This window comes from Ruegeria sp. CDSC085 (assembly GCF_059610465.1).
This window is the reverse complement of the sequence record NZ_JBXWNR010000002.1, coordinates 166,872-395,094: the sequence shown is the minus strand read 5'-3', so window position 1 is coordinate 395,094 and position 228,223 is coordinate 166,872. Positions and strand designations below refer to the sequence as shown.

Annotated in this window: 216 protein-coding genes, 4 tRNA genes and 1 pseudogene (2 of these 221 only partly in view); 99 read left to right on the top strand and 122 right to left on the bottom strand. The window is 56.6% G+C overall.

Annotated features, from left to right (window positions below):
• The 5 genes from AC2FJB_RS05400 to AC2FJB_RS05380 form a co-directional block, all read right to left on the bottom strand.
• On the bottom strand, positions 1–1,980 hold the 5' portion of the coding sequence (locus AC2FJB_RS05400; protein ID WP_496717320.1) for a formate dehydrogenase subunit alpha. The gene continues 915 nt to the left of window position 1, outside the view; only the first 1,980 of its 2,895 coding nucleotides appear in the window; the start codon lies at positions 1,978–1,980; its stop codon lies off the left edge, out of view.
• Between the two features lie 105 nt (positions 1,981–2,085).
• Entirely contained in the window at positions 2,086–2,274 is a 189-nt protein-coding gene (locus AC2FJB_RS05395; protein WP_117869254.1) for a ubiquinol-cytochrome c reductase iron-sulfur subunit N-terminal domain-containing protein, read from the bottom strand.
• A 57-nt stretch (positions 2,275–2,331) separates the two neighbouring features.
• Positions 2,332–2,943 (bottom strand): TorD/DmsD family molecular chaperone, encoded by a 612-nt coding sequence (locus AC2FJB_RS05390; RefSeq protein WP_117869253.1) that lies wholly within the window; start codon positions 2,941–2,943, stop codon positions 2,332–2,334.
• 4 nt (positions 2,944–2,947) lie between these two features.
• On the bottom strand, positions 2,948–3,529 hold the full coding sequence (locus AC2FJB_RS05385) for a DUF3306 domain-containing protein (protein ID WP_496717321.1): 582 nt from the start codon (positions 3,527–3,529) through the stop codon (positions 2,948–2,950).
• Entirely contained in the window at positions 3,526–4,080 is a 555-nt protein-coding gene (locus AC2FJB_RS05380) for a DUF3305 domain-containing protein (protein ID WP_299896325.1), read from the bottom strand. The genes AC2FJB_RS05385 and AC2FJB_RS05380 overlap by 4 nt, the downstream gene beginning before the upstream one ends.
• Positions 4,081–4,344: 264 nt before the next feature.
• On the opposite strand from AC2FJB_RS05380, the gene AC2FJB_RS05375 reads away from it, so the two are divergent.
• Positions 4,345–6,297: a 4Fe-4S binding protein gene (locus AC2FJB_RS05375; protein WP_496717322.1), complete on the top strand. Its 1,953-nt coding sequence runs from the start codon at positions 4,345–4,347 to the stop codon at positions 6,295–6,297.
• Here the strand turns inward: AC2FJB_RS05375 and AC2FJB_RS05370 are convergent.
• Positions 6,291–7,019, bottom strand: coding sequence for a c-type cytochrome (locus tag AC2FJB_RS05370; RefSeq protein WP_496717323.1), 729 nt, complete (start codon positions 7,017–7,019; stop codon positions 6,291–6,293). The two genes, AC2FJB_RS05375 and AC2FJB_RS05370, sit on opposite strands and share 7 nt — an antisense overlap.
• A gap of 122 nt (positions 7,020–7,141) precedes the next feature.
• Between AC2FJB_RS05370 and AC2FJB_RS05365 the strand changes: the two genes are divergently transcribed.
• From AC2FJB_RS05365 to AC2FJB_RS05355, 3 genes are read left to right on the top strand one after another with little or no spacing between them, the layout of a single operon-like run.
• Complete coding sequence (locus tag AC2FJB_RS05365) at positions 7,142–8,203, top strand: Mrp/NBP35 family ATP-binding protein (RefSeq protein WP_496671779.1); 1,062 nt, start codon at positions 7,142–7,144, stop codon at positions 8,201–8,203.
• Complete coding sequence (locus tag AC2FJB_RS05360; RefSeq protein WP_496717325.1) at positions 8,200–8,895, top strand: biotin/lipoate--protein ligase family protein; 696 nt, start codon at positions 8,200–8,202, stop codon at positions 8,893–8,895. The genes AC2FJB_RS05365 and AC2FJB_RS05360 overlap by 4 nt, the downstream gene beginning before the upstream one ends.
• Complete coding sequence (locus AC2FJB_RS05355) at positions 8,895–9,374, top strand: DUF6505 family protein (protein WP_117869246.1); 480 nt, start codon at positions 8,895–8,897, stop codon at positions 9,372–9,374. The genes AC2FJB_RS05360 and AC2FJB_RS05355 overlap by 1 nt, the downstream gene beginning before the upstream one ends.
• On the opposite strand, the gene AC2FJB_RS05350 is transcribed toward AC2FJB_RS05355, so the two are convergent.
• From AC2FJB_RS05350 to acs, 8 genes are all read right to left on the bottom strand, one after another.
• Entirely contained in the window at positions 9,371–9,871 is a 501-nt protein-coding gene (locus AC2FJB_RS05350; protein WP_117872785.1) for a flavin reductase family protein, read from the bottom strand. The genes AC2FJB_RS05355 and AC2FJB_RS05350 overlap by 4 nt on opposite strands.
• A gap of 88 nt (positions 9,872–9,959) precedes the next feature.
• Positions 9,960–11,372 (bottom strand): 3'-5' exonuclease, encoded by a 1,413-nt coding sequence (locus tag AC2FJB_RS05345; RefSeq protein WP_117869245.1) that lies wholly within the window; start codon positions 11,370–11,372, stop codon positions 9,960–9,962.
• Positions 11,373–11,374: 2 nt separating this feature from the next.
• Complete coding sequence (locus AC2FJB_RS05340; protein ID WP_117869244.1) at positions 11,375–11,893, bottom strand: hypothetical protein; 519 nt, start codon at positions 11,891–11,893, stop codon at positions 11,375–11,377.
• Between the two features lie 27 nt (positions 11,894–11,920).
• Positions 11,921–13,744, bottom strand: coding sequence for a DUF294 nucleotidyltransferase-like domain-containing protein (locus AC2FJB_RS05335; RefSeq protein ID WP_496717327.1), 1,824 nt, complete (start codon positions 13,742–13,744; stop codon positions 11,921–11,923).
• Positions 13,745–13,852: 108 nt separating this feature from the next.
• Positions 13,853–15,637: a sodium:solute symporter family protein gene (locus AC2FJB_RS05330; RefSeq protein ID WP_299896339.1), complete on the bottom strand. Its 1,785-nt coding sequence runs from the start codon at positions 15,635–15,637 to the stop codon at positions 13,853–13,855.
• Between the two features lie 5 nt (positions 15,638–15,642).
• A complete protein-coding gene (locus tag AC2FJB_RS05325) occupies positions 15,643–15,924 on the bottom strand; it encodes a DUF4212 domain-containing protein (RefSeq protein WP_117872784.1) in 282 nt (93 codons plus the stop codon).
• 180 nt (positions 15,925–16,104) lie between these two features.
• Positions 16,105–16,788, bottom strand: a complete 684-nt coding sequence (locus tag AC2FJB_RS05320; RefSeq protein ID WP_496717596.1) for an adenylate kinase — start codon at positions 16,786–16,788, stop codon at positions 16,105–16,107.
• Positions 16,789–16,795: 7 nt separating this feature from the next.
• Positions 16,796–18,760, bottom strand: coding sequence for an acetate--CoA ligase (gene acs, locus AC2FJB_RS05315; protein ID WP_496717328.1), 1,965 nt, complete (start codon positions 18,758–18,760; stop codon positions 16,796–16,798).
• Positions 18,761–19,186: 426 nt separating this feature from the next.
• Here acs and AC2FJB_RS05310 point away from each other — a divergent pair, with 426 nt between their 5' ends.
• The 3 genes from AC2FJB_RS05310 to AC2FJB_RS05300 are packed head-to-tail and all read left to right on the top strand — an operon-like array spanning position 19,187 to position 22,297.
• Positions 19,187–20,203, top strand: a complete 1,017-nt coding sequence (locus AC2FJB_RS05310; protein ID WP_117869239.1) for a C4-dicarboxylate TRAP transporter substrate-binding protein — start codon at positions 19,187–19,189, stop codon at positions 20,201–20,203.
• Positions 20,204–20,260: 57 nt separating this feature from the next.
• Positions 20,261–20,890 carry a TRAP transporter small permease gene (locus AC2FJB_RS05305; protein WP_496717329.1) on the top strand — a complete coding sequence of 210 codons (630 nt, stop codon included), beginning with the start codon at positions 20,261–20,263 and terminating at the stop codon, positions 20,888–20,890.
• A 3-nt stretch (positions 20,891–20,893) separates the two neighbouring features.
• Positions 20,894–22,297, top strand: a complete 1,404-nt coding sequence (locus AC2FJB_RS05300) for a TRAP transporter large permease (protein ID WP_299642438.1) — start codon at positions 20,894–20,896, stop codon at positions 22,295–22,297.
• A 138-nt stretch (positions 22,298–22,435) separates the two neighbouring features.
• Here AC2FJB_RS05300 and ocd read toward each other — a convergent pair whose 3' ends face one another.
• From ocd to rocF, 3 genes are read right to left on the bottom strand one after another with little or no spacing between them, the layout of a single operon-like run.
• Positions 22,436–23,476, bottom strand: a complete 1,041-nt coding sequence (gene ocd / locus AC2FJB_RS05295) for an ornithine cyclodeaminase (protein WP_496717331.1) — start codon at positions 23,474–23,476, stop codon at positions 22,436–22,438.
• Between the two features lie 9 nt (positions 23,477–23,485).
• Entirely contained in the window at positions 23,486–24,406 is a 921-nt protein-coding gene (ctlX, locus tag AC2FJB_RS05290) for a citrulline utilization hydrolase CtlX (RefSeq protein ID WP_496717333.1), read from the bottom strand.
• Positions 24,406–25,326, bottom strand: a complete 921-nt coding sequence (gene rocF, locus AC2FJB_RS05285; protein WP_496717334.1) for an arginase — start codon at positions 25,324–25,326, stop codon at positions 24,406–24,408. Before rocF ends, ctlX begins: the two co-directional genes overlap by 1 nt.
• A gap of 86 nt (positions 25,327–25,412) precedes the next feature.
• Between rocF and AC2FJB_RS05280 the strand changes: the two genes are divergently transcribed.
• Positions 25,413–25,841 carry an Lrp/AsnC family transcriptional regulator gene (locus tag AC2FJB_RS05280; protein ID WP_117869233.1) on the top strand — a complete coding sequence of 143 codons (429 nt, stop codon included), beginning with the start codon at positions 25,413–25,415 and terminating at the stop codon, positions 25,839–25,841.
• Positions 25,842–25,958: 117 nt separating this feature from the next.
• A complete protein-coding gene (gene mprF, locus AC2FJB_RS05275) occupies positions 25,959–28,568 on the top strand; it encodes a bifunctional lysylphosphatidylglycerol flippase/synthetase MprF (RefSeq protein WP_496717335.1) in 2,610 nt (869 codons plus the stop codon).
• Between the two features lie 3 nt (positions 28,569–28,571).
• Here the strand turns inward: mprF and AC2FJB_RS05270 are convergent, their stop codons facing one another.
• The 6 genes from AC2FJB_RS05270 to AC2FJB_RS05245 form a co-directional block, all read right to left on the bottom strand.
• Positions 28,572–30,122: an efflux transporter outer membrane subunit gene (locus AC2FJB_RS05270; RefSeq protein ID WP_496671802.1), complete on the bottom strand. Its 1,551-nt coding sequence runs from the start codon at positions 30,120–30,122 to the stop codon at positions 28,572–28,574.
• An 11-nt stretch (positions 30,123–30,133) separates the two neighbouring features.
• Positions 30,134–31,279 (bottom strand): HlyD family secretion protein, encoded by a 1,146-nt coding sequence (locus tag AC2FJB_RS05265; protein WP_496717336.1) that lies wholly within the window; start codon positions 31,277–31,279, stop codon positions 30,134–30,136.
• A 21-nt stretch (positions 31,280–31,300) separates the two neighbouring features.
• Positions 31,301–31,663 carry a DUF3302 domain-containing protein gene (locus tag AC2FJB_RS05260; protein WP_496717337.1) on the bottom strand — a complete coding sequence of 121 codons (363 nt, stop codon included), beginning with the start codon at positions 31,661–31,663 and terminating at the stop codon, positions 31,301–31,303.
• Positions 31,664–31,698: 35 nt separating this feature from the next.
• Entirely contained in the window at positions 31,699–32,268 is a 570-nt protein-coding gene (locus AC2FJB_RS05255) for a disulfide bond formation protein B (RefSeq protein ID WP_496717338.1), read from the bottom strand.
• 10 nt (positions 32,269–32,278) lie between these two features.
• Positions 32,279–32,434, bottom strand: a complete 156-nt coding sequence (locus AC2FJB_RS05250) for a DUF5993 family protein (protein WP_162896778.1) — start codon at positions 32,432–32,434, stop codon at positions 32,279–32,281.
• 109 nt (positions 32,435–32,543) lie between these two features.
• On the bottom strand, positions 32,544–33,305 hold the full coding sequence (locus AC2FJB_RS05245) for a DeoR/GlpR family DNA-binding transcription regulator (RefSeq protein ID WP_496717340.1): 762 nt from the start codon (positions 33,303–33,305) through the stop codon (positions 32,544–32,546).
• Positions 33,306–33,485: 180 nt separating this feature from the next.
• Here AC2FJB_RS05245 and glpD point away from each other — a divergent pair, with 180 nt between their 5' ends.
• The gene (gene glpD / locus AC2FJB_RS05240) at positions 33,486–35,069 is read left to right on the top strand and encodes a glycerol-3-phosphate dehydrogenase (RefSeq protein ID WP_496717342.1); all 1,584 of its coding nucleotides are present in this window, start codon (positions 33,486–33,488) and stop codon (positions 35,067–35,069) included.
• A gap of 75 nt (positions 35,070–35,144) precedes the next feature.
• Here glpD and AC2FJB_RS05235 read toward each other — a convergent pair whose 3' ends face one another.
• From AC2FJB_RS05235 to AC2FJB_RS05185, 11 genes are all read right to left on the bottom strand, one after another.
• On the bottom strand, positions 35,145–38,282 hold the full coding sequence (locus AC2FJB_RS05235; RefSeq protein WP_117869228.1) for an efflux RND transporter permease subunit: 3,138 nt from the start codon (positions 38,280–38,282) through the stop codon (positions 35,145–35,147).
• Between the two features lie 3 nt (positions 38,283–38,285).
• Positions 38,286–39,386, bottom strand: coding sequence for an efflux RND transporter periplasmic adaptor subunit (locus AC2FJB_RS05230; RefSeq protein WP_371415307.1), 1,101 nt, complete (start codon positions 39,384–39,386; stop codon positions 38,286–38,288).
• A gap of 302 nt (positions 39,387–39,688) precedes the next feature.
• On the bottom strand, positions 39,689–41,434 hold the full coding sequence (metG, locus tag AC2FJB_RS05225; RefSeq protein ID WP_496717343.1) for a methionine--tRNA ligase: 1,746 nt from the start codon (positions 41,432–41,434) through the stop codon (positions 39,689–39,691).
• 257 nt (positions 41,435–41,691) lie between these two features.
• Positions 41,692–42,921 (bottom strand): MFS transporter, encoded by a 1,230-nt coding sequence (locus AC2FJB_RS05220; protein ID WP_117869224.1) that lies wholly within the window; start codon positions 42,919–42,921, stop codon positions 41,692–41,694.
• A gap of 80 nt (positions 42,922–43,001) precedes the next feature.
• Positions 43,002–43,598 (bottom strand): YceI family protein, encoded by a 597-nt coding sequence (locus AC2FJB_RS05215; protein WP_496671823.1) that lies wholly within the window; start codon positions 43,596–43,598, stop codon positions 43,002–43,004.
• Positions 43,595–44,809 (bottom strand): MFS transporter, encoded by a 1,215-nt coding sequence (locus AC2FJB_RS05210; protein WP_496717345.1) that lies wholly within the window; start codon positions 44,807–44,809, stop codon positions 43,595–43,597. The genes AC2FJB_RS05215 and AC2FJB_RS05210 overlap by 4 nt, the downstream gene beginning before the upstream one ends.
• A 62-nt stretch (positions 44,810–44,871) precedes the next feature.
• Complete coding sequence (locus AC2FJB_RS05205; protein ID WP_496717346.1) at positions 44,872–45,492, bottom strand: ImuA family protein; 621 nt, start codon at positions 45,490–45,492, stop codon at positions 44,872–44,874.
• 48 nt (positions 45,493–45,540) lie between these two features.
• Positions 45,541–46,122: a retropepsin-like aspartic protease family protein gene (locus AC2FJB_RS05200; RefSeq protein WP_496717347.1), complete on the bottom strand. Its 582-nt coding sequence runs from the start codon at positions 46,120–46,122 to the stop codon at positions 45,541–45,543.
• Between the two features lie 42 nt (positions 46,123–46,164).
• Positions 46,165–46,782 (bottom strand): MarC family protein, encoded by a 618-nt coding sequence (locus tag AC2FJB_RS05195; protein ID WP_117869219.1) that lies wholly within the window; start codon positions 46,780–46,782, stop codon positions 46,165–46,167.
• A gap of 2 nt (positions 46,783–46,784) precedes the next feature.
• Positions 46,785–47,174 (bottom strand): ACT domain-containing protein, encoded by a 390-nt coding sequence (locus AC2FJB_RS05190; RefSeq protein WP_496717348.1) that lies wholly within the window; start codon positions 47,172–47,174, stop codon positions 46,785–46,787.
• A complete protein-coding gene (locus AC2FJB_RS05185) occupies positions 47,171–49,021 on the bottom strand; it encodes an ABC-F family ATP-binding cassette domain-containing protein (RefSeq protein ID WP_496717349.1) in 1,851 nt (616 codons plus the stop codon). The genes AC2FJB_RS05190 and AC2FJB_RS05185 overlap by 4 nt, the downstream gene beginning before the upstream one ends.
• Before the next feature lie 106 nt (positions 49,022–49,127).
• On the opposite strand from AC2FJB_RS05185, the gene AC2FJB_RS05180 reads away from it, so the two are divergent.
• Entirely contained in the window at positions 49,128–50,330 is a 1,203-nt protein-coding gene (locus AC2FJB_RS05180) for a multidrug effflux MFS transporter (RefSeq protein ID WP_496717598.1), read from the top strand.
• 114 nt (positions 50,331–50,444) lie between these two features.
• Positions 50,445–50,867 carry a nucleoside-diphosphate kinase gene (gene ndk / locus AC2FJB_RS05175; RefSeq protein ID WP_039530342.1) on the top strand — a complete coding sequence of 141 codons (423 nt, stop codon included), beginning with the start codon at positions 50,445–50,447 and terminating at the stop codon, positions 50,865–50,867.
• A gap of 53 nt (positions 50,868–50,920) precedes the next feature.
• Here ndk and AC2FJB_RS05170 read toward each other — a convergent pair whose 3' ends face one another.
• Positions 50,921–51,268: a TfoX/Sxy family protein gene (locus tag AC2FJB_RS05170; protein WP_299896399.1), complete on the bottom strand. Its 348-nt coding sequence runs from the start codon at positions 51,266–51,268 to the stop codon at positions 50,921–50,923.
• 303 nt (positions 51,269–51,571) lie between these two features.
• Here AC2FJB_RS05170 and AC2FJB_RS05165 point away from each other — a divergent pair, with 303 nt between their 5' ends.
• From AC2FJB_RS05165 to AC2FJB_RS05155, 3 genes are read left to right on the top strand one after another with little or no spacing between them, the layout of a single operon-like run.
• Positions 51,572–53,092 carry a CHAD domain-containing protein gene (locus AC2FJB_RS05165; protein WP_496717350.1) on the top strand — a complete coding sequence of 507 codons (1,521 nt, stop codon included), beginning with the start codon at positions 51,572–51,574 and terminating at the stop codon, positions 53,090–53,092.
• A 3-nt stretch (positions 53,093–53,095) separates the two neighbouring features.
• Entirely contained in the window at positions 53,096–53,851 is a 756-nt protein-coding gene (locus AC2FJB_RS05160; protein WP_496717351.1) for a ParA family protein, read from the top strand.
• On the top strand, positions 53,848–54,315 hold the full coding sequence (locus AC2FJB_RS05155; RefSeq protein WP_117869213.1) for a CYTH domain-containing protein: 468 nt from the start codon (positions 53,848–53,850) through the stop codon (positions 54,313–54,315). Before AC2FJB_RS05160 ends, AC2FJB_RS05155 begins: the two co-directional genes overlap by 4 nt.
• Here the strand turns inward: AC2FJB_RS05155 and AC2FJB_RS05150 are convergent.
• From AC2FJB_RS05150 to AC2FJB_RS05105, 10 genes are all read right to left on the bottom strand, one after another.
• Positions 54,312–55,625, bottom strand: a complete 1,314-nt coding sequence (locus tag AC2FJB_RS05150; protein ID WP_496717352.1) for a sensor histidine kinase — start codon at positions 55,623–55,625, stop codon at positions 54,312–54,314. The genes AC2FJB_RS05155 and AC2FJB_RS05150 overlap by 4 nt on opposite strands.
• Positions 55,626–55,674: 49 nt before the next feature.
• The gene (locus tag AC2FJB_RS05145) at positions 55,675–56,355 is read right to left on the bottom strand and encodes a response regulator transcription factor (protein WP_117869211.1); all 681 of its coding nucleotides are present in this window, start codon (positions 56,353–56,355) and stop codon (positions 55,675–55,677) included.
• Positions 56,356–56,535: 180 nt separating this feature from the next.
• Positions 56,536–57,972, bottom strand: coding sequence for a Do family serine endopeptidase (locus AC2FJB_RS05140; protein WP_496717353.1), 1,437 nt, complete (start codon positions 57,970–57,972; stop codon positions 56,536–56,538).
• A 749-nt stretch (positions 57,973–58,721) separates the two neighbouring features.
• The gene (locus AC2FJB_RS05135; protein WP_496717354.1) at positions 58,722–59,321 is read right to left on the bottom strand and encodes a nucleotidyltransferase family protein; all 600 of its coding nucleotides are present in this window, start codon (positions 59,319–59,321) and stop codon (positions 58,722–58,724) included.
• 31 nt (positions 59,322–59,352) lie between these two features.
• Positions 59,353–61,770 (bottom strand): GcvT family protein, encoded by a 2,418-nt coding sequence (locus AC2FJB_RS05130; RefSeq protein WP_496717355.1) that lies wholly within the window; start codon positions 61,768–61,770, stop codon positions 59,353–59,355.
• A gap of 83 nt (positions 61,771–61,853) precedes the next feature.
• The gene (locus AC2FJB_RS05125; RefSeq protein ID WP_496717356.1) at positions 61,854–62,654 is read right to left on the bottom strand and encodes an HpcH/HpaI aldolase family protein; all 801 of its coding nucleotides are present in this window, start codon (positions 62,652–62,654) and stop codon (positions 61,854–61,856) included.
• A 42-nt stretch (positions 62,655–62,696) separates the two neighbouring features.
• On the bottom strand, positions 62,697–64,004 hold the full coding sequence (locus AC2FJB_RS05120) for an HlyC/CorC family transporter (RefSeq protein ID WP_117869206.1): 1,308 nt from the start codon (positions 64,002–64,004) through the stop codon (positions 62,697–62,699).
• Between the two features lie 63 nt (positions 64,005–64,067).
• The gene (locus tag AC2FJB_RS05115; RefSeq protein ID WP_496717599.1) at positions 64,068–65,024 is read right to left on the bottom strand and encodes a tyrosine recombinase; all 957 of its coding nucleotides are present in this window, start codon (positions 65,022–65,024) and stop codon (positions 64,068–64,070) included.
• 2 nt (positions 65,025–65,026) lie between these two features.
• Positions 65,027–66,547 carry a hypothetical protein gene (locus AC2FJB_RS05110; protein ID WP_496717357.1) on the bottom strand — a complete coding sequence of 507 codons (1,521 nt, stop codon included), beginning with the start codon at positions 66,545–66,547 and terminating at the stop codon, positions 65,027–65,029.
• Positions 66,537–66,686 (bottom strand): hypothetical protein, encoded by a 150-nt coding sequence (locus AC2FJB_RS05105; protein WP_496717358.1) that lies wholly within the window; start codon positions 66,684–66,686, stop codon positions 66,537–66,539. The genes AC2FJB_RS05110 and AC2FJB_RS05105 overlap by 11 nt, the downstream gene beginning before the upstream one ends.
• A gap of 79 nt (positions 66,687–66,765) precedes the next feature.
• On the opposite strand from AC2FJB_RS05105, the gene AC2FJB_RS05100 reads away from it, so the two are divergent.
• Positions 66,766–67,353, top strand: coding sequence for a shikimate kinase (locus AC2FJB_RS05100; protein ID WP_496717359.1), 588 nt, complete (start codon positions 66,766–66,768; stop codon positions 67,351–67,353).
• Positions 67,354–68,466, top strand: coding sequence for a 3-dehydroquinate synthase (gene aroB, locus AC2FJB_RS05095; protein ID WP_496717360.1), 1,113 nt, complete (start codon positions 67,354–67,356; stop codon positions 68,464–68,466).
• Between the two features lie 9 nt (positions 68,467–68,475).
• Here the strand turns inward: aroB and AC2FJB_RS05090 are convergent, their stop codons facing one another.
• Entirely contained in the window at positions 68,476–69,546 is a 1,071-nt protein-coding gene (locus AC2FJB_RS05090) for a site-2 protease family protein (RefSeq protein ID WP_299638673.1), read from the bottom strand.
• Positions 69,547–69,564: 18 nt separating this feature from the next.
• Positions 69,565–70,062: a single-stranded DNA-binding protein gene (gene ssb, locus AC2FJB_RS05085; protein ID WP_496717361.1), complete on the bottom strand. Its 498-nt coding sequence runs from the start codon at positions 70,060–70,062 to the stop codon at positions 69,565–69,567.
• A 203-nt stretch (positions 70,063–70,265) separates the two neighbouring features.
• On the opposite strand from ssb, the gene AC2FJB_RS05080 reads away from it, so the two are divergent.
• The 3 genes from AC2FJB_RS05080 to AC2FJB_RS05070 all read left to right on the top strand — a co-directional run bounded on the left by AC2FJB_RS05080 (position 70,266) and on the right by AC2FJB_RS05070 (position 73,020).
• Positions 70,266–70,844: a lytic transglycosylase domain-containing protein gene (locus AC2FJB_RS05080; RefSeq protein ID WP_299896439.1), complete on the top strand. Its 579-nt coding sequence runs from the start codon at positions 70,266–70,268 to the stop codon at positions 70,842–70,844.
• A 96-nt stretch (positions 70,845–70,940) separates the two neighbouring features.
• Positions 70,941–71,903, top strand: a complete 963-nt coding sequence (locus tag AC2FJB_RS05075; RefSeq protein WP_496717363.1) for a LuxR C-terminal-related transcriptional regulator — start codon at positions 70,941–70,943, stop codon at positions 71,901–71,903.
• 130 nt (positions 71,904–72,033) lie between these two features.
• Entirely contained in the window at positions 72,034–73,020 is a 987-nt protein-coding gene (locus AC2FJB_RS05070) for an MBL fold metallo-hydrolase (protein WP_496717364.1), read from the top strand.
• A gap of 120 nt (positions 73,021–73,140) precedes the next feature.
• Here AC2FJB_RS05070 and AC2FJB_RS05065 read toward each other — a convergent pair whose 3' ends face one another.
• The 5 genes from AC2FJB_RS05065 to miaA all read right to left on the bottom strand — a co-directional run bounded on the left by AC2FJB_RS05065 (position 73,141) and on the right by miaA (position 80,894).
• A complete protein-coding gene (locus tag AC2FJB_RS05065) occupies positions 73,141–75,228 on the bottom strand; it encodes a dipeptide ABC transporter ATP-binding protein (RefSeq protein ID WP_496717366.1) in 2,088 nt (695 codons plus the stop codon).
• Between the two features lie 94 nt (positions 75,229–75,322).
• Positions 75,323–76,786, bottom strand: a complete 1,464-nt coding sequence (locus AC2FJB_RS05060) for an ABC transporter permease (protein WP_496717368.1) — start codon at positions 76,784–76,786, stop codon at positions 75,323–75,325.
• Between the two features lie 13 nt (positions 76,787–76,799).
• Positions 76,800–77,846 (bottom strand): ABC transporter permease, encoded by a 1,047-nt coding sequence (locus AC2FJB_RS05055; protein WP_117869195.1) that lies wholly within the window; start codon positions 77,844–77,846, stop codon positions 76,800–76,802.
• Positions 77,847–77,982: 136 nt separating this feature from the next.
• Entirely contained in the window at positions 77,983–79,647 is a 1,665-nt protein-coding gene (locus tag AC2FJB_RS05050; RefSeq protein WP_496717369.1) for an ABC transporter substrate-binding protein, read from the bottom strand.
• A 356-nt stretch (positions 79,648–80,003) separates the two neighbouring features.
• Positions 80,004–80,894 (bottom strand): tRNA (adenosine(37)-N6)-dimethylallyltransferase MiaA, encoded by an 891-nt coding sequence (gene miaA / locus AC2FJB_RS05045; protein WP_496717370.1) that lies wholly within the window; start codon positions 80,892–80,894, stop codon positions 80,004–80,006.
• A gap of 97 nt (positions 80,895–80,991) precedes the next feature.
• On the opposite strand from miaA, the gene pyrH reads away from it, so the two are divergent.
• From pyrH to AC2FJB_RS04990, 11 genes are all read left to right on the top strand, one after another.
• A complete protein-coding gene (gene pyrH, locus AC2FJB_RS05040; protein ID WP_117869192.1) occupies positions 80,992–81,744 on the top strand; it encodes a UMP kinase in 753 nt (250 codons plus the stop codon).
• Between the two features lie 264 nt (positions 81,745–82,008).
• The gene (locus AC2FJB_RS05035; RefSeq protein ID WP_496717371.1) at positions 82,009–83,235 is read left to right on the top strand and encodes an aminotransferase class V-fold PLP-dependent enzyme; all 1,227 of its coding nucleotides are present in this window, start codon (positions 82,009–82,011) and stop codon (positions 83,233–83,235) included.
• A 51-nt stretch (positions 83,236–83,286) separates the two neighbouring features.
• Positions 83,287–84,708: a cryptochrome/photolyase family protein gene (locus AC2FJB_RS05030; protein WP_117869190.1), complete on the top strand. Its 1,422-nt coding sequence runs from the start codon at positions 83,287–83,289 to the stop codon at positions 84,706–84,708.
• Positions 84,709–84,777: 69 nt separating this feature from the next.
• Positions 84,778–85,986 carry an SAM-dependent methyltransferase gene (locus tag AC2FJB_RS05025; protein ID WP_299896469.1) on the top strand — a complete coding sequence of 403 codons (1,209 nt, stop codon included), beginning with the start codon at positions 84,778–84,780 and terminating at the stop codon, positions 85,984–85,986.
• A 15-nt stretch (positions 85,987–86,001) separates the two neighbouring features.
• On the top strand, positions 86,002–86,442 hold the full coding sequence (locus tag AC2FJB_RS05020) for a TrgA family protein (RefSeq protein WP_496671898.1): 441 nt from the start codon (positions 86,002–86,004) through the stop codon (positions 86,440–86,442).
• A 27-nt stretch (positions 86,443–86,469) separates the two neighbouring features.
• Positions 86,470–87,585 carry an NUDIX domain-containing protein gene (locus tag AC2FJB_RS05015; RefSeq protein WP_496717372.1) on the top strand — a complete coding sequence of 372 codons (1,116 nt, stop codon included), beginning with the start codon at positions 86,470–86,472 and terminating at the stop codon, positions 87,583–87,585.
• A 68-nt stretch (positions 87,586–87,653) separates the two neighbouring features.
• Positions 87,654–88,688, top strand: coding sequence for a cysteine synthase A (locus AC2FJB_RS05010; RefSeq protein WP_299896475.1), 1,035 nt, complete (start codon positions 87,654–87,656; stop codon positions 88,686–88,688).
• Entirely contained in the window at positions 88,688–91,114 is a 2,427-nt protein-coding gene (locus AC2FJB_RS05005) for a DUF3772 domain-containing protein (RefSeq protein ID WP_496717373.1), read from the top strand. The genes AC2FJB_RS05010 and AC2FJB_RS05005 overlap by 1 nt, the downstream gene beginning before the upstream one ends.
• Positions 91,115–91,247: 133 nt before the next feature.
• Positions 91,248–91,337 (top strand) — tRNA-Ser (locus tag AC2FJB_RS05000).
• A gap of 323 nt (positions 91,338–91,660) precedes the next feature.
• The gene (locus tag AC2FJB_RS04995) at positions 91,661–92,368 is read left to right on the top strand and encodes an IS6 family transposase (protein WP_496717374.1); all 708 of its coding nucleotides are present in this window, start codon (positions 91,661–91,663) and stop codon (positions 92,366–92,368) included.
• Between the two features lie 179 nt (positions 92,369–92,547).
• Positions 92,548–93,066, top strand: a complete 519-nt coding sequence (locus AC2FJB_RS04990; protein ID WP_496717376.1) for a redoxin domain-containing protein — start codon at positions 92,548–92,550, stop codon at positions 93,064–93,066.
• A 24-nt stretch (positions 93,067–93,090) separates the two neighbouring features.
• On the opposite strand, the gene AC2FJB_RS04985 is transcribed toward AC2FJB_RS04990, so the two are convergent.
• Positions 93,091–93,759 (bottom strand): GntR family transcriptional regulator, encoded by a 669-nt coding sequence (locus AC2FJB_RS04985; RefSeq protein ID WP_496717377.1) that lies wholly within the window; start codon positions 93,757–93,759, stop codon positions 93,091–93,093.
• 321 nt (positions 93,760–94,080) lie between these two features.
• Here AC2FJB_RS04985 and AC2FJB_RS04980 point away from each other — a divergent pair, with 321 nt between their 5' ends.
• The 9 genes from AC2FJB_RS04980 to AC2FJB_RS04940 all read left to right on the top strand — a co-directional run bounded on the left by AC2FJB_RS04980 (position 94,081) and on the right by AC2FJB_RS04940 (position 102,349).
• Positions 94,081–95,055 carry a TRAP transporter substrate-binding protein gene (locus AC2FJB_RS04980; RefSeq protein ID WP_108862003.1) on the top strand — a complete coding sequence of 325 codons (975 nt, stop codon included), beginning with the start codon at positions 94,081–94,083 and terminating at the stop codon, positions 95,053–95,055.
• Positions 95,056–95,131: 76 nt separating this feature from the next.
• Entirely contained in the window at positions 95,132–95,665 is a 534-nt protein-coding gene (locus AC2FJB_RS04975; protein WP_058272446.1) for a TRAP transporter small permease, read from the top strand.
• Between the two features lie 2 nt (positions 95,666–95,667).
• The gene (locus tag AC2FJB_RS04970) at positions 95,668–96,954 is read left to right on the top strand and encodes a TRAP transporter large permease (RefSeq protein ID WP_058272447.1); all 1,287 of its coding nucleotides are present in this window, start codon (positions 95,668–95,670) and stop codon (positions 96,952–96,954) included.
• Positions 96,955–96,973: 19 nt separating this feature from the next.
• Positions 96,974–97,393, top strand: coding sequence for a GlcG/HbpS family heme-binding protein (locus tag AC2FJB_RS04965; protein ID WP_058272448.1), 420 nt, complete (start codon positions 96,974–96,976; stop codon positions 97,391–97,393).
• Positions 97,394–97,418: 25 nt separating this feature from the next.
• Positions 97,419–98,291, top strand: coding sequence for an NAD(P)-dependent oxidoreductase (locus AC2FJB_RS04960; RefSeq protein ID WP_496671917.1), 873 nt, complete (start codon positions 97,419–97,421; stop codon positions 98,289–98,291).
• A gap of 54 nt (positions 98,292–98,345) precedes the next feature.
• A complete protein-coding gene (locus AC2FJB_RS04955; protein ID WP_299896498.1) occupies positions 98,346–99,089 on the top strand; it encodes an SDR family NAD(P)-dependent oxidoreductase in 744 nt (247 codons plus the stop codon).
• A 355-nt stretch (positions 99,090–99,444) separates the two neighbouring features.
• Positions 99,445–100,545, top strand: a complete 1,101-nt coding sequence (locus AC2FJB_RS04950; RefSeq protein WP_496717378.1) for a mandelate racemase/muconate lactonizing enzyme family protein — start codon at positions 99,445–99,447, stop codon at positions 100,543–100,545.
• On the top strand, positions 100,542–101,582 hold the full coding sequence (locus AC2FJB_RS04945) for a zinc-dependent alcohol dehydrogenase (RefSeq protein ID WP_117869177.1): 1,041 nt from the start codon (positions 100,542–100,544) through the stop codon (positions 101,580–101,582). Before AC2FJB_RS04950 ends, AC2FJB_RS04945 begins: the two co-directional genes overlap by 4 nt.
• Complete coding sequence (locus AC2FJB_RS04940) at positions 101,579–102,349, top strand: SDR family oxidoreductase (protein WP_496717379.1); 771 nt, start codon at positions 101,579–101,581, stop codon at positions 102,347–102,349. The genes AC2FJB_RS04945 and AC2FJB_RS04940 overlap by 4 nt, the downstream gene beginning before the upstream one ends.
• Positions 102,350–102,379: 30 nt before the next feature.
• Here the strand turns inward: AC2FJB_RS04940 and AC2FJB_RS04935 are convergent, their stop codons facing one another.
• From AC2FJB_RS04935 to AC2FJB_RS04905, 7 genes are all read right to left on the bottom strand, one after another.
• Positions 102,380–102,799 carry a secondary thiamine-phosphate synthase enzyme YjbQ gene (locus AC2FJB_RS04935; RefSeq protein WP_299896510.1) on the bottom strand — a complete coding sequence of 140 codons (420 nt, stop codon included), beginning with the start codon at positions 102,797–102,799 and terminating at the stop codon, positions 102,380–102,382.
• Positions 102,800–102,911: 112 nt separating this feature from the next.
• Positions 102,912–103,775, bottom strand: a complete 864-nt coding sequence (locus AC2FJB_RS04930) for a sugar phosphate isomerase/epimerase family protein (RefSeq protein WP_496681891.1) — start codon at positions 103,773–103,775, stop codon at positions 102,912–102,914.
• A gap of 12 nt (positions 103,776–103,787) precedes the next feature.
• Positions 103,788–104,678, bottom strand: coding sequence for an NAD(P)-dependent oxidoreductase (locus AC2FJB_RS04925; protein WP_496717380.1), 891 nt, complete (start codon positions 104,676–104,678; stop codon positions 103,788–103,790).
• A 223-nt stretch (positions 104,679–104,901) separates the two neighbouring features.
• Positions 104,902–106,083, bottom strand: a complete 1,182-nt coding sequence (gene uxuA, locus AC2FJB_RS04920; RefSeq protein WP_496717381.1) for a mannonate dehydratase — start codon at positions 106,081–106,083, stop codon at positions 104,902–104,904.
• Positions 106,080–107,132, bottom strand: coding sequence for a Gfo/Idh/MocA family protein (locus AC2FJB_RS04915; RefSeq protein ID WP_496717383.1), 1,053 nt, complete (start codon positions 107,130–107,132; stop codon positions 106,080–106,082). Before AC2FJB_RS04915 ends, uxuA begins: the two co-directional genes overlap by 4 nt.
• The gene (locus tag AC2FJB_RS04910; RefSeq protein ID WP_496717385.1) at positions 107,129–108,130 is read right to left on the bottom strand and encodes a Gfo/Idh/MocA family protein; all 1,002 of its coding nucleotides are present in this window, start codon (positions 108,128–108,130) and stop codon (positions 107,129–107,131) included. Before AC2FJB_RS04910 ends, AC2FJB_RS04915 begins: the two co-directional genes overlap by 4 nt.
• On the bottom strand, positions 108,127–109,143 hold the full coding sequence (locus AC2FJB_RS04905) for a Gfo/Idh/MocA family protein (RefSeq protein WP_496717386.1): 1,017 nt from the start codon (positions 109,141–109,143) through the stop codon (positions 108,127–108,129). Before AC2FJB_RS04905 ends, AC2FJB_RS04910 begins: the two co-directional genes overlap by 4 nt.
• Positions 109,144–109,245: 102 nt before the next feature.
• On the opposite strand from AC2FJB_RS04905, the gene uxaC reads away from it, so the two are divergent.
• Positions 109,246–110,610: a glucuronate isomerase gene (uxaC, locus tag AC2FJB_RS04900; protein WP_496717387.1), complete on the top strand. Its 1,365-nt coding sequence runs from the start codon at positions 109,246–109,248 to the stop codon at positions 110,608–110,610.
• Entirely contained in the window at positions 110,611–111,807 is a 1,197-nt protein-coding gene (locus AC2FJB_RS04895) for a mannitol dehydrogenase family protein (protein ID WP_496717388.1), read from the top strand.
• On the opposite strand, the gene AC2FJB_RS04890 is transcribed toward AC2FJB_RS04895, so the two are convergent.
• From AC2FJB_RS04890 to AC2FJB_RS04845, 10 genes and pseudogenes are all read right to left on the bottom strand, one after another.
• Positions 111,794–112,657: a sugar kinase gene (locus AC2FJB_RS04890; protein ID WP_496717389.1), complete on the bottom strand. Its 864-nt coding sequence runs from the start codon at positions 112,655–112,657 to the stop codon at positions 111,794–111,796. The two genes, AC2FJB_RS04895 and AC2FJB_RS04890, sit on opposite strands and share 14 nt — an antisense overlap.
• Positions 112,654–113,535, bottom strand: coding sequence for a DMT family transporter (locus AC2FJB_RS04885; protein ID WP_496717391.1), 882 nt, complete (start codon positions 113,533–113,535; stop codon positions 112,654–112,656). The genes AC2FJB_RS04890 and AC2FJB_RS04885 overlap by 4 nt, the downstream gene beginning before the upstream one ends.
• A gap of 3 nt (positions 113,536–113,538) precedes the next feature.
• Positions 113,539–114,468: pseudogene (locus tag AC2FJB_RS04880) on the bottom strand (NAD(P)-dependent oxidoreductase); the annotation flags it as partial.
• Between the two features lie 98 nt (positions 114,469–114,566).
• Positions 114,567–115,571: a Gfo/Idh/MocA family protein gene (locus tag AC2FJB_RS04875; RefSeq protein WP_496717392.1), complete on the bottom strand. Its 1,005-nt coding sequence runs from the start codon at positions 115,569–115,571 to the stop codon at positions 114,567–114,569.
• Complete coding sequence (locus AC2FJB_RS04870; protein WP_496717393.1) at positions 115,568–117,070, bottom strand: UxaA family hydrolase; 1,503 nt, start codon at positions 117,068–117,070, stop codon at positions 115,568–115,570. The genes AC2FJB_RS04875 and AC2FJB_RS04870 overlap by 4 nt, the downstream gene beginning before the upstream one ends.
• A gap of 24 nt (positions 117,071–117,094) precedes the next feature.
• On the bottom strand, positions 117,095–118,045 hold the full coding sequence (locus AC2FJB_RS04865) for a phytanoyl-CoA dioxygenase family protein (RefSeq protein ID WP_496717395.1): 951 nt from the start codon (positions 118,043–118,045) through the stop codon (positions 117,095–117,097).
• A 10-nt stretch (positions 118,046–118,055) separates the two neighbouring features.
• Positions 118,056–119,678: a TRAP transporter large permease gene (locus AC2FJB_RS04860; RefSeq protein ID WP_496717396.1), complete on the bottom strand. Its 1,623-nt coding sequence runs from the start codon at positions 119,676–119,678 to the stop codon at positions 118,056–118,058.
• Positions 119,678–120,520, bottom strand: a complete 843-nt coding sequence (locus AC2FJB_RS04855; RefSeq protein ID WP_496717397.1) for a TRAP transporter small permease subunit — start codon at positions 120,518–120,520, stop codon at positions 119,678–119,680. Before AC2FJB_RS04855 ends, AC2FJB_RS04860 begins: the two co-directional genes overlap by 1 nt.
• Before the next feature lie 16 nt (positions 120,521–120,536).
• A complete protein-coding gene (locus AC2FJB_RS04850) occupies positions 120,537–121,706 on the bottom strand; it encodes a mandelate racemase/muconate lactonizing enzyme family protein (RefSeq protein ID WP_496681919.1) in 1,170 nt (389 codons plus the stop codon).
• Positions 121,707–121,785: 79 nt separating this feature from the next.
• Complete coding sequence (locus tag AC2FJB_RS04845) at positions 121,786–122,799, bottom strand: TRAP transporter substrate-binding protein (protein WP_117869159.1); 1,014 nt, start codon at positions 122,797–122,799, stop codon at positions 121,786–121,788.
• A 197-nt stretch (positions 122,800–122,996) separates the two neighbouring features.
• Between AC2FJB_RS04845 and AC2FJB_RS04840 the strand changes: the two genes are divergently transcribed.
• A complete protein-coding gene (locus AC2FJB_RS04840; protein WP_496717398.1) occupies positions 122,997–123,647 on the top strand; it encodes a GntR family transcriptional regulator in 651 nt (216 codons plus the stop codon).
• On the opposite strand, the gene denD is transcribed toward AC2FJB_RS04840, so the two are convergent.
• Positions 123,644–124,612 carry a D-erythronate dehydrogenase gene (gene denD / locus AC2FJB_RS04835; RefSeq protein ID WP_496717400.1) on the bottom strand — a complete coding sequence of 323 codons (969 nt, stop codon included), beginning with the start codon at positions 124,610–124,612 and terminating at the stop codon, positions 123,644–123,646. The genes AC2FJB_RS04840 and denD overlap by 4 nt on opposite strands.
• The gene (locus AC2FJB_RS04830) at positions 124,609–125,493 is read right to left on the bottom strand and encodes an NAD(P)-dependent oxidoreductase (protein ID WP_496717401.1); all 885 of its coding nucleotides are present in this window, start codon (positions 125,491–125,493) and stop codon (positions 124,609–124,611) included. Before AC2FJB_RS04830 ends, denD begins: the two co-directional genes overlap by 4 nt.
• A gap of 189 nt (positions 125,494–125,682) precedes the next feature.
• Between AC2FJB_RS04830 and AC2FJB_RS04825 the strand changes: the two genes are divergently transcribed.
• Genes AC2FJB_RS04825 through AC2FJB_RS04805 form a run of 5 tightly spaced genes read left to right on the top strand, consistent with a single transcriptional unit; the run spans position 125,683 to position 130,617 of the window.
• The gene (locus tag AC2FJB_RS04825; protein ID WP_496717402.1) at positions 125,683–126,441 is read left to right on the top strand and encodes an SDR family oxidoreductase; all 759 of its coding nucleotides are present in this window, start codon (positions 125,683–125,685) and stop codon (positions 126,439–126,441) included.
• Positions 126,438–128,234 (top strand): IlvD/Edd family dehydratase, encoded by a 1,797-nt coding sequence (locus AC2FJB_RS04820; protein ID WP_496717403.1) that lies wholly within the window; start codon positions 126,438–126,440, stop codon positions 128,232–128,234. Before AC2FJB_RS04825 ends, AC2FJB_RS04820 begins: the two co-directional genes overlap by 4 nt.
• Before the next feature lie 11 nt (positions 128,235–128,245).
• Positions 128,246–129,094, top strand: a complete 849-nt coding sequence (locus tag AC2FJB_RS04815; RefSeq protein WP_496717404.1) for a fumarylacetoacetate hydrolase family protein — start codon at positions 128,246–128,248, stop codon at positions 129,092–129,094.
• Positions 129,087–130,010, top strand: a complete 924-nt coding sequence (locus tag AC2FJB_RS04810; RefSeq protein WP_496717405.1) for a 2-hydroxyacid dehydrogenase — start codon at positions 129,087–129,089, stop codon at positions 130,008–130,010. Before AC2FJB_RS04815 ends, AC2FJB_RS04810 begins: the two co-directional genes overlap by 8 nt.
• A gap of 16 nt (positions 130,011–130,026) precedes the next feature.
• Positions 130,027–130,617 (top strand): LysE family translocator, encoded by a 591-nt coding sequence (locus AC2FJB_RS04805; RefSeq protein WP_496717406.1) that lies wholly within the window; start codon positions 130,027–130,029, stop codon positions 130,615–130,617.
• Positions 130,618–130,665: 48 nt separating this feature from the next.
• On the opposite strand, the gene AC2FJB_RS04800 is transcribed toward AC2FJB_RS04805, so the two are convergent.
• Positions 130,666–131,433 carry an SDR family oxidoreductase gene (locus AC2FJB_RS04800; RefSeq protein WP_496717601.1) on the bottom strand — a complete coding sequence of 256 codons (768 nt, stop codon included), beginning with the start codon at positions 131,431–131,433 and terminating at the stop codon, positions 130,666–130,668.
• 70 nt (positions 131,434–131,503) lie between these two features.
• Here AC2FJB_RS04800 and AC2FJB_RS04795 point away from each other — a divergent pair, with 70 nt between their 5' ends.
• From AC2FJB_RS04795 to AC2FJB_RS04785, 3 genes are all read left to right on the top strand, one after another.
• The gene (locus AC2FJB_RS04795) at positions 131,504–132,562 is read left to right on the top strand and encodes an L-idonate 5-dehydrogenase (protein WP_496671990.1); all 1,059 of its coding nucleotides are present in this window, start codon (positions 131,504–131,506) and stop codon (positions 132,560–132,562) included.
• Positions 132,555–133,376 carry a phytanoyl-CoA dioxygenase family protein gene (locus tag AC2FJB_RS04790; protein ID WP_496717407.1) on the top strand — a complete coding sequence of 274 codons (822 nt, stop codon included), beginning with the start codon at positions 132,555–132,557 and terminating at the stop codon, positions 133,374–133,376. The genes AC2FJB_RS04795 and AC2FJB_RS04790 overlap by 8 nt, the downstream gene beginning before the upstream one ends.
• Positions 133,377–133,481: 105 nt before the next feature.
• Positions 133,482–133,748, top strand: a complete 267-nt coding sequence (locus AC2FJB_RS04785; RefSeq protein ID WP_496681938.1) for a transposase — start codon at positions 133,482–133,484, stop codon at positions 133,746–133,748.
• A 420-nt stretch (positions 133,749–134,168) separates the two neighbouring features.
• Here AC2FJB_RS04785 and AC2FJB_RS04780 read toward each other — a convergent pair whose 3' ends face one another.
• The 5 genes from AC2FJB_RS04780 to AC2FJB_RS04760 are packed head-to-tail and all read right to left on the bottom strand — an operon-like array spanning position 134,169 to position 138,970.
• The gene (locus tag AC2FJB_RS04780; protein WP_117869147.1) at positions 134,169–135,647 is read right to left on the bottom strand and encodes an aldehyde dehydrogenase; all 1,479 of its coding nucleotides are present in this window, start codon (positions 135,645–135,647) and stop codon (positions 134,169–134,171) included.
• A gap of 11 nt (positions 135,648–135,658) precedes the next feature.
• Positions 135,659–136,693, bottom strand: a complete 1,035-nt coding sequence (locus tag AC2FJB_RS04775) for an LLM class flavin-dependent oxidoreductase (RefSeq protein WP_496717408.1) — start codon at positions 136,691–136,693, stop codon at positions 135,659–135,661.
• A gap of 3 nt (positions 136,694–136,696) precedes the next feature.
• Complete coding sequence (locus AC2FJB_RS04770; protein ID WP_496717409.1) at positions 136,697–137,614, bottom strand: flavin reductase family protein; 918 nt, start codon at positions 137,612–137,614, stop codon at positions 136,697–136,699.
• Positions 137,611–138,399, bottom strand: coding sequence for an alpha/beta fold hydrolase (locus tag AC2FJB_RS04765; protein WP_496717410.1), 789 nt, complete (start codon positions 138,397–138,399; stop codon positions 137,611–137,613). The genes AC2FJB_RS04770 and AC2FJB_RS04765 overlap by 4 nt, the downstream gene beginning before the upstream one ends.
• Positions 138,371–138,970 (bottom strand): amino acid synthesis family protein, encoded by a 600-nt coding sequence (locus AC2FJB_RS04760; RefSeq protein WP_299896605.1) that lies wholly within the window; start codon positions 138,968–138,970, stop codon positions 138,371–138,373. The genes AC2FJB_RS04765 and AC2FJB_RS04760 overlap by 29 nt, the downstream gene beginning before the upstream one ends.
• Positions 138,971–139,097: 127 nt before the next feature.
• Here AC2FJB_RS04760 and AC2FJB_RS04755 point away from each other — a divergent pair, with 127 nt between their 5' ends.
• Positions 139,098–139,919: a LysR family transcriptional regulator gene (locus AC2FJB_RS04755; protein ID WP_496817880.1), complete on the top strand. Its 822-nt coding sequence runs from the start codon at positions 139,098–139,100 to the stop codon at positions 139,917–139,919.
• A gap of 33 nt (positions 139,920–139,952) precedes the next feature.
• Here AC2FJB_RS04755 and AC2FJB_RS04750 read toward each other — a convergent pair whose 3' ends face one another.
• Positions 139,953–141,137: a M24 family metallopeptidase gene (locus AC2FJB_RS04750; RefSeq protein ID WP_496717412.1), complete on the bottom strand. Its 1,185-nt coding sequence runs from the start codon at positions 141,135–141,137 to the stop codon at positions 139,953–139,955.
• 194 nt (positions 141,138–141,331) lie between these two features.
• Between AC2FJB_RS04750 and AC2FJB_RS04745 the strand changes: the two genes are divergently transcribed.
• From AC2FJB_RS04745 to AC2FJB_RS04715, 7 genes are all read left to right on the top strand, one after another.
• A complete protein-coding gene (locus tag AC2FJB_RS04745; RefSeq protein ID WP_496717413.1) occupies positions 141,332–142,477 on the top strand; it encodes a M24 family metallopeptidase in 1,146 nt (381 codons plus the stop codon).
• A complete protein-coding gene (locus AC2FJB_RS04740) occupies positions 142,474–143,184 on the top strand; it encodes a maleate cis-trans isomerase family protein (RefSeq protein WP_496717415.1) in 711 nt (236 codons plus the stop codon). Before AC2FJB_RS04745 ends, AC2FJB_RS04740 begins: the two co-directional genes overlap by 4 nt.
• Positions 143,185–143,321: 137 nt before the next feature.
• A complete protein-coding gene (locus tag AC2FJB_RS04735; RefSeq protein ID WP_496717416.1) occupies positions 143,322–144,422 on the top strand; it encodes an ABC transporter ATP-binding protein in 1,101 nt (366 codons plus the stop codon).
• Between the two features lie 103 nt (positions 144,423–144,525).
• On the top strand, positions 144,526–145,617 hold the full coding sequence (locus tag AC2FJB_RS04730; RefSeq protein ID WP_299642951.1) for an extracellular solute-binding protein: 1,092 nt from the start codon (positions 144,526–144,528) through the stop codon (positions 145,615–145,617).
• Positions 145,618–145,687: 70 nt separating this feature from the next.
• On the top strand, positions 145,688–146,962 hold the full coding sequence (locus tag AC2FJB_RS04725) for an ABC transporter permease (protein WP_299896617.1): 1,275 nt from the start codon (positions 145,688–145,690) through the stop codon (positions 146,960–146,962).
• 5 nt (positions 146,963–146,967) lie between these two features.
• Positions 146,968–148,179 carry an ABC transporter permease gene (locus AC2FJB_RS04720; RefSeq protein ID WP_117869135.1) on the top strand — a complete coding sequence of 404 codons (1,212 nt, stop codon included), beginning with the start codon at positions 146,968–146,970 and terminating at the stop codon, positions 148,177–148,179.
• A gap of 162 nt (positions 148,180–148,341) precedes the next feature.
• Positions 148,342–149,562: an aminopeptidase P family protein gene (locus AC2FJB_RS04715; protein WP_496717417.1), complete on the top strand. Its 1,221-nt coding sequence runs from the start codon at positions 148,342–148,344 to the stop codon at positions 149,560–149,562.
• Positions 149,563–149,597: 35 nt separating this feature from the next.
• Here AC2FJB_RS04715 and speB read toward each other — a convergent pair whose 3' ends face one another.
• Complete coding sequence (gene speB, locus AC2FJB_RS04710) at positions 149,598–150,572, bottom strand: agmatinase (RefSeq protein ID WP_496717418.1); 975 nt, start codon at positions 150,570–150,572, stop codon at positions 149,598–149,600.
• A gap of 461 nt (positions 150,573–151,033) precedes the next feature.
• Between speB and AC2FJB_RS04705 the strand changes: the two genes are divergently transcribed.
• Entirely contained in the window at positions 151,034–151,402 is a 369-nt protein-coding gene (locus AC2FJB_RS04705; protein WP_117869132.1) for a group I truncated hemoglobin, read from the top strand.
• Positions 151,399–152,457 carry an adenylate/guanylate cyclase domain-containing protein gene (locus AC2FJB_RS04700; RefSeq protein ID WP_117869131.1) on the top strand — a complete coding sequence of 353 codons (1,059 nt, stop codon included), beginning with the start codon at positions 151,399–151,401 and terminating at the stop codon, positions 152,455–152,457. Before AC2FJB_RS04705 ends, AC2FJB_RS04700 begins: the two co-directional genes overlap by 4 nt.
• 6 nt (positions 152,458–152,463) lie before the next feature.
• On the opposite strand, the gene AC2FJB_RS04695 is transcribed toward AC2FJB_RS04700, so the two are convergent.
• The 9 genes from AC2FJB_RS04695 to guaA all read right to left on the bottom strand — a co-directional run bounded on the left by AC2FJB_RS04695 (position 152,464) and on the right by guaA (position 161,862).
• Positions 152,464–153,078, bottom strand: coding sequence for a TetR/AcrR family transcriptional regulator (locus tag AC2FJB_RS04695; RefSeq protein ID WP_117872774.1), 615 nt, complete (start codon positions 153,076–153,078; stop codon positions 152,464–152,466).
• 113 nt (positions 153,079–153,191) lie between these two features.
• Complete coding sequence (ppk2, locus tag AC2FJB_RS04690; RefSeq protein ID WP_117869130.1) at positions 153,192–154,061, bottom strand: polyphosphate kinase 2; 870 nt, start codon at positions 154,059–154,061, stop codon at positions 153,192–153,194.
• 49 nt (positions 154,062–154,110) lie between these two features.
• Positions 154,111–155,064, bottom strand: coding sequence for an alpha/beta fold hydrolase (locus AC2FJB_RS04685; protein WP_496717419.1), 954 nt, complete (start codon positions 155,062–155,064; stop codon positions 154,111–154,113).
• On the bottom strand, positions 155,054–155,971 hold the full coding sequence (metA, locus tag AC2FJB_RS04680; RefSeq protein ID WP_117869128.1) for a homoserine O-acetyltransferase MetA: 918 nt from the start codon (positions 155,969–155,971) through the stop codon (positions 155,054–155,056). Before metA ends, AC2FJB_RS04685 begins: the two co-directional genes overlap by 11 nt.
• 36 nt (positions 155,972–156,007) lie before the next feature.
• On the bottom strand, positions 156,008–156,880 hold the full coding sequence (locus tag AC2FJB_RS04675; RefSeq protein ID WP_117869127.1) for an ATPase: 873 nt from the start codon (positions 156,878–156,880) through the stop codon (positions 156,008–156,010).
• A gap of 47 nt (positions 156,881–156,927) precedes the next feature.
• Complete coding sequence (locus tag AC2FJB_RS04670; protein WP_496717602.1) at positions 156,928–157,824, bottom strand: DMT family transporter; 897 nt, start codon at positions 157,822–157,824, stop codon at positions 156,928–156,930.
• Positions 157,825–157,926: 102 nt separating this feature from the next.
• The gene (locus AC2FJB_RS04665) at positions 157,927–159,066 is read right to left on the bottom strand and encodes an OmpP1/FadL family transporter (RefSeq protein ID WP_496717420.1); all 1,140 of its coding nucleotides are present in this window, start codon (positions 159,064–159,066) and stop codon (positions 157,927–157,929) included.
• Between the two features lie 126 nt (positions 159,067–159,192).
• Positions 159,193–160,098, bottom strand: a complete 906-nt coding sequence (locus AC2FJB_RS04660; RefSeq protein WP_496717421.1) for a DMT family transporter — start codon at positions 160,096–160,098, stop codon at positions 159,193–159,195.
• A 204-nt stretch (positions 160,099–160,302) separates the two neighbouring features.
• The gene (gene guaA, locus AC2FJB_RS04655; protein ID WP_496717423.1) at positions 160,303–161,862 is read right to left on the bottom strand and encodes a glutamine-hydrolyzing GMP synthase; all 1,560 of its coding nucleotides are present in this window, start codon (positions 161,860–161,862) and stop codon (positions 160,303–160,305) included.
• Between the two features lie 93 nt (positions 161,863–161,955).
• Between guaA and AC2FJB_RS04650 the strand changes: the two genes are divergently transcribed.
• Both AC2FJB_RS04650 and AC2FJB_RS04645 read left to right on the top strand, forming a co-directional pair.
• Positions 161,956–162,405, top strand: a complete 450-nt coding sequence (locus AC2FJB_RS04650) for a GNAT family N-acetyltransferase (RefSeq protein ID WP_496672049.1) — start codon at positions 161,956–161,958, stop codon at positions 162,403–162,405.
• A gap of 123 nt (positions 162,406–162,528) precedes the next feature.
• Positions 162,529–164,073 carry a trimethylamine methyltransferase family protein gene (locus AC2FJB_RS04645; protein WP_117869121.1) on the top strand — a complete coding sequence of 515 codons (1,545 nt, stop codon included), beginning with the start codon at positions 162,529–162,531 and terminating at the stop codon, positions 164,071–164,073.
• Here the strand turns inward: AC2FJB_RS04645 and AC2FJB_RS04640 are convergent, their stop codons facing one another.
• Positions 164,074–164,373, bottom strand: a complete 300-nt coding sequence (locus AC2FJB_RS04640; RefSeq protein WP_496672053.1) for a DUF6477 family protein — start codon at positions 164,371–164,373, stop codon at positions 164,074–164,076. It abuts the gene before it with no gap.
• Between the two features lie 240 nt (positions 164,374–164,613).
• Here AC2FJB_RS04640 and AC2FJB_RS04635 point away from each other — a divergent pair, with 240 nt between their 5' ends.
• Positions 164,614–165,693 carry a DUF6456 domain-containing protein gene (locus AC2FJB_RS04635; RefSeq protein ID WP_496717425.1) on the top strand — a complete coding sequence of 360 codons (1,080 nt, stop codon included), beginning with the start codon at positions 164,614–164,616 and terminating at the stop codon, positions 165,691–165,693.
• A gap of 48 nt (positions 165,694–165,741) precedes the next feature.
• On the opposite strand, the gene AC2FJB_RS04630 is transcribed toward AC2FJB_RS04635, so the two are convergent.
• Entirely contained in the window at positions 165,742–166,290 is a 549-nt protein-coding gene (locus AC2FJB_RS04630; protein ID WP_496717427.1) for a peroxiredoxin, read from the bottom strand.
• Positions 166,291–166,553: 263 nt separating this feature from the next.
• Between AC2FJB_RS04630 and lipA the strand changes: the two genes are divergently transcribed.
• Complete coding sequence (gene lipA / locus AC2FJB_RS04625; protein ID WP_117869117.1) at positions 166,554–167,504, top strand: lipoyl synthase; 951 nt, start codon at positions 166,554–166,556, stop codon at positions 167,502–167,504.
• On the top strand, positions 167,501–168,652 hold the full coding sequence (locus tag AC2FJB_RS04620) for an amidohydrolase (RefSeq protein ID WP_496717429.1): 1,152 nt from the start codon (positions 167,501–167,503) through the stop codon (positions 168,650–168,652). Before lipA ends, AC2FJB_RS04620 begins: the two co-directional genes overlap by 4 nt.
• 11 nt (positions 168,653–168,663) lie before the next feature.
• On the opposite strand, the gene AC2FJB_RS04615 is transcribed toward AC2FJB_RS04620, so the two are convergent.
• Both AC2FJB_RS04615 and hpt read right to left on the bottom strand, forming a co-directional pair.
• On the bottom strand, positions 168,664–169,020 hold the full coding sequence (locus AC2FJB_RS04615; RefSeq protein WP_299642036.1) for a hypothetical protein: 357 nt from the start codon (positions 169,018–169,020) through the stop codon (positions 168,664–168,666).
• Positions 169,021–169,143: 123 nt separating this feature from the next.
• The gene (gene hpt, locus AC2FJB_RS04610; RefSeq protein WP_117872773.1) at positions 169,144–169,686 is read right to left on the bottom strand and encodes a hypoxanthine phosphoribosyltransferase; all 543 of its coding nucleotides are present in this window, start codon (positions 169,684–169,686) and stop codon (positions 169,144–169,146) included.
• Positions 169,687–169,758: 72 nt separating this feature from the next.
• Here hpt and AC2FJB_RS04605 point away from each other — a divergent pair, with 72 nt between their 5' ends.
• Together AC2FJB_RS04605 and AC2FJB_RS04600 are read left to right on the top strand one after the other, a co-directional pair.
• Positions 169,759–170,205 carry a type II toxin-antitoxin system RatA family toxin gene (locus AC2FJB_RS04605; protein WP_117869114.1) on the top strand — a complete coding sequence of 149 codons (447 nt, stop codon included), beginning with the start codon at positions 169,759–169,761 and terminating at the stop codon, positions 170,203–170,205.
• Between the two features lie 37 nt (positions 170,206–170,242).
• Positions 170,243–171,535, top strand: a complete 1,293-nt coding sequence (locus AC2FJB_RS04600; protein ID WP_117869113.1) for an MmgE/PrpD family protein — start codon at positions 170,243–170,245, stop codon at positions 171,533–171,535.
• On the opposite strand, the gene pyrC is transcribed toward AC2FJB_RS04600, so the two are convergent.
• Positions 171,532–172,569, bottom strand: coding sequence for a dihydroorotase (gene pyrC / locus AC2FJB_RS04595; RefSeq protein ID WP_117869112.1), 1,038 nt, complete (start codon positions 172,567–172,569; stop codon positions 171,532–171,534). The two genes, AC2FJB_RS04600 and pyrC, sit on opposite strands and share 4 nt — an antisense overlap.
• A gap of 162 nt (positions 172,570–172,731) precedes the next feature.
• Here pyrC and AC2FJB_RS04590 point away from each other — a divergent pair, with 162 nt between their 5' ends.
• A complete protein-coding gene (locus tag AC2FJB_RS04590) occupies positions 172,732–173,640 on the top strand; it encodes an AAA family ATPase (protein WP_117872772.1) in 909 nt (302 codons plus the stop codon).
• A 6-nt stretch (positions 173,641–173,646) separates the two neighbouring features.
• Positions 173,647–174,906, top strand: a complete 1,260-nt coding sequence (locus tag AC2FJB_RS04585) for a vWA domain-containing protein (RefSeq protein WP_496717434.1) — start codon at positions 173,647–173,649, stop codon at positions 174,904–174,906.
• A gap of 4 nt (positions 174,907–174,910) precedes the next feature.
• Here AC2FJB_RS04585 and AC2FJB_RS04580 read toward each other — a convergent pair whose 3' ends face one another.
• Positions 174,911–175,411 carry a hypothetical protein gene (locus tag AC2FJB_RS04580; RefSeq protein ID WP_117869110.1) on the bottom strand — a complete coding sequence of 167 codons (501 nt, stop codon included), beginning with the start codon at positions 175,409–175,411 and terminating at the stop codon, positions 174,911–174,913.
• Between the two features lie 229 nt (positions 175,412–175,640).
• On the opposite strand from AC2FJB_RS04580, the gene AC2FJB_RS04575 reads away from it, so the two are divergent.
• Positions 175,641–176,609: an XdhC family protein gene (locus AC2FJB_RS04575; RefSeq protein ID WP_496717436.1), complete on the top strand. Its 969-nt coding sequence runs from the start codon at positions 175,641–175,643 to the stop codon at positions 176,607–176,609.
• Positions 176,606–177,634 carry a molybdopterin-binding protein gene (locus AC2FJB_RS04570; RefSeq protein ID WP_496717438.1) on the top strand — a complete coding sequence of 343 codons (1,029 nt, stop codon included), beginning with the start codon at positions 176,606–176,608 and terminating at the stop codon, positions 177,632–177,634. The genes AC2FJB_RS04575 and AC2FJB_RS04570 overlap by 4 nt, the downstream gene beginning before the upstream one ends.
• A 38-nt stretch (positions 177,635–177,672) precedes the next feature.
• Here AC2FJB_RS04570 and AC2FJB_RS04565 read toward each other — a convergent pair whose 3' ends face one another.
• Positions 177,673–178,572: a MurR/RpiR family transcriptional regulator gene (locus AC2FJB_RS04565; RefSeq protein WP_496682007.1), complete on the bottom strand. Its 900-nt coding sequence runs from the start codon at positions 178,570–178,572 to the stop codon at positions 177,673–177,675.
• 85 nt (positions 178,573–178,657) lie between these two features.
• On the opposite strand from AC2FJB_RS04565, the gene AC2FJB_RS04560 reads away from it, so the two are divergent.
• From AC2FJB_RS04560 to AC2FJB_RS04550, 3 genes are read left to right on the top strand one after another with little or no spacing between them, the layout of a single operon-like run.
• Positions 178,658–179,431: a beta-keto acid cleavage family enzyme gene (locus AC2FJB_RS04560; protein ID WP_496717440.1), complete on the top strand. Its 774-nt coding sequence runs from the start codon at positions 178,658–178,660 to the stop codon at positions 179,429–179,431.
• Positions 179,428–180,744 carry an aspartate aminotransferase family protein gene (locus tag AC2FJB_RS04555; RefSeq protein WP_117869106.1) on the top strand — a complete coding sequence of 439 codons (1,317 nt, stop codon included), beginning with the start codon at positions 179,428–179,430 and terminating at the stop codon, positions 180,742–180,744. The genes AC2FJB_RS04560 and AC2FJB_RS04555 overlap by 4 nt, the downstream gene beginning before the upstream one ends.
• A 41-nt stretch (positions 180,745–180,785) precedes the next feature.
• Complete coding sequence (locus AC2FJB_RS04550; protein WP_496717442.1) at positions 180,786–181,211, top strand: hypothetical protein; 426 nt, start codon at positions 180,786–180,788, stop codon at positions 181,209–181,211.
• Between the two features lie 54 nt (positions 181,212–181,265).
• On the opposite strand, the gene infC is transcribed toward AC2FJB_RS04550, so the two are convergent.
• From infC to cobA, 7 genes are all read right to left on the bottom strand, one after another.
• Complete coding sequence (gene infC, locus AC2FJB_RS04545; RefSeq protein WP_254683828.1) at positions 181,266–181,727, bottom strand: translation initiation factor IF-3; 462 nt, start codon at positions 181,725–181,727, stop codon at positions 181,266–181,268.
• Between the two features lie 245 nt (positions 181,728–181,972).
• Positions 181,973–182,806 (bottom strand): ferredoxin--NADP reductase, encoded by an 834-nt coding sequence (locus tag AC2FJB_RS04540; protein ID WP_496717443.1) that lies wholly within the window; start codon positions 182,804–182,806, stop codon positions 181,973–181,975.
• A 109-nt stretch (positions 182,807–182,915) separates the two neighbouring features.
• Entirely contained in the window at positions 182,916–183,323 is a 408-nt protein-coding gene (locus tag AC2FJB_RS04535; protein ID WP_496717445.1) for a DUF934 domain-containing protein, read from the bottom strand.
• A complete protein-coding gene (locus tag AC2FJB_RS04530) occupies positions 183,320–184,081 on the bottom strand; it encodes a phosphoadenylyl-sulfate reductase (protein WP_496682018.1) in 762 nt (253 codons plus the stop codon). Before AC2FJB_RS04530 ends, AC2FJB_RS04535 begins: the two co-directional genes overlap by 4 nt.
• A complete protein-coding gene (locus AC2FJB_RS04525; RefSeq protein WP_496717446.1) occupies positions 184,071–185,735 on the bottom strand; it encodes a nitrite/sulfite reductase in 1,665 nt (554 codons plus the stop codon). The genes AC2FJB_RS04530 and AC2FJB_RS04525 overlap by 11 nt, the downstream gene beginning before the upstream one ends.
• A 65-nt stretch (positions 185,736–185,800) precedes the next feature.
• Positions 185,801–186,115, bottom strand: coding sequence for a DUF2849 domain-containing protein (locus tag AC2FJB_RS04520; RefSeq protein ID WP_299896719.1), 315 nt, complete (start codon positions 186,113–186,115; stop codon positions 185,801–185,803).
• Positions 186,115–186,891 carry a uroporphyrinogen-III C-methyltransferase gene (gene cobA, locus AC2FJB_RS04515; protein WP_496717448.1) on the bottom strand — a complete coding sequence of 259 codons (777 nt, stop codon included), beginning with the start codon at positions 186,889–186,891 and terminating at the stop codon, positions 186,115–186,117. The genes AC2FJB_RS04520 and cobA overlap by 1 nt, the downstream gene beginning before the upstream one ends.
• A 144-nt stretch (positions 186,892–187,035) precedes the next feature.
• Between cobA and AC2FJB_RS04510 the strand changes: the two genes are divergently transcribed.
• On the top strand, positions 187,036–187,518 hold the full coding sequence (locus AC2FJB_RS04510) for an Lrp/AsnC family transcriptional regulator (RefSeq protein WP_117869097.1): 483 nt from the start codon (positions 187,036–187,038) through the stop codon (positions 187,516–187,518).
• A 137-nt stretch (positions 187,519–187,655) separates the two neighbouring features.
• On the opposite strand, the gene AC2FJB_RS04505 is transcribed toward AC2FJB_RS04510, so the two are convergent.
• The gene (locus AC2FJB_RS04505; RefSeq protein WP_496717449.1) at positions 187,656–188,837 is read right to left on the bottom strand and encodes a cytochrome P450; all 1,182 of its coding nucleotides are present in this window, start codon (positions 188,835–188,837) and stop codon (positions 187,656–187,658) included.
• Between AC2FJB_RS04505 and AC2FJB_RS04500 the strand changes: the two genes are divergently transcribed.
• From AC2FJB_RS04500 to AC2FJB_RS04475, 6 genes are all read left to right on the top strand, one after another.
• A complete protein-coding gene (locus AC2FJB_RS04500; protein WP_496717451.1) occupies positions 188,836–190,617 on the top strand; it encodes a sensor histidine kinase in 1,782 nt (593 codons plus the stop codon). The genes AC2FJB_RS04505 and AC2FJB_RS04500 overlap by 2 nt on opposite strands.
• On the top strand, positions 190,614–191,843 hold the full coding sequence (locus AC2FJB_RS04495) for a sigma-54-dependent transcriptional regulator (protein WP_299896728.1): 1,230 nt from the start codon (positions 190,614–190,616) through the stop codon (positions 191,841–191,843). Before AC2FJB_RS04500 ends, AC2FJB_RS04495 begins: the two co-directional genes overlap by 4 nt.
• Positions 191,844–192,204: 361 nt before the next feature.
• Entirely contained in the window at positions 192,205–193,206 is a 1,002-nt protein-coding gene (locus AC2FJB_RS04490; RefSeq protein WP_496717454.1) for a DctP family TRAP transporter solute-binding subunit, read from the top strand.
• Positions 193,207–193,317: 111 nt separating this feature from the next.
• On the top strand, positions 193,318–193,995 hold the full coding sequence (locus AC2FJB_RS04485) for a TRAP transporter small permease (protein WP_299896735.1): 678 nt from the start codon (positions 193,318–193,320) through the stop codon (positions 193,993–193,995).
• On the top strand, positions 193,995–195,371 hold the full coding sequence (locus tag AC2FJB_RS04480) for a TRAP transporter large permease (RefSeq protein WP_496717455.1): 1,377 nt from the start codon (positions 193,995–193,997) through the stop codon (positions 195,369–195,371). The genes AC2FJB_RS04485 and AC2FJB_RS04480 overlap by 1 nt, the downstream gene beginning before the upstream one ends.
• Before the next feature lie 162 nt (positions 195,372–195,533).
• Positions 195,534–195,836 (top strand): DMT family transporter, encoded by a 303-nt coding sequence (locus AC2FJB_RS04475; protein WP_496717603.1) that lies wholly within the window; start codon positions 195,534–195,536, stop codon positions 195,834–195,836.
• 97 nt (positions 195,837–195,933) lie between these two features.
• Here the strand turns inward: AC2FJB_RS04475 and tpiA are convergent, their stop codons facing one another.
• Both tpiA and AC2FJB_RS04465 read right to left on the bottom strand, forming a co-directional pair.
• Positions 195,934–196,683, bottom strand: a complete 750-nt coding sequence (tpiA, locus tag AC2FJB_RS04470; RefSeq protein ID WP_496717457.1) for a triose-phosphate isomerase — start codon at positions 196,681–196,683, stop codon at positions 195,934–195,936.
• Between the two features lie 149 nt (positions 196,684–196,832).
• On the bottom strand, positions 196,833–197,198 hold the full coding sequence (locus AC2FJB_RS04465; protein WP_117869088.1) for a HesB/IscA family protein: 366 nt from the start codon (positions 197,196–197,198) through the stop codon (positions 196,833–196,835).
• Positions 197,199–197,490: 292 nt separating this feature from the next.
• Here AC2FJB_RS04465 and AC2FJB_RS04460 point away from each other — a divergent pair, with 292 nt between their 5' ends.
• A complete protein-coding gene (locus AC2FJB_RS04460; protein ID WP_299896747.1) occupies positions 197,491–197,760 on the top strand; it encodes a hypothetical protein in 270 nt (89 codons plus the stop codon).
• 224 nt (positions 197,761–197,984) lie between these two features.
• Here AC2FJB_RS04460 and AC2FJB_RS04455 read toward each other — a convergent pair whose 3' ends face one another.
• From AC2FJB_RS04455 to AC2FJB_RS04445, 3 genes are all read right to left on the bottom strand, one after another.
• Positions 197,985–198,347, bottom strand: a complete 363-nt coding sequence (locus AC2FJB_RS04455; RefSeq protein ID WP_496717458.1) for an SUF system Fe-S cluster assembly protein — start codon at positions 198,345–198,347, stop codon at positions 197,985–197,987.
• Positions 198,348–198,441: 94 nt separating this feature from the next.
• Positions 198,442–198,720, bottom strand: a complete 279-nt coding sequence (locus AC2FJB_RS04450) for an NfeD family protein (RefSeq protein WP_117872770.1) — start codon at positions 198,718–198,720, stop codon at positions 198,442–198,444.
• The gene (locus AC2FJB_RS04445) at positions 198,720–199,610 is read right to left on the bottom strand and encodes an SPFH domain-containing protein (RefSeq protein WP_496717459.1); all 891 of its coding nucleotides are present in this window, start codon (positions 199,608–199,610) and stop codon (positions 198,720–198,722) included. Before AC2FJB_RS04445 ends, AC2FJB_RS04450 begins: the two co-directional genes overlap by 1 nt.
• A 175-nt stretch (positions 199,611–199,785) precedes the next feature.
• Here AC2FJB_RS04445 and AC2FJB_RS04440 point away from each other — a divergent pair, with 175 nt between their 5' ends.
• From AC2FJB_RS04440 to lon, 4 genes are all read left to right on the top strand, one after another.
• Positions 199,786–200,697: a nucleoside hydrolase gene (locus AC2FJB_RS04440; protein ID WP_496717460.1), complete on the top strand. Its 912-nt coding sequence runs from the start codon at positions 199,786–199,788 to the stop codon at positions 200,695–200,697.
• 63 nt (positions 200,698–200,760) lie between these two features.
• Positions 200,761–201,891 (top strand): tRNA guanosine(34) transglycosylase Tgt, encoded by a 1,131-nt coding sequence (tgt, locus tag AC2FJB_RS04435; RefSeq protein ID WP_496717461.1) that lies wholly within the window; start codon positions 200,761–200,763, stop codon positions 201,889–201,891.
• A 92-nt stretch (positions 201,892–201,983) separates the two neighbouring features.
• A complete protein-coding gene (locus tag AC2FJB_RS04430; RefSeq protein WP_496717462.1) occupies positions 201,984–202,391 on the top strand; it encodes a DUF6636 domain-containing protein in 408 nt (135 codons plus the stop codon).
• A gap of 223 nt (positions 202,392–202,614) precedes the next feature.
• The gene (gene lon / locus AC2FJB_RS04425) at positions 202,615–205,023 is read left to right on the top strand and encodes an endopeptidase La (protein WP_496717463.1); all 2,409 of its coding nucleotides are present in this window, start codon (positions 202,615–202,617) and stop codon (positions 205,021–205,023) included.
• A gap of 49 nt (positions 205,024–205,072) precedes the next feature.
• On the opposite strand, the gene AC2FJB_RS04420 is transcribed toward lon, so the two are convergent.
• Positions 205,073–206,659 (bottom strand): APC family permease, encoded by a 1,587-nt coding sequence (locus tag AC2FJB_RS04420; protein WP_117869080.1) that lies wholly within the window; start codon positions 206,657–206,659, stop codon positions 205,073–205,075.
• A gap of 112 nt (positions 206,660–206,771) precedes the next feature.
• Positions 206,772–206,846: transfer RNA gene (locus AC2FJB_RS04415), tRNA-Val, on the bottom strand.
• A gap of 180 nt (positions 206,847–207,026) precedes the next feature.
• On the opposite strand from AC2FJB_RS04415, the gene AC2FJB_RS04410 reads away from it, so the two are divergent.
• From AC2FJB_RS04410 to uvrA, 3 genes are all read left to right on the top strand, one after another.
• Positions 207,027–207,103, top strand: a tRNA-Asp gene (locus AC2FJB_RS04410).
• 44 nt (positions 207,104–207,147) lie between these two features.
• Positions 207,148–207,224, top strand: a tRNA-Asp gene (locus AC2FJB_RS04405).
• A 177-nt stretch (positions 207,225–207,401) separates the two neighbouring features.
• Positions 207,402–210,260, top strand: coding sequence for an excinuclease ABC subunit UvrA (uvrA, locus tag AC2FJB_RS04400; RefSeq protein WP_117869079.1), 2,859 nt, complete (start codon positions 207,402–207,404; stop codon positions 210,258–210,260).
• A gap of 37 nt (positions 210,261–210,297) precedes the next feature.
• Here the strand turns inward: uvrA and AC2FJB_RS04395 are convergent, their stop codons facing one another.
• From AC2FJB_RS04395 to AC2FJB_RS04375, 5 genes are all read right to left on the bottom strand, one after another.
• The gene (locus tag AC2FJB_RS04395; protein ID WP_117869078.1) at positions 210,298–210,489 is read right to left on the bottom strand and encodes a YgaP family membrane protein; all 192 of its coding nucleotides are present in this window, start codon (positions 210,487–210,489) and stop codon (positions 210,298–210,300) included.
• Positions 210,490–210,561: 72 nt separating this feature from the next.
• Positions 210,562–211,434 (bottom strand): 3-hydroxyisobutyrate dehydrogenase, encoded by an 873-nt coding sequence (mmsB, locus tag AC2FJB_RS04390; RefSeq protein ID WP_496717464.1) that lies wholly within the window; start codon positions 211,432–211,434, stop codon positions 210,562–210,564.
• Between the two features lie 3 nt (positions 211,435–211,437).
• A complete protein-coding gene (locus AC2FJB_RS04385; RefSeq protein WP_496717466.1) occupies positions 211,438–212,478 on the bottom strand; it encodes an enoyl-CoA hydratase/isomerase family protein in 1,041 nt (346 codons plus the stop codon).
• 7 nt (positions 212,479–212,485) lie between these two features.
• Positions 212,486–213,628, bottom strand: a complete 1,143-nt coding sequence (locus tag AC2FJB_RS04380) for an acyl-CoA dehydrogenase family protein (RefSeq protein ID WP_496717467.1) — start codon at positions 213,626–213,628, stop codon at positions 212,486–212,488.
• 112 nt (positions 213,629–213,740) lie between these two features.
• On the bottom strand, positions 213,741–214,856 hold the full coding sequence (locus tag AC2FJB_RS04375; RefSeq protein ID WP_496717468.1) for a carboxylate-amine ligase: 1,116 nt from the start codon (positions 214,854–214,856) through the stop codon (positions 213,741–213,743).
• 137 nt (positions 214,857–214,993) lie between these two features.
• Between AC2FJB_RS04375 and AC2FJB_RS04370 the strand changes: the two genes are divergently transcribed.
• Both AC2FJB_RS04370 and AC2FJB_RS04365 read left to right on the top strand, forming a co-directional pair.
• Complete coding sequence (locus AC2FJB_RS04370) at positions 214,994–215,845, top strand: class I SAM-dependent methyltransferase (protein WP_496717469.1); 852 nt, start codon at positions 214,994–214,996, stop codon at positions 215,843–215,845.
• A 71-nt stretch (positions 215,846–215,916) separates the two neighbouring features.
• A complete protein-coding gene (locus AC2FJB_RS04365) occupies positions 215,917–216,393 on the top strand; it encodes a fasciclin domain-containing protein (protein WP_117869073.1) in 477 nt (158 codons plus the stop codon).
• A gap of 68 nt (positions 216,394–216,461) precedes the next feature.
• Here the strand turns inward: AC2FJB_RS04365 and AC2FJB_RS04360 are convergent, their stop codons facing one another.
• Together AC2FJB_RS04360 and AC2FJB_RS04355 are read right to left on the bottom strand one after the other, a co-directional pair.
• Positions 216,462–217,046 carry a L,D-transpeptidase gene (locus AC2FJB_RS04360; protein WP_496717605.1) on the bottom strand — a complete coding sequence of 195 codons (585 nt, stop codon included), beginning with the start codon at positions 217,044–217,046 and terminating at the stop codon, positions 216,462–216,464.
• A 203-nt stretch (positions 217,047–217,249) separates the two neighbouring features.
• Complete coding sequence (locus AC2FJB_RS04355) at positions 217,250–218,749, bottom strand: CoA-acylating methylmalonate-semialdehyde dehydrogenase (RefSeq protein WP_496717471.1); 1,500 nt, start codon at positions 218,747–218,749, stop codon at positions 217,250–217,252.
• Positions 218,750–218,853: 104 nt separating this feature from the next.
• On the opposite strand from AC2FJB_RS04355, the gene AC2FJB_RS04350 reads away from it, so the two are divergent.
• The 3 genes from AC2FJB_RS04350 to coaD all read left to right on the top strand — a co-directional run bounded on the left by AC2FJB_RS04350 (position 218,854) and on the right by coaD (position 220,831).
• Positions 218,854–219,756, top strand: coding sequence for a LysR family transcriptional regulator (locus AC2FJB_RS04350; RefSeq protein WP_299896791.1), 903 nt, complete (start codon positions 218,854–218,856; stop codon positions 219,754–219,756).
• A 60-nt stretch (positions 219,757–219,816) separates the two neighbouring features.
• Positions 219,817–220,254, top strand: a complete 438-nt coding sequence (locus tag AC2FJB_RS04345) for a CBS domain-containing protein (protein ID WP_496717472.1) — start codon at positions 219,817–219,819, stop codon at positions 220,252–220,254.
• An 85-nt stretch (positions 220,255–220,339) separates the two neighbouring features.
• Complete coding sequence (gene coaD, locus AC2FJB_RS04340) at positions 220,340–220,831, top strand: pantetheine-phosphate adenylyltransferase (protein WP_117869068.1); 492 nt, start codon at positions 220,340–220,342, stop codon at positions 220,829–220,831.
• Here coaD and gap (AC2FJB_RS04335) read toward each other — a convergent pair.
• The 3 genes from gap (AC2FJB_RS04335) to gap (AC2FJB_RS04325) all read right to left on the bottom strand — a co-directional run bounded on the left by gap (AC2FJB_RS04335) (position 220,823) and on the right by gap (AC2FJB_RS04325) (position 223,127).
• Positions 220,823–221,827 carry a type I glyceraldehyde-3-phosphate dehydrogenase gene (gene gap, locus AC2FJB_RS04335; protein WP_496717474.1) on the bottom strand — a complete coding sequence of 335 codons (1,005 nt, stop codon included), beginning with the start codon at positions 221,825–221,827 and terminating at the stop codon, positions 220,823–220,825. The genes coaD and gap (AC2FJB_RS04335) overlap by 9 nt on opposite strands.
• An 82-nt stretch (positions 221,828–221,909) precedes the next feature.
• Positions 221,910–222,053 (bottom strand): hypothetical protein, encoded by a 144-nt coding sequence (locus AC2FJB_RS04330; protein ID WP_162896775.1) that lies wholly within the window; start codon positions 222,051–222,053, stop codon positions 221,910–221,912.
• A 72-nt stretch (positions 222,054–222,125) separates the two neighbouring features.
• Positions 222,126–223,127, bottom strand: a complete 1,002-nt coding sequence (gene gap / locus AC2FJB_RS04325) for a type I glyceraldehyde-3-phosphate dehydrogenase (protein WP_496672987.1) — start codon at positions 223,125–223,127, stop codon at positions 222,126–222,128.
• Positions 223,128–223,309: 182 nt separating this feature from the next.
• Here gap (AC2FJB_RS04325) and AC2FJB_RS04320 point away from each other — a divergent pair, with 182 nt between their 5' ends.
• Together AC2FJB_RS04320 and AC2FJB_RS04315 are read left to right on the top strand one after the other, a co-directional pair.
• Positions 223,310–224,269 carry a DUF808 domain-containing protein gene (locus tag AC2FJB_RS04320; protein ID WP_496672990.1) on the top strand — a complete coding sequence of 320 codons (960 nt, stop codon included), beginning with the start codon at positions 223,310–223,312 and terminating at the stop codon, positions 224,267–224,269.
• 1 nt (position 224,270) lies between these two features.
• Entirely contained in the window at positions 224,271–224,678 is a 408-nt protein-coding gene (locus tag AC2FJB_RS04315; protein ID WP_496717476.1) for a hypothetical protein, read from the top strand.
• A gap of 45 nt (positions 224,679–224,723) precedes the next feature.
• Here the strand turns inward: AC2FJB_RS04315 and tkt are convergent, their stop codons facing one another.
• Complete coding sequence (gene tkt / locus AC2FJB_RS04310; protein ID WP_496717478.1) at positions 224,724–226,748, bottom strand: transketolase; 2,025 nt, start codon at positions 226,746–226,748, stop codon at positions 224,724–224,726.
• A gap of 236 nt (positions 226,749–226,984) precedes the next feature.
• On the opposite strand from tkt, the gene AC2FJB_RS04305 reads away from it, so the two are divergent.
• Positions 226,985–227,839 (top strand): hypothetical protein, encoded by an 855-nt coding sequence (locus tag AC2FJB_RS04305; protein WP_117869063.1) that lies wholly within the window; start codon positions 226,985–226,987, stop codon positions 227,837–227,839.
• Positions 227,839–228,223, top strand: the 5' portion of a protein-coding gene (locus AC2FJB_RS04300) for a cell division protein ZapA (RefSeq protein WP_117869062.1). 11 nt of this gene lie beyond the right edge of the window; the window shows 385 of its 396 coding nt (coding positions 1–385); its start codon is at positions 227,839–227,841; its stop codon lies off the right edge, out of view. Before AC2FJB_RS04305 ends, AC2FJB_RS04300 begins: the two co-directional genes overlap by 1 nt.

The window sequence follows — 228,223 nt, the reverse complement described above, 5'->3', positions numbered from 1 at the left end:
CTCGGCGGTGCCCCAACAGGGCCAGGGCAGACCGTAATACTCGCCGTCGTTTGGTCCACCAATGGCTTGCAGCGTGGTTCTGTCGAACGTGTGCTGGTTGGCCATATGGCTTTTCAGGCGTTCCGGCGACTGACCGGTATATCCGATGGTCCAGAGGCCCGAGTTGAACTCACGCGTGATGCTTTCAACATTCGGGGTTTCCGGGTCTTCCATCTCGATATTGCGGAAGAGCCGATCCGCCCAGCCGAACTTGTTGGCAAACTTGGCCATGATGACCTCGTCCGGCAAGCTTTCGAACAGCGGATCTACCACCTTGTCACGCCATTGCAGCGAACGGTTCGAAGCCGTGACCGAGCCCCGCGTTTCAAACTGTGTGCAGGCCGGCAGCAGGTAAACGCCATCGGTGCGGTCATGCAGAACGGCAGAAACGGTGGGGTACGGGTCGATCACGACCAGCATGTCCAGCTTTTCCATTGCCGTCTTCATTTCCGGGCCCCGCGTTTGCGAGTTCGGCGCATGACCCCACAAAACCATGGCGCGGACGTTGTTGTCCTGATCCATGTTCGCCGGATCTTCCAGAACACCGTCGATCCAGCGGGAGACCGGAATGCCACGTTCGTTCATCAGCGGTTTGTCCTTGCCGTCCTTATCCTTGATCGTGGCGAACTGACTCTTCAGCCAATCTACATCTTCGCCCCAGACGCGGCTCCAATGGCCCCAAGCACCGTTCGACAGGCCGTAATAGCCGGGCAGAGTGTGAGACAGAACACCAAGGTCCGTTGCGCCCTGAACGTTGTCATGGCCACGGAAGATATTGGTGCCACCACCAGAGGTGCCCATGTTGCCGAGCGCAAGCTGCAGCACGCAATAGGCGCGGGTGTTGTTGTTGCCGTTGGTGTGCTGTGTACCGCCCATACACCAGACGACCGTACCGGGACGGTTGTTCGCCATCGTGCGGGCAACACGCTTCAGCTGCGACCCCGGAGTACCGGTGACGCGTTCCACCTCGTCCGGGTTCCACTTGGCAACTTCTTCGCGGATCTGATCCATGCCCCAGACGCGGGTGCGGATGAACTCTTTGTCTTCCCAACCGTTGTCGAAGATGTGCCACAGGATACCCCAGACCAGCGCAACATCTGTGCCGGGACGGAAACGGACATATTCATCCGCATGGGCCGCGGTGCGTGTAAAGCGCGGGTCGCAGACGATCAGCGGTGCGTTGTTCTGCTCTTTTGCGCGCAGAATATGCAGCAGCGAAACGGGGTGCGCCTCGGCCGGGTTGCCGCCGATGATGAAGATCGCCTTGCTGTTGTGCATGTCATTGTACGAATTGGTCATGGCGCCGTAGCCCCATGTATTCGCAACGCCAGCAACGGTGGTCGAGTGGCAGATACGGGCCTGATGGTCCACGTTGTTCGTGCCCCAATAGGCCGCGAACTTGCGGAACAGATAGGCCTGTTCGTTGTTATGTTTCGCGGAACCCAACCAGTATACGCTGTCTGGCCCGGATTCTTCGCGGATACTCATCATGCCGTCGCCGATCTCGTTGATCGCCTCTTCCCAGCTGATGCGCTTCCACTCTCCGCCTTCCTTTTTCATCGGATATTTCAGGCGGCGTTCGCCATGGGCGTGCTCGCGAACCGATGCCCCTTTGGCGCAGTGTGCACCCAGGTTGAACGGGCTGTCCCAACCGGGTTCCTGCCCGATCCAGACACCGTTCTGCACTTCGGCAACGACCGTACAGCCGACCGAGCAGTGGGTGCATACGGATTTGATGTTTTCAACGGCGGTGTTCGCCGCTGTCTGGGCACTGGCCGGCGTCACGGTTCCACCCGTGGCGCTGATCGCGGCAAGGCCGCCGATCGTCAGGCCCGAGCCACGCAGGAATGCGCGGCGATCGACGGTTTTCTCGCCGACCTGGGACAGGATACTTGTCCGCTGGGGGCGTCTCGCAACCCCGTTGGTCTTTTTCCTAAGCATTTGTTTCCTCCCTTGCGCGCCGTGTGTGCCACGGCTGGCTTGGTACTGCTGAAGCCGACGTCGGGGCCAATCGCAACCGTCAGTCGGGTGTGAAAACGTCCGATCCTAGAACCGGGTGCTTTCGATGTAGGCGCGTGTATGCGCAGTATCCTGAATGCGGGTATCGTCGGTCGGCAACTCGGCCGCTTCGGCTTTCCCGGTCAGGCTGGCGGCGGCAACGGCAGCAGGTGCTGCGGTTCCGGCCAGTTTGAGGAAGTCGCGGCGTGTGGCGCCTTCTTCCTTGGTCTTGCTCATGGGCTCCTCCTGTCCCAATTGCGGTTTGGTGCCCATTGGACACCGGCGATTTGCGGGTTACCCCGCCGTCATCCGGAATGCTTCGCGCTCGATCTCCATGAAAACCCGACCGGCGGTGCCGACGGATGCATAAAGAACCGAGTTCTCGGCGGCTTCCAAATCTGAATAGAAATGCGTGGCCCAGGGGCCGATATGTTTGTTCCAGAACGCTTTCTGGTCTTCCAGTGAGGCCGGGGTGCCAAAACGCCCAACGATCATTCCGGCCATCATTTCCATCAATGATGCGATGTTGTCCTCAGGCTCAAACACGTTTTGGGCCCGTGTGATCCCACGTACCGCCATGTCGTTGCGCAGCTGTGCCAAGGGTTTTTCGTTCAGGAAACCCGTCAGGTAGAAGCTGGCATAGGGCAGCAATTCGCCCCGACCCAAACCGATGAACAGTGCATTGAATTCCCGCTCGGCCCCGGCGGGCTTGGTGACCTTGGCGACCCGCGCCATGGCTTGAATGGCCTGGCCCAAGTCAGTGTCATCGCCGCCCAGACCAGCCAACTGATCCAGCAGCATCTGGTCGGGCGGGCCGGCCAGCAGCAAGCCCAGAAAGTTGTAGAAATCCGCGCGCAGGCGATCCTCGGTTGAAACGTCCAGAGCATGCGCGTCACTTGCGGTCATTCGGTCATCCTTCAAATTCAAATATCATTCGACGTGGTGCCGGGGGAAGGTCGAATTCCTCCGGCTCTTCCGCCCGAGCGACTGAAACCGGCTCGGGAACGAGATCGGGTTCGACCGGCGCGGCCTCGGGTTCAGTACGCGTATCGGCTTCACTTTCAACGACATCGTCTGTTGTTTCTTCTGCGTCGGCCGCCAGTGCTTCGATATGCGCCAGCATGCCTTTGCCAATTTGATAGGCGGTCTGGATGTTTTCGATCACGCAGGCCGCATCGGTATAGTCCTCGCCATAATCAACCAGCCCGTCGACATTGGCCAGAACCGGGTTCAACCGCCACAGCCGACGAAGGGCGCGGCGGCGCAGGCGATCTGGCACGGCCTTGGCCATAAAACCCGATACATCATCGCCGGGCTGCAACATGTCCGGATCGGGTAGGTCAAACTCAGCAAGAATGTCCGCGTCAGTCTTTTCATCCAGCTCCGCTTGCTGAGCCGCGATCACCTGGTCTTCCGCAACCAGAACCTCGGCTTCGGCTTCAGCCTGAACAGCGGCCTTTCGGCGCGACCAGAAATCACGGGGCTGCGTCATTGGAACACCTTCCTGGGGGCGCGGTAAACGTCCGATTCCTGCCTGATACGCGCGTCACCTTTGCCGTCTTCCACCAGATCGGTCCGTTTCTTATCACGGCGGCGCTTGACGAAAACTTCGTGCTGATGATGTTTCAGTGTGAAATCCCGAACCCAGGCGATCAGCCCTTCGGTCATCGGGATTTTCTCGACAATTTCTTCGCCGGTATCCGCATAGTCCTGCCCTTCGAACGGAGAGGCGGTGATCAGAACTGCATTCAGGGGCGTGTCACCCTTCAGTTCGTCTCGCAGCACAAGGTATAGCGAAGGCTGTCCATCCGACAGGTTGACCATGTAGGCTTCGGTTTCATCTGCCCAGAGCGTCAGCGGCAGGGTGGCGGCATGATACTCGACCGCATCGCCTTCACGGCGCAGCTCCTGCCAGTTGGCTGCTCCTGCGCCGGGTAAAAGGGCAACGGCACGCCAGTTCCACCGGGCCCAACGTGTGACCCCGGGTGTCTTGCGCACGATGACGCCAACCGGCATTTCAGTCTGGCTTGCGGCCTTGGCCACTGGCTCCTCCCCGAAAAGGCTCTCCCCTGCCTTTGCAAGTCCACTATGGTACACAAACTGGCTGTGTGCCAAGCCTAAGCTCTACGACTTTGGTCGTAGTCCAGGGTAGCAACTGCGTGAGCAGGCCCAATGAACGCTTATGTTTTCTGACAATTTGGCCCGAAATGCAGTCTGGAGCAGGGCGTGCGGCAAGGGGTTGAAGTTGTCTTGCCGGGGGTACAGCCTAGTGTGCATGAGACCAGAACGGTTTCCCGAGGAGGGGATATGGGCACCAAACTACTGCTATGCGATTGCGCCGGTACTCAGGCGTTGGACCCGAACGTGATTGAGAGCGCTTGCAGTATCAGGTGTTCCAGAGTGCACACCGCGCTTTGTACAACCGAACTAAAATCAGCCGCCAAGCTGATGCAGGAAGGCGAAACAGTCATTGCCTGCCTGCAAGAGCAGGAAGTTTTTCGATCACTCGCCGAAGACCTGAATATCGATGCGCCCGGATTTGTCGATCTGCGCGATCGGGCAGGGTGGTCAGATCAAGGTGCGGATGCGACCCCCAAGATGGCGGCCTTGGCGATCGAGGCCGTAATGCCGCAACCCGTCACGCCCAGCGTGGATGTCTTCAGTGAAGGCACCTGTTTCATCATCGGGCCCGGTACGGTGGCCTTTGATCTGGCAAAGCGTCTGGCCGACTCAATGGCTGTGACCGTCATGACGACCGATCTGTCGGATCCTCTCTCACGGGACTATGACGTGGTGCGGGGGCGGCTTTGTTCGGTTTCCGGTGCGCTCGGTGGGTTTTCCCTGCGGCTAGACGCGCTGCAGCAAGTCGTACCCGGAGGGCGCGGCGCTTTTGCATGGACCGATCCAAAGGACGGAGCGCTTTCTGCGTGCGACATTGTCGTTGATCTGGCGGGTGAAACACCTTTTGTTCAGGCTCCGGCAAAGCGCGAGGGCTACCTGCGAGCTGATCCCAAGGATGCGGTTGCTGTGGAAAGGCTGGCTTTTGAAGCTGCACAATTGGTGGGAACATTTGAAAAACCTCTCTATGTGCGGTTGGAAGAAACCCTGTGTGCCCATTCCCGCGCCGGGCAGGTGGGCTGTTCCAACTGTCTGGATATCTGCCCAACCGGAGCGATTTCCCCAGCGGGCGAGTATGTCGCCGTCGATCCGATGGTATGTGCCGGCTGTGGTGCTTGCGCTGCGCTATGCCCTTCAACGGCAATAAACTATGAAGACCCACCTGTTTCGGCGCTGTTGTCGCGGATGCATATTCTGGCCCGCACTTATCGCCGGGCTGGTGGCACCGCGCATCGGTTGCTTGTTCATGACGCCCACGGAGCTGAGATGATCCGGCTGTCTGCTCGTTTTGGGCGCGGATTACCTTCGGATGTCATCCCGCTGGAACTGAACGTAATTTCTGGCTTTGGCCATGCCGAGATGCTGGCGGCTCTGGCGCATGGGTTTGCACGGGTGGATGTTCTTCTGGCCCCGACGACCGAACGCCAAGCGCTGAACCGGGAACTCGAATTGGCACATGCCATTGCAGGCTCGGAGGGCATAGGTCTGATTGATGAGGTTGACCCCGATGCGATGTCCGATCTGCTGTACGGGCAAGCGGTGCCCCGACCTTTGTCTGATCCGGTTCTGCCGTTGGGCAATCGCCGGCAAATTGCACGGCTGGCAGCGCAAGCGCTGAACCCGCAGGCCGACGCGCCTTTGCCATTGCCCGAGAATGCGCCTTACGGGGCGGTTGCAGTAAACACCGATAGCTGCACCCTGTGCCTCAGCTGTGTGTCGCTGTGCCCATCAGGTGCTTTGATCGACAACCCGGACAAGCCGCAACTGAACTTCCAGCAAGACGCCTGTCTGCAATGCGGGATGTGCAAGACCATTTGCCCCGAGGACGCGATCACTCTTGTTCCACAACTTGATCTCAGCGATGCGGCCCTGTCACAGCAGGTTCTGAACGAAGAGGAACCTTTTGCCTGCGTAGAATGCGGGGCGCTGTTCGGCGTGAAATCCACGGTTGAGCGGATTATGGAGAAGCTGTCGGGTACGCACCCGATGTTCGCGACTTCAGATCAGGCGCGGATGATCCAGATGTGTGACAATTGCCGGGTGAACGTGCAGTTTCAACAGCAAGACAATCCGTTCCAGTCAAAACCTAGGCCTCGGGTCGTCACAACCGAGGATTACTATTCGGACAGAAAGGATCACTGAAGCTTTAGAGGGGCACCCAGATCTGCGGCGTCGATGCGCGATACGAACGCCAGAATCGCGTCAAGATCATCCAATGTCATCTCAACCGGGTGAATTGGAGAAGGGCGTTCGGGATCAAAAGGGGGCGTCAGCCCGTCGATCTGCGTGAATGCAGGGTGGGGGTTCAGGGCGAAAAACGCCTCGAACCGCCGCGACCAGTCAGGCATTGCGCGCAGAACGGCGAAAGAGGGCGTCGACCCCAGGCCATTCATGCGGTTCTTTGGCCCGACAACATGACAGCGTCCGCAATGGGTCATCGACAATTCTTCACCGAGTTTGGTGTCGCCATCGAAGATGTCATCGGCCTCAACAACTGCGAGGTCGAAGCTGGCAGAAAAGGGCTCTCCCTGTGCCGGAGCAAAGCTTTCCACCGTGCGCTTGCCGATATCCGACTTCAGCCATTCAAGAAAACGGGCCTGGCGGTCACTGTCTTCGATACGCAGGTGATAGATCAACTCGCCGCGGGCAAAGACCGGATCACCGGGCGGCGCGGTTTCCAGCACCATAACCCCGGCGTCGTCTGCAATAACGCGGATCCCGGTCTTGAGAGAGAAGCGAGGAAGGATATGTTGCAACAGGCCAGAGCCGTTCACGTCTGCCGGGGCCGCAAGGCCAATAGCCTCTTGTGACCAAGAGGGGGTGGCAGAGAGCGTCAGGCTCAGGCACAAGAGGACAAAGCGCATGGCTCAACGTAACTTCGCGGGGCGGGATGCGTCAATTGAACAGAAAAAGACGGAGACACGTGCAATGAGCGGTGAGTCGATACGCACGCCCCTGTCAGCAGGGCACATCAAGGGGAACAAGCATGAGTGTTCGTGACGCGGTTCTGGCGAACCTGAAAAAGATCACCGACCCGATTTCCGGGCAGGACATTGTAAGTGCGGGCATCGTGCGTGCCCTGAACGTAGACGGCGATACTGTGCGCTTTGTGCTTGAGATCGACCCGAAGAACGCGGAAAAGATGGAACCTGTCCGCGCTACGGCCGAAAAGGCCGCGCAAATGGTTGAAGGCGTTGCAAGTGTTTCGGCCATGATGACCGCGCATTCAGAAAAGGCGCCGCCGGATCTGAAACCGAAACCCAAGCCATCACAAACCGGGCCGCAGGCGGTACCGGGTGTGGATCGGATCATTGCCGTTGCGTCCGGCAAGGGTGGGGTAGGCAAATCCACTGTATCGGCCAACCTTGCCTGCGCATTGGCTGCGGAAGGGCGACGTGTGGGTTTGCTGGACGCCGATGTCTACGGGCCGTCGCAGCCCAGGATGCTGGGTGTCTCGGGCCGGCCGGCCAGCCCTGACGGCAAGACGATCCTGCCGCTGCGCAACCACGGCGTCACCATGATGTCGATGGGCTTGATGACCAATGAAGGTCAGGCGGTTGTCTGGCGGGGGCCGATGCTGATGGGTGCGCTGCAACAAATGATGAGCCAGGTGCAATGGGGCGCGTTGGATGTTCTGATTGTCGATCTGCCACCCGGCACCGGTGACGTGCAACTGACGCTGAGCCAGAAGTTTCAGGTGGACGGAGCCATTGTCGTTTCGACGCCGCAGGACGTAGCCCTGATTGATGCCCGCAAAGGGATCGACATGTTCAATCAGCTCAAGACACCCATTGTCGGGATGATCGAAAACATGTCCACGCATATCTGTTCGAACTGTGGACATGAAGAACATGTTTTTGGTCATGGTGGTGTCAAGTCCGAGGCAGAGGCGCTGGGCGTGCCGTTGCTGGGCGAAATCCCCTTGCATCTGGACATCCGTGTCGCCGCTGACGGAGGCGCGCCGATTGTCGTCAGCAAACCTGACAGCCCGCAGGCCGAGGCGTTCCGCAAAATCGCCCGGGACTTGATCGCCAAGGGCAACGCATGAGCCAACCGGTATTCCCCCCACTGTTGACAGGCAATCCTGTGCAGGGCGGAGAGGACCCGTTCGAGCGCGCGCTGGCAATGGCGGCGCTGGGCTGCGATGCGGGGACGGTGGTTTACAACGTTCAGGCGGATTTCCTGCGGGTGGCAATTGTTTTTGCCCCCGAGGTGCCGTTGCAGGATGCGATGGTGATGCTGCCGCTCTGCGCAGTGGGATTCCAGAACGCGCTGGGCGCTTTGGCCCCGCCGGAGGTTGCCGTGCATTTGGGGTGGGATGGCCTGATTTGTGTAAACGGTGCGCGTTGCGGCCGGTTCCGTGCGGCTGCGTCGACATCAATGCCCGAGGAAGAGCCGGACTGGCTTATCGTTGGTTGGGAACTGACGCTGTTGCAAACCAGTGACGCGCCGGGCGAAACCCCCGATATCACAGCGCTGTACGATGAAGGCTGTACCGAGGTTTCGGCAACGCAGCTGGTGGAAAGCTGGTCACGACACATGTTGACCTGGCTCAACCGTTGGCAGGAGGATGGCAACGCCTCCTTGCACGCCGAATGGATGGGCCTGCTGCGTGGTGTAGGCGAACCGTTGATCGACGGAGGCGTATTCCTTGGAACGGATGAACGTTTCGGGATGCTGATCCGCGACGGGGTCGATACGCACCTTCGTCCCCTGACCGACTTGTTGGAGAACCGATAATGAAACTGGCCCGAGCGATCCATTTCGACGAAAGCGACATGAACGTGTTTCATTCCCCGGCTCGCACCGGAGAGTGGTGCGTTTCGGGCGGGTTCGAGTTTTCGAACTGGGGCCAGGGTGATCTTGAAGGCAAAGCGCGACAGGCATTTGCGAATGGCTGGCTGGGGTTGGAAACCTTTGGCCGGGTAACTTTTGTGGCCGTGACGCAGATCGAAGCCGCAGAGAAAAACCAGATCACGCGTGATCTGGCCGAACATTTTGTGCAGTTCTATGGCGCGCCCTCGATAGATGCGGCATTGGGTGTCGCCCAAGCTGAAATCGATCACATGTCGGAACTGTGCGAAGACCACGCGGCCAACACGCTGTTGATTGTCGCAAGGGAATTGACCGACACAGGCGTCCACGAAGCTTTTCGGGTGATCACTCCACAGGATGCCGAGCTGGAAGCGCTCGCGGTTCACGGGTCGCTGGACGATTAGATCAGGTCGACAAAACCGCCGAACTGTCCGCGTTTGAAGATCAGCCCTTTGCCGGTGCGATACATGACCTGTTCCACCTGACCCACAATGATCAGATGATCGCCGGCGTCATGACGGGTATGCAGACGGCAGTCAAACCGGGCCAGACACTGGGCCAGATGTGGACGCCCGACCGCATCCTCGGTCCAGTCTGCATGTGAGAAATCCGCTCCATCGCGTGCAAACCGCAACGCCTGATCCTGCTGATCCTGTGCCATGACGTGGATAGAATAGAGATCACAGGTACTGAACGTATCGAAACGGAATGATTCCCTGGCCAGACACCACAGCACCAGTGGCGGTTCCAACGAGACTGACGCAAATGAATTCACTGTTATGGCGCGCGGACCTTCGTCGGATTGCGCGGTAATTACCGTGACGCCGGTGCCAAAGCATCCGAGTGCTTCCCGAAAGGCGGGGCTTTGATCCGGGGTCGGTGTAAAGGTCTTTTCGGTCATTGCGCGCTTAATCCTTGGCCGCGCATCAGGTGCCATGCGTGGCCCGGATTGTCCATGAAAAGCTGACTGCCGAGTTCAATATAAGTCGTCAGTTCAGGTCTTCCAGCAAACGACCGTGTTTACGGGTTTCCATAATCACTTCGCCAAAGGTTGTCAGGCTACGGGCTTGCAGGATCGGCAGCATCTTGACCAATGCCTCGGCTGTGGCAACCGCATCGCCCAGTGCTGTATGGCGCAAAGCGTCGGGGATCGTAATTTCCAACCGTTCACACAAGGCGTCCAGCGTGTGTGTATCGCTGGCCCCGAACAGCACCGCAGATAGTAGGACCGTGTCGAGTATCGGATGGTCCCATTCAACACCCATCCGTTTGGCATGACGACGCAGGAACGCCATGTCGAACGGGGCGTTATGCGCCACGATCACCGCGTCACGCGTGAACTGATGGAAAACGCGCCCGGCTTCGGCAATATCCGGCGCGCCATGAACCATGCGGTCGCTGATCTTGTGTACCTTGGTCGAGGCAGGTGGAATTGGAATGCCGGGATCAACCAGCATGTCCAGATGCTCACCCTGAACGATTTTGCCATTCAGAACGCGTACAGCGCCGATCTGCACAATCTCATCCTTGTGAGGCAGCAAACCGGTTGTTTCCGTGTCGAAGACCACGAAGCACAGATCCGACAGGGGGCGGTTCTCGAACGCGTCATCCCCCGGTGTATTGAGAAGTTCGAAATCATAGACCAGCGGGCGGGCATCGTCCGGTGACATATGTGCCGCGCTGTCTTCGAAGACAAGCATATATCCTGGTGCATCGCCCAAGGGTTTCATCCGGGCGGAGTATGTCTGCCGCCCATCCACGCTGGACAGGGTGCAATAGACGTCCTTTCCGGTTTTGCACATCTTGGCATAAGCGTCTGTCAGGCCGGTGGCTTCGAGATACTCGAAAAGAGACGCGTTCAGACGAGGATGCGCGATCTGGGCAAGAACCTCGGCTGCCTGCCCGTCGTACAGAACGATCTGATGCTTCGGACTGGCCAGCAGCATGGCCACCGGGATCTCGGTCAGCAGGGCGGTCAGGCGTTGTTTCTCCGCAGCCAGATGCGCAGTTTCCGCAGCGACGGCTTCGGCTGTGCGCATGGCGTTCGAGGCGAGTTGTTCCGCCAATCCCGCTGCAGCCGGGGCAAGATCGCCCAGATAACGCGCGGCCTGCATGTCGAGGTCGGTGCTTACACCGGCATGAGCACGGGCACGCAGCTGGGCGGAAAGCCGTTCGATCGGTTTGGCGACGTTGTCGTCAAACAGCAGCCAAACACCTGCAACCAGTGCCAGTAATCCAAATCCGATTAGGATTTCAGCAAAGACGAAATCATTCACCAGATCGGGATTTCCCGCGCGGGAATAGGTGATCCAGAGAGCGGTGGCACTTATCGCAACCCCTCCAAAAGCAAGGAGGCAGAAGAACAGAAAAATCCTGACCCTCAGACTTAATCCGGTAAGCATGATCAAACCCCGCAAGTGGCTTCGATGATGGGATCGTTGTCCCCGGCTGCAATCCAGTCAGCGTTCACCAGGCGCCCGTCATCGGCGAACTCGGCGCCATCTGCCAGGTTGGCGCGGCGGTTTTCTGCACAGTTTACAGCAACCGGCAGCTTCGATACCGGAGCCCAGCGGCCAAAGAAATAGAGGTCGACAAGCCGTTGTTCCGGAACGTTTTCATTTGTCCGCACAGATACGGTGTCGATTGCGGCAAAGCGATCAACGAACGGCACTGCGTAGGTCCAGGGACGATAAAATGCGCGGCTTTCGACCTCTTGCACGATTGTCATCTCTTCGGGCAGTTGGTCGCGCGTGCGGTCATACCAGGAATACTCGCTGGTGATGGTCATTCCGATCATACCGAGGCCAGCGGCAACCGGAGTGGTCCATTTCGGCAAACGTCCTCCGGTCAGCTTGTTCAGCAGAAGAACGATGCCTGCAAATGCGATCCCCGCAAAAACCGTACCGATCAGTTCCAGAAACATTTGGTCTCTCCGTTCCTCAGACGCATGTCAGCCCAGCATTCCCTTGCCGTGGCCAACTGCCGATTGCATCGTTTTTACCACCACGAAGGCATCGCGCAGATGACTTCGCTCAAAGTCCGACAATTCGGACGGTGGCAGATAGTTGTCGGGCATCGCTCCGGATTTAACCAGTCGAACCTGATGCTCCAGCCGGGTTTCTGCGATCAGATCATAGGCATCCAGCAGGTCACGCGCACCAGAGGGGCTGAGCACACCGCTGGACTCGGCTGCCTTCAGGCGGGCGCTGGTGTTGGCTTCGGTCAGTTCGCCCTGCAATGCGTAGATGCGTGCCAGATCGACAACGGGCACCACTCCGTTGTGTTTCAGATCCAGCGTGTTGCGATGCTCGCCCGAGCGGATCGTCGCGAAACCGCGCAGCAGGCCCAGGGGGGGCGTATGCTTCAGCGAGTTGGAAATCATGTGTGCGACGAAGATCGAGTTTGCTCGGGCCGCTGCCAGAGTGTCCGCTTGCAGGTCGGCAAACAACTCAAACGCGCCGCCGATGGGGCGCAGGTCGAACATGACCGAGGCCAGCATTTGCGCCTCGGGGTTTGGCGTGGCAATCCAGCCCTTGAAATAGTCGCGCCAGACACGAACCGGCTGACACCAGCGCGGATTGGTCGCCATCATGTCGCCGGGGCAGTAAAAATACCCGCAGACGTCCAGCCCGTCAGAGACGAATTTGGCCAGTTTGGTGAAATAGGTCATATCGGCGTCGGTGACGCTGTCATCCAGCATCAGGCAATTGTCCTGATCGGATACGCCGGTTTGTTCTTGCCGCCCCTGTGAGCCGCAGGCCAGCCACAAATAGGGTACAGGGGGCGGTCCCAGTTCGGTTTCAGCCAGTTTCAGCAGGCGGCGGGTAGCAGTGTCAGCAATATCGGTGATGAGCCGCGTGACAATCTCGTGCCGGTTCCCGCCAGCAACCAACTGTACCAGCAGTTTCGGAATTTCTGCGGTCACGCGCGCCATTTCTTCAGCAGTGTCCGCCTTAGCAATGCGGCCAACCAACTCGGCCGAGTTGACGGCCTGATAATGTGTCAGATCGGTCTGTGTCACGATCCCGACCAGACGACCGCCTTCGGAAATCGGGATGTGGCCAATGCCGCGCTCCATCATGATGTGAAGAACATCCGAGCCGATATCACTGGGTGACAGGGTCACGGGGTTTGCAGTCATGATTTCCGAAATCTTTGTGGTTGCTGGCAAACCATCTGCAACATACTTGCCCGAAATGTCCCGTAGGGTGGCTATACCCTTCAAGATATCTCGATCGGTCACGCAAAGCGACGAGATATGTTTGTCGCGCATGATCCGGGCCGCTTCCTGAACCGACGTGTCCGCAGGGCAGGTGGCAGGATTGCGCGCCATCAGAACGTCAATCGAGCTGGTCGCAAGGCTTTGGGGACCGCTGCGATCGCCCCGGGTTCGATCGAAGAATTTGGCGACGACATCGTGCCCTTCAATCAACCGCCTGACCAGATCCGGTGGCAGTAGCATCAGAACCGATGGTGTATGCGCGCGGGCTTTGGTGGCGGCTTTGCCGTCTCTCAGCAGGCCGCGCTCACCAAAGGAATTGCGCAACCCCAGATGAGAAACGACTGCACCGTTCTCGTCGGTGATCTCAACCTGTCCTTCATAGATCACGAACACACCGGGCAGGGTATGGCCGAGTTCATAGACTGAAGCGTTTTCCTCAACCTCCCAGACCTCGATCTGCTTGACGATCTGGTCCAGGGCGTCAGACGGCAGCGCGTCATAGGGATGAACGGATTTCAGAAACCGGGCAATTTCATCGTGGGACAGGGGCATCTGATGTCTCCGGTATTCTGGTTAAAAAATCCCGCCCGGTGGTATGCCGGGCGGGAACAGTGGATCGAAAGACGCGGTCGAAGGCAAGTGCCGACAACCGCATCATACTCAGTGATCCTGAGCTGCGCCCGCACCACGGGGAATGCGTACGCTTTCGACCAGATCCTTGATCTCCTGCGGAGTTTCCTTGGTCATACCTGCAATGATGTAGGCTGTTGCAAAGTTTACCATGGCACCAATCGCGCCGAACGAGGTCGACTTGATCGGACCCAGCAGGGGGTCTGCATCGGTGAACGAGTTGGTGCCCGGAATGAACAGCCAGCCCTTATGCAGGAAGATGTAGACCAGTGTCACGGTCAGACCAGCCAGCATGCCTGCGACCGCGCCGGTGTTGTTGATGCGGGTCGAGAAGATCCCCATCATCAGCGCCGGGAAGATCGAAGCCGCGGCCAGACCAAACGCAAGCGCCACTGTCTGCGCCGCGAAGCCCGGTGGGTTCAGACCCAGGTAGGTTGCGACAACGATGGCAACAGCCATTGCGATCCGCGCAGACAGAAGTTCACCTTTTTCCGAGATCTGCGGGTTGATCGCACCTTTGATAAGGTCATGCGACACAGCCGACGAGATTGCCAGCAGCAGACCCGCAGCGGTTGACAGGGCAGCCGCAAGACCACCAGCCGCGACCAGACCGATCACCCAACCCGGAAGGTTGGCGATTTCGGGGTTGGCCAGAACCAGGATGTCACGGTTGAACTTGGTCAGCTCGTTTCCGACCCAGCCTTTTTCTTCTGCCAGTGCCTGCATCGATTCAGACTTGTCATTGTAGTACTGAATCTTGCCGTCGCCGTTCTTGTCTTCCCAGTCCAGCAGACCGGTTTTCTGCCAGGTGGCCATCCAGTCATAGCGTGCGTCATTGTCGATTTGTTCAACAGAGACCGCGCCGCCTTCGATGCCACCATTGGGCCACATCATGTCACTGATGTTCAGACGCGCCATGGCACCAACCGCAGGAGCAGTCAGATACAGCAGAGCGATGAAAACCAGCGCCCAGCCAGCAGACCAACGTGCGTCAGCAACTTTGGGAACGGTGAAGAAGCGCATGATGACGTGCGGCAGACCCGCAGTACCGATCATCAGCGACAGGGTGAATAGCACCATGTTCAGTGTGTTCGAGTGGTGGGCCGTGTATTCATTGAAGCCCAGCTCGGTTACGATGGCGTCCAGCTTGGTCAGCAGGGGTTCTCCGCTGGCGGTGTCGCCAAACAGACCCAGCGCCGGAACCGGCGTGCCGGTCAGCTGCAGCGAGATGAAGATCGCCGGGATGGTGTAGGCGGTAATCAGCACGCAGTACTGAGCGACCTGAGTGTAGGTCACGCCCTTCATTCCGCCAAACACCGCATAAGCGAATACCACGGCTGCACCGATCAGCAGGCCGGATGTGTTCGACACTTCGAGGAAGCGACCAAAGGCCACGCCAACGCCGGTCATCTGACCAATCACGTATGTCACCGAAGCAACGATCAAACAGATCACCGCAACGATGCGCGCGGTCTGGCTGTAGAAGCGGTCGCCGATGAACTCGGACACGGTGTACTTGCCAAATTTGCGCAGATAGGGCGCAAGCAGCAGAGCCAGCAACACGTAACCACCGGTCCAGCCCATCAGGAACGAGCTGTTGTCGTAGCCGGTGAAGGCAATCAGACCCGCCATCGAGATGAACGAAGCTGCAGACATCCAGTCCGCCGCCGTTGCCATACCGTTGGTGACAGGATGGATGCCGCGACCCGCAGCGTAAAATTCAGATGTGGACCCCGCTCGGGCCCAGATCGCGATGCCGATGTACAGCGCGAAGGATGCGCCAACAAACAGCAGGTTGATGGTAAACTGATCCATGGGGTTTACTCCTCAACACCGTATTCGGCGTCTAGCTTGTTCATGCGCCAGGCGTAGTTGAAGATCAGCACCAGAAAGACCAGAATCGATCCCTGTTGTGCGAACCAAAAGCCCAGATCGGTCCCGCCTACGGCGATCCCCGACAGCATCGGACGCAGCAGAATGCCGAATCCAAATGACACCAGCGCCCAGATTGCGAGGCTGATGTAGATGAGGCGCAGGTTGGCCTGCCAATAGCCCTTATCGGACTCGGCAGTCTGCGCGGAGTTGGTAGATTGATCCGCCATTGCGGGTTCCTCCTTCGCTTCCTCGTTGGACGGCCCAGTGCCCAAGTCCTCCAGTGCGTCGGGCCGTTTCTCACTTGTGCCAAACACCACGTGGCGTCAGGCAAAACTCCACCAGTCCGCCAAAGCGGTTCAATGAAGTATTCTGTTTGGGATCAAAGCCTTGCGGCTCTTTTCCCCCCCCTAGTTCATTGCTTCGCCGACGATACCTTCAAGATCATTGGCAATGTCTTCGATTTTACCCATGGCGTTTGTGCGCTGAAGCACGCCCTGACCGTCATAGTAGGTGATCAGTGGAGCGGTCTGCTCATGGTACGCTGCAAGACGCGAAGCCACCGTTTCGGCATTGTCATCCGCACGGCGCTTGAATTCGGTATGGCCACACTTGTCGCATTTGCCCTCTTCGGCAGGCGTCTTGAACTGGTCGTGGTAACCTTCACCACAGCCAGCGCAGGTGTAGCGGCCCGAAATACGGATCACCATTTCTGCGTCTTCTACCTCAAGGCTGATCGCAGCGTCGATCTTCTGGTTGTTCGATGCCAGCAGACCGTCCAGCGCTTCGGCCTGAACCGTCGTGCGCGGGAAGCCGTCCAGAATCACGCCCTTGGCGCAATCCGGCTGAGCCATACGGTCCCGCAGGATAGCGATGACGATCTCGTCGCTGACCAGGTCGCCGGCTTCCATTACCGCTTTTGCCGCTTTGCCGGCTTCGGTTCCGGCCGCGACCGCTTCGCGCAGCAGGTCACCCGTGCTGAGTTGTACAAGACCGAATTTCTCTTCCAGCATGCGGGCTTGCGTACCCTTCCCGGCTCCGGGAGGGCCGAGAAGGATGAGAACGGTGGGTGTGGTGATCGTGGCAGCGTCCATCACATCCTCACTTGTTCGCACGGTTTTCGATCAGGTCTTCGACCACCGACGGATCTGCCAGTGTCGAAGTGTCGCCCAACGATCCGAAATCGTTCTCGGCAATCTTGCGCAGGATACGGCGCATGATCTTGCCCGAGCGCGTTTTAGGCAGGCCGGGTGCCCATTGGATCACATCCGGGGACGCAATTGGGCCGATTTCAGTGCGGACCCATGTGCGCAGCTCTTTCATCAGCTCGTCCGAGGGCTCGCGATCATTCATCAAGGTGACGTAGCAATAGATGCCTTGCCCTTTGATTTCATGAGGATATCCAACCACAGCAGCCTCAGCCACAGCAGCATGTGCAACCAGCGCGCTTTCCACTTCGGCTGTGCCCATGCGGTGACCGGATACGTTGATCACGTCATCCACGCGGCCCGTGATCCAGTAGTCGCCATCTTCGTCGCGACGGCATCCATCACCCGTGAAGTAGTAGCCTTTATAATCCGAGAAATAGGTTTTCTCGAACCGCTCATGATCACCCCAGACAGTGCGCATCTGACCTGGCCAACTGTCTTTGATGCACAGCACGCCCTCGACACCGTTGCCTTCGATCTCGACGCCGGATTGCGGGTCCAGAACCACCGGTTCGATGCCAAAGAACGGCTTCATGGCCGAGCCTGGCTTCATCGCATGTGCGCCGGGCAGGGGGGTCATCAGGTGACCACCGGTTTCAGTCTGCCACCAGGTGTCCACAATAGGGCATTTGCCTTTGCCGACAACGTCGTTGTACCAGTTCCACGCCTCGGGATTGATCGGTTCACCCACGGTACCCAGGATGCGAAGATCGCTCAGATCGCATTTCTCGACCCATTCGTTGCCTTGCCCCATGAGCGCGCGCAGCGCGGTGGGTGCGGTATAGAATTGGTTCACCTTGTGCTTTTCGCAAACCTGCCAGAAGCGCGAGGCATCCGGGAAGGTCGGCACACCTTCAAACATCAGCGTGGTCGCACCATTGGCCAGCGGCCCATAAACGATATAGCTGTGGCCAGTCACCCAACCCACGTCCGCAGTGCACCAATACACGTCGCCTTCGTGGTAATCGAAGGTGATCTCATGTGTCATCGCGGCATAGACCAGATAGCCGCCGGTGGTGTGCACAACGCCCTTGGGCTGACCAGTCGAACCTGACGTGTACAGAATGAACAACGGATCTTCGGCGTTCATCTCGGCAGGGGCACAGTAGTCGTCCGCCTCAAGTGCCATTTCGTTGTAGTCATAGTCGCGACCGTTGATCCAGGTGGTCTGACCGCCAGTGCGCTTGACCACAAGGCATTTCACCGTGTCCTTGCAGTGCAGCAACGCCGCATCTGCGTTGGACTTCAATGGCGTTTTGCGACCTCCGCGCGGGGCCTCATCTGCGGTGATCACAACCTTGGCGTCGCAACCGTTGATCCGTGCGGCCAGAGCGTCGGGCGAGAAGCCCGCGAAAACGATGGAGTGAATTGCGCCGATCCGTGCACAGGCCAACATGGCATAAGCGGCCTCAGGGATCATCGGCAGATAGATGACGACGCGATCGCCCTTGCGCACGCCCAGAGATTCCAGAATATTGGCCATCCGGCAGGTGCGGCGATGCAATTCCGCATACGAGATATGCTGAGCCGGGTCATTTGGATCATCTGGTTCCCAGATGATCGCGGTCTGGTCGCCGCGGGTTTTCAGATGGCGATCCAGGCAGTTGGCCGAAACATTCAACGTGCCATCAGCATACCAGTTGATCTTGACCGAGCCAAAATCGTAACTGACGTCCTTGACCTGGGTGAAGGGTTTGATCCAGTCGATGCGCTTGCCTTGCTCGCCCCAGAACGCGTCGGGGTTGCTGATTGAGGCTGCATACATGTCGGCATACTTTGCGGCGTCGACATGCGCACGAGCGACGGTTTCTGCGGATGGCGGATAAGTCTTGGCATCTGCCTGGGCAGCGGTGGTCATCTTTGAGGCTCCTCCCTCTGGACTGGATTGCTTGTGGAATTTTTGCCGGTCATTTGGGCAATGTCGATCCCGTTCCTCCCCAAGTTTGAATATTAACGCGTTGTGAAAATAAATAAATAAATTGGTGTAATCCTTGGTTTTTTTTGTAAAGAAATTTTAATTATTTCGAGTTTTTAGTAAAGAAAGTCAATATAATTGTGAAATAATAAATTAAATCAATAATTTAAATGTTATGAACTTTTCGTGCCCGGCATGTCGAAAGCGTGGGCAAGGATTGGTAATCTTAGAACTGCCGGTCTTCTTGTCACTTTATGGGGCTTCTTCTTATAATTACGCAAATCCCGGACAGGGTTGGCACAATCGAATGTTGGCGCTAGCTTGATCGACAAGCGCCTCGGTAGGGGCGCACCAATGGGAGACAAAACTATGAAAAAGATGTTGAGCGGTGCCGCAGTCGCCGCCCTTGGCGTTGCTTTTGTAACCGAAGCCGCCGCAACAGAATGGAACGCGTCCGTCTGGGGCAAGCGCCGCGCCTTTACAGAACATGTGGAGAAGCTGGCCGAATTGGTCAGCGAAAAAACCGGTGGCGAATTCACCATCAATGTCAGCTATGGTGGCCTGTCCAAACCCAAGGAAAACTTGGATGGGATCGAAATCGGTGCCTTCGAGATGGCTCAGTTCTGTGCCGGCTATCACCGAGACAAGAACCGGGCGATCACCGTATTGGAGCTGCCGTTTCTGGGTGTGAACAACCTGCAGGAAGAAGTTGCGGTCAGCCATGCAGTTTATGACCATCCGGCGGTCAAGGATGAGATGGCACAATGGAATGCCCGCATCATCATGACTTCGCCAATGCCGCAGTATAACCTTGTCGGTACCGGCGAGCCGCGGGATGAACTGGCTGAATTTGACGGAATGCGGGTCCGGGCGACCGGTGGCCTTGGTCAGGCCTTTGAGGCGGTCGGAGGAGTGCCAACATCGGTTCCGGCGACAGAAGCCTTCAATGCGATGGAGTCGGGTGTTGTCGACACCGTGGCCTTTGCACAGCACGCGCACCTTTCGTTCGGGACGATAAACGAAGCTGACTGGTGGACCGCGAACCTGAATCCGGGAACTGTGAACTGCCCGGTTGTCGTCAACATTGATGCCTACGAGGCGCTGCCTGCCGAGCACCGTGAAGTTCTGGACAGCTCGATTGATGAAGCGATCGACCATTACCTGGCGAATTACGGCGGCCTGCTTGAGCAATGGGACGGTGTTCTGGAAGAAAAGGGTGTCCAGAAGGTCATGATAGACGACGCCGTAATTGAAGAGTTCCGTACGAAGGCGGCTGATCCGATCCGTGAAAAATGGATTGCGGACATGACGGAACAGGGCCTGCCAGCGCAGGATCTATATGATCTCGTCCAGATGACGCTTAAGCAACAGCGCGGCGGCAACTGACTGTCAAAGCCGGGTGCCTTCAGGGCACCCGGTAACAAACAATAGGGAAACATCGGAATGGCAGGACAAGCCACGGTTCTGGTAGACGGTAGCCGTCTGAGCCAGCTGGATCATCGATTGCTGGTGTTGGAACGATTTCTGGCGCTGATCAGCGGGTTCGCAGTTTTTTCACTGATGGTTATGGCCGTTGTGTCCGTCAGTGGCCGTAACGCTCTGAATGCACCATTGCCGGGATATGTGGACTGGATCGAACAGGCGATGCCGCTCATCGCGTTTCTGGGCATTTCATATGTTCAGCGCGATGGGGGGCATATCCGGATGGATATCGTCATTTCCCGCTTGCACGGACGAGCTTTGTGGCTGTTTGAACTGCTTTCGGTGGTTCTGATCCTGATCCTGATGCTGGCACTTGTTTGGGGCAGTTGGTCTCATTTCGACCGATCGTTTGATTTCGGCGCGCCAATGTGGAGCCGGGACAGTTCGATCGACATCGGCATACCCTTGTGGCCGGCCAAGCTGCTGGCACCCGTTGCATTTTCCGTTCTCTGCCTGCGCCTTGCGCTACAGGTCTGGGGGTATGGTCGGGCCTTCTGGCTGGATCTGGACGCTCCGGCGGCAGTTCCTTTGATACAGGATGCAGCGGCGCAGGCAGCGGCAGAGGCCGAACAGTTCGAAGGGCAGGACTGATACATGGACACGATTGAGATTGGCCTCTGGGTCACAGGCGTCCTTCTGGTCCTGGTCGTGGTGGGCATGCGGGTTGCGTTCGCAGCAGGTTTGGCAGGGCTTATCGGGCTGGTTTGGATTTTCTGGGCCAAGTTCGGCTACGACCCGAACCGGTTTGGCAAGGCGCTGACAGTGGCGGTCAAAACCGCAGGGCAGGTGCCACATTCCAAGGTCGCGTCCCACACTCTCAGCCTTATCCCGACCTTTATCTTGATTGGATATCTGGCTTATTATGCGGGACTTACCCGCGCCTTGTTCGAGGCCGCTAAACGCTGGGTCGCATGGGTTCCTGGAGGGTTGGCAGTGTCGACCGTTTTCGCCACTGCCGGCTTCGCTGCGGTGTCCGGTGCTTCGGTTGCGACGTCCGCCGTCTTTGCCCGCATCGCGATTCCGGAAATGCTGAAGGTCGGCTACAACAAACGCTTTGCAGCCGGTGTGGTTGCCGCGGGTGGGACGCTGGCATCCCTGATACCACCTTCGGCCATTCTGGTGATCTACGCGATCATCGTCGAGCAGGATGTCGGCAAACTGCTTTTGGCGGGTTTTATTCCGGGCGCGTTTTCCGCAATCGTTTATGGTCTGCTGATCGTTGGGATTGCCGTGATTTTCAAATCCGTTGGCCCACCGGTCACGGGGTTTACCTGGAAACAGCGTTTTGCCGCACTGCCCGGTGCCTTCCCGATTGTCGCCGTCATCCTGATTATCATCTGCTTTGTCTACAACCCGTTTGGTGAAAAGGCGTGGGGTACACCGACAGAAGGCGGTGCCATTGGCGCCTTCATCGTATTCTGTTTCGCCCTGTTCCACGGAATGCGCTGGACCGAGTTCAAATCCGCGCTGTTGGAAACCGCCAAACTGACAGCAATGATCTTTTCGATCATCTGGGGCGTTCTGATCTACGTGCGGTTTCTTGGTTTTGCCGACCTTCCCGGTGCCTTCTCGGATTGGATCACGGGGCTCGAGATGTCGCCGATGATGATCCTGATCTGCATTCTACTGGCTTACGCGGTGTTGGGCATGTTCATGGACGCAATAGGGATGCTGCTTTTGACCTTGCCCGTGGTCTATCCGGCGGTGATGGCCTTGAACGGTGGTGAAACCGTCAGTGCCGCCGACAGCGCGTTTGGAATGTCTGGCCCGATGTGTGCGATCTGGTTTGGTATTCTGGTGGTCAAAATGGCCGAGTTTTGCCTGATTACACCGCCCATTGGGCTGAACTGCTTTGTCGTTGCCGGTGTGCGCCCGGACCTGAGTGTTCAGGATGTTTTCAAGGGTGTCACACCCTTTTTCATTGCCGACGCACTGACCATCGCAGCGCTCGTGGCTTTCCCGGGTATTGTTCTCTACTTGCCATCGCTTGCGGGGTAGTTCGGAAGCGAGGCTCTGCCTCGCGTTCCGGGATATTTGTGGCCAGATGAAGTTCGGATCCCTTGCTTCATCTGGCCCTGGAAACCGCGGGGGAGGCGTGCATGGCGCGACAGGGACAGAGCCCATCGCCACAATGCGTTATCCGGCCCGCATCAACATCCCAAACAGATCGCGTGGATCGTCCGGGTCCGCCAACATGTCCAGAGGTTCAAAGAACGTTGTGCCTTCAATCGCCTGTTTCACATAGCGCAGGGCCGAGAAATCCTCGATCGCGAAGCCAACACTGTCGAACAAAGTGATCTGCCGCTCATCGGTGCGCCCCTTGGCGGCGCCGGTGACGACCTGCCACATCTCGGTTACAGGGTGATCCGAATCCAGCGCCTGAATTTCGCCTTCGATCCGGGTTTGTTCAGGGTATTCGACGAAGATGTCCGAACGTAACAGGATGTCACGATGCAACTCGGTCTTGCCTGGGCAATCGCCTCCGATGGCGTTGATGTGGACGCCGGGCCCAACCATGTTGTCGGTCAGGATCGTTGCGTATTTCTTATCTGCCGTGCAGGTGGTGATGATCTGGGCGCCTTCAATGGCGTCTTCCGGCGTCTCACAAGGGATGACGGTCAGGCCCTTGCCCTGCAAGTTCGCGGTGCATTTCGATGTGGCATTCGGATCGATGTCATACAGCCGAACGGTGTCGATCCCGCACATTGCCTTGAAGGCGAGGCACTGGAATTCGGACTGTGCGCCATTGCCGATCATGGCCATTGTCCGGGCTTTTTTCGGGGCCAGATAGCGCCCGACCAGAGCCGAAGTCGCCGCCGTGCGCAGGGCGGTCAGCATTGTCATTTCGGTCAACAGCGTCGGATATCCTGTATAGACGTCTGCCAGCAGGCCGAATGCAGTAACGGTTTGCAGCCCTTCGGAGGTGTTCTTGGGATGGCCGTTTACGTATTTGAACCCGTACGCCTCGCCATCCGAAGTTGGCATCAGCTCAATCACGCCATGAGGAGAGTGCGCCGGAATGCGAGGTGTCTTGTCGAAGCTTTCCCATCGTTTGAAATCGGATTCGATCTGTGCAGCAATCTGCTTGATCATCTGTTCGACGCCAATATGGTGTACCAGTCGCATCATGTTGTCGACGGAAACGAATGGTACCAGGGCCTTGTCTGAAGGTTGCATGGTGCTCTCCTATCGGCGGGCAAGGTGAACGCCTGCAATCATGCAGCGCACGGACCCACCGGCGGTTTCAATTGTTGGAACGGACAGCGGCAACGGTTTTGCACTGTCCTGGATTGTTGCGATTTGGTCTGGTGTGAGGGCGCCAAGTGCCCTGCGGGACAGGGCCAGCACCAACCCATCCCGCCCCGTCAGCTCAATGGCGTTACCCGCGAACTCGGCGATCTGGTCATGGGTCAGGTCAATGACGGTTCGACCGGATTCCTCCAGCCGATTGTGGACGGTCAAGCGGCGAACAGGGTCCGAAATCATATCGAGGCAAATCAAGGCGTAATGCGTGCCGATTCCCATCAATACGTTGGTGTGATAAACGTCCCGGCCCTTGGCATCGCGGGCCTCAAAGGCGATTGGCTCATAGTTGAAATGCGTGCAGAACCGTTCCAGCAAGACCGGATCCGCGCGATTGGACGTCACCGTGTAAGCGATGCGGGCCACGTGATCCAAAACCATCGCGCCGGTTCCTTCCAGAGCCAGGTTGTCTTGTTCCAGCCCGGAATAGTCGATGACATCTTGCACGCGGTATTCCTTTTTGAGCAGCTCGATTACATCGGTCCGGCGTTCGCGCCTGCGCGATGGCACAAACATCGGGTAGATCGCCACATGGCCGCCGGGATGTGTTGAGAACCAGTTGTTAGGAAAAACGCTGTCAGGTGTGTTGAGGTCGCCGAAATCGTCAAACACATGAACAGTGACTCCGGCGTCGCGCAATTGTTGCACCGCCCGATCATGTTCATCCCTGGCCGCGTCCGATGTCGCCTCGGCGGATACGGTGCTCAGCGTTTGAAAGGCATTGTCATCGCGTGTTTCCGGGTTGGATGCAAAAGCGTGTGGCCGGATCATGACAACGGCAGATGGCGCTTGAAGAGACAGCATCAGAAACTCCGGGTGGGGCGATCGAAGATACGGCGGCCCATCAAAGAGGCAGCCAGATCGACCATCAGCTTTGCGGTTCGGCCCCGGTCATCCAGAAACGGGTTCAGTTCGACCAGGTCCAGTGAGCAGACAAGCCCGCTTTCATGCAGCAGTTCCATGGCCAAATGGGCTTCGCGCTCGGTCGCACCGCCGGGCACAGTCGTGCCGACTGCGGGTGCCACGGCCGGATCGAGGAAATCGACATCCAACGACACGTGTAGCAGAGCGTTTTCAGCCCTGACGCGATCCAGAAAGGCCAACAGGGGGGCTTTGATGCCATTTTCATCTATGCTGCGCATATCCGCCAGCATGGCGCGGTCCTGTTCCAGCGCCGCTCGTTCCGCCGGGTCGACAGAGCGCAATCCGATCATGCCGACGCGATCCGTCGGTATGACGGCGGGCAAAGGGGGAAAGTCCTCGAACCCGGGTCTGCCGGTAAAATACGCCACCGGCGTGCCGTGCAGGTTGCCGCTGCCCGTGCTGTCCGGAGTATGAAAGTCGCTGTGGGCGTCAAGCCATAGTACAAACAGGGGGCGATCGATCTGAGCAGCATGGGCGGCCATCCCGGCAACCGTACCCATGGACAGGGCGTGATCGCCCCCCATGAAAATAGGAATACCCTGACCCGCCGCGTCTTGCGCAGCTTTGCTGAGAGCTTGTGTCCACCCCACACATTCGGGCAGGGCGAACAGGTGCGGGTGTTGGGGAATGTCGACGCTTTCGGCTTGCACGTCGCCCCAATCGTGAACGGTGTGACCAAGATCAGACAGCGCTTGCTCCAACCCTGCCACGCGATACGCATCAGGGCCCATCCGGCATCCCTGACGGCGTTTTCCGGCGTCCATCGGGGCGCCAACCAGTATAATATCCTTGAGTTCCATATGTTCATTTAGGCCGTCATACTGTCTTGCGTGAAGTCAGCAAATTGCTCAAAATGGTCTAGGAAAATTCTTTATGAGAAAGCGTTATGGACGAATTGGACAATCGATTGCTCAATGCGTTGCAGCGGGATGCTCGGGCAAGCCTGTCAGAGCTGTCGGAAACGCTGGGCGTGACGCGTACAACGGTGCGCAGCAGGTTGCAGCGGCTGAAACAGTCCGGTGAAATCGTCGGCTTCACCGTTTTGACTCGTCGCGATCTGGCACAAAGCCCGGTGCGCGGATTGATGATGCTCGAGATTGAAGGGCGCGGAACAGAACGCGTGATGGCCCGGATCGGAGCCATGCGTCAGGTGACGGCGGTTCATTCGACAAATGGCAGTTGGGATCTGATCGCCGAGATCAGCACCGAAACTCTGGCCGAACTGGATGAGGTTCTGTTTCAGATCCGAAAGATCGACGGTGTGACGCGTTCGGAAACGAACCTTTTGCTGTCAACACGCAGGGGGCGGCTCTAGCGCTTTGAGATAAAAACAAAATGTGCCAGAGTCTGTTGGCAGATGAAGTATTGATAGTCGACGGGCGGGTGAGCCGCACGTGGTATCTGCGATCAGAAACCGGCGGGGACGTGCAGCATGACCAATGCGGAAAGTGACGGTGAACCTCTGGCGGTGCACTGGGTTGAAAAGCTTACGGCCATGTTGGAAAAACCCTGGCTGCGGATCGCGATACCGGTTCTCGTGACTGGGATCGCGCTGACGGTTTTGCATGATTTGTCTACGCATGTGAAATGGTCGGATGTCCAAGCCGATATCGCGACGACGTCGTGGAAACTTATGTTTTTCGCCTTGCTTTGGACTGCGTTCAGTTTTCTTTCGCTATCGCTCTATGATGTGTTTGCCGTGCAGAGTGTGGCAGGCGGCAAAGTGCCTTTGCCTGTAGCCGGATTGGCAGGGGCCAGCGGCTATGCCGTATCGAATTGCCTGGGGTTTTCCTACATCACCGGGACGGCGATCCGGTACCGGATATATGCGTCTTTGGGATTGGATCTGGGGCGGGTGGCCGGGGTTATCGCAACGTCCTGGGTCGCGTTCTGGATGGGGCTTGTTCTGGTTCTGGGTGTGTTGCTGACCGTGCATCCGGACGGAATCTCCAAAGTGATGCCTGTCAGCGAAACGGTGGAAACCGTCATCGGATTGTGCCTTTTGGGGGCATTGGTCGCGATGTTCATATGGTTGTCCAGCGGGGGCAGGCGGTTGGGCTTAGCCGGTATAGGGTTTGATTTGCCAGGCGGCAAACTGGCCAGCTTGCTGACACTGGCCGCTATCGGAGATCTGGTTGGCGCGTCCATGGCGCTCTATGTCCTGATGCCGGACGATCTGGGCGTTGGCTATCCCTATTTCTTCACGATCTACATTGCAGCAATCGCCGTTGGAATCCTTAGCCACGCGCCGGGCGGGCTTGGGGTATTCGAAGCCACGCTGATCGCGGGGCTTGGGGTGTCGGGACGTTCGGATGTGATCGCAGCCTTGTTGTTGTATCGCGTCGTTTACACCTTCTTGCCGTTCGGTATCGCCAGCGTGTCCATTGCGGTCGCGTCCGCACTGACGCAGAGGCACAGGATCGGTGGGGCCGCGACATGGGTCTATCGGGTCATCCGCCCCATCGTTCCTATGGTGGCAGCCGGGATTGCGGCAGTGGCCGGAGTGATCCTGCTGGTGTCCGGAGCGTTGCCAGCGGGCACGCAGAACCTTGGCGTTCTGAGAGAGGTTTTGCCGCTATCGTTTGTCGAGGCATCGCACCTTGCCGGAAGTGCTGTCGGAGTACTGCTTTTGCTGGTGTCTCGCGGTTTGTTTCGAAAGCTCTACCGCGCATGGGTGGTGGCAATGTTGTTGATGGTGGCCGGGTTCTTTGCCTCGCTGGCAAAGGGACTGGACACTCACGAAGCGCTGTCGATGCTGGGTACGATTGGCCTTCTGGCCATGTTCCGCGGGGCGTTCTATCGGGTCAGTGGCGCGTCGATTTTCAGGCTGAATATCCCTTGGCTGATCAGCGTCGTGGTTCTGCTGGCTGTCATCTTCTGGGTCGGTCTGTTCACCTATTCCCACGTCGAGTACCAGAACGCCCTGTGGTGGGAATTTGCCTGGAACGGAGACGCCTCGCGTTTTTTGCGCTCCAGCCTTGTCGTAGCGGTGATCGTGGGGATTGTGGCCGTGAACTCCCTGTTCGGGCGAGAGATTCCGACACCTGTGCGCACGGAAATCCCCGGTGTCGTCGAACGGCTGGTGATGGAGTGCGAGGATACCGAATCCCAAATCTCGCTTACCGGTGACAAACAGTTCCTGATCTCACCGGATGAAACTGCATTCATTGCGTACGCAGACACGGGCAACGCTCTGATCTCGAAGGGAGAGCCGGTCGGCGATGAAGCAGCGGGGCAGCAATTGATCTGGCAGCTCAGGGAAATGGCGGACCGTGAGGGAAAACTGTGTGCCTTCTACAGTGTTTCAACCAAATACCTGCCGACATTTCTGGATTTGGGGCTGTCGATACTGAAGATCGGCGAGGTCGCGCGGGTGCCGCTGAAGGATTTCTCGCTGGATGGAAAGTCGCGCAAGCGGTTCCGGCAGGCCAGAAACCGGGCCGAGCGGGAGGGCTATGTATTCGAGATCATTCCGAAAGAAGACCTGGCCTCGGTTTTGCCGGAATTGCGTGCTATTTCAGATCATTGGCTGGCACAAAAGGCGGGTGCTGAAAAGGGCTTTGCACTTGGGGGATTTGACGATCAGTACCTGTCCTATTTTGATCATGCGATTCTGCGTGACGGTAAAACAGGCAAGATCATGGCCTTTGCCAACCTGTTTCAAGGCGGCAACAAATCCGAGCTGTCACTGGATTTGATGCGCTATGAACCTGATAGTCCAAGCTTTGTCATGGATGCACTTTTTGCGGAAATGATGAATTGGGGATCACAGCAGGGGTTCCACTGGTTCTCGCTGGGTGCTGCGCCGTTCTCGGGGATCGAAAACCGTCAACTTGCATCGCTTTGGAACCGCATCGGCGGCTTTGTCTATGAGCATGGCGAGCAGTTCTATCATTTCGAAGGGCTGCGCGCCTTCAAACAGAAATTCGACCCGGAATGGAGCCCCAACTATCTGGCCAGCCCCGGCGGGTTCGCCGCGCCCCGCATCCTTTACGAGGTCAATATCCTGATCTCGGGCGGTCTGCGCGGGTTGACCAAGTAGCCTCTAGTTCAGACTGGCTCGGGTCGGGGTTTTTTCAAGCAGATCGCCCCAGTCGGTGCGATAGGCCATTTCGGCCAGCACGGTTTCAGGCAGGAACTCTTGGTTTTGACGGATCTGCCATCCGCCGCCCAGACCTTTGTAAACCGCAACCAGATTGCTGGACACCTGCTGCCGCGCTTCGATCAGGTTGGCCTGCGACCGCAATAGCGCGGTCTGCGTGTTCAGAATGCGCGAATAGCTGGCGATGCCGTCCGTGTACTGGCTTATGGCGATATCTGCGGCCTTGCGTGAGGCATCGACGCTTTTCTGATAGAACCCAACCTGTTTTCGCGCTTGCGTATAGGCGACCATCGCGCTTTCCACTTCGGAATACGCGGTCAGAACGGTGTTCTGGTAATTGGCAATCAGCGCTTGATATGCCGCATCCTGCGCGCGGACGTTGTTCTTGATGCGACCATAATTAAGCACGTTCCAGACCACGCCAGCACTCGCCAGACCGGTGGTGCTGTTGCCGCTGAACAGATCGCGCCCGCCCGATGCCTGCAAACCGATCGCGCCCGACAGCACGAACTGCGGATACAGGTCAGCCATTGCGATGCCCACTTGTGCCGATTGCGTCGCGGCGGCCAGTTCTGCCGCGCGGACATCCGGGCGGCGGCGCAGCAGTTCTGCCGGCACGCCAACGGCCACATTTGTTCGCGCAGACGGGATACGACCGGAATTCCCAAGAAGACTTGTCATCCGGGATGGCGTGGTCCCCAGCAGCACGGCCAAAGCATTCTTGGTCTGTTGCAGGTCACTTTCCAGCTCGGGTACCAAGGCCTTGGTATTGTTGAGCAGGGCTGTGGATTCCTGAACGTCCAGCTCGGTCGTGACTCCGTTGTTGAATCGCAGCTGGGTCAGGTCCGCCGATTCCTGCTGCAATTTGATGTTTTCCCGGGCTACTGCCAAAGATTCCTGCAACGCGCGAATATTGACGTAGAGCGCGGCGACGTCGCCGGTCAGTGTCACCAATGCGTCATCATAGTTTGCGACCTGCAAGGCCAGATTTGACCGAGCCGCCTGAACACCGCGCCGCTGCGCGCCCCAGACATCCAGTTCCCACTGGGCATCGAACCCAACCTGCGACGTCGAGAATTCGGTATCTAGGGGGATGATCCGGTTGATATCGGCAACAGGCCCTAGGTTATTGCTGATTTGCCGTCGCTGCAATGACCCGCCGATGGCCTGAGATTGCGGGTACAATTCGCCGAAAGCAATCCCCAACTGTGCCCGCGCTTGCAGCACCCGTGCCCCCGCGACCTGAAGCGTCAGGTTTTGGGCATAGGCCTCGGCAATCAGCCGGTTGAGGGTCGGGTCATTGAATGTCTCCCACCATTTAACCACGGGTGCGCTGCGCGATGTCAGGCCGCCTTGGCCGGCGCTGGGTGTGTTGACCTCGATCCATTGTTTCACGACCGGAGAGTTCGGCCGCACGAAATCGGGCCCCACGGGCGTGCAGGCCGCCAAAGTGGCGGCGCAAAGTGCGGTTCCCATCAACCGGCGGAGTGTCATGACGCGCATCCTCAGATATCCAGCGGTCGGATGAAGTTGGCGAAGGAATAGAGACGGATGTTGATGCGTCTCAGGAACTCAAAGCTTTTGCCCTGTCCGGTGTAGATCGCCACTGCGGCGTGGCCACCCGCTGGGAAAGTGTGCCCTTCAGGGACATCGACGGTGATCTGCACAGCAATTCGACCAGGCAGTTTTGGCAGTTCAAAGCCGGGCAGGCGGCCTGACGGGATCAGTTGCCCTTGGCGTGTAGCCCACCAGATCGCCTCGACCTTGCCGGTCAGGATTTCACCCGGGTAAAGATCCAGCGCCACCTCGACCTCTTGCCCCGGTTCCACGAATTTCAGGTTTTGCTGGCGGTAGGTCGCAAGAATGTAGGGGCTGTCTTCGGTCACGAAACTGGCAATCGCGCCCAGTCGAACATCGCCGACGACCAGCCCGGGGCGCGCTTGCTGCGAAACGATCATGCCGTTTTCTGGTGCGTAGATCGTTGTGTTTTCGAGGAAATATCTGGCCTCAGCCAATTGCGCCTGGGCCTGAAGAATACCCGTGTTCACACCGTCTATCTGGGATTCCACAGCCAACTGTGCTTTTTCCAGATTTGCCTCGGCCTGTTTGACGGCGGCAAGGTCTTCTGTCACCTGCTCGTTCCAGCGGTCCAGATCGTCTTGCCGCGCTCCACCGGCGGGCACGAGAGTTTCATAGCGTGCTTGCTGAGTCTGCGCGTAGGCCAATTGCGCGTTTGCACGTTCAACTGCTTCGGTCGACGCGATCACATCCTGTTCCAGAATTTTGGCATTCTGTTCGGCGGCGACCAACTGCGCCTGCGCACTGTTCACCGCCAGTGAAAACACCGTGTCATCAAAGCGGTAGAGCGGATCGCCCTTGGTGACCGGTGTATTGGGTTCCACAAGTACCTCGGTCAGGATCGTTGGCTGTGTCAGCTTTGGGATGATCTGTATGGTCGAACGCACCACATGGCTGTCGACCGAGAAGGGCTGGAAGAACCGCAATGCGACCAGAAAGATCAGCAGCAGATGCGCACCGACCCAGAAGGACACAATGCCCCAGGCAATGTTGAATTTCAGCAATTCCAACTTGAAGAAGATAAGCCAGACAAAAATGATGTAGAAAAGCGTAATGCCGAGGGCGACGAACATGTTTGGTTGTTTCCTTCAGCCTTAGCTTCGCTGCGTGTCGTCTGTGTCCAGACGATCTTGATACTCTGGCCTGACGTCGCCACCCAAACGTTTTATTTCATCGCGAATGGCATCCTTTTCCTCGTCAGGACCGCGACGAATATCGACTGTGACACCATCATGGAACGCCCACATGAAGGCATGGACCCACGGAACCACGGCCAGAAATCCCATCCATCCCATGATCTTGACGGCTTCGGCATGGGGATGATTGCGTTTGATGGCGATCCGCCCCGGAAGACCCATGAGGAACAGAAACAACGCCATCACCGCTGCCAGCAGCAGGATGAGTGCCACGAAAGTGAGGTAGTCGTAATAGCCAAGCGGCTGTCCCAGTAGTCCCATGCTCGTGCCTCCTTTTGGGGAAGGTTAAGGTATCTTCAGTTGCCTGCGTCCATTTCGTCAATCACCTTGTAGCTTGTCGGCGGGTCGGCGCAGATACCCGGTCCGCATTCCAACAAGGCCGATCCGGCATTCAGCACTGCCAGCGCCAGCATGACGAAAAATGCGATTTTGGCCAGAGTATTTCCGCCGAACTTTGGCCCCTGACTTGAAGGGTCCGCGTATTGGCGATCAAACAACAGCATGATCGAAGTGCCCAGCAAAACAAGGAAAAAGGCGATTCCGGCCCAAGTATAATAGTGCAGCCCCAGAATAGGAGAACCGTAGTGCCCGGTTCCGGGCACGATATGCAGAAGAATTTGCCGGATCGAGACACTGCCGCCATATAAGGCCGCAATCAGCATGATGGCGTAATGTTGCGGTCGCGCGCCGTAGAGCAGGTTCAAACCAATTCCTACGCCGACGGCGACAAGTCCGACGCGCTGCAGCAGGCAAAGCGGGCAGGGCAGTTCGTAAAGGACGACTTGATAGAAAAATGCCAACGCGAGAACCAGACAGACGGCCAGCATTCCTATCGCGTTGAGGGTGCGGGACAATTCAGGTGTCATGGCAAGCCCCTCAGAGTTGAATTGTCAGCTGGGTGGTGGCGTGGAATTTCAGCCAATACACACACAGGGCCAACGTGGCGAAAAACAGCACGTTGCCAGCCTTTGTCAGATTGAAATAGTTAAGCGCCATCGTGGCGGTAAGTAATGCAAATAAAAGCGCAATCATGGCCCGGTACTCCCCTCCCGTGCACAATTCCTTGTACAATGGATAGTGTCAGGCCAGTTCCCGTCTGGCAAGCCGCGCGACCCGCCGGAGCGTTGAAAGGTGCTATTGCTTAACCGCAGACAACAACGTTTGTTTGCCATTCGCGACAGCGCTGCGGCAGGGTGCCGGGCAGGGGCGCGTCGGTATAGACCGCGTCAAGTTCGGCCATCGAAGCTATGCGTGCCGGGGCCGAGCGTTGGAACTTTGAGTGATCGGCCACCAGAAAAGTACGGCGGGCCTGATCGATAATGGTCTGGCTGACCTGAACTTCCTGAAAGTCGAAGTCCAAAAGATCTCCGTCTGTATCCAGTGCTGAGCACCCGATGACGGCGAGATCGAATTTGAAGTGCCGGATGGTCGACACGGTCAGGGTGCCGATCAGACCGCCGTCTGTTCGACGCAGGACGCCACCGGCCATGACGATTTCACAGTCGGAGTTTTCAATCAGTATGTTTGCAACGTTCATATTGTTCGTCACCACCATCAGGTTTTTGTGGTTCAGCAATTGTCTTGCCACGGCCTCGGTCGAAGTTCCGATGTTCATGAAAACCGACGCACCGTCTGGGATTTCGGCCGCGCAGGCCTGCGCGATGCGGGTCTTGGCGTCAGCGTTCAAGGCACGGCGGTCTTCGTATCCGATATTTGAGACGCCTGATCGCAGAACCGCACCGCCATGAACCCGGTCCAGTTTGCCCGCATCTGCAAGCTCTGTCAGGTCGCGTCGGATTGTCTGGACGGTGACACCAAAGCGTTCGGCCAGGCCGTCGACTGTAACGCGTCCTTCGGCGCTGGCGATTTCCAAGATGTCGGATTGGCGAAAAGACAGGGACATGAGCGGTTCCGGCGCAGAAGATACGTTTTCGTTTTTGTTCTTTTTGTTGGTTTTGGCAAGACAACTTGCTTGCAATACATACCAGCGTTGCAAAAAGAAAAAAAACGAACATAAACATTGACGAAGCGAAGGGTGTTCTGGCTAATGCCCGTAACCGTGTTTCGCAGGGAATCAATGGATATGCAGTCGACGGACACCCAGATCACAGACCTTTTCGTCATTGGCGGCGGGATCAACGGTTGCGGCATCGCACGGGATGCTGCCGGACGGGGTCTTTCAGTAACATTGGCCGAGATGAACGATCTGGCTTCGGCGACATCGTCAGCCTCGACCAAGCTGTTTCATGGCGGGTTGCGGTATCTGGAGTATTTCGAGATCCGTCTGGTGCGCGAAGCCCTGATCGAACGCGAAACCTTGCTGCGCGCGATGCCGCATATCAGCTGGCCGATGCGCTTTGTGCTGCCGTACCACAAGGACATGCGGTTCGATTCGGAAACGCCGACCTCTCGGCTGCTCAGCACGGTCATGCCGTGGATGCGGGGGCGGCGTCCGGCCTGGCTGATCCGGTTGGGTCTGTTCATGTATGACAATCTGGGCGGGCGCAAAATCTTGCCGGGTACGACGTCGTTGAACTTGCGCTCGGCACCAGAGGGCGCCCCTCTGCAGGACAAGTTTGAAACAGCTTATGAATACTCTGACTGCTGGATCGAAGACGCGCGACTGGTGGTCTTGAATGCGCGGGATGCCGAAGCACGCGGCGCGCAGATCATGGTCCGAACCGAAGTGACCTCGGCCGAGAGGGTTGGTGATCTTTGGGAAGTGTCCATTCGGGATCGAAGCAGCGGTGAAACCCGTTTGGTCCGGGCCAAAATGCTGATCAATGCAGGCGGACCCTGGGTGGGCGACATCATTCAAACCAAGATTCGTGTGAACTCTCGCGAGGGCGTGCGGCTTGTGCGGGGCAGTCATATCGTGACGCCCAGGCTTTACGATCACGACAAGTGCTACTTTTTCCAGGGTGAAGATGGCCGCATCATTTTCGCCATTCCGTACGAGCAGGATTTTACCCTGATCGGAACAACGGATCAGGACCATCCGGACCCGGCCACGAAACCGGTCTGCACCGAGGCCGAGCAGGATTACCTGTGCGCCTTCGCGTCCAAATACTTCAAACGTGCCGTGACCCGCGACGATGTCGTTTGGACCTATTCCGGCGTACGGCCTCTTTATGATGACGGAGCAAACAGTGCCACTGCTGCGACACGGGATTACACGTTGAAAGTCGATGCGCAGGGCGGGGCACCTGTTTTGAATGTGTTTGGCGGCAAGATCACAACCTATCGCAGGCTTGCAGAAAGCGCGCTCGAAAAGGTTGGTGAGTTTTTCCCGAACCTGCCCGGCCCCTGGACCGCTGGTGTCGCACTTCCGGGGGGTGATTTTCCGGTGGATGCTGTCGAAACCCTGAAAGGCGATCTTTTGACGGCCTTCCCCTTTTTGACCGAAACCTGGGCTGCCCGCTTGATCAGAGCTTACGGGACAGAAGCACGGGACGTTTTGGGAGATGCGAAACAGGTATCCGATCTGGGAGAGGACTTTGGCGCAACTCTGACCGCGCGAGAGGTCGCGTGGCTGATGGACAAGGAATATGCCCGCACAGCCGAAGATGTGGTTTGGCGCCGCAACAAATTGGGCTTGCGGCTGACGCCCGAGCAGATTGCGCGGATCGATCAATGGATGTCCGCACGGTCTGAGGATGAAAGCTAGCTTTAAAACGCCTGAAACCTATCAGCGGAATTGCAAAAAAAGCCCCACCAGTTCTGGTGGGGCTTTTTTGTGTAGTCAGGCGGCTTCTTCAGAAGGGTCGGGCTCCTTCTTGCTGCCCTTCAACCATTCTCGCAAGCCCTGCATCAGGGCGTAGAGCACGGGCACCACGATCACACCAACCAGCGTCGCGGCCAGCATCCCGCCGAACACTGCGACACCAATCGCTTTCTGGCTGGCGGCGCCGGCTCCGTTGGCGGCCAGCAGTGGTACAACACCGAGGAGGAAGGACAAGGCAGTCATCATCACGGCGCGGAAACGCTGATGCGCAGCCTCTGCGGCGGCCTCTTTAATAGACAACCCCTTGGCGCGTTGCTCCATGGCGAATTCGACGATAAGAATACCGTTCTTCGAGGCCAGCCCCACAAGCATGATCATACCGATCTGCGTATAGAGGTTGATGTCACTGCCCACGATCGCCACCGCCGCCACGGCACCAAACAGGGCCACAACAACGGAAAGCAGGATTGAAACAGGTAAGGTCCAGCTTTCGTACTGACCCACCAGGAACAAGTAACCGAACAGGATGGCAAGCCCGAGGATGATAATCACCAGACTGCCCGAGGCCAGCTGTTGCTGTGCTGTCCCTGTCCATTCGAACGAATAGCCCGGGGGCAGGGCGGTTGCGGATTCTTCCGTCATCACGTTGATTGCGTCGCCGCTGGACAAGCCGGGTGCTGGTACCGCCGTCACCGTGGCAGACCGGAACAGGTTGTGGCGCTTCAGCAGAACCGGACCCAACACGTTTTCCACGTCGATCAGTGTCCCTAACGGCACCATGTCGCCGTTTTGAGAACGGACATAGAGGTTCGCGATATCCTCGACATTGTCCCGATAAGTGCCATCAGCCTGAATCATCACGCGGTAGACGCGGCCGAACAGGTTGAAGTCATTGACATAGTACGACCCCAGTTGTGCCTGCATGGTCTGAAAAATCTCGGCGACCGAGACATTCAGCGTTTTGGCCTTTTCGCGGTCCAGATCAACGAACAGCTGCGGGACGTTGGCGCGGAAGGTTGTATAGGCCTGCCCGATCTCGGGTCTCTGATTGGCCGAATACACGAACGAACCCACGGCCGAGGCCAGATCCTGCGGTGTGCCACCGCCGGTTTGCTGAACCTCCATTTCTACGCCCGCGGACATGCCAAGACCCTGGATAGGTGGTGGGTTGAAGGCCAGGATCGAAGCCGCTGATTCACCATTCGCAATCGCCAGTACCTTGGCCAGAATGGCATCAGCGCTCAGATCGTCTTCTTGCCGCTCGCTCCAATTGTCGAGATTGACGAAAATCGCAGCGCCATTGGTGATCGTGCCGTTCAGCATCGAAAAGCCGTTGACAAGAACCGTGCTCGCAACGCCCGGGATTTCGCTTATCTGTTCGTCCAGACGTGCGGTGACCGCCTCTGTCCGTTCCAGAGTGGCAGCATCCGGCAACTGAACATCGACGAACAAGTACCCGTTGTCCTCAAGCGGGATAAACCCGGCAGAGGTATTCGACATGATTGTCCCCGTACCAAAACCAAGACCGACCACGATGGCCAGCGCGATGGCGGGGAAAATCAGCAGTTTGCGTACTATGGCGACATAGCCGTTGCGAACCGTGCCGATGAAACTTTCGAAGACCGCCAGCAGCCCTTTGGGAGGGCCAGATCTGGCACGTAGCACCAAGCCACACAGGGCGGGCGAAAGGGTCAGCGCGTTGATGGATGAGATAACGACAGCGGTCGAGATCGTGACCGCAAATTGGGAATACAACCGCCCCGAGATGCCGGGCATGAACGTCACCGGCACGAACACCGCCAGAAGAACCAAAGTGGTCGCGATGACCGGTCCAGTTATCTGGCCCATGGCTTTTCGGGTCGCTTCAGCCGGAGGCAACCCTTCATCCGCAATAATGCGCTCCACGTTTTCAACAACGACGATGGCGTCGTCCACCACGATACCAATGGCAAGCACCAAGGCGAACAGCGAGATGGTGTTCAGGGACATCCCAAACGCCAGCAGGAAGGCAAAAGTGCCGATCAGGGACACTGGAATTGCCACCGCCGGAATGATCGTTGCGCGCCAACTTCCCAGGAAGACGAACACAACCGAAATAACGAGAATGAAGGTCAGGATCAGAGTCGAGACCACGTCGTTCAAAGAGGCCTCGACAAAGTCGGTCGTGTTGAAGGGTACATCATACTCGACATCCGTCGGGAACGCGCGGGACAGCCGTTCCAATTCGGCCTGCACACGTTCCGATACCGCCAAAGCGTTTGCACCGGGGGCCTGATAGATGCCGATAACCGTGGCAGGAACCGACTGAAAATAGCCCGAAGCCGCATAATATTCTGCGCCAAGCTCAACCCGAGCGATGTCCTTGACGCGGACGATGGCGCCGGCTTCGCCGGTCCGGATAACAATGTCACCGAATTCTTCTGCGGATGTCAGACGGCCTTTGGATTTGATCGTGTATTGAAACGTCTGCCCTTCGGGTACAGGTGGTGCACCGATGGAACCGGCAGACACTTCGATATTCTGTTCCCGGATTGCATTGATTACATCCCCCGGAGTGATGGACAGCGCCGCCATCTTGTCCGGGTCCATCCAGATCCGCATGGCGTATTCAAGGTTGGTCAGAACATCAGCCTTACCAACGCCCTGCACACGCGCCAGCGCATCGCGCAGATTGATCGAGGCATAGTTCGACAGGAACACACTGTCATAGGTCCCATCGGGTGAGGTCAGAGTGACCAGCATCAGCATGTTGGTCGAAGATTTCTGTGTCACGACGCCGGACGAAGTGACCTCGGCTGGCAATGACGACATGGCCTGCGCAACCCGGTTTTGAACGTTGACCGATGCGATGTCAGGATCGGTGCCCACCTCAAAGGTCACATCCAGCGAGTAGGACCCGTTGTCCGACGATCTGGACGTCATATAGATCATGTCGTCCACACCGTTGACCTGCGCCTCAATCGGCGCGGCAACGGTGTTTTCAACGGTTTCGGCGTTTGCACCGGTATATGTGGTTGAGACGTTGACCACCGGTGGCGTGATGTCCGGAAACTGCGCGACCGGCAGAACCAGGTACCCGATGCCGCCCATGATGGTCAGCACCAGTGAGATGACAAGCGCCAGCTTGGGGCGGCTTATGAACAGGGCTGAGAACATCTGTTACTCTCCCGGCTGTTCAGAGGCCACGACCGCGTCAACAGCCACACCGGGGCGGACCCGCTGCAAGCCCTCGACAATGACGCTTTCACCTTCACGCAGTCCGTCCAGCACGATAATCGCAGTACCAAAAGTGTCACCTGTTGTGATGTAGCGTTGTTCAACCATTTGCTTGTCATTAACCACCAGGACAAAATCGCCCCGCTGATCGCGTTGCAAGGCGGCTTGTGGCACCAGAACCTGCAAGGTCGGCTCCAGCGCTTCGATCTGCACATTCACGAAAGCGCCGTCCAGGATCAGCCGGTCCGTATTGTCGAATTGGGCCCGCATTGTGATTGCGCCGGTCAATGGGTCGATACGGTTGTCAACGAATACAATTCTGCCGACTTCATCCATCTCTGTGCCATTGGGCAGGGTGACGTGCACGTTTGGGCTTTGCGGACTATCCGCAAGAGAGGCTGAGTTTTCGCCAACGGTCTGCAAAACCGAGGTAAAGAGCTTTTCGTTCAACGAGAAATTCACGTAGATTGGCGTCTCGCTTACGATATTGACCAGTGGAGGGTTGTTTGGACCAACAACATCGCCAACGCTTGTGGTGATCCTGCCGATACGGCCATCAAATGGTGCGTGGATCTGCGTGTAGCTCAGGTCGAGCTCGGCCTGCCGGATCGCAGCTTTGGCTGCTTTCACCTCTGCCTCTGCGACCAGTTCATTGGCGCGCGCGATGTCGCGTTCCGATTCCGGCGTCGCGTCACGTTTGTAAAGCTCTTCTTTACGCGCCAGATCAACCTTTGCCAGCTCAAGATTCGCTTCCGCCCGGTTCAGATCGGCCTTTCGGGCCTCAAGTGTGGCCTCGTAAAGGTCGGGTTCGATGGTGAACAGCAGGTCGCCTTCATTTACCGTCGCTCCATCTTCGACCTCTCGGCTGTTGAGAAACCCGTTCACGCGCGCCACGATATCGACTTTGTTGATTGCCTCGGCGCGCCCGATGAACGTGGCCTCGTCAGTGATTTCCTCGGTATAGGCTGCGGCTATGGAAACCTTTGGTGGTGCCCCTTCTTCCTGCGCGGTCGCAGGATGCGCCAAACCCAAGGACAACAGCATGAATACGGCGGCCAAATGCCTGCTGGTCTTGTTGGGCGAAATGAATGCTGGGGACATGGCGAAAGCCTCGTTCGATGCAGAAACAAAAGATACCGACCCGGTCGCCAGGGCGACCCGAGTCGGAGGAACTTGATCTCAGGATGACTTTTTTGTGCCGATATCTCAAGCGTGATGAATCTTGAGTCGATCGGGGCCGATGTCAAAAATTTCAGCACTTATGCTGGCTTAGGTCCCGGCGTGGTCATCGGGCCCGAGCGAGAAGGGGGTCGGAATGGCCCCCCTGGTTCTAGGTATCGGATGGTTCAGTCGCGGGTCCCAGCGAATTTCTCCTGCCATTCTTCACGCTGTTCATCCGCTATCTTGGCGAACAGAACGTCGGGCACGGTGAAGTCGTGTCCGGAGGGCAGGGCGTTCAAGGCGACGGCGACATCATCCGGCCAGCTGGTATCCAACGTGTTCATCGCGCTCAGCATACGGGCCGAGGTGTCGGGGATGAACGGCGCGCTGAGAACGGCGTAAAGCCGGATCAGGTTCAGGCCAAGACGTACCTGCGCAGCAGCCCGCTCGGAGTCTTCCTTGAACGTGGACCACGGAGCTGCAGCCTGCAGATATTCATTTCCGGCAACCCAGATTGCCCGTAGCTCCTGCGCGGATTTGCGAACCTCCATCGCCCCCATGTGGCCCTCATAGGCGCGGACGCGTTTGGTGAGTTCTTCGATCAGAGCTTGCTCGCGGGCGTCAAACTCACCGCCTTCGGGCACGGTTTCACCAAATTTCGAACGGCAGAATTTGGTAATCCGGCTGACAAAGTTGCCCAGAACGTCGGCGAGGTCCTTGTTCACCGATTGCTGGAAGTTCTCCCACGTGAACTCACTGTCGCTGCTTTCCGGCGCATGGCTCAGCAGCCACCAGCGCCAATAATCGGCAGGCAGAATGTCCAGTGCCTGATCCATGAACACGCCACGGCCCTGGCTGGTCGAAAACTGGCCGCCGTCATAATTCAGGTAGTTGAACGACTTGATAAAATCCACCAGCTTCCAGCGTTCGGGTGATCCGGTCTCTTCATTATGCGTGTTGGTGCCGAGGATGGTGGCCGGGAACGACAACGTATGGAACGGCACGTTGTCCTTTCCCATGAACTGGACATAGCGCACGTCGTCCGCGCCCTTGTCGGTGCGCCACCAGCGTTCCCAATCCGCGTCTGTCCTGCCGTTGGCGTCAGCCCATTCCTTGGCACAGGCGATGTATTCAATGGGGGCGTCGAACCAGACGTAAAAGACCTTGCCCTCCATCCCCGGCCAATCCTGATCGCCTTTTTTGACCGGCACACCCCAGTCCAGATCGCGGGTGATGCCACGGTCTTGCAAGCCGTCGCCGTCATGCAGCCACTTTTTGGCAATTGACGTGGTCAGGACCGGCCAGTCTGTCTTGCTGTCGATCCACGCATCCAGCTTATCCTTCATCGCGGATTGGCGCAGATACAGGTGCTTGGTTTCACGTATTTCCAGGTCGGTCGACCCGGAAATGGCCGAGCGCGGCTCGATCAGGTCCGTCGGATCCAACTGCTTGGTGCAGTTCTCGCACTGGTCGCCGCGCGCGCGGTCATAGCCGCAATTGGGGCAGGTGCCTTCAATATACCGATCGGGCAAAAAGCGGCCATCAGCGTTGGAATAAACCTGTTTCTCGCTGACTTCGCGGATGAGGCCCGCGTCATCCAGCTTACCCGCAAAATGCTGGGTCAGGCGCTTGTTCTGTTCGCTGGACGAGCGTCCAAAGTGATCGAAGCTGAGCCCAAACCGATTGGCGATATCGGCCTGAATCGCATACATGTCGGCGCAGTACTCGGCCACCGGTTTACCCGCCTTGGCCGCCGCCAGCTCGGCTGGTGTGCCGTGTTCATCCGTGGCGCACAGGAACATGACCTCGTTCCCCCGGCCACGCTGGTAACGTGCATACAAGTCGGCAGGCAATTGCGAGCCGATCAGATTGCCGAGGTGTTTGATCCCGTTGATATAGGGGATCGCCGAGGTGATGAGAATCCGAGCCATGATCCGTTTCCGCGTAACTGTCTGCGCGCCCGTCTACATGATGTGATCGTCCAGCAAAAGCCCGACATTGACCTGCAAGTCAATTTGGACGCCGAATGGTCCGAAAACCGCGCTGCCCCGGCGATCTGGTTCGCGTTCCCGGAACAGTATAACCGCAACGCGTTGAATCTGAGCTGTTCGGACCCGTCCTTGTTTCATGCAAGGCCGACCGAAAAAACCGGGGCAATCACGAAAGGCATACAAAAACCAGCGGGTGTCTAGTTTTTCAAGTTTTCCCGTGACCGTTTGAGAAGGCGACCAATCGTGAATGAGGTACGCGGGGCATAAACATAGTTTGTACGCTCCTCGGGGGTGGGGCGGGACCGCATCCGCGCCAGACCAAATACGATCAGGAAGACATGCCCGAACGCGACGAAGGCAAAAAGGGCCCCGGGACCAAATTTCTGGATCAAAGTCGAGGTAATATAGGGCGATGCAATTGCCCCCAAGGCAAACCAGAACATCAGGGCCGCAGACAGCTCCACCCGTTCCTCAGATGTGGCGAAGTCATTTGCGTGGGCAGAAGAAACCGAGAAGATCGGGAAGGTTGTCAGGCCAAAGAATACCGCCGCCGACATGACCCCGATCGTTCCGGTGCCGCTTGCCGCCATGGTGACGCCGCAACTGAGCACCGCTGCAGCTGACAGCCAGATCAGCACCCAGCGCCTGTCATATTTGTCAGCCAGCCAGCCGACGGGGTATTGTGCAAGCGCACCACCCATTACGAACGAGGCTAGGAAGAATGCGATCTGATCGACGGCAAGGCCGACTTCTTGCCCGTAAACCGGACCCACCATACGGAACGAGGCCGAGCTGACCGCTGCCACGATCACACCCGCCACGGCCAGCGGTGAGCTGCGCCATGCCAGCCCGGGTTTAAGGCGAGGCGCATCAGGTGTTTTGGGCTGGCTTGCTTTGGTCAGTGTCAACGGCAGCAGCGACGCACAACACAAGATCGCAAGCAGGTTATATGAGACATATGAAGCCGGGGGCAGAACGGCGATAATTAACTGGGCGCACAGGGATGCGCCCATATCTGCGATCCGGTACGTGCCCATCGCACGCCCTCGGGTTTCATTGGTGACCTTTGCGTTCAGCCAGGCCTCGATCACCGTGTACGCGCCTGCCACGCAGGTGCCAGAGGCCACACGCAGGGCCGCCCAGATGTATGGGTTTTCAGTCAGCGTATGCCCGATCAAGCCCATTGCACCCAGCGCAGTGCAAACGGCAAATGCACGCGAATGACCAACATTTCCCATCAGACGTGGTGCCCACCAGCAGCCGATGAAAAACCCCAGAAAGTGCGAAGATCCCAATAGGCCGATCTGTTCTGTCGTGAAATTCAGCGTGATGCCCGATATGGCATCGAGAGGTCCGACGCCTCCTGTCGAAAGCTGTAGCAGAATGACCGAAAGAAACAGGGCGGCAAATGAAATGATCGTGCGCATGGTGGTCTCAGATTGGCAGTGTCGCCGCACAATGCGCGCATCAATTCGACTTTAGCGAGTCGTTTTTTGCCAATTGACGATCAGGTCGCGCGGATAATCTCTGCGTGGATGTCCAGGCCGACAGTGTCATGAACCAGGTCAGGATAGCCCGAAGCTCCGAAGTCGTGCCGGTTCAGAGCGCCCTTCAGGCCAATGGTCAGACGGTTCAGATTGTTCTCTGCACTTCCCGCCTGCCGGTACAGATTGGCCTCCAGCGTGATCGGGCGGATCACGCCGCGGACCGTCAGATCACCCGTGATCCGAGCGCCGTCTGATATTCGTCCTTCCGTGCCCAACTGTATGTCCGTTGACACAAACCGGATCGTTGGGTGCTGTTTCGCGTCCAATACGCTGGGGCTGAGCATGGGCATTCGGGCAAAGGGCAGCCGCGTTGTGGCCTTGCTGACGTCCAGTGTCACTGTGACCTGACTGTTCTGCAGGCGACGTGAGTCAATTTGAACTTCGGCGGTCCGGATCGGCATTGTCCCTGACTGAGTCACCCCCGCAAGATCAAAAGTGAACCCGACCCTGGTGCCTTCATCCGACAAGATGTAAGGCCGCAAAGCAGCGTGTGCCGCCTGGGTCAGGGGCAGGGTTGCCAGGCCGGCAAGCAGGCTGCGACGGGTCAGAAGGGTCATGCCATGACCCGTTCTCGTCCGGGGCGGGATCTCCTGAGCAGCATCAGAACGATTGCAATGTTCAGGCCATTCCAAAGAATGCCATTCACGAACGCCAGTTGGTAGTTTCCGGTGAGGTCGTATATCCACCCTGACATCCAGCCGCCGAGTGCCATGCCAAGAATGGTCATCATCATGACGAACCCGACCCGCGCGCCAGCTTCTTGCGGCGGCATGTATTCACGGACAATCAACGCATAGCTGGGCACGATGCCACCCTGTGCCAGGCCAAAGAGCAGGCTGATGGCGTAAAGTGACACCATTCCGTTGTACGGCAGGAACAGGAACAGGGCGATGCATTGCAGAAGAGAACCGATCAAAAGCGTCACGACGCCGCCCAGCCGGTCAGCCAACAGACCCGAGATGATGCGGCTGACAACGCCACCCAATAACATCAGCGACAGCATTTCGGCCCCGACTGCGGGCCCATATCCCAGTCCGACGCAATACGAGACGATATGAACCTGCGGCATCGACATGGCGACGCAACAACCGATCCCGGCCAGGCCCAGAATATATTGCAGCGCGCGTGGTGATACGCCGACACTTCGTGCATTGATTTGGGCGGATGCTGCGGCGGTGCTGTGTGCCTCGACCGGCACCCTGCGGCGTAGCAGCAGCGACAGGGGAATGACGACGATAAGCGTCAGAACGGCGAGCGTCAGATAGACCTGTTGCCATCCGTCCCGAGCCAGAATTCCGGACAGCATGGTGGGCCAGATGGCGCCGGATAGGTAATTCCCGCTTGCCACTAGTGCGACGGCAATACCGCGCCGCTTCACGAACCAATGCGAGATATCGGCGATCAGCGGACCAAACCCAATTGACGTGCCCAGCCCAAGCAGAAGATGCGCCGCGGATAGCAACATTATATTCGGCGCCAGCGTTGCCAGCACATAGCTCAGAGCACTCAAGACGGCTGCTCCGATCAGGGCGCTGGTGACACCCAGCCGGTCCACCAACTGCCCCAACCACATATTACCCAAGGCAAAACCGATCATCGCCAGCGTATACGGCATCGAGGCTTCGGCGCGACCGGCCCCGAATTCGGCTTCAACCGCGGGCATGACCACGATCACCGCCCACATGCCAACATTCGCCACTGTTGCAATGGCGAGCGTGATCAGAAGGCGAAGCCAGGAATAGCGACTGTCATGGATCGGATGGCTCATGCGGTGACGCTAGGGCGCGGCCCGGGGTTTGACCAGTCACTTCTTGCGTGATCCGCGTGGCTTTACGCCGTTGCATCTTCGGTTTCGATCCGTTTCAGATGCAAACCGGCACGGGCGGCGGTCATGGTGGCCTGCCATGTGACCGGGGGCAGGGCACGGGCGCGGCGGCGGGTCAGGGTCCAGAGCCTCGCATCGTCCCGATGGGTGGCAGCCATGTGCCAGCGTGTCTCAACCCCTTGCGCGCCACCATCTCCGGGTGTCAGCAGCAAACCAAGCGGAGCCCGCCCCATCGTACCCCCTTGTTCGGCGGCCAGATGCATCCGGCGTATCGGTGTCAGCCCCGGCGCGCCGGGCAGGTCGCCGACGATCAGCGGAATGGCCCCGCTGCGCAGCGCCTCCTCCAGACACCACAGCAGATCCTCGGCACGGGTGGGCTGAACAAAGATGAACCGGGCCGGGTCGGTAAAGGCCATCATCCCATCGGGGTTTAGCTGGCCAGGTTCCCACGCGGGGGAAATCCACAAGACCGGCCCCTGTGTCTGACTGGCCAGCCACATGGCAAAGCTGCGCCGGGCGGGGCCGCACGCCTCGTGCACACGGCCCAGTTGCAGGGTGATCTGCGGATGGAGGTTTACCCCCGGTGCCTGACGCGCAGGTTTGTGGCCAAGAAGCTGAGTAGACATGCCGAAACATTAGCATGTTCTATTTTTGTTCTCAAGCGATCAGAGCCGCTAACGAGACAAGATCAGCTTGCCATCTACGAACTGAATGCTTGAGAAACGATGCAGGTATTCCATCCCCAAAAGCGATTTATCCAGCTCGCCCTCATTGACCCAGGCCGATACGTTCTGATCGGTAATTGGCCCTACGGTCAGGGTCTCAAGCCGCACCGGCGCGGTGCGCACCTCTCCGTTGGCGGTCAAGGCGCGTCCGAAATAGTTCAACTGATCAGGATCGATACCAACGCGCGCAGCGTCCTGAGCGCTGAGCACGATCTGGCTGGCGCCGGTGTCGACAAGAAAGCTGATCGGCTCATCATTCACCAAAACCGGCAAATAGTAGTGACCGTCATAGGCACGGGGCACCTCGATCGTTTGACCGGTAACGGTCATCTGCGGGGCAGGCCCAACCGAGGACCGGATGTCCTCCCACAATCCAACAACGGCAATGACACCAACAAAAATGAACACCCAGGCCATCGCCTGCTGCAATGTTTTGTTCAGGGACTGGCGGTTTTGCGAAACGAACCAGAACGCGATCGCCAGCCCGAGCACGACCAGATAGACCAGTTGTCCGATATCGATGCTGTCCACAGGGTTCACCCCACTCAAGTTACGCGCATTGTATATGGGGATTTAAGACGCAAATCCAAAGGCCTTGAGGCCATCAAGAATGAATTGAACAGACAGGGCCGCAAGCAACATACCCAGTAGTCGCGTCAATACGTTCAACCCGGTTTTGCCCAAAACCCGTGCGACAGCGCCGGATGTCAGATACATCACGAAGACCATCGCCAGAACAACGAGCATGACGCCGATGACAACGGCAAGGCCCTGAATGCCGGGTTGCTGGCCCGCAAGCAGAATCATCGTTGCAATCGAGCCGGGGCCTGCAATCAGTGGAATGCCCAGGGGAAAAACGGACGGGTCTGGATGTTCCTCTTCCTCGGCGCTGCTTTCGCGTCGCTTGGTGCGGCGTTCAAACAGCATATCCAGCGCGGTTAGGAACAGCAGGACGCCTCCTGCGACGCGGAACGCCTCCATCGAAATGCCAACAAACCCCAGAAGGGCTTCGCCAAAGGCGGCAAACAGGGCCAGGATAAAGCCTGCTGTCAGGCAGGCCCGAACCGCGATGGAGCGGCGCGTATGCCAGTCCATGCCCTGTGTCAGAGCCACGAAGATCGGAGTTTGCGCGGGCGGGTCAAGGACCACGAAAAGCGTTGTGAACGCGGTAATCAGGAATGCGCTGTCCATTGCTATTTGCTGCTCCGTTGCAGGTCTTGCAGGATATTCAGGGCATCTTGCGAACAACCTGACGGGACATAGACATGATCGTGGTGATACCCCGCGACCATGTTCGCTGGGATGCCCGCCTGAGCCAGCGCGCTGGAAACGGCCGCGGTCAGACCAACACCTTCCAGCGACGAATGGACCTGCAAGGTAATGCAACGCATCGCGACGGCATCTTGCGGTGCCGCAGCGATCGGGACGACAAGAGACAGCCCTTCGGCCTCGACACAGCTGGCCCGCGTGCCCTCAGGCCAGGGTTTGTTCTCAGGCCACACGACAAAGGCAAATTCACCGGGCTGCAAGTTGGGATGCATACCGGAAATCATAGCTCCGGTGTCTTTGACGGGTGTTTTCATGCTGTTTCTGCCTGTTCAAGTCGTTCGGCGGCGGCGACCCATAAAGCCTCAGCCTTTTGCATGGCCTCGGTGACTTCGGTGAACTTGCGGTTCCAGGTTTCCAGATCGCTGATCTTATCGTCCTCGTACAACGCTGGGTCGGACAGTTTGGCGGAAAGCCTGTCATGCATATCGGTCAGCTTTTCGATCCGGTCTTCGCATTTGCGCAGATCGGCGCGCAGAGCCAACAACGCCTCGCGTGTGGGGCGTTTTGATTTGACAGTCTGGGACTTTTCCCTGACGGGTCTGTCGCGCGCCAGCAGCAGGGACCGATAGGCTTCAAGGTCGCCGTCAAAGGGTTTGACCGTACCATCCGAAACCAGCCAGAGGCGATCCGCGACAAGGCTCAGCAGATGCATGTCGTGGCTGACCAGAACCACCGCGCCGGAATAAGCAGTCAGCGCCTCGACCAGCGCCTCGCGGCTTTCGATATCAAGGTGGTTGGTCGGCTCATCAAGGATCAGCATATGGGGCGCGTCGATCGTGGCGAGCAGCAGTGAAAGGCGCGCTTTCTGTCCACCCGACAGACGCCCGACCTTGGTTTCCGCCTGATCCGCGTTCAACCCGAAACCGGCCAGTCGCGAACGCCACTTGCCGGGCGCCTCGTCAGGGCGCAGGCGGCGCAGGTGGTCCAGCGGTGTTTCGTCCACATAGAGCTCATCCACCTGATGCTGTGCAAAATAGCCGATGCGCAGCTTGTTGCTGCGGGTCATCCTGCCTGCCATCAGGGGCAGCCGGTCCGAGAGCAGCTTGGACAGGGTCGATTTCCCCTGACCGTTCTTGCCCAACAGCGCAATGCGGTCGTCTTGGTCGATGCGCAGGTTCAGACGCCGAAGCACCTCTGTCTCGCCATAACCTGTGACGCCGCCCTCAATCTGGATAATCGGTGGCGACAGTTCCTCGGGTTCCGGAAAGCTGAACGCACGGAGTGCTGCTTCTTGTGGGGTCGAGACCAGTTGGATGCGTTCGATCATCTTCAGGCGCGACTGGGCCTGAACAGCTTTCGATGCCTTATAGCGGAACCGATCCACAAAACTTTGCAAATGTGCGATGCGGGCTTTGGCCTTGACGTTTTCCGATTCCGCCTGCGCCAGACGTTCCGCACGGCGTTCCGCAAACTTGTCGTATGGCACCGCGTAATAGGTCAGCTTGCGGTCTTCCAGATGCAGGATCGACCCCACGGCACGGTTCAGAAGACCTCGGTCGTGGCTGATGATGATCACCGTGTGAGGATACTTGGCCAGATAGCTCTCGAGCCACAGCGCGCCTTCGAGGTCCAGATAGTTTGTCGGTTCGTCCAGCAGCAGCAGATCTGGTTGAGAAAACAGCACCGCCGCCAGCGCAACGCGCATCCGCCACCCGCCCGAGAAATCCGAGCACGGGCGCAGTTGGTCTTCGTCATCAAACCCCAGCCCCTTGAGGATCGAAGCCGCGCGCGCCTCGGCGGACCAGGCGTCGATATCGGCCAGACGGGTCTGAATTTCGGCGATACGTGTCGGGTCTTCGGCGCTTTCGGCCTCGGCCATCAATGCACCGCGTTCGGTATCGGCGGCCAGAACCGTGTTGATCAGCGAGACATCAGAGGAGGGCACCTCTTGCGCCACACCGCCAATCCGAGCGCGTTTCGGGACCGAGATATTACCGGATTCCAGAGCCAACTCCCCCCGGATCAGGCGGAACAGCGTGGTCTTTCCGGTTCCGTTCCGACCGACAAGGCCAACCTTGTGACCATCGGGAATCGTTGCGGTTGCGCCATCAAACAATGGACGACCTTCAACGGCATAGGTGATGTCTTCGATCCGTAACATGGAGCGCTCTTAGCAGAGCTGTGATGCCGCCGCCAGCGGCTTGGCATGTTCAATCTGCAAGCAATGTGTTAGCGCTGTGTCGTTTGCTTTTCTGAACGGTTTTCACATGCGCGCGGCCCGGACGCCTCCACACTTGGTCACTCTGATCTTTGCCACAGCATTGTCGGTTTTGTCGCTGAATATGTTCCTGCCTTCTCTGGCCCATATGAGCGAAGACTTCGGGGTGGATTATGGCCTCATGAATCTGTCGGTCGCGGGGTATTTAGCGGTCTCGGCCGTGCTGCAACTGATCATGGGGCCTTTGTCGGATCGTTTCGGTCGCAGGCCGATCCTGTTGATCTGTATGTCCATCTTCGTCATCTCCTCAATCGGATGCTCTCTGGCCGGGTCCATCTGGACCTTTCTCGGCTTCCGTCTTTTGCAGGCCGCGGTGGTGGCTGGGTCGGTTCTGTCCAGCGCATCGATCAGAGATCGGTATCCGCCGAACGAGGCTGCAAGCAAACTCGGTTATGTCGCGATGGCCATGGCTTTGGCGCCAATGCTTGGCCCGATGCTGGGTGGGACGCTGGATATGCTGTTCGGCTGGCGTTCGGGATTTGTGCTCTACACAGTGCTAGGGGCAGGGCTGTTGGGGCTGCTGCGGTTCGATATGGGCGAGACGAACATGAACCGCTCTTCGACTTTCGCGGCCCAGTTGCGGGAATACCCGCATCTTTTACGCGCCCGCCGGTTCTGGGGGTATGCCCTGTGTGCGGCGTTTTCCATCGGCGGGTTCTACAGCTTTATTACCGGTGCTCCGCTGGTTGCGGCCGCGTGGTTCGACCTGAGCCCCGCATTGCTGGGTCTTGGAATTGGCATTATCACGGGTGGGTTCATGGTCGGGAACTTCGTAACCGGCCGGATCGCGGCGCACACACGTCTGACCACGATGATCTTGATCGGCCGGGTCGTGGCTTCGACCGGGCCTTTCTGCGGACTGCTGCTGTTTCTGGCTGATCTGGGGTCGGTCTGGGTGTTCTTCGGCTCGGCCATCTGTGTCGGGTTCGGCAACGGGCTGACCAATGCAAACGCCTCGGCGGGCGTCATGTCCGTTCGCCCCAAGCTGGCAGGAAGTGCGGCGGGGTTGTCGGGGGCGATGGTTGTAGCGCTGGGTGCGATCCTGACTTCGATGACCGGCGCATTTGTCAGCCCCGAAAACGGGCCGTTTCTGGTTCTGGGCATGATGTGGGCAAGCAGCTTTGCAGGCCTGCTTGCAGTGCTTTACGTTCGGCGTCTGGACAGGAAGGACCCTTTACCGGACACATTCTGAACCTCAAAGCGGCAGGCAGACCATCATAACACTTTTCATGAGCGATAGACCGTGATACGCGGCGCGCGATGGATTTCGGCGCGGACCCGCGCCACATTGCAAGGAGAGGCCGACATGGCACTGGAACGCACATTTTCGATCATCAAACCCGACGCAACCCGCCGCAACCTGACTGGCAAGATCAACGCCAAGTTCGAAGACGCCGGTCTGCGCATCGTTGCGCAAAAGCGCATCCACATGACCAAGGAACAAGCCGGCAAGTTCTACGAAGTTCACGCCGAGCGTCCGTTCTATGATGAATTGTGCGAGTTCATGTCGTCGGCTCCGGTTGTTGTTCAGGTTCTGGAAGGCGAAGGTGCCATTGCAAAGAACCGCGAAGTCATGGGCGCAACTAACCCCGCAGACGCAGCACCCGGCACCATCCGTGCCGAGTTCGCTGAATCGGTTGGTGAAAACTCGGTTCATGGTTCGGATGCACCGGAAACTGCGGCTGTTGAGATCGCGTATTTCTTCTCGGGTATCGAACTGGTCGGTTAAGCCGGTTTTCTGCCGAAAGATCGGGCCGCTCTGCAAGGGGCGGCCTTTTTTGTTCAGACTTGCTTTAGGTCTTTGGGAGCGACGCGAACGCCGATTGCGTCCAGGTCCGCAACCATCTGGTTCTCCGGCGCCGCGCTGTTACCGGCCTTGATCGCGTCGAAACGCTGTCGCAGCTCTTTTTTCTCTTCACCCTTGCAATCATTCCAGGGGCGTCCCTGAAGCCCCATCACCAAAACATAGTAGCCGATGAAATGTGCTTTGGTACCAGCCCGCAAAAGCCGGGCATAGGCTTCATCCGGCCCCAGTTCCCGCAACTCGTCGGCCGAGTGGATGCCGGCGCGCGCGCAGGCCTGCTCAAAGGCCGGACCAAGGTTGCGGATCGAGGAAACGGGATCACTCATAAGTCTCTATTACTTACGCCTTCGGGGGCTGTCACCCATGTTTGTAAATTGCCAAAACATAATGGCTTGCTGTCGTCTCGAGTTTCAGCTCTCATGAAGTCATGCTGTCTCGGAGGGCCGGGTTTCAGAAGCCAGAAATACCGAAAGTGACCCGGTCAGGGGCAAGACAAGCTTCTGGCAAAAATTGGAGGTGAAAACCCTGTACGTATTGAAGGATCAGAACCATCGAAGAGGAACCAGCGTGCAGAAGATCGTTGAGACAAATGTCAATGAATACCTGAAAGCGCCCCGGATCGGCGGATCATGACCAAACCTTCAGATGTTCAAGGCTTTCTGTCCAAACCGATTGACGAGGCGCTTCTTGAAAGGCTCATTCCCGGGTTTACGATCAGGATCGACCCAACTGGAGTTGCGAAACCTTTCGTGCAGCTGGATTGCCACGATCAATCGTTGCGGAAATCAGGTCGTGTTCTGGTTGAGGTCGGGGAAACACTGTGGCTTTTCCAGAATGGCCGTGCGCCACTGTCTCAACGCTGCAAGGGGCAGGGGCGGTTTGTTCAAGACCTGCCGCAGGGCCCCGTTAAAGCAGCTTTGAAAGGGTTTCCGAAACTGCGCGCGCTGATGCAGATCGGAGCCGGGGAGATTCAGACGAAACCACTCGCCGTATTGGATGAGTTGGACAAAACGCTAGTCAGGGGAAAGGTTTGGTGCCTGTCCTCGACAACCGGTCAGGCGACGATTGTTAAGTTTCAGCGACTGCGTGGGTATGAGAGAGCGTTTCAAAAGGTAAACACCGCGATGTCTGCCATGTCAGGGGGTGGGTCGGGTGCCGAAGCGTTTTACGCCGGGCTTTTCTCGGACATGGTTCCCTATCGGGCCAAGCCTGAGATCGAGTTGGGAAAAGCTGAACCATCCATTCAGGTCGCTGCGGATATTATTCAAAACTATCTGAAAGTTGCCCGGCAAAACGAAGAAGGAATTATCGCCGATATCGACACGGAATTTCTACATGATTACCGAGTGTCTCTGCGGAAGGTCCGATCTGTGATCAGCCTGTTCAAAGGCGTTTTTTCCGACGCGCAGACCGTGCATTTGAAGCAGGTCTTTTCCGACCTCATGACCCCCACCGGCCGTATGCGTGATCTGGATGTCTACCTTCTGGAAAAAGATAAATACTTCAGTTTCTTACCGTCCATACTTCATGATGGCTTGCAAGAAATGTTCGACCTTTTCGAGACGGAACGCGCGCGGGAACTGTCACGCTTGTCCCGCCGATTGCGCAGCGAAGAATACAACGCCTGTCTGACCAATCTGACAGCATTGTTCAACGGAATAGATCGTTTAGAACCCGGATCAAACGCAAAGCGCGGGGCACACGAATATGCATGCGCATTGATTTGGAAACGGTATCGCAAGGTATGCAAGGTCGCTCGTGGCATCACCGACGACACTCCGGATGACACGGTGCATGACCTTCGCATTGATTGTAAAAAACTGCGCTACCTGATGGAATTCTTTGGCCCTCTCTTTGATGCAAAGAACTTCAAGGAGATCATCAAACCATTGAAAAAGCTGCAGGACAATCTGGGTCTGTTTAACGATTACTCCGTTCAGCAAGAGTCTTTGCTGGCCTTTGTCGCGCAGCACAGCAACGCGCAGGGCCGCGTGGATGCGCGGATTGGTCTGGCTGTGGGTGGATTGATCGCGGTTCTGGATCAACGCCAGAAGGCCGAGCGGAGCCGCGTGCTTTCCAGCTTTGAGAAATTCGACGGGCCGGAAACCCGGCACTTGTTCCGGACCTTGTTTCACCGGAAAGAGGAGTGAGGAATGAAGATCATTGCCTGTTACAGCAACAAGGGCGGTGTCGGTAAAACAGCAACCTCGGTGAACCTGGCTTATGCATATGCGCAGGCGGGGCAACAGGTGCTGCTGTGTGACCTTGACCCTCAGGGCGCATCGGGGTTCTACTTTCGGGTGAAGCCTTCGAAAAAGCTGACGGATGCGCGGTTTTTCGAAGATGTGGAACGGTTTACCAAGGCAATCCGGGCCAGCGATTTCGAAGGTTTGGACGTGCTGCCAGCGAATCTGACCTTTCGTGATTTTGATGTGTTCCTGTCGCGGATGCGAAACAAACGTTCGCGGTTGAAAAGAGCTTTAAAAGCCGCAGGTAGCGATTATGATGTGATCATTCTGGATTGCCCGCCCAATTTTTCGACCCTGTCCGAGAATATCTTCAAGGCAGCCGATGAAATCGTCGTGCCGGTCATTCCCACAACCCTGTCCGAACGGACGTTCGATCAGTTGGTTGAGTTTTTTGACAAACACAAGTTGCGCAAGAAAAAACTGCGGGCCTTTTTTTCGATGGTGCAACACCGAAAGGTTTTGCATCAGGAAACTATGGAGGCGATGCGCAAGCTGTATCCAAAACGCTTTTTGCAGACGACGGTTCCTTTCGCTGCGGATATCGAAAAGATGGGTCAGCATCGTGCCCCGATCAGTACCTTTGCCGGGCGCAGTGTATCCTGTGCTGCCTACCGGGCACTGTTTGAGGAATTGGAGAGCGGAGTGATTTCAAACCGATGAGCAAAGAAATCGAACGCAAGTTTCTGGTGGCAAACCTGCCGGACCTGAGCAAAGCGAAAAAAGCCGTTGTACGACAGGGTTATCTGACCGCGCCCGACGACTCCGCCGAGTTGCGGTTGAGGCAAAAAAACGATGCGTATTTCCTGACTTTGAAAGGTGTCGGCGGCCTGGTGCGGATGGAGCGCGAGGCCGAGATCACTGCGGAACAGTTCGATACCTTCTGGCCGGAAACAGAAGGGCGGCGGGTTGAGAAGATACGCTACACCGCTCAATTGCAGGATGGTCTGGTATTTGAGCTGGACGTCTTCGCGGGAGATCTGGCACCGTTGTGCCTGGTGGAAGTGGAATTCACCTCACAGGACCAGGCCGCAAGATACGTCCCACCGGATTGGTTCGGTACGGATGTCACCGACGATACGCGCTATAAAAACAAGACCATGGCAATAAATGGTGTTCCGGATTAACGCTGTTGAGCCAGATTGATCGTGGTTTCCAGCCCGGGGTCACAGTTCCGGGCGGCAAATTTCCCACCGTGCATATGTGAAATTGCTGCGACCAGAGCCAGGCCCAAACCCGCATTGCGTTCCGTCCGAGCGGGGTCAAGTGTCACGAATGGAAGCTGAAGGCGATCCAGTTCTTCGGGGGGAACGCCGGGTCCACGATCCCTGACGCTTAGCTGGTCAAGACCGTCGCGCGCATCGATAGAAATCGTGATCGCGGTATCTGCTGGTGCGTAACGCAAGGCGTTTTCCAACAGATTGGAAAGAGCTTGCGACAGAAGAGGCCGGTGCCCCTGAATGGCAGGGGCAGAGCCCCTGACTTCAAGTTGTACACCTTGATCGGCGGCGACCGGGTCATAAAGCTCTACAACATCGCCAACCAGTTGCTGCAAATCGATGGTTTCGAATTGCTCTCGTCCCAGACCGGCCTCGGCCCGTGAGATTTCGGTGAGTTGCCCCAATACGCGCAAAACGTGATCAATTTCACCCGTTGCCCGTACGATATCGATCTCGCGATCCAGATCGCTTTTGCCGGGTTCAGAGAGGGCCTCAACTCGTTGTCGCAGGCGAGACAAAGGCGAGCGAAGATCATGCGCAATCGAATTCGAGGTGGTGCGAAGGTTGCTGATCAATTCCTCGATCCGGTCGAGCATGTTGTTCAATGTGCCTGAAACCTGATCGAATTCGTCCCCGGTTCCACGCAGCGGCATCCGCTTTGACAGATCGCCTGAAACGATATTCTCAGCCGTGCTGGCAATATCCGAGAGGCGCGAGAATACCAACCGCGTGAACAACCAACCGGTGATGACGCTCAGAACCAAAGCAATCCCCAGCGCCAGGGCAACTGAGCGAAACAGAACCCTGTCGAATTGCTGGCGCGACGCAGCATCCCGCCCAACCAGAAGGCGCTCGCCGCCCGGCAGGCGGATCGATGCGGCTGAGACGGACACGAGCTGATCATTGTCTGCTCGGCGTAATTCCAAGTCTACCCAACCACTTCCGGCGGCAATGTTCACCGGCCAGGACTTGAGATTGCCTACAAGTTTGAGGCCCAACCGATCTGTCAAAAGATAGAGCGCGTCCCGCTCTGCGGCACTTGGCAAACGGCGCTCAATTGCAGTGATCAACCCAATCAGCCCGCGCCTTTCGTATTCATCTGCAAGGCCCGTCAACTCTGCTGATACGACCGAGCGGGTCTCGGCTTCGATGCTTCGGTTGGCGGTCACATAGACGAACGCGAGCACAGACGCTGTCAGAATCGTGCTCAGAATCATGCTGGTTGCTACCAGCCTTGTTCTTGAATTGTTTAACGAAAGCCCAAGGTTATCCATCGGACATCATGTAACCCGCTCCACGGACGGTTTCAATCAGCTGCGCGTCACCGCCTTCGTCCAGCTGGCGCCGTAATTTCGAGATATGAACGTCCACAACGTTGGTGTTCGGGTCAAAGTGGTAATCCCAAACTCCTTCAAGCAACATGGTGCGCGACACCACACGGTTTTTGCGACGCAGGAAAAACTCGAGAATCTGAAACTCACGTGGTGTCAGTGTGATCTCGTGCCCGTCGCGCGTGACTTTGCGGGTCAACAAATCCATCTGCAGGTCTTTGCAGGTCAATGTCGGCGCCTCTTCGGATTCCTGAGGGCGGCGCAGCAAGGCCTCGATCCTGGCGTGCAACTCCTGGAACGAGAATGGCTTGACCAGATAATCGTCGGCGCCCGAGCGCAGGCCCTTGACCCGTTCGTCCACCGCGCTCATCGCCGTCAGCATCAATACCGGGGTTTTCAATCCGGCCGCCCGCATGGATTTGATCAGTGACAGCCCGTCCAGACCGGGTAACATCCTGTCCAGAACAATGGCGTCAAACCCACCGTCAGTGGCATGGTACAGCCCCTCGCGACCGTCAGCCGCGGTTTCAACCACGTATCCCTCTTCGCCAAAACCCTTGGCGATGAAGTCCTTTGTGTCAGCATCATCTTCGACGATCAACAGACGGCGGCTCATGGTCGGGCTCCTTTCTTTTTATATTTAATCACAAATTTCAGGTAAAGCATATGGTTAGGAGAAGTTCTTGCCGGGTGCTGGGCCTGCACCCGGCAAGCCCGGCGGACAGTGGACAACTCTGATCCGCCGGGTGAGGCGTGCGCCGGAAATCCCCATCAAGCAGCGCACGCATGTTCAGGTTCAGGCCAGTTCGACCGCGACGAAGATCTGGCTGCCGCCACGATTGATCAGCACCAGGGCAGGATCGGTTTTTTCGCTGTCCAGCGCCGCCTTCAGAGCGTCCGGTGTGGAGGTGTCCTGATTGCCCAACTTGACGATCACGTCACCACGCTGCAGGCCGGCTTTTGCCGCGGGGCTGTCGGGCTTCAGGTCGGTGACGACGACGCCCTCGACGTTTACGGCAACACCTGTCTCGGCCCGAACCGTTTCGGTCAGCGGTGCCACGGTAACACCGAGCGTTGTGCCCGCAACTTCTGCTTCGACCGGTTTGTCGGCCTCGGCCGATGCGGTCTGATGCTGGCCAACAGTAAGGGACACTGTTTTCTGCTTGCCGTCACGCAACACGGTCAGAGTGCTGTCGGTGCCGACTTTGGTCGTGCCCACAAGGATGGGAAGATCACCACTGGAGTCTACGGCATCGTCGTTGAATGACAGGATCACGTCGCCTTGCTTCAGGACACCGTCTGCCGGGCTGCCTAAAACTACGTCGGACACCAACGCGCCCGTGGAAGCCTCAATCCCCAACGCCGCCGCAAGTTGTGGGCTAACGTTCTGGATCGACACGCCCAGCCAACCCCGGCTGACCTGTCCATCATCACGCAGATCGGCTGCGATGTGTTCAACGATGTTCGAAGTTACGGCAAATCCAAGACCGACCGACCCACCGCTGGGCGAATAGATGGCCGAGTTCACGCCAACAACTTCGCCTTCCATGTTGAACAGAGGGCCGCCCGAGTTGCCCTTGTTGATCGCTGCATCCGTCTGGATGAACTCTGCATATGGACCTTCCGAGATGTTGCGGCCTTTTGCCGAAACGATACCTGTGGTCACGGTCGAGCTCAGGCCGAAGGGGTTGCCGATGGCGACCACGTCTTCACCTACGCGGATTGTGTCACTGTCGCCAAGTTCCACGGCTTGCAGGTCAGTCCCCGTGTCGATTTTCAGAACCGCGATATCCGTTAGCGGGTCTGTTCCGACCACTTCGGCGTCGAAGGTGCGATCATCGCTGAGGCGCACGGTCACGGTCGAGGCATTGTCGACGACATGGTGATTGGTGATGATGTATCCGGCCTCATCCAGAACAAAACCCGAGCCCAGGCCCTGGGACGGGCCACGTTGCGGCATGTTGAACCCTTCCGGGCCGCCGAAGCGTTTGAAGAATTCACCAAAGGGATGCCCTTCAAAGTCAAAGTTCTGACCCTGGGCTGGGGTCGGCACTGCGTCGTGTTCGGCGATGATGGTTACGACCGACGGTGAAACGGTCTCAACCAGATCAGCCAATGCCTCGTCCGCCATTGACGGCATGGCCGTCGCTGCCAGAAGGGCCGCGCCGAGCGCGCTGGCACCTGCCCAGTTGGAAGTGCGGGGAAGTAGAAGCGAGGATTTGCGGATGCTCATTTGTGTCTCCTGTTATGTTCACGCAGTTGCGGCTGCGCGTTGAGACAACAGATGCCTTCTCAGAATTGGCGTTTCCTGACTGATCAATTAATAAATCTTAATTTTGCCACAAAGCCGGTGTTGTGTGACGGCTGACGTCGGTCGGGATTCGCGGGCTTTTACCGATCCGGACCAAAGCGAATCGGAGGATTGTTGCTAAAAATGGCGTCAAACTTTCAAAAACATTGAATTTGTTTTGTTTTGTTGACAATCATCCTTCCGAAAGATCGAGAAAAAGGCTGCTCTTCCAATGGTTGTGGGTGAGTCTGTGTGAGGCATGGCTTGACACAATAAACATGTTTTGGACTGCGGATATTGGTGAATAAGTTTGCGCTTAATCCCGAATCGCTACCGTTTCCCAAAGGCAATAATCGCCTTAAGGTTGAATTTGACGCAACGCGATGTTGCGCAAAAACCATTCGAGGAAGACCCAAATTATCCCTTCCATCCAATTTTACATTGTTTCGCGCGATCGGATAAGTGAGGATGAAGGTGCCCAAGTGAGGGGAGCCAAAAGCGCTAGGGGGCGCTTGCGGCTAACTCGATCACCAAAAGTGATAGCGGCATGTTAACGAGGGGGTCTTGTTTAGGTTTAGCTGCTTGGGAGTCGGGGTGTTTCTGAAAGCACACTGGCCACACTTTGGAGATTGAGCAAAGTGGTAGTCCTGTTTTGGGCACCGGCCCGGTCGATTAGACCGGGCCGTGTTTGTTCAGAGAGTATGTTTTCCGCGCCAGTCCTTCCAGTCTTCCGGGGTATCCAGATCCAACCGTGCATTTTGGGCGGGCAGGGGATGCAGATGAACGCTGTCCCGATATTTTCGCACAATCTCCTGCGCGCCGTCGTCCCCTTTCAGCCGTGACAGTTGATCGAAAAGAGATCTGTCAAACACGACCGGATGACCGGGCTTTCCATCCTCGGTTGTTCCACGCCAGATCAGGTTGTCGGGGTGGGCACGTCGCGCTTTCAGAATTGTGGTCAGATCTGTTTCGGTCAGATCGGGTAGATCGGCCAACAAAACCATAGTGGCTGGTGCATCCGACGGCAGCTTTTGGATCGCGGCGCGCAGACTGGCATTCATTCCTTCTGCCGCATCCCAGACCGGAACGATCTGAACATCAGAGCCATCAAGCGCGTCATATCTTGGATGCGGTTCAGGAGGCAGGGCGACGATCACAGGCCCAACGGCGCAGGCCATGCTTGCGGAACGGGCGAGCAACGGAATGCCGTTGATCGGTTGCATCAGCTTGTCGATGTCGCCCATGCGGCTGGATTGACCCGCAGCCAGAATGATAATGGGAATCTTAATCATCCCGCTACAATGCCGTTGACCCAGGCGCGAGTCATCCCCTCATTCGGGCGCGGTCAGCGTCAAACAAGTGTGTCGAGATAACCTTTGCCTTGCGCATCTGGCCCAGTATTTCGATCTCAACTTCAAGCCCATCTGCTACGCGTTCAGACGGCAGGAAACCAATGGCGACAGACTTTCGTGCGTGGTGTGAATAGCCACCTGAGGTGCAGAAACCAACAACTGCGCTATCCAACCAGATCGGTTCATAGGCGTTGACGTCTGTGTCATCGGCTTCGACTTCGAAAGCGACCAAGGTGCGTGTCGCGCCTTTGGCACGATCCGCCTCAGCAGCTGCGCGACCAATGAAGTCTGCATTCTTGCGAAACGAGATGAACCTGTCCAACCCGGTTTCCGCAGCGGTGTAGTCGGGTGAAAACTCTCGCATCCACGACCCGAAGAACTTGTCCAGACGCAGGCTCATCATTGCGCGCATTCCAAAGGGAACCATGCCATGGGGCTGCCCCGCTTCCCACAATGTCCACCAAAGTTGCCGCTGCGCCATCGGATCGCAGTAGATCTCGAATCCAAGATCGCCGGTATAACTGACCCTCTGTGCTATGCATTCCGTCATGCCCACGGTCATGCGGCGCACATCGAGGAAGCGGAAATCACTCAGGTCATCGCGGGAACACGCAGCCAGAACCTGCATTGCCTTGGGTCCCGCGATCTGAAAGCCGTTCAAGCGGTTGCTGATATTCTCAATCGTCACGCCGTCCTGTGTGTGCTGCTGGAACCAACGCATGTGGAAGGCCTGACTGCCGTAGGAAGCCGTGAGTTGAAACTCAGTCTCACTGAGGCAGGAAACAGTGAAGTCCCCGATCAGTTTGCCCTTGGGCGACAGCATCGGGGTCAACGACAGTCGTCCGGGTTTCGGTATCCGACCTGCCATGATCCGATCCAGCCAACCGCGTGCGTTGGGTCCTGAGATGCGATACTTGCCGAAATTGTGGACTTCGTTGATACCCACACCCTCGCGCACGGTACGCACTTCGCGACCTGTCGCGGCAAACGCATTCGAACGCCGGAACGAAGGCGTCTCATATCCCGGCTCGTCTCCTTGCGCGAAGTAGTTGGCGACCTCCAGACCGTATTGCTGCCCCCAGACCGCCCCCAGATCGGTGAAGATGTCGTACATCGGGGTCGTGCGGTTGGGGCGCGCTGCGGGCAGTTCTTCGTTCGGATAGGCGACGCTGAAGCGTTTCTGATAGTTCTCGATGACTTTTGGGCGGGTATACCCCGGGCTGATCCAGTCGCCGAAACGCGCAATATCCATGGCAAAGACATCGCGTTCGGGTTCGCCTTCGATCATCCATTGCGCCAGTGTCAGGCCAACGCCGCCACCCTGGCTGAAGCCTGCCATGACTCCGCAAGCCGACCAGTAGTTGCGTATGCCCGGTACCGGCCCGACCAGAGGGTTGCCGTCGGGTGCAAAGGTGAACGGACCGTGGATCACCGATTTCACCCCCGCTTCTGCCAGAACCGGAAAACGGCGATAGGCGAATTCGATACTGTCCGTGATCTTGTCATAATCGTCGGGCAGCAATTCATGGCCAAACTCCCACGGTGTGCCATCAACAGCCCAAGGTTTGCAGGGTTGTTCATAGAACCCAATGCACAAACCGCGCCCTTCCTGCCGCAGGTAGCTTTCGCCGGCGGGGTCCATGACGTGTGGATGTTCGCCACCCGCGTCGATGATCGCCCCGATCTGAGGGATCGAGTCGGTCACCAGATACTGATGTTCCATAGGGTGCAGCGGGAAATAGACACCGGCCATCGCGCCAACCTCACGCGCCCAGAGCCCGCCTGCGTTTACGACATGTTCGGCGTGAATCGTACCTTTGTCGGTCACCACATCCCAGGTCCCATCGGGGCGTTGGTTGGTTTCACGTACCATGCAATGAGTTTCTATGGTTGCACCACCCATGCGGGCTGCCTTGGCATAAGCATGCGTGGTACCCGATGGGTCAAGATGCCCATCCAGAGGATCATAGAGCGCACCGATAATGCCGTCTGTGTTGGTGATGGGCGCGATCTGCTTGATCTCGTCCGGGCCAACGATTTCGGTTTCCAGCCCCATGAACCTGTGCTTGGCGCGTTCGGCCAGCAGCATGTCGAACCGGTCCTGGTTGTCGGCCAGTGTCACGCCGCCCACATGGTGCAGGCCACAGGACATTCCGGTGATCTCTTCCAGTTCTTTGTACAGCCGGATCGTATACCCCTGCAGCGCCGCCATATTGGTGTCGCCGTTCAACGTGTGAAATCCGCCTGCGGCGTGCCATGTCGATCCGCTGGTCAACTCGGACCGCTCCAGCAGCATAACGTCGGACCAGCCCAGTTTTGTCAGGTGATACAGAACCGAGCATCCGACAACGCCGCCTCCGATAACTGCGACACGGGTGGTGGTTTTCACGATGTATCTCCCTATGGTTTTGGGAAAAACTGTCGAGCCGATACGGATTTTACTGTTCTGTTAGCGACAGCAGATGTCGTATGTTACGTTTTGCACCAGCTTTGGATTTGCAGAGCCTTCTCGCGCAGCCAAAGTGCGTCAAAACCTCCGACCAGACGATAGCCGCGAGAAAACAAATCGGTTGCCTGCGCTTCGTTCAGCGCCACATTGCCCAGTGGTATTTCGGCCCTGAAGGCGGCATTTTCCACTTTCCGGACAGCTGAAACAAAGTCCGGGTGATCAAACTGGCCCATCACGCCCAACTCAGTGCTAAGGTCGAACTGTGCGATGATCAGCATATCCACGCCTGGAACAGCGCAAATGGATTCGATATTTTCAAGGGCTTCAACCGTTTCGACCAGTATGCAACAGATTAGTTCCGGCCCCACAACGCTTGGGTAGGTGGTGAGAGTTTCGCCCCAACGCGACTGCGCGAGAAACGGTCCGAAACCACGGGTTCCATCGGGGGGATAGCGCAGGCTTTCGACGGCGCTCCGGGTGTCTTCCACGGTTCGGACAAGGGGAAACACGATACCTTCTGCGCCCAAATCCAAAGCGCGCTTTACGTCCGCTGGCTGGTTTTGCGCCACGCGTACCAACGGCGCACAGCTTGTTCCCGCAGTTGCGGCGATCATAGCGTGAGCCGAGGCATAGTCGATTGCTCCATGCTCAAGATCGATAATCACGGAGTCGACCCCGCATGCCGCCAGCGCCTGCGTAACGGTCGCCGAAGGTATCGTACATACCACCGAGCTGAGTCGATCTTTTGTGTCCTGCAGTTTCGTCTTGAGGCTGGGCATAATGAATTTGTCCTGCAATCGATTGGCAAAATTGATGACAGTCATTCTAGCAGCGCCCGGAACATTTCAGAAAAAAAATCGCAGACGTTATAGCGGGCGCACCTTCAGTCCGGTGATACGGTTGCCTTCACGTGCCGTGACCTCGAACCGGAAACCGTGGAACGAAAACACCTGACCGACGACCGGGATCATCTGCGCCTCGTGAATCACAAGGCCGGCCAGCGTGTTGGCCTCGTCATCCGGCAGTGACCAGTCCAGCGCACGGTTAATGTCTCTGATGGTCATGGCACCTTCGACCAGGTATTGGCCATCTTCGGTGCGGGTGACCGGGACCTCTTCGTCTATGTCGAACTCATCGGCAATCTCGCCCACGATCTCTTCGAGAATATCTTCAAGTGTAATCAGACCTCGAAGAGACCCGTATTCATCCACCACTAATGCAAAATGGCTGTGCATTCGCAGAAATTCCCGCATCTGGTCGTCCAGCGTGGTGGTTTCAGGCACAAAATACGGGGCATTTGCCACTTTTCCGATGTCAAAGCTGGCCAAACGGTCGGTGCCGCCGTCGCTGCCGCCTGCCTGCGCATACATGGCCCGAAAGAGGTCCTTGGCATGTACAACGCCTACAATGTTTTCCGGCTCGTCCCGGAAAACAGGCAGGCGGGTGTGGCGGCTTTGCAGACATTGTTTCAGGATTTCCTCGGGGGCCGCATTGGCGTCGATCATCTCGATGTTCGAACGGTGCAACATGATTTCTTCCACTGTCCGATCGCCCAGATCCAGCGCGCCCAAGATGCGGTCGCGGTCTTCTTTTTCGACCACACCTTCGGAATGACCAAGTTGCAGAGCGCCGGCGATTTCTTCGCGTACGGCCAGAATGTTGCTGTCAGGATCGATCTGCACGCCGAACAGGCGCAAGACACCGCGGACCAGCAGTCGCACCGCGGCCACAATGGGTGAAAACACCGTCACGACGACGCTGATGATCGGCGCGACAGCCGCCGCGGCCTTTTCGGAATTGGTGATGGCATAGGTCTTGGGCAGCACTTCGGCAAAGATCAGCACCAGCAGAGTCATGACCAGTGTCGCCAACGCCACGCCGCTTTCGCCGAACAAACGAGTGAACAAGGCCGTCGCCAGCGAGGCTGCCAGAATGTTGACAAGGTTGTTGCCCAGAAGAACCGAGCCGATCAGGCGTTCATTGTCATCGGTGATTTCGAGTGCCTTTTTCGCCCCGCGTGATCCTTTGTCGGCTTGTGCCCTCAGCTTTCCGCGTGAGGAGGCTGTGAGCGCTGTTTCCGAACCCGAAAAAAAGGCGGACAAAACGAGCAATAAAAGGATTGCACCTGACGTAAACCAGAATGTGCTGTCGATCAGAGAAGGTGAAGGTTCCATTGGTCCTTGGTGGGTTAGGATGGTGCATCCGTTATGGGGATGCCGACCCGCTGGATCAAGGGCTTAGCCCCTGTCTTCGTCAGGGTCTTTGCTCAGCGGGTGGTGTTGCAACACCAGTTCAGTCAGCCGTTCATCCAGAACATGAGTATAAATCTCGGTCGTTGCAACGTCGGCGTGGCCCAATAAAGTCTGGATCGAACGCAGGTCAGCGCCGTTGGCCAGCAGATGCGTGGCAAAGGCGTGACGCAGGGTATGTGGGGTGACTTTTTCGGGCGAAACGCCGCCCTGAACGGCCAGTTCCTTGACCAGCAGAAAAAACCTGTGCCGCGTCAGGTGGCCGGACTTACCGCGCGACGGGAACAGAAAGCGAGATCTTTGACCGCCTTTCTCAACAGTCTGATCTTCGGCTTCGTCTCGTACAGTCAACCAGGCAGCCAATGCATCCCGCGCCGGAGGGGACAGGGGCACCATGCGTTCCTTGCCACCTTTACCCAGCACCAACAGCATGCGCGGATCGCCACGGGCCGAGGAAACGGGCAGGGACACAAGTTCGGTGACGCGCATTCCGGTGGCATACATGACTTCCATCAGACACGTGTTACGTACGCGATCAGCCTTGCTGCGCCCGGTTTGTCGGGCAGCCTGAAGCAGGCGGTCGACTTCTGGCACGTCCAGCGTTTTGGGCAGTCGCTTCTGCCGGCCCGGACCTTTGATCTGGATGGCGGGGTTCGTCTCGCTCCAGCCTTCCTCGAACGCAAATCGGTAGAGCTGCTTGATGGCTGACAATCGCCGCGCGCGGGTGGAACGCGACAAGCCCTGTGCCTCGCAGTCGATCAGGTAGGCTTCGATCTGATCACGATCTGCCTTATCGAATCCGGATCCCCTGTGCTGCAACCAGGATGCAAAGTCTTTCAGATCGCGCCCATAGGCCAGCAACGTGTTTGTCGCCGCCCCAAGTTCCGCCGCCTGAGCCTGTAGGAAGGTCGAAATCCAAAGTTCGTTTGTTGCCGGGGAGCCCATCATCAACGCTCTTGCAGGATCAACAGGCTCAACGCTGCGCGCCGCGCTGTGTCTTCCAGGCCCACGCGTCGGAAGGTTGCGATTGCTGCGGTCAGATCCACCAGATTGCCCCGTGCACCATGCGCAAACAGTTGCATGGCTTCCAGTATGGCTTCACCAAGTTGACCGTTGTCGAGCAAGGCGTCGATATCGTTGGGTACGGGCGCCGCCCATTCAAATCCCTGAGCAACCGCGTCCGCCCAAGGAGAAGGAGAAACCGCCCGCCCCGGATCACCCTGTGCCAGTGCCGCGAGGAATAGGGTGTCAATTGAGTCGTCCGGCGCGGATTGTGCTGCCTGTTCGTACAGGTCAGACAGCATCAGAATGCGCCAGCGCAGGTTTTCAGTCGCCGGCACCGCCAGGGTAGTGTTCGACAAACGCTTGGCAAACAATTCGGCGAAGGGAACTTCAAGCCCGACGCCACGCATCTGCTGCCAGACCGGTGGCAGTGTTTTTCCAATGGCTTCAGCGTTTCGGGTATCCAGCGCGCTTTCAAAACGTTGGATGGCTGCAACCCTGTCCCAAACAGCGCCGGACGCCGCCGGGGACCGCTCGGTATAAAGGCCCAGCAAATGATTGGGTGTCAAAGCGCCAATACGTGTAAGCCGTTCGGCGGCTTCGATCTGTGCTTTCCATCCGGCCACATCCCGAAGATCTGCGTTTGCAAAAGCTCTTGGCAACGAGGCGGTCGGAAGCCGTTCACCAATCGCCTCATAGAGTCGGAAGCTCAGTGGATCCGGGTTTTCAGGTTGAGGCAGATGAGCTGCGCCTTCATAGAGTTCCGGGCTTAGAAAGCGATCCAGAACCGCCAGGTCTTCTGGTGGCAGGATGTCCAAGGCATGCGCCGCCTCCAGCGTCAGCGCGGCCGACGCCCAATCTCCGCGCCGGGCCTTGCAGAACACTTGCGCGGCGTAGTTCCTTGACAGGTGCGGTTCAGCGATAAGGGCGGTGCAACTGCGATCCTCATCACCGGTCTGCAGCGTCGCGTCAAACCAGCGTTGAAACCGTTCCTGCGTATCGGTCGGCCCGGCCAACTGAACCAGCGATTGAACGGGATCTGCTGCGCCCAGTTGCATCAGACGGTCCAGTCGCGCCAGCAGCATGACCTCTTGGGCATCAGGGCCAGCCGGTGCGCGGGTTTCTGAAAGAAGCAACGTAAACAACAAGCGTTGCATCGCCGGGTTGTCGCGAACGGGCGTCTTTGCGATCAGGGCCGCCAGCCGGCTTGCATCGCTGCCTTGCCACAAATCTACGGGCAACCCTGTGATGGACGACGCAACCAGGCCCAACGGTTGTGACAGCGCTTCAAGCGGCGTCACCTCAATCTCTGGCAATCCTCCATTCTGCGCCACCGGCGGTTCTAGCAAAACCGTTCCGGGCAGGTTTTCCGGCGGATTCGCCAGCCAATCAATCGCAGACAACGGGGTTTGCGCATGTGCCGATCCCGCCAGAAGGATCGCCAACAGCGCTTGTTTAGTCGACATCCAATACGACCGGTTCGCGGATTTCACTTTGAGGCGCAGAAAAATTCGCGCCAAAGAACGGTCCGACATAGGCATAGACAACCAGCCCAATGAACCCCAGGCAAAGAACATATATCAGGAATTTGATCAGTCGGCCCATGGCGCCACGCTGCCTCAATTTTTGCTTTTGGCCAAGTTATAACTGGCATTTTTCCCAAGATCACGTCATTCACGGTTAAATGAGCGAAATTAAGCATAACACACACTCGGCAGACACACAGGGTGGCTTTGAACTGCACAAAACGGTGGTTCTTGTGGGTATGATGGGGGCTGGCAAGACTGCGGTGGGGCGCGCATTGGCCGCCCGTCTGGGCGTTCCGTTTCTGGACAGCGATGCCGAGATCGAATCAGCCGCCAACATGACCATTCCGGAAATCTTTGAACGTGACGGTGAACCTTTTTTTCGCGCCAAGGAATCGCAGGTCATCGGGAGATTGCTGAACGAGAAAAAGGGCATTCTTTCAACGGGCGGCGGGGCGTATCTGCAGCCGGAAAACCGTCGCATCATTGCCGAAAAGGGTGCTGCAGTCTGGCTGCGGGCGGATCTGAATGTTCTGTGGAATCGTGTTCGCCACAAAGACACACGTCCTTTGCTGCGCACAGCCGATCCGTATGCGACGTTGAAAGCGCTCTATGAGGCCCGCGTGCCGGTTTATGCTCAGGCAGATCTGGCAGTGGATTCGGATGGCGAGACCTCGATCGAAAAAATGGCAGGCCGCGTTGTCGACGCGCTGATGACACGCCCTGATGTTTTGGAACTCAAATAAATGCATCAAACAGTACATGTAGACCTTGATGACCGCTCGTATGATGTTGAAATCGGTCCAGATCTTCTGACGCGGGCAGGGGGCTGGATATCACCACTTCTGGCCCGGCCAAAAGTGGCGGTTTTGACGGATGAAAACGTGGCCGGTCTGCATCTTGAGACCCTGCGCGCCGGGTTGATGGCTGCGGGGATCGAGATGACCGCACTGGCATTGCCCGCCGGAGAGGCGACCAAAAGCTGGCCGCATTTCGAGCGCGCTGTCGAGTGGTTGCTTGCTGAAAAAGTCGAACGTCGGGATGTCGTCGTGGCCTTGGGCGGCGGGGTCATCGGAGACCTTGCAGGCTTTGCAGCGGCGGTTTTGCGGCGTGGTGTTCGTTTTGTGCAGATTCCAACGTCCTTGCTGGCGCAAGTGGACAGTTCGGTTGGGGGAAAGACCGGGATCAACGCACCTCAGGGGAAAAACCTGATCGGCGCGTTTCATCAACCGTCTCTGGTGCTGGCCGACACCTCTGTTCTGGGGACCATGACCCAGCGAGATTTTTTGTCAGGGTATGGCGAAGTCGTGAAATACGGTTTGCTTGGCGACGCGAAATTCTTTGATTGGCTAGAGGCGAACGGGCCAAGCGTTTCCTCGGGTGACATGGCGGCCCGCGTACGCGCGGTAACGCGTTCAGTGCAAATGAAAGCCGATATCGTCGCGCGGGATGAAACCGAACAAGGCGACCGGGCTCTTCTCAATCTGGGGCACACGTTCTGCCACGCTCTGGAAGCTGCAACAGGCTATTCTGACCGCCTTCTGCACGGTGAAGGTGTGGCAATAGGTTGCGCGCTGGCGTTTGAGCTGTCGTCTCGGCTGGGTTTGTGTTCGCAAGAGGATCCAAGCCGGGTGCGCGCGCACTTGCGTGCGATGGGGATGAAGACGGATCTGGCTGATATTCCGGGCGAATTGCCAAGTGCCGACGCGCTGGTGGATCTGATGGGGCAAGACAAAAAAGTCGTGGACGGTCAGCTTCGGTTTATTCTCGCGCGCGGGATCGGAGAGGCGTTTGTGACGCCAGATGTGCCGAAAGATGCGGTTCTTTCGGTTCTGTCGGATGCGCTTGCGACGGCTTGAACTGAAAGCCTAACGACCCTGAATAACCATCAACTCACCGATGTTTTCGCGGGTGATGTAACCCATCATCCGACCTGCCCGAGTGACCACGGCAATTGCTGGAGCCCCCTTATGCAGATGTTCCAACACGGTCTCGAGGCCGGTGGTAAGCGAAACTGCGGGGACATCGGCATTCATGATCGAGGTGGCAGGTGCCGATCTGGGTTGATCGCCTGCGAGCGCGGCAAACAGCCGATCTCGGGTAACAAAACCAAGCAGAGATTGATCCGTATCCAGTACAGGGAACTCGTGCTGCGTGGTGTGAATTACGGCTTGTGCTGCTGTGCTCAGCGTATCGTTGGGGGAGAGCGCGTGAAACTCGGTGATCATCGCGTCCCGGGCCAGAACGCGACGTGCCGCAGATCGCAAGGCGACGTCCTGGCTTTCTGCGTTGGCGGCGATGAACACGAACACTGCGATCAGCACAAGAAACGGGTTGCCCGAACTCAGCCCCACAAAACCCAGGCCAACGGCGACGATCTGGCCACCGAGCGCAGCCACGCGTGTTGCTTTGACACGATCCATGCGCAGGCAAAGAAGGGCGCGGAACACGCGTCCTCCGTCCATGGGGAAGGCCGGGATCATGTTGAATACTGCCAGCAGAAGGTTGATATAGGCCAGCCTGTTCAGAAACCCGATGCCCGGTGAATCGATCTGGGAAAGCGTCTCGATCGGCAGTCCAGCACCAAACGCGACCAGAATGACCCAGATCACGATGTTCACCGCCGGACCTGCAAGTGCCACCAAGACTTCTTGCAACGGCTTTTCCGGCATCCTTTCAAGCCGGGCCAACCCACCGATCGGCAACAGTGTTATGTCTGGGGTCTTGATTCCATACCGCCGGGCCATTAGGGCATGACCGAACTCATGGGCGACCACACAGGCAAACAAGGCCAAAACAAACAAGAGATTGTCAATGGCTGCCGGCAGGCCGCCTGCTGAATAGGCCGCAAAGCCCACCCAGGCCAGCAGTAAGAAGAATGTGACATGGACCCTCAGTTCGGACCCGAGCAATCGGCCGAGAGAGAAGGACCATGTCATGTCGTGTCTCCGATTTGCTTAGAACGGAATCTCGTCGTCGTCGATTCCGCCCGATGCCGCTGCCGGTGCCGGGGAACTGGACGGACCGCCATAGGGGTCTCCGTACCCGCTGCCTCCGGCTTGGCCACCGCCATAACCACCGCCACTGCCGCCACCGCCTTCGCCGCGCCCATCCAGCATCACGAGGGTAGAGCCAAAGCCCTGCAGGACAACTTCGGTAGAATAGCGGTCCTGGCCTGACTGGTCCTGCCACTTGCGGGTCTGCAATTGCCCTTCAAGATAGACCTTTGAACCCTTGCGCAGGTATTGCTCTGCCACACGGACCAAGCCTTCGTTGAAGATGGCGACCGAGTGCCATTCTGTGCGTTCGCGGCGTTCACCCGTGTTACGGTCTTTCCAGTTCTCTGACGTGGCAATACGCAGATTGCAGACTTTGCCGCCATTCTGGAATGTCCGCACTTCGGGATCACGCCCCAGATTTCCGACCAGAATGACCTTGTTGACTGAACCCGCCATGTAATTCCTCGTTCCGTTCTGACGTAAATGCGCCGAATCTGGCGCGACTTGTTTTGTGAGACCCTATACGGCCTGCATCATGGTTGAAAACAGTAGATACAACAGTGTGGAACAAGAGTCTTACTTTGGTCTTTACCAAGCTTTCATTTTTTGCGGGAATACCTATACTCCGACTGGTTTCTTATCGAGCAGGATAGGCATTGATGCGTTCTTGGGTTGCCGGGTTTTCTGTTGTCTGCCTTGTGCTGGCTGTCGCGCCTGTGCAGGCGCAAACGCTGTCCACCAAAAGCCGTAAGGATATCTTCCTCAAACAGTCCAAGATTTTGGATTCCCGCGCGGCGACGCAATATCGTGATTCCGCGCGGTTGAAACCAAAGACATCTCGTGCGCAGACCAGCAAGCGATATACCGGAAAGTATCGCGGTCAGTATCTGGATCTGGCGAAACAGGCTGCCCGCCTTCATGACATTCCCGAAGACTTGTTTCTGCGCCTTGTGCAGCAGGAAAGCGGATGGAACCCACAGGCGAAGTCTCACAAAGGTGCTCTGGGATTGGCGCAGCTGATGCCCCAGACCGCCGAGCTTTTGGGGGTCAATCCCCATGACCCCCAGCAGAATCTTGAGGGTGGAGCCAGATACCTGTCCTGGCAGTATCGCAAGTTCAAATCCTGGCCATTGGCTTTGGCCGCTTACAATGCGGGCCCAAAAGCGGTGGAAAAGCATGGCGGCATTCCGCCATACAAGGAAACCCAGAACTACGTGAAGGTCATCTGGGGCGGTTAAACCCGATGCCGCGGCGCAGAGCGTCCAGTTCTTGATTATGTGCAACCTGACCCGCTAACCTGAAAGGGTATCGCCCAGTAACTGGTGAGGCCCTAAATGCCTGGTGACCACCCAGAGATTCCCAGAGAAACGCTGGCCAACTGGCAGCAACTGGTTGATCTGGTCGCAGAGTTGGCGGATGTGCCTGCAAGCCTGATCATGAAAACCGACGCGCCGGATCATGCGGTGCTGATCACCTCGGATCATCCCGAAAACCCATATTCGGTCGGCTTGAGCTTCCAGTTGAACCCCAAGCTTTATTGTCAGGGCGTCCTGCAGCGGGACGGAGAATTGGTGGTCAAAGATGCTGCGTGCGATCCGGTTTGGGCGGACAATGACGATCTGGAACATGGGATGACATTTTACATCGGCCTTCCACTGAAATGGCCCGATGGATCGGTATTCGGAACTATTTGTGTTCTGGATCGCAAGCAGAACCGACGTGCCTTGTTGTTCCGCGAAGGGCTGGCGCAGTTCGCACGCATGGTCGAGTCGGATTTGGCTTTGTTGCAAGAGGTTTACCTGCGTCGCGCGCTGGAAGGGAAACTCAACGAAACACTGGCACAGCTGGAAACACGTGTCGCGAAACGCACGCGTGAGCTGCAGGAAACCAACACGGCGCTGCGCGTCCTGCTGTCCAGTCTGGATGACGATCGCAAAAGCCGCGATCACGAAATAGTCGAACAGGTGCGCAGCAGAGTGCTGCCATATCTGGAAAAAATTCGAACGCAGCTTTCCGGGGATGAGGCGCAGTATGTCTATCTTGAACTGGCCGAGAAGAACCTGAACGAGATCACGTCTGCATTGTCGGACAAACTGACAGATGCATTTGCAGTGATGACCCCGACAGAGATCGAGATTGCGCAGATGGTCATGTTTGGAAAAACGACCAAAGACATTGCCAAGGCCCTGTCGCGAGAAACATCGACAATTGATTTTCACCGCAACAACATCCGCCGCAAGCTGGGGCTCGAAGGACGCGACCAGAACTTGCGCAGTCATTTGCTCTCGATTTCGTGAGCGTGGAATGTGGGGTTCCCCCCCATATTCCGCCCCCATTTTTTCGGTCTGATCCGATATGCTTTGACTTGTTATCTTTAGCTGGGACGCGCGGAAAAACTGCGCGGGTCCAACAGAGAGGTACACAAAAATGGATCGCAAAGATCTGAAACCAACCATCCTGATCGGGGACAAAGATCATCTGGCGCCGGGGCTGTCGCGCCGGTCGTTCTTCATGGCGGCAGGCGCTGCCGGGGTCGGCGCGACCGCTTCTGTGCTGGGCGCACAATCGGCCCAGGCGCAATCTCAGGCGTGGCTACAGCCGGGCAACAACAACCATGTGATCGATCTGCAAGGCGCAACGGGTCAGGCCAGCACCGGGACGGTTGGCATCGACTATTATGGGCATTGTGCGATCAAGATCACCTCGCCCAACGGGGCAACAGCGCTGTTTGATCCCTGGCGGGATGATCCGTCGGGCGCGTGGGGTCTTTGGTTCCGCAACGAGTTCCCGCAAATCCCGGTAGACATCACCCTGTCGACCCATGCACATTTCGATCACGATGCGATTGAACGCCCAAACTCGACCATGGTGCTGGATCGTATGGTAGGCAAATTCGAGTTTTCTGACATCAAGATCACGGGTTTTGCCGACAAACACGCTTGTGTCGCGCCGGGATGGTATGACTGGACCAATGCGCTGGCCGAATTTGGGGTGGAAGCCTGCCCGCCGAACAATGTAGGTCACATGGATATGGTCGTCTATCTGGTCGAGACCGGCGGCATTCGCACGCTGATCTGGGGCGACAATCGCCATAACCCGCCGCAGGAGTTCTGGGACGCAATCGGTCAGGTGGATGTTCTGACTCTTCCGGTGGATGGCTCGGAACACATTCTCAGCTTCGATCAGGGCAACGACATTGTGTCCAAGCTCAAGCCCAAGGTGATCATCCCCACACATTACCTGAATGAGGTCACGTCCTACACGTTGACCACGCTACAATCTGCGGACGATTGGGTGAAGGGACAGCAGAGTTACAAGATGCTCGACAGCGCCAGCCTTCAGCTTGAAGCCGGTGGAATTGCAGGAATGAACCAGGAATTCATGCATTTCGGAAACAACGTCATGACCGGTTGACGAATTACCAAAGGTCGCCACTCACACACACTTCCACACGCCGTCTGTCTCCCCACAAACCACGGCGTCAAGAGAAAGGGCCGGTCTCCGACCGGCCCTTTCTAAATGCTAGCAACAGGTTTATTCCGCCGCGACTTTTATCACCGGCTCCATCCGGGCCAGAATATCTTCGGCCAGGTGACATTTTACCTGATGCCCATCTGCCAGCGTCTGCACCGGCGGCACATGCGATTCACACCGTCCATCAGGCACTTCGGATTTCCAGCGGCAACGTGTCTGGAACGGACAACCCGGCGGTGGGTTCATCGCCGAAGGAATATCACCTTCCAGAACGATGTGCTGTTTCTCGACCGAGGTATCCGCAATCGGAACCGCGCTCAGCAACGCTTCGGTGTAAGGGTGATAGGGCGGGGCAAATACCTGATCCGTTGTGCCCAATTCCACAACATGGCCCAGATACATCACCATGACCCGGTCGCTCAGGTAACGCACGATGGACAGGTCGTGGCTGATGAACAGCAGCGTGGTTTTGTGTTCTCGCTGAATCTCCATCAACAGATCCGTCACGGCTGCCTGAACCGACACATCCAGCGCCGAAACGGGTTCGTCCGCCACAACGATTCGCGCATCCCCGGCAAAGGCGCGTGCGATACCCACGCGTTGTTTCTGACCACCCGACAGTTGTCGCGGCATTCTGTCCGCAAACGCGCGCGGCAGCTTCACCAGATCAAGCAGTTCCAGCATCCGCTTCTTGCGCTCGGCCTCAGAGTTTCCGACGCCGAAGATTTCCAGCGCACGGATGATCTGACGTCCGACGGTCATCGACGGATTCAGCGTGTCGAACGGGTTCTGGAAAACCATCTGAACTTCGCCGACCGTCTTGGCATCACGCTCTTCGATGGGCACCTGCTCGATGTTACGGTTGTCCAGCAGAATCTGTCCGTCTGTGGCCGTCTCCAACCCCATAAGAACCTTGGCGAAGGTGGACTTGCCGCAGCCGGATTCCCCCACGATAGCCAGTGTCTCAGATTCGTGCGCCTCGAAGCTGAGCGTCTCGTTGGCCTTCACAACCTTCTTCTCACCGCCACCAAACAAGGCATTTGCAGCGACCTCGTAATATTTCTTGAGATTGTCTATTTTCAGTACCGTCCGGCCGATTTCACCTTTTTCCTTCTGATCCGCCAGAGTGAGAGGGGCATTCCAGTCGATCTCCTGGAATTTCAGACAGCGCGTATGGTGCCGGTCATTGCCCGGCACAGCCTCCATCAGGATGTCTTTCGCGTCACAGCGACCCTCTTCGAAATAGTCGCAGCGTGGTCCGAAGTTGCAGCCCGGAGGCCGCTCGTGGGGCAATGGGAAGTTCCCCGGAATGGCCACCAACGGACGCGAATTCTTGTCTGCGCCCGGCAGCGGGATCGAACGGAACAGCGCCTGTGTATAAGGGTGCTGCATCTCGTCGAACACATCCTTGATCGAGCCGCGCTCGACCGCTTCACCCGAATACATTACGCATAGTCGGTCGCAGGTTTCCAGAACCAGCCCGAGGTTGTGCGAGATAAACAACATCGAGGTGCCGTATTTCTTGCCCAGATCCTTGACCAGTTCGACCACAGCGGCCTCAACCGTCACGTCCAAAGCGGTTGTAGGCTCATCCAGGATCAACAGCGCCGGTTTCGACATCAGCGCCATAGCAATCACGATGCGCTGCTGCTGACCGCCCGACAGCTGGTGCGGAAACGAATTGAGCATCCGCTCGGGGTCCGGTAGGCGAACGTCCGTCACCACTTCCAGTGCACGAGAGTAAGCCTCTTCCTGACTTACACCCTCGTGGATCATCGGCACTTCCATCAGCTGTTTGCCGATCTTCATCGCCGGGTTCAGCGAGGCCATCGGCTCCTGGTAGATCATTGCGATTTCATTTCCGCGAATGTCGCGCAACTCCTCGCTCGACATCTCTGCCAGATCGCGGCCCTTGAACTTGATCGTGCCTCCGACGACGCGGCCGTTTTTGCCAAGGTCCTGCATCACGCCCAGCGCCACGGTCGATTTACCACAACCGGATTCGCCAACCAGCCCCACGGCTTCGCCGGGCTGTACGCTGACCGAGAAATCCATAACGGCGGGAATTTCCCGCAGGCGGGTAAAGAATGAGATGGACAGCTTGTCGATCTCCAGGATCGGGCCGTCATAATCCGCCATTTTGCTCATCTTGCTTACTCCTCACCAAATGCGGGGATCCCCTTCATCTGGCCGAAAATATCCCGGGGGGTCCGGGGGGGCTGGCCCCCCGGCCTCGATCACATCAGTCCTTCAAGCTTTCTTCGCGCAGGCCGTCGGCCAACAGGTTCAGACCAAGAACCAGCGACAGCAGCGCAAAAGCAGGCGGAAGGGCAGGGTGCAGGTAGATCGACAGAAGCTTCCGCCCCTCATTGATCGTCGACCCCCAATCCGGGCTTTCAGGCGGCAGGCCCAGTCCGAAGAAACCCAAGGTACCCAAAAGGATGGTGGTGTAACCGATACGCAGACAGAAATCGACGATCAGCGGACCACGGGCGTTGGGCAGGATTTCCCACAACATGATGTACCACGGACCCTCGCCACGCGTCTGGGCCGCGGCCACGTAGTCACGTGTCTTGATGTCCAATGCCAGCCCGCGCACAATACGGAAAACCGTGGGTGAGTTTACAAAAACCACCGAGACGAAGACCACCAGAATACCGCCGGGGATATCGAACAGGTCCAAATAGGTTGGCAGGCCCCAGATCCGATAAGCCTCGGTGTTGATGACGTAGCCTCCAGTTGAAATCAGTGACAGATACAGCCAGATCGCAACGCCCAGAACACCGATCAGAAGAGGGGTGCGGAAATTCGGGCGTGTGTAATAGCGCGAGTTCAGCAACACACAGATGAACAGGATCGGGAACACGAACAGAACGGCCGCCATGTAGTTTGGCACTCCGGTCGCCACGATTTCCGGTGTCACCAGAAGATAGAACAGCAAGATGACCGGGAAGGCGAGGATCAGGTTGGCCAGGAAAGACAGGAACGTGTCCAGACGACCGCCGTAATACCCGGCGGGAAGTCCCAGCGTAATACCGACCATGAAGGCGAACATCGTTGCAAGCGGTGCTATCTGCACCACGACCCAGGCCCCTTTGACCATCCGGCTGAATACGTCACGTGCCAGGTTGTCACCGCCCAGAAGATACCAGGCGTACTCGCCGTCCTCCAGGTTCGGTAAAGGTGTTCCCGGCACTTTGTTCTTCATGCCAGAGATCTGTGTTAGCGGGTCATGGGTAACGATCAGGTCAAGCGCGCCGAAGATGCCGGTAAAGACCCAGAACATCACAAGGCCAAAGCCGATCATACCGATGGGACTGTCATACAGTTTGCCGTATAACCCCAAGCGCCTTTTAAAGGCGATCGACATGGCGAACATGATGATCAGCGCGACCCATACTGGCAGGAATTGCTGGGAAATGGCGCCGATGATCCCGGCGCCTGTGCCCATCAGGATACCCAGCACCAGATAGGCCACGGCCAATCCTACGCTGGCCAGAAAACTGTAGTGCAGCGCAAGTTGGATCAGTCCGCGGACGCCGCCGCCTGAACTGACGGATCCATCCGAGTTCACGACAATCTGCTGTTCAGGCTGGAATATACTGACGATGATCCAGATCAAGATCGACAGGATCAGTGCTGCCAGTGCGATCATCAGCAGCGGGTTCAGGAAGGCAATAGAGCCGGTCCAGGATAGTGGTTCCATAATCTCTCCCTCCTTATGAAATGCGGATGCGCGGGTTGAGGTAGACGTAGCCGATATCCGAGATCAGCTGCGTTATCAGAACAACAAAGACCGACACGACCGAAATCGCCAGCAGAAGCTGGATGTCGTTGTTGCCTGCTGCCTGAACAAGCGCCCAGCCGAAACCCTTGTAGTTAAACAGAGTTTCAACAATTACGACGCCGTTGAGCAGCCATGGGAACTGCAGCATGATAACCGTGAACGGCGCGATCAACGCGTTGCGCAACGCGTGTTTCATGACGATGTTCGGGAACGAGACGCCTTTCAGCCGCGCGGTTCGGATGTATTGCGCCGTCATCACCTCGGTCATCGAAGCGCGGGTCATCCGGGCGATATAGCCCATACCGTACAGCGCGATGGTAAGGACCGGCAGGAAGAAGTTCTCGAATGTCGGGTTCTCCATCGCTTGCGTCGCGGTTCCCTTGAACCACTTCAATCCAACCGTGGACGAGGTGAAGATTGCGATGAAAATAACGCCGGACACATATTCCGGTGTCGCTGTCGTTATGATCGAGAAAGTTGAAAGGGATCGATCCAGGGCTGATCCCTCTCGCATCCCGGCCAGAACACCAACAATCAATGCGGAAGGCACCATCAGGACCAAAACCCAGAACATGAGGTAACCTGTGTTGCCCAGACGCTTACCAACAATGGTTCCGACTTCGTCCTTGAATACGGTCGAGTATCCCCAATCGCCCTGAAGAACACCGCAATATCTTGCCGTGTCCTCTGCCGTCGAACCGGGTCTCGTGCAGGTTCCCACAAACTGGCCATCTTCCAAGGTGTTCTGAAATCCAGGCATCACGCCCAGCCATTGGCCGTATTTCACGAGTGTTGGCTGTAGGTAACCGCGGTTATCCAACCAGGCTTCGACCTGCTCATCCGACATGCGCTGGTTGCCCTGCGTTTTCGCCAGCTTTTCAAGGTTCGGGTAAAGGTTGGTCAGGAAAAAGACGACGAATGTCAGACATAATGCCGTAAGCAGCATCACTCCGAACCGTCGTAGGATGAATAGTCCCATGGTGGCCCCTGTTGTTCAGGTATTCCGCAGATCATTGGACCATTTTCTGGCCTCGGACGTCCGACCCCGCGTCGGCAAGTCTGCGGCTGGAAAGGGGCGCCCGTGTCAGGCGCCCCTTGTGTGTCATTGGCAGTGCTTAGGCAGCCCAGCCCCACTTGTAGTGGTGGTGTTCGAAGGTCACGTGCATATCCGTATCCACAAGGCCCTCTTTCATGTGACGATAGAGCGAACGCCAATAGGGCTGGATCGTGACTCCATCTTCCTGCAGCAGGGCTTCGCCACGCGCCATGACTTCGCGACGTTGATCTGCGTCAGCAATGGCAAGCGCTTCTTCCAGAATGGCGTCAAATTCCGGGTTCGCATAGCCAAACTCGTTCCAGGCTTCGCCCGAACGATAGGCAAGTGCCCAGACCTGCACACCCAGCGGACGCGGGTTCCAGTTGGTCGAGCTGAACGGGTACTTTGCCCAGTCGTTCCAGAAGGTATTGCCCGGCAGAACGGTCCGCTTGACATTGATTCCGGCGTCGCGCAGCTGCGCGGCAACGGCATCAGTGGTGTTGCGACGCCAGTCATCGTCGATCGAGATGATCTCGTGTTCGAAGTCACCGAAACCAGCTTCGTCCATCAGCGCCTTGGCTGCCGCAGGATCAACCTTTTGCGGTGGAAGTTCTGCGTATTCCGGATGTAGCGGTGCCACGTGATGGTTCTCCGCCGGGGCTCCGCGGCCGCCATAGCCCAGTTCCAGACAAACAGAATTGTCTACAGCCATCTGAATCGCCTGCCGAACACGTTTGTCCGCATAAGGTTTCTGACCGTCGATCTCGGCCAGCTGGTTGGGACGAACAACGATAGTCGCAGCGGTCACAACTTCGGATTTCACATAACCTAGGCCATCCATCACGTCGATGAATTCGCCCACGGATTCATAAAGCATGTCAACTTCGTCGGATTCCAGTGCTGCCAGCCAGGCAGACGGGTCAGTTCCGTAGTCGATGTACTCGATACGATCCAGGGCAGGGCGGCCAAATACTTCTTCGCCCCACCAGGTGTGATCCGGGTTGCGAACTAGAACGGCTTTTACACCGACTTCAAGCTCATCAATCAGGTAGGGGCCGGTTCCCACGTTGTTCAGCAGGTCTGTCTCGCTGAACGAGCTGTGAACAATCGCGCCGGGATAATCGGCCATGCCAGGAATAAGGGTGATATCCGGTTTGGGCAGGTTCAGCTTGACCGTGGTTGCGTCGACAACTTCGATGACACCTTCACCGGCCTGACCAGTCTCGGCGTCGATCAAGGTCGCGAAGCGACCGGCCATCGAGTTGGTTTCCGAGCTCTTGTCGCACCAGCGCGCGATGTTGCGGGCGACGTCGTCAGCCGTGAAATCATCGCCGTTGTTCCACTTGACGCCTGGGCGGACATTCAGAGTGTATTCGGTTGCGTCATCGTTTACTTCCCAACCTTCGAGCAGCATGCCGCGGAACGAACCGTCCGAGTTGTATTCGACCAGATATTCCAGTGTGCCACGAGTCACGTTTGCGATTTGCGACCAGTCATAGGTACGGGGGTCTTTAAGTGCGCGTACTTCCATCTGCACGCGCAGTGTGCCGCCGTCTTGCTTTGCGGTTTGGGCCAAAGCAGGTGTCGGCAATCCGATCATGCTGTAGGCCACGGCGGCTGAAACTCCAAGACCGGTGGCGCGCGTTATGAATTCCCGTCGGCTTAGCTTGCCGTCGCGGTATTCCTGAGCGTGCATCTCGGCTGCCCAGTGCACCTTGTCTTTGGTGGATTCGGTATTCGTCATGGATGTCTCCCTGTGACACTGATTTTATTGATTGATTGTGGCTCTACGCGACCCGGATTTTCACGGTCGCCAGAGCGAAGGATTTTGTTTTTTGGACTCTGTACATCCCCATGTCGTTATTCGGCACCAGAATTCTGATAAGGTCAATGTTCGAAATCGTCATAAGTAGTACAAAAACGACATTCGCGATCAGTTGCAGTCGTAGAGGTGTTTTCTTCAAACGGCCCAAAGCGATGCCGGCATTCCCATTGTTTTCTTAGTTTGTTAAGGGAAGCCGCAGCAAATCATTAAGTTCTGTTAAGCTTTGAGACTTGGTGGTCGTCTTGCTTAAGCAAAGTCGAAAGCTCTGGGTATCACTATGAAAAATCGACGTGATTCCATGCCTTCATACGGGCGCGAAACCAGGTGCGCTGTCGCTTGGCGAATTGCCTTGTTGCAATGGTTGCGCGCTCGCGCGCCTGATCCAAAGTCATCGCGCCGTCCAGATATGCTCTGAGTTCCGGAACACCTATGGCCTTGCAGGCCGGAAGGGTTGGGTCGAACCGGTCCTGCATGGCGCGCACTTCCTCGATTGCACCCTGTTCGAGCATCTGATCAAAGCGGCGTTCTATCCTGTCCAGCAGCCATGTCTTGTCGACATCGAATACGATGGGTACCGTATCGTGAAGCTGCAGTATCGGCGGAGGCGTTTCGGCCTGCCAGGACAACAGGCTACGACCTGTGGCGCGCTGCACCTCCCAGGCGCGTTGCACGCGGGCACGGTTCTGCGCGTCCAGCCCTGCAAGCGTGTCTGCATCGACCCCCTCCAGAAGGTCTGCCATGGGCATCTGATCAGCCTCAGCCCGAACCGCAGGTGGAGTCGCTGGGATTTGCGCCATGCCTTCGGTCAGCGCCGAGAAATAAAGGCCCGTCCCACCGACAATGATCGGGCGTTGATCCCCTGTGAGCAGGGGCACGACCTCGCGCAGCCAATGGCCGGTAGAATAATCCTGATCATAGGCGACATGTCCGTACAGCAGATGTGGCGCGCGGGTTTCTTCTTCTGTGGATGGCCTGGCCGAGATGACGCGCCAGCAGTCGTAAACCTGACTTGCATCCGCGTTGACGATAACTCCGCCATGCCGTTCGGCAATCTCCAGCGCCAACGCTGATTTCCCCGATGCCGTCGGCCCTGCAATCAGAACCGGCTTGTCTTCGGGAATTGGAGACAGTCGCTGAAAAAGCAGGTCTGTTGATCGCCGGGTCATGCGCGGTTGCCTCTATCCTCACCAACCGCATTGAACCTGCGGAGCTTTTGCTTCATTTTGCGCCGGAAATTAACCCCGTGCCAGCCCGGAGCGCAACATGAGCCTTTCCCCTACTACTGAAACTGCTGAGTCCCCGAAAACAAAGTACAAACGGGTCATGTTGAAAATTTCAGGGGAGGCGTTGATGGGGGATCAGGGATTCGGTCTGCACCCGCCAACCGTTCAACGCATCGCACAGGAAGTGAAATCGGTCCACGATCTGGGCGTTGAGATTTGCATGGTCATTGGCGGCGGCAACATTTTTCGGGGCCTGAGCGGTTCAGCCCAGGGCATGGAGCGGACCACAGCGGATTATATGGGCATGTTGGCTACGGTAATGAACGCGCTGGGGATGCAATCCGCACTGGAAGAGAACGGAGTGTTCACCCGCGTGATCTCGGCCATTCGCATGGACGAGGTATGCGAGCCTTATATCCGCCGCCGCGCCGTACGGCACCTCGAGAAAAAGCGGGTCTGTATCTTCGCCGCCGGTACTGGCAATCCATATTTCACGACAGACACCGCAGCCACCCTGCGCGCCAACGAAATGGCGTGCGAGGCGATCTTCATGGGCAAGAACGGAGTGGATGGCGTGTACGACAAGGACCCGGCGGAACATGCTGACGCAGTGCGTTATGATACCGTGACTTATGATGACGTGCTGGCCAAGCGACTGCGGGTCATGGATGCCTCGGCCATTGCGTTGGCACGCGACAACAATCTGCCCCTGATCGTCTTCGGGCTTGATGAGCCCGGTGGCTTCCGCGGAATTCTGGCAGGCGAAGGGACCTATACCAAGGTTCAGGGTTGAGGCCTGTGCAAGCGCCGGGCAACTCTGCAAGCTTTCAAAGCCCCGGCCTTATGTCGGGGCTTCTGCGTTTTGCTTTTGCTTGACGGTTGAGGACGGCGCTGTCTAAGTATCGGTGTCCTTCCAAGGCGAAGGGCTGCCCCGTGCTTTGTTGGCCCAAGGCCCGAGCACAGGCTGGGCTGGAAGACCTGCCATGATTTCTGAGATGTCCGGAAACATGCGTGGGCATCTCATTGATCTGAATGCATAAATAAGGAGCAATGAGGCATGAGCTCTCTGGATATCGATTTCGTTCGGGCGCAATTCCCGGCCTTTTCCGAACCCAGCCTGCAAGGTCAGGCGTTTTTCGAAAACGCGGGTGGATCTTACACCTGCAAGCCGGTGATTGACCGGCTGACACGGTTCTACACGCAGCGCAAGGTTCAGCCCTACGCCCCATATGCGGCCAGCCGCTTGGCGGGCGTCGAAATGGACGAAGCGCGTGCGCGCATGGCCGCCATTCTGGGCGTTGACACGGATGAGCTGAGTTTTGGCCCCTCAACCACCCAGAACACTTATGTATTAGCGCAGGCGTTCCGACAATGGATGCAGCCCGGCGAGGCAATCGTCGTGACCAATCAGGATCACGAAGCCAACTCTGGCCCATGGCGCCGTCTGGCTGAGGACGGGATTGAGGTGAGGGAATGGCAGATCGATCCGGAAACCGGATCGCTGAACCCTCAGGATCTGGAAAACATGTTGGACGAAAAAGTGCGTCTGGTCTGTTTTCCTCATTGCTCAAATGTTGTTGGTGAGATCAATCCGGTCACAGAGATCACTGCTATTGCGCATGCGGCGGGTGCGTTTGTCTGCGTTGATGGCGTATCCTACGCCCCGCACGGATTTCCGAATGTTGGCGATCTGGGGCCGGATATCTATTTGTTTTCTGCGTACAAGACCTATGGCCCGCATCAGGGGTGCATGGTCATCCGCCGCACACTGGGAGAGCTGCTGCCCAACCAGGCGCATTATTTCAACGGTGACGTCTTGTACAAGCGATTCACCCCGGCTGGCCCCGATCACGCGCAGATCGCAGCCAGTGCTGGTATGGCGGATTATGTTGAGCTGCTGTGTACCCACCATGGCGGGCCCGAGACGGGCGCGGCAGAGCAGGGTGCGTTTGCCCATGATCTGATGCGGTCGCACGAAGTGTCGCTGCTGCACCCGGTTCTGGATGCGGTAAAGGACCGTAACGCGGTACGTCTGATCGGTACGTCTGACGCCAACCGGCGCGCGCCCACCGTTGCGCTTTCGTTGAACCGTCCGGCTGAACCAGTTGCAGCAGAACTGGCGCAATATGGTGTCATGGCAGGTGGCGGAGACTTCTATGCGGTGCGTCCCTTGCGGGCGATGGGTGTTGATCCGGTACAAGGTGTTTTGCGCGTCAGCTTCACACATTACACTACACAGCACGAAATTGATCAGCTTTTAGAGGCTCTTGAGCGCGTTTTGTGATCCACTACCCTTGAGAGTGCGTATAGATAAAAACCTCAAGGGCGGATTGTAGTGCAAGAGCAGGCTCCGATCGTTTTGTGGTTTCGACGGGATTTACGTCTGTCGGACCACCCCGCGTTGACTGCGGCGGCCGAAAGTGGCCGTCCGGTCATACCACTTTTTATTCATGACGATATTGTCGACCAGATGGGAGCCGCGCCAAAGTGGCGTTTAGGCTTGGGGTTGGAGGCATTCAAAGCGTCACTGGCCAATATGGGCAGCCGACTGATCTTTCGACGCGGTGATGCGCTTGAACAGGTGCAGCGGGTAATGGCCGAGACCGGCGCAACCTCTGTCTTCTGGTCCCGCGCTTACGATCCTGCCTCGATTGAACGCGACAAGAAGATTAAGTCTGTACTTGCAACAGAAGGTGTGACTGCAAAGTCATTTTCCGGGCATCTGCTTTTTGAACCCTGGACTGTCGCCACCAAATCGGGTCATCCGTTTCGGGTTTTCACACCGATGTGGCGTGCGGTTCAGGGGCGGGAAGTACAACTTCCTGACGCGCCAATTACTGCGCTTAAGGCACCTGTGTCGTGGCCTGCTTCTGACGGCTTGAGCGATTGTCGGTTGGGGGGGGCAATGAACAGGGGAGCGAGGGTCGTGCGCCCTCATGTGCAACCTGGCGAGCGAGCCGCTCTGGATCACCTCGAAGAGTTTCTCGACCGGATTGTTCAATACTCCGATCTTCGGGACAGGCTGGATCAGGATGGGACATCCAACCTGTCAGAGTATCTCTCTTTGGGTGAGATCGGGCCACGCACCGTCTGGCACATGATCCAGCGGGCCGCGTTGACCGGAACACGGGGAACCGACGCTTTTTTGCGCCAACTTGTCTGGCGTGAGTTTGCTTATCATCTTATGTTCCATACGCCCCAACTGGTGACATCCAACTGGAAGCCGGAATGGGACAGTTTTCCCTGGAACACCGATCCGGACCATCCCGAGGTCACTGCCTGGCGGCAGGCCAGAACCGGAATCCCTGTTGTCGATGCCGGCCTGCGGCAAATGTATGTGACAGGTCGGATGCACAACCGGGCCCGTATGATCGTCGCAAGCTATCTGACCAAGCATCTGATGACCCATTGGAAAATAGGGATGGAGTGGTTTGAGGATTGTCTGGTCGACTGGGATCCGGCCTGTAATGCCATGGGCTGGCAGTGGGTTGCCGGCTCGGGGCCCGATGCATCCCCGTTCTTCCGGATTTTCAATCCCCAAACACAAGCAGAGAAATTCGATCCTGACGGGGTGTTTGTGCGCCACTGGATCGCTGAAGGCCATGCCGAACCCGGCAACACGGCCCTTTCATATTTTGATGCCGCGCCGAGATCGTGGGGTCTGCGCCCGGATGCGAATTACCCCAAGCCGATCGTTGAATTGTCCGAAGGGCGGACCCGCGCCTTACGCGCATATGAAAGCCGAAAACCCCACTAAGGAACTGAAAACTTGCCAGAAACAATTTCGCCGCCTAGCTTTGTACAAGTACCGCAGAGGGGAGAGCGGATGATCCTGACGACGACCGAAGGGCAGAAAAACCTGCCCAGATACTTCGCCCAAGTCTTCAAAATGTTGAACCGGATGGAATCCGGGCGACTGGATATCAAACTGCCCGATGGTCGCACGTTTCGCGCAGAAGGCGCAAAGGCCGGACCGGTTGCTCAGGTCGAAATTCACGACGACGACGTCTTTGCACGCCTGATCCGCGAAGGCGAACTGGGCTTCTCCGATGCGTATCTGGACGGACATTGGAGTACACCTGATCTGCGGTCTTTCATGGATCTTGTGCATCTAGGAACCGAAACCGTTTATGACGGGTTTACGGGCCAGTTTCTTATTCAGGCCTATGAACGGCTGCGGTTCTGGCTGCACCGAAACAACAGGGCGCAAGCTAAGAAGAATATCTCGTATCACTACGATCTGGGAAATGATTTTTACAGCTCATGGCTGGACGAGACGATGACTTATTCCAGTGCGATATTTGAAACCGGGCAGGAAAGCCTCGAGAATGCGCAGACAGCCAAGTACGCCAGTCTTGTGGATGAGATGGGAGCAAAACCGGGGGACCATGTTCTGGAGATCGGATGTGGCTGGGGCGGCTTCGCGGAATATGCCGCAAAAGAACGGGGTTTGCGTGTCACTGGCCTGACCATCAGTCAGGAACAATTTAAATACGCCAAGGAACGTATTGAAAAGGCAGGATTATCAGATCAAGTCGAATTCAAGCTGCAAGACTATCGGGATGAACGCGGGGTCTATGACGGCATAGCATCCATCGAGATGTTTGAGGCGGTGGGTCAAAAATACTGGCCGGTTTATTTCGAAACCGTTCGTGAGCGGTTGAAACCTGGCGCTCAAGCGACTTTTCAAATCATAACGGTGGGTGATCACCGCTGGGATTTTTACAAGAATGGCGTTGATTTCATTCAGAAATATATCTTCCCGGGTGGAATGCTTCCGTCACCGACAATCCTGCGTCAGCAGATAGATCAGGCCGGGTTGCAGGTTGTACGCTCGAAAGAATTCGGGAAAAGCTATGACCTGACTCTGCGCCGCTGGTATGAAACATTCAACGACAAATGGGATCAGATCTCGGACTTGGGGTTTGATGAGCGTTTCCGCCGCATGTGGAATTATTATTTGACCGCGTGCGGTGCGGCCTTTGACACGGGCAATTGCGATGTGACACAGATTACAATATCGAAACCAAGTTAACTCCCGGACCGTCACATGCCCACTGCCTCGCGTCTCGTAGCCGCTGTTTGTCTCATCGTGCTGGCTTTTCTTGTTTCAAGCATGGTTATCGAAAATGGTGAAGAGGGTAAGGACTATGGTTACTTTACCTATGTGAACATGGCTCTTGGCGCGATCTGTGGCTGGAAAATCATGGGAAAGCGCGCCGGGCGTGGGTGGACTGCGGGTATTAACAACGGCTTGACCGGAGTTGCCTCACTGGTTTTTTGGGCGCTGTTTGTGCAGGGGTGCTATCGTATGTTCGATCTTGCAATGCGCAATCGCTATGGTGGCCCGTTCGAAGCCGTGATGGCCATTTTTTCGATTGGAATCGATTACGGCAAGCAACTGATCTATCCCGAGATTCTCATCACATTCGCCGTTGGTGCCGTTGTCGCCGGGCTGGCCACGGAACAGGCCAGCCGCAAATGGCGCTGAACCATTTCGTCACAAGAGAGATTGAATTTGTCTGATCTGTTCTTCTATGGAACGCTGCGGTATCTGCCGCTGTTGCAGCGCGTTCTGGGCCGTCCGCTGGGCGAAATAACGTTTCATACTGCCAAGCTGTGCGATCACGCGCTTCACGCGGTTCAGGGGCAGGATTTCCCGATGATCCTGCCCGCCAAGGGCGCCGCTGCCGAAGGCTTGCTGGTGCAGGGTTTGTCATCCGATGATCTGGCCAGGCTGGCCTATTACGAAGGGTCTTTTGACTATGACCTGAAATCGTTGAAGGTTATTCTGGAGGACGGGGGCGAAGCCCGGGCGCAGGTCTTTTTCCCGACCCCGGGCGCATGGCAGCCTGGTGAGTTGTGGTCGTTACAGGACTGGGTGGACAAATTGGGAGAGGTGACGGCTCTCGCTGCCGAAGAGGAAATGGCCTATTTCGGCAAAGTCGATCCCAAAGTCATGGCACGCAGCGTACGCGCCATTCAAACCCGTGCCTGGGCAAAGATCATGGCCAGCCAGCGGCGAACCGGCGACCCGCGGAATATAGGCGAAGACGTAATTGTGCACCGCCACGACCGGGTCTATGTGGACTATTTCGGGATGGAGGAAATCGACCTTCAGTTCCGGCAGCATGACGGCAGCATGGGCCCCGTGCTGCACCGGGGCGGTTTGATGCAGGGCAGTGCCGTGTCGGTTCTGCCGTATGACCCGATCCGGGACACCGTGCTTTTGGTTGAGCAGTTCAGGCCGCCGGTGTTTTTGATCAACGATCCGGAGCCCTGGCTTTGGGAAGCAGTTGCCGGGATGATCGACCCCGGCGAAACGCCTGAACAGACGGCGCATCGCGAGGCCATGGAGGAAGCAGGAGTTAGATTTGACAGGCTGGAACCTGCGGGCGGCGCGTATTCCTCCAGCGGTTCCTCTACGGGTTTCATGTATCTTTATGTCGGACTTGGCAATTTAACTGAGACAACAATCACCGGTGGCTTGGACACCGAGGGTGAAGATATCCGCAGCCGGATTCTGCCATTCGACGAATTTATCGATATGACGGACCGCCATCTTTTCAAGGATTTGCAACTGGTGTCCCTGGCGTACTGGCTGGCCCGCCATCGGGATCGTTTGCGAGCGTGACTATCTCGCTTGTGGTCGCGGCAGTGCGGCTGTAAATCTTCCAAGATACCAAATGACAAGGGGTGACCATGCGCATTGCACGAGATCTTGCTGACGCAGTAGGAAAAACACCGCTGATCCGGCTGCGCCGCATCAGCGAAGAGACTGGATGCGAGATTCTTGGCAAAGCCGAGTTCATGAACCCGGGTCAGTCGGTAAAGGATCGTGCTGCTCTTTTTATCATTAAAGATGCAATCGCTCGGGGGGATCTGAAACCGGGCGGTACCATCGTGGAAGGCACTGCCGGCAATACCGGTATTGGTCTGGCTCTGGTCGGTGCATCGATGGGATTCAAAACGGTTATCGTTATCCCAGAGACCCAGTCGGAAGAAAAGAAGGATATGCTGCGTTTGGCAGGCGCTCAGTTGGTTCAGGTGCCCGCAGCCCCGTATCGCAACCCCAATAATTTCGTGCATTATTCCCGCCGTCTGGCTGAGGAACTGGCGCAGACAGAACCCAATGGCGCAATCTGGGCCAACCAGTTCGACAATGTGGCGAACCGTCAGGCACATGTGGAAACCACGGGGCCCGAGATCTGGGAACAGACAGGCGGCAAGGTTGACGGGTTCGTCAGCGCCGTCGGGTCGGGTGGAACGTTGGCAGGCGTCGCCGAAGTTTTGCAGCCCAAGGGCGTCAAAATCGGTCTTGCCGATCCCATGGGGGCTGGCCTGTATTCGTATTACACGACGGGTGAGATCGCGATGGAGGGTGGTTCGATCGCAGAAGGCATCGGGCAGGTGCGTATCACCAAGAACCTGGAAGGGTTTACACCGGATTTTTCGTATCAGATCACCGACAACGAAGCGCTGCCGTACATCTTCGACCTGCTGCGTGAGGAAGGTCTGGTCATGGGCGGCTCAACCGCAATCAACATGGCAGGGGCGGTGCGCCTGGCTAAGGAAATGGGGCCAGGTCATACCATCGTGACCATCCTGTGCGATTACGGCACTCGGTATCAATCAAAGCTGTTCAACCCCGAGTTCTTGCGAGAAAAAGAGCTTCCGGTTCCGGATTGGATGACCGAAGCGCCACGCAGCATTCCCGGCGTATTCGAGGACGTGTGATGCTTGGACAGGTCCGCCTGTTTTTTACCCTGTTATTCCTGTGCTTTGTCTGGTTTTCAACTAGCGCTGTCGCGCAACTGACGGATCGTCAAAGCGAGTATTATCAAGGTTGGATCAAAACGGCGAACCGGGCCGAATCCGTGATTGAGGCGAACCGGGCTTCGGATGCCGCACTGGAGAAATTGCGTTCAGAAATAAATAGGTACAGGGAAGACTTCAATCGGGCCCGAGGTGCTAACACCGACCGCATCACGACGCTTGAAAGTCAGATAAAAGCGTTGGGCCCCAAACCCGAAGGGGACGCGACCGAACCCGAAGATATAGCCAAACTTCGCGCGCATCTGGAAGAACAGCTCAACAGTCTGCGCGTGCCGCGCATCATATCCGAAGAAGCGTATAGCCGTGCGAATGGGCTGATCAGCGAAATCGATCGGATCCTTCGCGCGCGGCAGAAAAAAGAATTTTTTGAACAGGGCCCGTCGCCGATCAACCCGGCGTATTGGGGGCCGGCATGGGTGGATGTCAAAGAGGCCATTCAAAGCCTTGTAAACGAAACGATCACGAATTTGCGTTCAGATGTCGTGCGCGAGCAAGTTCGTGCTCGTGGGCTCGCAATCTTCATACTTCTGATCCTTTCAGCCGTGCTGCTGATCTTTGGTAAACGGTGGTCCGAACTTGGAGGCGACTACCTCAGGTTACTCGGCGGCGCCGGGACTGGGGTATGGTCGTTCGTAATCTCACTACTGCGAATTCTATTGCCATGGATCGGAGTGGTTGCCGTGGTCACGGCGATCAGTCTCACGGGTGTTCCGGGGCTGAGGGGCAGCCTTTTGCTTCAGAATGTTCCGTATTGGGCAGCGATCTTGTTTTTCTATGACTGGATTGGTCGTCAGGTGTACGTGATCGGCGCCTCGCAGGGGTTCAAACGTCTGTCCGCTGCGCGTATCACCGAACTGCGCGTGTACATAGACCTGCTTGCCCTGATACTGGTTTTGCACGAATTGGCGCTGCTGTTTGAGCGGATCGAAAACATTTCCGACGCGACCCGCGCCGTCGTCAGCTTCCCGATCATTGTCGCTACGGCTTTGTTGTTGTTGCGAATACGGCAGATTCGAACAACCGACGGCCCGCCGGATCAATCTGCCTCGACCCGTTCCGCAGGTTTCAGCCAGTTGGTCGAGTTCCTGCGCCGGGCATTGTTCCTGTTGGGCATCGTGTCTCCTTTGTTGGCGATTTTCGGATACACCAATGCGGCCGAAGCAATCGTGTTTCCTGCGGTCAAGACATTGGTGCTGATCGGGGCCTTGGTCATCCTGCAGCGGTTCATCAGTCAAATTTACGGTTGGATCACAGGGCAGGGAGAAGCCGCGCGAGATTCGCTTTTTTCCGTACTGGTCGGGTTTGCATTGGCCATCACGGCACTGCCAATTCTGGCAATTTATTGGGGCGCACGCGAGACTGATCTGCTGGAAGTATGGTCGCGCCTGCTGCTTGGGTTTGATCTCGGCGGAGTTACGATCTCGCCAAGCAACTTTCTGACCTTTGTTGCCGTTTTCGCAATCGGTTATACGCTGACGCGCCTGTTGCAAAGCGGGCTGCGGAATTCGCTTCTGCCGAAAACCAGCATAGACCCGGGTGGCCAAAACGCAATTGTCGCCGGGTCCGGATACGTTGGGATATTTCTTGCCGCGTTGGTGGCAATCATGGTGGCCGGATTTGATCTGTCGTCGCTGGCGATTGTCGCCGGAGCGCTGTCTGTTGGGATCGGCTTTGGTTTGCAGACAATCGTGTCAAACTTCGTCTCAGGCATCATCCTTCTGGTCGAGCGCCCGATTTCCAAGGGGGATTGGATCGATGTGAATGGCATGATGGGATATGTGCGGGACATTTCCGTTCGCTCGACCCGGATCGAGACGTTTGACAGGACGGATGTAATTGTTCCGAATTCTGACCTGATCAGCGGTGTTGTTACAAACTATACCCGTGGCAATACGATTGGGCGGGTGATTGTTCCGGTGGGTGTTGCCTACGGAACTGACACGCGTCTGGTCGAAACCATTCTGGGTGAAGTCGCCAACAACCATCCGATGGTTTTGGCCAACCCGGCGCCAAGCGTTGTATTCCAGGGGTTCGGAGCGGACTCTTTGGACTTTGAAATACGGGCGATCCTGCGGGACGTGAATTGGGTTCTGTCGGTGAAATCCGACATGAACCATGAAATCAACCGCAGATTCTCGGAGGCGGGGATCGAGATTCCATTCGCACAGCGTGATATCTGGTTGCGAAATCCTGAAACCCTGCAAGCCTCGGGAAAAGGTAAGCAGGATGCTTTCGTATCTGAGCAGGATCAACCACGTAAAGTCGCACAAGCTCCCGCGGATTTGACCGAGGCGGATATGGACTCGGATTCGGGTGATGAGGTTTGAGCGACCAGATCCCAGCACGTGTTGGCCTTTTGTCACCCTACAGTAGGTGTACAGAATAATTTAAGCATTCAACTGAAATCACCGAATTGGGGCCTTGCAAATCTGATTGCATTCGTCCAAACATCGCCGGCACGGAGAGGTGGCCGAGTGGTCGAAGGCGCACGCCTGGAAAGTGTGTAGGCGGGAAACCGTCTCCAGGGTTCGAATCCCTGTCTCTCCGCCATTAATTTTTCTATCAGTTTAATTTTATTAAATTATTATCGGCAGAGTTTATGTTATCCCTCATCTTCCCCCCTTCGAATCTACGGTTCGTCAAGTTTTAACGCCCAAACAGATGGGTTGTTGAAAACTAAACCTGTGCGAAAATCTCCGCAGTGTTAAGTCAGCCCCGACCTCGCTCCTATTGCTATTGCAATAGTGTGACCAGAAAACTGGTAGCCACACTAAGCGAGAAGAAAACAAAAACCGGGAATTAGATGAACTTAGACTGGCATTGTCAGAGGAAACCGGCTTGAGGCGGGTAGGGTGGTTCCGTAGCTTCGTGGGATGACAAAACCCAATCCATTTTGCTACTTCAAAACCAGCCCAGAGATCATTCGCCTGGCCGTTATGATGTATGTCCGGTTCCTGCGGTCGCTGCGGAACGTGGAAGATCTTCTGCATGAGCGCGGCATCGACGTAAGCCACGAAACGGTGCGGTTTTGGTGGAACAGATTTGGTCCAGTGTTCGCAGCTGAGATCCGCAAAAACAGGGTGAGCCGGATTTGTTGCTACTCGAACTGGCAGTGGCACTTGGACGAGGTTTTCGTGAAGATCAATGGCAAGACACACCACCTTTGGCGGGCCGTTGATCACGAAGGTGAAGTGATGGAAAGTTTTGTCACTAAGCGCCGGGATCGTAATGCAGCGTTGAAATTCTTAAGAAAATCAATGAAGAGGTATGGCCGGCCGGAAGTGATTGTGATGGACAAGCTTCGGTCCTATGGCGCCGCTTTGAAAGTTATTGGCAACGTGCGAAGGCAGGAAACGGGACGCTGGGTGAACAACCGAGCGGAAAATTCACACCTTCCATTTCGACGAAGGGAACGAGTGATGCTGCGTTTCCGACAGATGCGATGTTTGCAAAAGTTCGCCGCTGTCCATTCTTCGGCGCACAACCACTTCAATCAGGAACGCCATCTTTATTCACGACACAATTTTAAAGTTAACCGAGCCGCCGCCCTCGCCGGGTGGCGCCAGCTTTGTTCCGTATAAGTTCACGCATCTGCCGGCAAACTGAGATCGGTTCGAATTCGTCTGAAAGCACCATCGAGCGCGCCTTTCAAGCACCCAATGATATCGCGTTCTTGGTTTCAATCATTGCCTTAACGTGACATGAACTAAGCTAACGTTATCCGCGCAAAGCCATTGTTAATAGAACAAAGGAACGACTCATGACCTCAGCCAAACCAAATGTAGGCGCGCAAATCGAGCAAATGAGTTTTATGAGTCTGGGGTCTGAGGACAAGGTTACGATCGGTCAACAAAAAGACCGCTGGACCATGCTGTTTGTCTATCGAGGCAAGCATTGTCCACGCTGTAAGCGCTTCTTGAACAAGTTGAATGCGGCGCTGCCGGCATGGGCTGACGTTATGGACGTTGTTGTTGTCTCTGCTGACACCAAGGAAAAAGCTGCGGCAGACAAAGCAGAATTTGGCTGGGATTTTGATCTTTGTTATGGAATGACCGAAGCGCAAATGCGCTCGCTTGGTCTTTATGTGTCATCACCTTTATCTGAAGCAGAAACAACGGGTCTATTTTCCGAACCTGGTGCGTTTGGTATCCGTCCGAACGGGACGTTGATGCTGGTCGATATCTCTAACGGCCCTGCGGCACGTCCCGATTTGGACGAGCTTTTGGACGGAATCAAATTCAATATTGATAATGACCGTCCGGAACGAGGAACGGCCTGAGACCACCAGATCGCATGGCCTCGGTTACTCAAAGTAGTCTGGGTGCGTCTTGTGGATGAAGTCGATGGTTTCGTCGAGGCGGGACAGGTGTTTTCTGACAGCGGCTTGCGCTTGGTCATGGTCTCCTGCCGCCATGGCCTCTGCAATCTCACGGTGGTCGGCGAGGATGGCTTCTGCTGCACTACCCTTTTCAAGGCTGAGCATACAAAGCCGGTCAACCTTTTGCTTTGATTCTAGCATCACATCAAAGGCCATCGGATTGCCGCTGAGCACATAGATCAGTTTGTGAAAATCATAGTCCAGCGTGTGAAACGCCGATAGATCACCTTCACTGATTGCCTGCTCTTGTAAGGCGAGATTTTCTGCAAGTTTTGCTTCACGTGTTGCGTCCCAAACTTCCATTGCTCGATGGACGATCTCCAACTCTACCGCCATTCTAACCAATCGAGCGAGAGCCACACGCTCCATAGAAAATCCTCGAACTACGGTCGCCTTTTGTGGTCGTATTAAGAGCAGATCTTCGTTGCCGAGCCTTGTGAATGCGTTGCGAACAGGTTGGCGTGATACGCCGAATCGGCTGGCTACCTCAGTTTCGGATAGTTTTGTACCGGGAAGAATTTCAAGCGAAACGATCTCGTCGTGTAGCGCTTCATAGACCGCATCGGTTGTGGTTCGTCTGACAATATTTTCCACGGTATGTTGCTCGCGCCCTCTATTTTAGTCACGTTTCAATTTAACGGTCCACTGTTAGAGCATTGAAATAAAATAATTATTTTACTTTTTTTGCTTGAGTGAACCAATGTAGGCCTGTCACCTATCAAATGTCCTGCGCTTTCGACTGTCAAGCAATCTGACATACTAAAAGCCTACAGTTGACATAACTTGGATACTAGTGTCCCTTTAGGGGCAGCAGCGATTCTGGTTCTTGGGGGAAATCGAAAGCTACGTGGCTTACGGTCTCTGAAATTCCATGAAAGCCAAATCCTGTCCAAAATTAATCGGGGAGGAGAACCCATGACTTTCACGAAATCGTTCTTTGCAACTGCGACCGCTGTGGCATTCATCGCAACGTCAGCTTCAGCCGAAAACTGGCGGGCCTGGAACATCCACAACGACGGCCATCCCAACACGGCTGCGATGGACAAGTTTGCTGAACTGGTTGACGCTGCTACGGACGGCGAGGTTACCGTCGATGTGTTCCACGGTGGTGTTCTTGGTTCCCAACCGGATGCCCTTGAACAGGTTCGTATCGGCGCAATCGAGGTCGGTAACTTCAACCTCGGTCCCATTGGCCCAATGGTGAAAGAAGCTAATCTTGTATCGCTTCCTTTCATCTTCAAAGATGTGCCGCACATGTTCCGTGTGCTGGATGGCGACGCCGGTGAAGTTGTTTCAGCTGCGATGGGTGAAGCAGGTGTTCTGCCACTGGCATGGTTTGATGCTGGTGCGCGTTCATTCTACAGCCAAAAGCCGATCAATACTCCCGCAGATGTCGAAGGTCTGAAAATCCGTGTGATGAACAACGATCTTTATACATCGATGATTTCAGCTATGGGCGGGAACCCGTCTCCAATGGCTTTCTCCGAAGTTCAGCAAGCGCTGAAAACCGGCGTCGTTGATGGTGCGGAAAACAACTTCCCGTCATTCAAAAATGTCGGCCACTTTGAAGTGACCACAAATTATTCTTTATCCGAGCACCTGATTATTCCCGAGTGCATCTGCGTGAACACGGCCAAATTCAATGCGCTGTCTCCTGAACTGCAGGCCGCTGTGCGCGGTGCAGCAGAAGAAGCCGCATTGGTCCAGCGTGAGCTTTGGGCAATTGGCTCTGAGCAAGCGCGTAAAGATGTCGAAGCGGCTGGTATCACAGTCAATGAAATCGCTGACAAAGGCCCATTCCAGTCCGCAATGGATTCGGTTTATGCAGACTACTTGGCTGCAAATCCTGACATGAAAGCGTTGGTAGAAATGGCGCAAGCCACTGAATAAGTTGTCGTAACAGTCCAACTTTGAGCGCCCGGCTCCACCAATTGGATGCCGGGCGTTTTGTCTCAGAGGAATCCCAATGCAAGAGCCCGATACCCCACCTGCCGCCATGCGCAACATGGACAGGATTCTTGATCTGCTTGCACGAGCTTGCATGTTGCTGTCTGGCGTTGCCATTGTTGTAATGACGGCGATCTTTGCCTGGCTGGTATTTGGCCGCTACGTTCTGAACAACACGCCCACGTGGGTCGAGCAGGTTTCACTGCTGTTGGTCATGGTCATCGCGTTCCTCGGTGCGGCTGCGGGCGTGCACAATCACACGCACCTCTCTGTTGTCGTGTTCCGCAATATAGTTCCGCCCTCTGTGCGAACGGTTTTCGTCGTGGTCTCTGATGTCCTGATGGCAGGTTTCGGTGGCATGATGTTTTGGTACGGAATCGAGTTGACCAAATTCAAATGGAACACGCTGATCCCGCTCATCCAATGGTCAGAGGGCTTGCGTTCCTTGCCACTGACAATCAGCGGCGCGTTGGTGTTCCTTTTTTCCACTGGCCATCTGATCCGCCTGTTTCTGGGCCGAGACGAACGCCAAGACAACATAGATCAGGGATAGTCATGGGACTCATGATTCTGTTGGGGGTTTTTGCCCTTTGTGTCATCATCGGTGCGCCAGTGGCATACGCCCTTGGTATCGCTGCATTGGCTTCCTTTTGGTTTGAAGGATTACCGCTGTTTGTTGGATTCCAGCGTATCGTGTCGGGGATCAACGTCTTTTCCCTAATGGCGATCCCGTTCTTCATCTTTGCGGGCGAGCTTATGTTTCACGGTGGTATCGCGATCCGGTTGGTTCGGTTTGCGCAGGCCGCCGTAGGCGCTGTGCGCGGTGGACTTGGCATCGTCAATGTCTTCTCGTCCATGTTGTTTGGTGGCATTTCCGGATCGGCGATTGCCGATATCTCGGCCCTTGGGTCGATCCTGATCCCGGTGATGAAAGACAAAGGTTATGATGCCGACTATGCCGTGAACGTCACAGTGACGTCATCAATTGCCGGGATCATCATTCCGCCCAGCCACAACATGATCATCTTTGCCCTTGCAACGGGCGGTGCTGTTTCAATCTCAAAACTGTTTCTGGCTGGCGTTGTGCCCGGCGTCCTTATGTGTTGCTGCCTTGCAATTGCAGCGTACGTCGTAGCGGTCAAGCGTGGCTATCAGGCCGAGCAGTTTCCAGGTTGGACCGCACTTGCCATTGCTTTTGTGGGTTCGATTCCGGGTTTATTGACGGCCGTGATTATTGTCGGAGGGGTCTTGTCAGGCGTCTTTACGGTGACTGAATCCGGCGCGTTCGGGGCAATGTATGCCTTTGTCGTGACGCTTGTTGTCTATCGTAGCCTGTCCTGGGAAAACTTTAAAACTGCCGTTATCTCTTCGGTACGCACAACTTCTATGGTGATGATTCTGATCGCCTGTGCCGGTGCTTTTGCCTATATGCTGACGTTCAACCGGGTGCCGACGAAAACGGTCGAATTCCTGTTGGGTATCACAGAAAACCCGATCCTGATCTTGTTAATGATCAATGCTGTCCTGTTGCTTTTGGGGATGATCATGGACATGGCCGCGTTGATCCTGATCTGCACACCGATTTTCCTGCCGGTGATGAACATGCTGGGTATCGACCCGCTGCAGTTCGGCATGATCCTTTTGGTGAACCTCGGTCTTGGTCTTTGCACGCCACCTGTCGGGACATGTCTCTTTGTGGGGTGTGCGGTTGGAAAACTACCGATGGAGAAAGCGGTCAAAACGATTTGGCCTTTCTACCTCGCCATCTTTGCCGCGCTCATGCTGATCACTTTTGTACCGGCAATATCGCTGACGCTGCCGAACCTGATCATTGGCCCGTAAATCAAAGGAGAATGTGGCGATGCTGACAATAAGACGCCTGGACATCGATGACGCGGGCAAGTTGATCGCAGGAGCGCGAGCCAAAGCGCAGGAAATCGGCGTGCCGATGTGTATTGCCGTCACAGATGAAAGCGGCAACCTCATCGCGTTTGAACGGATGGATGGTGGCAAGATTACCAGCATCATTTTGGCCATCGACAAGAGTTTCACTGCAACCGGTATCCAAAAAGGAACCGATGCTCTTGGTGAAGCAAATCAGCCTGGCATGGCCGCACACGGAATATCCTCAACGCTCGGCGGACGAATGGTGACCGTTGCAGGTGGCCTTCCCGTGACGGTCGACGGACAGGTGGTTGGCGGGATTGGTGTCAGCTCGGGCTCACCAGCTCAGGATCTCAAAGTTGCACAGGCAGGGGTCACGGCGCTCTGCGAAGCCTAATTAGAAAGAGTTTAAGGAGTCAGATATGACAAAACCCGTCATCGGTTTCATCGGCCTCGGTCTTATGGGCGGCAACATGGCAGAGTGCCTGCAAAACAACGGTTTCGATTTGGTTGTCATGGGCCGCAACAGGGAAGCGGTGGCCGCCACAGTCAACCGCGGCGCTGTGGAGGTTGCGACCCCACGAGAGCTTGCTGCGAACAGCGACATCGTGATGCTTTGTGTAACAACATCGGAAGTCGTCGAAAGCCTGATCTATGGCGATGACGGCATCCTGGCAGGCATAAAGAAAGGTGCTGTGGTCATTGACTTTGGGACTTCCATCCCAGCGTCCACACGAAAAATTGGCGCTGATTTGGCCGCCAAAGGTGCCGGTATGGTTGACGCTCCGCTCGGACGCACGCCCATGCATGCCAAGGATGGTTTGCTGAATATCATGGCAGCGGGGGATATGGCCAACTTTGAGAAGGTGAAGCCTGTCCTGGATGTACTGGGGGAAAATGTCTTTCACCTCGGCGAACTGGGTGCGGGCCACGTGACCAAGCTCATCAACAACTTTATGGGTATGACGACGGCTTGCACCATGAGCCAAGCCTTTGCTGTGGCTGAACGCTCAGGGGTTAACAAACAGCAGCTTTTTGACATCATGTCAGCTGGACCGTCCAATTCCCCCTTTATGCAGTTTTGTAAGAACTACGCGGTGGATGGAGTCAGCGATTTGGGGTTTTCGATTAACAACGCCAACAAGGATCTTGGTTACTTCCTGAAGCTGGCCGAGGACGTGGGCACTCGTGCCGAGATCGCTGAAGGAACCGCGAACAACCTTCAGGCCGCCGCGGACGCAGGCATGGGCGACGGCAACGTGCCGGAAATCTTCGACTATTTTGCCAAGCTTTAGCGTCAGATCAATCAGTCACGCATAGCAGCACCAATTGAACGGGGAAGAACAACCATGAGACTTCAGGGAAAGACCGCAATTGTCACGGGTGGCGGCCGCGATATCGGGCGCGCCTGCGCTGTCAAACTTGCCTCCGAAGGGGCAAATGTCGCGGTGAACTACTTCGCCAGTAATGCCGGCGCCGAGGAAACCGTAACCGAGATCAAAAAGATCGGTGGACAGGCGTTTGCAATGCAAGGCGACCTGAACAAACCCGAAGAGGTCGATGCGTTGATCGCCAAGACGGTCGATACCTATGGCAGCCTGAACATTCTGGTGAATAATGCCGGAGGTTTGATCGCGCGCAAGAAAATCACCGAGATGTCGCTTGAACATTGGCAGGCTGTCATGGATCTCAACCTGACCAGCACGTTTCTTATGGTCAAAGCGGCGCTGCTGCATATGAAATCCGGGGCGATTGTAAACATCGCCAGTCAGGCGGGTCGCGACGGTGGTGGCCCGGGTGCGTCGGCTTATGCAACATCAAAAGGTGCTGTGATGACATTTACCCGCAGTCTCGCAAAAGAACTGGGCCCGGACATTCGTGTCAATGCAATCTGCCCAGGTATGATCGACACGGATTTCCATAACATCCATACTCCCGATGCAGGCCGTCGCGGGCTAGAAGCAGCCGCGCCGCTCAAGCGGCAAGGCCGGTCTCAGGATGTTGCGAACCTAGTGGCGTTTCTAGCAAGCAAGGACGCGGCTTATCTGACCGGAACCAATGTCGATATCAATGGTGGGATGCTGTTCTCGTGACCACGGCAGAACAGGTTACATTATTGTCGAACGCTACCGTTTCTCAAACTTCGAAGTACAGGAAACCGAAAAATGCGTATTCTTGCGATAGGTGAATGAATGGCCGAAATGGCCCTTTCCGTCGTCAGAATTTTTGGAACCAATTGCGTGTTAAGCTATGAGAGAGTTTGGCTCATCCGTCGTGGTGATTATGCGGCGCGTTGCCTGTGATGCAAGCGTGTCTGAACTTTGAAAACGGTCGGGGCACCATCAGTTTCAGTGCCTATTGGCAGATGGTCATACGTGGAGTCTTTCTTTTTGCGGTCATCCTTTTACAGTCTCGGGTTATTGTTAGGCAGCAGAAGGTCTTAGGTTCGTGAATCGCATAGAGAGTGTTTCAGCGCGGCTGTTCAACGTCCCGCTCGCCGAAGTCCTGGTCGATGCCAAACATGGGGATCACACGTTCTTTCAATTGATCACCGTCACCATTCAAACGACGGATGGGATCGAGGGGGTCGGGTATACCTATACGGGGGGCAAGGGAGGTCATGCCATCCTGGCGATGATCCAGCATGACCTGGCGCCGTTCCTTGTAGGAAAAGACGCCGAACAGATCGAAAACCTGTACGATGCCATGCAGTGGCACGTGCACTACGTCGCACGGGGCGGGATCGCCTCGTTTGCCATCTCAGCCGTGGATATTGCCCTGTGGGATATTCGCGGCAGAACGCAGAATGCACCATTGTGGCAGATGGCCGGCGGAGCGTCCAAACGATGCAAGGCCTACGCTGGCGGGATCGACCTGAATTTCTCGTTGAAGAAACTGCTGCGCCAGACCGAAGGTTACCTTGCGCGTGGGTTCAACGCAGTCAAGATCAAGGTCGGGCAACCGGATCTGGCCGACGATCTTGCGCGTGCCCGGGCGGTGCGCGAGATGTTGGGACCGGACCGGTTCTTCATGGTTGACGCGAATTATTCGATGACCGTCGAACAGGCAATCGTGGCGGCCCGAGGGTTCGCCGACTGCGATATCTTGTGGTTTGAGGAACCGACTATTCCAGATGACTACAAAGGCTATGGCCGAATTGCCGAAGCGACAAGCGTTCCTCTTGCCATGGGTGAAAACCTGCACACCATACACGAGTTCGAATACGCTTTCGATGACGCGAAGCTGAGTTTCATCCAGCCCGATGCCTCAAACTGCGGCGGGATCACCGGCTGGCTGCGCGTGGCCGCGCTAAGCGCACAGCACGGTATTCCGGTTTGCAGTCATGGGATGCAGGAGCTGCATGTCAGCCTTGTTTCTGCGCAACCCAAAGCAGGGTGGCTAGAAGTACACTCATTCCCAATAGACCAGTACACGACCCGTCCGCTGGTTGTGGAAGACTGTCTGGCAGTAGCCCCGGATACTCCGGGAACCGGAGTAGAATTCGACTGGGACAAATTGAACGCGGAACACAGGGAGATGCATTCATGACGACCCAGACGATCTCTGCGGCATACTACAGGGGCAACAAGAGCTTTGCAGTAGAGCAAGCCCAAGCGACGGCTCCGGGCCCCGGCGAGGCTGCGGTTCGCGTTGCCTATTGTGGGATTTGCGGGACGGATATGCACGTCTACCACGGCAACATGGATGCCCGTGTCGGCCTGAACCGGGTGATCGGGCACGAGATGTCTGGTGTCGTCGAAGCAGTGGGCGAGGGGGTGCATACGGTTCAACCCGGCCAGAAGGTCGTTGTCCGGCCGCTTGATCATTGTGGCGAATGCCCGGCCTGCAAGCGGGGGCATCAGCATATCTGCCAAAATCTCAAGTTTCTCGGCCTGGATACCGATGGCGCCATGCAAGAGATATGGACCGTTCCGGCCCACACATTGCACGTTCTGCCGGACGACTTGCGCATGGATCACGCAGCATTGATCGAGCCAATCGCCGTTGCTTGCCACGATGTGCGCCTGTCTGGCCTGCAACCTGCTGAGGACGTTGTCGTTATCGGCGGCGGCCCGATCGGTATCCTGGTTGCCATGGTCGCGCGGGATGCAGGTGGAAATGTTGTGATTTCCGAGGTGAATCCGAACCGTCTGGCGATAGCCGAAAAACTTGGCTTTGACACGATTAACCCGACCGAATCCGATCTGGTGGCCACGATTAACGCACGCACGGGCGACAAGGGTGCAGATGTGGTTTTCGAGGTGTCGGGAACGCAGCCCGGTGTTGATGCGATGACCGCGGTTGCCGCGACGCGGGCCCGGATCGTAATGGTCGCGATCCATGCTCAAAAGCCCCAGATCGACCTGTTCCAGTTCTTCTGGCGAGAGCTGCAGTTGATCGGTGCTCGGGTCTATGAGCCAGAGGATTATGAAAAAGCCATCGCAGTTGTTGCCTCGGGCGGAGTGGACGCGGATGTTGTGATTACCGACGTCAACCCTCTGTCAGACATTCAGGCCGCGTTCGAAGCACTGGATAGCAGCCCAACCGCAATGAAAAGCCTGATCGAAGTAGGACCGCGTTCATGAGTGTTTTGAAAAGTTTCGACCTGACGGGAAAGACCGCCCTTGTGACCGGGTGCAAACGCGGCATCGGGCGCGGCATGGCCGAGGCACTGGCATCGGCCGGAGCCGATATCATCGGCGTGTCCGCCTCGCTCGAGCTGTCCGGGTCGGATGTCGAAAAAGTAGTCACGGCGATGGGGCGCAATTTCCGGGCTTACCAATGCGACTTCTCGGATCGGGCCGCGCTGCATGGGTTCATTGATCAGTTGGGGGCCGACGGACAAGCCCCTGATATCCTTGTCAACAACGCCGGTACAATCAAACGCAAACCTGCCGCCGAGCACCCGGACGACTGGTGGGACGAGGTGATCGAGGTGAACCTGTCCTCGCAGTTCGTTCTGTCTCGCGAGATCGGCAAGGACATGCTGGTTCGGGGTTCGGGAAAGATCATCTTCACTGCCTCGTTGCTGACATTTCAGGGAGGGATCACTGTGCCAGGCTATTCGGCCTCGAAAGGTGGGATTGGACAGCTGACCAAGGCATTGGCCAACGAATGGGCCGGGCAGGGCGTGAACGTGAATGCGATCGCCCCCGGCTACATCGCGACCGACAATACCCAGGCCCTGCAGGACGATCCGGTCCGGTCTAAGTCGATCCTGGAACGAACACCACAGGGTCGTTGGGGTACGCCTGATGATTTTGCCGGACCGGTGGTCTTTCTTGCCTCTGCCGCGTCGGACTTCGTCAACGGAGAAATCCTTGTCGTCGACGGGGGGTGGATGGGTCGGTAGCACCGGCAACGCACCATGTGACCCAAAGCGTCAAGTCCCGATGTAGTGCACCTTCAATCGGCGTGTTTTGGGCGTCTCGCGATGTTCAAACAGGTACAGGCTTTGTACGCGACCCAACGGAAGCTGCCCCTGTTCGACCGGGATCGATACTTGAGTTTGCGTCAACAGCGCCCGCAGATGCGACGGAGCGTTGTCGTCCTCGGTCGGGCGGTGGTGATACTTGCCTGGTGACTTGGGTATGAGTTCCTCGAAGAACGTCTCGATATCCTTGAGTACCTCGGGATCGGCATTGGCCTGCACCAACAGCGCAGCACCCGTGTGGACGCACCAAAGGGTCAGCAGGCCCGAGCCAAATCCATGTTCAGACACCGCACGCTGAACGATCCCGCTGATGTCGGTGAGGGATTTGCCGGGCGTTTCAATTGACAGGTCAAAAAACTCTTGTTTCATCCAGCAGGCCCTTTTCCTGATCCCGCGCGAACGCGCCCAGTCTCCTACACCCCATTTGGCGTTCAGCTTTACGGTGCATCCATCGAATTTGTAACGCAGATTGCTTCGCTGTTCATGCAAACAGGCTTTTAAACCTGTCCACACACAGACGAAAACCGTCTTCGAAGTTTCCGTTGCCGGGGTGATAAACACTCTCGAAGGAAATGACGCCATCATAGCCGTCGGATCTGAGCGCGTCGGCGATGGGTTGAAACAGAGGCGCAAGCTGGCCTTCACCCATGCGGCAAACTTCCAGCGTTGCCCGCGGCGTGTCGACCTTCACGTCCTTGATGTGAATGTGACCCACGTAGCCGCCGCGCAGTTCTTCATAGCCATCCGGGTATGCCAGTTCATGACACCAGCAGTTGTTTCCAGGGTCCCACAGCACTTTCAACGCGTCTTTTGCGTCCAACTCGTCAATCAGCTTGCGGGCCGTATAGTTGGAATTGACCAGTGTGCCGTTTCCGGTTTCCACGACAAGCTTCACCCCCTCAGTTCTTGCCAGTTCAACCGCAGGCGCGATCAGCGGGGGCATCGAGTTCCATACCCCATGCGCTACGTTCCACTTCTCGGCGCCGTTCTTTCCCCAGAGTATCTGCTCTTTTCGTTGGGTCATGATCCGAACCAGCGAAGACCCCACGATATGCGCCATGTCGATCACGCGTTTCAAGGCGTCCATGTGCCGAGTGTGCAGATCGTCGCCTGGCCTGTTGGCAGCTGTCATCCCTGCAAAGATATGGCGCGACAAACATGACACAGGCTTGCCCCGGTCGCGCAAGAGCGCATCGATCTCGGCAATTTCCTGCGGGGAATGATCCCCGACCTCCGTATCACCAACGAACTGAAGCTCTGCATAGTCCAAGCCGAACTCGTCCATCACGTCCACGGCATGCCGCAGATCGCGGGAAATGCCGTCGCAAATCACACCTAGTTTCATGTTCGCTCCCCCTCAGCGATGCAATTCTGCGCCAACGATCTCTTCGATGACGCGAGTACACACCCAGTTGTCGCCTTTCGGGTATTTGGTTTTTCCTGCGTGAAAGATCTGCATTGCGGATGACGCTGTGTGCATGGGAACGCCCAACGCACCGGCTAGTGCCAGAGAGATCGTCAGGTCCTTATGCATGGTTGCGATATGACTACCGGTAGCCTCGAACTTGCGATCAATGATGTTTTCAAGGGCGGTATTCACGACGCCGCACCCCGCGCTGGATGAGGAGAAAACATCAAGCAATGCCTGACCGCTGACACCGGCTTTGGCCGCCAGGGCCGCAGCCTCGAATGTGGCGGAAAAGATCGATCCGATAAGGGATTGCAGGCAGGCTTTCACGGTTTGCCCGTCGCCGGCGTTTTCTCCGACCCGATGAATGGTTGCCGACACTGCCTGCATGACTTCGGCATTTCGGTCCAGCACATCCTCAGGACCGGCAGCCATCATCGTCAGTGTGCCGTTCTGCGCGCCGGGAAACCCACCCGAGACCGGCGTGTCGATCAGGTGGATGCCCGAGCCCTCCATGTCTTGCCCGATAGCGCCTGCTTCGGCCGGGGAAACGGTCGCCGACAGGATGACCGTTCCGCCTTTGGTCATGTTCGCAACCAGGCCGTTTTCACCCAGAATGACATTGCGGGCCTGATCTCCGTTCATAACCATGACAAACACACTGGCGGCGTGACGGCCGACCTGTCCCACGCTGTCCTTGGGCAGGCCGCCCATGTCGGCAAATGCCGTCAAGCGTGTCTCACTCAGGTCGAAACCGGATGTTTCAAAGCCGTTCTTGATTAGGTTTTTAGCCAGGCCGCTGCCCATGTCGCCAAGACCGATTACGCCTGCGGTTTTCATTTGAACCTCTCCCGTTCTTCCGCCATTGCCATGTGGCAGACGTTTCGAAAAATGATGCCCAATCGCATCGGTTTTCGCGGGAGTTTCACGCGTCTTGAACAGACGTCGGGCGAGTCCGGAAGACACCCCGCTGCCCGTTTACGTGCCGTAAGTAAACGAAGAATGCGGCGTTCAGGCAAGCAAAGAAGTGTTGCGGCGGAAAGAAACTGCCTGACCCGACGCGTTACGAGAACGCCGCCATGATGCCGCGCAGTTCCGCCAGCCCGCGCATTCGTCCGATCAGCGGATAGCCGGGAGTGCTGTGTCCACCCAGATCGCTCAGCAGTTCTTGTCCGTGGTCGGGCCGCATCGGAATTTGCCAGTCGCCACGCCCATGGGATTTGCGGTGGCGCTGTTCGTTCATCAATTCGCGAATGGTGCTGACCATGTCGGTGTCGCCCTCCAGATGCGGGGCCTCAAAGAAGTCCGGCTTCTGGCTGTCTGACCCCGCGATGCGTCGGGTGTTTCGCAAATGGACAAAGTGAATCCGGTCGCCATGCCTGCGCACGAAGTCCGGTCCATCGAATTCGGGGGACACTCCCAACGACCCGGTACACAGCGTTGCGCCGTTCGCCGACAAATCAACGGCATCCAGAACGGCGCCGTAGTCATCGGTGCTGGACATGATCCGCGGAAGACCGAGCAACGAAAACGGCGGATCATCCGGATGGCAGCACAAGCGCAGCCCCTGCTCTTCAGCCACTGGAGCGACCTCGGACAGGAAATCGATCAGGTTTGCGCGAAGCCGGTCACGGTCTATTCGAGCATAGGTCTGCAATAGAGCGCGCACGTCCTGCACGCTCCACTGATCGTTTGCGCCCGGCAGCCCCGCAGTGACATTGTGCTTCAATTGGGTCCTGGAATGATCAGGCATGCCCAAAAAACGGTTCGTGGCGGATTGCTGGACGGCGCTGGAATAGTCTTCGGACGCGCCCGGCCGCTTGAGAATATGTATGTCGAAAACTGCAAAATCCGTCAGGTCGAACAGCATGGCCGTTCCCCCGTGCGGCTGCGGGGCGCGAAGGGCGGTACGCGTCCAATCCAGGATTGGCATGAAGTTGTAGCAAACAACTTTGATGCCACGGGCGGACAGGGCCCTGAGGCTGGACTTATACGCCTGCAGATGTTCTGCCATGTCAGCGGACTGCGTCTTGATCGCCTCGGAGACGGGCAGGCTTTCGACAACGTCCCAACTGTACCCGGCAGCGGCCAGCAACGCCTGCCGATCGGCGATGCTCGGTTCGTCCCATGGTTCTCCCGGCGGGATGTGATGCAGTGCAGTTACAATGCCCTGAACACCGATTTGATGGAGATCGGCCAGGACGATCGGATCATCGGGGCCGAACCAACGCCAGCATTGTTTCATGGCAGCCATCCTTCATACAGCGGGTGATCGGGCCTGATAGGAAGGGCAACGCGCTGCCCGTTACGAGCCGCGTGGTAAACCGCCGTCACGAGCCCGATGGATGCAGCACCGTCCTGCAGCGTAACGGCCGAGTTTGCCTCGAACCTCAGAGCCTTGCCTACTTCGGTAAAGAACCCTTCGAACCCCGTTGGCTCGACCTCGGCGACTGCAAGAGCGTTGTCGACGGCGACCTGATCCACCGAGTCCCGCGCGACGAAAGTCCAAGGCGATTGACCCGGAGCATAGGGTTCCGTGCCAGAAGTCGCGGTCAGTTTTTCAAAGACGAACCGCAGGCGGGTTTCGTCGGTGGCGGCGCCCAGGGAGATGCTGCTTGTGCACAATGCTCCGGAAGTCATGCCAAAGCAGATTGCGGCGCAGTCTTCGGTCTCGATCGGGTTGACCCGCGTTGTGACCATCGCAGACACCCAGGCGATATCACCCGCGATATGAGTCAGCAGATCATGGTTGTGGATCGCATGGCCCAGCACTGCGCCGCCGCGTTCACCGGCCCATGTTCCCCTCCAGGGCACCGCATAGTAGTCTGCCCCTCGGGACCAATGGGTTTCCAGCGCGGCGGTTTGAACGGCTCCGGTCAGGCCTGCGCGCTGCAGATGGCGCAATTGTGCCAGTGACGAGCCCCACCGGTATTGAAAGACCGGAAACACCTGCCTGCCCGCGCTGCGTGCGGCTGCCGTGATCCGATCCACATCCTGCATCGAGGTCGCAAGAGGTTTCTCGCAGACGACGTGTTTTCCTGCGGCCAGTGCCGCAAGGGTGGTCGGTACATGCAGATGGGGCGGGAGACAGATGTCGATGACATCTATCGTCGGATCATCCAGCGCGTCCTGAATGTTGCTCAGTGCTCGAAAATCCGAGTTCTGTCGGATCTGTTCGATCCGATCCGTATTCTGGTCGACAACGGCGGCTACCTGGAAGGTGCGACCAAGCCGTTCCAGCGCGTTCAGATGCTGCTCACCGATACCTGCGCCAAGGATCGCAACGTTGATCATCTGCGTTCCGCCAATTCCTGCGCGCGCAGCGCCAGTTCCATGACCGTAAAGCAGTGAGTCTGCGTCATTGCGGTTTCGGTCCGGTTGCGGATGTCGTCGACGAGGCGCGCGAAGTAGGGAAGGCCGGCGTCGGTTGCGTCGATCTTTTGGCAGGTTTCGCCGTTGACGAGGATCAGATGGTCTGTACCAGAGGCCCCGCCTACATCGACGTATTTCCGCAACTCGATATATCCTTCGGTGCCCAGGATCGTCAGACGACCATCCCCCCAGTTTGGCAGCGCATCCGGCGTGAGCCAGTCAACCCGGATGTACCCGGTACCATTCTCGCTGCACAGATTGACCTCGCCAAAATCCTGCAATCCAGGATCGTTCGGGTTTGCGTAGTTCGCCACATAAGCGTTCGTGATCTCCGCGGTTTCTGAACCTGTGTAGTGCAGGAACTGATCAATCTGATGCGAGGCGATGTCGGTCAGAATCCCGCCGTAGCGGTCACGCTGAAAAAACCATTCCGGCCGGGTTGCCCGGTTCAATCGGTGCGGGCCAAGACCGACCGTCTGGATCACGCGTCCGATCGAACCGGCCTTGACCAACTCGGTCGCCCGGGTGCTGACGGGCGTTTCAAACCGTTCGGAAAAATTCACCGACCAGATTCGACTGGTGTCCGCGACCGTTCGCTTGATATCGTCGAGTTGCTCGAACGTCGTACAGCCCGGCTTGTCGCTCATGACATCCATGCCGTGCTGCATGGCGCGGACTGTCAACGCGGCCCTATCTGCCGGTATAGCCGAAATCAGCGCCAGATCCGCCCCGCAGTTCAGGGCGTCTTCCAGTCGGGCCAGCCGCGGAATATCGGGAAACCTTTTGACGTAGCCCGCCAGTGTTTCCGGATCGCCCTGTGTCCAATAGCCAACGCAATCCACGCCGATTTTGCGCATGTTTTCCGTCATGCCATAGATATGGCGGTGGTCCAGGCCAAGGGCGACGCAGGTCAGACTCATGAGGCGACTCGTGTTTTCTGGCCGGTTCGATTGGCGATCTGCATCGCGTCGATGACGGCGTGGGTCAAAAGGGCACTGTGTCCGGTGGCCATGGGCTGCCCTCCACCGGCAACGGCCTTGGCAAAATCCTCGATGACCGCTTGATGCCACGCATGGGTGAACGCCATGGGATCCGCCCCTCCGCCTGTGGCGGCGGTTTCGCCAACCGTTGATTTCCGGCCATTGAATGTGGTCAAGGTCAGGACACCTGACTCCAGATAGGCCTTGGCGCGCGTGCCCTGTATGGTGATGGACTCAGCAGCCCCCGGAAACTCGGCGGTGGTCGCCATCAACGTGCCCACTGCGCCGTTTTTCATTTCAAAGACAGCACCTGCCCAATCCTCGGCTTCGAGATCGTGCAACGGAGTTTTTCTCATCACGGCCTGAATGTCCGAGATCGGCCCCAGCAGCCACATCGCAAGGTCAAGCGTGTGGATTGCCTGCGAGATCATGACACCGCCTCCGTCGCGTGCATAAGTTCCGCGACCAGGCTCGTCATAGTAACTCTGATCGCGCCACCAGGGGACACGGATCTCCACCGTTGCGATCGCGCCCAGCTCACCTTGTTCAACTGCCGATTTCAGGGCTTGCGAGGCGGCGCGGGCGCGGTGTTGAAAGACGATGCCCAGCGGCACGCCTGACGCCTCACACCGATCGACGATGGCTGTCGCGGCGTCCAGCGTTCTTTCGATGGGCTTTTCCATCAGGATCGGTTTCGAAGCGGTCGAAAGAACCCGCACCAACTTTGTGCGCTGATCAGGCGGAGTTGCGATGATCGCAAAGTCGACGTTTGGGTCGTTTGCGATTTCCTCGACCGAGCTGAATGCGCGGGTATCGTTTCGCCGCGCGAACTCAGCTGCCTTGTCGGGATTGCGCCCGAGGACTCCGGCAAGACTGAGGCCTTGATCCGATGCCCGAATGGCGGCGACATGCGTGCCAGAAACCATCCCCAAACCAATCAGCGCAATATTCATTCATTCCCCCGGATCACACGGTCAGTCTGCGGGTTCGAACGGGAAAGATGCAACCATTAAAAACTGTGTTAACAATTGCGGGCAACTGTATCGGAGGCAGAATTGACTGGTAGTTTGAAAGGGATGGCAGAAGATCTGTACCTCGGTATCAAGGACCTGCCGATCGTGTCTCCGCATGGTCACTGCGATCCGGGGTGGTTTGCAACCGATGCGCCGTTTCCCAACCCGGCAGAGCTGCTGGTGGTTCCGGACCACTACGTGTTCCGTATGCTCTATTCGCAAGGCGTTCCATTGTCCGAACTTGGCGTTGGCGAAGAGGGCCGCAAGAAGGATCCTCGCGCCGTGTTTCGCACCTTTGCCGAGCATTGGCATCTGTTTTTGGGGACGCCATCCCGGATTTGGATGAACTACGTGCTGAATGAAACGTTTGGCGTGTCTGAGGATTTGTCCTCGTGTACGGCCGACCTGATCTATGACGAGATTTCGGGAAAACTGGCGCAACCTGAATTTCGTCCGAGGGCCTTGTTCGACAGGTTCGGAATCGAGGTTCTGGCCACCACTGATTCCGCTCTCGACGATCTCGCGGAGCATCAGATTGTCCGCACAAGCGGTTGGGGCGGGCGCGTAGTGCCGACTTTCCGCCCGGACGGGGTTTTAGATGGGGCGGACCCGGAATTCGTACAGAACCTGGACAAGTTGGCGGAGCTGACAGGCTGCGATCTGGGCAGCTATGATGGCTACCTCAACGCGCTGCGAATGCGACGAGCTCATTTCATTCAACTGGGTTGTACGGCCACCGACCACGGTATTGAACGCGTGCAGACCGAGTGGCTGGGCGACGCGGATGCGCTTTTCCAACGGCTGAGACGGCGGGAAGGTACCGAACAGGACGCCCGCCGCTTCTATGGGCATATGCTGATCGAAATGGCGCAGATGTCCGTCGATGATGGTCTGACCATGCAGATTCATGCCGGTAGCAAGCGCAACACCAACCACGCGGTGATGCGGGAATTCGGACGGGACAAGGGGGCTGACATTCCAATCGCGATGGATTGGGTTACGGGCCTTGAGGCGCTTTTGAACCGGGTTGGAAACACGGCGGATCTGCGCGTCATCCTTTTCACACTGGACGAAGGCTCCTATGCTCGTGAACTGGCTCCTATGGCGGGACATTGGCCGTGCCTTCGGATCGGGCCGCCTTGGTGGTTCCATGACAGCCCAGCCGGGATTGCGCGGTATTTCGATCAGGTCGTTGAAACGGCCGGATATTACAATCTGGCTGGATTCAATGACGACACGCGGGCCTTTTTGTCCATACCGGCACGTCACGACCTGTGGCGACGGGGTGTGGCGCTTCATCTGGTCGAGCAGGTTGCGCGCGGCTATTTCGGGCGGGACAGTGCCGAGCATCTCGCGCGGTTGCTGGCGGTCGATCTGGCGAAACAGGTTTACGGATTGCAAAGCTAAATGGGTACAATTCTTCACTTCGGCCTCGGAAACTTTGCCCGGGCGCATTTGCTGGATTACACCGATCAAGCGGGCGGATGGGACGTTGTCGGCGTCAGCCTGCGTTCATCCTCGGTTCGGGATGGATTGGCCCGACAGGGCTTCGAATACGATCTGTGCGTACAGGGGCAGGGCGTCCGTCGCATCAAAACTCTGCGGGACGTTCTGGTCGCGCCCGAGGATCGTGCAGCGGTTTTCACTGTAATGGCGGATGCTGAGATCATCTCGGCGACCGTGACCGAGAAAGGTTATCATTTGGATGCCGCGGGCAAGCTGAACCTTCAGGACCCGGCGATTGCCGCCGATCTGGCGGGGCAAGGGCCTGCGACGCTGATCGGGTTTCTTGCCTTTGGCCTTGCGGAACGGCGCAAGCCAGTGACGGTGCTTAGCTGCGACAATCGTATGGAGAACGGAAAAACGCTTGAAACAGCGGTTGCCGATTTTGCGAAAGCAGCCGGTCTGGACGTGAATTGGGACGCTGTTCGCTTTCCCAACGCGATGGTCGACCGGATCACCCCGGCCACCACGAACGCCGTTCGCGCAATCAGCGGCGACCCTATGGCTGTTCCGACAGAGGCGTTCTCGGAGTGGGTCATCGAAGATAGTTTCGCCGGCCCGCATCCGGATTGGCCAGGTGTGCAACTGGTAGATGACGTGGTTCCGCACGAGACGCGAAAGCTGCGCATGTTGAACGGTGCGCATTCCCTGTTGGCTTATGCCGGGTTAGAGCGGGGTTTGACCTATGTCCACGAAGCGGTTGGAGACCCGGTTTTGCGCCCGCTGGTTTCCGAGTTGATGAAAGATGCGGGCGCAACGCTGCCCGCTGCACTGCAAGCACAGGTCCCGGACTATGCCGAGTCCCTGTTGCGCCGGTTTGAAAACCCCGAGCTGGCGCACCGGCTGGACCAAATCGCGATGGATGGCAGTCAGAAGCTGCCGTATCGGTTTGTTCCCACACTCCGTATAACCGGCTCTCAGGCGGTGATCGCGGGGATGCAGGCCTGGATTTCCTATTGCATGTCCGAGACCGCCGAAGGCAGGGCGCTGAACGATCCTTGCGCGTCAGAAATCGCCTCGGCCGTTAAACAGCCAGACCCGGTAGTGCCGCTTTTGCGCCTTGTCGGCGCTGAGGATCTCGCGCCACTTATCCAGGAATGATTGCGCCGCGGACCTGAACAACAGTGGATGCCAGATTGTGTCCGGCCATCAGGGCCTCGGCCTGCGATTTTCCGGTCAGCAAGGCCGCGAGGTAGCCACCGTTGAAACTGTCGCCCGCGGCTGTGGTATCCAGCACGTTTTTGGCAGGCTCATAGGTCTGCTCAATGTTCTGACCGATCGACAGGGGGCCATCCTCTCCGCGTTTCAACGCACCGATGTCATGATGATCGGAAAAGCGTGCCGCCACCTCATCCGGGCTTTCCCCGAACAGCGCCATCTCGTCGTCAATGGACGGCAGGGCAATGTCTGCACGCTGCCAAAGCCGTTGGTTGATCTGCCGGGCGTGCTCGATGCTGTCCCAAAGACGCGGACGAAAGTTGCTGTCATAGACTAACCGGATGGAAGAGCCTTCGAGCCAGTCCAGCAGCGCAAGTCTCACCTCGTGCGGAAGAATGGCCACGGAAATCCCTGACAAGTACAGCACGTCGTAGCCGTTCAGTAGACTGAAGTCGTGATCGCCAAAAAGCTGACGGGCGGCTGCCTCGCTGCGCCAATAAGTAAAGCTGCGTTCACCGTTCGCAGATGTCGTGATCGCATAGAGTCCCGGGGAGGCGTTCGGAATGATGCGGATGCCGGATGTCACGATACCATGACTGGCGATGAACCCCGCGATACGCTCCGAGAAGGGGTCGTCGCCCAGACATGTTACATACTCCACCTGCAATTCAGGAGCGGCGCGGTGCATGTAGATGGCGGTGTTCAGCGTATCCCCAGCGACGCCCACCTTTGCGCCAGATTCCAGCATGGACAATTCGATCATGGCTTCGCCGATACAGGCAATTCGCGTCATTTCTTTTCTCTTTTCCAGATTATGAGGCCTGCAACCATGATCAGCGCGGCCCCTGCCAATGTGAATGCGTCCGGTATCGTGTCAAAGAACAGATAGCCCCAGATCGCAACGTAGATCAGGAACGAATAGGTGAATGGCATCAACTGGTTCGCCGTTCCGAAACGATGCGCGTTCGTCAGCAGTTGATGCCCGCACCAGCCAAAGACGCCAAGACCGATCAAAACAATCAGGCTCCAGGTGTTTTCCGGCTGGACCCAGAACCAGATGGCGAAAGGCAGTAGGACCACCGTCCCGGTAAGCCCGAGGTAGAACTGCATGGTGTCCACGGCAACAACCCCGGACAGCCTGCGCGTCATCATCGAGTACAAGGCCAACGCTGTGGCGTTGTAGACGATCAGCAACATGGTCGGATGAAAGGCCGTGCCAAGCGGCCGGACGACAACCAGAACCCCCAGAAAGCCGAGGATGATGGCCGCCCAACGCCAAGGGCCAACGCTCTCTTTCAACACGAAAACGGACAGAAAACACACGATGACAGGGCTTGAGAACATGATCGCTGACACGACGGTCAAAGGTAGAAACCGCAGGGCATAAAAGTTGAAAACGGTCGCAGAGATCAGCAGCAAGGCCCGGCTGATGACTTGCCATGGGTGGTCGGTCTTGAACCGGCCAACCTCAATCCCGCCTTTGGCGATCACACCCACCGAGATGACGAAGTGCCCCGCGTAACGCATGAACGCCAATTGAAATGCCGGCACGCTGGCCAACGCCAACCACTTGGCCCCAAGGTCCACCAGTGAAAAGAACAGCCACGCCGTCAGCATCAGCACGATGCCCAGGCGCGGCAAGTCCGCGGTGGGGTTGGCGGTGACGGCCATCGTTCAGGTGTTGAAGCGCTTGACGTAGTAGTCAACCATCTGGCTGACCATGTCATCCGCCTGACCGTGGTCGCGCGCGTCGTTCAGCGCTGAAAGCGCGCCCTGCGACATCACGCTGGTAACACCGGCCTCGCGCGCCATGCGGTCATAATACCCAAGGTCTTTTGCCGCGTTCTTGATGGCGAAGGCGAGTTGGTTCGGGTCATTCTCGACACCGTAGGCTTTGACGAAATCCATCATTCCGGAATGCAGCGGTCCTGCGGCCATCACGTCATAAAGCTGCCTGCGGTCAACGCCGGTGATATCTGCCATTGCAAAGGCTTCGGCCATCGCGTTCGCGACGGTCATTGCGAAGAAGTTGTTGATCAACTTGATGGTGTGCCCCGATCCGACAGGGCCAAGGTAAAAGACGTTTTCGCCCAAGTCCTTCAGTGTCGGCCCAGCCTTGTCAAAGGCTGCCTTGTCGCCGGAAGTCATGATGTTGAGCTTGCCTTCCAGCGCGTGCGAGGGCGTCCGGCCAAGAGGCGCATCAAGATAGCTTCCGCCGGCTGCGGCAACCTCCTTGGCCAAGGCTCGTGTGCTGCCCGGAAGCGAGGTGCCAAAGTCGATGACGATCGCCCCGGTCTTCAATCCCTCGATCACGCCATTTGCACCGCGCATACGACCCTCGACCTGTTCAGAGGTTCCCATGCACAGCATCACGATGTCGCTGGCTTGTGCCAGATCTCGGGCGTTTTGCGCCTCACGGGCGCCCCGGTCAATCGCGTCGTCCAGATGCGTTCGGTCGCGGTTTCCCAAGACCGTGACCGAGTATCCCTGGTCCAACAGCCGGCTCACCATGGCTCCACCCATTAGTCCCAGGCCGATAAACCCGATTGATGGTTTGCTCATTGGTTTCCCTTTCCGTAAATGTCTCTGGTTTTCATTTTTGTGTCTGGCGCGGGCGGTTTTGAAGTTCGGATGCTCATATTACCCGGCGTGTAATCATAGGTTTTTGGGTGGTCCGGTTCTTCGCCGGGGCCGGATTTCCTTCAGGTCGGCGCCCGCGCTCGAGCTGACCGCGCTTTTAGCCCCTGTTCTATCCGTGATGTGACCTCGAGCGTCCGGGCCGCATCCTCGACGTCGATCAACGGTGAGGCGCCGTCGATCACGTCAAGAAAGTGATCCAACTGGGCCTCCAGCGGCTCGCGTTTTTGTTTCGGTCGCAGAAGTTGGTCTTTTTGGGCCGCAGTGCCCCAATCCTTTCCACGCCACAGGGTCATGGAAGGAAAACTTACAGCGCCCTTGGTTCCAGTGATCCACATCATGTCCTGTCGGGTCGTGCCGATGTTCGGGTTTTCGCCGGTTCCGGCCTCAAACCCCCATGGGCTGGGCGCAGAGTCGGCAAAGCTGATGGTGCCTGTCGCGCCGTTTTCGAACGCGATCGCGACGGCGCCGCTTTCTATCCGATCCGATCCGCGGATCGACGCGCCGGGCAGGGCTACGACATCCGAGATTTCTCCGATCACAAAGCGCAGTACATCGATATCATGCACTAGATTGATCATGACCGGGCTGCCATCCGAAGTCCGCCAGTTCTGTTCAAAATAGCTGTTGGGTTTGCGCATGGCCCACAGCAACGAGACGTTGATGACCCGTCCGATCGTTCCTTGTGTGATCACCTCCTTCAGGTGCTGCAAGGTGCTGTGATACCGCCGATGGTGGCCCACCAGGCTGCGGACATCGGCCTGGCGGACGGTCCTCTTCAGGCGCAAAGCGTCATTGACCGACGCGGCAACCGGCTTTTCGATCAGCATGTGCCACCCGCGCGACGCGGCCAGGATCCCGTTTTCGGCGTGCAGGCGGGTCGGCGTTGCGATTATGACGCCATCCACCGGGTCCTGCACATCGTCCATACTGGCGAAACGTGGCGCATCGATCTGGATCGAGCCATCTGGATCGGCCAACCCGACCAACATGCAGCCGGGATGCTCGATCACGGCGTGGACGTGGCGGATACCGATCAATCCGCCGCCGGCTACTAGGATCCGTTTCACATCATCGCTCCGATTTGCCAGGGAACGAATTCGTAGTCACCCAGCCCCTGGGCCTCGGACTTGGTTCGCGCGCCCGAGGCGACTTGGAGCAGCCGTCGATATATTTCCTGTCCTTTTTCTTCGACGCTGACCCCTTTGGTCAGAATGTCTCCCGCATCCACGTCCATGTCTTCGGGCATGCGAGTCGCCAATTCAGAGTTGGTGGCGATTTTCAGCGTGGGCGCCGGTTTGGATCCAAAGGCAGAGCCACGCCCCGTGGTGAAGCACACAAGGTTGCACCCGGCCGCGATCTGCCCGGTTACCGAGGCCGGGTCATATCCGGGGCTGTCCATAAAGGTGAAGCCTTTGCGCGTGATGGGTTCGGCGTATTTGAACACGCCGGTCAAAGGGCTGGTTCCGCCCTTTACCGCCGCCCCCAGCGATTTCTCAAGGATGGTCGACAGACCCCCTTGTTTGTTGCCGGGGCTTGGGTTGTTGTCCATTGAGCCATGATTGCGGGCTGTGTAGTCCTGCCACCAATTGATCAGTCCGACCAGCTTTTCGCCAGTTGCCCGATCGAGAGCGCGACGGGTCAGAAGGTGTTCTGCTCCGTAGATCTCGGGCGTTTCCGCAAGGACACCTGTGCCGCCTTGGGCGACCAACAGGTCGCAGGCGTGTCCGAGCGCCGGGTTCGCGGTCACACCAGACCAAGCGTCCGATCCACCGCATTGCAGCGCAACCATAAGTTCGGACGCTGGGGCTTCGCTGCGGCGTGCCTTATTTGCAAGGGGTAGCATCTGATTGATCTTGCTGATGCCCAATTCCACGGTCCGGCGCAATCCGGCGACGTTCTGGATGTTCATCGTCTGGAAGGTGGGGCTCTGCTTTAGCCCATACGCGTCCAGCAGCCAGTCGATCTGGTTCATCTCGCAGCCCAGACCGACCATCAGAACGGCAGCGTGGTTGGGGTGTTTCGCAAACCCCCACATGACTCGTTGGAGAGCTTCGAAACCGTCGCCGGAATCGGCCATTCCGCAGCCCGTTCCGTGGACAAAGGCCACCACGCCATCGACGTTCGGATACTCGGCCAGCTTTTCCAGCGTAAAGTGATTTGCGATCATGCGAGCCGCTGTCGCCGAACAATTCACGGTGGTCAGGACCGCGACATAATTGCGGGTGCCGACCCGGCCGCTGTCCCTGTGGTAACCCATGAACGTATCGACCGAGGTGGCGGGTTTCGTGGGCCTGAGATCCGTCGCGAACTCGTAGTTCACGCTGGTGTTGCGGAACTCGACGTTGTGGGTATGGACATGATCGCCGGGTTGGATCGGTTGAGTGGCATAGCCGATAATCTGGGCGTATTTTCTGAGCGGTTCGCCAGGCGCAAGAATCCGCATGGCGACCTTGTGACCTGAAGGGATGCGCGCATTAGTCGTGACATCCTCGACAACACTGCCTGCCTCCAAGGGTCGAGTGGCAACCACCACACTATCCGTTCGATCTAAACGTACAAAAGTCATAATCAGCTTTCTTAGCGGCCGAATCTAGGCGCAAAAGGGCGAGTCCGATGTCCACCGGTGAATATCAATATGCGGCTTTCCGGACAGCCTTGCTCGCGCCGACTCCCAGTTGGCCTTGCAGACACGCCAATCCCGCAATTCGGTTTCGGGGCACGATCTGGACCTTGCGATGAAGCTGGGGAAATGGTCTCGGCCTGTGGGCTGACCTGCCGCGCTGAAGCGGATATCGAACGACCAGCGGAACCTGTCTGTTTCATTGACCAGCGAAGCATGTGGCGTCAAAGGGTCAAACAGGATGATCCCACCCGCCTTGACGGGCAGGGGCAGGGCGCGGTCTTCGTCAATGAACCCCTCGGCAATACCTGTCTGCGTCCGCGCACAATGCGGCAGGATGGATTGATCCTGGGTCTTTGGCAGCACTTGCAGGCAGCCGTTTTCGACCGTTGCATCGTTGACGGCAATCCAAACCGTGACCATGTCGGTCTGGTCCGCGTCCTCTAACGCAACCGCCCGGTCCTGATGCCAGTCCGTTGCGGTGATGTGCGCGCGAACCTCGTCCTTTGCCAGCTTGAGGGCAGGGGGCTTCAGCCGAACGTGCTGGATCGGATTGCTGACCAACTCTGGCCCGATCAACTGCTCGACGATGTCCAGCATGGGGTGGGCCGTCAGCAAGTCGAACACGGCGGGCCCAATATGGAAAGGTGTGTCCGCCATGATCCTATCGCCGGGCAACGAGATGTCCAGCGGCTGGAAATAGTCGCAACCAGCCTGATAAGCGGACAGAAGTTTGTCCCAGAAGGTCATTCCGGACGGCTCGTCCTTGACCAGCCCCTTTTTGTACCAACCATCATAGAGTCGGTTCAGGACATCCGAGTATTCGGCTTGTACCCGATCCAGGACATCGGCGGGAATTACATCCTCGACCACGAGGTACCCATCTGTCTGGAACTTGCCAATCTGATCTTGTGTCAGCATGGGTGTTACCTCACAAAAGCAGCGCGATGATGCCCGGCCAGATCAGAAGAACGGAAAGCGCCAGCAACTGGATCCCGATGAATGGGAGGAAGCCGCGGAAGATATCCGTCAGGCTGATATGCGGAGGGGCCACCGACTTCAGGTAGAACGCGGCCGGGCCGAAAGGTGGCGAGAGGAAGCTGACCTGCATGTTCATGCAGAACACCACGCCGAACCAGATGGCGACATGGCTCGGCTCTAGCTGGCCAAAGACCCCGATTTCCTCGATGGGAAGGCGCAGGACGATCGGTAGAAAGACCGGAATGATCAACAGAACGATGCCGACCCAATCCATGAATGCGCCCATGAACAGCAGGATCAGCATCATCACCAGAATGACCAGCATGGTCGGCAACTCCTGGCCGACGATTAGGTCGGCCACGTATTGGGGCCCGCCAGCAATGGTGTAGGCACCCGCCAGCGCGGCGGCCCCGATCGTAACCCAGATGATGGTGCCGGTGGACTTCAGCGTCCGCATCAAACTGTCCCAAACCAGCTCGAATGATCCTTCGCCCCGCAGAATGGCGATGATCAGAACGGCGAAGGCGCCCATGCCTGCTGCCTCGGTGATGCCTGTGATCCCGCCATAGATCGAGCCGAGCACGACGCCGATGACGACCAGCGGCGCGACGAGGCCTTTGCCCATTTCCCACCCGATTTTGGCGCGCTGCCTGCCAAAGACGAAGAAGATCAGCAGAAGGGCGACGATCGTGATGCCGGCAAACCAGGGCAGGTAGTCAGCTGTCCCCAATCGCGCTGGTTCGCCCTGGCTGGCGGCGTTCGAGCCAGAAAGCTCGAAAAACGCAGCGCGGACAAACAGAACGGTGGAAAAACCGGCTACGACGATGCTCATGAAGGCCGCAAACAGCTTGCGTTTTTCAACCGGTTCGGGGTCGTTCGGGTCTGGTTCAGGCAGCGGCGCGTGGTGAGGATTCAGCCGCGTGCGGATGATGATGTACAGGATGATCATCGAGGCCAGCATGAAGCCGGGAATGAACGACGCGGTGAACAACGACTTGATCGAGGTTTCGGTGATCAGCCCATAGATGATCAGAACGATCGAGGGCGGGATCATGGTACCCAGCGACCCCGAGGCGCATATTACGCCGATGGCGAGATTCTGATCGTAGCCAAGGCGCAGCATCTGGGGCAGGGCGATAAGGCCCAGCAGGACAACCTCACCGCCGATAATACCGGACATGGCCGCCATGATAACCGCCATGATCGAGGTCACGATCGCGATGCCGCCACGTGTTCTGGACAGCCAGACATTCAGCGACGAATACATGTCGCGCGCGATCCCGGACCGCTCTAGCAGCGATGCCATGAAGATAAACAATGGCACGGATATGAGCACGTAGTCCGTTAAGAGTCCGTATATCTTCTGCGCCAGGATATAGAGTGGCCCTGTTCCCGGCCGGCCGGTCAGAATGCCGTCGCCGAATGAAAATGGGTTCAAAAGAAGTGTAGGTTCGAACTTCAGGACGAGAACCAGAACCGCAAGCGAGGCCGAGGCCAGACCCAAGGGCATCCCGATCGCCAGAAGCACGATCAGGGCGACCATCAGGATGAGTGAGATTGTTCCAATATCCATCAGTCTTGTCCCACCGCCCGCTTGATCATTTCAATCTCATCCTCATCCGGTTCATCTGTGTGGATTTCCGGTTCTTTGTTCCAATCCGAGATCAGGTTCAAAATTGCTTGCATTGCAACGAGCGTAATCACGATTAGCACCATCGGCTGCAATGTCGCCGGGATCGGAGGATTGAAGGCGGAGCCATAAAGCTCCCATTTATAGAGCTTGTTGACGAACACCTGTTTGTAGCTGCCGTAGACCAGGAAGAAGGCAAACAGCACGATCAGTATTGTCGAAACCGTATCAAAAACGCGCTGAAGCCAACGTGGAACTGCATCGTACAGCAGGAATATTCTAATGTGACTGCGTTGCTGCATGGCGTAGTAGCCAGACATCAAAAACACAAAGCTGGCGAACCAGAGTGTCATTTCGTTGGCCCACTCGGTTGGCTTTTCCAGTATGTAGCGCATGAAGACTTCGTAGAGCATCACGACAGTCATGATTGCTATCATCATCATCGTAACTCGGCCTATGAACAGGGCGACGCGGTCCATAACCGTCGAGCCTTCGAACTCCATCGTCGCCGGGCGTACGGTCTTTGTGCCAATCACTGCAAGAACAGGTAAAAGCACTAGCGCGGCCACGTCGATGATGTCGATGTACCCCCCGAACACACCAGACATTTCGGGCGTGACGTCGCTGCGGAGGTAGATTTCCGTTACCTGACTTTTGAGAGATTCTGAGGTGTAAGGCAGCCAATCCAACAGGAATGCTGGAAGATGCCAAACAAGCCAACTGGCAGTCGCGACGAAGGCCAACGGTATGAGCCATTCAATTGGTCCGCCTGAATTCTTGTGCATCGCGTAACCCTCGTCCCTATCCTTCGATCCTGTAGTGATCGATAAAGTCTCGATCCGGCTCGACACCCAGCCCGGGGCCAGTCGGGATCATGACACGGCCGTTGTTGGCCTTGACCTGATTTTGAATTTCCAGCGGAACGGTCAGCAGATCGTCCCGAAACTTGTTGTCCGTTGTGTCGAACTCCAGCATTGGCTCCCATGGATGCAAACCGCCTGGAATTGCTGGCATGGCGGCCAGTAGGTGCAGATTAGTTGCGACGGCGATGGCGCTGCCCCAGACGTGATTTACGACCGGAGTGAAATGTGCGTGGCATAGGGCCAGTACCCTGAGATACTCTGAAACACCGCCCAAAGCGCATACTTCTGGCTGCGCTATATCGATGCCGCGGTTTTCAAGAAGATTGCGCCAGGCCCAGCGATTGAATACCGCCTCTCCGCCCGAGATGTTGACTTTAAGCGAAGAGCGCAGTTCGCGGTACCCGTCAATGTCTTCTGGCGCGACGGGTTCTTCGAACCAATATGCGTCCAGTTCTTCCAACGCGCGACCGACAAAAAATGCGTCCGAAGTTGTATAGGCATGGTTTGCATCGACCATAAAAGGAAAGTCGTCACCAACTCCGCGTCGCACCGCCTCGCACAGCTTTACATCAGGCTTCGGACCAAAGCCGGTTTTCATTTTGGTCGCGGTAAACCCCATTGCCTTGATCTTTGCAGCTTCATCTTCGAAACGGTTGGCCAGATCAGAAATCGGTTCATCCCGCAGCATCATGCCGTAGCCGTAGCACGGAACACTTGTCCGATGCGCACCGCCGACAAGTTTGTGGAGGGGGAGGCCAGTGATTTTGCCCGTGATGTCCCAAAGGGCGATATCTACCCCGGACAAGGCCTGCATCGGCATTCCACTTTGCCCATGATCTCGGAGAAGGTTGTACACCTTGTGCCAGATCACGTCTTTGTCCAATGGGTCCAAACCCAGCACCATAGGTTGGATTACTTTTTCGACGATGGACTTGTTTGCTACTGCTATGTTGCCGGGGCCAAAGCACTCTCCCCAGCCTGTCACCCCTTCGTCCGTTTGAACTTCAACGAGATGGGTTGTCCGCTTGTCATAATACTGCTGCGAATAGCCCAAAACTTCCGGCATGTCGTACTGCAGTACGTGACTTATTATTCTTTTAATTTTCATGAAGTTCTGGATCCCGGCGCCGATCCGGAGGGGCCGCTAGTGCGGCCTCTCCGTGCGTCGTAATTCGGTCGAAGCCTGACTACTGCATTGCTCCCAGGTCACGCAGGAAGTTGATGTGACTTTCCAAAAGTGCCTGTGCCTCAGGGGTCGTCGCGAATTCAGTCCAACCGACCTGAACGGCCGCGCGATACGCTGCCAGGTCTTCAGGCGACCATTCGTACAACTGAACCCCTTTTGCTTGCAGGTCTTTTGCAGTCTGAGCGTTCTGCACTTCATTGATTGTGGCATTGTGCAATGCCAAGCTATCCATTGCGACTTCCATGATCTTCTTGTGGTGCGCAGGCATAGCTTCCCAAACGTCTTTGCGACAGGCTAGGTGATCTGCAGGCATCGAGTGAAAACCGGGATAGTTTGTGTGACCTGCGATCTCGTATAGACCCAGACCCACGTTGTTAGTCAGGTTTGCAGCATCCGCGCCATCAATGATACCGGTTTCCAAAGCCGTAAAGATTTCGTTGAAGTCCATCACGATCGGAGAAGCGCCAAGTTCCGCGAACACTTTGGTCGCCAGGCCTGGAGGCGAGCGGAACTTCCAATCCTTGAAGTCTTCCACTTTTGCAATCGGCTTGGTCGAAGCAAGCGACTCCGGCCCGGGAATCCACCATCCGATGAATTCCATGTCGTAGCCGTTGTACAGATCGTTTACGGCTTCTCTACCGCCGCCATGAAGAAGCCAAGCCATTTGCTGATATGGGTTCTGGTATCCGCCGAGCAGGTCGCCCGCAAACTGGAAGGCCGGATTCTTACCGGTCTGATAGCCGCCACCCGTCATGTCGCAATCCAGAATTCCCGTAGCTGCGGCATCGAATGTTTCAACTGATTTGACCACCGAAGAGGAATAGAACATTTCAACTTCGATTTCGCCGTTCGACATTTCCTGAATGTCTTCAATGAATTTTGCGGCCATCTGGCCAGATAGAGTTTCGGGCGAGAAATGGGTTTGAATTCTAAGCTTCGTTGTTTCAGCCATCGCAAAGCCGGCTGCCATTGTCGTGGCTACGGCCGCCACGGCCGCTGTCTTGACTATTTTCATATTGTCCTCCCAGACGTTGAGCGTTGCGCGGAGTGGGAGATCTTGCTGCCTCCTTTGCTGTCACGCGAGTAAACGTTAAGCCGACGAATCGAATGCAACAAGAAAAATTTGAAATTATGAAAAATTTCGAGATTCTTGTAAAAATTCGAAAATGTCGTTAGGACGCTACTTGGACAAACTTGAGGGCGCATACCGGGATGAACGAAGAAGTTGATATTTATCAAGATCTTAAGATGCGTCTAATCTCTAATGGATTCGAACATGGATCCAAGGTGCGGGCCGAAGTACTGCGAAAAGAGTATGGCTGCTCTGCGAGTGCAGTTCGTGAAGTCCTTTTTCGTTTGGCCGCTGTTGGTTTGGTGGACTTTCAGGAACAAAAGGGATTCCGCGTGCCAAAGCGTTCCCCGCAGAAGCTTATCGAATTGACACACGTCCGTGTTTTGCTGGAGGCAGAAGGCACAGCAATGTCGATCCGAAATGGCGGAGTGGATTGGGAGGCAAGATTGACGGCTGCACATCACAAACTCAGCCATATCGAAAAACGCATTCACGCCGCAAACGACCCGAGCGACCTTGTCGAGATCTGGTTTGCCTCGGAGAAGGAATTTCACCAAACGTTGATTTCTGCTTGTGGATCGGAAACGTTGAAGCAAATGCATGGCCGAATTTATTCTCAATTCAGACAGCAATTGATGGTGGCAGACCGCAATTTCGAGTTCATCTCTCAAAACATAAGGCATCATGCAGATATACTAGAAGCTGCTCTGTCAGGGGATGAGCAATTAACAAGAGACAAAATTCACGACCACCTTAAGCGCCACTTGACCGGAAAGACGATGGGCCACTAACGCTTGTAGTCATCCTCCAGATACACGCGGACAATATCGTCAAAACTCGATTCCGCCCGGAATCCCAAGTCCAGCGCACGATCCGTTTCAAAGTCACGGGGCCAATTCTTAACTATACTTTCAATTGCCGTGTCAGGAGTACGTTTTATTAAGGCAACAGCGTCCTGGCCGGCTACAGTACGCAGCGCTTCAATCTGTTCTGATACCGTGCAACTCACGCCGGGCATATTCAATGAGCGTCGGTCGTTCAAAAGTTCGGTGTCCAAGTTGGCAGCGTGGGTCAAGAAGGCCGCTGCTGCGCGTGGACTGGCGTGCCAGTGGCGTACAGTATCGGCAACAGGCAATATGGCCTCCTCTCCGTTCAAAGGCTCTCGGATAATCCCTGAAAAAAAGGACGAAGCGGCAGCGTTGGCTTTACCGGGGCGTACGCACAAAGTCGGCAACCGCAGAGAAATACCGTCGATAAATCCTTTTCTGCTAAAGTCCGTGATCATTATTTCCGATGCCGCTTTCTGCGCCCCGTAACTGGTTAAAGGCGCAGAGAGAAACTCATCATTTATCTTGTCGGGGAATGGTGCTCCAAAAACTGCTATGGAAGAGGCAAAAACCAATCGCGGCCGGTACTCGCCTTTGGACACCTCGTGTTCATCTTTGAGCGCGTTTAGCAGTGACCACGTCGCCATGAGGTTGACGTCCCAACCCAATGCAAAGTCGGTCTCAGCTTGTCCAGAAACTATAGCAGCGAGATGGAAAATGACGTCTGGGCGCTGTGCGGCGAAAGACTTGGCTATGCCGGGCGCTGTCAAACTTCCTTCAATCTGATCGCCCACCGCACTGTTTGGCGGAAACGCGAGATCGAACAGTGAGACTTGGGCATTCACACCAAAGATCTTTTCAGCCGCAATGCGATGAGCCAACTTCTGGCCCAACATCCCTCCTCCGCCAATGACAAGAATCCGGTTCACGACATTTTGTTCCGTTTTTTGAGTTCCAGATACAGAGCCGAATGGTCCAGTTCTGCCCCAGCCATTTCGTCAATAAGATACTTGAAGCGGTCGCGTACAGATTGCGTGTTGGGCAGTTCGATGCCTAGGCTTCTCGCTTCTTCCAACGTGTTGTCCAAGTCCTTTAGCTGAAATTTACACAAGCCACCGGGTGCGAAATTGCCCTCAGACATTCGTTCACCGTGTTGTTGCAGGATAACGCTATCAGCAAATCCGCCTTTCAATGCCGAACGCAGGGCCATTGGATCCGCACCCCCTTGCTGTGCCAAAAGTGTCGCTTCGGCGACGGCTGAAATTGTTACTGCAACAATTGTTTGATTGGCCAGTTTGCACAATTGCCCTGAGCCACTAGGGCCGACGTGGACAGGTTGGCCCATTGCTGAAAGAATTGGTTTAACTTGCTCCAGTACGTCTTTGTCTCCTCCTACCATGATCGCAAGGGTTGCCGCCTCGGCGCCTCTTGTGCCACCGGAAACCGGGGCATCCAAATGAGATATCCCCATCCTGGCCAATTGCGCGGATTGTTCTCGGGCGTGTTCAGGCTTGGCGCTAGACATATCAATCCAGATCATTCCAGGCTTCAAGTACTCGCAGAACGCCGCGTCAACCAACAGCGCACCAGTTGCGTATCCATCCGAAAGCATGGTCACAATAATGTCTGCATCCGCTATCGCCAGCGCGGCGGTGTCCGTTACCGTCGCACCTTCCGCAGCCAAGGGTTTGGCTTTGTCTAGGGTTCGGTTCCATGCGGTCACAGACAAGCCAGATTTGAGGAGATTCCGCGCCATGGGAACGCCCATCAGGCCGGTTCCCAACACAGCGACATCAAACTGTTTGCTCATGATTTCCTGTCCTCCTGAGGATGTATCACGCTTGGTTATGGCCAAACCACAATCTCTGTCATACGCTAACGTTTCTGGCCTCACATGCCACAAGTCGTCGAAGTCTTGCCAAGGTTTCTTTGAACTTCAGTTGATCCGTGGACCAAAAGCCAGCGGTGCAATTGTGACTAAGGAAGTTGGAAAATATAAATGGTAGAAAGACTTAAGGGAAAGCGTGTGTTGGTTACAGCTGCGGCGCAAGGGATCGGATTTGCCAGCGCGGTTGCAATGGCGAGAGAGGGCGCGATTGTCTATGCGACCGACATAAACATCACAAACCTAAACTCGATTCGGGGAGAGAATCTCGAAAATTTAGAAATTTTCGAGATGGATGTAACGAATGGTGAAAGTGTCCAAGAAGGTGCCGAGCGGGCCAAACCAGACGTTCTGTTTAATTGTGCTGGGTTCGTGCATCACGGCACAATTCTCGAAGCAACAGATGACGAATGGGATTTTGCCATGGACCTAAACGTTCGTTCAATGGTGCGCACTGTTAAGGCTGTTTTGCCCGGGATGCTTGAGCGTGGCGGAGGGTCGATAATCAATATGTCGTCCGCGTTGGGATCTGTAATAGGCGCGCCAAATCGCTTCGTCTATGGCGCGACTAAGGCTGCTGTTGTTGGGCTGACGAAGTCGGTGGCCGTGGATTATATAACGCAAGGAATTCGGTGCAATTGCATATGCCCGGGAACGGTCGACAGTCCTAGTTGGCGGGGCAGGGTCGATGAATTGGGCAAGCAACTGGGCAGCAGAGAAGAAGCGCTTGCACAATTTGTGGCACGTCAACCTATGGGGCGTGTGGCAAAAGCAGAAGAGATTGCTGCATTGGTCGTCTATCTGGCGAGTGATGAGAGTGCATTCACCACAGGACACACACATATAATTGATGGGGGTTGGTCAGGCCAATGACAGTAATATCAAAGGATGATCTGCGGTCTCGCAAGTGGTTTATGAATTCTGAAAACTTGGAAATGACCGCGTTGTATCTCGAAAGATATCTCAACTACGGACTGACCCGTGAGGAGCTGCAGTCGGGCAAGCCAATAATTGGCATTGCTCAGACCGGTAGCGATTTAAGCCCTTGCAATCGGCACCATATCGAGTTGTCCAAACGCGTTCGCGACGGGATCATCGCTGCCGGGGGAACGTGCATTGAAATTCCCGTGCACCCGATACAAGAGACCGGTAAACGGCCAACTGCCTCTTTGGACCGCAATCTCGCTTATCTGTCCTTGGTGGAGAGTCTATTCGGGTATCCGATTGATGGCGTTGTTCTGAACATTGGTTGCGACAAGACCACGCCCGCACTTCTCATGGCCGCTGCGACTGTCAACATCCCAGCGATCGCCCTGTCGGTCGGCCCCATGCTCAACGGCTGGTGGAAAGGTGAGCGCGCCGGATCGGGAACGGTTATTTGGAAGGCGCGCGAAGACCTTGCAGCTGATGAAATTGATACCGATGAGTTTATGGAAATCGCTGCTGCCGCAGCACCTTCGGTTGGCTATTGCAACACCATGGGAACGGCGACGACCATGAATTCGCTTGCTGAAGCCTTGGGAATGCAATTGCCGGGATCAGCAGCCATACCAGCCCCGTATAGAGAGCGCGGTCAAATCAGCTATGAAACCGGTAAACGCATTGTGGACATGGTCTGGGAGGATTTACGCCCCAGCGATGTGATGACACGTCAGGCTTTTGAGAATGCGATTGTCATTAACTCGGCCATTGGCGGATCGACAAATGCGCCGATACACCTGAATGCAATTGCCCGGCATCTTGGTGTTCCGCTGAACAACGATGACTGGCAGAAACATGGCCACGACGTACCTCTTTTGGTCAATATGCAACCAGCCGGGAAATACCTGGGTGAAGATTACCAACATGCTGGCGGCGTTCCTGCAGTTGTCGGAGAGCTTCTTGAAGCTGGATTGCTTCCTCATCCCGATGCATTAACGGTGAACGGCAACGCGATGGGGCAAAACTGCTCCATGCGCCGGTCGCTTAATTGTGATGTGATCAAGCCTGTCAGCAGCCCTGTTAAAGAACAAGCAGGGTTCATCAATCTCTCGGGCAATCTGTTCGAGAGCGCGATTATGAAGACATCTGTGATCTCGCCAGCTTTTCGAATGGCTTACCTGTCAAACCCAGACGACCCCGATGCATTTGAGGGCAGCGCTGTCGTTTTTGATGGGCCTGAGGATTTTCACCATCGGATCGACGATCCCGCGGAAAACATCGACGCAAACTGTATTCTGATCATGCGCGGAGCCGGACCAAAAGGATACCCGGGTGCCGCAGAGGTCGTGAACATGCGTCCGCCCTCATATTTGTTGAAACAAGGCATCGAAGCTCTTCCTTGCATCGGTGATGGACGGCAATCCGGCACATCAGGAAGCCCTTCTATCCTGAATGCTTCACCCGAGGCTGCGGAAGGCGGCGGGTTGGCCTTGGTGAAAAATGGTGACCGGTTACGCATCGATCTTGGCAAAGGCACAGCAGATATGCTGGTTTCTCTTGAAGAACTGCATGAACGCGCCCGCGATCTAGAGGCACGCGGTGGGTATTCGATGCCGCCCAATCAATCACCGTGGCAGGAAATATTCCGCGAAAAAGTAGATCGACTGGATCGTGGCATGACCCTTAAGGGTGCAGAAAACTACCGCGATATCGCGCGAGGTTTCTTGCCACGCGACAATCACTAAAAGGAACAGAAATGAAACTTGTTCGTTACGGAGCCGAGGGCTCCGAAAAACCCGCCTTGGTCGACTCTGAGGGCCTACTACGGGATCTGTCTGCTCACATCAACGATATCACGGGTGAGATGTTGGATGATGCAACACTTGACAATCTGCGCTCATTGGATCCGGGCAAACTACCGATTGTAGAGGGTGATCCTCGCATCGCACCTTGTATTGGGAAAATCGGAAAATTCCTGTGCATCGGATTAAACTACTCGGACCATGCGGCAGAAACCGGTGCTCAAATCCCGAAGCATCCGATACTTTTTTTCAAGGCAAATTCTGCGGTCATTGGGGCATATGATGACGTAGTCATGCCGCGTGGATCTACGCACACCGACTGGGAATGCGAACTCGGCGTCGTCATCGGTAAAACGGCCAAATATGTTTCCAAGGCTGACGCGGTCGAATACGTTGCTGGCTATTGTATCGTAAACGATGTCTCTGAAAGGCATTTTCAAACTCAATTGACAGGCCAATGGACCAAAGGAAAATCCTGCGACACATTTGGCCCTACCGGCCCTTGGCTAGTGACCCGAGACGAGGTGCCTGATCCTCAAAGTCTTGCTATGTCGCTGGATGTAAACGGTCAGCGCATGCAAACCGGGAACACCGCTACGATGATCTTTTCCATTGCCGAGATCATTGAGCATCTAAGCCAGCTTTTCACACTGCACCCAGGCGACGTCATTTCAACTGGAACACCGCCTGGTGTTGGAATGGGGATCAAGCCGGAACCAGTTTACCTTAAAAAAGGCGACGTCATGGAGCTTCGCATCGATGGGTTGGGTGTTCAGAGGCAAAAGGTCGGCCAAGATGACTGACTTGTTGCAAATTGGCGGCATCACGGAACGGATGCGAGAACGCCTGACCTCAGTATTCGACATACATCAATTGGGCGATTTCAACGCGGAAAGCATAACGCATATCGTTACAAATGGGCACGACGGAGTTCCGCATGACCTAATGACTTCCCTCAGTAATCTGAAAATGATCAGCGTCTATGGGGTTGGTTACGACGCCGTCGACGCAAATGCCGCTGCTGAGCGCGGGATTGTCGTGACGCACACACCTAATGTGTTGAACAAAGAAGTCGCAACCACGGCAGTTCTGCTGTTGCTGTCATGTTATCGAGAGCTCGTACGTGACGATGATTACGTTCGGTCCGGACGATGGGAAGTTGAAGGTAACGCCCCTTTGACCCGATCTGCGGACAATCAAAAAGTAGGCATTCTTGGTCTTGGTCGCATTGGTCAGGCGATCGTTGACAAGTTGGAGCCATGGGCTCCCGAAATTTCTTATCATACCCGGACTCAGAAGGATGTTCCGTACCGCTACTTCGATAATTTGGTTGGATTGGCGGAACACGTGAACATCTTGATATGCATCACGCCCGGAGGCTCGTCGACCAATAAGCTGGTAAACGCTGAGGTGTTGCGTGCGTTGGGGGCGGACGGAACACTGATAAACGTTAGTCGCGGGTCAGTCGTCGACGAAACTGCTCTTATCAAAGCATTGCAGAACGGTGAGCTCGGTTGGGCGGGGCTGGATGTTTTCGAGGACGAACCGCGTGTTCCAAAAGAACTGCGCGAGCTGCCCAACGTCGTTCTTCTTCCTCATGCTGGTAGCGCGACTCTTGAGACGCGTGCAGCCATGGGTGACCTCACTGTCGACAACCTGCTGCAACATCTTAAGGACGGATCGGTTATCACGGCCGTACCGGAATGCAGAGATGTGTAAATGGCCAATCTGACAAGTGTTTGAGTTTGCTGTTGCGGTTTTCTTTCTGCTGATTACCCCGGGGCCTGGTGTTCTGACAACGGCCGGAATTGGATCAGCATTTGGTTTTCGGGCAGGTCTGGCATTTGTCGCAGGTTTGATGCTGGGCGGGTTCATCAACATGATGTTGGTGGTCTCGGGAGTAGCCGCCGCGGCGTTGGCTGTGCCAGTGCTGAGAAACTTGTTGTTGTTTGCGTCGGTCGGATACTTGGTTTTTCTCGCCTGGCGCATTGCTAGCGCTGGCTCAAAAGTTGGATTCTCTCCTGCAGACTCACCAATTGGATTTGCAAATGGGCTGACGCTACAATTCATTAATCCAAAAGCTTACGTGGTCGGCACTGCATTGTTTTCAGGGTTTGCATTTTTGCCCGAAGCGCCTTTTATGGAGGTCATCATAAAAGTCATAGTTTTCAATACGATTTGGGTGCCAGTGCACATGATCTGGCTGAGTGCTGGTGCAAAACTAGGTAGCCTTGATTTAAGCGAGAGGTCGCACCGAAGGATCAACTTAGCGATGGCAGGTTCTTTGTTGGTTGTTGTGCTGATTGCCTTGAAGTCGGTGGTGTGACGGATTTCTTTGTTCAGCCACGCTTTGCAGACGATTAAAAGTTCCAGATCAGAGTGACGCGGTTATTCCACCATCGACATAGAGAGTATGTCCATTGACGAAGCTGGATGCGGGGGACGCAAGGAAAACTGCGGCACCGACGAGTTCTTCCACATTGCCCCAGCGGCCGGCCGGAGTACGTTTCTCGAGCCATGCACTGAACTCTGGGTCGGCAACCAAGGCGGCGTTCAAAGGCGTATCGAAATATCCAGGCGCAATGGCATTGCAGTTAAGACCATACTTGGCCCAATCAGTTGCCATCCCTTTTGTAAGGTTGGTCACGGCACCTTTTGTCGCCGTGTAAGGCGCAATACCCGGTCTGGCCAATGCGGATTGAACCGATGCAATGTTAATGATCTTACCAGACTTTCTTACAATCATATGTCGTGCCACTGCCTGACCGACGTGAAAGACGGACGCCACATTTGTCTGTAGTAGGCGCTCGAAGGCATCAGCGGGGAAATCCTGTAACTCTGTCCTGTGTTGCATTCCGGCGTTGTTTACCAAGATGTCTATCGGGCCGATTTTTTCTTCAAAGTCGTCCACAGCAGATCGGACACCTTCATGATCGGTCACATCGAACGAAAGTTCACGTACCGAGGCGCCTGCCTGGTTCAACTCGGAGGCTGCTGCAGATAGTTTTGCGGTGTCGCGCCCGTTCAAAATGACCTTTGCACCGGCGGCGGCCAAGCCGCGAGCCAGCGCAAATCCAATACCTTGGCTAGAGCCCGTCACCAGTGCGCGAGTTCCCTTTAGGTCGAACAATTCAAGCGTCATGCAAAAACTCCTTGGTTGTTGGCACCGACTATCCGTATCTTTTGGCAATCTGTATAGGGGGGGCTTATCAATGTCGTCGGCCAATATCGCGGTTGTTGTCCATGCTGCGAAGGATCTTAGGTTGGAAACTCGAAACGTTCGCGACATAGGTTCAGATGAAGCTCTGATTGAAATGAAGGCCGGTGGAATTTGCGGTTCTGACCTGCACTATTTTAACCACGGAGGATTTGGTTCGATCAGGTTGCGTGAGCCTATGGCGCTTGGGCATGAAGTTGCAGGTGAAATTTTGGACATCGGAGCAGGTGCTGTTGGGCTAAACGTTGGTCAACTGGTCGCAATTTCTCCGTCCTGTCCCTGCCAAACTTGCTTCTATTGTCTGAAAGGTCAGCAAAACCACTGTCTTGATATGAAATTCTACGGCAGCGCAATGCCATATCCTCATATCCAAGGTGCCTTTCAGAGCAAACTTGTCGTCAAAGCCAACCAATGTGTTGCAGCAGATGGATTGACCCCGGCGGAGGCTGCTATGGCGGAACCTTTGGCTGTTTGTCTACACGCGGTTAATCAGGCGGGGAGCCTGGTCGGTAAGACGGTACTCGTCACAGGCTGCGGTCCGATCGGGTGTCTTACGATCATGGTTGCACGACGGTCAGGGGCTGCCAGAATTATAGCAACCGATATTTCTGATCAGACGTTGAACACGGCTCGCGATTGCGGTGCAGACGAGGTGATCAACACCAAGGACGAACCACAAAAATTGGAGCTTTTTGAGAGAGACAAGGGCCAAATTGACATACATTTGGAGTGTTCAGGTGCTCAACCCGCTCTGGCGTCTGGCGTTGCCTGTTTGCGCCCGGGCGGAACCTTAGTTCAGCTTGGTCTGGGTGGCGACATGACGGTGCCGATGCAGGTGTTGACTGCAAAAGAGATTGCACTTCGCGGATCTTTCCGTTTCCATTCCGAGTTTTCAGTCGCGGTCGAGATGATGCGAAGCGGACTAATTAACGTCGATCAGTTGGTGACGCATTCCTTTGATGTACGGGAGGCTATAGCCGCGTTCGAGATCGCATCTGACCGAAGCCGATCAATGAAGGTGCAGTTGATTTTCACGGATAATGAAAATGGATAGACAATCGCCTGACGTCGCGGAGGCCTATGAAAGAGATGGTTTCGTAGCACCGCTGGACATCCTAACAGACAACGAGACCCGGGCATTGCGCGATGATTTTGAGGAAGCGGAACGCATTCTCAAAGATGACCCAGATAAACTGAAGCTGCTATATTCTTATCCGGACAGACTAATACCTTCATTCGACGCACTTCTTCGCCATCCTAAACTGATTGAAGTTGCTTCAACGGTATTGGGATCGGACCTTATGGTTTGGAGCGGAGCACTATTTGTCAAAGAAGTTCGATCTACAAAGATCGTTTCCTGGCATCAGGACCTGACCTATTGGGGATTGGATGACGCAGAGGAAGTTACCTGCTGGGTTGCGATCTCGGAAGCTTCCGAGCAAAGCGGGTGTATGAAGTTCGTTCCCGGCAGCCATAAAAGCCGTATCGTGCCACACGTGGACACCTTCAGCGAAAACAATCTGTTATCACGTGGGCAGGAAATCGCGGTTGATGTGAATGAACAAGATGCAGTCGCTGTGGAATTACGTGCGGGGCAGGCATCCATGCATCACGGGCATCTGTTTCACGCATCAGGACCAAATAACACAGACGATAGACGCATTGGTGCGGCGTTGCGTTTCATAAAGCCCTCAATGAAGCAGAAAAACGGCGTGAAAACTCTGGTTGCGCTAGTCGCAGGGCGTGATGATTTTGGACATTTTTTAGTTGCGCCCTCTCCCCGGGGTTTTTTGAATGAGAGCGATTTCGTTTTGTGTCAAAGGGATGCAGACCGCAGGAAACAAATACTCTTCGCCGGGGCGCAATGACTCCCGTCGCAAGATCTGAATCATGTTTTTATCGAACCCAAAGCCAACCTGAATTGCGAAGGCCAGCAACTGAATTCCTTATTTGGATTGAGAACCCCAGTATTGATGAGGCTCGCACCAATCGCCCATGACAGTGGGGCTTTGCGCGGGAAACGAGCCATTGGCGGCGGACGACGCTTGCTACGGTACGTGATGTTCCAGGCCGCGCTGGTTGCGGCTCATCACAACTCGGTTCTGAAAGCCTTCGCTGATCACCAACGCGCGGCCGGAAAATCGTACAAAATCATTATCACCGCTGAGGCCCGAAAACTCGTCACAAAAGCAAATGCTCTGTGCAAATCCCGTCAATACTGGGGTTCTCAATCCAAATAAGGAATACAGTTGCTAGCCGAGACTGGTTCGAATTTGTCTGACAGCACCGCTATTTCAGAGCAAAACAGGGAGCTGCAGAGCGCTCGACTTGTCGAGCAACTACAGCCGTTTCAATCTGAGCTCGCCGTCCCCTTGTGCGTACCTGGTCATCGCCGACTTCGATAGCGTCCATGAAGGGCCGGAGATAACCCGTTTGTTTTTTTGGGCTGTCGCTCCGACTTTGCGGGGAATGCGAATGCCGTATTCGGAACCCATTATAAGATAGTCGGTTCGAATGGACTAAAGATCGCCATCCGGGTGCTTCGAAACCAGCCCCGAAACCACAAGGCGTTGCATCATAATGAGCTGGGCTCAGAGAATTTGGTGCGATTGACAAGCGCAACACCTGCGCCATCAAAAGGACAAGGAAATAAATTCTTGTCAGCGCATGACGAATGGGTTCGACATTGGCTGTTCTGACGTATTCAGCCAGACTGTTTTGGTCCTCGTGTAATCGTGAATGGCCTCGATTCCTGCCTCTCTGCCGTAACCGGATTGATTATAGCCGCCGAAAGGTGCAATCGGTGATACGGCGCGGTATGTGTTGATCCAGCAAATTCCCGATTTCAGACGGGATGAAACCCGGTGGGCACGGGCGACGTTTTCAGTGAAAACACCAGAACCAAGCCCAAACTGAGAGTCGTTGGCCAAAGCGATGGCTTCCTCTTCCGTTTCGAATGGCAGCAACGACATTACGGGGCCGAACATTTCGACCTTCAGCGTCTCTGTCTCTGCGCTCATGCACTCCACCAGTGTTGGGTCCATGTAGTTGCCTGGCCGGTCCAGTGGTTTTCCTCCGAAACGGATGCGTGCACCTTGTTCTGTGGCTTTCGCCAAAGTCGCCTGAATTCTTTCCAACTGAGCTTCGGTGCAGAGCGGGCCAATATTGGTGGCCGTTTCCAATGGATCACCGATAACGACGCCCTTCATCTTCTCTTCGATCTTGTCAACAAGCGCATCCAGCACCGGGCGGTGAATCAGCCCGCGCGAACCGGCCACGCAGCTTTGACCCGAGGCGCCGAAATTTCCCGCAATCAAGCCATTGGCGGCGCCATCAAGATTGGCATCATCAAAAACGATGATCGGGGATTTCCCGCCCAGCTCCAAGGTGGTCACCGCAAAGTTTTCAGCCGAGTTGCGCACTACATGGCGCGCTGTTTCAGGGCCGCCGGTGAATGCGATCCGGTCCACGTCCGGGTGCCGGGTAAGCGGGATGGCGCAGTTTTCGGCATCCCCGGTAATGACGGAGACCACACCGGGCGGAAAACCAGCTTCATCGATCAGCCGTGCGAACTCCAGCATCGGAGCGGGCGCAATTTCGGAGGCCTTCAGCACGACCGAACATCCTGCCGCTATCGCGGGTCCAAGTTTGGTTGCGGTCAGGAACATCTGTGCGTTCCAGGGTACGATAGCGACCACCACACCAATCGGTTCGCGTTTGGTGAAGACATGCATGTTCGGTTTGTCGATCGGAAGAACCGCCCCTTCGATCTTGTCCGCGAGCCCCGCATAATATCGATAATAGTCACCGACATAGGCTGTCTGGCTCGCCGTTTCGGCAAGCAGCTTACCGCTGTCAGTGGTCTCAAGCTGGCCCAGGTGTCTGGCGTTTTCCTCGATCAGATCCGCAAGCCTGAACAACAGTTTGCCGCGCGCGGTTTGAGTCATGTCGCGCCACGTTGGATCATCAAGTGACCGACGCGCCGCAGAAACGGCGCGGTTCACGTCTTCCGGCGCGGCGCAGGCGAAACTGGACCAGTCCTTGCCCGTCGCAGGGTTTTGCGAGCTCATCACTTGCCCGTGTGCCCCTTCGGTCCACGAACCGTCGATATAAAGCTGGAAGTGTGGCTTCTGGTGCATCGTCTTGATCCTCACTGAAACTTGGACATCACATCGTCGATGAAGCGGGCGAGCGATGCGCGCTTGCGTTCGAAACTCATACCGCTGTCTATCCAGAACGAATACTCATCGTAGCCGAGGTCTTCATAGCGTTTTAGACGTTCCGTGACTTCATCTGCGGTTCCGATAGTCAGATCGCGCGCCAGGTTTTCCGGAGCCATCATCGTGTTGGCCGCCATCTCTTCGTCCGTCAGCTTCTGGATCAAGCCCTGCTGGACTGGCCGCTTGTTTTGAAACCAGGCCCCGAAGTAGTTGTAGAAGCAAGAGAATTCCTGAGCGGCCCGATCCAGATCAGCATCGTCACTGCCAACATAGGTGTGGTGCAGAAGCATGATCTTGGGGCGCGGCCCGTCATAGTTTGCGCAGGCATCCTCAAAGCGGCCCATCAGCGTTTCAATCTCATGCATGCCTTGCCAGAGCGGTGTGACCTGAATATTAAAGCCGTTCTGCACACCGAATTCATGACTGTTCGGATCCCGCGCCGCGATCCAGATGGGCGGCCCGCCGGGTTGCACCGGCTTGGGGGCCGAGGTGGTAGCCGGGAATTTGAAGTACTCTCCTTCATGGGCACAGTCACCATCCCACAGCCGGGGCAAAAGCGGCGCGATTTCCCGCATGCGCTGGCCAGCGTCCCATGCATCCATCCCCGGCACCATCCGTTCATATTCATACGAATAGGCGCCGCGGGCGATGCCCAACTCGATACGGCCGCCCGTCATCAGGTCCGCCGCAGCCGTTTCGCCGGCCAGTTTGATCGGATGCCAGAACGGCGCAACCACTGTACCCGTGCCAAGCCGCACGTTCTTGGTGTGATGTGCGATATCTACAAGGGACATCAAAGGGTTCGGTGCGATCGTAAAGTCCATTCCGTGGTGCTCACCGGTCCAGACAGCACGCATTCCTGCCTCATCGGCCATTTTACACAGCGCGATGAACTCTTCATACAGCTTCTCATGAGGTTGATCGGGGCTCAGCCGCTCCATGTGTGCAAAAAGGGAAAACTCCATCCATCAGGTCCTTTCAGAAAAGCTGTGCACGTCACCCTGCTGCGCGCTGCCCAGATAAAGTGAGAAGTCGCGGGTTCGGCTTTCCAGCGCAAAACGAGAAATCATGGTGGTGATTGGCGTCGTCGTGTAGGAAAGGGCCGCCAAATCTTCAATCGCGACGGCCTCAAGCTTGCCGTGTTTGGGAAGGTCCGGCGCATTGCCCAATATGTAGACATGATGCGCTGTGGCATCGTCATAGACCGAGTAGACGACGCCGAGATTTGCGTCGATGCCACGATCCTTCAGATCCTGTCGGAGGCTGTCCCGCAACTGTCGCCGGTCGGACAATATGACCTGCGGCGGCCTGAAACCGGCATCCGTTTTTTCAAGCAGCACGCGGCCTTCGTGTTCGATGATTGCGCCGCAGACGATCCGGCGCCCCGTCGGTTCAAGCGCGCCGCGTTCCAGACCAAGGCTAAAGTACCGCCCGTTCGCGTAGCCCAGCGCCGGGCGGTCGTCGTGGGAATAGGCTTCGACCTGACCGATCAAAACGCAATGGTCACCTGCCTCGATCACCCGATGGGTCTGGCAGGAAAATGTCGCGACTGCGCCGTTGATCAACGGGATCTCTCGCGCGTCGAGGCTATGGTCGATTTTGGCGAACCGATCACCTTTGAAGCCAGCGAAGGTGTTGGACACATCTTCTTGCCCCTCGGCCAGAACACTCACCGTGAAATGGGTGCAGGCCGAGAATTCGCTGTATGAAGACAAGTTCTTGCCTGGGCAAACGATCAACAGTGGCGGGTCGAGAGAAACCGAAGTGAAGGAATTTGCCGTGAAGCCTACGGCCATGCCAGAGGCGTTGCGCGTGGTAACTACCGTCACGCCGGTCATGAATCTGCCAAATGCCCGCCGAAGGTCGCAGGGGTCGAGTTTGGTCATGATAGCACCTCGCTTTGAAAGCTTGAAACGGCGGCGTTGACCTGAATTGTATGTGTCATCGGCATCATATGGGCCGCCCCATCGATGATCAGCGCGCGTCCGTTCGGGGTGACTTCAGCCATTTTACGCGACATGTTGGGAGTGGAGTTCGGCTCCAGACTTCCGGTCAGGAAAAGTGCGGGGCAGCCAAGTTTCTCCAACGCGTTGCGCCGCGGATTTTGGCTTTGTGCAAAAACCGTATAGGCTAGCTTGTAAGCAGGCGGATCCATGGACATCAGCCATTCGCGGCAGGCATCACGCTCAGGCGAACAGATGTCACCGAACCACCGGCGCAGCGTGCAGTTTGGGTCAACCGGTGTTTCACCATCCAGTCCCGCAGCACGTTCCTGAACCGCCTGCGCTGCCTTTGCGCCGCGTTCAAAAACGGCATTCATTGCCACGACGCCGCAAATCCGATCTGGTGCCTTGGCGGCAAGGTCCAGCGCGATCATTGCACCCATCGAGTGGCCGACAACTAGGACCGGACCGTTCAGACTGCCCAGCACATTCCGTGCTGCTTCACTGTATTCCGACAGCTCCGTGTCGAAAAAACTCAACGGGCTTTCTCCGTGACCGGGCATGTCCGGCGCTGTTAGGCGAGCTTCAGAGGCCAACTCGTCTAACTGCGCGCCCCAGGCTTCGGCCCGCAGGCCAACCCCGTGGAGCAACAGGATTTCCGGACCTGTGCCAGTTTGGATTGCGGCCAGCCCGCCGATTTCAGACCGCGGCCGGGTTGTCCACGTCATGGCCCAAATCCTTGAGATCCTGATAACGGTCGCCGATGCGGTGATGCGGTCTGCCCGAGGTTGCGGCCCCCAGTACGACGACAATTTCGTCGTCGCGTGGTGCGTCTGGGATCGAGAATTGAATCGTCAGGTAGTGAGAACGCCGCCCGGCATCGTTTTTGTCCATCAATGGCACCATGATCGGCGCATTCGCAGGGCCACGCGTGTTTGTAAAAGCCAGATAGGACTTCGCGCTGACCGCCTGCCGGTAGTGGTTGCCGAACCGAAGGGTATGAATAATGCCCGAGGCGTGCTCGACCTCGCCATTCAGTCCGACGACGGCTGCCTTGCCATAGGCTTCGATTGCGTCACCACTGCCGGCCAACGTAATCATGCGGTCCGTCATCATCTTTCCGAGTATGGGGCCATATGCGTGTATTTCGGGTTTAAGGTCTTCGACATATCGACCAGCCCAGGGATTTGTAATCACTGCGGCCACTGCAAACATGCGCCACGGGATTTCCGCAGGGCGAAATCCCTCGACAAGAACTTCCTCATCGTAGGTTACAATCTTGCGTATTTCTGGCTTCATCACACCTCTCCTGTCGCGCTGGAGAAAGGTAGAAACGGGTGTGGTTTTTGACAAATGATTGAATTATGTGCTTTCGCATTAGAAAGATTAATGGCTAACTTGATCAATGGGAAAGTCACTTCCACCCTTGACCTGGTTCCGATCCTTCGAGGCAGCAGCCCGGACCCTGAGTTTTACCGCGGCTGCCGAGGAAATAGGCCTGACCCAATCGGCCGTCAGTCAGCAGGTAAAGTCCCTTGAGATGCGTCTGGGGACAGCACTTTTTGTAAGACATCCTCGCAGTCTGGCCCTGACGGATGCCGGGCGAAAACTGTTGCCCGAGGTCGGCAGTGCGCTTGAGGCACTTGCCGCTGCCGCTGGAAGGGCCGACGCAAGCGCACCAGGAAATGTCTTGACGGTCGCCACCTCTGTTAGTGTCGCGCAATGGGTCATCGCCCCAAATCTCGCGGACTTCACCACACGCAATCCAGAGATCAGTGTGCGGCTGCTCAGTGCAATTTGGCCTGACGATTTTCACGCGTCGCAAGCTGACGTTCAGGTCAGGTTTGGGTCAGAAAAACAAGTGGGCAGGGGGGCCGAGCGCCTGAGGCCTGACAGGCTTGTCGCTCTAAAGGCGCCGACGCTTGCAGGGGATCCGTTCGACCTTCCCCTGATAGAAGCAGTCGGCACGTCCAGTGGATGGAAGACGTGGTTCGACAAGCAGGACGTGCGACGGCAGCCTGCTGTTTTCGTCGACACGTTCGGCATGGCGCTTCATTTGGCGGTTCATGGCAGCGGGGTTGCCCTGATCAGCGAATTTTTGGCGAAACATGCGATGGCAACCGGTCTTGTCGAAAGCGCACATGACAGCACTGTCGAATGCAACGAAGGGTATTATCTTTCCGCCGACGCCAGCATTCCGGCGGCCGCATTGTTTCGTGACTGGTTGCTTGAACAGATACGGGTTTGATCCGGCGCGGGCCTACAATCGTTCGTGCGCCTATCAGGGCTTGACGAATATTTTGCGAGGTCGTTTGCACAGACACTCTGCCGGTCCTTTTTCATCGATCAGGATGGTCTCGGTGATCGCAAGCCCCCAATCATCCATCCATAGCCCGGGCATAAAGTGAAATGTCATCCCGGCTTCGAGGATCGTATTGTCTTCGTCCCGCAACGAGATCGTGCGCTCGCCCCAGTCCGGAGGATAGCTGAGGCCTACAGGATAGCCACAGCGAGCACCGCGTTCTATCCCCGCACGTTCCAGCGGTGCGGCCAGCGCTTTGGCGATATCTTTTGCGCGATTGCCGGGCCGCGCAGCCTCCAGACCCGCCTCCAACCCTTCAACCAAAGCCGCCTCGGCCCTTCTAAGATGATCAGGCGGCCGTCCCAGAAACACCGACCGACAGAACGGAGCATGATATCGGCGATAGCAGCCGGACAACTCAAAAAAGGTGCATTCGCCCGATTTGAACACATCACCATTCCAGGTCAGATGTGGCGCGGCGGCGTCTGACCCTGACGGCAACAGTGGTACAATGGCCGCGTAATCCCCCCAGTCATCTTCGACGCCCGTTATCGCGTCATGGTAAATCTGCGCGACCAGTTCGTTCTTGCGCAGGCCGGGTTCAACGCGTTCAAGCACGCCGTCAGTCACAAACTCTGAAATTCGGGCCGCCTTGCGCATCAGGGCGATTTCTTCGCCGGATTTTACAACCCGTTGCCAGTTGACCAAAGCCGTTGCATCTATCAGCGTCGCCCCGGGCAGTTCAGTTGTCAGTGTAATATGGGCTTTGGCCGAGTAATAATAATTATCCAGCTCCACCCCAATTCGGCTCTGGCCGTGTCCGCAGTCAGCAATAAGCTTGGCCAGATCCTGCATTGGATGCCGTGTGGTCGACTGCACGAAGTGATCGGCGTATCCGAAAACCCGATCGTCCCCCATCCACACCGTACGCAGCGCACCGTTTGTATCCTGCCGACGCCCCCACCAGATTGGGTCCGCGTCAAGAAAAACCAGGGCACCCTGGTGAACGTAAAAAGACCATCCCTCATACCCGGTGAGCCACCCGATGTTCGATGGGTCTTCGACAAAAAGGCAGTCAATTCCCTTTGCGGCCATCGCCTTTCGGGTCTTGGCAAGACGGCGATCATATTCCGCCTGGCTGAAGGCTGGATCAGAGTTGGTCATTGGCGCCTCCGGTCAACAAAAGACTGTGGTTGACAGAACCCTACCGATCCGCTCACGTCAACGAATGAAAATTCCGGGGGGTGCATGAAAACCGATATCAATCCACACCGAACGGGCCGAAAGACTGGGCCATTCAGGCTGCGTCGATTCATCGGTTCAGCCTGCATGCGGCGCACCACCTCTGAGGCCGCCGGATGAGAGGGTTCGATCCAACAGAATTTGCCGCGCGTACTGAACGCGCACAGGTGATGATGAGTGCCGCGGGCCTGTCGGCGCTGCTGCTGACCACGGAAACCGATGTGCGCTACTTTACCGGGTACCTGACCAGATTCTGGGAAAGCCCGACCCGCCCTTGGTTCCTGATCCTGCCTACGGCTGGCAAACCGGTCGCAGTTATCCCCTCGATCGGCGCCTCATTGATGGGGCAAACCTGGATCGACGACATCCGAACGTGGAGCTCACCCGACCTTCAGGATGACGGCGTTTCGCTTTTGACAGATGCCCTGACGGAACTGACGCCCCCCAAAGGCCGTATCGGAATGCCGGATGGGCACGAGACGCACGCGCGTATGCCCCTGTCGGACATTGAATGCCTGCGAAACAGTCTCGGTTCGCGTTGCATCACCGGAGATCAGGGTATTTTGCGCCAACTTCGCATGGTCAAATCCGATGCAGAAATCACCAAGATCGAAACTGCATGCGCCATAGCTGGTCGCGCGTTCGCGCGCGTTCCCGAGATTGCACGGGCAGGTGCGCCGTTGGACGAGGTTTTTCGCGGTTTCCAGATACTGTGTTTGGAAGAGGGCGCCGACTGGGTGCCATATCTCGCAGGTGGGGCAGAGCAGGGCGGTTATTCTGATGTGATTTCGCCTGCGTCTTCGTCCCCCTTGAAGGATGGCGATGTACTGATGCTTGACACCGGCTTGGTCTGGGATGGTTATTTCAGCGATTTCGACCGCAACTGGTCTGTCGGCCCAGCAAATTCCGACGTGAAATCTGCTTACACCAGGCTGATAGAAGCGTCAGATGCTGCATTCGAAATCGCCCGGCCCGGCGCAACCGCCGCAGAGTTGTTTCATGCAATGAACACGGTGCTGACCAAGGATTCTGAAGGCACAGATGCCGGTCGGCTGGGGCATGGGTTAGGCATGTCATTGACTGAATGGCCGTCCCTCATCCCGACGGACCAGACCGTTCTTGAACCCGGTATGGTGCTGACCCTGGAGCCGGGTATTGCTGTTGGTGACAAGATCCTGGTTCACGAAGAAAACATTGTCCTAACAGACGATGCCCCGCGCTTTATCAGCCCGCGCATCGGGCCGGAGATTCTTGAGCTATGACTTACGTGCCTTACACGCTTGACGAAGACGACCCGCAAGCCGCGCCACTTGGATTGATCGTACTTCAGGTCGACGAGACGATTGAGCCGGAATTCAGCACGTATTTCACGGACCGGAAAAGCCCGTTGTATGTAACACGGATTCCCAGTGGCATTGAAGTGACAACGGAAAGCCTTGCCGAGATGGAAAAGGCGTTGCCGGCAGCGGCCGAATTATTGCCCAGCGCGCGACCTTTTCGGGTGGTAGGTTATGGCTGCACGTCGGCCAGTTCCGTCATTGGATCAGGGCGTGTGGAGGAACTCATCAAGCAGTCGTGCAAAACAGAGGAAGTTACAAACCCTTTGCGTGCGGCCACGGCCTGCGCTGCGGACCTTGGTGTTTCGAAGTTTGCGCTGCTGTCGCCTTACGTGGAAGAGGTCAACGCACCGCTGCGTAACGCGTTCTCGGAAAACGGCTTAACCATGGATGTTTTCGGGACATTCGGACAGGCCGAAGAGGCAAAGGTCGCTCGGATATCGGTGCAGTCCGTGATTGAAGCCGCGACAAAACTGGGATCTGATCCGTCGGTTGAGGCCGTTTTCCTCAGCTGTACCAACCTGCGAACCCTTGAAGCAATCCCTGAGATTCGTGAGCGAATCGGAAAGCCTGTTCTTTCGAGTAATCAAAGCCTTGCATGGCACATGAGAGACTTGATCGGCTTTCAATGAGTGTAAAGGTCGAACTCAAAATGCAGAAAGTCCGCCAAATAGAGTTGCCAAATGCTGGCTGCTTGGTCTTAACTGCTGCCTACAGATCAATGAAATCCGAAGCCGTCGGATAATCATTTGACGAAACAGGGGGTCTTGTGACCGGTACAACGAACGACGCCGCGTTTGTCGAATTCCAACGCGTTCAGAAGTCTTATGATGGCGAGAATCTCGTCGTTAAAGATCTAAATCTTGCGATGCCCAGGGGTGAGTTCCTTACAATGCTTGGGCCGTCGGGTTCCGGTAAGACAACATGTCTTATGATGCTCGCCGGGTTCGAAACCGCGACCCATGGCGAAATCCTCCTTGACGGGAAACCCATCAACAATATTCCGCCGCATAAGCGCGGAATTGGTATGGTTTTTCAGAACTATGCCCTGTTCCCACACATGACGGTGGCCGAAAACCTTTCGTTCCCTTTGGAGGTCCGCAAACTGGGCAAGTCTGAACGGGAGGAAAAGGTTCAACGTGCTTTGGACATGGTTCAGATGGGTGCGTTTGGCGGCCGACGTCCGGCTCAGTTGTCCGGCGGTCAACAACAGCGAATTGCCTTGGCGCGCGCTTTGGTTTTTGAACCCGAACTGGTGTTGATGGACGAACCTCTGGGCGCTTTGGACAAACAACTGCGTGAACATATGCAGTTCGAAATCACACGTCTTGCGCATGAACTGGGAATCACCACGGTTTATGTTACCCACGACCAAACCGAAGCATTGACCATGTCGGATCGTGTTGCCGTATTTGACGATGGCCGCATTCAGCAGCTTGCGCCGCCTGATCAGCTCTATGAAGAACCGGAAAACAGCTTCGTTGCGCAGTTCATCGGGGAAAACAACACAATGGAAGGCGTCATTAAGACGATTGATGGCGATACATGCCTCGTCCAGCTGGATGATGGCTCTGAAATTGACGCTGTTCCGATCAATGTTCGCGAACCCGGCGAACGGACAAAAGTATCGATCCGGCCCGAGCGGGTAGAATTCAACAAGTTTCGCCTGCACGCCGATGCACATACGCTGAAGGCAACCGTCAAAGAATTCATTTACATGGGTGACGTGTTCCGTTTCCGCATGTCCGTTGCCGGAAATGATGAGTTCATCGTCAAGACCCGGAACGCGCCAGACGCGATCCGCCTGTCCCCGGGGCAGGAGATCGAGATCGGCTGGCTGGCTCAGGATTGTCGTGCGCTCGACGCATAGGCCAAGTCGCGCGGAACAAGCGCGACCTCACTGAGGGACCGGTTGGTGAAAACCCGTGCATCAGCCGACCACACACATAAACGGGAAGAACTGGGAGTAATTCATGAAGACAACCAAAACATTGTTAACAGCAGCGGCACTTGGGGCAGTTGCTGGCGGTGCATTCGCAGAAGAAATGACGATCGTTTCTTGGGGCGGCGCCTATTCCAAATCACAGCTAAAGGCGTACCACGAGCCCTATTCGGAAAAGACAGGTGTCACCATTCTGAATGATGACAGCTCGGCCGAAGCAGTTGCGAAACTGCGCGCGATGAACGAAGCCGGCAACATCACCTGGGATGTGGTTGATGTTGTGGCTGCCGACGCAATTCGTCTTTGTGACGAAGGTCTTGCGCTTGAAATCGACTTTGACACTCAGCTTGCGCCGGCGCCGGATGGCACGTCTGCCTCCGAGGATTTCGGCGACCTTTTGGTCAGCGACTGCTTTATTCCGCAGATCGTGTATTCAACCACTTTTGGTTACCGCACCGATCTTGTCGGAGACACTCCGCCCAGCGATGTCTGCGCCGTATTTGACCTGGAAGCCTATCCAGGCAAGCGTTCGCTTGAAAAGCGTGCGATCAACAACATGGAATGGGCTCTGATCTGTGATGGCGTCGCCAAAGACGATGTCTATGACGTTCTGGCCACTCCGGAAGGTCAGGATCAGGCGCTGGCAAAGCTCGACACGATCAAAGACAGCGTTGTCTGGTGGTCCGCTGGTGCGGATACACCGCAACTTCTGGCTGATGGCGAGATCGTCATGGGTTCAACCTATAACGGTCGTCTGTTCAGCGTGATCGAAGAGCAGAAGCAGCCCGTTGCCATGCTGTGGGACGCGCAGATCTTTGACCTAGACGGTTGGATCATCCCTGCTGGTCTGAGCGAAGAGCGTCAGCAGCGCGCTCTGGACTATATCATGTTCGCAACTGACACCCAGCGTTTGGCGGATCAGGCCAAGTACATCTCGTACGGTCCGGCCCGGGCATCGTCAGCGCCGCTGGTGGGTCAGCACGCCGACCTGGGTATCGATATGGCGCCGCACATGCCGACCGATCCGGAAAACGCCAAGAACACGTTCCTGTACAACTACGAGTTCTGGGCGGATTACCGCGACGATATCGAAGCCAAGTTCCAAGCCTGGTTGGCGCAATAAGTGCGCGTTTTCATGAAAAAGTCGGGGGCGGCGCGCCGCCCTCAGACTCAAGCAGAGCCAAGGGGCACAGATGACTGACGCAAGCCAAAATGCAGGGCCGATGCTGGCAGCGGACGGAACGCCGCTCAAGCAATCGCTGGCACGTTCACTGCGGCGGCAGAAATTGCGGGCGTTGATGCTCGTCGCTCCGCTTCTGCTGTTCGTCATGTTTTCCTTCATCGTGCCGATTGCGTCGATGCTGTTTCGTTCGGTGGAAAACAGCATGGTGTCGGAAACCCTTCCACTTACTGTGGAAACTCTGAAGGGTTGGGATGCTCAAAGCGGCGAGCTTCCGGATGAAGCGGTTTACGATGCTTTCGTTCGCGATATGGTCGTTGCGGTCGAAAACAAAGAACACACTCGCCTTGGTTCGCGTCTGAACTACGAAGAAACAGGTATGTCTTCGCTGTTCCGCAAATCCGGGCGTCAGATCAAAAAACTGGATCCTGAAGCGGATGCGCCTTTCAAGGAGAAATTGATCGAGATCCATGAAGGCTGGGGAGATCCGCAAACCTGGCGCGTGATCAAGACCCATTCACCGGCGGTCACCAATGGCTACTTCCTGAATGCCGTCGATATGCGCAGAACCCCGGAAGGCGCTCAGGCCCAACCCGAAGACAAGCGGATCCTCATCAAGCTTTTCGGACGTACTCTGTTCATGTCGCTCGCGATAACGGGCGCTTGTATCCTGCTCGCATACCCTGTCAGTTACCTATTGGCGACACTTCCGATGCGGGTGTCGAACCTGTTGATGATACTGGTCCTTTTGCCCTTCTGGACGTCTCTTCTGGTGCGAACGTCCGCGTGGAAGGTCATGTTGCAACAACAGGGGGTTATTAACGATACCCTCGTTTGGCTGGGGCTGGTCGCTGATGACGCTCGGCTGATTATCATCAACAACCAGATCGGCACCATCATCGCGATGACGCATATCCTTTTACCGTTCATGATCTTGCCGATGTATTCGGTGATGCAGACCATACCGCCGTCTTATACGCGCGCTGCCAAATCCATGGGAGCGACGAACTGGACGACATTCTGGCGTATCTACTTCCCGCAATCCGTGCCCGGGATCGGGGCCGGTTCGATCCTCGTGTTCATTCTGGCAATCGGTTACTACATCACGCCCGAGATCGTGGGCGGCACCAAGGGTGTCTTTATTTCGAACCGGATCGCCTATCACATCTCGTCCTCACTGAACTGGGGGCTGGCTGCGGCCTTGGGTACGATCCTTCTGGCGGTCGTGCTGCTGCTCTACTGGGTCTACGACAAGATCGTGGGCATCGATAACGTGAAGTTGGGATAATCAAGATGGCCGCACTGACACCGATATCCCGCAAACCCATGTCCATGGTTTTGCCCAGTGTCGCACTCGCAGGGGCTTTTGCCGGTATTTTTGTCGGGGCCGGAAATGGTTCGGTCCTTCTGGGTATCCTGGGTGGAGCTGTCCTGATCGCGGGGCTGGCTTGGGTCTACATAAATCTCGTGAAGAACGAAAACCTCGCACGCTGGATCAACATCATCGGGTTCGGTGTCGTTGGTTTCATAGTGGCCGGGCTGATGGGCGGAGTATTGGGATTGCTCGGCGGCTGGTTTTTCGCTTGGTTTATCTTCTGGCTGTACGAGGGGCGGTATCGGCGCAAGTTGCTGCCATACCTCACGGCACAACAGGTTTTTTATCACTATCTGTTTCGCGTGATCTGTGGTGCGATCTTCGTGTTCCTGATCACACCGATCCTTGTGGTGTTGCCGCTGTCTTTCAACGCAGAGGATTTCTTTACATTCACCCCCGAGATGCTGCGGCTGGACCCGGAAGGCTATTCCCTTAAGCACTACCGAGACTTCTTCACCAACAACGAATGGCAGCGCAGCTTCAAGAATTCGCTCATTATTGCGCCGATCGCGACGGTTATTTCGGTAACGTTGGGAACATTGGCTGCCATTGGACTCAGCCAGTCTCACGTTCCCGGGCGCCGTGCGATTATGGGAATTCTGATATCTCCGATGATTGTCCCGCTGATCATCTCGGCGACGGGCATGTTCTTTTTCTACAGTGATATCGGGCGCTTCCTCGAAGGTACGTTGGGCATGAACAAGAACTTCGTGGGCTATCTGAAAGTTATTCTGGCCCACGCCGTTCTGGGTATTCCGTTTGTGATCATCACCGTGACCGCGACTCTGGTCGGTTTTGATCGATCTCTGACCCGGGCGGCAGCCAATATGGGTGCAGGACCCGTGCGAACATTCTTCAAGATTCAGATGCCGTTGATCCTGCCGGGCGTCATATCTGGCGGTCTCTTTGCCTTTATCACATCATTCGACGAAGTGGTTGTGGTGCTGTTTGTAGGCTCCGCCAGCCAAAAGACGTTGCCGTGGCAGATGTTCACCGGCCTGCGGGAACAGATCAGTCCAACCATTCTTGCGGTTGCGACAATCCTTGTGGTTCTGTCTATTGCACTGCTGACTACGGTCGAACTGTTGCGGCGTCGGTCTGAACGTTTGCGGGGTCTTTCGCCCGCTTGACGCAGCAAACCGTCTGATCTAACGATTCACCTGTTCATCTCCGCTGCGATGGCGTCGCGGCGACTACGGAGGTGATCGGCTCTCGGACCCCGAGACCGCCTGTCCTGAACGCCGGGACAAGTGGCCGGGAATTGCATGCCCGGCAAAGATGAGAGACCAGAGATGACTGACATTTCAAACCGCCCCGAGTTCTTCACCTGCCACAATGGTGACAAGGCCCCGTTGCAGTTCAGCAAAGCCGAGTATGACCGCCGTCTTGGCAAGCTTCGCGCGATCATGGCCAGGCGGGACATCCCAGTGGTGCTACTGACGTCGATGCAGAATATCGCCTATTACTCAGGCTTTCTGTACTGTGCGTTCGGGCGCCCCTATGGCTGCGTTGTGACCCAGGACAGCTGCACCACCGTGTCCGCCAATATTGATGCCGGACAACCCTGGCGCCGGTCGGTTGAAGACAACGTGATTTATACCGACTGGAAGCGCGACAACTACTGGCGTGCAGTTGCGAGCCTGATCGGCAATGCAAAACGGATCGGTATCGAAGGCGACCACATGACGCTGGCGGCGCGCGACGCAGCGCTGAGCATGCTTGGCGAGCCTGAATTGGTTGACATCGCGACGGACACCATGGCTGCGCGGATGATCAAATCCGCTGAAGAAATCGAATTGATCAAGGGCGGTGCCCGTACTGCCGACGTGGGTGGTGCTGCGATCCATGCCGCAATCCGCGAAGGCGCAACCGAGATCGAGGTTGCAATGGCCGGCCGAGACGCGATGGAAGTGGAAATCGCGCGTGCCTATCCTGATGCCGAATATCGCGACACCTGGGTTTGGTTCCAATCGGGTTTGAACACCGACGGCGCGCATAACCCGGTCACCAAACGCGCGTTGCAAAAAGGCGATATCCTGTCACTGAACACCTTTCCGATGATCTCGGGCTATTATACCGCCTTGGAACGGACCCTGTTTCTGGGCGAGCCGGATGCCGACAGCCTGCGGCTGTGGAAGGCCAATGTGGCCGCGCATGAACTTGGCCTCAGCCTGATCAAACCCGGTGCCACCTGTTCCGGTATCACCGCCGAGATCAACCGGTTCTTTGCCGACGAAGGCCTGCTGCAATACCGGTCCTTCGGCTATGGCCACTCGTTTGGTGTTCTTAGCCATTACTATGGTCGCGAAGCCGGTCTGGAGCTCCGCGAAGACATCGACACCGTGCTGGAACCCGGCATGGTGGTCTCGATCGAGCCGATGCTGTGGATCCCTGAAGGCCAGCCCGGTGCGGGCGGCTACAGAGAGCATGATATTCTGGTAGTGGGTGAAGACGGAGCCGAAAACATCACCGGATTCCCCTACGGGCCGGGTCACAACATTATCGGCGCCTGATGCTTTGGGGTGGAGCCTCGGCTCCACCCGCTATTTTACGTGTGTAGAGCGCGTTCGTGAAATATGAAGCCCAGAAAATTCAGCAAAAGCTGCGCTGCCAGTATCTGAGTGCTTTCAGTGGGATCGTAGGCAGGGGCCACTTCGACAAGATCGATGCCGACCACGTCACCTCTTTTCGCGAGCCCCTTAAGGATCTCCAGAACGTCATAGTACAGAAACCCTCCGTGGCTTGGAGTTCCGGTCCCTGGTGCGATCGATGGACAAAATGCGTCGATATCAATAGTCACATAGTACCGTTTTCCCGCGGGTATGCGGTCAAGAACAGCCTCTGTTCCCATTCTGCGAACCTGCCGTACCGACAGGATATCCGATCCGCGCGCACGCGCGTCGTCATACCCTTCCTTGGACGTGGACGAAACGTTCCGAATACCCAACTGGGTCATCCCTGAAACATAGTCCTTCTCGATCGCGCGGCGCATGGGGTTTCCGTGCCCGTTGGTAACGCCATGACGTTCATCGACAAAGTCCAAATGCGCATCGATTTGAACGACATGTATTGGGCCGTTTTCAGCGCAGTTGCTTTCGAATGCAGAAATGCAGGGGATGTTGACCGAGTGATCACCGCCAATCACCAGCGGAAGGGCTCCGGCCTCTAGAATCTTTCGCACACCAAAGGCTATGTTCTTGTGGCTGGTCTCGGTCTTGGTGTGGACAATATCCGCGTCCCCCAGGTCGACGATCCGAACCGAGCTGTCCAGATAGGTCGCGTCATCCTCATGATCATAGGCGCCAGCATGGCCGAAACTGAAAAGGGTCGATGCCTCTCGAACGGCCCGGGGACCAAACCGAGCACCCGGGCGCCACTGTGTGCCAAAGTCGAAGGGCGCGCCGAGGACGCAAACATCGGCATCAATTCTGTCCCAGTTTTCGATGTAGGGAGATTTTCCGAAGGTCGATATTCCGACGAAAGGTAGATTTAGGCGCCCAGACGCATATCCATGTTCCTGCACTTTCGGTCCTTTCGATGGTTGTGCCTTATTTGTTGCAAGTGAACATGAGGACACGCTGTATTGGAACACAATTCTCTTTGAGCGACAGGTTCCGGGGGCTTATCAGGCGTAAATGTCTTCCGGAGGGCTGGGCTGGCTTGCGTCCAAAGTTCACCCAGACCAGCCCATTGGAGCACTTCAGGATTAGCCAAGAGATATTCCCGTTGGTGGTGTGCAATTCATTTCTTTCCCGTTTTCACATTCGAAAAATAGCTAATGCCGCTTGAACGTCGGATCGAGGTCAGGCCAGAAACGGTACGTTTGTGGTGGAACAGGTTCGGCACCAGCGAAGCTTTGGTGGTTTTTCCAGTACAACAAAACGGTTTTTGATCGTTCCCTGTTAGAAAATCATAAGCGTTAACAAAAAAATCGATTTGATATAGAGTTGTGGGGTTATTGATTGGTAACGCGCGGGTATACGTGTGGCACAGACACTTTATGAAAAATATGGCGGCTTCAAAACGATCAGCCGAGTCGTGATGACTTTCTATGAAATGGCGTTGGACTCGGATGAGATCGGCCACCATTTCGAAGACATTGATATGCCGCGTTTGATCGACCATCAAACCAAGTTCGTTTCGTCCTTGATTGGCGGGCCGGCATCTTTCAGTGATGACAGGATCGAAGTGGTTCATCGGCATTTGAACATATCGCACAATGAATTCGACGTCATGGCCGAGCTCTTTGGCGACGCGCTGAGTCAGCATGGTATGTCGGACGGCGACGTCAAAACTGCGCTGAAGGCGATCGAAGGAAAGCGTTCGATCATCGTCGCCCGGAATGCGGCATGAGCATTCTTGCTATAAACGAACAATTGCTGCGCGCGATCGGAGTGGGCGTCGCCGTAGTACGTGCATCCGACCTGCAGTTCGTGTTTCACAACGGGCCCTTCAGGGAATGGTTCGGTACACCTGACAATGGCAGTACCCTAAGCGACGTTCTTTCTGATCTCGACCCGAAGGAACTGGAGGATGTGAAGCAATCTGGCCTTCGGTACTCGGTCGAATTGCAGATCAAACCAAAGCGAAGGACACTGATTTTTGCGGTCACAGTCTCGCTGGCCAGCGGGTTGTCCGAACAGGTGCTGATTGTTGAATGTCAGAACATCACCCGCATTCGGGAGTTGGAAAGCATGATTGACAGCTATTCCACCATGGTCGAGCGAAATACCCGAGAGCTTGAGCGCGAAAAGGAGAGGGTGGAACGCCTGTTGCTGAACCTGATGCCGCGAGCGGTGTATGAAGAGTTCAAGACGTTTGGCGTTGTCACACCGCAGCTGTATCAGCAGGTTTCGGTGGTGATGCTGGATTTTGTCGGGTTCACGGATTTCGCGGCCAAGACCGACCCGACAGTGACCTTGAGTGAGTTGAACGACATCTTCACGGCATTTGACCGGATCGTCGAACAATTCGGGTGTGAGCGAATCAAGACGATTGGCGATGCCTATCTGGCCGTGTCAGGCATGCCCGATCCCACACCGGATCATGCGACCGCAGTGGCGCATTGCGCGGTAAGGTTTCTGCGCTATCTCGAGCGCCGCAACGAAAGCCATCCCCATAAGTGGCAGGCCCGGATCGGATTGGGTATGGGTGCGGCTGTAGGATCGGTCGTGGGCATTCAGAAATATGTCTATGACGTGTTTGGCCCTGCCGTGAACATCGCATCCCGGTTGCAGGTCTTTGCCAACCCCATGAATATCGTGGCCCCGGAAGAGATGAAATATGCCCTGATCGACGAGTTTCAGGTCTCGGATCTGGGGTGCGTTGATATCAAGGGGATGGGTGAGATGGATCTGATCAATGTGACATCAGGTTTGAGTATGCCGCAGAGCAGTCGTTCATTCTGACTGGCGTCATTCGTCCTGAGGGATCAGACCCAAACCGCGCAGATAAATACCGATACCGCTTTCCAACAAGTCCTCGGGGGGGAAAGGCGAAGTTGCGCCGGTATTTCGGGCATACAGCTCGACGACCCCGTGGCTCATCGCCCAGATATGCGCGCTGAACATCGAGGCAGGCGGGCGCTTTTCCGGTGGAATATGCTGGGACAGGTCAGCGGCCGCTTGCTCAAGAACAGACTTCGCCCGATTTGCTGCCAGGGACAATTCAGGCGTGCGGTTCAGGGATATTCCACTTTCGAACATGGCAATGTAATGCCCGGGGTTCTTGCGTGCAAAGGCCAGATAAGCACGCCCCGTTGCTTCAAAAGCCGCAAGGGCTGAAGGCTGTCCTTCGTCGTAGGCGTATTGCATCAGGTCTGCGAACATCTCAAACCCCTGCCGTGCGGCTTCGGCAATCAGGTCCTCGCGCCCTTGAAAATGACGATAGACGGCGGCAGGCGTGACACCGGCAGTTTTTGCGGCCTCGGACAGCGTGAAACCGGTCGGGCCCTTGTCTTCGATCAGGGACAAGGCTGCCTCGATCAGGGCTTGCTTCAGGTTTCCGTGGTGATAACCGCGTTTCGTCATCCCAGCCTCAGTTGCATTGATTGGGTATTGGAAGACAAGGACATAGACCACCGATGCATTGTCGTCCAATACATGATCGTGAAGGCATCGACAGGGCAGGGCAGAGCGACAATTTATGCCTCCCACACGTCCGGGCCACCGCAGATACGGGCATCAACCTCGCCGATACTCTTCTTGTCCTTCTCTTCATAGTCCAAGGCATGCAGAACCGTTCGGATGGCCGCAAGGCGCGCGCGTTTTTTGTCGTCAGAACGGACAATTGTCCACGGGCAGGCATCAGAATGCGATCGGGTCAGGGTTTCCGAGATCGACTGCGTGTATTCGTCCCATTTGTTCAGCCCTGCCACGTCGATCGCGCTGAGCTTCCATTGCTTCAAAGGGTCGTTTTCGCGCGCCAGAAAACGGTTCAGTTGTTCTGCACGCCCGACATTAAGCCAGAATTTGAAAAAATGGATGCCGTCATTCACCAGACCGGTTTCAAGCGGCAGGACCTGTCGGAAGAACCGTTCACGCTGCTCCTGTGAACAGAAGCCAAAGACATTCTCGACGACGCCTCGATTGTACCAACTGCGATCAAAGAACACGATCTCTCCGGCGGCGGGCAGATGCAGGATGTAGCGCTGGAAATACCATTGGCTGCGTTCGGCGTCTGATGGTTTGGCCAGCGCAACGTTGCGCGCGCCGCGGGGGTTCAGGTTTTCACGAAACCGCTTGATGGTGCCACCTTTGCCCGCGGCATCGCGGCCTTCGAAAATGATGGCTACCCGTTGATCGGTTTCCTTGACCCAGGATTGCATTTTGACCAATTCAATCTGGAGCAGGTCCATCTGCTCATCATAATCCTTGGACTTCATTTTTTCAGAATACGGGTAGGTCGGGTTCAGAATATCGCCCTTTTTCGCGTTTTGAATCTCTTCCCGTACAGATTTGGGCGCGTCTTTCCGAAAATACTTCTCGATGGAGCCTTTTCCTGACCGGGCCATATGTCACCTCGCGATAAAATCCATATCTGACTATGGATTAGAGCTTGGGTTAACGCAAACCCGCTCGCTGCGCCGCGCGATCTATCGCGGCGGCAACTTCGGGTGCTGCGACCACCTGTGGCATATGACCGACACCCGGTAACTCGATCAACTCGGCCCCGGGGATTTGTTCGATCAGACGTTCAGAATGCCATTCTAGACCAACGGTATCGTCGGCCGTTCCGTGAATGATTTCGGTCGGTACGGAAATCTCGCCATATCTGGGTTGCAGGCGGGTAACTTCGTCCAGCAGGTTGGCTCGTTGCTTGGCATTTGCATGCATCGAGCCACGCCGGATCGTCAGCCCTGGCCCAAAGTGTTCGGCATAGCCTTCCGGCGCCGATTGCGGTGCAAACACCTTGTCCAACGCCTGTGTTACGTACCATTCGGGCACGAAAGAGCTGATCAGGGGCAAGGCCAGCGCATAGCCCGACGTGGTTGACGCAAGCCGGTTGAACCCATCCAAAGGCGTTTCCCACGGGATAGCGGCCGGAGCTATCAGAACCAGAGCCGAGATATTCTCGGGTCGGGTCACGGCCCATGCCAGCGAGACAGATCCGCCATAGCTCTGCCCGGCCACGATGGGCTTTTCCGCCCCAAGCTGAGCCGCCGCCTGTTGCAGGATATCCGCCTGTTCAATGAGGGTTTCACCATTCGGATTGAAGCTTTCGGAATATCCCAACCCCGGTCGGTCAAAAACGATCACGCGGTATGACTTGGCCAGAATAGGGGCCAGCGCAAAGGTCATATCGCGCGTGTTCCCGCTGGAACCATGGATCAGAACGACATCAGGACCGTCTCCCATGACCACGGCGTGCACGGCGAGGCCGCCTACATCCAGAATCTGACCTTCGGGGGGGTAAGCCGCCTCGGCCAGCGCTTCGTTCCGGGCGCTGCGCCAGGTTGTCAGTATGACAAGGCCCAGAACGGCCAGGCCAAGGGATATCAGGACTTTAGTGGCCAATTTTTGTCATGTTGAAAGGCGTGGATTGATAGATTTCGTTGATCCAGTTGCCGTACAGCAGATGTGCATGACTGCGCCACCGGTTCTGCGGCGTGTTGGATGGATCATCGTCGGGATAGTAGTTGATAGGTACGTTGATAGGCGTGCCGTTGCTGACGTCCCGATCATATTCCTGTTTCAGCGTGTCACTGTCATATTCAAAGTGATTAAAGATATACAACGCGCGATGGCCGGGATCTTCGACCAGACAGGGGCCGACATCGTCGCTGCCCAACAGGGTTCTCAGCCCGGGTGCGCGATCGATTTCATCCTGTTTCATTTCCGTCCATCGGCTGACCGGAATGACGCAGTCATCCGAGAAACCGCGCAAGAACGGAGACGCCAGATCCAGGTTGCGATGCCGGAAACACCCAAAGGCTTTTGCGTCCAGCATGTGCTTTTTGACACCGTGAAAATGGTTGATCATCGCCATCCCGCCCCAACACACACCAAAGGTGGAATGCACGTTGGTTTGAGTCCAGTCGAAGATCTCGCTGATTTCATCCCAATAGGTGACATCACAAAATTCCAGATGTTCGATCGGGGCGCCGGTAATGATCAGACCGTCGAACTTCTGATCTTTGATCTCTTGAAAGGGACGATAGAACTCGGACATATGCTCGGCGGCAGTGGTTTTGGTCCGGTGTTCAGTCATGCGGATCAAAGACAGATCGATCTGCAATGGAGTTGCCCCGATCAGACGCGCGAACTGGTTTTCGGTCTGGATTTTCTTGGGCATCAGGTTCAGCAAGCCGATGCGCAGTGGGCGGATGTCCTGACGCATTGCCTGATCTTCGTCCATGACCATGACGCCCTCTTTGGTCAGGACGTCAAAAGCAGGCAGATCTGAAGGGATTTTGATGGGCATATGTCAGGCTTCTAAGGGATTAGTGAAAACTGGTAGTTAGGCGTTTTTGTGCCTGGTCTCAAGGGTGTGTTCGATCAACTCATCGAAATCGGCGGCGTCGCGGATTTTGCCGATGTCATTGGCTGCAATCGTCACGCCCCAGTTATTCGCCATGGCTTCGTAGCGCGGCTGACGGTGCGCCAAGGCCTGCGCATAGGTCCAACGGACGAAATCATCGGGATTCACATCGGTTTCCGAACATCCGTGTTGTTCCAGATAGTCTGTCCAGGCTCTGGTCAGGAATTCGGCCTGATAGGACATGGGCTTAGGGGCTTTGTCAAAACGACGTACAAGCTCTGCCGTGTGTTCCTCATCCCCCTTCAGCCAGATCATCAGGGTGTGTTGCGAAAGCTCGGACAGTACCCGGTCGTTCGGATCCTCGGGGTCCACCCACTCGCAGATCGATCCACCGGTGTCGCAGATGAAATGGGGGTATTTGTACAGACGCTCGGCGCGGTCGATGAAATACTCGGTATCCAGCAGAGCGTGTATTTCGGCCAGTCGAAACTGTTCCTGCCTGCGTCGGTATTCCGGCATTTCCAATCCGCCGAGGGCAGGGTTGCCCGGTTTGCCCAGATAGGCCGCGACCGGAGTCAGGTTTGCGAACGAGATATTGGAGCCGATGTAAATGGAATCCGACAGTAGCAGGTCACGCAAGAACGGGACTTTCATCGCCTCGGCCTTTGCGTTGTCGGTAATGTATTCGCCCATGTACCGGGTGCCGATGCGATAGTCGATCGAGTAGTGAAACCAGTTCCCTGAGCCGCGAAGAATGTTCGAGACATAGGTCTTGCCCAGACCGGACATGCCAAAGAACAGCACCTTCTTGCGGCGTGCCGTGCGCCAGTCTTTGGCTGTGTTATAGATCATCTTGTGCTGTCCCTTTTTGCCTTTGCTAAATCGGGCAGCGCACGGCGTCAATCGCGGCGGCCAGCTCGGTTCAATACCAGAAGACCCATGGCAAGGATAACAAAGCCGAAATAGGCATTCGACGGCAGCGCTTCGTTTCGCAGAATCGCGCCAAGCACGATGGCGACAGGAGGGATAACAAGCGTCACCAGCATCAGGTTGCCGCTGCCCGCCATCGCCAGGACTCGATAATACAAAAGGTATGCCCCCGCTGTTGCCACAATGGCGTAATACCCAATCGCAGCCCAGGTGACCGCGGGCAGAGCAAGCGTTGGCACCCCGTCCGTCATGAGCGTCAGGGGCAGGATTAGTAGGGTCGAGCCGGTCAGCATTCCAGCGGCCGCGACGACGGGGTGAAGGTCAGACAGATGATACCGCGCCCAAGCCGCGGCAAAAGCATACGAGAGCGTTCCGGCCAACACGGCAAGCTGGGCTGTGTTTTGCAAGCTGAAAGACGTGAAGGTCTGAATTCCGATGATGATTGAGACACCGAGAAAACCTAGAAAAACGCCGATCACCCGGGCTTGTGTCAAACGCTCATCTTTGAAAAACAGCGCCGCAACGAGAACACCAAAGATGGCCGTGGTCGCGTTCAGAATAGCGGTCAGGCCAGAGTCGATGTAAAGCTGACCCCATGCCATCAAGCTGAATGGGATGACATTGTTCAGCAACCCCATGATCAGGAATGCACCCCAGATGCGGGGTGAGCGGGGCAGGGAAAGTCCCTTGGCCCAAGCTACCAGCCAAAGCACCAGCATCGCCCAGAACGTGCGGTGCAAAACCGATGTCATAACGGGAATGGAATCCAGGGCGATCCGAATGGCCACAAAGGATGCGCCCCAGATGACAGCCAGAAGAATGAGTTCGGCCCAGGCGCGCTGAGAAAGGTGTTTTTGCGTGTTCATGGCCGTACACTCGCATTCAGCAGACGGAACCGCGACCCGAAACCTACGCATAAAAAAAGGCTCCGCTGAAACAGCGGAGCCTTGAGGATAATCATCTTTGGATTAGTTCAGCGCGTATGTAATCTGGAAGCCTACGCTCCAGGCGCTGTTGCCAGTGAACGTTCCGCGTGCATTCGGGCCAGCGCCATTAGATGTCGCATCACCGATGTCGGTGTAACGAACACCGCCGGAAATCTTCGCATTCTCCAGCGAGTACGTTCCGCCCAGACCAATGCTCCAGAACCCGTCGGTCGGGCCGAGGTTTGATACAGGAGTGCCCTGGGAAGTCTCGTAGCCCAACGTCACAGCGCCACTGAACTCTTCCGAGAACTGATACCCCATGCCCAACGAATACGTGAAGGTAGAATCAGCGTAGTCAACAAGGTTGCTGGTGGGTGGGTAGTTTGGCGGGTTGTAGACGAGCTGTGGCCAGTCAACCCAGCGGATTGAACCGAACAGAAGCGTCTTTGGTGCTACACCTGTTTGAAAGTCAAGATTGATCGACTGGGGTGTTTCAATTTCACTCGAAGAGTTAACGGGCAAACCCCCAGTCAAAGCACTGGATTCTGTCTGAGAAAGATCGTGTGAAATCTTCGAGTTATAGGTAAGCGCAACTCTGGCAGCGATCTCAGGTTTTTCCCAAGCCACACCAACAACGTACCCAAATGCAACGTCCGCATCGGTATCAACGTTATACCCGGCAGCAAGCGGTACGGTAATATTAGCCGTAACACGCTGTGCGCGAACACCACCAATCGCGCTGAAGCCACCGTCGAATTTGTACCTCAGCAAAGCTGTAATCGCGTCTGTGTCAGCGGTTGCCTGCAAGACGCGGGGGTCTGACGGATTAGTCGGGTTGATCGATAGCGGAAAGGCTGCTGCGTACTGGATATCGGCACCAAAGGGCTGGTCGTACATGATCGCGAAATCGAGTTTTTCGGTCAGTGACGTTTTGTAGCCCAGATGCGGTGTGAAAAAGTCGTTCGCGACCTCACCGGAATCGACCGGTTGCCCAATGTTTGGTCCAGCCAAAGCCGGCATGGTGCCCGTTACGCTGGGGTTGGTGTATCCCAACCGAAACTGAACCACTGATCCTTCTTCGAAGATCAGGTTTATGCCCTGACCACTGCGGTCCAGTCCGCCTGCGTATCCTGCCGTCGCTCCAGCACACAAAGCGCAGGTCGCGAGTAGTGTTTTTTTCATTCTGTCCTCCCTAACAATCTCCCGCGGGTTTCCATGGCGTTTAGCTGAGTGTGACGAACGCCTATCCCGTGTATGATGAGCGATACTCTCTTTTAGGTTACTTTAAGGTCAACTGGTGACGGTGCGTTACGTATTGCGACTAGTGTTTTCAACTGTTGCTAAACTGTTACGACTTTCGGACCAGATATTCAGGAAAATACCGGAAAAGATGACCGCGGCACCTATCAGGACCCAATGGTCGATGGGTTCGTGGTAAAGGATCATTCCGACCACTGCGATCGTAGGAAGCCTTGCAAAATCAAATGGGATCACAACTGTCGCCGGGGCGATGGCAAGAGCGTTGGTTATGCAGAAATGGGCCAACAGACCGGCCAACCCAACCAGAATCAAAAAGGGTGCGCTTTGCGCTGTGGGCAAGGAAATCTGTCCATCAAAACCTGCAGCGATGCCCCCAAGAACCGCCTGCATGGTCGTAAGCCAGAAAACGATGCAGCCGATACTGGCAAAACGTGTGAGTTTTTTGGTCGAAATCGTTGTAAATGCGAAGAAAATCGCAGACGCAGCTGCGGTCACAAGGCCGGGGCTTAAGGGCGCCGTACCAGGGCGCGTAACAATCAGAACGCCGGCAAAACCAATAAGCGCTGCCGTCATCTTAAGCGTAGTAAGGCGTTCGTTCAAAAGCAGTGGCGACAGCAGAATCACCCAAAGCGGCTGGGTGAATTCCAATGCGAACACCTGCGCCAAAGGCGCAACAGCGACCGCATAGAACCAAAGATTCTGCCCTGTGAAATGCAGGGTGTTTCGCAGGGCGTGCAAACCCAAGCGTTGCGTGGAAACCTGAACCCAACCGCCTGTGGCAGTCAGTACGAGGGCGACAACAACAAACCCTACCAGGCTTCGGTACATCATGATCTCGAACGTGTCGTGCACGACGCTCAGTTCGCGACCAGCAACCGCCATCGAGGAGAAGGACGCGATGGCTCCAGTCATCCACAAGGCGGCCTTGAACGTGTTTTTTTGTGTCTGATTCACGTGCCACACCCCGACCTGGTCGCGCGGTCACGGCCCCGGTGTCGGGGCCTTCGCTACGCGATCAAAAGATTGAATTCGTTGAATCATTGAAACGCTTATGAAGCGTCAGGTTCAAGGTCGCGTCCAACTTTTTCAAACACGGCTTGGAAGGAATTCCTCGGATCGGGTCGTTTTTGGCGTCGAACGCGGTGGTGTTTTGCCGGATCATTCCCACTCGATGGTCCCGGGCGGTTTCGAGGTGATGTCATATGTGCATCGGTTGATGCCCTTGACCTCGTTGATGATCCGGGTCGCCGTTTCGCCAAGGAACTCGTGACTGAACGGGTAATAGTCCGCCGTCATTCCATCGACCGAAGTCACGGCCCGCAACGCACAGGCGTAATCATAGGTGCGGCCATCGCCCATCACGCCCACTGTGCGGACGGGAAGGATGGCGACAAAAGCCTGCCAGATGTCATCATAGAGCCCGTGCTTGCGGATCTGATCGATGTAAATTGCGTCAGCCTCGCGCAGGATTTTCAGTTTTTCGCGGGTGATCTCGCCGGGGCAGCGAATGGCCAGACCCGGTCCGGGGAAGGGGTGGCGCCCGATGAAGCTCTGCGGCAGACCAAGTTCTCGGCCCAGTGCGCGGACTTCGTCCTTGAACAATTCACGCAGCGGTTCGACCAGTTTCAGGCCCATCTTTTCCGGCAGGCCGCCCACGTTGTGATGGGACTTGATCGTTACAGAAGGCCCGCCCGAGAACGACACTGATTCGATCACATCGGGATAGAGAGTGCCCTGAGCCAGGAATTCGGCGCCGTCGATGGTATCGGCGTGCTTCTGGAACACGTCGATGAACAGTTTTCCGATGATCTTACGCTTGGTCTCGGGGTCGCTCTGACCTTCCAGTTCCCCCAGAAACAGCTCGGATTCGTCTGCGTGGATCAACTGAATGTTGTAGTTGTCGCGGAACATGCCGACGACTTCTTCGGCCTCATTCTTGCGCAGCAGCCCGTGATCGACGAACACGCAGGTCAGTTGATCCCCGATTGCTTCGTGAATAAGGATCGCGGCAACCGAGCTGTCGACGCCGCCGGACAATCCGCAAATGACCTTCTTGTCTCCGACGTGTTCGCGGATCTTGCGGATCATGTCTTCGCGATAAGCGCCCATGGTCCAGTCACCCTTGAACCCGGCCAGCTTAACGAAGTTTTCATACAGTTTCGCGCCCTTGGGCGTATGGTGTACCTCGGGGTGAAACTGCACGGCATAGAAGTGCCGCGATGGATCAGCCGTGATCGCATAAGGTGCGTTGGGCGAGGTTCCAAATACCTCAAAACCCGGTGCGATTACACTGACATGGTCGCCGTGGCTCATCCAGACTTGTTCATCGCCGTCCGCGAACCAGCCCTCGAGGATATCCAGTTTGTCTTTCGGTGTAACAAAGGCCCGACCAAACTCGGCTGTGCCATGGCCGCTTTGGACTTTGCCGCCAAGCTGATGCATCATCACCTGCTGGCCATAGCAGATGCCCAGGATCGGAACTCCATAATCAAAAATCCCTTGCGGAGCACGGGGCGAGCCCTCGCGCGTCACGCTGTCCGGACCGCCCGAGAAAATCACGGCGCGCGGCGCCATTTCCCGCACGAATTCCATCGTGACATTCTGGTAAGGGTGAATTTCACAATAGACATTCAACTCGCGCAGGCGGCGAGCGATAAGCTGCGTAACCTGGCTGCCGAAGTCGATGATCAGAAGGCGGTCGTGGGATGTCTGGGTCATAACCGGCTCATAAGTTGCAAGCCTTGCATGTGCAAGCGGTATGGCATCATTTGATACAAAAGCTGAGTCAAACCGGCGGAAAGATCAGGTGCTATGTCGAAGATCAAATTCAGAACTGCTGATGTGGCGGATGCAGATGAGGTAACGCGGTGCCTGGAAAGTGCCTATGCAGATGCAACAAGCCTGATCGAGGACCTGCCGGACGTCACTGCCGGAATCGCGGATGACATCAAGACCCACCACGTCGTGCTTGCAATATCCGGCGGTATAGTCGGGGCCATCGTTTTTGATCGCGTCGACGACGCAATCATGGTGTTCAACCTGGCGGTTTCGCCTGAAGCCCAAGGGCAGGGAGTCGCGCGGCGATTGATGCAGTTTGCCGAAGAAGAAGCAAGGTTGCGCAAACTATCCAAGCTGAGGTTGCGAACCCATAAGATGATGAAGGGCACGATTGCCATGTATCTGCACATGGGTTGGAAAGTGACGGCTCAGGCGGGCAACGGTCTCACTATGGAAAAAGCGTTGGGGGCTGATCCCGACTAAATGGTGGCTTTGTTGGGGGGCGGCAATGTCGCTTTTCCCCCCAGAGCGCCGCAATCCCTATGCTTGGGTTCTGGCAAACCTGTATCAAAACGCTCAATCTAACCAACCAGACGGGATTTTCTCATGGCAGAGGCAAACACCCGGCGCAGGGCGAGAGGTGGCGGTGGCGCTGCCCGCCGTGCCGAGCGTACCGCAGTTCGTATCGAGACTGCGAAATACATCGAACGTAACATTCCGAATTTCGAGATTCTAAACGAAGAGGCGCTCGAGATTATCGAAAACAACGCTGAAACCGTGTTGGAAGAAATCGGCGTCAACTTTGTCGACAACCCGGCCGCGCTGGAACGTTGGCGCGACGCAGGCGCAGATATTGACGGTGAGCGTGTGCGCATCCCGCGTGGTCTGGCCCGTGAGCTGATCAAGACAGCCCCCAGCCAGTTTACCCAGCACGCCCGCAACCCCGAGAAATCGGTTGTGATCGGTGGCCGTAACATGGTTCTAGCCCCGGTTTACGGTCCTCCATTCGTGCGTGATGCACAGGGTGGGCGCCGCTATGCAACCATGGACGATTTCAACAAGTTCGTGAAACTTGCCTATATGTCCAAGTGGTTGCACCACTCGGGCGGTACGGTGTGTGAGCCGACCGACATTCCGGTGAACAAGCGCCATCTGGACATGCTGAAGGCGCATATGACCCTGTCGGACAAGCCTTTCATGGGCTCTGTGACCGATCCCAGCCGGGCACAGGATTCGGTTGAAATGTGCGAAATCCTGTTCGGTAAGGAGTTCGTGCAGGAAAACACCGTGATGACCTCGCTGACCAACATCAACTCGCCGTTGACATTCGACGACGTGATGATGGGCTCGCTGGAAGTTTATGCGCGCAATAATCAGGCCTGCATCATCTCACCCTTTATCGTGGGCGGAGCGATGGCGCCGGTCTCGGTGGCCGGTACTTTGACGCAGGTTCTGGCCGAGGTCATGGCCGGCGTTGCCTACAGCCAGATCATCCGTCCGGGTGCCCCCGCGATCTTCGGTGCATTCGTGACATCGATCGATATGAACTCGGGCGCGCCAACCTTCGGCACTCCCGAAGCTGCGCATATCACTTATGGTGCCGGCCAGCTGGCACGTCGTCTGAACCTTCCGTACCGGTCGGCTGGTTCGTTCTGCGGATCGAAATTGCCGGACGCGCAGGCAGCATACGAAACAGCGAACTCATTGAACATGGGCCTTCTGTCGGGCGTGAACTTCATGCTGCATTCCTGTGGCTGGCTGGAAGGCGGTCTGGTTGCCGACTTCGAGAAGTTCGTCATGGATGCAGATCAGTTGGGAGTATTGCATTCGCTGGCCAAAGGCGTTGCATATGACGAAAACGCTCAGGCCATGGATGCGATCCGCGAGGTCGGTCCGGGTGGGCACTATCTCGGCTGTGCCCACACGCAGGCCAACTTCAAGGAATCCTTCTGGAAATCCGAAGTGCTGGATTACAAACCATACGAAACCTGGCAGGAAGAGGGCGCGCGTGACACGAGAGCGTTGGCCACAGCTCGGGCTGAACATTTGCTGGCCAACTATCAGCAACCCCAGATGGATCCGGACACCGCTGCGGCTCTGGAAGCCTATATCGCCGAAAAAAAGGCCTCCATGCCGGATGCGTTTTCCTGATTATTGCAGAACCGAGGCGCGGCTGGCCTGATACAGCTGCGCCTCACCCAACAACGCAATAAGCAGATCCAGATGCCGCACCAGTGAGTATGCGGCATCGTCTTCTTTTCGCTGTTCATTTACCTCTTTTTCCATCTCGACCAAACGCACCAGCGCCTGACCTGAACTGGGCAGCGAACCGTATCCCAGAATGCGTTGCAGATGCCTCTCCCGATTGTAATCCCGCGCCCCGAATCTGGCAGCACGCGCCAGCATGCGTGGGCGGCGGAGGGTAGCGATCATTGTCATCAGGTCCTGCATGTCGTGTGTCCCTTTTTCGAAATTTCAAGGGCCATGTGTTGCACAACCTTAGCGGGTGTTGCCTTTGTCAGAGTCCCTCCGAACGATGGTTTCACGACTGTTTATCTTTTTGAATCAAATCTGGTTCTTGCCTTGTGTGGTTAACGAACGAGTAACGAATGGACCTCTAGTTAGAATTGGTTAACCCGCATTCCGAGGGCGAAAAGTGGCAGTTTGTTTTGTCGACGAGGACAAATAATTATGGAAAACAACATGGCTTTCACCATTCCGGCATGGGTTCCAGAGGGGGCGCAAAGGTACCTTGCTCATACCGAGACCGGTCGTTCGATCCGCGAGATAGCTCGATCAGCCGGATGCCATGCATCGACGATCCTCAGGCAAATTAGGCGCATCGAAATGCGCCGCGACGATCCATTGGTGGATGCGGCTTTGCAATCGCTTGCGGCGACGCATTTTTCACCTTCGGATTGCATCGACGGCCCGGCAATCGGGTCAGAAAACACCGCTGAAAAAGAGTTTGAAAACGAGGCGCTGCGTGTGTTGCGCCGCCTGAGCGAGACGGGTTCGGTCCTTGCCGTGGCCGAGGAAATGGACAAGGCTGTCGTCGTACGCGACACCGGCGAGGCAGGGGCAACTAGAACCGCGGTCGTAGAGTGCAGGATCGCACAGGCCTTGGCTTTGAAAGACTGGATAACCTGCGACAATCCTGGTCGTATTTCGCGATATCGGATTTCCACAGCCGGGCGAACGGCGCTAAGTCATTTGATCGCCAAGGCAGAAAACAAGGCGCGTGCCGGGACAGACTTTGGTTTTGCCGAAGCTCAGAGTTCCTTTCAGGCCAAGCCTTCGGGCGGGTCTGCCGAGCGGGCCAAACGCATTCGATACAATGCTGCGGAAAGCCCGCTGATAGCGTTGGCGCGCAGAAGGGATCGTGACGGAAAGCCGTTTTTGGATGAATCCCTTGTCAGCGCCGGAGAGCGTTTGCGCGAAGACTTTGAGTTGGCACAGATCGGCCCTCAGGTTTCACAGAACTGGGATCGCTTTCTGACGACAGGCGGTCGAGGCAGTTTTGACAGTGAAAGCCATGGGGGCAAGGAAGCTTCTGATGCCAAGGATCGGGTTTCACGTGCCTTGTCCGATCTGGGGCCAGGGCTGAGTGATGTCGCGTTGCGGTGCTGTTGCTATCTGGAAGGACTGGAACTGGCGGAAAAGCGAATGGGTTGGTCAGCACGATCCGGCAAGATTGTTCTGCGGATCGCTTTGCAACGATTGAAACGACATTATCAGGATCAGGCGGAACGAGACCGGTTGATCGGCTGAACAGAAAAAAGGCCCGGTGTATTCGGGCCTTTTCTCGGGATTTGAGGCTTAAGCCATTTCGGGTTCTGCTGACGCCCGCAGGTGTTTCATCAGGTTTTCCGGCGAGGACACGCCATAAGGGTCTTCTGGACAGTTATCCATCAAGCCGGGCTCTTCGAACCACGCTTCGACGACACCATCATCGACGATGGCCGCATAGCGCCATGAGCGCATACCAAAACCCAGATTGTCCTTGTCGACCAGCATGCCCATTTTCCGGGTGAACTCCGCCGATCCGTCGGGGATGACCTTAACGTTCTTCAAGCCCTGATCCTGCGCCCATTTGTTCATCACGAAGCTGTCGTTGACGGACATGCAGTAGATTTCGTCGATCCCCATCGCCGTGAAATCGGAATAGCCGTTTTCAAAACCGGGAAGCTGGAAAGTCGAGCAGGTCGGGGTGAACGCGCCTGGCAGTGAGAACAGGATTACGCGCTTACCGGCGAAATAGTCAGCTGTCGTCTTGTCTTCCCAACGGAATGGGTTTGGTCCTTCGATGGAATCGTCGCGGACACGGGTGTGAAAGGTCACGTCGGGCAGTTTTGCGCCGGATTTCATAGTCAAACTCCTGTGATTCACATGTGGTTTTGGTGTGAATTAAAACAGTTCTAAACCGCATTCAATCGAGGAAATGCTGCGATTGCGAATAGGGTCAACGTTCCGTTAACTAATCAATTTAATACGGAAATACTGATGCGCGCATGATGGCTTTCTGCGGTTGCGTGGTTGCAACGCATAGCGGCTATGCGCCGCTGGTGTAACACCGCGCTTCTGTCTATGTTATGAGCGACAAGAGTTGACCCAAAGTCAGGAAAACGACCGTGCGAGATCTGAAGATCCCCGAACAGCGCCATCCGGAAAAAGCCCATCGTCCGGACAATGCACAGCCCAAGAAACCAAGTTGGATTAGGGTCAAAGCACCTGGCGGCAAAGGCTATGCGGACACGCGGCGGATCATGCGCGACAACAATCTGGTGACGGTCTGCGAAGAAGCCGGGTGCCCCAACGTAGGAGAGTGCTGGAGCCAGGGCCATGCCACCATGATGATCATGGGCGAGATTTGTACGCGCGGCTGCACCTTCTGCAATATTGCAACCGGTCGCCCCGACGATCTTGACGCGTTTGAGCCCGGACGCGTGGCTCACGCGGTTGAAAAACTCGGCCTGAACCATGTGGTGATCACCTCGGTGGACCGCGATGATCTGCAAGATGGCGGGGCTGAGCATTTTGCGCAGACCATTCGCGCGGTGCGTCATCGTTCTCCGAAAACCACGATCGAGATTCTGACGCCTGACTTCCTGAAATGTGATGAGGATGTCCTTGAGATTGTGGTCGAAGCGAAACCGGATGTGTTCAACCACAATCTGGAAACGGTTCCGGGCCTCTATCCCGAAGTCCGCCCGGGTGCGCGATACTTCCATTCCTTGCGCCTGCTGCAGCGCGTTAAAGAGCTTGATCCGTCCATCTTCACCAAATCGGGCATCATGGTCGGGTTGGGTGAAAATGAACAGCAAGTGCGTCAGGTCATGGACGACATGCGCGCGGCGGATATCGATTTCCTGACCATCGGCCAGTACCTGCAACCGACTCCGAAACATCACGGAGTGGATCGGTTCGTAACGCCGGAAGAGTTCGCATCTTACGAAAAGGCGGCCTATGGCAAGGGGTTCCTGATGGTATCCGCGACGCCTCTGACCCGGTCTTCGTATCACGCGGGTGACGATTTCGCCCGGCTTCGCGCGGCTCGGCAAGCAAAGTTGCAGCAGGCGTGACACCGGAGCGGATCGCGCAGCTCATCAGCTTGCGCCACGAGTTTCATCAACACCCGGAGCTTTCGGGGCAGGAGGAAAATACCGCAGCGCGGGTTGCTGATCTTTTGCGCCAAGCGGGTGCAGACAGGGTTCTGTGCGGCATTGGCGGGCACGGTGTTGCTGCCGTTTACGAAAGCAACGTTCCCGGCCCCACAGTTGGAATTCGATGCGAACTGGATGGACTGCCAATTCAGGAACTCTCGGATCTGGCTTATGCGTCTCAGATTGCAGGCAAAGGGCATCTGTGCGGCCATGATGGCCACATGGTGATGGTTCTCGGGGTGGCGGAAGCGTTGAAGGAACAACGCCCGAAGTCTGGCCGCGTGGTTCTGATTTTCCAACCCGCCGAAGAAACCGGACATGGTGCGATTGCTTACCTGGCCGATCCTCAGTTCGCTGAGGTTTCGCCTGACATCGTGCTGTCTCTGCATAACTTGCCGGGGCTGGAACTGGGCGCAGTAGAGCTGTGTGTAGGTCCCGCGAACTGCGCCTCGCGTGGGATGCAAATTGTTCTGACAGGCAAGACGTCACATGCAGCTGCCCCGCAAGATGGCGTGTCGCCGGCAGGTGCCTTGTCCAGGCTGATGCTGGCATTGGCCGGATTGGGGGCGGGCGGTGAATTGGATGACGACTACGCTCTGACCACAGTCACCCATGCCACTCTGGGCGAGCGCACAGTCGGCGTCGCACCGGGGCAGGCCGAACTATGGGTGACCCTGCGCACGGTTTCGGACGCGCGGATGGAGCGCCTGATGGCCGAGGCCGAATCCCTGGTTGCCGAAACAGCGAAGGTCGAAGGGTTGGCGGTGGAAATCAGCTATGACGAGGTGTTCGATGCCTGTGTCAATGATCCCGAAGCTGATACGGTTCTGGCAAAGGCCTGTGCCGATCAGGACGTCGCCTGCATGCTGGTCGATCAGCCACAGCGTTTTTCCGAAGACTTCGGCCAGTTTGGCAAAAACGCCAAGGCGGCCATGTTCTGGTTGGGGGCGGGGCAGGAACATCCGCAACTGCACAACCCGGACTATGACTTCCCGGATGCGCTTATTCCGATTGGAACCGGGATTTTTCTGAGTGCGATTGATGTCGTGCTTCACAAAACCTGCTAGACGCGATCCACTCAATTGACCAGATCACCAACGATTCCAACGGCTTCTATAACTGTCTTCGTATCATCAGATATCGAGAGAATTTCATCATCTACCCGGATATAGCGCTGGCCGGGTCCCAAGGGCTTAAGCTTCCAGTTTCCGAGGTCGTCAATGTAATCGAAACTCAGATCATCCGGCAACTTCTGGCCACGCGTATATCTTTTGATTTGACCGGGCGGAACAGCTTTGCCGTTTGACTTGATAGATTTCTCTACCTTGTTTTTATTGGCACCTTGCCCTTTGCCCTTGTTGTCCTTTGCAGCACCCGAACTTGCAAGTGCCACGATCGCCATAACGACACCAGCTGTCGCAACAATCCGCTTCATCGATAATCCCCCTAAGTTGATAAGGAGAGTAATCGGACACAATTTAGCTTGTCTATTATTATTATTCGGATCTTTGAATTTAGCGTGCAAAGCTGAGCTTCAAACTGCCCGACAAAAGTGCATCTAGTCCTCGGTAAACCGAACCTTGCCGATAAAGGGCAAGTTGCGGTTGCGCTGAGCGTAATCGATCCCGTAGCCCACGACGAATTCATCCGGAATTTCAAAGCCAATCCAGTCTGACCGGAAATCAACTTCGCGACGGCTGGGTTTGTCGAGCAACGCAATGGACTTCAAACGAGAGGGCTTGCGGCTTTGAAGCAACTTGGTGACATGGTTCAGTGTGTGGCCCGTATCGACGATATCTTCGACAACAAGCACGTCGCGACTTTCAATCGCGCCGCGCAAGTCTTTGAGAATGCGGACTTCCCGGCTGCTTTCCATCGCATCACCGTAAGAGGATGCCTCAAGAAAATCTACCTCGATGGGAAGATCCAGCTCACGTACCAGATCGGCGATGAAGACGAAACTGCCGCGTAGCAATCCCACGACGACCAGCTTGTCCGTATCGCCGAACTCATCCGTTATCTCGCGGCATAACTCCTCGATTCGGGCAGCGATGGCCTTGGCCGAGATCATCTCATCTATCACATATGCGCGGTTAGTCATCGCAGCCCCCTTGATCTTTGGCGCGCAACATACGACATGACGCGCCATTGTCACCTGCAAATACCGGACATCATGCCAATCCATTCGGAAACCCGCCACCTGCCATACACAGCCCAGCAGATGTATGATCTTGTTGCGGATGTAGGCAGTTACCCCAAGTTTCTGCCCTGGTGCGCCGCGGCCCGGATCCGCAAGACCTATGCGGTTGGTGAGGCCGAGGTGATGGAGGCCGATCTGGTCATCTCGTTCAAAGTGTTCCGCGAACGGTTCGGCAGCCGGGTGACTCTGTTTTCCGATCAGAAAAAGATCGACACCGAATATCTCGACGGACCTTTCAAATACATGAAATCCGACTGGCAGTTCGAGGACGCGCCCGATGGGGGTTGCAACATCTCGTTCCATGTGGATTTCGAGTTCAAGAACGCCATCCTGCAAGGGATTATCGGGGTTGTGTTCAACGAAGCCATGCAGCGGATTGTGCGCGCCTTCGAGGCACGTGCGAAAGAACTCTACGGCTAGGCCTTTACCCTGCAAGGGCGCACGCTAGACTGCGCCCATGACGGATTTCACAGCAGCATTGGCCACCTTCGCGGCGGGCCCGGTTTCAACGACGGCTCAGGCGAGGGTTGTCACATCTCTGTCTGTTCTGGATTGGGTTGCAGTTGGTCGTGCTGGGGCCTCCGAGCCCGTGTCTTGTACGGTTCGCGATATGGTTCTGGCCGAGGGCGGGAACGCTCAGGCCCATCTGTTCGGCGGAGGCGCGGCCCCTTTGCGCGGCGCAGCTTTGGTGAACGGAACTGTTTCCCATGCGCTGGATTACGACGACACGCATTTTGCGCATATCGGGCATCCTTCAGTTGCCATTCTACCTGCCGTCCTTGCCGTAGCCGAATGGGATGACCGCATTCTGGTTGACTTACTCGAAGCCGCGCTGGTCGGGATGGAAACTTCAATCCGTGTCGGCCTGTGGCTGGGCAGGGGCCATTATCAGGCCGGGTTTCATCAGACAGCGACATCCGGTGCATTCGGAGCTGCCGTCGCCGTCGGTCGGTTGCTAGGACTGGATAAAACCCAGATGCGGTCCGTATTGGGTTTGACAGCAACGCGCGCGGCTGGGCTGAAGGCCCAGTTCGGAACCATGGGCAAGCCTTACAATGCCGGGCTAGCCGCTTCGGCCGGGGTTGAGACGGCTCTGCTTGTTCAGCGTGGATTTCAGGCCAACGCCGACGCGTTGGAAGGCACGTACGGATTTGGCGCGACCCATCAGGGTGCAGCGGATCAAAACGCGCTGGATGGTTTGGGCGATGAATGGCTGTTCGAAACGGTAAGCCACAAGTTCCACGCCTGTTGTCACGGCCTGCACGCGGCGTTGGAAGCGGCACGCGCTCTGGACATTGCGGAACCCGAAGTGGCCGAGCTCAAAATCAAAACCCATCCCCGATGGATGAGCGTTTGCAATCAGCTGTCGCCCACAACCGGGCTGGGGGCAAAATTCTCTTACCGAACGGTCATCGCGATGCAGGCGCTGGGGTATGATACGGCTTTGCCGGGCAGCTACACCGACAAGGTCTGCGCGGACCCGCGCATGACGTCTCTGCAAGACCGCATCACGGTCGAAGCGGATGAAAGCCTGTCGGAAACGCAGGCGCATCTGGCCTTGCTGCGTCGCGACGGTGTTCGCCGCGAGACAACGCATGACCTGATGACCCCAATGTCGCTATCTGACCGCGAGGATCGTGTACGCGTCAAAGCATCGAAGCTGATCGGGACGGATGAGACAGACGCGATCTGGTCGATGCTGCGCACCGGAGGTCGCGCCCGTGATCTGGCTGAACGTATGGCGGGTTAAGCCACGCGCCAGTGCAGTGGAAAGCCCGGGTCGAACACCGTGACAGGTCCATCGTCCGTGTCGATCTTTGACGGGTATTCAACCGGTTCGCCCTTGGTCAGGGTAATCGTCTCTTCGTTCACAGGCAGGCGGTAAAAGCCCGGCCCGTTGAGCGAGACGAACACCTCCAGCTTGTCCAGAGCACCTTCGCGGTCGAACATCTCGGCCACCAGAGACATGGTATTTGTCGCAGTGAAACACCCCGCGCAGCCGCAGGCCATTTCCTTGTTTGCATCCGTGTGCGGAGCGCTGTCCGTGCCCAGGAAGAACCGCGCGTCACCTGACGTTGCAGCAGCCAGCAGGGCTTGGCGGTGTTCCTCGCGCTTGGCGACCGGCAGGCAATAGTAATGCGGTTTGATCCCGCCCACCAGAATATGGTTGCGGTTGATGATCAGGTGGTGCGCGGTGATCGTCGCACCCAGATCCGCCTCGTTGGCTTTGACATAGTCGACACCATCGGACGTGGTGATATGTTCCATCACCACGCGCAGTCCCGGCGTCGACCGGCGGATCGGGTCCAGAACGCGGTTGATGAACACGGCTTCGCGGTCAAAGATGTCGATCTCTGTGTCGGTCACTTCGCCATGAACACACATGGGCAGACCGATCTCGGCCATTTTCTCCAGAACCGGGCGCACTTTGTCAAAGTCACGCACGCCCGAGGCCGAATTGGTCGTGGCCCCCGCCGGGTACAGCTTGACCGCTTTTATCAGCCCGCTGGCATGGGCGGCAGCGACGTCCTGCGCATCTGTATCCTCGGTCAGGTACAGGGTCATCAGCGGCTCAAACCTCATACCGTCGGGCAAGGCGGCCAGGATCCTGTCGCGGTAAGCGGCAGCCTGATCCCCGCGTATAACGGGCGGCACGAGGTTCGGCATTATGATCGCACGGGCGAAATGACGTGCGGTTTCGGGCAGAACGGCCTGCAACATGGCGCCATCGCGCAGATGCAGATGCCAGTCGTCGGGGCGGCGGATGGTGAGGGTATCAGTCATGATCTTCCGCTAGCATAGCTGCCCCGAAAGACCAACCAGCGCAGTACGAGTTGCCGAAAAAACTTGTCAACCAACCGGAACGTCGTAGCTCAGGCAGGGGGTAAGGCCTTGACGCAAGGGCGCTTGCGTGACCTGTTTATCCGCGAAGAAGAGAGAGGTTCCATGACGCAGCCTAATTCCATTGATGCCGTGCAGCAGATGCTGGGAAGTCAGGGCTATGTTTGCGGGCGCGCCCTTGCCACGGTTGTGTTCCTTTCGCTGAAGCTTGGTCGCCCGTTGTTTCTGGAAGGTGAAGCAGGTGTCGGAAAGACGGAAATCGCCAAGGCGCTGGCATCCGGTCTGAACCGCCGTTTGATCCGATTGCAGTGCTACGAAGGTCTGGACGCGTCCACGGCCGTTTACGAATGGAACTTTCCGGCGCAGATGGTCGCGATCCGAACGGCCGAAGCTTCGGGCGGAGCCGACCGAGGCGCGTTGCAGGCGGAACTGTTTTCGGATGAATACCTGATCGAACGCCCGTTGCTTCAGGCAATGCGCCCGGACGAAAACGGAGCGCCGGTTCTTCTGATCGACGAACTGGACCGGACCGATGAACCGTTTGAAGCCTTTCTGCTGGAAGCTCTCAGTGATTTTCAGGTCACGATCCCTGAACTGGGCACTGTTGCAGCCCCCGAACCACCCATTGTGATTGTCACGTCGAACCGGACCCGCGAAGTGCACGATGCCCTCAAGCGCCGCTGCCTGTATCACTGGGTCGATTATCCCGATTTCGAACGTGAGATCGAAATTCTGCACGCGCGCGCGCCCGAGGCCGCCGATGCGCTCAGCCGCGAAGTTGTGGCTTTCGTTCAGCGTCTGCGCACCGAGGACCTGTTCAAGAAACCCGGCGTGGCCGAAACCATTGACTGGGCCAAATGTCTGCTGGCGCTGGACGTGATGAACCTCAGCCCCGAGGTGATCGGTGATACGCTGGGTGCGATCCTGAAATACCAGGACGACATCCAGAAGCTGCAAGGGTCTGAGGCCAAGCGCATTCTGGATGAGGCCAAAGCGACGCTTGAACCGGCCTGACGCGTTATGGCCGAACAAATCCCGCTGGAAATTCCCGACAACCCGAAGCTGGCGCAGAACATTACCCATTTTGCCCGCGCGCTGCGGAAGGCGGGTCTGCCGATTGGTCCGGGGCGGGTGATTGACGCAATTCGCGCGGTGCAAGCCGCGGGTTTTACCGAGAAACGGGATTTCTACTGGACGCTACACGCCTGTTTCGTGAATCGTCCCGAACATCGCACGATCTTCGCACAAGTCTTCCGAATGTACTGGCGCGACCCGCGATACATGGAGCACATGATGGCCATGATGCTTCCCGCCATTCGGGGCGTGCAGGAGGATCGCAAGGCGGATGCTGGCGAAAAACGCGCGGCTGAGGCCCTTCTGGATGGCGTCGAACACGACACGCCCGAGCTGGCGGCAGAAGACGAAGGCGAAACTGAAATCGAGATTGACGCCACGCAGACGGCATCGTCCGAGGAGCGTCTTCGCAATCTGGACTTTGAACAGATGAGCACCGCCGAAATCGCGCAAGCCAAGCGCGTTTTGGCGCGGTTGACCCTGCCGGTCAAGCCCATCGAATCCCGACGAGGTCAATCCAGCCATCTGGGGCACCGCATTGACCGTGCCCGCACTTTGCGAGCAGCCATGCGGCAAGGAGGAGAGTTGCGCGATATCGCCCGGCTAGAGCCCAAACCGCGATGGCCAAACCTTGTGGCCCTGTGCGACATCTCAGGTTCAATGAGCCAGTACAGCCGTGCCATCCTGCACTTCCTGCACACGGTATCGAACGCTAAGGGGGCAGGTTGGGCCAAGGTTCATGCTTTCACTTTCGGCACGCGCCTGACCAACATAACCCGCCACTTACGTCAGCGGGACGTTGACGCAGCTCTTGCAGCTGCCGGGGCCGAGGCGCAGGATTGGGAAGGGGGCACGCGCATCGGCGACTGTCTGCATCAGTTCAACAGAGACTGGTCAAGACGGGTCATGGGGCAGGGGGCCGTTGTTCTGCTGATCACCGACGGATTGGAGCGGGGTGAACCGGAGAGGCTGGAGAAAGAGGTTGAGCGGCTGCACCTGTCCTCAAAACGCCTGATCTGGCTGAACCCGCTACTGCGCTGGGACGGGTTTGCCCCCAAGGCTCAGGGGGTGGCGGCCATGCTGCCCCATGTCGACAGTTTCAGGGCAGGGCATTCCATAGCCTCGCTCGAAGATCTGGCCTCCGTGATCTCACAACCCGATGACCAGGGGCAGAAAGCACGGCTGTTGGCCGCGCTTTCCGAATAGTCGCCTATGACAACTGTTCTTCATTGCACTTACGGGCCATTTCCATAGCTTTGTATGTGCCGGTCAGATCGACTGTGAAAGCGTATGACGTTTCGGGGAAAACGATCATGACCTTTTTCTTGGCCAGATCATCCGCGAATTGAGGGCTGTCTGACAGGACATAGCCACCGGAATAGCCCTTGGTGATATTGCCTTTCATACCTGTGGCTTCACCAAGATAGATGTTGTCCCCGATCAAGATGGCCACTTCTTGTGTCTCGCCACGTTTGATGTCGGTCTCCGCCTTGGTGAATACCCCCACATATCCCACGCCGCGATCTTCGGTCAGGCCCATCTGAACGACGTTTTCCGCATCGTCCACGGCCTCGATCAGGCAGGATTTCTTCTCGTTGTCGATGAAGACTTTCCAGCCTGCTACTTCTCCGTAACGTTCGAATGTGTCAGCCCACGCTGCGGTTGAAGTCAAAAGGCCAACCACTGCGCCCAATGCAAGAAAATGTTTCAACTGCTTGTCTCCAAAAAAATGTGTTTGATATGCGGCTCGGTCACTTGGCCGGCTGCACGCGCAGGCTAAAACCCGTGGCACTAACAATCAATGCTGTGATTTCTTGAATACAGTTCGAGCATTGATATCGGCTCACAAAGCTCAACATAGACGTTTTGGTAAGGGCGTTGCGCTTTTCATCAGGCCAATCCTGCTTATGTTGGGAAACAGACGACGTCTGGAGGTTCTGATGGAACGATTCGACAACAGTCCGGAAACGGCACTGAAGTGGCACCGCGATGGCAGCGGCGTCGCGCTTGCTACAGTTGTCGAAACCTGGGGCAGCGCGCCGCGCCGGGTTGGTTCCCAACTGGTGATCGGCGGCGATGGCCGGATCGAAGGCTCTGTGTCGGGTGGCTGTGTCGAGGGAGCAGTGATCGTCGAAGCGCTTGAAGCCATTGACGAAGGCGAAGCCCGATTGCTGGAATTTGGGGTGAGCGATGAAGACGCCTTTGCGGTCGGGCTGGCCTGTGGCGGAACCATACGCGTTCTTGTCGAACCCGTCGGGAAGGTTCTGCCCGAACCGATGCTGGCGGAACTGGTTGCAGCCCGCGCCGCTCGTGAACCGATTGCTTATGAAGTCAATATCGATACCGGGCACAGGGCCTTGCGCCGAAATGCCTATGCGGAACGGTTGCGTATGGATCGTTCTGGACTTGAAGAAGATGTCCGGACCTTTGTGGCGATACACAACCCACCCCTACGGCTGATCATTGTCGGCGCGGTTCACATCGCGCAGGCACTGGTGCCGATGGCGCGCATAGCTGGGTATGATCCGGCCATTATCGACCCGCGCGACGCATTTGCCTCCAACGCCCGTTTCCCGGGGGAAACGATCCTAACGGATTGGCCGGATGAGGCTGTGGAAAAACTTGGGCTGGATGCGCGCACCGCAATTGTTCTGCTGACGCATGATCCAAAACTGGATGATCCGGCGCTGCAAGCTGCGCTGGATGCGGGTGTATTCTATATTGGTGCATTGGGATCGACACGCACCCATTCCAAACGCGTCGAACGTATGAAAGCGGCGGGTTTCACCGAATCGCAAATCTCGAGGATTCATGGGCCAATCGGGCTGGATATCGGGGCTGCCGGGCCATCCGAGATTGCCGTCGCAATTCTGGCGCAGATGACGGCTGTTCTACGAGGCAAGGCATGAGGTTTGGTCCGGTAGCAGTCTCCGAAGCAAAAGGTGCCATTCTGGCTCATTCGGTGACGGCGGACGGGAGAAAACTGCGTAAAGGACTGTCGTTGCAGGCAAAGCATGTGACACAGCTGACGCAGGCGGGGATCAGTGACGTGATCGTTGCCCGCCTTGAACCCGGTGATTGCCACGAAGATGAAGCCGCACGCACCTTGGCCGCAGCTCTTGCGCCAGATGCGGCGTCGGCCAATCTGCGCGTGACCGATGCGTTTACCGGCCGGGTCAACCTGTTGGCGGACGCGCCGGGCGTGGCAGTTCTGGATGTGGACGCACTGGAGATGTTCAACCGGGTCAACCCGATGATTACGGTTGCGACGGTTCCGCAATACCAGCAGATGGGTCCGAAGGGCATGGTCGCCACCATCAAGGTCATCTCATATGCCGTGCCAGAAGCTGATGTTCGGCGGGCCGCCAATCTGGCGCAAGGGGCCGTGCGTCTGGCAAGGCCCGTTCACAAGACAGCAGGTTTGATCGTTACGGATATCCTCGGTGGCCCCTCCAACGAAAAGGGGATCGCCGCCATTCGCGGGCGGACCGAAGCCTTGGGTCTGGATTTGTGTGATGTGCAGATTGTACCGCATCGCGTGGATGCACTGGCCAAGGCGGTTTCCAGGACTGCTGGTGATTTGCTGATGATACTGACCGGATCCGCGACCTCGGATCCTGATGATGTTGCCCCAACTGCTGTTCGGCTTGCCGGCGGGCAGGTGGATCGGTTCGGTATGCCGGTTGATCCGGGAAACCTGCTGTTTCTGGGTTCGATGCAGGATCGACCGGTGATCGGGTTGCCCGGGTGCGCGCGATCTCCGGCATTGAACGGGGCGGATTGGGTTCTGTCGCGTATTGCCTGCGGGATCGAAACGACCGGGGCAGATATTGCCGGGATGGGTGTCGGGGGATTGTTGAAGGAAATCCCGACCAGACCTCAGCCCCGCGCCAAAAGAAAAGAACAATCCGCCGCTGATCCTGAACGAAGCTGAATTCTGGTGTTGGCCCCAGAAGCTTTGAATGATTTGGTTCAAGGTTTTCTGAGCTTTGGCAAAACGCCGGGGCGCCAGTACGCTCCGGTATCTTCCCGCGCCTTCTGATAGGCTTCCACTCTTTCTCTGGCGGCCTCTCCCCCAGCGTCAAACAGATGCCCCAGCAGACACTCCAAGACGGCCATTGCCCCTGAAAAACTTGAAAACGGGTGCAGGGTTCGTGTGCTGACAGGGAGGACGACATCCGGTTCCACCCCCGGCGCGATAACCTTGCTGTCCGACAGCAACACGATACGCATCGACCGGTCGCGCGCAAAGCGCATCGACTGAATCGTGTCGGCGGAATAGGGGTGAACCGTGATGGCAAACAGACAATCCTCGGCGGTGGCTTCGACCAGGTCGTCGATGGCCGAGCCCATGTGGCGGGGCACCAACTGAAGCCCGGGATGGGCCATGCGACCGGCGTAGTGAAAATAATAGGCAAGCGCATGGCTGGACCGTGTGGCAGTCACATAACAGCGGCGCGCCGACCTGATGTGCGCGACGGCCTGTTCCGTCAAATGAGGGGCCATGAGCCGCAGCGATCTGGACACGACATTTATTTCGTTCTGCGCAAATCGTGCCTGCGCCGCACCAAACTGCCCTTGTTCCTTTAGGTGTTCCAGCCAGTCTTGCCCAAACCTGTCTTCGCCGTCGGTTGTCAGAGCGTTTCGAAACGGACGTCGAAAAGCGTCAAAGCTGTCATATCCCATGCGTTGCGCCAGCCGGATCAGAACATTCGAGCTGATGCCGATGCGATCGGTGGTGGTTCGGATTGGATTCAATGCGAAGTCGCCGGGATGATCGATGATGTATTTCGCGGCGACCTGCATTTGCGCCGGCATCTCATCGATCTCGCGGCGCAATTGCGTAACCAAGGAGGTGAGAGGGTGCGTCATGTGAAATATAAAACATATGTTTTTATATGGGTAAATTGAAAACGTAAGGTGATCGCGTTAGTTGGAGGCAGGATAAGAGGACGTCATGACATCGAACGCAGCAAAAGCCCCTGGCAGGCCGTATATTCTGGTCGCACCAAACGGCGCCCGGCGGGGCAGACGGGATCACCCGGCGCTGCCAGTCACAACGGACGAGATCATCATGACTGCACGTGGCTGTCATGCGGCGGGTGCGAACGGCGTGCATTTGCATGTTCGGAATGCTGAAGGCAACCATTCGCTGGATGCCGGATTGTATCGCGAGACGCTGACCGAATTGGAGCGTGCGGCACCGGGTATGGATGTTCAGATCACCACCGAGTCGGCAGGAGTTTTCGACGTCACAGCGCAATTTGAGTGCCTGAAGAAGGTTCAACCAGAATGTGCATCCATTTCGGTCAGAGAGATCGCGCGAGATCCTGATCTTGCGCCTCGGGTCTACGCGTTGTGCGCGGATCAGGGGACGCGGATTCAGCATATTCTATATGACGCGAAAGACGTGGACTTGCTTGAAGACTGGCAATTGAAAGGCGTGGTGAAAGCGGATCAGACAGACCGTTTGCTTGTGCTCGGTCGGTATAGCGAAGGTCAGCAATCTGACCCTGCGGATCTGGATGTGTTTCCCTTCAGTCGGTCAAATTGGATGGTATGCGCTTTTGGGGCGCAGGAACATGCCTGTCTGGCCGAGGCTGCGCGGCGCGGTGGCGACGTGCGGGTCGGATTTGAAAACAGCTTAACGGGCCCAGGTGGCGCACCGTGGGCGGATAACGCGGCTTCGGTCGCTGCTTTGGTTGAAACTCTTGGAAGGACTGAAACATGAGTCATGTTTTCCCGCGCCACACAAAATCCGACCTTCCCATCGCGGCGGGTGGAGATGGCTGTTATCTGATCGATGCCAGCGGCAAGCGGTATCTGGATTGCGGCGACGCGGCAGTGTCCTGTCTGGGGCATTCGAACCCGGCGGTGATACAGGCGGTGCAACGGCAGGTGGAAAAGATCGCCTTTGCACATACCGGGTTCATGACGTCCGAACCGGCTGAAGCATTGGCGGATCTGTTGATCCAGTATGCTCCCGGGGACCTGGACCGGGTGTATTTCGTCTCGGGCGGGTCCGAAGCGACCGAAGCGGCGATCAAGCTCGCGCGTCAGTACTTCCTGGAGGTTGGTCAGCCTGAACGTCGTCATGTCATAGCTCGCAAGCAGAGCTACCATGGCAATACGCTGGGGGCTTTGTCAGCTGGTGGCAACGCCTGGAGACGGGCACAGTTTGCTCCGATGCTGATCGATATGACACATATTTCGGCCTGTTTTGAATACGCCGAGAAACCTGAGGGCCAGAGCAGCTTTGACTACGGTCAACGCGTCGCCAATGAGTTGGAGGCGGAAATCCTGCGGCTGGGGCCTGACACTGTGATGGCCTTTATGGCCGAGCCTGTCGTCGGCGCTACCCTTGGCGCGGTTCCGGCGGTTCAGGGGTATTTCAAGCGCATCCGCGAAATCTGCGACCAATACGGAGTGTTGCTGATTCTGGATGAGGTGATGTGTGGAATGGGGCGCACCGGTCATTTGTTTGCCTGCGATCACGATGGCGTCGCACCGGATATTCTGTGCGTCGCCAAAGGGTTGGGCGCAGGCTATCAACCGATCGGGGCGATGTTGTGCACGGGCGAGATATATGATGCGATCCGTGATGGATCAGGGTTTTTCCAGCATGGTCACACTTATGTCGGCCATCCCGTGGCCACGGCAGCCGCCCTTGCGGTGGTCCGTGAATTAACAGAACGTGAATTACCAGCGCGCGCCGGGGTCATGGGGACCAAATTGCAATCCGCCCTGGAGGCCGCGTTTGGACAGCACCCGAATGTGGGTGACCTGCGGGGCCGTGGCCTGTTCCGTGGTGTGGAACTGGTGGCAGACCGTGAGGCAAAGACACCATTTGATCCATCGCTGGGCATTGCCGGAAAGCTAAAGAAGGCAGCACTTGCCGAGGGGTTGATCTGTTATCCCATGGCGGGCACCAGGGATGGTCGGAACGGAGACCATATCCTGCTCGCGCCGCCTTTCATTATAGAAGAAGAACAGATAGGCGAGCTTGTCGGAAAACTGGAACGCGCTCTTTCAGCAGTGCTCTGACAATACTGTGAATGCCCTGTTCGCCCGCAGCACGTTTGTTAATGTCGCCGGCGAAGTATCAGTATGGGGCGAAGTCCATGGTGCTGGATATCTGGCGCAGTTTCCGAGCGCTTCCTTTGTGGGTGCAGATCTGGGTGGCCGCTTTTTTGGTGCCGGTTAACCTGTTTCCGCTGGCCTTTTTTGAGCAGCCACAGGGGCATCTGATTGCTTTACTTGCAATTGCGGGCATGGCGCTGAACGTACCGATCATGGTGGCTGCCCGCGGGATGAGCGGCGCGATGGCCTTGCCGCACGTTCTGTGCTGGGTGCCGCTGGTCATCATCGTGACGCTTCTGCTGATGTCAGAAGAATTCCTAAGCCCCGCCTTTGTTCGCTTTCTTTGGTTGCTTCTGATCGTCGACATCACATCGTTGGTGTTCGACTTCAGGGATGCGGCTCATTGGTTGAAAAGCAGGAAAGCGACTTAAAAAAAGCCCCTTCGAAGGCGAAGAGGCTTTGATCGTTTCGGTATTTGGGCCGGGTTATTTCTGCGGAAGGGGGCCGATCATCATGATCATCTGGCGGCCTTCCATTTTCGGCATGTTTTCGATCTTACCCAGCTCTTTGATGTCCTCAGCGACACGCTCCAGCAATTCGCGGCCCAGGTTCTGGTGTGCCATTTCGCGGCCACGGAAGCGCAGGGTGACTTTCACCTTGTCGCCGTTCTCCAGAAACTTGAATACGTTGCGCATCTTCACATCGTAATCATGCGTGTCGGTGTTGGGTCGGAACTTGACCTCTTTCACCTCGATGATCTTTTGCTTCTTGCGGGCTTCGGCTTCGCGTTTCTGCGTTTCATATTTGAATTTGCCGAAGTCCATGATCTTGCAGACCGGTGGGTTCGCATTGGGCGAAATTTCGACCAGATCAAGACCGGCATCGGCGGCCATCTGCATGGCTTTGGCGGGATGAACCACCCCGACATTTTCACCTTCGGCGCCAATCAGGCGGATTTCGGGGGCACGGATCTTGTCATTGACGCGCGGGCCGGTGTCACGTTGTGGCGGCGCGTTGTGAGGTCTGCGAGCTATGGGTTCATTCCTTTGATAATTGCAGAATTTCGAGCCCGGAATTTAAACCGGGCCGGGCCGCACTTCAAGCGGCATAAACACCGGCAGTTGCGAAAAAACAGTGTTTTGTCCGGTGTTTTTTGCGTTCGGGGCCACAAAGCTCGGAACGCAACCTACCTTTAGCCGACAAAGGCCTTTTCGATCACAAACTCCTTGGGTTCGGAATTCGCGCCTTCGCGCAGACCAAAACCTTCAAGGATTTCCTTGATATCCAGGTTGAACGCCAGCGAACCGCAGACCATCGCGCGGTCGGTTTCGGGCTTGATTCCGCCTCCTATGCCCAGATCCCTGAACACGGTGCCATCCTTCAGCAGGTCGGTAATCCGGCCCATCCTGGGGCTCTCTTCGCGCGTTGTCGTCGGGTAATAACGGATCTTGTCAGCGAAGCCTTCGCCAATAAGCTCGGCCAGCATTTCATCCTGGCGGATGCTGTCGATCAATTGGCGGCCGTATTCCAACTCGGCCACTTCGCGGCAGGTGTGGGTGATGATGACCTCGTCATAATCTTCATATGTTTGCGGTTCACGCAGCAGCGAAGCAAACGGGGCAAAGCCGGTGCCGGTTGCAAAGAACCACAAACGCTTGCCGGGCAGCAGGGCGTCATGCACCAAAGTGCCAACCGGCTTTGGGCGCAGGATGATCTGGTCACCGGGCTTGATATGCTGAAGCTTCGAAGTCAGCGGGCCGTCCTGCACCTTGATCGAATAGAACTCGAGCTCATCGTCCCACGAAGGCGAGGCGATTGAATAGGCACGCAGCAATGGCTTGCCATTATCGCCCAGCAGACCGATCATCACGAACTCGCCCGAGCGGAAACGCAGCGTGGCGGGGCGCGTCACCTTGAAAGAGAACAGGCTGTCGGTCCAGTGTTTGACCTCGGTTACGGTTTGCGCGTCCGGCAGGACGGGGGCCTTTACGGCAGTTGCTTCGCTCACGTGCTTCATCTCTGTCATCGTTTACCTGTCGGTCTGCTAAACCGACATCTCCGTTTAATCGTTGATCCAAGTCAGGAAAAGGGGACAGATTGCCCCCTTTGTGTCACAAGCCGGCGATGTGCGGCTTTTAACCGCGCAAACGGGCCTGATAGTTATTCTCTTTCCAGTTGGCCCGGGAAAGCCACTGATCTTCGGGCTGGCGATCTGCCAGGTCTCCGTCAATCTCAACTTCGTCAAAGCCGCTGCGACGCGCCATGGCGTATTGGTCAGCCAGAACGTGACCTTTGGCGCGCAAGCGTCCCGTATAGCCCTTCAGGCGCAGGGCGCGGGCGATGGTAAAGCCGCGACCATCGGCAAAGGATGGAAAATCCACCCGGACCAGCCTGGCACTGCCCAACCGATCATAAAGTTCATCAGGATCCGTGTCCGAGCTGACGTCCAGCGCAACCACGTCGTTCGCGGCATCGTCCAGAGTGACAAAGCCGTCGGTCCAGTCATCGGGCGAAAAGCCCTCATCCGTTACGATTACGTTCATGTTTTCTCTCCGATGCGCACCATCTTGCCGTCGACAAAATGAATGCCGCATTCTTCCTTGTTCTGATCGCGCCAGCGTCCGGCACGAGGGTCTTCGCCTTCCTTCACCGGCGAGGTGCAGGGCGCACAGCCGATCGATGGGTATCCTTTGGCCACCAGCGGATGCCGGGGCAGGTTGTTTTCTTCCATATAGGCGCGCACATCGTCCGGCGCCCAGTGGGCCAACGGATTGACCTTGATCCGGCCCGTACCGTCTTCGACCTCGAAAAACTCGAGCGCGGCGCGCGTTCCGGACTGGAACCGTTTTCGCCCGGTAATCCAGCCGCAATACCCGGTCAATGCCTGTTGCAACGGGAATGTCTTACGCAGGTTGCAGCACGCATCCATGTCGCGCGTACGCAGCGCGCCATAGGGGTCTTCACGTCGAATGTCTTCGTCATCCGCCCGAATGATCTTGATGTTCTTGAGCCCCAGACGCTCGCTGACTTCCTGTTGGTATTCCAGCGTTTCGGTGAACAGCATCTGGGTGTCGACGAACAGCACCGGTGTCGTCTTGTCGACCACCGCAGCCATATGAAGCAGCACCACCGATTCCGCACCGAAGCTGGAGACCAGAGCAAGTTCGTCGATCTCTTCAATGGCACCATGCATCACATCATGTGCGCTGTGGTGGCGAAACCGGGCATTCAATGCGTTGACCTTCTCGGTCAGGTCGCTGCGATCTTTGCCCAGTTCCGTTTGGATCAGGTCAAGCGGCATTCGCCCGAGCCTCGGGGTAGAGGGCGGTCTTGAATGGGGCCATGCCGACGCGGCGATAGGTCATCAGAAAGGTCTCTTCAGCACTTTCGCGCAGATCCAGGTAGGTGTCGACGATGCGTTCCACGGCCGGCACGATCTCATCATAGGCAAAGCCCGGACCGGTGCGGTCGCCGATCGCGGCTGTCTCGGTTGCGTCACCACCCAAGGTGATCTGGTAGTTTTCGACGCCCGCGCGATCCAGCCCCAGGATGCCGATGTGGCCCACATGATGGTGGCCACAGGCGTTGATGCAACCCGAGATCTTGATCTTCAGGTGTCCGATGTCATGCTCTAGCTTCATATCCTCAAAGCGGGTCGCGATTTCCTGAGCAACCGGGATCGAGCGGGCCGTTGCCAGCGCGCAGTAATCCATGCCGGGGCAGGCAATGATGTCGCTGATCAGGCCGATATTGGCGGTGGCCAGTTCGTGTTCCTTCAGCTTCGCATGAATGGCAGGCAGGTCCGATTTGTGGACATGCGGCAGGATCACGTTCTGCTCATGGCTGATGCGCAGCTCGTCATAGGCGAACTCTTCGGCCAGATCGGCCATCACGCGCATCTGCTCGGCAGTTGCATCACCCGGTGTCAGGCCATGCTTCTTGATCGAGATCGTGACGATTGCGTGGTCCGCGTTCTTGTGTGGTGCGATGTTTGTGTCGACCCACGAGCGGAAGACCGGATCGTTGGTGTAGGCGCTTTCGAACGACGCAACCGAAGCCTGACGGTAGGCTGGTGGCGCGAAATGATCCTTGATCTCCTCCAGCAGGTTCATATCCGCGCCTTTGAACTGCGGACGTACCTGAAGGAAACGCCGGTTCACCTTGGCGCGGATGGCGTCGATACCATGCTCGTGCACGGTGATCTTGATGCGCGCTTTGTATTTGTTGTCACGGCGTCCGATCTGGTTCCAGACGGAAACGGTCGCCTCCAGATAGGCCAGCAGATCATCGAATGCGACGAATTCGGAAAGTTCCTTGCCGATCATGGGCGTCCGGCCCAGGCCGCCACCGACGATGACACGAGTACCCAGAACGCCGTCACGCTCGACCAGTTGCAGGCCGATGTCATGCGCTTTGATCACAGCGCGGTCGTTTTCCGAACCAGTGATCGCGATCTTGAACTTGCGCGGCATGAACTGGAATTCCGGGTGGTCGGTGGACCACTGGCGCAGCAGTTCGGCGTAAGGGCGCGGGTCGGCGACCTCATCCGCTGCGGCACCGGCGAAATGGTCGGCGGTCACGTTGCGGATGGTATTGCCCGAGGTCTGAATGGCATGCATGCCAACCTCGGCCAATGCGTCCAGCATGTTCGGCACATCTTTTAGTTTCGGCCAGTTGTACTGGATGTTCTGACGGGTGGTGAAGTGGCCATAGCCCTTGTCCCACTTTTCAGCCAGCAGGGCCAGTTGGCGCATTTGTGCGCTGTTCAGCGTGCCGTAGGGAATGGCGACCCGCAGCATATAGGCGTGCAGTTGCAGATACAGACCGTTCATCAGGCGCAGGGGTTTGAATTCGTCTTCGGTCAGCGAACCGTCGATACGGCGCTCGACCTGAGCGCGGAACTGCGCGTTACGCTCTGCCAGAAAATCTTTGTCAAACTCGGAGTAGCGATACATGTCTAGCTGTCCTTGGTTGCAGCCCCGAACCTGGGGCCTTGAAGGGGAGAGAGAAGGGCCAGAGGTCAGGCCCGGGGCTGCGGGGAAGTTTCCTGTTTGCCGTGGGCATAGTTGGACGGACCAGTGCGGCGGAAGTCTTCCCGGAAATGGGTGGGTTCGGGACCGTTTTCGCCAGCAACGGCATCGGCCAGATAGGCGCCCACGATTTTGTTTGCCTGACGCGCGGCATCCAGCAGGCGAACCTGCGCATGTGCCTCGTCGGTGATCAGTTCTGCTTCGCTCAGGTCACGGGACCAGCGGTCATCTTCGGTCAGATAAATCACGTCGCCTTCGAGCAAGTCATTTGCAGTGACGACTTTGGGGGAAAAAGCGCGGGCCATCAGGCAAGCTCCTTGTTGAATTCGGTTACAGCCTGCGCCGCTTCGCGCGGGGCAAGGCCATAGAAGGTCAGGGCCGGTCCATCCATTTCGGTGGCGGCCAGATCGGTGGGCAATTGGTCCAACGTGGTGGCCAATATCCGCTGGTCCGGACGCGAGGCATTCTCGACCAGAGTAATGGGCGTGGCGCGATCTGCGCTGTGCATGATCAAACGACCCTGAATGAACCGAGCGGATTTCTTGCCCATGTAGATCGCTGCGACGGAACCCGGCTGAGCCAAAGCGTTCCAATCGTGATCTGCGAATCCTTGCATGTCGTGTCCCGTCAAAAATCGAACCGACGAGTTGCGTCCGCGGCGGGTAAGGCTTTGACCGATGCCAGCCACGGCAGCAGAGGCCGCTGTGATGCCGGGAATGATCTGCCAGGATATACCGGCCGCATCTATGGCCTCGATTTCTTCGTCCAGACGACCAAAGACCGTGGGGTCGCCCGATTTCAGGCGAACCACACGGTTGCCATTCAGGGCGTATTCGACCAGAAGCGCGTCGATATCGCTCTGCTTCCACGAGGGGCCGAACCCGGCCTTGCCGACATCGACCAAAACGGCCTTTTGAGCGGCCATGTCCAGCACTGGTTTGCTGATGAGGCGATCGTGCAGCACCACATCCGCCTGCTCAAACGCAGTCAGCGCCTTGAGCGTCAGCAACTCGGGGTCACCGGGCCCAGCGCCGACAAAGTCGACATGGCCTATGGGGTTGGTCGTGTGAAAATCCTGCATCGGATCGTCTCGGGTGTTGTTTGACTTGACCCTCAATATAGGAAATATTCCCACCAAAGCGCCATATTGCCGCTGAAATAAGGACAAGTGTTCCGAAATTCTGGAAAACCGGAACAGGGGCATCGAAACAGAAGGAAAATTGGAATGTCGGTGCGGATAGATGACACGGATCGAAAAATTCTGGCCGAGCTGCAACGCGATGCGGGCCAATCTTTGGACGAAATTGCGGCTCGGGTCGGCAGTTCAAAGACGCCTGTTTGGAATCGTATCCGTAAACTCAAAGGGGCTGGGATTATTGGTCAGCAAACGGTTCTGCTGGATGCCGAGGCGCTTGGGTTCGAGGCCACGTTCTTTGTCTTAATCCGAACTTCGGAACATGAGGCGGACTGGCAACGTAAATTTCTGAAAGCATTGAAGGATCATCCCGAAGTGCAAGAGGCGCACCGATTGGCGGGTGACATCGACTACATTCTCAAGGTCCGGGTCAAGAACGCACGTGCCTATGATCAGTTTTACCAGTCGCTCATCTCGGAGGTGCGCGTGCATAACGTCACGGCTTTATTGTCCATGGAAGAAATCAAATCCACGACGATGCTGCCGCTGAATGCATTGGCCGAGGGGGCTTAGAAACCGAGGCGCTGCCACCTCCACCCGTTCCGGGCGCGTCCTTCGGGGTGTTTTGAGCCAGATGAGCTGATGGGTGTTTTCATCCGGCCGGATTCATAATCGCCAGAGGCATCGCCGATCAGCGCGTGTTACAATGATCAAGTTCTGACCAACAGCTGTTTCAGCCCGTGAAAGTGATAGCTGTCAGAATAAAGTGGCGGTGCAGCCAGTTGCAGATTTGGACAGCTTTCGAACAGGATCGGCAAAGCGATACGCATTTCCAGACGCGCCAGTGGTGCTCCGACACAGAAGTGAATTCCGCCCCCAAAGCTTGTGTTGACTTCAATCGGACGGCGCGGCTGAAACATGTTCGGTTCAGCCCAGACAGCGGGGTCGCGGTTGGCTGCTCCAAGCAACAGTGCCACTTGCTCGCCGCGTTTGAATGAATGGCCGAACAGATCGACGTCCTCATACGCGTAGCGAGTGAACATGTGCAGAGGCGGGTCATAGCGCAGAATCTCTTCGATGGTTGCGTCGATTCCATCAGGTGCCAGGACGTCGGGTGCGGTATGGGTCTGCAACAAGGTTTTTACCCCGTTCCCCAGTGAATGCACTGTAGCCTCATGGCCTGCGTTCAACAGCAAGATGCAGGTGGCAACCAGTTCGTCGAGCGACAGTTTCTCGCCTTCTTCTTCGGCACGTATCAACCGGGTTATCAGATCGTCACCGGGAACTTTGCGCCGCAATTCTATGTATTCCTGCAGGAACCCGGTAAAATCCCGAGATGACTTGGCGGCCCTATCTTCTGTGTCCTGCGTGCGATTGGCCTGATACATGGCAACCATATCGTGTGACCACTGCAACAGGTCGGGGGCCATGCTTTCGGGTACGCCGAGAAGTCGACAGATGGTGATCACCGGCACCTGAGTGCAATAGGCTTCCAACAGATCGAATGAATTATAAGGGAAGTCTTTGATCAGGCCGCGGCAAAGGTCTTCGATAGAGGGTTGCAGCGCAGAAATCGCCCGTGACATGAAAGCGCGCATAACCAGCGACCGAAGGCGTGTGTGCCTTGGTGGTTCTGCTTCAAGCAGTGAATGGGCCTCGATGGCCAGCCATGGCGCCAGATGGGCGGGACCTTGCTCTGCCAGTTCGGGCGGAACCTCTCGTCCAAACCTGCGATCCCGAAACAGGGCGCGAACCGCGCGGGATGAAACAGCAGCGACCATACCGTAGTCCTGCCAATAGAACAGATCGCCTGTGCGTCGCGCCATGTCGTAGAACGGGTAGGGGGTTTGGACGAAACCCGGGTCTGTCGGTGCTTGCGAAAAAGACTTCATGCGCCGCACACTTGCCATGCGGCGCGTTGAATGCAAGACCCTGTCTATGCACAGGGTTTGGTTCATATCCGGTTTTTTGCTCGCCGTCGGGTTATTGTCGGGGTTTGTCTGGTCTTATGGGTATAGGCAGGCCCTGTCTCAGCTGAGCGAGAAGGCAGAGGCCGATCTTGAGCTGGCGGCTGACCGGCTGAGCACGCAGATGCAAGTGTACCAGGAACTTGCCGTGCTGATGGCAACACATCCCGTTTTACATGAACTGGAAACACAGGCCGATATACGCCAGGCTCGGGGAATGTTGCTGGACGTTGCAGACAAGACTGCCGCCGTAAACATGATGTATCTGGATAAGAACGGGCAGGTTTTGGTGTCGGCGCAACCGGTGTCCCAGCGCAACATGGCCGGGCACCCAGCTTTCCGTCGTGCGATGCAGGGCGCACTGGGCAGTGCGCATGAGGTTGTGCCCGCGGGCGATGACCGGATTTATTCCTACGCCGCCCCTGCTTTTGGCCCGTCTGGCCAGATCGAAGGCGCGCTGATGGTTGTTGCTGATGTTCAGGACGTTGAACAGACGTGGCGCGGCAGTACCGAAGCGGTTTTCTTTGTCGATTCCGATGGTGTTGTTTTCATTTCCAACAGATCCGACCTGTTGTTCTGGCGCCGGGCGGACGGTGAGGCGGGATTGACGCCGCCAGATGGTGCGGCCGTTGATTTTTCTTCAAAACAAGTCGGCAGGCACGAGTTGTGGCATTTGAACTGGGGGCGTTACCTGCCACGAGACGCGCTTCACCTGACTCTTGATTTGCCGGTTATCGATATGACTGCCGAGGTTCTGGTGGACGTGGCACCGGCGCTGCAACTTGCCAGGCTTCAGGCAGCGGCTGTCGCGGCTATTTGTCTGGCCTTCGGGGCGATGCTCTTTCTTGCCATGGAGCGGCGGCGGGCGCTGGCAGAAGCGAATGCCGTTCTGGAAAGCCGTGTGGCCAAACGTACCCATGACCTGACGGTTGCAAATGCCAGCTTACGCAAGGAAGTGACGGAACGGGAAGAAGCCGAGGCGGCGCTTCGGCGGGCCCAGGCGGACCTGGTTCAGGCGGGGAAGCTCAGCGCTTTGGGGCAAATGTCGGCAGGGATCAGTCATGAACTGAACCAGCCGCTTATGGCCATACGGCAATTTGCAGATAACGGCACAGCATTCATGACGCGGGGAAAACCTGAAATGGCCGCCGAGAATCTGGGCCGAGTATCCGAAATGGCGGCGCGGATGGCGCGGATCATCAAGAACCTTCGTGCTTTTGCCCGCAACGAAAGCGAACCAATGGGGCGTGTTGACCTGATACAGGTTCTGAACACCGCAGTTGAACTGACAGAGGCCCGCCTGCGAGATGATGATGTGACGCTGAACTGGGAGCCCCAGAACAGCGCTGTGTATGTGTGGGGGGGGGAAGTACGTTTGGTGCAGGTGTTTGTGAATCTGATCAACAATGCGGCGGATGCAATGCTGGGGCGACCTAAACGGAATATAACGATAACGCTGAGCAAAGGTGCCCGGCTGAGTGTTTCCCTACAGGACACAGGCCCCGGCATTGAAGACCCCGATCGGATGTTCGAGCCCTTCTATTCGACGAAAAGCGTTGGATCGTCGGAAGGTTTGGGGCTGGGGCTTTCGATTTCATACGGGCTGGTTCAAAGCTTCGGCGGTGATATTCGGGGCGCGAACACTGAGGATGGGGCTATGTTTACCGTCGAACTGGAACCTTGCGACAAGGAAGAGGCCGCGTGATGCGCAGGGTTTTGTTGGTCGATGATGATGCTGCCGTGCGCGAGGCCCTGTCTCAAACTTTGGAATTGGCGGACTATCTGCCAATTACCGCTGGATCCTTTGTAGCGGCCAAGGATCACATACGTCGCGATTTTCCCGGTGTCATCATCTCGGATATCCGTATGCCCGGGCGGGACGGGTTCCATCTTTTGTCTTATGCAAGGGAAATCGATCCGGATCTTCCCGTGGTGCTTTTGACAGGGGAGGGCGATATTCCCATGGCTGTCGACGCCATGGGAAAGGGCGCGTTCGATTTTTTGGAAAAGCCGTGCGCCGCGTCTGACCTTTTGGAGGTGCTTGAACGCGCCTTCACAGCGCGTTCGCAGGTTTTGGAGCAAAGAGCGGCGAAATCCGAGCTGGAACGTGGAGACCCTGCCGCGCGCTTATTGTTCGGCTTGTCGCCGCAGGCCGAGGCGCTGCGCGAGCGGGTTCGAACCGTCGCTCCGACAGGTGTCGAGGTACTTGTGACAGGACCGCCGGGCAGCGGCATCTCAAAGGTCGCCGAGGTCGTGCATTTGATGTCGCCCGCAGGGCAAGGGCCGTTTGTCAAACGCACCGCTTCAAGCCTCAGCCCCGATGAATTGGCCAAAAGCTGCGAAGACGCCGCTGGCGGATCGTTGTTTCTGGACGAAGTCTCTGCCATGCCCCAAGCTACGCAATACGCGGCATTGGAGCTGATCGAGCATGGACCGGGTGGGCGTATCATTGCGGGAACGACCGCTGATCTGTCGGTGCTGAGTTCCGAAGGGCGGTTTAATGCTGACTTGTTCTACAGGCTGGATGTAATGCGCGTGCGTATTCCATCCCTCGCAGAACGTCCCGACGACATTCCGGTGATCTTCCGTCATTACGTGGCACAGGCGGCGGAACAGGCAGGAATTACTGCCCCGGAAATTTCGTCCGAGCATCTTGCGTCGCTGATGGCGAGCGACTGGCCGGGAAACGCACGATCCTTGATGTCAGCCGCGATGCGGTTTGTGCTGGGTATGCCGGAAGAGGTGGCGCAGGCAACAGATCTGGGCCTCAGCGAACAGATGGCGCGGGTCGAGCGGTCGCTGCTCATCGCGGCGCTGGGTCGTCACAACGGCAAAGCGTCAGATGCGGCGAAGGCGTTGAAGCTGCCGCGCAAGACTTTTTACGACAAGCTGGCACGGTATCAGATTCGGGCTGAAGATTACCGACGGTAACGGCCGGGCTCCCGCCACCTTTTTCCGCATTAACATGCGTCTAAAGCAGTTGGGCCAGGCAGCCCGCTAATGCGGACTGCAGTTTCGCAGCTATTGATTCGGTTGTCTTGATTCGGAGGGTGTGCGGGTTTTCGCACAAACTGGAAAATTGCTGTGCGGAATCTCGCACTCGGGATTTGAGTGCGTCGGAGGATCGTTTCAATTCACGGTTAAACACACTGAAATAAAAGCGTAAAATGGAAAATCGAAAGGCGGGGAACAAATCATTGAGCGGATCGCGTTGATTCGTTTCACTTCGCTGCATCCGATACCGACCTGGTGTCGAAGGATAGTTTCAAGGAAGTCTGGGAGGAAAAGACAGATGAAATTCCTGACAACGGCAGCAACCGCTCTTGCGCTGACAGTCACAGCCACCGCAGGTTTGGCAGCCTGTGACGATGGTGAGATCGTCGTCAAGTTCGCGCATGTGACCAACACCGACAAACACCCCAAGGGCATCGCCGCATCGCTGCTGGAACAGCGCGTCAACGACGAGATGAACGGCGTGATGTGCGTGGAGGTTTATCCGAACTCAACCCTCTACAACGACGACAAGGTGCTGGAGGCGATGTTGCAGGGCGACGTTCAGCTGGCCGCACCCTCGCTGTCGAAGTTCGAAAAGTTCACCAAGCAGTTCCGCCTGTTTGACCTGCCGTTCATGTTCAAGAACATCGACGCTGTGGATGCATTCCAGGCTTCGGCTGATGGTCAGGCCATGAAGGACAGCATGCAGCGCCGTGGCTTGCAGGGGCTGGCCTTCTGGCACAACGGTATGAAGCAGATGTCGGCGAACAAGCCGCTGCTCGATCCGTCGGACGCTAACGGCCTGAAGTTCCGTGTACAATCTTCGGACGTTCTGGTGGCACAGATGGAGGCCATCGGTGGCAGCCCGCAGAAAATGGCGTTCTCGGAAGTTTACGGCGCTCTGCAGCAGGGTGTTGTGGATGGGCAGGAAAACACCTGGTCGAATATCTATGGCAAGAAATTCTTCGAAGTGCAGGACGGCATCACTGAAACCAACCACGGCATCATCGACTATCTGGTTGTAACCTCTGTGGACTGGTTGGACAGCCTGGATCCGGAAGTGCGCGATCAGTTCCTGACCATTCTGGCCGAAGTGACCGAGGCGCGAAACAAAGAAGCCTTTTCCGTGAACGAAACAGCCAAAGCGTCGATTACAGACGCAGGTGGTATCATTCGTGAACTGAACCCTGAACAGCGTCAGGCCTGGGTTGATACGATGAAACCCGTTTGGGACCAGTTCGCTGGTGACGTCGGTCAGGACAAAATCGACGCCGCACAGGCAATCAACGCCGGGTTCTGATCCGGATAAGGTCACGCGTCCGGGGACTGGGGAGTTATCGACGCGCTGGCCGGGCGGGCTGAACAAGCCCGCCCCAACCCTTCTCATCAATAAAATTGTGGGGACAGAGAGATGTCTGGTGCGAAATCCGGCCAAGGCGGGCTGGTCGACCATATCGAAGAAACCCTGATTGCGTTGTTGTTGGGCCTGATGACGGTCGTGACATTTGCCAACGTGATCGCGCGGTTTGTTTTCAATTCCAATATCCTGTGGGCGCTTGAGCTGACTGTATTCACTTTCGGCTGGCTGGTGCTGCTTGGCGCTTCGTATGCGGTCAAGAAACACTCTCATTTGGGCGTGGACGCAATCCTGAACATGCTGGCCCCGGCGCCACGTCGCGTTCTTGCGCTGATCGCTGTGGGGTGCTGCCTGGTGTTCTCGTTGCTGTTGCTGAAAGGCGCTTATGACTACTGGGCCGTCTTCGCGGATCTGCCGCCAACATCCGGACGCTGGTTCCCGACAGGGTTCAATTTCGACGCCCGCAGCCAGAGCTTCTACGAAGTGGACGATATCCCAATGGTCGCTCCGCTGCGGTTTCTGGAAGACCTGATCAACTATGGCGAAGGGTATGAAAAGCTTCCAAAGGTGGTGCCATATCTGGTGCTGCCGGTGTCGATGCTGCTGCTGGTGATCCGGTTCGCCCAGGTCGCCGTTCAGATCTGGCGTGGTGAAACGGATCGCCTTGTTGCCAGCCACGAAGTCGAGGACGAGATCGAAGAAGTCCGCGCTCAGCAGGGAGAGCACAACTGATGGACGTCATTCTTCTTTTCTCGATGGTCATTGGCCTGTTGCTGATCGGTGTTCCGATTGCAGTTGCGCTTGGCCTCAGCTCGACACTGTTCCTGTTGATCTATTCTGATAGTTCGTTGGCCTCGGTCGCGGGTACGTTGTTCGAAGCGTTCGAAGGGCATTTTACCCTTCTGGCGATCCCGTTCTTCATTCTGGCCTCGTCTTTCATGACGACCGGCGGTGTGGCGCGGCGGATCATCCGGTTCTCAATCGCCTGTGTCGGGCATTTGCCCGGCGGTCTTGCGATCGCCGGCGTGTTTGCCTGCATGCTGTTCGCAGCACTGTCCGGGTCATCCCCGGCGACCGTGGTCGCCATCGGCTCGATCGTCATCGCGGGAATGCGTCAGGTCGGTTACTCCAAGGAGTTCGCCGCCGGTGTGATCTGTAACGCAGGTACGTTGGGCATTCTGATCCCTCCGTCCATCGTGATGGTCGTTTATGCTGCAGCTGTTGAGGTCTCGGTTGGACGCATGTTCCTTGCGGGTGTTATTCCCGGTCTGATGGCAGGACTGATGCTGATGATCACCATCTATGTCATGGCCAAGGTCAAGAACCTGCCCAAAGGCGAATGGAAAGGCTGGGGAGAGGTCTTTACCTCAGCCCGCGAGGCCGGTTGGGGTCTATTCCTGATCGTGATCATTCTGGGCGGCATTTATGGCGGTATCTTTACACCAACCGAAGCCGCTGCCGTTGCTGCCGTCTATGCGTTCTTCATTGCCAGCTTTGTGTACAAAGACATGGGACCGTTGAGCGCGGAAGAAGGTGCGCAGAATCTGCCGCTGCTCAAAAAACCCTATGCGCTGATCACAGCGTTCTTCCATCCAGACACCAAGCACACGTTGTTTGAGGCTGGGAAACTGACTGTCACGCTGCTGTTTGTCATCGCCAACGCTCTGATCCTCAAGCATGTTCTGACCGACGAGCAAGTACCGCAGCATATTGCCGAGGCGATGCTGTCGGCGGGCCTTGGTCCGGTCGCTTTCCTGATTGTGGTGAACGTGATCCTGCTGATCGGCGGTCAGTTCATGGAGCCGTCGGGCCTGTTGGTGATCGTTGCGCCTCTGGTGTTCCCGATTGCCATCGAGCTGGGCATTGATCCGATCCATCTGGGTATCATCATGGTTGTGAACATGGAAATCGGGATGATCACACCTCCGGTTGGTCTGAACCTGTTCGTGACCTCGGGCGTTGCGGGTATGCCGATGATGAGTGTTGTGAGGGCGGCGCTGCCGTTCCTGGCCGTGCTCTTCGTTTTTCTGATCATGGTGACGTATATTCCGTGGATATCGACCTTCCTGCCCAACACCTTCATGGGACCGGAAATAATAACCAATTAGATGGTCCGGCAATGAACAAAGCCGGGTGGTTGCGACCGCCCGGCTTTTTTGCGTCTTGAAACCAAGTGCAGAGTTCCTATCTGGGGATCAGAGGACGACCTCTCCTTTCTGGAACATCATTCGGGACGACCCGAACGGATACGAGGTTGCCTTATGCCCTAGATATTTCTTTTGTTTGCCGGTCTTCTGGAAATCGTATGGGCGGTTGCCATGAAGCAATCAGCCGGGTTCACCCGATTGTGGCCAACGGCCGTGATGGGCGTTTCGGTGATAGGGTCTTTCGGGCTGTTGGCGCTGGCAATGCGCGAATTGCCGTTGGGCACCGCCTACACGATCTGGACCGGGATCGGCGCAGTGGGGGCGTTCAGCGTCGGCGTTCTGTTTTTGGGTGAAGCACTGACGCCCGCACGATTTGCTGCGGCGGTTCTGATCGTGACAGGCCTTGTGGTGATGAAGCTGGCCTGAAGCCTTAGGCCAAGCCTGAGCGCGTCGTCAGGGAGCGGGACACACATGAAAAAAGACCGTTTTTTGGGCCGAAGATATTGCGGAATAAGGCCCGGGTTCAGACACTTTCCAACGCTTGAATGACGCCCGAAAACTCTGACGCCTTCAGGCTGGCACCGCCTACAAGTGCGCCATCGACATTGGAAACTGCAAAGATGTCCGCCGCATTGCCGGGCTTTACCGAGCCACCATAGAGCAGACGGACGGAACGGCCCACGCCTTCGCCAAAGCGACGCTCCAGCCGGGCGCGCATGAAGTCGTGAACTTCCCCGATTTCTTCCAATGTCGGAACTTTGCCGGTGCCAATTGCCCAGATCGGTTCATACGCGACGATCAGGTTCTCGCCGGTTGACTGATCCGGAATAGAGCCGGACATCTGGCCGCCAATTATGTCGAGTGTATTGGCCGCCTCCCGTTGCTCAAGGCTTTCGCCGACGCAGATGATCGCTTTCAGGCCCGCATCCATCGCCACACGCGCTTTGGCCCGCACATCTTCGTCATGCTCGCCGTGGTCCACGCGCCGTTCGGAATGGCCCAGAATGACCGATGTTGCTCCGGCATCCACCAGCATATCGGCACTGATATCTCCGGTATGCGCGCCGGATTTCGCTGCATGACAGTCCTGACCACCAACAGAGATAGCGGTTCCCTGAACGGCAATTGATGCGCGGCTGAGCAATGTGGCCGGGGGACAAATCAGGATGTCGACCGATGCCTTGGGATGGCTCTGAGACAGCGCCTTCAACTCACCCAGCTCAGCGCCGGTCCCATTCATTTTCCAGTTTCCAGCCGCCAGCTTCCGCCGCATATTGGTATCTCCCTGATCATCCGGTGATTTAGGGATGCGGATAGCATTGTCGGGACCATCTTACAATTCTGCTCGACGGATGATTTCGGGAGCAGAAATCAACGTTTGAGCCTCCTTGCGCCGCTCAGATGTCGTGTTGTGAGGCGGGCTTAGCTTTGTTGGGCGATGTTTTCGTCGAACTTGATCGATTCTCCGCAGCCACAGGCATCGACGACGTTCGGGTTCTTGAATTTGAAGCCGGCTTCCAACAACGACACTTCGTAATCGATCTCGGTTCCGAACAGAAACATCTGAGCCATGGGAGCAATCATGATGCGTGCACCATCCTGCTCGACGACTTCGTCATGAGGATCTGCCTGATCGACATATTCCATGGTGTATTCCATGCCTGCACAGCCGCCTTTCTTGACACCAATGCGCAAACCAGCGTGACCGCCTGAATTCATCAGGCGGGTAATCTGCTCTGCGGCTTTGGGCGTCATGGTCACAGCCTGTTTGCCGGGGATGCCGAACATGTAAGTCTCCGTTGTCGCGCGTTACACCCAATCTAGGGTCCAAGCCCCTCGGGCTCAAGGCAATGTGGTGTAAAGAATGTGAATTCGCTGTTAAGCATAATGTTTCCGGGTCGCCGATCCGTTAACTTGCCTTGGTACGGGAGGCGGGGTTAGCATCGATCTTATGAAGTTTTGGAACCATGCCTGAAATAATGTCATGACATGAAGAGGTATAAATATGAATCATTTAGAGTCGAAAGTTAAAGTAAAATTTCTTGCGACCGCACTTTTTTTTTCCGTAAGCGTGTGTGTGATGTCCGTCCAAGCTTGGGCCACGACGGGATCTGAACGGCATCCGGTGAATTGTGCAACGGCAGAAGGGGATTTGCGTGCCATTGCGTCGGAAAAGAAACACGCGGAAGACATGCAACTGGAAAGCATTGCCGCCATCACTCCTGCCGGCGCTCTGCTTGGGTTGGTCACTGGTACCGAGCAAAAAAGACTGCAAATGCTGTCGGGAGATTACATCAAACTACTGGACGCCAGAGCCGCTGAAATCAAGGAAACCTGCAATCTGAATTGACCGCCGTTATGAGAGCGGAAAAAAAGGACCGTTCTCGGGCAAGAACGGTCCATTTTATTGGGCCAGGAATCCGGGGGGCGGTCATAACACACCCAGCCTTCGATACAGCATTCTTCAATGCCAACCACAGGTATTATCTGTCAGGATTGTGACAGGTGCTGCACGAATGCGTGACGAAAATACTAATGTTTCGTGACAGTTGGCTGGGATGAAGTGCCTGGGTTCTACATAAAGCCCAGTTCCAGACGGGCCTCATCCGACATCATCTCCATGCCCCAGGGCGGCTCCCATGTCAGTTCGACATCAACTTCTTTGACACCTGCAACGGGTTCGATTGCCTCGACAATCCAGCCGGGCATGTCGCCCGCGACCGGACATCCGGGCGCCGTCAGGGTCATGATGACCTTCACTGCGTTGTCCGCTGCAATGTCGATCGTATAGATCAGGCCCAGGTCGTAGATGTTGACCGGAATTTCAGGGTCATAAACTGTGCGGCACGCTCCGACCACGGCCTCGTAAAGCGGGTGTTCAATCGTTGACGGCGCAATAAGCGGGGTGCCTTCAAACTGTTCGCTCGGGTGAGTCATCTTTGCCTCGGGTCAGTTGCCTGAGTGATTATATAGGGAATACCTGCAACAGCGTCCAGTAGGGGAGTGACGCTCGGGTGAGCGTCACTATGTCTTAGTCATTGATGTCATGGGTGAAGGTTTTGACCTGGCCGTGCGGCAAGGCGAAGAGCTTGCGCAGGACAAGCCATGCGATCAACGAAAGCACTGCGAAGATCAGCGCGAGAACATGCAATGACATTGTCATTCCGGGGATGACGAGGATAAGACCGGTGATCGCGGCTCCGATCGCAAAGCCCAGAAAGATGAACCCGGGCAGAACGATTTCCAGGATCCCCAGTGCCAGCGCTGCCGCCAGCCAGATCCACCAGGTCAGCCAAAAGGGATCAGCCATCATCTACCTCCTTTGAGCATTTTGAACGCATCGCCAAAGGCTTCAAGTGCGTTGGCGGGCACGACGATTGTCTGCTTTCCAGATCCGCTGCCCAGCGCATTAAGGGCTTCAACTTGCTTCAGCGCAACCTGATACTGGGCAGCTTGGATGCCATTGTCCTGAATGGCCTTGGCGACGACGCCTGTCGCGTATGCCTCGGCCTCGGCCTGAATGCGTCGTGCCTTGGCGGTTTGTTCTGCCGCGTACAGCTCGGCATCAGCGTGCAATTCGACGGCACGTTTCTGACCTTCGGCTTCGGTCACCTGCGCGCGGCGGGCACGTTCCGCGTTCAGCTGTTGCAGCATGGCATCGCGGGTGGCCTGATCCAGATTTACATCCAGAATCTCGGCCCGGGTGACTTCAATCCCCCAGTCATCCACAGCAGTTTCGACGCTTTCCTGAATGCGTGTGATCAACTGGGCGCGGTTCGACTGTACCTCGTCCAGATCCATCTTGCCGATCTCGGCGCGAACGATACCAGCAACGGTGGTTGCAATCGCACCATCAACATCGCGGATTCGATAGACTGTCTTTTCCGGCTCGAGAATGCGGTAAAAGACAGAGGTGTCGATCTGCACCAGAACGTTATCCTTGGTGATCGCGTCTTGCGTCGCATTCGGCAACTGCCGTTCGAGGATCGAGATCTTGTGGCGGGCGACGTCCAGAAAGGGAACAATGAAATTGATGCCAGGGCCAAGCACCGAATGCAGTCTTCCAAACCGTTCTACAACATACTTTTCGGATTGCGGAACGATCTTGATGCCCTTGAGAATAACGATGACCACCAGCACGGCGGCCAGCAGGTAAATGATGTTTGACGAAAGCAGTCCGATGATCTGATCTTCGGTCATTCTGTCCTCTTTTTATTGTGTACAATGGTATACATGTGGGGATTGAGTCGCGGGATTTCAACTCTGGTATGGAGGGAAAACCGCCAGATGCAAACGCCTCACTATGGGAATTTAGCATTGAACTGAACTGCTGTGACTGCTTTGCATCCCGGCTTGTTTGCGGTATCGGGCGGGGATGAAATTGATTATCGATACGGATCCAGGCATCGACGATGCCATGGCGATCGCCTATGCCGCCGCTGCGTCTGAATTTGACCTGATCGGCCTGACCACGGTGTTCGGCAACACACATGTTCACCAGTCCAGCCGCAATGCCCGGTTCTTGCTGGACAAGCTGGGTCTGGACCTTCCGGTTGCAGAAGGGGCCTCATTCCCGCTGGGGAATGATAGTCATGCACCGTCTGAACATGTGCATGGCCCGGAAGGGTTCGGCGATTTCACCGAGGTCCCCGAGTTAGGATTAAACCACGATCTTCCGGCCGCAGAGTTCCTGGTTGAGATGGCCCGGATGTATAAAGATGAGTTGGTCCTGTGTGCGGTCGGACCGCTGACCAACATCGCCAACGCAATGCGGTTGGACCCGGAATTTGCCGCTAATCTTGGCCGGTTGGTGATCATGGGCGGTGCCGTGTACTGCTCGGGCAACATCACCGAACATGCCGAAGCCAATATTTATCATGATGCCCTTGCAGCAGACGAGGTCTTTTCCGCTCCGCCCGAAACGGTTCTGGTTGGTTTGGACGTTACCCTGAAGACGCTGTACGAGACTGCAGATTTCGAAGCCTTGGCGCAAAAATCGCCCGACATGGGATCTTTTCTGCGAGACATCTCTCGCTTCTACCTGAAATTCTACAAAGAAGTCGGCGGATTGGAAGGATGCGGCCTGCATGATTCAACCGCTGTGATCGCCTGCTCGCACGGAGCGATGTTCGACATGGTCGAAACCGGGCTGCGTGTTGTGACGGAAGGCGATCGGATGGGTGCGACGCAACCTGACCCGGATCGTCCAGTGGTTCGTGTTTGTCGCGATGTGGATGGGGCAGGGGTCGTGCGTCTGTTTACCAAACGTGTTGCGTCCTTGCCCTGACGGGTTGCAAAGACCGATCGGATCGGGCAAATCCTGCCCGGTTCGGCGATCCGAGGCGATGACATGACCCAGCAATTCTCTTTCGAGCTCAAGGCGGCAGACGGCAAGGCCCGTACCGGTGTTATCAACACACCGCGTGGCGAAGTGCGTACACCTGCCTTCATGCCAGTTGGTACCGCGGCGACAGTCAAGGCGATGATGCCCGAAAGCGTCCGTGCCACAGGGGCCGATATTCTGCTGGGCAATACCTATCATCTTATGCTGCGTCCCACGGCCGAACGGATTGATCGTCTCGGCGGGTTACACAAATTCATGAACTGGGACCGTCCCATTCTGACGGACTCGGGGGGGTTTCAGGTCATGTCGTTGGCCGGTTTGCGCAAGCTGACCGAAAAGGGTGTGACCTTCAAATCCCATATCGATGGGTCGACACACGAGCTGACACCTGAACGGTCAATGGAAATTCAACGCCTTCTTGGTTCCGACATCGTGATGTGCTTCGACGAATGCCCCGCGTTGCCCGCAGATCGTGACCGGATCGCTGAATCCATGCGTTTGTCGATGCGTTGGGCAAAGCGGTCCCGTGACGCATTCGGGGATCGCCCGGGGCATGCTCTGTTCGGTATCATGCAGGGTGGTCTTGAGCAGGACCTGCGGGAAGAAAGCGCCGAGGCGTTGAAGAGTATTGGCTTCGAAGGCTACGCCGTGGGCGGCTTGGCTGTGGGCGAGGGGCAGGAGGCCATGTTTGACTGCCTCGATTATGCCCCCGATTTCCTGCCCGTGGACAAGCCGCGTTACCTGATGGGCGTTGGCAAGCCGGATGATATAGTCGGAGCAGTGGCGCGAGGGATCGACATGATGGATTGCGTCTTGCCGTCCCGTTCAGGTCGTACCGGTCAGGTGTTCACCCGCTATGGCGTCGTGAACATCAAGAACGCGCGCCATGCAGACGATCCGCGCCCGCTGGATGAGAAATGTTCATGCCCGGCCTGCGCAAATTACTCACGCGCCTACCTGCACCATGTGTTCCGCGCCAACGAGATGATCTCGGGTATGTTGCTGACCTGGCACAACCTTCATTACTTTCAGGAAATCATGCAGGGCATGCGGGACGCGATTGCTGAGGGCACCTTTGATGCGTGGCAGGCCGAGTTCCATGCGCAACGCGCGCAGGGCGATGTCGAGCCTCTGTAACCGGTCCATTCGGGTGACATTTGCGTGGTTTTTCGGTATCCTGAAACCACTTCAAGCAATGCCATTTTCGTTCGCGACCCGGAGAGTTTTTCATGTTTCGCTTTTTCCTCGGCGCAGTGATTTTTTGCGCCACCCCTGCAATTTCAGACGTCTGGACTTTTGAAACCCCATCCGAAAACATTCAATGTTCGGTGGGAGAAAGCGCGGATTCATCGGACATCCAGTGCACGATTATTGAAAAATACGGCCCACCAGCGATGCCACGCCCCGCGAATTGTCAAACTGACTGGGGGCATGACTTCCTGATGTTCGATACCGGCCCTGTGGAAATGCTGTGCCAGCCGCTAAATCGGAACCAGGGCGGATTCGACCGTGCGGAATACGGCGTCACCGGTCGGTTCGGAGGATTTACCTGCAACTCTTCCACAAAAGGTCTGGAATGTCGCAACCGGGACGGCCACGGGTTTTTTCTGTCTCGGGCGGTGCAGCGGGTGTTCTGACCCTGGAATTGCGCATTGCATACGCATGTCACACTAATTTCGGTGGATATGTCCCCGGGACATCTTGCAGTCCCGAAAACCTCGGTTCATGCTGAGACACATTACATGGCGGTAAGGTTGAAAAAGGGCGATGAGGCCCCACCTTTATCGTCCAAGACAGGAGATGGCCGGATGTTGCCTCGATGAGGGACAAGCGCCATCTTGCCAACGATAAGGATAGAGCATGCAAGAGCCTCTGAACTCCTCATACCCCGTTCTGCCGCTGCGCGATATTGTGGTGTTCCCGCATATGATCGTGCCGCTCTTCGTGGGCCGAGACAAATCCGTCCGCGCGCTGGAAGAGGTGATGCAGGACGACAAACAAATCCTGTTGTCCAGCCAGATTGATCCGGGTGTCGATGACCCGGATGAGGACGGTATTTACCGGTCCGGCGTTCTGGCCAATGTGCTGCAACTGCTGAAACTGCCCGATGGCACCGTCAAGGTGCTTGTCGAAGGGCAAGCGCGCGTACAGATCACCGAGTTTCTTGAAAACGAAGAGTTTTTCGAAGCGCGGTCGGAATATCTGACCGAGATTCCGGGAGACGTTACCACGACCGAAGCCCTTTTGCGCACCGTCGCGGACGAGTTCGAACGCTATGCCAAGGTGCGTAAGAACATCCCCGAAGAAGCGCTGACGGCCGTGGGTGAAACCACCGAGCCGGCAAAACTGGCCGACCTTGTGTCGGGCCATCTGGGCATCGAGGTCGAACAAAAGCAGGACTTGCTGGAAACGCTCAGCGTCAGCGAGCGGCTTGAAAAAGTCTATGGCCTGATGCAAGGCGAAATGTCGGTTTTGCAGGTCGAGAAAAAGATCAAGACCCGTGTCAAATCCCAGATGGAGAAGACCCAGCGAGAGTACTATCTGAATGAGCAGATGAAGGCCATTCAGAAAGAGCTTGGCGATGGCGAGGATGGCAGCAATGAAATTGCGGAGCTGGAAGCCAAAATCACTGAGACCAAGCTGTCGAAGGAAGCGCTGGAAAAGGTGGAAGGCGAGCTGAAGAAGCTCAAGAACATGTCGCCCATGTCGGCCGAAGCCACGGTTGTACGCAACTATCTGGACTGGATTCTGTCTTTGCCGTGGGGTACCAAATCCCGCGTCAAAAAGGACCTGGCGCGCGCGCAAGACATTCTGGATGCCGATCACTACGGCCTTGAGAAGGTCAAGGAGCGGATCGTTGAATATCTGGCCGTTCAGCAGCGTTCGAAAAAGCTGAAAGGCCCGATCATGTGCCTCGTGGGCCCTCCGGGCGTGGGTAAAACCTCGCTTGGTAAGTCCGTTGCACGGGCGACCGGGCGCGAATTCATTCGTATCAGCCTGGGTGGCGTACGTGACGAATCCGAGATCAGGGGGCACCGCCGGACATATATCGGGTCGATGCCCGGGAAGATCATTCAGGCGCTGAAAAAGGCGAAAACCACGAACCCTCTCATTCTGCTCGATGAGATCGACAAGATGGGGCAGGATTTCCGTGGTGATCCGGCTTCGGCGATGCTGGAAGTGTTGGACCCGGAGCAAAACAGCACGTTCATGGATCACTACCTTGAGGTCGAATATGACCTGTCCAACGTGATGTTCCTGACCACGTCCAACAGCTACAACATGCCAGGGCCACTGCTGGACCGGATGGAGATCATTCCTCTGGCCGGCTATACCGAGGACGAAAAAAGAGAGATCGCCAAGCAACACCTGATCGCCAAGCAGGTCAAAAACCATGGTCTGAAAGCCAAGGAATTTGAACTGACCGATGAGGCGCTGCAAAAGATAATCCGCACCTACACCCGCGAGGCTGGCGTGCGGAACCTCGAGCGTGAAATCGCCAAGGTGGCACGGAAGTCGCTGACCAAGATCATCAAGAAAGAGGCGGAAACCGTTACGGTCACGCCAGAAAACCTCGATGAGTTCCTGGGGGTGCCAAAGTTCCGTTACGGTCTGGCCGAGCAGGACGATCAGGTTGGTGTCGTGACCGGATTGGCCTGGACCTCGGTTGGGGGCGATCTGCTGCATATCGAGGCGCTGAAGCTGCCCGGTAAGGGTAGGATGAAGACAACCGGTAAGCTGGGCGATGTGATGAAAGAGTCCATCGATGCGGCTTCGTCTTATGTGCGGTCGATTTCTCCCAAGATCGGAGTGAAGCCGCCGCAGTTCGACAAGATCGACATCCACGTGCACGTGCCCGATGGCGCAACGCCCAAGGATGGTCCGTCGGCGGGTCTGGCGATGGTGACATCCATCGTGTCGGTTCTGACAGGTATTCCTGTTCGTAAGGACATCGCCATGACGGGCGAGGTCTCGTTGCGCGGGAACGCAATGCCGATTGGGGGTTTGAAAGAAAAACTGCTGGCTGCGCTGCGCGGTGGTATCAAGACGGTCCTGATCCCGGAAGAAAACGAAAAGGATCTGGCGGATATCCCTGACAATGTGAAGGAGGGATTGAAGATCATCCCGGTCAAGCACGTCTCGGAGGTTCTTGAGCATTCTCTGGTTCGTACACCGGAACCTATTGAATGGGACGAAGCGGCCGAGGAGGCCGCTGCAGCGGCAGCGGCCTCTTCTGACGCGACGGTGCCATCAGCCACTGCACACTGAGCAGACAGGTTGGATGAATGAAAAAGGCGGGGCAATTGCTCCGCCTTTTTTACAATCCAATTACGGGTTTCTTTGGATCAATTATCTCTTCTTCAGATATGTATTCATTGAACTTTTCCGGTGACAGTGCTGAGCGAACGGCAAGAACGAAAACGATCGATGAAAACAGGACGCAAACCAGAATATCCCATCCAAACGGAATTTGCTTCAACGATCCGGTTCCAAATTGTCCTAGGAACGAGATCAGCCCAAGACCAGCAAAATAAGGCATCAGCCACAAGGCTTCGGTGACGTCCATTTCGTCTAAACGATTTCGGAACCGGACGAGCAACAGAACCTTCCCAACGATCAGCGCGATGCCAAGCCGCCAGACCGTGTCCCATCCGCTCCAATAGACGATGAGTGTGGCAATGGCGAATGCCGACAGCGCGACAAGGCGAACGGCCGGTATGCGGATCGACCGAGGATGGTCGGGTAAAAGATCCCGCAGACAAACCACCGCAACCGGTCCGACAGCAAATGACAAGACGATGGCCGCACCGTTCAGGGCAATAACAGTGGTAAAAGGCACCGTCAGCAGGAACAGCGTTCCAATCAGAAAGTTCAGTGCCAGCGCCCATAACGGGACTCCAAAGGACGACAGGGCCTTCAATCGTTTGGGCAGGAACCCGTTTTGGGAGAGGGCGAGGGCGATACGCGCGTTCGATCCGGTTGAAACCAGCCCATTGCCGAAGGGGCCTATTACAGATCCGACATTCAGCAGGCTCAGAAACCACACCAAGCCGACGGATGTGATTACTGCGTCCAGAGGGCCTTCGCCACCAAAACTCAGTTGTGCCCACCCCTTGGAAAGCATGGATGGGTCGAGCGCGCCGATGAAAGCCACTTGCAAGCCAAGGTAAATGGCGGCGCACAGGACAATCGACAATATCAAAGCGGCCGGAATGGCAAACTTCGGATTTCGAACTTCGCCAGCCATATCTACCACATGGCGAAAACCAATGAACGAAAAAATAATACCTCCAGTGGAAACAGCGGCCATGATTCCTTGCAAACCGTAGGGGGCAAATCCATCTGGTCGCGAGAAGTTTTCAACCTTGAAGCGACTTGCGATAAGCAAAATGGACAGAACCACAGGTATAGCGATCTTCGCCCAAGTAAGGACCGCATTTACACGTGTGAAGAACTTGACCCCAAGTGCATTTACCGCAACGAACAGCAGCATGAAAACCAACGCGACGAAAACGCCTGCTCCGGTCAGATCGCCCGTCTCAGCCGTATGCAGCCAAGGCGCATAGGGCGCGAGGTATTTCAGCATGGCCTCAACTTCAATTGGCGCTGTAGTGTTATAGCCGATCCAGGCCGTCCACCCCATGGCCATCGACACGATGTTGCCATGCGAAAACTGTGGCACGCGCGCAATCCCACCCGGAATGGGAAGCATGGCGGAAATCTCGGCGAAGGTGATTGCCAGTATGAACATGGCAACCGCGCCAATAATCCATGAGATTACAGCCGCCGGCCCCGCGTGCTGAACCGCAAGTAGGGGGCCAAATAGCCAGCCCGACCCTATGATTCCCCCAACGGAAATGAAGGTCAGTCCTAATAGGCCGATGTCTCGCTTTAACCCCGTCATGATGACCTCGGCCTCCGCGTATGGCCAATTATTGGGCCAAATAGGCCACGATAGTCGCCGAAATCCCAACGTGGCAAGCCCGCTGGTTCTAAGCAAAGAATTTAAAAGGAGATGGTGGGTGATAAGAGATTTGAACTCCTGACATCTTCGATGTGAACGAAGCGCTCTACCACTGAGCTAATCACCCATGACACGCGGTCATAGCTTTCCAAAGAGTGCGTCGCAAGTGAAATTGACAAGCTCGCAAGGGCAAAAAACGCCTCGTGAACAAAAAACTGGATTCTGACAAAAAACTGCAAAACGCCGCTTGACGCTGCCCCACCGTAGCCATAATACACCCAAACGTTCAGCAATGAACATGCAGCGGGCGGTTGTAGCTCAGATGGTTAGAGTACCGGCCTGTCACGCCGGGGGTCGCGGGTTCGAGCCCCGTCAACCGCGCCACCGCTGCCAACCTTGGTCCAGGATAAAGGCCATGAAATAGATGCGCGGTTGTAGCTCAGTTGGTTAGAGTACCGGCCTGTCACGCCGGGGGTCGCGGGTTCGAGCCCCGTCAACCGCGCCATTTTCTTCTCAAAAACACCTGTTGATCAGAAAGTCTCGCGTTGGACTGGACGATACCATGACCATAGTTTGATTTGGTCGGCGAAAATCTGTACGTTCACTAAATGTTCTAACTTTTCTGTTGGAGACTCGGGCAAGCTCGCCTATCTCTTAACCACTTGTTTGTTGGGGGCCGGAAATGGCTGAGCTGAAGAATATAGAGGTGCGCGGCGCGCGCGAGCATAACCTCAAGGGCATCGACGTCGATATCCCTCGGGATCAGTTGGTGGTCATCACAGGCCTGTCTGGTTCGGGCAAGTCGTCGCTGGCGTTTGATACGATTTATGCTGAAGGCCAGCGCCGTTACGTCGAAAGCTTGTCCGCCTATGCGCGGCAGTTTCTCGACATGATGGAAAAGCCTGATGTCGATCATATCAGTGGTCTGTCCCCCGCGATTTCGATTGAACAGAAAACGACCTCCAAGAACCCACGTTCGACTGTGGGGACCGTTACCGAGATCTACGATTATCTGCGTCTGCTCTTTGCGCGCGCGGGCACGCCGTACAGCCCGGCCACTGGCCAGCCGATCGAGGCGCAGCAGGTACAGGACATGGTCGACCGCATCATGACGATGGAGGAGGGCACGCGCGGCTATCTGTTGGCCCCGATTGTGCGTGACCGCAAAGGTGAGTACCGGAAGGAATTCCTGGAGCTTCGCAAGCAGGGGTTCCAGCGCGTGAAGGTGGATGGTGAGTTCTATGAGCTGGATCAGCCCCCGACGTTGGACAAAAAATACCGTCACGACATCGACGTTGTGGTCGACCGTCTGGTTGTTCGTGATGGGATGGAGACGCGTTTGGCCGACAGCCTGCGCACCGCTCTGGATTTGGCAGATGGGATAGCAATACTGGAAACCGCACCCCGTGAGGGTGATCCGGAACGGATTACGTTCAGTGAAAACTTTGCCTGCCCGGTCAGTGGTTTCACCATTCCCGAGATTGAACCACGTCTGTTTTCGTTCAATGCGCCATTCGGAGCCTGCCCGGATTGTGATGGGTTGGGGGTAGAGCTGTTCTTTGACGAGCGTCTCGTAGTGCCGGATCAAACGCTGAAGCTGTACGACGGGGCCTTGGCGCCATGGAGGAAAGGCAAGTCTCCGTATTTCCTTCAGACAATCGAAGCCATCGCGCGCCATTATGAGTTTGACAAAAATACGCCCTGGAAAGACCTGCCCAGCAATGTGCAGCAGGTGTTCCTGCGGGGCTCGGGCGATGAGGAAATCCAGTTCCGCTATGACGAAGGCGGACGGGTGTATCAGGTGACGCGCAGTTTCGAGGGCGTGATACCGAATATGGAACGACGTTATCGCGAAACCGACAGCGCGTGGATACGTGAGGAATTTGAGCGGTACCAAAATAACCGTCCATGCGGCACCTGCGAAGGGTATCGTCTGCGGGCCGAAGCCTTGGCAGTGAAGATCGCCGGGCTGCACGTCGGTCAGGTTGTCCAAATGTCCATCCGCGAAGCGCTGGCCTGGATTGAGGATGCCCCGAACCACCTGAGTGCTCAGAAGAATGAGATTGCCCGCGCAATCCTCAAGGAAATTCGAGAGCGCTTGGGATTTCTGAATAACGTTGGTTTGGAATACCTTACGCTGTCTCGTTCAAGTGGAACGCTGTCTGGCGGCGAAAGTCAGCGTATTCGTCTGGCAAGCCAGATCGGCTCGGGCCTGACCGGGGTTCTTTATGTATTGGACGAGCCCTCTATCGGCTTGCATCAACGTGATAATGACCGGTTGCTGGATACGCTCAAGAATCTGCGGGATCAGGGCAACACCGTGATTGTTGTCGAGCATGACGAGGAAGCCATCCGCGAAGCAGATTACGTGTTCGACATCGGCCCCGGTGCGGGCGTGCATGGCGGGCAGGTGGTCAGCCACGGCACGCCCGAGCAGATAGCAGCGGACGCGGCCTCGATCACGGGGCAGTATCTGTCGGGTCTGCGCGAGATTCCAGTGCCCGCCGATCGGCGCAAGGGAAACAAGAAAAAGGTAACGGTCGTAAAGGCTTCGGGCAACAATCTCAAGGACGTTACGGCCGAGTTTCCCTTGGGCAAGTTCGTTTGTGTCACTGGTGTATCTGGTGGCGGTAAGTCGACCTTGACGATTGAGACGTTGTTCAAGACGGCTTCGATGCGGTTGAACGGTGCGCGGCAGACACCTGCACCATGTGAAACCATCAAGGGATTGGAGCATCTGGACAAGGTCATCGATATTGACCAGCGCCCGATCGGGCGGACTCCGCGGTCGAACCCTGCAACCTATACCGGGGCCTTCACCCCGATCCGCGACTGGTTTGCCGGACTGCCCGAGGCGAAAGCGCGGGGATACAAGCCGGGTCGTTTCAGCTTCAACGTCAAGGGGGGAAGGTGCGAGGCGTGTCAGGGGGACGGCGTCATCAAGATCGAGATGCACTTCCTTCCTGACGTCTATGTCACCTGCGAAACCTGCAAAGGCGCGCGGTACAATCGCGAAACGCTTGAGATCAAGTTCAAGGGCAAGTCCATTGCGGATGTGCTTGATATGACGGTGGAAGACGCGCAGGAATTCTTCAAGGCCGTGCCATCAATCCGCGACAAGATGGATGCGCTGGCCCGCGTGGGTCTTGGCTATATCAAGGTGGGTCAACAGGCGACCACGCTGTCGGGTGGTGAGGCGCAGCGCGTGAAACTGTCCAAAGAACTGTCAAAACGGTCAACCGGGCGAACGCTCTATATCCTGGACGAGCCAACCACAGGTCTGCATTTCGAAGATGTGCGTAAGTTATTGGAAGTGCTTCATGAATTGGTGGATCAGGGCAATACCGTCGTGGTGATCGAGCATAATCTGGACGTTGTGAAAACCGCCGATCATATCATCGACATCGGGCCTGAAGGCGGCGACGGTGGTGGTGAGATCGTAGCCGTTGGTGCACCCGAAGAGATCGCTCAAATCGAACGCAGCCATACCGGTAGATACCTGAAAACCATGCTCAACCCGGATCGAGTGGCGGCGGAGTAGGCGCCTTCAGGCAGCTCTCACTCCACCGCCTGTCCAATCAGCGTTTCTTGGCTGGACAGGTGCTGATTCCCAACACCGAGTATAGGGGGCATGAATTAAGCAGGCCGGTGACCAACGGCACGACGCCGATCCACATCCAGGTTCCGTATCCCAGCAGGGCGCCCAGAATAAGCGCAATGCCTATTGCGATCCGAAGTGTTTTGTCGATCCCACCCATGTTATTAGTCATCACGAAAGTATCCTCTCCAAAAGGGTATAGCTTTGGGATACTTTATATTCCCTGATGGGAATATGACTTGAATCAACTTCGCCCTCGCTTTTCAAACCGGGGAAGCATGGCGCTGAAATCGCGGCCCAGTCCGTCCTCGTTTTCGACGAATTGTTCGTAAAGTGCAGTCGCGGCCTGTCCCATCGGTGTATCTGCATCAGCACTGTCTGCGGCTTGTTGGCTGAGTCGCAGGTCTTTCAGCATCAATTCGGCTGCAAATCCAGGAGTATAGCCATTGTCGGCAGGGCTTTGTGGCCCTACGCCTGGGGCGGGGCAATAGGCGTTCATCGTCCAACTGTACCCGGATGAGGTGCTGACCACGTCGAACATCTTTTGGCGGTCCAGACCCAATTTGTCGGCCAGGGCAAAAGCTTCACAGGTGGCAATCATGGTGACGCCCAGAATCATGTTGTTGCAGATCTTGGCGGCTTGGCCAGCTCCGGCTTCGCCGCAGTGAACCGCTTTTTGCCCCATGATGTCGAACAGGGGAGCAGCCTTTGCAAAGGCGGCTTCTGATCCACCGGCCATGAACGTCAGGGTGCCACCTGCCGCACCGCCGACACCACCCGAAACCGGAGCGTCAACGAACAACAGACCAGCGCCGCTGGCCTGTTCTGCGACTGCGCGCGCGCTGCCCACGTCAACCGTCGAGCAATCAATCAGAACGGCACCCTTCGCCATGGCGGGAATGATCTGATCTGCAACTGCCCGTAGAATGGCGCCATTCGGCAGCATTGTTATGACAGCATCGGAAGAGGTAACGGCTTCGGTCGCAGTATCGGCCAGCGTAACCCCGTCAACAGTGACGCCCGCGGTGTCGAATCCGAGAACCTGATGCCCGGCCTTTGCCAGATTGGCCGCCATGGGTGCCCCCATGTTTCCCAGCCCTATGAACCCGATCTGCATCTCTTAGTCCTCCTCGAATGTCAGGGTGTCCGCACCCAATGGCTGCAACATTTTCGAGACGGCCACCAGAGGGACGTCCATATCGGGAAACTGCCAGTTCGGGTTGCGGTCTTTATCAATGATCTGCGCGCGGATGCCTTCCAGAAAATCACCGTGCTCCATGGATCGGTGCGTAAAGCGGTACTCCATATCCAAAGCGCGCCGCATGGTCAGAGAGGGACCACGCAGTCGGTGTAACATCTCGATCGAGCAGGCCACGGAAAGCGGTGCATTTTTTCTTATTTTTTCCAGAGCTTTTTGCGCAAACTCGTGATCATCACTGTGCAGGCTGGTCAGGATGTCGCCCAGTGTTTCACCGGAAAAATGCTTGTCGACTTCGGTTTGCAACTTTGCCAATTCGCCATTGGGTGGTGTTCCGGCATGTTCGGCCACCAGTTCTGCATTTCCAGACGCTTCCAGCATTTCGATCAGATCGGACCAACTCGATTGCGGGATGAAATGGTCCGCAAACCCCGCAAGGATCGCGTCCGCAGGTCCCATTCTGAAGCCTGTGGTTCCCAGAAACTCACCCAGTCGCCCAGGTGCGAGCGCCAGCATCAGCGTACCGCCAACATCCGGAACCAAGCCAATCGAGCATTCGGGCATTGCAATCCTGGAGCTTTCTCCGACGACGCGGTGGCTGCCATGGCAGCCGATGCCGACACCGCCGCCCATGGTAAACCCCTGAAGAAAACTGATGACCGGTTTGGGATATTCGAAGATCAGGGCATTCAGACGATATTCATCACGCCAGAACTTCTGACCATACGAAAAGTTGCCTTTGGTGCCTGTTTCGTAAAGTTCGGCAATATCACCACCCGCACAGAAGGCTTTTTCCCCCTCGGCGTCCAGAACGATCAGGTCAACGGCATCGTCTTCACGCCAGTTGCGCATCGCCGTGTCGATCGCCATGCACATGTCATAGCTCAACGCGTTCAGCGCATGGGGGCGGGTCAGGGTGATGCGACCGGCACGGCCTGTGGTGCGGATTTCGATGTCTGACATTGGGGCCTCAGCGGTTGGCGAGCAACTGACGCGAAACGATCACACGCATGATCTCGTTCGTGCCTTCCAAAATCTGATGCACCCGCAGATCGCGCACAAGCTTTTCGATGCCGTAATCCGCAAGATATCCGTAACCGCCATGCAGTTGCAGGCACTGATCCACCACTTTCGATCCGGTTTCAGTCACGAATTTCTTGGCCATGGCGCAGAATTTCGTGGCATCGGGCGCCGCCTGATCCAGTTTCCACGCTGCCTGACGCAGGAAGGTACGGGCGGCCTGCAATTCGATTTCCATATCTGCCAGACGGAACTGAAGGGCTTGGAACTGATCGATGGATTGGCCGAATGCCTTGCGCTCGGACATGTATTGCAGCGTCATATCCAGCCCGGCTTGAGCAGCCCCAAGGGAACAGGCAGAAATGTTGAGCCGCCCACCATCCAGCCCCATCATGGCATATTTAAATCCGTCGCCTTCGGTGCCTACAAGGTTGCCAGCGAGAATTTTACAGTCGTCGAACTGAACCTGCGCGGTCGGTTGGCTTTTCCAGCCCATTTTCTGTTCCAGCGCCCCAAAGCTCAGCCCCGGCGTGCCGTCCTCGACATATACAGTCGAGATCCCCTTGGGCCCATCCTGACCGGTACGCACCATACAGACATAGGCATCGGAATAGCCGCCGCCTGAGATGAACGCCTTGGTGCCATTCAACGTATAACCTTCGTTGGTGCGTTCGGCGCGGGTTTTCAGCGCCGCCGCGTCAGAGCCAGAACCGGGTTCCGTCAGGCAATAGCTCAGAACCGTATTCAGGCTCAGAACATCCGGCATGATGCGCGCCTTTAGGTCATCACCCGCGAAATTGTCCAACATCTTGGCGCACATGTTGTGGATCGACAGGAAGGCGGCGACCGAAGGGCAGGCCATTGACAGGGCCTCGAAAACCAGGGTCGCATCCAGACGGGTCAGGTTTGAGCCTCCGCTTTCCTCGGATACGTAAAGCGCGCCGAAGCCAAGGTCGCCTATCCTTGGCCACAGGGTTTTTGGAATGGTTCCGTCCGCCTCCCACTTGCGCGCAAAGGGTGCGATGTTTTCCTGCCCAAACGCGTGTGCCATGTCGAAAATGGCTGTTTGTTCCTCGCTGAGTGCGAAATCCATGACGCTCCCTCCCGTCGGCAATGAATTGAACGGTTGTTTATTTCTGAATTCTTACAGAAATTTTGCAGGCGCAACAATGAGTCGGTTGAAAGGGGCCGGAGGCCGAAAACACTCAGAGGTCGGCGTGAAATTCCTCGATCAGGTGGCGCACGACGGCTTTCCCCGGATCGTCCCCGCGCGCTGTTGCCTCGGCATGAATACGGCGTTGGCGCGTGGCGGAAGTGCCGTTTTCAGCAATTTGCCTGAGCCGTGCGAGTTCAGTCATCGTGCCGAGGGCCTCGGTGTCTTCAGCCAACAACCCCATAAGGTCGCCGATCAGTTCAGACATGGGCTTGACCGACCGGTCGCCGAAATCAATCAGCCCTTCACCCACTCCGTAGCGTTGAGCGCGCCAGCGGTTTTCGCCGATCAGAAAACGATCATATTGCCGCCAGCGCAGGTTGCGGTCTTTCAGGCGGCACAGCATCCGGGTCAACGCCTGCACCAGTGCCGCCAACGACAAAGTGTGCTCCAGCCGTGGTTGAACATCCATGATCCGTGTTTCCAAAGTTGGGAAACGATGCGAAGGGCGCAGATCCCACCAGATCTTGGTGGTGTCTTCTATGACGCCAAGCTCGACCAGAATACCCGTGGTCCGTTCATACTCGCTCCAACTGGCAAAAACTGGCGGCAGCCCGGTGCGCGGCAGGTTGTCGAACACCGTCAGACGGTATGAAGACAGGCCGGTATCCTCGCCGCTCCAGTAAGGCGAAGATGTGGACAGCGCCAGGAGATGCGGTAGAAAGTACGACAGTTGCGGCATCAGGTCGGCCCGAAGCGCAGGGTCTTCGACCCCAACATGAACATGCATCCCGCAGATCAGCATCCGTCGGGCAACACCGCCTAGTGCGTGTTGCAACGCGTTATACCGTTCTTTCCGGGTGTGGTGTTGGTCTTTCCAGTTTGCGAAGGGATGGCAAGAGACGGCGATAGGGGAAAGGTTGTATTCGGCCGCCCGTTTCGACACGCATGACCGCAGCCGCTTCAGATCTTCGCGCGCTGAAGCTACCGTGGTGTGTGGTCTGGTTCCAACCTCTATCTGGCATTGCAGGAACTCGGGACTGACCTGACCTTCGAAATCGCTTTGGCAGGCTTCCATCAGCGCTTCGGGGGCTTCGGACAATTGCAGGCTGTCGCGATCCACCAACAGGTATTCTTCTTCGATCCCGAGTGTAAATTCCTGCTGCATGGCGGCCCTCGCAGTTGTCAGTTCAATCAGTGAATACGGAAATTTACGTTTTGCCAAGGGTTTGCCCGGCTTGCCCTTGCAGAGAAACGGTCCGCAGCGGTAAGGAACGTTGCATCACAGATCGCGGAGCCAGCGCCTTGAAACCCAGAAAATTCCCAAAGATCAACGCCGCCCTTGAAGAATTGGGGGTGAAACTGGTCGACAGAGTTACGGAACAGGATGAACGGGCGCGGCTGGAAGCCTTCGAGGCTGCGGGTGGCTTGGTGCGTCCTGCATATGCGTTGTCGCCGGGAATGGAGGGGTTCGACATCTCACAACTGGTGGCGGAATACGAGCGTCACAAGGCAGCCTTGGAGGCACTGAAAGATCCCGCGCGCAACCAGACCGGCTATTGCCCAGAAAATGGTTACTATGACAGCCCGGATGCGGATGCTTTGTATTTGATGATCCGTCGCTTCCAACCCAAGCGGGTGATCGAAGTCGGATGCGGCAACTCTACCCGTGTAACCCGACAGGCGATCATCGATGGCAGGCTGAACACCACCATTACCGCAATCGACCCTTATCCTCGTGCCGACATTGCCCACGTTGTAGATCGGTTCGAACAAGAACGACTCGAAGAAACGGACCCGGAACTGTTTGCAGAACTGGAGGCCGGAGACGTTCTGTTTATCGACTCCAGCCATGTTGTGCGGATGAGCAACGACGTTGCCCATCTTTTCTGTCGCATCATACCGACGCTTAAACCTGGGGTGGTGATCCACGTTCACGATGTGTTTTTGCCCTACGAATATCCCAAGCGCTTCTTCTATGATTGCCCAGGTTGGGGAGAACAGTACATGCTGCACGCGTTGCTGCAATCTGACGCGTATTCAATGCTTTGGCCGGGATACTACCTGCAACAGGATCGGCCCGATGCCGTTGCGGCCTTGCCGTTTCTGTCCACAGGACGCGCGCAGAGTATCTGGGTGCAGCTCAGAGAAAAATGATTTCAGAGTGATCCACAGCGGCAAAAGGTCCGTATCCCTTTCCATAACACGCTGGAGAGGAGAAGACAGCTATGTTCCGTCGCACATTCATGGGCGCAGCCGCCGCACTTGCATTCGCTATGCCACTCAAGGCTCAGGCCGCCGACATCGTTGACACCGCCGTTGCCGCCGGGTCCTTCAACACATTGGTTGCCGCCGTTCAGGCCGCAGGGCTGGTTGACACCCTGAAAGGGGATGGTCCGTTCACCGTATTTGCACCCACAGACGAAGCCTTTGCCGCGCTTCCTGAAGGTACTGTTGAGACGCTCTTGAAACCCGAAAACAAAGATCAACTGATCGCCATCCTGACCTATCACGTGGTTCCGGCCAAGGTTATGTCCGGTGACATTGCCGGCAAACGCGCCAAGGTTCTGACCGTTCAGGGCGATCGGCTGAGCGTTAATGCCAAAAACGGCGTGAAAGTGAATGACGCCAAAGTCGTGCAGGCAGATATTGAAGCCAGCAATGGTGTCATCCACGTCGTCGACGCGGTGATCCTGCCGGAATAAAGCCTGGTTTCTGGAAACAACAAAGCCCCGGCGATCGACCGGGGCTTTTGCTTTTCAGAGATGATTGGTCAGACCAGACGAACCTGCGTGCCGACCTTGACCAGCGGATACAGTTCTTCGACATGCTGGTTGTACAGGCCGATGCAACCTGATGAACTCTGGCGCCCGATCTTTCGCGTGTCGTGCGTTCCGTGAACCAGATATGCAGGCCAACCCAGATACATGGCGCGGGTTCCCAGCGGGTTACCGGGGTCACCACCTTCCATCCGAAGCGGCAGCGAAGGGTCACGTTCGCGCATAGATGCCGTGGGTGTCCAGCTTGGGAATTCGGTTTTGCGCACGACTTTCGTGTACCCGCGTTTGGTAAGCTCTTCGCTCATGGGTACGGAACTTGGGTACAGTTTGTATGTGCCGTCAGGTGCCCAGTAATGAACGGCGCGGCTGGTGATATCGGCCAGCAAACAACCAGCACCAAGCTCATCAAAATGGTCTTGCCAGTTCTGCTGTGAGAATGACGATACGTTGCGCCGTACTGGCAGCTGCGTGCTGATTGCGTCTTCCGTTTCCGGAAAAGCATCCACGCTTTGTGCCCGAACAAGGGCAGGTGTCGCCATCAAAGAGGCCACGCCCAGCAAGGCAGAGCGACGGGTCATACGGGATTGGGACAAGGGTGCCTCCGGTAGGTTCACTGCTCGGTATATTGTTGACGCCAAAATATGAGCATTGTTCGCATTTTTCCAGAGTGAACCACCTGAATTTCTTGTGAGCGAGTGATGGAAAGCAGGTTTTTCGGCGGAAAGATGCGAAAAGCCCGGCCGTTGAACGGGCCGGGCCTGAAAACTTCGGGGCTGTTGGATCAGTCCATAGCCTTGAAGTTGAACTCGCCACCTTCCTTGATGCCTGACGGCCAGCGTGCGGTCACTGTTTTGGTGCGGGTGTAGAACTTGAAGCTGTCCGGGCCGTGCTGATTCAGGTCGCCGAACATAGACTTTTTCCAGCCGCCAAAGGTGTGATAGGCCAGCGGAACCGGGATCGGAACGTTGATGCCCACCATGCCGATATTGATCCGGCTGGCAAAGTCACGCGCGGTGTCGCCGTCACGGGTAAAGATCGCGGTGCCATTGCCGTATTCGTGATCCATCGCCAGTTTCAGGGCTTCTTCATACGAACCCGCGCGCACGGTGGACAGAACCGGGCCAAAGATTTCCTGTTTGTAGATGTCCATCTCGGGGGTCACGTTGTCGAACAGATGCGGGCCGACAAAGAAGCCGTCCTCATAGCCTTGCAGGCTGAAATCGCGGTTGTCGACAACCAGTTTCGCACCCTGTTCCACGCCCGAATTGATCAGGCCCAGAATGCGTTGTTTCGCTGCGGCGGTCACAACCGGGCCCATGTCGACATCATCGCCGGCAGTGTAGGGGCCAACCTTCAGCTTTTCGATACGCGGCACCAGTTTTTCGATCAGTGCGTCCGCGGTCTCTTCACCCACGGGAACAGCCACCGAAACCGCCATGCAGCGTTCGCCTGCCGCACCGAAACCGGCGCCAACCAGCGCGTCCGCGGCCTGATCAAGATCAGCGTCGGGCATGACGATCATGTGGTTCTTGGCGCCGCCGAAACACTGGGCGCGTTTTCCGTTCGCCGTTGCGCGGCTGTAGATATACTGCGCGATCGGGGTTGAGCCGACAAAACTGACGCCCTGAATGATCTCGCTGTCGAGAATGGTGTCAACCGCTTCCTTGTCGCCGTTTACGACCTGAAAAACACCTGTAGGCAAACCGGCTTCGACGAACAGTTCGGCCAGCATCAGGGGAACTGATGGGTCGCGTTCAGACGGTTTCAGAACAACGGCGTTACCGCAGGCCAGAGCGGGGCCGACGTGCCAGAGTGGCATCATGGCCGGGAAGTTGAACGGCATGATCGAGCCGACAACACCCAAAGGCTGACGCATGGAGTACATATCAATGCCGGGGCCCGCGCTGTCAGTAAACTCGCCCTTCAGCATCTGTGGTGCGCCAATGCAGTATTCGATCACTTCGAGACCACGCTGCAAATCGCCCTTGGCGTCTGGGATGGTTTTGCCGTGTTCGCGGCTCAGCGCTTCGGCCAGTTTGTCCATGTCGCGGTTCATCAGGCCGACCATGGCCATCATGACGCGCGCACGTTTTTGCGGGTTGGTTGCACCCCATGCGGGTTGGGCGGCGGCGGCGGCCTCGATCGCGGCGGTGGTTTCTGCTGCACTGGCCATCGGGCACTTGTATTGAACTTCGCCCGTTGCCGGGTTGTAGACGTCGTCGAAACGACCGGACGTTCCGGCGACCATTTCGCCGTTCAGGAAATGGGTCAGGTCTTGCATCAATAGCTCCTCCGATAGATTTGCGCGCAGAATAGGCTTGCAGAAATCTCGCGAACAGAGGCAATGTCTCAAAAGAGTTTTGCAAAAATGCAAAAGGGATCAAAATGACCCCAAATTGGGATGATATGCGGATTTTCCTGGCTGTTGCGCGAGAGGAAAGCCTGTCTTCCGCAGGTCGCATCCTGAAGATTGACCCTGCCACCGCCGGTCGGCGCATAGCACGCTTGGAGGCAACGCTTGATTCCACATTGTTCACCAAGTCGCAGCAAGGCTATGTTCTGACCCCGGCGGGACAGCGGCTGTTGGAACACGGGCTGCACGCAGAAGAGGCGATGCGCGCGGCGGCCGGGGCGGTAACAGGACCGACGAAATCGCTGAGCGGACAGATCAGGATTGGCGCGCCGGACGGTAGTGCCAACTACCTGCTGCCCCAGGTTTGTGCCAAAATCAGCGATGCGAACCCTGATCTGGACATTCAGATCCTGGCGCTTCCGCGTGTGATCAACCTGTCCCGTCGAGAGGCAGATATGGCGGTCACGGTCAGTGCGCCGACTGCCGGACAGCTGCTGGTGAAGAAAATCAGCGACTACAAGCTGCACATGGTCGCGACCGAAGAGTATCTGAAGCGACATGATCCGATCCGGAACATCGCTGACCTGAAGGGCCACAGGTTGATCGGCTATATCCCCGACATGATCTTTGACCGGGAACTGGATTACCTGAATGATATTGGCGTTGACCGTGTCGCTCTTGCATCGAATTCGGTGTCGGTACAGTTGCGACAGGTCTGCCTGGGAACTGGCGTTTGCGTGGCACATGATTTCACGTTGCCGTTCCACCCGGGGCTTCGGAAAATCCTGACGGATCAAGTGAGTTTGACGCGCAGCTTCTATCTGGTCCGGCATCAGGGAGACCAGCGCAACGAGCGGTTGAACCGATTTGCTGATGCCCTGACACGCGGTATTCGCGAGGAAGTGCTTCGTTTGGAAGCAGGCCCCGACGCTTGACAGGTCGGGGCAATCGCGCAACGCTTTGGAATAAGTGTTATTATTCCGGAGGTATTCTTCATGCTAGTACAGGCCATCCTGAAGTCCAAAGCGACAGATGGTGTCGTGACCGTGGCGTCAACGGCGACAATCTCAGAGGCCTCGAAGATTCTTGCGGACAAGCGCATCGGTACGGTCGTTGTTTCCGACGACGGTGGCGAAACCGCGGCCGGCATATTGTCGGAACGTGACATCGTCCGGGAACTGGCGGTCAGCGGCAGCGGTTGTCTGGATCAACCGGTAAAATCATACATGACACAGGACCTTGTGACGGCGACTCGTCAGACCACGGTAGAAGACATCATGTCCCGCATGACCGAAGGGCGTTTCCGCCATATGCCAGTGGTTGAAGACGGAAAACTCGTAGGTATTGTCACTTTGGGTGATGTGGTGAAAGCCCAGCTTTCCGAACTTGCGATGGAAAAAGATGCTCTAGAAGGCATGATAATGGGGCACTGACGACAAGGGTTGCCCAAGCAATCACTTGCACCTGCAGCAAAGTTATGTTTGCTTGCGCAGAAATTTTGTTGCGCAGGAGGGCGCGATGCGGGTTGGATTGTATCCTGGAACCTTTGATCCCATTACGATGGGGCATATCGATATCATCCGTCGGGCGGCAGCTTTGGTGGATAAACTGGTTATCGGTGTGGCCATCAATCGGGACAAAGGCCCTCTGTTCTCGTTGGAAGAGCGAGTTGCCATGATCGAGGCGGAATGCGCCCGGCTTTCGGAACAGACCGGCACCGAAATCATCGCGCATCCCTTCGAAAACCTTCTGATTGACTGCGCGAGGGATGTCGGGGCGCAAATCATCGTACGGGGCCTGCGCGCGGTCGCCGATTTCGAATACGAGTTTCAGATGGTCGGCATGAACCGCGCTCTGGACGATTCGATTGAGACCGTCTTTTTGATGGCCGAAGCGCGCCATCAGGCAATTGCGTCCAAGCTGGTGAAGGAAATCGCCCGGTTGAACGGGGACGTGTCGAAATTCGTCACGCCCCGAGTCAATGAAGCGCTGAAACAGCGGTTAGGCTAGGGCACCCATTGCGGCCGCTGTGTCCAGCATGCGGTTCGAGAAACCCCATTCATTGTCATACCACGCCAGCACACGAACCAATGTGCCATCAGTGACTTTGGTTTCAGCCAATGAAACGGTCGAGCTGTGCGGATCGTGATTGAAATCAATGGAAACCAGAGGGCGGCTTTCCGCCGCAAGCACTCCGGGGATTTTGGCGGCTGCATCGATGAACAGTTGGTTGACCTCTTCTTCGGTAGTGGGGCGTGAAACCTCGGCCACAAGATCAACAACCGAGACATTCGGGGTTGGAACACGGATGGCCTGACCGGTCAGTTTCCCTTTGAGTTGCGGCAGCACCAGACCCACGGCAGCGGCTGCACCGGTTGTCGTAGGGATCATCGACAGCGCCGCTGCTCGCGACAGGTATGGATCTTTTCCAACTGTATCATGCACCGGCTGGCTGGCAGTGTAAGCGTGAACCGTGGTCATGTTGCCGTGCTTGATACCAAGGCCGCCATCCAGAGCCGCAGCAACAGGAGACAGGCAGTTGGTGGTGCAGGACGCGTTTGAGACCACCAGATCCTCGGCGGTCAGTTCGCTATCGTTGACACCAAAGACGATTGTTTTCACACCGCCGTCGCCTCTGGCAGGGGCAGAGATCAGAACTTTCCGGGAGCCGTTTTTGAAGTGACGTTCTGCCGCTTCGCGCGTACGAAACACGCCCGTACATTCCAGAACGACGTCAATATCTGACCAGGGCAGATCCTCGGGGTTGCGCTCGCTGCTCAGCCGAATTGGGCCACGACCCACGTCCAGACCAGCATCGTTGAGCGTGACCGGGTTGGAGTAACGGCCGTGAACGCTGTCAAATTCAAAGAGATGCGCGTTCATGTCGGGTTTGCCAAGATCGTTGATCGCGACGATCTCAACGTCCGTACGTCCGCTTTCTATCACCGCGCGCAGAACCCCGCGCCCGATCCGTCCAAATCCGTTGATCGCCAGTTTCAAGGTCATGGTCTGCTCCGTCCAAATGTCTCAGCAATATGAGTTAGCGCTAACAAAGCCAGATCAAGCGAAATGTCAAGGAAAACCTCAGTCACCGCCAGAAAGCGAGCCAGTCCAGAAAGTCGTAAAGCTTCTTTCCGAGGAAAAGCAGATGTTCGGTCCCGTGCAGCGCCACATCCAGCATCATGCCGCCGAGCAGTAGAAGGCCGAGCCAGATAGCGATTTGGTTGGTCATGGCTGTCCCGAACGTAAAATGCCCGCTCAGATAACCTGAGGGGGCATCAAGGTACAAGCGAAGTCCGAAGGGTCAGTTAAGGCGGCCCATCGCAACAGCTACGTCGGCCATGCGGACCGAGAAGCCCCATTCATTGTCATACCAGGCCAGAACGCGGACCATACGGTCATCGACAACGCGGGTCTGATCCGGTGCAAAGATCGAGCTTTCCTCGGTGTGGTTGAAGTCGGTCGACACCAGCGGAGCGGGCTCATATCCCAGAACGCGCTGCATCGGGCCTTTGGCGGCCTCTTCGACGATCGCGTTGATTTCGGCTGTCGAGGTGTCACGCGAAGCACGAAATGTCAGATCAACCGCCGAGACATTCGGAGTAGGCACGCGGATGGCAGAACCGTCCAGACGACCCTTCAGGTTCGGCAGAACTTCACCCAGCGCCTTGGCCGCGCCGGTCGAGGTCGGGATCATCGACATTGCAGCCGCGCGGGCACGGTAGAGGTCGCTGTGGCGACGGTCCAGAGTAGGCTGGTCCCCGGTGTAGGCGTGGATGGTGGTCATGATGCCGTGTTCGATGCCGACGCCTTCGTCCAGTACCTTGGCCAGCGGAGCCAGACAGTTCGTTGTGCACGAACCGTTGGATACCATGTTGTCGTTGGCGGTCAGGGTGTTGTGGTTCACACCGAAGACGATGGTCTTGTCGACATTCTTGCCAGGAGCAGACAGAAGAACCTTGCCGGCACCACGCTCCAGGTGGGTTTTCGCCTTGGTTCCGTCATTGAATTTACCTGTGCATTCCAGAACGACGTCGCAGCCTTCCCAATCCAGATCGTTCATGTCGTAAGTCGAAAACATCTGCATCGGGCCTCGGCCCAGATCCATGGTGTTTCCTTCGATGGCAACCTCGCGCGGGAAACGCCCGTGAACACTGTCATATTTCAGCAGATGCGCCGAGGTTTCCAAAGGGCCAGTTGCGTTGACTTTGATCACTTCGATGTCGTTGCGCCCGGACGCGGCGATGTGCGACAGGGTGCAGCGGCCAATACGGCCAAAACCATTGATACCGACCTTGATGGTCATATGACGTCTCCAGATGCGCTTGCTTTGAGGGCCATATAGCGGCGAAAAGGGAATCTCAAAAGGGCAAAAACGGCATATTTTTAAGGTGTTAGCGCAAACCTGCGCCGGTTGCGCTAACGCTTGCGCTAGCCGTTGGATCAGGTAGGGTCCGGTTTGCAGCAGCAGATGTGAAGGGAAACGCGATGAGTGGTCTTTTGGCCCTGTTGGACGATGTGGCGGGCATTGCCAAAGTTGCGGCGGCATCAGTGGATGATGTGGTTGCAGCAGCAGGCAAGGCGGGGGCCAAAACCGCTGGTGTGATCATTGATGACGCAGCGGTGACACCGAAGTACGTGCAGGGCTTTGCCCCGGCGCGTGAACTGCCGATCATCTGGCGCATCGCGCGCGGTTCGGTCTTCAACAAGATCATACTCTTGCTGCCTGTGGCTTTGTTGCTGGCCAATTTTGCACCGTGGCTGATTACGCCTTTGTTGATGCTTGGTGGGTCATATTTGTGTTTTGAAGGGGCCGAGAAGATTTTTCATGTTCTGTTTCCTCATGGAAGCCATGTCATTGAGGAAGACATGAAGAACCCCGACCCGGGCCATCTGGAGGAACAAAAGGTCAAGGGCGCCATCAAAACGGATTTCATTCTGTCTGCCGAGATCATGACCATTGCATTGGCGGCGATCGAAGCCCCGAACCTGTGGATGCAGGCCGCTACTTTGGCCGTTGTGGGGATTGGCGTGACGGTGGCCGTCTATGGGTCGGTGGCGTTGATCGTGAAGATGGATGACGTGGGGCTGTTTCTGGCGAATAACGCTCCAACTCCTGTTGGTCGTGGTATGGGCCGCGGCTTGGTCAAAGCGATGCCCGGGGTGATGAAAACCCTGTCGATTGTGGGAACCGCGGCGATGCTGTGGGTCGGCGGCTCAATTGTGATCCACGGGATGGAGGTGTTGGGCTTTGGATGGTTGGGCCATCATATCCACGATTGGGCCTATGCAATTGGGCATTCGGTTTCTGATCAATGGGTTGGCGCAGTTGAATGGATATCCAAGGCCACGATGGATGGCGTATTTGGTTTGGCCTGGGGATTGGTTTTGATCCCGTTGGCGACCCGGATCATTTCACCACTGTTAAACAAGAAGGCGAAACATTGAGTTGACCCGTTATCGTCTGGCCGCGATGATTGATGGCCCTCTGGTTCGGCAAGTCGGTAAGCGCGGATCAACCGGCGGAGCTTCATTTCTATCTGCTTTGAGTGTTGCGGCCGACGAAGTCCCATTCGATGAAACTGATCTGTATGGTTTCTTGCATTTTCGTATTGATACTGCGTTCACGGCGCAGAAGCGTAGTAATTGGTTCGGGGGACGCTTCTACAACGCTTTGGTGGGACAATCGGCCACCTATGTTCCGCTGTCCGGAACACATCTTCGCCAGGCGTTGTCTTACCTCGGTTTGCAAGCCCCTGAGAAAGTGGTGGTGCAAGGACGGTATGAGTTGCGTTTGGATTACGCTCTGAAAGCCTACGAAGAACTTGCACTTCGGGTTAACGCTGAACCCAATTGAAAAGGGCGGCCAAGGCCGCCCTTTGCTCGATCAGGTGGGCCTGTCTCACAGTCCCAGCAGTTCCTTGACTTTGGCAACGGTTGCTTCGGCTGTGATGCCGAAATGCTTGTACAGCTCACCGGCAGGGGCCGAGGCGCCAAAGCTGGACATGCCGATAAAGCCTGCCTTGGCTTCGCGGCCACGCTCGCCCAACAGCCAGCGATCCCAGCCACCGGCGCGCACGGCGGCCTCGATGCCGACGCGAACCGGACCGGCGGGCAGCACGCGCTTGCGATAGGCTTCGTCCTGCTGTGCGAACAGCTCCATGCAGGGCATGGAGACGACGCGGGTGCCGATGCCTTCTGCCTCGAGCATCGCCTTGGCTTCCATTGCCAGCGAAACCTCTGAACCTGTTGCAATCAGGATCGCCTGACGCTTGCCCTCGGCCTCGGCCAGAACATAGGCGCCTTGCGCGGTCAGGTTCTTGGTCTTGTGATCCTTGCGCACGGTCGGCACACCCTGGCGGGTCAGCGACAGCACCGAGGGGCTGTCTTTGAAGGTCAACGCCAGTTCCCAGGCTTCGGCGGTTTCGATCGTATCGGCGGGGCGGAACACATAGGTGTTCGGCGTCGCGCGCGAGATGGCCAGATGTTCCACCGGCTGGTGGGTTGGGCCGTCTTCGCCCAGACCGATCGAGTCGTGGGTCATCACGAAAACCGACGGGATCTTCATCAGTGCCGCAAGACGCATCGATGGGCGGGCATAATCGGTGAAGGCCATGAACGTACCGCCATAGGGGCGGATGCCACCGTGCAGGGCCATACCGTTCATCGCTGCGGCCATGCCGTGCTCGCGGATACCGTAGTGAATATAGCGACCTTTGCGGTTTTCCGGCAGGAAGACACCCATATCAGCCGACTTGGTGTTATTCGATCCGGTCAGGTCAGCCGAACCACCAACGGTCTCGGTCATGATCGGGTTCACAACGTTCAGAACCCTCTCAGAAGAGGCGCGGGTGGCCAGTTTCGGCTGTTCTTCGGACATCTGCTTTTTGAACGCACGAATGGCACCAGCCAGTCGCTTGGGGGCCTCAAACGCATAGGCGCGGTTGAACTCGGCCTGCTTGCGCTCGGACAGTTGCGCGAAACGTTCTTCCCAAGCGGCACGCTCGACTGTGCCACGTGCACCAATGGCTTTCCAAGCGGATTTGACGTTGCCAGGAACTTCGAAAGCGCCGTGGGGCCAGCCATAGGCCTCTTTCGCGGCTTCCAGCTGATCCTGATCTGTCAGTGCCCCATGACCTTTCGAGGTGTCCTGTGCAGCATGACCCAGAGCGATGTGGGTTTCACAGGCGATCATGGTTGGTTTGTTCGACTTCTTCGCCTGAACGATGGCTGCATCGATGGCCTTGGGGTCGTGGCCGTCGATTTCGATCACATGCCAGCCCGAGGCCGCGAAACGGCGGACCTGATCGGTGCGATCCGCAATATCGACAGTGCCGTCGATGGTGATGTTGTTGTTGTCCCAGAAGACGATCAGTTTGCTCAGCTCATGGCGGCCGGCCAACGTGATAGCTTCCTGACTGACACCTTCCATCAGGCAGCCGTCGCCCGCGATCACGTAAGTATAGTGATCCACGACTTTCTTGCCGTAATGCGCGCGCTGGATTTCCTCGGCCATGGCAAAGCCCACCGCGTTGGAAATGCCCTGACCAAGAGGGCCGGTTGTGGTTTCAACACCGTCGACCAGAAAGTTTTCGGGGTGACCCGCGGTCTTGGCGCCCAACTGGCGGAAGTTCTTGATCTCTTCCAGCGTTACATCTGCATGACCGGTGAGATAGAGCAGCGAATAGACCAGCATCGAACCATGGCCAGCCGACAGGATGAACCGGTCACGGTCGGGCCAGTTCGGGGCGGAGGCATCAAATTTCAGGTGCTTTTCGAATAGAACGGTCGCAACATCGGCCATGCCCATGGGCATGCCGGAATGGCCGGAATTTGCGGCGGCGACGGCGTCAAGGGTCAGGGTGCGGATTGCCGCAGCTTTGTCCCAGTGTTCGGGGTTGGCTTTGCGCAGCGCAGTCAGGTCCACGGGCGTTGTTCCTTTGGATAAAAAGCAGATTGCGGGCTCAATACCATTCAGCACCCAAAGTGCAAGCGGAACCGGGCCTTGATCGCACTGGGCGGGTGAAGAGTGCGGTCCAAGTAGTTGAAACCAAACAGTGGGTATTTTCTGTCGCATTCCGTTAGACTGTCAACAAGCGGGATTCGGTTTTGATTCGGATCACTTCGCGACAGAATGAACCTTGATAAAGAGGTGACAGGGGCATGAGCCAGATAGAGGAATTACAACACCGCATTGTAGCTGCGATGGACCGTATCAGCGCGGGCGTCGAAGCAATGGGCGATGCGTCCCGGAATACCGGGGCGGATGAGAGGCTTCAGGCCGAACTTGAAGACGAAAGAGTCGCCAATGCACAGCTTCAGGAGCGCCTGAAGACCCTGAAAGAGCAGCACGAACAGCAAGTGGACGAGTTGCGTGCCGATCTGGAGGAGTTGAGGACAGCCCCAGCCGACTCTGACGAAACGGATGCGTTGCGCGCTGAGCTGGAAGAAGCCAGGGCAAAAATCACGTCTGTTGAAGCGGCCCGTGCCGAGCTGGCCGAGGCCAAGGCTGCGTTGGACAACAGTGCCGAACTGGAAGCGTTGAAGTCCGAGAACGAAAGGATGCGCGCAGAGCTTGACGGAATCGGAGATCCTTCCGCGTTGAAGGCCGAGCTTGAGCAAATGCGTGAATTGCTTGCTCAGGCAAAAGAAGTTGAAGCGGAAAACAGCCGCCTCAAGGCAGAGCTTGAAGATACCGAGCGGGTCAATGAACTGAGCGCAGAGCTTGAGATGCTGCGGGCCGAGAGGGCCAGCCATGGTGCTGCAATGTCCCGCCTTGATGACGATCTGCAACGTATGCGCAAGGCGAACGAGCAGTTGCGGAATTCGGTCGAAGAATTGCGCTCTGCGGCGGCAGAAGGGCTGACGGATGCTGAATTGCTGAACCGCGCCACCGTCGCCGAGTTGGAGGCGACACGTGCCGCGCAGGCTTCGGACGCCGCCGAAGCACAGGCCGTGCTGGCACGTTTGGAACCTCTGTTGTCGCAGGCGAAACTTGTTGAAGGTGAGGTAGAGTAATGCCCGAGGTAACCATTCATATCGGCGGGCGCGGTTTTGATGTGTCCTGCCGGGACGGGGAAGAGCCCTTTCTGCACGCTGCCGCGAAAATGCTGGATGACGAAGCGCAGGTTTTGTCCGATCAGATCGGGCGGATGCCGGAAGCCCGCATGTTGCTGATGGCCGGTCTGCTGCTGGCTGACAAGACGGCGGCAACGGAAGACAAAGTAAAGGCGTTAGAGGCCAAGCTGGCCGAGGCCGAGGCCGAGCTTCAATCGCTGCGAAATGCGCCTGCGCCGGAACCCGAGCGCATTGAAGTCGCGGTCGTCCCGCCTTCCGTCACGGATACGCTGGCAGAGCTGGCGGCACGTGCAGAAGCGCTGGCTTCGGTGGTTGAGGAGAAAA

What these genes read in the sequence shown, in the direction of transcription:
- AC2FJB_RS05215 (WP_496671823.1), bottom strand. Translation starts at nt 43,598, where the DNA reads ATGACCCTTCTGACCCGTCGCAGCCTGCTTGCCGGCCTGGCAACCCTG.
- AC2FJB_RS05210 (WP_496717345.1), bottom strand. Translation starts at nt 44,809, where the DNA reads ATGAGCCATCCGATCCATGACAGTCGCTATTCCTGGCTTCGCCTTCTG.
- AC2FJB_RS04565 (WP_496682007.1), bottom strand. Translation starts at nt 178,572, where the DNA reads ATGACGCACCCTCTCACCTCCTTGGTTACGCAATTGCGCCGCGAGATC.
- AC2FJB_RS04535 (WP_496717445.1), bottom strand. Translation starts at nt 183,323, where the DNA reads ATGAACGTAATCGTAACGGATGAGGGCTTTTCGCCCGATGACTGGACC.
- AC2FJB_RS04910 (WP_496717385.1), bottom strand. Translation starts at nt 108,130, where the DNA reads ATGAGTCTGACCTGCGTCGCCCTTGGCCTGGACCACCGCCATATCTAT.
- hpt (WP_117872773.1), bottom strand. Translation starts at nt 169,686, where the DNA reads ATGACTAACCGCGCATATGTGATAGATGAGATGATCTCGGCCAAGGCC.
- AC2FJB_RS04345 (WP_496717472.1), top strand. Translation starts at nt 219,817, where the DNA reads ATGCTAGTACAGGCCATCCTGAAGTCCAAAGCGACAGATGGTGTCGTG.
- AC2FJB_RS04895 (WP_496717388.1), top strand. Translation starts at nt 110,611, where the DNA reads ATGGGTACAATTCTTCACTTCGGCCTCGGAAACTTTGCCCGGGCGCAT.
- AC2FJB_RS05010 (WP_299896475.1), top strand. Translation starts at nt 87,654, where the DNA reads ATGCGCATTGCACGAGATCTTGCTGACGCAGTAGGAAAAACACCGCTG.
- AC2FJB_RS05390 (WP_117869253.1), bottom strand. Translation starts at nt 2,943, where the DNA reads ATGACCGCAAGTGACGCGCATGCTCTGGACGTTTCAACCGAGGATCGC.
- AC2FJB_RS04375 (WP_496717468.1), bottom strand. Translation starts at nt 214,856, where the DNA reads ATGCAGCAGGAATTTACACTCGGGATCGAAGAAGAATACCTGTTGGTG.
- rocF (WP_496717334.1), bottom strand. Translation starts at nt 25,326, where the DNA reads ATGGAACTCAAGGATATTATACTGGTTGGCGCCCCGATGGACGCCGGA.
- uvrA (WP_117869079.1), top strand. Translation starts at nt 207,402, where the DNA reads ATGGCTGAGCTGAAGAATATAGAGGTGCGCGGCGCGCGCGAGCATAAC.
- AC2FJB_RS04305 (WP_117869063.1), top strand. Translation starts at nt 226,985, where the DNA reads ATGAGCCAGATAGAGGAATTACAACACCGCATTGTAGCTGCGATGGAC.
- AC2FJB_RS04915 (WP_496717383.1), bottom strand. Translation starts at nt 107,132, where the DNA reads ATGATCAACGTTGCGATCCTTGGCGCAGGTATCGGTGAGCAGCATCTG.
- AC2FJB_RS05365 (WP_496671779.1), top strand. Translation starts at nt 7,142, where the DNA reads ATGAGTGTTCGTGACGCGGTTCTGGCGAACCTGAAAAAGATCACCGAC.
- AC2FJB_RS05250 (WP_162896778.1), bottom strand. Translation starts at nt 32,434, where the DNA reads ATGATTGCGCTTTTATTTGCATTACTTACCGCCACGATGGCGCTTAAC.
- AC2FJB_RS05270 (WP_496671802.1), bottom strand. Translation starts at nt 30,122, where the DNA reads ATGACACTCCGCCGGTTGATGGGAACCGCACTTTGCGCCGCCACTTTG.
- AC2FJB_RS04510 (WP_117869097.1), top strand. Translation starts at nt 187,036, where the DNA reads ATGTCGGTGCGGATAGATGACACGGATCGAAAAATTCTGGCCGAGCTG.
- AC2FJB_RS05150 (WP_496717352.1), bottom strand. Translation starts at nt 55,625, where the DNA reads ATGATTCTGAGCACGATTCTGACAGCGTCTGTGCTCGCGTTCGTCTAT.
- AC2FJB_RS04605 (WP_117869114.1), top strand. Translation starts at nt 169,759, where the DNA reads ATGCCAATCCATTCGGAAACCCGCCACCTGCCATACACAGCCCAGCAG.
- AC2FJB_RS05165 (WP_496717350.1), top strand. Translation starts at nt 51,572, where the DNA reads ATGACCAAACCTTCAGATGTTCAAGGCTTTCTGTCCAAACCGATTGAC.
- AC2FJB_RS05235 (WP_117869228.1), bottom strand. Translation starts at nt 38,282, where the DNA reads ATGTTCTCAGCCCTGTTCATAAGCCGCCCCAAGCTGGCGCTTGTCATC.
- AC2FJB_RS05170 (WP_299896399.1), bottom strand. Translation starts at nt 51,268, where the DNA reads ATGAGTGATCCCGTTTCCTCGATCCGCAACCTTGGTCCGGCCTTTGAG.
- AC2FJB_RS04670 (WP_496717602.1), bottom strand. Translation starts at nt 157,824, where the DNA reads ATGAACACGCAAAAACACCTTTCTCAGCGCGCCTGGGCCGAACTCATT.
- AC2FJB_RS05220 (WP_117869224.1), bottom strand. Translation starts at nt 42,921, where the DNA reads ATGCGCACGATCATTTCATTTGCCGCCCTGTTTCTTTCGGTCATTCTG.
- AC2FJB_RS04445 (WP_496717459.1), bottom strand. Translation starts at nt 199,610, where the DNA reads ATGACCGAAGATCAGATCATCGGACTGCTTTCGTCAAACATCATTTAC.
- AC2FJB_RS04420 (WP_117869080.1), bottom strand. Translation starts at nt 206,659, where the DNA reads ATGACGGGGTTAAAGCGAGACATCGGCCTATTAGGACTGACCTTCATT.
- aroB (WP_496717360.1), top strand. Translation starts at nt 67,354, where the DNA reads ATGCATCAAACAGTACATGTAGACCTTGATGACCGCTCGTATGATGTT.
- AC2FJB_RS04460 (WP_299896747.1), top strand. Translation starts at nt 197,491, where the DNA reads ATGTCCGTCCAAGCTTGGGCCACGACGGGATCTGAACGGCATCCGGTG.
- AC2FJB_RS04965 (WP_058272448.1), top strand. Translation starts at nt 96,974, where the DNA reads ATGCTGACAATAAGACGCCTGGACATCGATGACGCGGGCAAGTTGATC.
- AC2FJB_RS05280 (WP_117869233.1), top strand. Translation starts at nt 25,413, where the DNA reads ATGGACGAATTGGACAATCGATTGCTCAATGCGTTGCAGCGGGATGCT.
- AC2FJB_RS04925 (WP_496717380.1), bottom strand. Translation starts at nt 104,678, where the DNA reads ATGAAAACCGCAGGCGTAATCGGTCTTGGCGACATGGGCAGCGGCCTG.
- AC2FJB_RS05265 (WP_496717336.1), bottom strand. Translation starts at nt 31,279, where the DNA reads ATGTTCGTCGCCCTCGGCATTACGCTTTTCTACATCATTTTTGTCTGG.
- AC2FJB_RS05060 (WP_496717368.1), bottom strand. Translation starts at nt 76,786, where the DNA reads ATGGAACCACTATCCTGGACCGGCTCTATTGCCTTCCTGAACCCGCTG.
- AC2FJB_RS05065 (WP_496717366.1), bottom strand. Translation starts at nt 75,228, where the DNA reads ATGAGCAAAATGGCGGATTATGACGGCCCGATCCTGGAGATCGACAAG.
- AC2FJB_RS04540 (WP_496717443.1), bottom strand. Translation starts at nt 182,806, where the DNA reads ATGACAGAGATGAAGCACGTGAGCGAAGCAACTGCCGTAAAGGCCCCC.
- AC2FJB_RS04740 (WP_496717415.1), top strand. Translation starts at nt 142,474, where the DNA reads ATGACTTACGTGCCTTACACGCTTGACGAAGACGACCCGCAAGCCGCG.
- AC2FJB_RS04585 (WP_496717434.1), top strand. Translation starts at nt 173,647, where the DNA reads ATGGCCGAACAAATCCCGCTGGAAATTCCCGACAACCCGAAGCTGGCG.
- AC2FJB_RS05300 (WP_299642438.1), top strand. Translation starts at nt 20,894, where the DNA reads ATGGACACGATTGAGATTGGCCTCTGGGTCACAGGCGTCCTTCTGGTC.
- AC2FJB_RS04530 (WP_496682018.1), bottom strand. Translation starts at nt 184,081, where the DNA reads ATGCCGCTTGACCTGATCCAAACGGAACTGGGCAAAGATCGCAGCGAC.
- AC2FJB_RS05340 (WP_117869244.1), bottom strand. Translation starts at nt 11,893, where the DNA reads ATGTTTCTGGAACTGATCGGTACGGTTTTTGCGGGGATCGCATTTGCA.
- metG (WP_496717343.1), bottom strand. Translation starts at nt 41,434, where the DNA reads ATGGCTCGGATTCTCATCACCTCGGCGATCCCCTATATCAACGGGATC.
- AC2FJB_RS05055 (WP_117869195.1), bottom strand. Translation starts at nt 77,846, where the DNA reads ATGGGACTATTCATCCTACGACGGTTCGGAGTGATGCTGCTTACGGCA.
- AC2FJB_RS04795 (WP_496671990.1), top strand. Translation starts at nt 131,504, where the DNA reads ATGTCGTCGGCCAATATCGCGGTTGTTGTCCATGCTGCGAAGGATCTT.
- AC2FJB_RS04665 (WP_496717420.1), bottom strand. Translation starts at nt 159,066, where the DNA reads ATGAAAAAAACACTACTCGCGACCTGCGCTTTGTGTGCTGGAGCGACG.
- AC2FJB_RS04725 (WP_299896617.1), top strand. Translation starts at nt 145,688, where the DNA reads ATGACTGACGCAAGCCAAAATGCAGGGCCGATGCTGGCAGCGGACGGA.
- AC2FJB_RS04635 (WP_496717425.1), top strand. Translation starts at nt 164,614, where the DNA reads ATGGAAAACAACATGGCTTTCACCATTCCGGCATGGGTTCCAGAGGGG.
- AC2FJB_RS04905 (WP_496717386.1), bottom strand. Translation starts at nt 109,143, where the DNA reads ATGAATATTGCGCTGATTGGTTTGGGGATGGTTTCTGGCACGCATGTC.
- AC2FJB_RS05050 (WP_496717369.1), bottom strand. Translation starts at nt 79,647, where the DNA reads ATGACGAATACCGAATCCACCAAAGACAAGGTGCACTGGGCAGCCGAG.
- AC2FJB_RS04385 (WP_496717466.1), bottom strand. Translation starts at nt 212,478, where the DNA reads ATGTCAGACATCGAAATCCGCACCACAGGCCGTGCCGGTCGCATCACC.
- AC2FJB_RS04945 (WP_117869177.1), top strand. Translation starts at nt 100,542, where the DNA reads ATGACGACCCAGACGATCTCTGCGGCATACTACAGGGGCAACAAGAGC.
- AC2FJB_RS04380 (WP_496717467.1), bottom strand. Translation starts at nt 213,628, where the DNA reads ATGGATTTCGCACTCAGCGAGGAACAAACAGCCATTTTCGACATGGCA.
- AC2FJB_RS04730 (WP_299642951.1), top strand. Translation starts at nt 144,526, where the DNA reads ATGAAGACAACCAAAACATTGTTAACAGCAGCGGCACTTGGGGCAGTT.
- AC2FJB_RS04930 (WP_496681891.1), bottom strand. Translation starts at nt 103,775, where the DNA reads ATGAAACTAGGTGTGATTTGCGACGGCATTTCCCGCGATCTGCGGCAT.
- mmsB (WP_496717464.1), bottom strand. Translation starts at nt 211,434, where the DNA reads ATGCAGATCGGGTTCATAGGGCTGGGAAACATGGGGGCACCCATGGCG.
- AC2FJB_RS05075 (WP_496717363.1), top strand. Translation starts at nt 70,941, where the DNA reads ATGCCTGGTGACCACCCAGAGATTCCCAGAGAAACGCTGGCCAACTGG.
- AC2FJB_RS05100 (WP_496717359.1), top strand. Translation starts at nt 66,766, where the DNA reads ATGAGCGAAATTAAGCATAACACACACTCGGCAGACACACAGGGTGGC.
- AC2FJB_RS04640 (WP_496672053.1), bottom strand. Translation starts at nt 164,373, where the DNA reads ATGCAGGACCTGATGACAATGATCGCTACCCTCCGCCGCCCACGCATG.
- tgt (WP_496717461.1), top strand. Translation starts at nt 200,761, where the DNA reads ATGACCCAGCAATTCTCTTTCGAGCTCAAGGCGGCAGACGGCAAGGCC.
- AC2FJB_RS05255 (WP_496717338.1), bottom strand. Translation starts at nt 32,268, where the DNA reads ATGACACCTGAATTGTCCCGCACCCTCAACGCGATAGGAATGCTGGCC.
- metA (WP_117869128.1), bottom strand. Translation starts at nt 155,971, where the DNA reads ATGCCCATCAAAATCCCTTCAGATCTGCCTGCTTTTGACGTCCTGACC.
- AC2FJB_RS04675 (WP_117869127.1), bottom strand. Translation starts at nt 156,880, where the DNA reads ATGATCTATAACACAGCCAAAGACTGGCGCACGGCACGCCGCAAGAAG.
- AC2FJB_RS04320 (WP_496672990.1), top strand. Translation starts at nt 223,310, where the DNA reads ATGAGTGGTCTTTTGGCCCTGTTGGACGATGTGGCGGGCATTGCCAAA.
- AC2FJB_RS05320 (WP_496717596.1), bottom strand. Translation starts at nt 16,788, where the DNA reads ATGGACGCTGCCACGATCACCACACCCACCGTTCTCATCCTTCTCGGC.
- AC2FJB_RS04695 (WP_117872774.1), bottom strand. Translation starts at nt 153,078, where the DNA reads ATGACGAAACGCGGTTATCACCACGGAAACCTGAAGCAAGCCCTGATC.
- AC2FJB_RS04760 (WP_299896605.1), bottom strand. Translation starts at nt 138,970, where the DNA reads ATGAAGCCAGAAATACGCAAGATTGTAACCTACGATGAGGAAGTTCTT.
- AC2FJB_RS05375 (WP_496717322.1), top strand. Translation starts at nt 4,345, where the DNA reads ATGGGCACCAAACTACTGCTATGCGATTGCGCCGGTACTCAGGCGTTG.
- AC2FJB_RS04785 (WP_496681938.1), top strand. Translation starts at nt 133,482, where the DNA reads ATGAGGCTCGCACCAATCGCCCATGACAGTGGGGCTTTGCGCGGGAAA.
- AC2FJB_RS05260 (WP_496717337.1), bottom strand. Translation starts at nt 31,663, where the DNA reads ATGGGACTACTGGGACAGCCGCTTGGCTATTACGACTACCTCACTTTC.
- ppk2 (WP_117869130.1), bottom strand. Translation starts at nt 154,061, where the DNA reads ATGGCCCGGTCAGGAAAAGGCTCCATCGAGAAGTATTTTCGGAAAGAC.
- AC2FJB_RS05155 (WP_117869213.1), top strand. Translation starts at nt 53,848, where the DNA reads ATGAGCAAAGAAATCGAACGCAAGTTTCTGGTGGCAAACCTGCCGGAC.
- AC2FJB_RS04590 (WP_117872772.1), top strand. Translation starts at nt 172,732, where the DNA reads ATGACGCAGCCTAATTCCATTGATGCCGTGCAGCAGATGCTGGGAAGT.
- AC2FJB_RS04825 (WP_496717402.1), top strand. Translation starts at nt 125,683, where the DNA reads ATGGTAGAAAGACTTAAGGGAAAGCGTGTGTTGGTTACAGCTGCGGCG.
- AC2FJB_RS04365 (WP_117869073.1), top strand. Translation starts at nt 215,917, where the DNA reads ATGTTCCGTCGCACATTCATGGGCGCAGCCGCCGCACTTGCATTCGCT.
- glpD (WP_496717342.1), top strand. Translation starts at nt 33,486, where the DNA reads ATGCAGTCGACGGACACCCAGATCACAGACCTTTTCGTCATTGGCGGC.
- AC2FJB_RS04615 (WP_299642036.1), bottom strand. Translation starts at nt 169,020, where the DNA reads ATGAAGCGGATTGTTGCGACAGCTGGTGTCGTTATGGCGATCGTGGCA.
- AC2FJB_RS04850 (WP_496681919.1), bottom strand. Translation starts at nt 121,706, where the DNA reads ATGAAAATTAAAAGAATAATAAGTCACGTACTGCAGTACGACATGCCG.
- AC2FJB_RS04815 (WP_496717404.1), top strand. Translation starts at nt 128,246, where the DNA reads ATGAAACTTGTTCGTTACGGAGCCGAGGGCTCCGAAAAACCCGCCTTG.
- tpiA (WP_496717457.1), bottom strand. Translation starts at nt 196,683, where the DNA reads ATGCGGCGGAAGCTGGCGGCTGGAAACTGGAAAATGAATGGGACCGGC.
- AC2FJB_RS04855 (WP_496717397.1), bottom strand. Translation starts at nt 120,520, where the DNA reads ATGCACAAGAATTCAGGCGGACCAATTGAATGGCTCATACCGTTGGCC.
- lon (WP_496717463.1), top strand. Translation starts at nt 202,615, where the DNA reads ATGCAAGAGCCTCTGAACTCCTCATACCCCGTTCTGCCGCTGCGCGAT.
- AC2FJB_RS04975 (WP_058272446.1), top strand. Translation starts at nt 95,132, where the DNA reads ATGCAAGAGCCCGATACCCCACCTGCCGCCATGCGCAACATGGACAGG.
- AC2FJB_RS05305 (WP_496717329.1), top strand. Translation starts at nt 20,261, where the DNA reads ATGGCAGGACAAGCCACGGTTCTGGTAGACGGTAGCCGTCTGAGCCAG.
- AC2FJB_RS04800 (WP_496717601.1), bottom strand. Translation starts at nt 131,433, where the DNA reads ATGACGCTTGAATTGTTCGACCTAAAGGGAACTCGCGCACTGGTGACG.
- coaD (WP_117869068.1), top strand. Translation starts at nt 220,340, where the DNA reads ATGCGGGTTGGATTGTATCCTGGAACCTTTGATCCCATTACGATGGGG.
- AC2FJB_RS04575 (WP_496717436.1), top strand. Translation starts at nt 175,641, where the DNA reads ATGGAACGATTCGACAACAGTCCGGAAACGGCACTGAAGTGGCACCGC.
- AC2FJB_RS05090 (WP_299638673.1), bottom strand. Translation starts at nt 69,546, where the DNA reads ATGACATGGTCCTTCTCTCTCGGCCGATTGCTCGGGTCCGAACTGAGG.
- AC2FJB_RS04485 (WP_299896735.1), top strand. Translation starts at nt 193,318, where the DNA reads ATGTCTGGTGCGAAATCCGGCCAAGGCGGGCTGGTCGACCATATCGAA.
- AC2FJB_RS05190 (WP_496717348.1), bottom strand. Translation starts at nt 47,174, where the DNA reads ATGAAAACACCCGTCAAAGACACCGGAGCTATGATTTCCGGTATGCAT.
- AC2FJB_RS05205 (WP_496717346.1), bottom strand. Translation starts at nt 45,492, where the DNA reads ATGTCTACTCAGCTTCTTGGCCACAAACCTGCGCGTCAGGCACCGGGG.
- AC2FJB_RS04960 (WP_496671917.1), top strand. Translation starts at nt 97,419, where the DNA reads ATGACAAAACCCGTCATCGGTTTCATCGGCCTCGGTCTTATGGGCGGC.
- AC2FJB_RS05395 (WP_117869254.1), bottom strand. Translation starts at nt 2,274, where the DNA reads ATGAGCAAGACCAAGGAAGAAGGCGCCACACGCCGCGACTTCCTCAAA.
- pyrH (WP_117869192.1), top strand. Translation starts at nt 80,992, where the DNA reads ATGAGCCTTTCCCCTACTACTGAAACTGCTGAGTCCCCGAAAACAAAG.
- AC2FJB_RS04505 (WP_496717449.1), bottom strand. Translation starts at nt 188,837, where the DNA reads ATGAAGTCTTTTTCGCAAGCACCGACAGACCCGGGTTTCGTCCAAACC.
- cobA (WP_496717448.1), bottom strand. Translation starts at nt 186,891, where the DNA reads ATGCAGGATTTTCACACGACCAACCCCATAGGCCATGTCGACTTTGTC.
- AC2FJB_RS04520 (WP_299896719.1), bottom strand. Translation starts at nt 186,115, where the DNA reads ATGGCCCGCGCTTTTTCCCCCAAAGTCGTCACTGCAAATGACTTGCTC.
- AC2FJB_RS04700 (WP_117869131.1), top strand. Translation starts at nt 151,399, where the DNA reads ATGAGCATTCTTGCTATAAACGAACAATTGCTGCGCGCGATCGGAGTG.
- AC2FJB_RS04775 (WP_496717408.1), bottom strand. Translation starts at nt 136,693, where the DNA reads ATGGAGTTTTCCCTTTTTGCACACATGGAGCGGCTGAGCCCCGATCAA.
- AC2FJB_RS04840 (WP_496717398.1), top strand. Translation starts at nt 122,997, where the DNA reads ATGAACGAAGAAGTTGATATTTATCAAGATCTTAAGATGCGTCTAATC.
- AC2FJB_RS04890 (WP_496717389.1), bottom strand. Translation starts at nt 112,657, where the DNA reads ATGACGCGAATTGCCTGTATCGGCGAAGCCATGATCGAATTGTCCATG.
- AC2FJB_RS05025 (WP_299896469.1), top strand. Translation starts at nt 84,778, where the DNA reads ATGATCCTGACGACGACCGAAGGGCAGAAAAACCTGCCCAGATACTTC.
- AC2FJB_RS04570 (WP_496717438.1), top strand. Translation starts at nt 176,606, where the DNA reads ATGAGGTTTGGTCCGGTAGCAGTCTCCGAAGCAAAAGGTGCCATTCTG.
- AC2FJB_RS05195 (WP_117869219.1), bottom strand. Translation starts at nt 46,782, where the DNA reads ATGGACAGCGCATTCCTGATTACCGCGTTCACAACGCTTTTCGTGGTC.
- AC2FJB_RS04770 (WP_496717409.1), bottom strand. Translation starts at nt 137,614, where the DNA reads ATGACCAAACTCGACCCCTGCGACCTTCGGCGGGCATTTGGCAGATTC.
- AC2FJB_RS05385 (WP_496717321.1), bottom strand. Translation starts at nt 3,529, where the DNA reads ATGACGCAGCCCCGTGATTTCTGGTCGCGCCGAAAGGCCGCTGTTCAG.
- AC2FJB_RS04765 (WP_496717410.1), bottom strand. Translation starts at nt 138,399, where the DNA reads ATGACGTGGACAACCCGGCCGCGGTCTGAAATCGGCGGGCTGGCCGCA.
- AC2FJB_RS04830 (WP_496717401.1), bottom strand. Translation starts at nt 125,493, where the DNA reads ATGAGCAAACAGTTTGATGTCGCTGTGTTGGGAACCGGCCTGATGGGC.
- AC2FJB_RS04940 (WP_496717379.1), top strand. Translation starts at nt 101,579, where the DNA reads ATGAGTGTTTTGAAAAGTTTCGACCTGACGGGAAAGACCGCCCTTGTG.
- AC2FJB_RS05115 (WP_496717599.1), bottom strand. Translation starts at nt 65,024, where the DNA reads ATGGGCTCCCCGGCAACAAACGAACTTTGGATTTCGACCTTCCTACAG.
- AC2FJB_RS05110 (WP_496717357.1), bottom strand. Translation starts at nt 66,547, where the DNA reads ATGTCGACTAAACAAGCGCTGTTGGCGATCCTTCTGGCGGGATCGGCA.
- AC2FJB_RS04820 (WP_496717403.1), top strand. Translation starts at nt 126,438, where the DNA reads ATGACAGTAATATCAAAGGATGATCTGCGGTCTCGCAAGTGGTTTATG.
- AC2FJB_RS04990 (WP_496717376.1), top strand. Translation starts at nt 92,548, where the DNA reads ATGACCTCAGCCAAACCAAATGTAGGCGCGCAAATCGAGCAAATGAGT.
- uxuA (WP_496717381.1), bottom strand. Translation starts at nt 106,083, where the DNA reads ATGAAACAATGCTGGCGTTGGTTCGGCCCCGATGATCCGATCGTCCTG.
- AC2FJB_RS05355 (WP_117869246.1), top strand. Translation starts at nt 8,895, where the DNA reads ATGAAACTGGCCCGAGCGATCCATTTCGACGAAAGCGACATGAACGTG.
- AC2FJB_RS04630 (WP_496717427.1), bottom strand. Translation starts at nt 166,290, where the DNA reads ATGAAATCCGGCGCAAAACTGCCCGACGTGACCTTTCACACCCGTGTC.
- AC2FJB_RS05145 (WP_117869211.1), bottom strand. Translation starts at nt 56,355, where the DNA reads ATGAGCCGCCGTCTGTTGATCGTCGAAGATGATGCTGACACAAAGGAC.
- AC2FJB_RS04455 (WP_496717458.1), bottom strand. Translation starts at nt 198,347, where the DNA reads ATGACTCACCCGAGCGAACAGTTTGAAGGCACCCCGCTTATTGCGCCG.
- AC2FJB_RS05360 (WP_496717325.1), top strand. Translation starts at nt 8,200, where the DNA reads ATGAGCCAACCGGTATTCCCCCCACTGTTGACAGGCAATCCTGTGCAG.
- pyrC (WP_117869112.1), bottom strand. Translation starts at nt 172,569, where the DNA reads ATGACTGATACCCTCACCATCCGCCGCCCCGACGACTGGCATCTGCAT.
- AC2FJB_RS04525 (WP_496717446.1), bottom strand. Translation starts at nt 185,735, where the DNA reads ATGTATCGCTACTCCGAGTTTGACAAAGATTTTCTGGCAGAGCGTAAC.
- AC2FJB_RS04995 (WP_496717374.1), top strand. Translation starts at nt 91,661, where the DNA reads ATGACAAAACCCAATCCATTTTGCTACTTCAAAACCAGCCCAGAGATC.
- AC2FJB_RS04780 (WP_117869147.1), bottom strand. Translation starts at nt 135,647, where the DNA reads ATGCACCAGAAGCCACACTTCCAGCTTTATATCGACGGTTCGTGGACC.
- AC2FJB_RS04935 (WP_299896510.1), bottom strand. Translation starts at nt 102,799, where the DNA reads ATGAAACAAGAGTTTTTTGACCTGTCAATTGAAACGCCCGGCAAATCC.
- AC2FJB_RS05080 (WP_299896439.1), top strand. Translation starts at nt 70,266, where the DNA reads ATGCGTTCTTGGGTTGCCGGGTTTTCTGTTGTCTGCCTTGTGCTGGCT.
- AC2FJB_RS04720 (WP_117869135.1), top strand. Translation starts at nt 146,968, where the DNA reads ATGGCCGCACTGACACCGATATCCCGCAAACCCATGTCCATGGTTTTG.
- AC2FJB_RS04860 (WP_496717396.1), bottom strand. Translation starts at nt 119,678, where the DNA reads ATGGATATTGGAACAATCTCACTCATCCTGATGGTCGCCCTGATCGTG.
- AC2FJB_RS04330 (WP_162896775.1), bottom strand. Translation starts at nt 222,053, where the DNA reads ATGACCAACCAAATCGCTATCTGGCTCGGCCTTCTACTGCTCGGCGGC.
- AC2FJB_RS05120 (WP_117869206.1), bottom strand. Translation starts at nt 64,004, where the DNA reads ATGGAACCTTCACCTTCTCTGATCGACAGCACATTCTGGTTTACGTCA.
- AC2FJB_RS05370 (WP_496717323.1), bottom strand. Translation starts at nt 7,019, where the DNA reads ATGCGCTTTGTCCTCTTGTGCCTGAGCCTGACGCTCTCTGCCACCCCC.
- ocd (WP_496717331.1), bottom strand. Translation starts at nt 23,476, where the DNA reads ATGCAACCTTCAGACAAGGCCCTGGTACCATTCGTTTCCGTCGACAAC.
- AC2FJB_RS04350 (WP_299896791.1), top strand. Translation starts at nt 218,854, where the DNA reads ATGACCCCAAATTGGGATGATATGCGGATTTTCCTGGCTGTTGCGCGA.
- AC2FJB_RS05330 (WP_299896339.1), bottom strand. Translation starts at nt 15,637, where the DNA reads ATGGATCAGTTTACCATCAACCTGCTGTTTGTTGGCGCATCCTTCGCG.
- AC2FJB_RS05245 (WP_496717340.1), bottom strand. Translation starts at nt 33,305, where the DNA reads ATGTCCCTGTCTTTTCGCCAATCCGACATCTTGGAAATCGCCAGCGCC.
- AC2FJB_RS04440 (WP_496717460.1), top strand. Translation starts at nt 199,786, where the DNA reads ATGAAATTGATTATCGATACGGATCCAGGCATCGACGATGCCATGGCG.
- ssb (WP_496717361.1), bottom strand. Translation starts at nt 70,062, where the DNA reads ATGGCGGGTTCAGTCAACAAGGTCATTCTGGTCGGAAATCTGGGGCGT.
- AC2FJB_RS04465 (WP_117869088.1), bottom strand. Translation starts at nt 197,198, where the DNA reads ATGTTCGGCATCCCCGGCAAACAGGCTGTGACCATGACGCCCAAAGCC.
- AC2FJB_RS04360 (WP_496717605.1), bottom strand. Translation starts at nt 217,046, where the DNA reads ATGACCCGTCGCTCTGCCTTGCTGGGCGTGGCCTCTTTGATGGCGACA.
- AC2FJB_RS05035 (WP_496717371.1), top strand. Translation starts at nt 82,009, where the DNA reads ATGAGCTCTCTGGATATCGATTTCGTTCGGGCGCAATTCCCGGCCTTT.
- AC2FJB_RS05005 (WP_496717373.1), top strand. Translation starts at nt 88,688, where the DNA reads ATGCTTGGACAGGTCCGCCTGTTTTTTACCCTGTTATTCCTGTGCTTT.
- AC2FJB_RS04980 (WP_108862003.1), top strand. Translation starts at nt 94,081, where the DNA reads ATGACTTTCACGAAATCGTTCTTTGCAACTGCGACCGCTGTGGCATTC.
- AC2FJB_RS05135 (WP_496717354.1), bottom strand. Translation starts at nt 59,321, where the DNA reads ATGATTAAGATTCCCATTATCATTCTGGCTGCGGGTCAATCCAGCCGC.
- ctlX (WP_496717333.1), bottom strand. Translation starts at nt 24,406, where the DNA reads ATGCTGTCTCTTCAAGCGCCATCTGCCGTTGTCATGATCCGGCCACAC.
- AC2FJB_RS04645 (WP_117869121.1), top strand. Translation starts at nt 162,529, where the DNA reads ATGGCAGAGGCAAACACCCGGCGCAGGGCGAGAGGTGGCGGTGGCGCT.
- AC2FJB_RS04715 (WP_496717417.1), top strand. Translation starts at nt 148,342, where the DNA reads ATGACTGACATTTCAAACCGCCCCGAGTTCTTCACCTGCCACAATGGT.
- AC2FJB_RS05230 (WP_371415307.1), bottom strand. Translation starts at nt 39,386, where the DNA reads ATGCTGTTGTCCTTGGGTTTGGCGCATCCTGCGACCGCGCAGGAAGAA.
- AC2FJB_RS04955 (WP_299896498.1), top strand. Translation starts at nt 98,346, where the DNA reads ATGAGACTTCAGGGAAAGACCGCAATTGTCACGGGTGGCGGCCGCGAT.
- guaA (WP_496717423.1), bottom strand. Translation starts at nt 161,862, where the DNA reads ATGACCCAGACATCCCACGACCGCCTTCTGATCATCGACTTCGGCAGC.
- AC2FJB_RS04600 (WP_117869113.1), top strand. Translation starts at nt 170,243, where the DNA reads ATGACGGATTTCACAGCAGCATTGGCCACCTTCGCGGCGGGCCCGGTT.
- AC2FJB_RS05020 (WP_496671898.1), top strand. Translation starts at nt 86,002, where the DNA reads ATGCCCACTGCCTCGCGTCTCGTAGCCGCTGTTTGTCTCATCGTGCTG.
- AC2FJB_RS05070 (WP_496717364.1), top strand. Translation starts at nt 72,034, where the DNA reads ATGGATCGCAAAGATCTGAAACCAACCATCCTGATCGGGGACAAAGAT.
- AC2FJB_RS05350 (WP_117872785.1), bottom strand. Translation starts at nt 9,871, where the DNA reads ATGACCGAAAAGACCTTTACACCGACCCCGGATCAAAGCCCCGCCTTT.
- AC2FJB_RS04550 (WP_496717442.1), top strand. Translation starts at nt 180,786, where the DNA reads ATGTCGCCGGCGAAGTATCAGTATGGGGCGAAGTCCATGGTGCTGGAT.
- gap (WP_496717474.1), bottom strand. Translation starts at nt 221,827, where the DNA reads ATGACCTTGAAACTGGCGATCAACGGATTTGGACGGATCGGGCGCGGG.
- AC2FJB_RS04865 (WP_496717395.1), bottom strand. Translation starts at nt 118,045, where the DNA reads ATGCTGACACAAGATCAGATTGGCAAGTTCCAGACAGATGGGTACCTC.
- AC2FJB_RS04870 (WP_496717393.1), bottom strand. Translation starts at nt 117,070, where the DNA reads ATGACTTTTGTACGTTTAGATCGAACGGATAGTGTGGTGGTTGCCACT.
- AC2FJB_RS04560 (WP_496717440.1), top strand. Translation starts at nt 178,658, where the DNA reads ATGACATCGAACGCAGCAAAAGCCCCTGGCAGGCCGTATATTCTGGTC.
- AC2FJB_RS04450 (WP_117872770.1), bottom strand. Translation starts at nt 198,720, where the DNA reads ATGGCTGATCCCTTTTGGCTGACCTGGTGGATCTGGCTGGCGGCAGCG.
- AC2FJB_RS04750 (WP_496717412.1), bottom strand. Translation starts at nt 141,137, where the DNA reads ATGACCAACTCTGATCCAGCCTTCAGCCAGGCGGAATATGATCGCCGT.
- AC2FJB_RS04555 (WP_117869106.1), top strand. Translation starts at nt 179,428, where the DNA reads ATGAGTCATGTTTTCCCGCGCCACACAAAATCCGACCTTCCCATCGCG.
- AC2FJB_RS05125 (WP_496717356.1), bottom strand. Translation starts at nt 62,654, where the DNA reads ATGACTGTCATCAATTTTGCCAATCGATTGCAGGACAAATTCATTATG.
- AC2FJB_RS05140 (WP_496717353.1), bottom strand. Translation starts at nt 57,972, where the DNA reads ATGAGCATCCGCAAATCCTCGCTTCTACTTCCCCGCACTTCCAACTGG.
- AC2FJB_RS04810 (WP_496717405.1), top strand. Translation starts at nt 129,087, where the DNA reads ATGACTGACTTGTTGCAAATTGGCGGCATCACGGAACGGATGCGAGAA.
- AC2FJB_RS04650 (WP_496672049.1), top strand. Translation starts at nt 161,956, where the DNA reads ATGTCGAAGATCAAATTCAGAACTGCTGATGTGGCGGATGCAGATGAG.
- AC2FJB_RS05160 (WP_496717351.1), top strand. Translation starts at nt 53,096, where the DNA reads ATGAAGATCATTGCCTGTTACAGCAACAAGGGCGGTGTCGGTAAAACA.
- AC2FJB_RS04395 (WP_117869078.1), bottom strand. Translation starts at nt 210,489, where the DNA reads ATGACTAATAACATGGGTGGGATCGACAAAACACTTCGGATCGCAATA.
- AC2FJB_RS05310 (WP_117869239.1), top strand. Translation starts at nt 19,187, where the DNA reads ATGAAAAAGATGTTGAGCGGTGCCGCAGTCGCCGCCCTTGGCGTTGCT.
- AC2FJB_RS04970 (WP_058272447.1), top strand. Translation starts at nt 95,668, where the DNA reads ATGGGACTCATGATTCTGTTGGGGGTTTTTGCCCTTTGTGTCATCATC.
- AC2FJB_RS04480 (WP_496717455.1), top strand. Translation starts at nt 193,995, where the DNA reads ATGGACGTCATTCTTCTTTTCTCGATGGTCATTGGCCTGTTGCTGATC.
- acs (WP_496717328.1), bottom strand. Translation starts at nt 18,760, where the DNA reads ATGACCACCGCTGCCCAGGCAGATGCCAAGACTTATCCGCCATCCGCA.
- AC2FJB_RS04745 (WP_496717413.1), top strand. Translation starts at nt 141,332, where the DNA reads ATGAGAGGGTTCGATCCAACAGAATTTGCCGCGCGTACTGAACGCGCA.
- AC2FJB_RS04500 (WP_496717451.1), top strand. Translation starts at nt 188,836, where the DNA reads ATGCGCCGCACACTTGCCATGCGGCGCGTTGAATGCAAGACCCTGTCT.
- AC2FJB_RS04790 (WP_496717407.1), top strand. Translation starts at nt 132,555, where the DNA reads ATGGATAGACAATCGCCTGACGTCGCGGAGGCCTATGAAAGAGATGGT.
- AC2FJB_RS04490 (WP_496717454.1), top strand. Translation starts at nt 192,205, where the DNA reads ATGAAATTCCTGACAACGGCAGCAACCGCTCTTGCGCTGACAGTCACA.
- AC2FJB_RS04355 (WP_496717471.1), bottom strand. Translation starts at nt 218,749, where the DNA reads ATGCAAGACCTGACCCATTTCCTGAACGGCGAAATGGTCGCCGGAACG.
- AC2FJB_RS04885 (WP_496717391.1), bottom strand. Translation starts at nt 113,535, where the DNA reads ATGGCCGTCACCGCCAACCCCACCGCGGACTTGCCGCGCCTGGGCATC.
- AC2FJB_RS05185 (WP_496717349.1), bottom strand. Translation starts at nt 49,021, where the DNA reads ATGTTACGGATCGAAGACATCACCTATGCCGTTGAAGGTCGTCCATTG.
- AC2FJB_RS04430 (WP_496717462.1), top strand. Translation starts at nt 201,984, where the DNA reads ATGTTTCGCTTTTTCCTCGGCGCAGTGATTTTTTGCGCCACCCCTGCA.
- AC2FJB_RS05325 (WP_117872784.1), bottom strand. Translation starts at nt 15,924, where the DNA reads ATGGCGGATCAATCTACCAACTCCGCGCAGACTGCCGAGTCCGATAAG.
- AC2FJB_RS05335 (WP_496717327.1), bottom strand. Translation starts at nt 13,744, where the DNA reads ATGCCCCTGTCCCACGATGAAATTGCCCGGTTTCTGAAATCCGTTCAT.
- mprF (WP_496717335.1), top strand. Translation starts at nt 25,959, where the DNA reads ATGACCAATGCGGAAAGTGACGGTGAACCTCTGGCGGTGCACTGGGTT.
- AC2FJB_RS05180 (WP_496717598.1), top strand. Translation starts at nt 49,128, where the DNA reads ATGCGCGCGGCCCGGACGCCTCCACACTTGGTCACTCTGATCTTTGCC.
- gap (WP_496672987.1), bottom strand. Translation starts at nt 223,127, where the DNA reads ATGACCATCAAGGTCGGTATCAATGGTTTTGGCCGTATTGGCCGCTGC.
- AC2FJB_RS05105 (WP_496717358.1), bottom strand. Translation starts at nt 66,686, where the DNA reads ATGGGCCGACTGATCAAATTCCTGATATATGTTCTTTGCCTGGGGTTC.
- ndk (WP_039530342.1), top strand. Translation starts at nt 50,445, where the DNA reads ATGGCACTGGAACGCACATTTTCGATCATCAAACCCGACGCAACCCGC.
- AC2FJB_RS05345 (WP_117869245.1), bottom strand. Translation starts at nt 11,372, where the DNA reads ATGCTTACCGGATTAAGTCTGAGGGTCAGGATTTTTCTGTTCTTCTGC.
- AC2FJB_RS04845 (WP_117869159.1), bottom strand. Translation starts at nt 122,799, where the DNA reads ATGAAAATAGTCAAGACAGCGGCCGTGGCGGCCGTAGCCACGACAATG.
- miaA (WP_496717370.1), bottom strand. Translation starts at nt 80,894, where the DNA reads ATGACCCGGCGATCAACAGACCTGCTTTTTCAGCGACTGTCTCCAATT.